The following is a 226,233-nucleotide window of genomic DNA, read 5'->3' on the forward strand; positions in this document are numbered from 1 at the left end:
GAACGACAACACCCTTGTCGTGACCGACTACGCGGACAACGTGCGCCGCATCGCCGCGATCATTGCCGGCGTCGATTCGGGTGTGTCGCAGCAGGTCGCCGTGGTTCCGCTCGAGCGTGAGAGTGCTGTGGATCTCGCGCCGATCGTGCAGAAGATGCTCGACCCCAGCGGCATCGGCAATACCGATGCCACACTCAAGGTGGCGGTCACCGCGGATCCGCGTCTGAACTCGTTGCTGCTGCGCGCAAGCGATCCGGGGCGGATCAAGGAAGCGAAGGCGTTGATTGCGCAGCTCGACGCGCCGACCCGCGTGGCCGGCAATATGCATGTGGTGCGGATCCAGAACGCCAATGCGAGCGACCTCGCCAAGGTGTTGCGCGGCATGCTGGGTCAATCGAGCGATTCCGGTGAGGAGTCCGACAAGTCCAGCTCGCAGAGTTTCAGTCAGGGTAATAGCGGCGTAGGCGGAAGCAGCGGGGCCGGTTCGTCTACCGGTACGCCGGGTTTGCCGCCGCTGCCCAGTGGCACGAGCGGGACGGGCAGCACGGGCGGCACCGGCGCCTCCGGTTCGGCCTCGGGTAGCGGATCGGGCGCCCAGGGCGGCCTGGTTGAAGGTGCGCGTGGCGGCGGGGAGGGCGGCGGCATGATCCAGGCGGATCCCGCGACCAACTCGCTGATCATCACGGCGCCCGAGCCGGTGTATCGCAACCTGCGGGTGGTGATCGACCAGCTCGACGCGCGGCGCGCGCAGGTCTATATCGAGGCGCTGATTGTGGAGCTGAACTCGAACACCAACGCCAATCTCGGCATTCAGTGGCAGGTCGCGAACGGTGCGCTGCTGGCCGGCACCAATCTCGCGACGGGCACGGGTAACAGCATCGTCAACCTGACGGCGGCCGGGAGCACCACCGGCCTCGCCGGGACGCTCATCAATCAGGGGCTCCAGCAGGGGCTCAACATCGGTTGGGTGCACAACATTTTCGGGGTGCAGGGACTCGGCGCGTTGCTGCAGGCGCTCTCGCAGACGGCCGACGCGAACGTGCTGTCGACGCCTAACCTCATCACGCTCGACAACGAGGATGCCAAGATCGTCGTCGGTACGAATGTGCCGATTCAGACGGGGTCGTATTCGAACCTCACGAGCGGCACCTCGAGTTCGGCATTCAATACCTACGACCGCGTCGACGTCGGGCTGACGCTGCACGTCAAGCCGCAGATCACCGCCGGTGGTGTTCTCAAGCTGCAGCTCTACACCGAAGACTCGGCCATCGTGAACGGCACGACCAACGCGACGGCGTTCCCCGCCGGTCCCGAGTTCACCAAGCGTTCGCTCCAGTCGACCGTGCTTGCGGATAACGGCGAAATCATCGTGCTGGGTGGTCTGATGCAGGACAACTACCAGGTCAGCAACAGCAAGGTGCCACTGCTCGGCGATATTCCGTGGATCGGCCAACTGTTTCGCTCGGAATCGAAGAGTCGCAACAAGACCAACCTGATGGTGTTCCTGCGTCCCGTGATCATCAGCGATAACGATACTGCGCGGGCCGTCACGGAGAACCGTTACGACTACATCCAGGGTGTGCAGGGCGCGTACAAGTCGGATAACAACCTGATCAAGGACAAGGACGATCCGGTGGTGCCGCCGATGCCGCTCGGCCCGGCCGAGGGCGGCGCGCCCGCGATGAACCTGTTCAATCTGGATCAGATGCGCCGGCAGCAGCCCGGCGGCGCGCCCGTGCCGGTGACGAATGGTGGTGCGGTTCAGACCAATCCTGTGACCGTTGGGCCTTCTACCGCTTCGCCTTTGCCGGCTACGAACGGCGCGGCTGTTCAGACCAACCCGGTCACGGTCGCGCCGGCTAACACCACATCTGGAGCGCAGCCGTGAGCACGCTGTCTACGTTGCCGTCGGGCTTGGCGTCGTCAGCGGTGGCGCGAGCCGATGCTGCGGCGGTTCCGTCCGCAGCGGTGCCGTTTGTGGCCGCTGACGTCGCCGTGGCGGAGCACGCCTCGCACACCGAACACACCGAACGCATCGCACCGTCTGCAGTCGCGGCGCGTCTCGTGCCTTACGGCTTTGCGCGCGCCGGTCAGATTCTGGTGGCGCACCAGCATGCCGACGGCCTCGAAGTCTGGATCAGCGAGCGCACCAGCGATGCCGCGCTCGCCGAAGTCGCACGCAATTTCGGCGCGCTTTCCGTCGTGCGTCTGCCGGCCGACGAACTCGCGCTGGCGATCAACCAGGCCTATGCGCGCCAGGATGGCAGCGCGGCGCAGGTGGTCGGTGAAGTGGAAGGCGAAGTCGATCTCTCCCGCTTAATGCAGGAGATTCCCGAGGTCGAGGATCTGCTCGAATCGGAAGACGACGCGCCGATCATCCGCATGATCAACGCGCTGCTCACGCAGGCGGCGCGCGAACAGGCGTCGGACATTCACATCGAGCCGTTCGAGAATGCCTCGGTGGTGCGCTTTCGCGTGGACGGTACGCTGCGCGACGTGGTACGGCCGAAGAAGGCGCTGCACGGCGCACTGATCTCGCGGATCAAGATCATGGCGCAGCTCGACATCGCCGAAAAGCGTTTGCCGCAGGATGGCCGGATCACGCTGCGGGTGGGCGGGCGGCCAGTGGACGTGCGGGTGTCAACCCTGCCGACCGGACACGGCGAGCGCGCCGTGCTGCGTCTGCTCGAGAAGGACGCCTCGCGCCTGAACCTCGCAGCGCTAGGCATGGCCGCGGACACGCTCGTGAAATTCGACAAGCTGATCGGGCGCCCGCACGGCATCGTGCTGGTGACCGGGCCAACCGGTTCGGGCAAAACGACCACGCTGTATGCGTCGATGTCGCGACTCGAAACCACGACGAGCAACATCATGACCGTCGAAGACCCGATCGAATACGATCTGTCGGGGATTGGCCAGACGCAGGTCAACGAGCGCATCGGCATGACCTTCGCGCGGGCGCTGCGCTCGATTCTGCGGCAGGACCCGGACATCATCATGATCGGCGAAATCCGCGACCTCGAAACGGCGCAGATCGCCGTGCAGGCATCGCTGACGGGTCACCTCGTGCTGGCGACGCTGCATACGAACGATGCCGCATCAGCTGTAACGCGTCTCGCGGACATGGGCGTGGAACCCTATCTGCTGGCATCTTCCCTGCTCGGCATACTCGCGCAACGCCTCGTGCGGCAGCTTTGCCCTGCTTGCAAGGAAGAGCGTGTCGAAGACGACGGCGAAGCACAAAGAGCAGAAGGAGCAGAAGCTCAAAGCCGCACCCAGTGGCATCCGGTGGGATGCGAGCGTTGCGGGCAATCGGGCTATGCAGGACGGCGCGGCGTCTACGAGCTTCTGTTGATGGACGACGACATCCGTCCGCTGGTCCATCGCAACGCCGCGGATGCGGAGATTTTCGCGGCGGCGCGCGCGCAGGGCATGCGTACGCTGCGCGAGGACGCGAACCGGTGGCTCGAAACCGGGCGCACCTCGCTCGAAGAAGTGCTACGTGTGACGGGGGGAGAATAGAACGATGCCGGCATTCCGTTTCGAAGCGATCGACCACGCGGGCAAGACGAAGAAGGGCGTGCTCGATGCCGATAGCGCCCGCAATGCGCGCTCCGCGTTACGCACGCAGGGCCTGACGCCCATGGTGGTCGAAGCGGCGGGCGCGCGCTCGCGCGGTTCGCAGACACAACGGCTGGCAGGCGGCAGGCGACTGTCGCAACGCGAGCAGGCGATTCTCACGCGCCAGATGGCAAGCCTGCTGATTGCCGGCCTGCCGCTCGACGAAACCCTGGCTGTCCTGAGCGAACAGTCGGAGCGCGAGTATATCCGCGAACTGATGGCGGCGATCCGCAGCGAGGTGCTGGGCGGTCACTCGTTTGCCAACGGGCTGTCGCAGCATCCAAAAGATTTCCCCGAAATCTACCGGGCGCTGGTGGCCGCGGGTGAACACACCGGCAAGCTCGGTCTGGTGCTCTCGCGGCTTGCCGACTACATCGAACAGAGCAACGCACTCAAGCAGAAGATCATGCTTGCCTTCACCTACCCGGCGGTGGTGACCTGCATCGCGTTCGGCATCGTGACCTTCCTGCTCAGTTATGTCGTGCCGCAGGTAGCCAACGTCTTCGTCAGCACCAAGCAGCAGTTACCGTTTCTGACGGTGATGATGCTGGCGCTCTCCGGCTACATCCGGCACTGGTGGTGGGCGACCTTGATAGGCGTGGCGGCCGTGATATGGCTCGTGCGACAAGTGCTTGCCCAGCCGGGGCCGCGGCTCGCATTCGACCGCTGGGCGCTTACCGCGCCGCTGTTCGGCAAGCTGGTGCGCGGCTACAACACCGTGCGCTTTGCCAGCACGCTGGGCATCCTCAGCGCGGCGGGCGTGCCGATTCTGCGCGCCTTGCAGGCCGCGGGCGAAACGCTCAGCAATCGGGCGATGCACGCCAACATCGAAGACGCCATCGTGCGAGTGCGCGAGGGCACGTCGCTCTCACGCGCGTTGGGCAACACGAAGACGTTTCCGCCGGTGCTGGTGCACCTGATCCGCTCCGGCGAAGCGACCGGCGACGTGACCAGCATGCTCGATCGCGCTTCGGATGGCGAGTCCCGCGAGCTCGAACGCAGGACGATGTTTCTCACCAGCCTGCTCGAGCCGCTGCTGATTCTCGCGATGGGCGGCGTCGTGCTGGTGATCGTGCTGGCGGTGATGATGCCGATTATCGAACTGAACAACCTGGTGCAGTGACGTGTCCGCTTGCTCAGCGTACGAAGCCGTCCGGATTGGCGGCGGCAGGCAGGGTGATTTCGCGCTGAATGCCGTCGTGATCGAGGACGATCGAGTGCGCACGGACTTCGCTCAGCGTGGTGGAGTCGTCAAGCCGGCCTTTGAGCGGAACGACGCGAGCAGGATCGCCGCCGACGCTGACGATCGCAGCGGCATGGCCCGGATCGAAGGCGAGGATGCCGAGCAGTTGCACCTGATCGTGGCGGCCGCTATCGGGCTGGGCGCCGAACAGCGTGGCGCCGGCCGCTGCATCGAGCGGGGCCGGTGGCGCCGGGTGCGAGAGGGGGACGACGGGCGTCGCGTGAAAGGCCCATGTCCACCAGCCGACGACGCCGATGAACAGGACGGCCGAAGCGCCCGATGCGAGCGTAGTGGGAGACGTGAGCGGTTGCAGGAGAGAGCGGGGCATGGTGCGGCTCGGCTTGGAGGAGGAGTGGGGTGCCGCGTTCTCCGGTCGTACGCGGTGCGTGTCGACGGAGGGGCGTGGCGCTAGAGGACACTTCGCATTTTTGGACGGGGAAAGTGAATCCATGATGACTGAACTGAAGATAAGCATGACTGATCGTTTGCAACACTCCGGGAAAGACGGTGTGAAGCGGCGCCGCCAGCGCGGTTTTACGCTCATCGAGATCATGGTGGTGATCGCGATTCTGGGCATTCTCGCCGCATTGATCGTGCCGAAGATCATGAGCCGGCCCGACGAGGCGCGTCGTGTCGCAGCGAAGCAGGATATCGGCACGATCATGCAGGCGCTCAATCTCTATCGGCTCGACAACGGCCGCTATCCGAGCGGCGACCAGGGGCTGCGCGCGCTGGTCGAGAAGCCTTCCACGGATCCGGTGCCGAACAACTGGAAGGATGGCGGATACCTCGAACGCCTGCCCAACGATCCATGGGGCAACGCCTATCAGTATCTGAACCCGGGGGTGCACGGCGCGATCGACGTGTTCAGCTACGGCGCGGACGGCAAGCCGGGTGGGGAGGGCAACGATGCAGACATCGGCTCGTGGGAGTAGCGTGGGCCGCCACGACGCGCTTCGGGCGCGTGGGGGCCCAGGCTGTCGCGTCTCGCGGCGGCGGCCGTCAGCCGGTTTCACGCTGATCGAAATGCTCGTGGTGCTGTTGATTGCGGGCTTGCTGATCGCCATCGTCGCCCTGGCGCCGACACGCAACCGCCGCACGGATCTCGCCGAGGAGGCGCAACGTCTCGCGACGATGCTCGAATCCGCGGACGACCAGGCCGAGGTGCGCTCCGCATCCATCGCATGGGAGCCCGTCAACGGCGGCTACCGCTTCGATCAACGCGCCGAGGATGGCACGTGGCACCCGATTGCCGACGACGTGCTCGGGCCGCATCGCTGGGGGACCGAAATGACGGACGTGTCGATCCGCTTCACGGGCAGCGGCAACGCGACGCCGCGCATCGTCTTCGGCGACGAGAGCATCGACGTGCCCGTCACGGTGACGCTCGACTCGGATGGCGTGCGTCTGCAGGTGGTGGGCACGGGGATCGGCAGTTTTGCGGTGCGCAGACCATGACGCGAACCTTGGGGGCGACGCCTCGAACCGCTTCGTCAGGCGCGCGCGCGGCGAGCCTGATCGTGCTGCTGCCTTCGAGCGATCTGATCGCGCCGGCCGGCTGGCCAGCGACGCCGATGCCGTTTGCGCTGCTCGGGCGCAAGAGCGAGATGCTGCGCGCGGGACATGCTCCGTTCGACGCATTGCCGCAGGCCGGGGAGACGGTGTTGATCTTCGCGGCGCGCGATACGCTGATGCTGCACACGAAGGTCCCGCCGGTGACCGGGCCGCGGCTGCGGCGGGTACTGCCGAACATCGTCGAGGAGCATCTGATTCAGGAGGCGCAGCGTTGCCACGTGGCAGTCGATCCGGTCTTGCCGACGCCGGAGGCCGATCTGCGCTGTCTGGCGGTGATCGACCGGGAGTGGTTCACGTCGGTACTCGAGCGCTTCGCCGCGGCCGGGCATCGGCGCGTGCGAGCGGTGCCGCTGATCCGATGCATTCCGTTGCCGGAGGTGACGCCGCTCGCTGAACCGGAGGACGTGGCTTCAGATGCTGAGGCGCCCGTTCCTTCGATTGCAGACGCAGTTGCCGACGACACCGTTCCAGCAGCCGCCAGCGTGCTGATCGTGCGACGCCAGTCCGGTCAGTCGGTTGACGGTGCATTCGCGGAAGCGGAAGCGGAAGAAGACCGCTCCGAGTGGGTGGAACTCGCGCTCAGGCAAGATTCGCTCGGCCTTGGCATGAGCGTGAAGGCTGCACAACTGGACACCACGCTTGCGGAGTTGGCGCAGCGCCAACCGCTTGAGGTCTACGCGCTGACGCTCGACGAGGATGGCGAACCGTCGCACGCGGTCGTACCCGCCACGTTAGCCGGGCAACGGACCTTGCCGCTGGCGCGCGTCGCGTGCGCTGCGCTCGCTTGCCGCTTCAACCTCTGCCAGTTCGAACTGGCCAATCCGGGCGGTAATCATGCCGCAGCGGCCGGACTCAAGCCATGGCGCGTGTCGCTTGGTTTGCTGGCGGCTTCGGTTGTGGTGTCGATCGTTGCCCTGAACGTGCAGTGGTGGCAGTTGCGGCATCGCCGCGACGCGCTGGAAACCCAGATGACGCAAATGGTGCAGACGGCGTTTCCGGGCACGGCGATGGTCCTCGGTCCGCACGAGCAGATGACGCTCGACCTGGCCCGTCTGCGCGGCACGGCAGGGCAACTGCGTGCGGACGATTTTCTGGCGCTGGCGGCGTCGCTGGCGCATGCGCTCGGTCCGATTCCGTCGCTTGCTATCGCTGAGATCGATTACAACGGCGGCTCATTAGAGGTGAGCTTCAAACCCGGCACCGAAATCGACGAGGGCGGCTTCAAAGGCCGTCTCGCGACCAACGGCCTGTCCGTAGAGGAGGAAGACGGCAAATGGAAGCTCAGATCCGCGCCATCAAGGCCGCGCTGACGGAGTGGTTCGAGGCTCGCGAGCCGCGAGAAAAGCGGCTGCTGGTAGCGGGTGGCGCGCTCCTCGCCGTGGTGCTGCTGTATAGCCTGTTGTGGGCGCCGGCCTGGGATGGTTGCAGCCGCATCAGGGCGAGCTTGCCGCTGCTTCAGGACGAAGTGGCGCAGATGCAGACGCAACTCGACGAGGTGCGCAGTCTCAAAGGCGCTGCCGCGATCCGCGCGCCACAGGGCCTCGCATTGCGCGACGCGTTGACTACCTCGCTGTCGCAGGCGGGCATCCCCGCACCGCAGATCACGGTGCTGGGCAAGGGTGTGCAGGTGGAAGTGAAGAACGTGCCGTTCGGCGTGTGGATGGGGTGGCTCGACGAGGTGCGGCGTTCGGATCACGTGCGCGTGGTGAGCGCGCATGCAACCGGCGAGGCGCAGCCGGGTCATGCCAATGTTTCCGTGACGGTGCAGCCGGCTGCGGAGCAGTGACGATTTTTAATCTGACGAATGCACGGGAGGAGGACGAATCCTCCAGGTCGGAGATTAAACGCGCGGCCATTGGAATAATGAACGGATGATCCATTTTTCCGGTGCACGCCGGGGTGAGATGGGTTCTTCGGCAGGGGAGTTAAGTGTCGCTTGTCAGGTCGCATGGCCATTTCGAATCGACGTGCTGCGTATCCGTCGCCGAAGTGCGCTGGCGGTTGCGATGCGTCGGATTTCAAGCTCGCTGGCCGGTAATTGAGGAAAATCATTATTAATACGGATCATTAAATGTGGATATTTTATGCGTTCAATAATTCTATTGGGGGAATCCGTATCCTGCTCCGTTTTAATAATCCTGATCCGGCATCGTGGATCCCGATTATGTCTGCGCTGTGCTTACTATTAATTTCAAACCAATACATAAGCGGCGCGGATTGTGACCGTTTTGTGCCAAAAAGTACGTACCTTTCCCGCATGGCCGCCGGATCTGGGGATTTGACGATTCCGCCTTGTGCGGCGGCCTTCCCGGGGCAATGGAAATGTTACGGATATTTTGTCGTGAAACCATAATATTACTTCTTTGTAAGAGTAACTATCTGGGATCTCAGATGGTTTTCTCGCATGGAGAAACTTTGTTTGATGGGCAGCCTTGTTAATTCAGGAGCTTCTATATAGACTGGCGATTCCGGTGAATTAAAGCGGCGAAGCAGATTTATTTGATCGCGCAGATATCGCAGTCCGCACAGGGTATGATTTTCGAGGGCCTTGCTTATGCGCGACATCCTGTCAGGCTATGGGGAATACAAGTGAGACAAATACTGGGTCAGGGAGCCATTGAAATGGCCACGCGCGAATTCAGCAAGAATCCGTCGAAGGCTTTGCGGGAGGCCGACGCGCAGCCGGTACTGGTGACGAAGTACGGTCACCCGATTGCCTGCGTGCTGTCCATCGAGTCGTGGAACGATCTGCTGGCCAAGGTTCACAACTGCGACCTGCTGGAGCAGATGAGCCGCTAATAAAGCGGCGAACCCAAAAGCGAACCGCGCGGCGAACCCGGCCGCGAACCCAATCGCCATTCCGGCCGGCATGCAGGACTCAGCCGGCAACACGATGTGCCCACACCACGGCAGTCCAACTGAAATCGCCAATGCCATAGCGCGCGATGAGCGTATCCATGCGCAGATTGACCTTGGCGGAATGGATCCGGCAGTGCACGAGGAAGTAGCCGCTATTGGTGCTGACGAGGGTGCCGCTCGGTAGCGCGCCATTGGTCAGTACCGCGGACAGCAGGAGCGCAATATCGCTCGCGCTCACGAAGTATGCCGTCTGGCGTCGTTCCACCAGCATATGGGCCTGGCTTGCCGAAAGCGTCGGAATGGCCGCTTGCAGCGCCGGCTCGCTGGCGGTATTGGCGTTGACGTTGGTGTATTCGGGAAGCACCGTGACATAACCCGTCAGCGCTTTCACTGTCGCGGCATCGTAGCCCGGCACGCGCGCGAGATCCTGAGGCGAGACCAGTTGCATGGGCCAGCCGTCGCCGGCGCCATTGCCGTTGCCGAGCGAGCGCAACATGTAGCTCGCGGTCGCCTCCGCAAGCGTCGGATTGAGCGCAAGCGCGCCAAGCAGGCGCCGGTAGGCTTCGATCCCTGCGCTATCTATCTGCCAGGGCGCGTTGGGTCCCGCGCGCGAGACCAGATCCGTCAGGTTGAATTTCGCCTGCGCGTCTTCGACCTCTCCTGAGATGTAGGCGTGTGCCAGTTCGCCATTGAGTGCGACGGTGTCGCGCGGCAAAAAATCCGCGAGCTGCACGTCCTGCACCGGCGCCGACCACGCCTGGCCCACATAGACCACGTTGGACGTCGAGCTTTGCGCGCGCAGCGTCGCACGCGCCCATTCGACGGCCGCGCGTTCCACCCACATGGTTTGAACATTCAGGCGCTGGTTCTCCACATCGCGCACCGCCACCAGTTCGCGCCACACCACGCTGGCCGCCAGCGTGGCGGCCAGCGCCACCACCAGCAGCACCGTGACGATAGCGATACCGCGTTGCGGCGTCCTCGGCCGCGCAGCGCTGAACTGTCGCGAGACCGGCTTACGGCTCGTGTTGCACATTGACTCTCCATCGGTTCTGGCCGCTGCGAACCGGGTCGTCCAGTCGTCGGGTGCAAAGATCGTAGTCCGCAACGTGTGCGCTGTCGTGACAGGTGTTGCGTACAAATAGTACGCAACATCGTGAAAAAAATTGACACGCATGCTGGCTATCATGCCGCCAGGGTTTGATGCATCTCCGCGCCAACCGACTGTCCTTCGGTGCCATGCGGTGTCCTGCCATGCAGTTTGATGCGGGTCACCCGTCAATCCGGTTTCCGCAACAGCAGGATTCCCTCGTCAGACAGTGGGGCGAAGTCGTTTAACTCGTTCGTTGTACGTAGCATTGGTCATGAACGGGACTTCTGACGTTTGTATTGTCCACGTCTTGACAATTCACCGGTCGCTGCACGACGAGCCGGATCATCGCGCAAATGAAGGAGTGGCGGCAATGACGCCGAAGATGTACGGGGAAGCATCGAATCGCCGGCGCTGTCTGGCCGGGGTGGTTCTAGCGGGAAGCGTGACGCTGGCCGGTACGGCGCATGCGCAGTCGAATGCTGCACCGGCGCCGGCTGCTACGCCTGCTTCCACGGGCACGTCTGGCACGGCGTCGGGTGCGGGAAACCAGCTGGGACGCTTCGACGTGAACGAATACATCGTGCGCGGCAACTCGACGTTGCCGAGCCTCGACATCGAAAAGGCGGTTTACCCGTTCGAAGGGCCGGACCGCACGCTCGACGATGTCAACGCCGCGCGTGACGCGCTGCAGAAGGTGTACCAGGACCGCGGTTATCAATCAGTGGTGGTTGAATTGCCGCGACAGCAGGTCAAGGACGGCGTGATCGTGCTGCAGGTGGTGGAAGCGAAGGTCGGCAGAGTGCGCGTGGAAGGCGCGCAATACACCTCGCCGCAAGCGATTCGCGATGCCGTCCCGGCGCTGGCGGAAGGCAAGGTGCCCGACTTCACCGACGCCCAGCAGCAGCTCACCGACCTGAACAAATCGCCCGACCACCAGGTGGTCCCCGTGCTGAAGCCGGGCAGCTTGCCGCAAACGGTGGACGTGGATCTGAAGGTGGACGACCAGAATCCGGCGCACGGCAGCCTCGAACTCAACAACGACCAGAGCCCGGATACCTCGGTGCTGCGCACGGTCGCGTCCCTCAGCTACTCGAACCTCTGGCAGCTCGGGCATGTGGTGTCGGGCAGCTTCCTGCTGGCGCCGCAGCATCCGCGCGATGCCGAGGTGTATTCGTTCTCCTACCTGGCGCCGTTGCAGGGCACTCACTGGAGTTTCCTCGGGACGGTGTTCCACTCCAACAGCGACGTGGCGTCTCTGGGCGGTACGAACGTGCTGGGCAAGGGCACCTCGTTCGGGTTCACGGCAATGTACGCGTTGCCCTCCACCGATACCTACACGCAGTCGGTGAGCGTCGAACTCGACCACAAGCATTTCGACGAAAACGACACGATCGCGGGCACGACCTCTACGGCGCCGTTGACCTATGTGCCAGTGACTCTCGGGTACACGGGGCAGTTGAACCGCAAGAATTCGCAGACCACATTCTCCGCGTCGATCACGACCGATATCCGTGGCGTGGGCAGCGACGCCGATGCGTTCGACAACAAGCGCTACAACGCAACGGCCGACTTCATCTACGGCAAGTTCGACGTCAACCACACCCAGGACCTGCCGGACGACGTTCAGCTCCATGGCCACGTGAGCGCGCAATTCGCGAACTCGCCGCTGGTGTCGAGCGAACAGTTTTCGGCGGGCGGCATCAATACCGTGCGCGGCTATCTGGAAGCCGAGGACACCGCCGACAGCGGCGTGATCGGCTCGCTCGAACTGAGCAGTCCGTCGATCGCGAAGTACGTGGGCAGCGCCGTCAACGAATGGCGTTTTCACGCCTTCGTCGACGCGGCGCATCTGTGGCTGCTGAGTCCGCTGCCCGAGCAGATCTCAAGTTTCAACATGGCCAGCGTTGGACTCGGCTCGCGCATCCAGTTGCTGAAGTACGCAAGCGCGGACCTTGAAATGGCGTTCCCGCTCAAGGCCGGAACGTTCACGAGGGCCTATAACCCGCGCTTCGACTTCTACGTGCGCGCGAGTTTCTAACCGGTTTTTCTACAGGCGATGCGCCGGCGCGTGCTGATGTGGCCGGCTTGATCAGGGGAGTGGATTGTGAAGCGAGCTTTATTCCTGTTATTGACGGTCCTGGTGGGTTTTCTGCCGGGCGTGGCCAATGCCTGGTGGCAGAACGACTGGTCCTATCGCAAGGCGATCACCATCGATACCAGCCCGAAAGGCGGCAATATCGCGGAATCCGCTGGACGTGTGCCGCTGTTGATTCGCCTGCACTCGGGCAACTTCCAGTTCGACGGACTCGAGGATAACGGCGCGGACATCCGCTTCGTTGCAGCGGACGACAAGACCCCGTTGAACTACCAGATCCAGCAATACGATCCGGTTCTCGGCGTGGCGCTGATCTGGGTGGACGTGGCGCAGTTTCCGGCGGGCGCCACGCAGAACATCTGGATGTACTACGGCAACAAGAAAGCGCCCGACGGCAGCAAGCCCGCCGAGACCTTCGACCCGGACTACACGCTCGTCTATCACTTCAACGACGCGGCCGGCACGCCGCCGAAGGACAGCACCGCGTACGGCAATCACGCGCAGAACGCGCCGCTGCGTATCGCCGAGGACGGTATCGTCGGCAAGGCTGCGCAGTTCAACGGATCGATGCCGCTCAAGCTCGCGGCGAGCCCGTCGCTGGCAGTACCCGAAGGCGGCAGCTTCAGCTTCAGCGCGTGGGTCAAGCCCAACGCGCTCGCACCGCAAAGCTTGCTGTATAGCCGCCGTGACGGCGCCCATGCCCTGCTGATCGGTCTGGACAACGGCGTGCCGTTCGCCGAGGTGGACAACGCAGGTGCGCCGCAGCGGAGCGCAGCCGGCGCCGCGCTCCCCGTCAATCAATGGACGCAGATTGCGGTGAGCGCCGACGGCAAGAATGTGACGCTGTACGTAGGCGGCAAGCAGTACGCCCAGGTGCCGGCCGCGCTGCCTGCGCTGAACACGCCGGCGGCGGTCGGCGGCGATGTCGATAATGCACCGGCCGGCTTTAGCGGCTTTAGCGGCGAGATCGACGAACTGCGTCTCTCGAAGGTTGCCCGCTCGCCGACGCTGTTCGCCGTGGACGTCATGAGCCAGGGCGCCGAATCGAAACTGGTCAACTACGGCGCCGACGAAAAGCAGTCGGGCTTCGGTTTCGGCTACTTCGGCGTGATCGTCAAGTCGGTCACGGTCGATGCCTGGGTGGTGATCGGCATTCTGCTGCTGATGGCGTTCGTCTCGTGGTTCGTGATGTGGAACAAGGCCAGCTACGTGGGCACCGTGGACAAGGCCAATGGTTTCTTCGTGCGGCGCTTCCGTGAAGTGGCGGGCAAGCACCTGGTGGGTCTCGCGCACATCGACGAGAAATCGGACGACGGCCGGCGCCTGCGCGAGTCGTCGCTCTACCGGCTCTACCGCGCCGGGGTGGCGGAAATCCATAGCCGTGTGGACGGCAGCGGCCGCACGCTGATCACGGCGGAATCGATCGAAGCGATCCGCGCCACCATGGACGCCACACTCGTGCGTGAAAACCAGCGGCTTTCGAAGTCGATGGTTCTGCTCACCATTGCCATCTCCGGCGGTCCGTTCCTCGGCCTGCTCGGCACGGTGGTCGGCGTGATGATTACCTTCGCCGCGATTGCCGCGGCCGGCGACGTGAACGTCAACGCGATCGCGCCGGGTATCGCCGCGGCGCTGCTCGCCACCGTGACAGGTCTGTTCGTCGCGATCCCGGCGCTGTTTGGCTACAACTACCTGCTGATTCGCAACAAGAATGTGACGGCCAACATGCAGGTCTTCGTCGACGAATTCGTGACGCGTCTTGCCGAAGCGCACAGCAGCCCCGACCACTCGCTGGCGGGGAACTGACGAACAGGGAGAACCGCGATGCAAGTTCAGGACGACGACAAGCCCTATGACGACATCAACATCACGCCGATGCTCGACCTGGCGTATGTACTGCTGATCATTTTCATCATCATGACCACCGCCTCGGTGCAGGGTATCAAGGTCGATCTGCCGAAAGCGAGTTCCTCGACGAGCCTCGCCAAACCGCAGACGAAGGCGATCACCGTGTCCGACTCGGGGCAGATTTTCCTCGATGCGTATCCCGTGTCGATGGCGGAACTGGAGGACCGGCTGCGTACGCAGAAGGCCCTCACGCCCGAGTTTCCGATTGTCCTGAAGGGCGATTCGACCGTTGCGTACCAGAAGGTCATGGACGTGCTGGATCTGTTGCGCCGGCTCGATCTGTCGCAGGTCGGCCTCGTCACCGGCAAGGCGCCGCAAGGCGGCTAGGGAACGACCATGGAAATGACCTACGACAACGGGCGCGGCGACGATCCGGAAGGCGGCGGGCGGCGCTGGTTGAAGCCTGCGATTGCCGTACTCGTGCTGCTCGGTGTCGCGGCTCTCGTCTGGCATTTCGCGAGCGACACCGCTGGCGTCAAGCGTGCCGAAGCGCCGCGAGTGACTACGGTCATTCCGTTGCCGCCACCACCACCGCCGCCGCCGCCGAAGCAGACGCCGCCGCCTGAGAAAACCCAGGAGACCGTCAAGACGCCGGTGGACAAGCCGACGGTTGCGCCGAAGCCGGCCGAGGCGCCCAAGCCTTCGGACAACCAGCCGAAGCAGATGACGATGAACGCCCCGGCCCAGGCGGGTACGGACAATTTCAACATCGGTGCGGGCGACGGCACCGGCATGGCAGGCAGCGGCTCGGGTACGGGCAGCTTCGGCAACGCGAGTTACGCGCAGTACCTGGGCTACACGCTGCAGCGGGCCATCGAGCAGGACAAGCATGTCCAGGAGGCGGGCGGCGCGCGCTTCACAGGCAGCCTCAATCTGTGGATGGACCCGTCGGGCCGCATTACCAAAGTGACGATCGTGCAGTCGACGGGCGACGCCCGCATCGACGATGCGGTCATCGCGGCGGTCGAGAGCCTGGGACGCGTGGATGAAGCACCGCCGCCGCAAACGGTGTACCCGAAGCTCGTCAAGTTGCAGGGCCGCAAGCCTGGGTAAGCGGAGCGCCTCGACAGAGTCGGCAACGGATTCAATAACCGGTTCGCTCACGCACTCGTGAGCGGGCAGCACCAGTAAAAAATCAGCACGTTAAGTGGAGAATGGGAATGTCTATGGATACGGCACGGGGACGCCGCAGCGTGATGGGTGAAGGCGGACGGCTGCGACGCACGCGCGTCTGCTTCGCGGTGCTCGGCGCGCTCGGCATGACGCTCGCCGGCGGCGCCCATGCGCAATCGCTCGAGACCCAGGCGGCCGCCGGCACGGCGCCGCCTACCGAGAGCACGGTGATCAACCTGATCAACCTGCTCGTCAAACAGGGCGTGCTGACGAAGGCAAGCGCGAGCGGCCTGATCGCCCAGGCGCAGGCCGAAGCCGCGCAGGCAAAGGCGGCCTCGGCTTCCGCGCCGCGCGCCGCCGCAGCCGTGGTGAATGCGCCGACCCAACCGGGCGACGTCGCCGTGCCGTACGTGCCGCAAGTGGTGCGGGACCAGATTCGCGACCAGGTGAAGCAGGAAGTGGTGGCGCAGGCCAAGGCCGAGAACTGGGCGCAGCCGAACACCTTTCCGGATTGGGTCTCGCGCATCACGATCAACGGCGATGTGCGTGTGCGTGACGAGGGCGAGTACTTCTCGCCGCGCAACGTGACGGGTCTGACGAACTTTGCGGCTATCAACTCGGGTACCCCGTACGACGTCAATCCGAATACCAACACGAGCGTCCCGCCGCAACTGAATACTACTCAGGATCGCAACGAAGCCAGCGTCCGTGCGCGTCTGGGCGTGACCGCCGTGATCTCGGACCAGTTGAGCACAGGCGTGCAACTGGCGAGCGGCGACACCGACGGCCCGGCGTCGACCACCACGCTGCTCGGTAACGACTTCGGCAGACAGAATATCTGGCTGAACCAGGCCTGGTTCAAATATCAACCCCTGGGATGGCTAAACGTCACCGCGGGTCGCTTCGACAATCCGTTCTTCTCGTCGGATCTGCTGTATTCGAGGGACCTGGAGTTCGACGGCATTGCCACGAACTTCCGTCACCTCTTGCCGGGTAACGACAGTGTGACGCTGTTCGGTACGGCCGGTGTATTCCCGATCCAGTACAGCTCGGACAGCTTCGTCGGCGAAAATGCGGATTCGTCCTCGAGCAACACGAAGTGGATGCTGGGCGCGCAACTGGGTGCCGAGTGGAAAATCGACGAGCAGAACAAGCTCAAAGGCGCGATTGCCTACTACGACTTCATGAATCTGAAGGGCGAGTTGTCCGCGCCATGCGCGCTGTACCTGGGCGCGACGAGCTGCAGTACCGACGACGATGCGCCCGCTTCCATGCAAAAGGGCAACACGCTGATCGCGCTGCGCAACATTGCGCAGAATCCGAATCTCCCGGCGGGCGACACGCCCGAGCCGCAGCTCTTCGGGCTGGCCTACAACTACCGCCTGTTCGACGCCAAGCTCGAGTGGGATACCAAGGTGACGGACCTCTTCAAGCTGCGGCTCGACGGCGAGTACGTGCGCAACCTGGCGTACAACACGAACACCGCCTTCAGCGCGGCCTCGACGCCGGTCAACAACTACAACAACGCGAGTTCGTCCAGCACAGTTACCCAGGCGGACTACAAGAGCGGCGCCAACGGCTTCCTGTTCAAGGTGACGCTCGGCGAGCCGGATACGCTGGAGAAGGGGCAGTGGAACTTCTCGGTGACGTACAAGTATCTGGAACCGGACGCAGTGCTCGATGCGTTCACCGATCCGGACTTCAACCTGGGCGGCACCAACGCGAAGGGCTACATCATCGGCGCGCAGTATGCGGTCGCACGCAATGCGTGGTTGTCGGCCCGCTATCTGAGCGCACGCGAAGTCTACGGGCCGCCGCTGTCGATCGACGTGCTGCAGCTCGAACTTGACGCCCATTTCTGAGGCGAGCCATGAGAACGTCCACCCAAGCGTGTCACCGCATCCTGCTCGCAGCCGGCTTGCTCGGCGGCCTGTTGTGCGTCGCCGCGCCGGCTTCGGCGCAGAGCATCGAAGACCGGTTGCGCTCGCAACTTCGTACCACTACGCAGCAGTTGCGCGATCTGCAGGACGGGCAGGCGCAGTTGCAGGCCGACAAGGCCCAGGCCGAGCAGCAGCGCGACAAGGCGCAGGCCGACCTGAAACAGGCGCAAGCCGACCTGGCCGCTGCCAAAGGCAACTCGGGCGAGCAGGCGGCCGCGCAACGTTCGCTCGCCGCCGAGAAGGCGAGTCACGCGAAGGACGACCAGCAACTGGCGAAATATCGTTCGGCGTACGAAGACCTGGTCGCGCAGTCGCGTTCGCATGACGCCGAACGTACCCAGGCGGAAGGCCAGCTCAAGACGGCATCTGCGCAACTGCAGACCTGCGAGGCAAAGAACGCCCAGCTCTATGAAGTGGGCCACGAGATCCTCGATGCGTATGAGCACGTCGGTTTCGGCACATATCTGAAATCGCGCGAGCCGTTTGCGCAAAGTGCGCGCGTGAAGTACGACGAGATCGGGCAGGACTTCGGCGACAAGCTCTACGCCGGGAAATTCGATCCGCGCGCAGCGGCAGCGCCGGCGTCCGCGCCGGCGGCGTCGAAGTAGGGCAGCGCTGCTCGGGCTGCTTCATGGATGGGCGTCTCGATGCGCAGCGCGCACGACCTGTCGGGCGTGTTGGCATTCACCAGAACCAAGGGAAATGATCATGGCAAGCAAGGAAACGGAAGTCGCACAAACCACCACCGCACAAAAGGTGCTCGAAGCAGTGGCGGTCGAACAGGTGGCGGATCTTTTCAAGGCGGCGGGTTACCGCGTGACCCCCGCCGAGCAGAACGGCATCGTTCAGTTGATGAGCGCGAGCCAGGGAGTGGGCTTTGCGGTGCGCTTCGGCAACGCCGCCGCGACCCAAGGCGCCTACCTCGACTACACGCTGAGTTGTGCGATGCAGGTGCAAGGCGAACTGCCGCCGGAACTGGTGTTGAGCTGGAATCGCTCGAAGCGTTTCGCGCGGTTGTCTTCCACCGCGCAATTCCTGCTGCTGGAGATGGACGTGATCGTCGCCGGTGGTGTGACCGAGCGCTATCTGAGCTCGACGATCGAACTGTGGGACCGCCTGATTCAGGAGTTTCTGCTGCATCTGCGCAACCGTCCGGCGATCGCGCAGGCCCAGCAGCAAGTGCAGCAGAGCCAGCAGGCGCCTGCGGCGAAGCGCGCCGAGGCGCAGCCGGCTGCGGAAGCAGGCGACGCCGCTCACGGGGCGACCCTGCAGTGAAGCCGCGCGGCTATAGCGGCAGCTGGATCGGCGCGCTGGCAGCGGCGGTGGTCGGCTTGTTCGGATTCGGCGCGCCGGCGCAAGCCGGTACGGTGCCGGTCGATCAGGCACCCCAGGCATGGGTGACGTACGCGCAACGGATCTCGGCCCACTTCCAGGCGGCGCTCGAAGGCGAAGCGCCCGCAGCGCAGCGTTTTCACGCGTTTCTCGAGCAGCGGATGCAGCCCGACGCGGCTTCCGGCCCGACCGGGGTGCCGGTGGTGTTGAGCATCCGGACGTGGATCGGTGCGACGGGACGCGTGACGCAGGTGGAATTCGCGCCGTTCGGCGATCCGCAGGCCGAGGCGGATCTGCGGCAGGTGTTGAGCGCGCAGTCGGTCGGCCGCGCGCCGCCGCCCGGCATGCGGCAACCGGTAGTAGTGCGCCTGAGTCTGGCTGCACAGTTGTAGGCGACGGCGCGTTGCGCGACAGCGCACGGTCGTCGATTGGCTAACGCAGGAGTGGGAGGTTTTCGATGAAGACAGTTGCCAGGGTAGTGAGCGGCCTGCTTGTATGCGGGCCCCTGATGGGCGTCTCGCTTGCGGCGCACGCAGAGGACGACGTGATTGCCAGCACCGGTCAGGCGTCCGTCACGCAGTCGGATATCACGAGCGTGCTGCAGTCGCTCGACGCGAATACGCGGATGCGCCTCGCCGCAGATCCGGCCAGACTCGATCGGCTCGTGCGCGCCAAGCTCGCCGAGCAGACTGTGCTGACCGAGGCACGCGCCAAGGGTTGGGACAAGCAGCCGCAGGTGAAGCGCGTGCTCGAGCAGGCGCAGCAGGAAGCGCTCGCGCGCAGCTATCTGGCGTCGATCTCGGCGCCGCCGTCCGATTATCCTTCGGACTCCGATATGCAGACGGCCTACGATCAGAACAAGTCGGTCTTCATCTTGCCGGCGGCGCTGCACTTTGCGCAGATTTTCATTGCCGCTCCGCAGACCGCGGACAAGGCGACGCTCGACGCGGCTCGCAAGCAGGCGGCCGATCTGGCGAAACAGGCGCATGCGAGCGGCGCGGACTTCGCGGCCATCGCCAAGGGCAGTTCGCAGGACAAGGCGAGCGGCGCGAACGGCGGCGACATGGGTTTCGTGCCCGATCAGGCGCTGCTGCCGGAAATCCGCAAGGCCGCGGATGCGATGAAACCGGGCGACGTCTCGCAGCCGATCGAGACCGCCGCCGGTTTCCATATCGTCAAGCTGATCGAATCGCGCCCGGCGAGCGTGCGTCCGTTCGCCGACGTGAAAGAGCAGATCCGTGCGACCTTGCGTCAGCAGCGCGAGGCACAAACCGCCCAGGCTTATCTGGCGAAGGCGGTGGGGCCAGGCACGGTGGCGATCAACGAAGGCGCCCTGAAAAAGGCGCTGAGCGCGGCGCAGTGAGCGCTGCGACAAACGCGTGGTGATCTTGGACAAAGGCCTGCACCCGCTCGACGAGCGCTATGTCGACGAGTACGCGCTGCGCGACCAGGCGGGCGCCGGCGTGCAAGGCGTCCAGGTGACGCTGCGATGTCCGCTGTGCCTCGGGGTGCTGGTGCAGACGCATCGCCAACGGCGCGGGTTCGCCTATTTCAGGCACCTGTCCGACTCGGACTCCGCCCGCTGTCCGCTGGCGACCTCGAACTATCAGCCTGACGGCCTCGTCGTCAGCACCTTGTCGCGACCGCTGGTGGCGCAGGAGCAGCGTGCCCGCTTTCTGTTCAACTGGAAGCGGCACTTCCGGATTGCACGCGGCATGGTGCCGGTTTTGAGTCTCGAGCGCTTCACCGAATTGATCGAATACGCCGACGTCTTGAACCTGTGGTCCTATGCGCCGCTGGAGTTGAAGGACGTGCCCTATGTCCTGCTGGTGCTCGCCGGCTTTATCGCCGTGCGCAGCGGCGAGGAAGAGATGACGTGGGTGCGCTTCTGGTTCGACGGACGGGTGCGCGACGTCGGCGATCTGTGGCGTGCCGGCGCGCCGGCCGCGCAGTTGTTCCGGCTGATGTATCGGGACCCGCTTCATACGCCGTTTCCGACGGCCGCGGAGCTTCTGCACTGGGAGCGGGTGGTGCGGGTCGAGCGGGCGCAGGATATCGGCCGTGTGGCGATCAGCCGGGCTGAAATGCGGGCCTTCGATCGCTTCATGCAGCGCAATGCCGCAAAGCGGTTTGCGCATCGGGAAGACGGCGATGATCAATGAGCGCGAAGAGATAGCCGTTCGGCAGACGGCTGGACCGGGTGCCCGGCGCATGCGCGCGTGGACCTTGGTCGTCGCGGTTTGGATCGGCGCGGCGCTTCCTGCGTCGGCGCAACGGGTGGTAGGTCCACCGGAAGGCGCAGCAACAGCGGCGCCGTCGAAGCGGGTTTGTGTGGACGCCGAAGTGGACGGCGTGCGCGCGCTTTCATACGACTGCCTCAGCCAGCAGCTTGCACCGGCCAGCGTGGCAGGCGGCGCGTCCGCGGCCAATCCCGCGCAAGCGCTTGCCACCGGGCCCTCCAATCGCACGGGCACCTTCAACTACTCCGCCGAAAGCATCCGCTTCGGTTCGAACTGGGGCAAGTCGGTGACGCCGCAGCGTCCGCAACCGCCTCAAGCCGTGCCGCTGCCCCGATGAGCACGCGCGACAAACGCGGCGGGATCGGATCACGCGGCGGGCATGCGGGACGTACACGCTGCGCAGATGCGTCATTCGCAAGGACGTGGGACAACGCTATGAACGACAGGTCGCAATCTATTCGCAAGCCCCGCTGGGTCACGCTCGCGCTGGCGACGACGTGGGCCGCGGCGATCGCAGGCGGCGCGGCACTGCCGCCCGGCGCGCAGGCCCAGGAGTCGGCGCCGGCGCCGCTCGCGCAGGCCGCGCTGCCGAACTTCTCGAGCCTCGTCAAACGCTACGGCCCGGCTGTGGTCAACATTAGCGTGACGCGCGAGGTGACGCAGATGGGCGTGCAGTTGCCGCCCGGCATCGAACCGGGTAACCCGCTTGCGCCGTTTCTGGCGCGGCGCGTAATCGGCAATCGCGAAGAAATGAGCCTGGGGTCGGGCTTTATCGTGAGCAGCGACGGCTACATCCTGACCAACCGTCACGTGGTGGGCGATGCGACCGAAGTCGACGTGAAGCTCACCGACAAGCGCGAGTTCAAGGGCAAGGTGATCGGCAGCGACGCGCTCTCCGATGTCGCGCTCGTCAAGGTGGACGCCAAAGATCTGCCGGCGGTCGTGACCGGCAATCCGAACCGCACCGAGGTGGGCGACTGGGTGATGGCGATTGGTTCTCCTTATGGATTTGCCAATACCGTGACGGCCGGCATCGTCAGCGCCAAGTCCCGTTCGCTGCCCGGCGAGGCATATATCCCGTTCATCCAGACCGACGTTCCGATCAACCCCGGCAATTCCGGCGGCCCGCTGTTCGACCTCGATGGCCGTGTGATTGCGATCAATTCGATGATCTACACGAAAACGGGTGGCTACCAGGGTTTGTCGTTTGCGATTCCGATCGACGTGGCGCTCGACGTGAAGGACCAGTTGCAGAAGACCGGTCAGGTGAGCCGCGGACGGCTGGGTGTGGTGGTGCAGGAAGTCAGCCAGTCGCTCGCGCGCTCGTTTGGGCTGGCAAAGCCGGACGGGGCGCTGATCAGCACCGTGGAGCCGGGAGGGCCGGCCGCGCAGGCCGGCTTGCAACCGGGCGACGTCGTACTGGCAGTCAACGCCACACCGGTCAGCGACTCGGCCGATCTGCTGACGGCCGTCGCCAGGGTCCGGCCGGGCGGTCAGGTCGATCTGCTGGTCTGGCGTTCGAACACCGCGACGCATATGACGGTCACAGTGGGCGCGATGGATGCGAACGGCGCCGCACCCGCTGCGACGCAGACGCCTTCGCGGCTTGGCGTGACGGTGCGGCCGCTGACGCCGCAGGAGCAGCAAAAGGTCGGCGTCGATCACGGTCTGCTGGTGCAGCAGGTGACGGGCCGCGCGGCGAGCGTCGGACTCAAGCCGGGCGATATCGTCCTGTCGGTCAACGAAACGCCGGTCGCGACGATCGATCAGCTTGCCGAGGCGCTCAGGCTCGCGCGTGGGAATGCGGCGCTGCTGATCCAGCGCGGCACGAGCCGCCAGTACGTGCCTATCGACCTCGGCTAGTCACCGCGGTCGCGTGGAACCGTTAGCGGCGCGCAGCGAAACGCGAAGCCCGTGACTTGTGCGCGCCACGACGCACCTGGTTGAAATTGTCAGTACCTTTCGACATGCGGCTGAAACGCCCCGACCACACAATTCGCAAGCACCGACGCTCGCGCCTGCAGCGGCCTTTTGTTGTGTCGGGCCATCCGTGACCCGCATGCGGATGCATAACAAACATCCACGTCGAGGATGCCCATGTTTAGCATGCCAAGCTCGTCCGAACACGCGAGTCAATCGCCCGGGCGCGAGATCGTATTACCGCCGCTCGCGGCAAACTCTTCCACATGGACCAATGTCGCCGCGGCGATCCGGACGATTGTCGAAGACCCCACGCTCGAAATGTACTTCGACGAATACCCGGGGGAATTCGACGCGCTGTCGAAGCAGGTCGACCGGACCGTGGACGCCGCCTTCGAACAGCATGACGAACGCGCCCTTGCGGACGTGCATGCCATTCTGTTCGCACTATATGACCTGCACGTTGCGCCGGCCGCGAGCATGCGCACGCACAACCAGTTCAATCCCTATCTGACCCGTCTGCGCGGCAGCATCGAACGCCGCTGGCTCGGCTCGGCGGCATTGGGCGAGATCGCACCGGTCGAACTGCGCACTCCGCAGGAACTGATCGAGGCGATTTGTTCGACGTCGGCGCGGCATCGCGCTTCGAAGCATCCGCTGTTCGATTTTCTTGAGACGCAGGCCACCCAGACGCAACTCACGGAATTCTTCCGCAGCGATAGTGCGCTCAACATCCGCTTTTTCGATCTGATCGTGCTTGCCTTGCTGGGCTCCGACCCGGCCGTGCGCGGCGAGCTTTCGCAGAACTTCTGGGACGAAGCCGGCAAGGGCGATCCGGTGCGCAGTCACGTGACGCTATTCCGCAACCTGCTGCTCACCACCGGCATTGCGCCGGCCGAGGACGATCACGCGTCCTTGCTCAACTGGCAGGGGCTTGCCGGCTATAACCTGTTCATGATGACCGGCCTGAACCGCAGCCAGGGCTTCAAGTCGCTCGGCGTCATGGCGGTGACGGAACTGCTGGACCCGTCCCAGTATGAAAAGCTCACGCGCGGTTGCCGGCGCCTTGGCCTCGGTGGCGCCGGCGAGCTGGACTACTACGACGAACACGTCAGCATCGATGTGGTGCATGCCGAAGGTTGGCTGTCGAACGTGATCGTCCCGCTGGCCGGTAAATTTCCGCATCGCATGAACGACGTCTACGTGGGCGCCCAATGGCGTTTGAATACCTGCGCCCAGTACTACGACGACCTGCACGAGAGCTTGCTTAGACTCGCCTGACCGCACCTCAACCGCTTCCCGCTCGCCCACCAGGTCGGCGCTTCCCGCGCCCGCCCGGTGGGCTTTTTTTCATTCTCGCGCTCTGCAGTCCTGCGTAATGTTTCAGTAAGGTAATGTCAAAAATAATTCAACGAATTTTGTTGTCTGACCTATCGCCTAAATAGACCGGTCTGTATAGACTGTGTCGGTCTTGTAGCACCTTACTGAACATTACTTCATGTTTGCGTTCGTTTTGCATGCGGTAAGTGCAGGCGAGCTCACACCTTGACGGCGGTTAACCGTAGGTTGTCTTTGCAGGGGACCTGAATGGAAACGTCGGCGACACATAGCGCGCGTTCAATCACGACGCGCGACCTGAGCAAGAATCCGTCGAAGGCATTACGCGATGCAGGCGAGCAGCCGTTGATCGTGATGCGGCATCAGCGACCCATTGCCTGTCTCGTGTCTATCGAACAATGGGCCGAGTTGATGAGCCGGTTGAAAGACGTTGAGTTGAACACCAGCGTGGCGCAGATCGACATGCAGATTCGCAGCGTCGCGCTGGCTACGCCCATGCATTTTTCGTCGGCGCTGCCCGCGCTGGTCGTGGGTACCTCGAGCGGCAAATAGCCTGGCAGACAAGCGCCGTGGCCGGATGCGCACCGGCCGGCGGGACGGGGCAGTGACGCGTTGGATTCGGGTAGTACGACACCGTTCGGACGGCTTCGCGAGATTCTGTTGAGCAGCGTCTCGCAACATCGTCCGGCCCACAGCATGTAGCCGATTGATCGATGTCACTTACACAGAAACCTATTCAAGGCAAACGGCAAGCACTGGTTGCCAAAGCAACTGAGTTGTTCGCGCAGGAAGGCTACCACGCGGTCGGCATCGATCGGATTATCGCGGAGTCCGGCGTTGCGAAGATGACTTTGTATAACCACTTTGCTTCGAAATCCGAACTGGTGCTCGAAGTGCTGCGGCAACGCGAAGAGCAGGCGGCGGAGTCGTTGCGGGCGTTCATCGCGGGCTATACGGTGCCGCTCGAACGCATCAAGGCCGTGTTTCAGTGGCACGAAGCGTGGTTCAGCACGGAGACGTTCTGCGGCTGCATGTTCATCAACGCCGCCTCCGAATTTCCCGATCACGCTGACGCGATTCATCGCGCCGCCGCTGGGCAGAAGCAGCACGTGACGCAACTGATCGGCGAACTGCTCGAAGAGATGTTCGCGCCCGACGTGGCCGCGCGGCTCGCGGAGCAATTCCTGATTCTGATCGACGGGGCGACTGTTACGGCGCAGATTTCGGGTCAGCCGAAATCCGCCATGCTGGCGTGGGAGATCGCGCAGCAGTTGGTGGTGGCGGCAAAAGCGTAGCGGGTGTGAGGGGAATGAGCGATTCCCTCGGCGCACCGTAGATGGATTGTCACAGAATCGGTAAGGGTGCTTTGCGGACTCGTGCGATGACGGCGGGCAGCATACGGGGCACAATGACTCTCGTGGCGGATCTAGCTCCCGGCTGGGGCGAAGCCGGACTCCTCATCTGGCGATTCGTCACACTTCCCCCTTATTCCCTGGCTTTCCCGACGCGCTCAGCGCGATCCGGGTCGCACGCGCGGCTCGCCGCTCGAGCCACGCTACTGCATCACCCCTCTCCCAAGACGCGCGCCGCGCCCGCACTGCTTTGACGGCGCCGGGTCCGCACCGCTTTGACCGCTTGCGGTTTCGACTCGCGCGGCAGCGGTGCGCCCCGCATCTCAGTCATGCTTTGCAGCAGAATCACCGTGTGCTGCTTCACGATACGCATCAGTTTCGCCAGCCGCTCGGTGTCGATGGCGTCCCAGCCCAGCACCCCCAGCGACTTGCGGCAGTGAGTGTGGAACACGAGCAGCGGCCCGTTCAGCGTCAGCGTGCGAATCAGCGTCTCCTCGTCATCCGCCGGACGTCCGAGCAGCCGGCCCACGATCCCCGCGTTGACGGCGGTCATGCGGCGGCTAATGCGCTTCTCGATCATTTCGTACCCTGAGGTGGGCCCGAGCCCCGCTTGCTCGCGCGCCATGAACGGGCGCCAGTGGCTGGATTCGGAGGAGGTGAGCATGAACTCGGCGACGCGCGCCTGAATCGCGCAGAGGGCCTCGATCAGCGTGTTGTCGTCCGCCTGGCTCGCCAGCGCCGCCTCGGCGGCTTCGACCGGGCCCGCGAGCTGTTCCCAGACCCGCGACACGATGTGCTCCACGCAGGCCAGGTACACCCCTTCCTTGTTGTCGAAGTAGTAGCCGATGGCCGGTGCGTTGACGCCCGCACGCTCGGCGATGTCGCGCGTGGAGGCGCCGTCGAAGCCGTGTTCGCCAAACAGGTTGAGCGCCGCCGCGACGATGCGGGCGCGCGTTTCTTCGCCGCGCGGGTAGCCGCCGTCGACGGCATGGCGATGTCTCGGGGAAGGGGACATCCGTCTGTTTCCTTGAAGTTTTCGTAAGCCAGGCAAAAATATATCAATTGACAGAATTTTGCCAACTGGAATAATTATACCAATTGGAAAAAATTTGGAGTCGTCATGTCGGCCACCCTTCCCGTCAACGATGCCGGGGCTGCAACCCCTGCTCGCCGTTCTCCCGCGCGCCGGCTGCTCATGGCGGCCGGCGTGATTGCCCTCGTCGCAGCCGCCGCCTACGGCGTGCGCTGGTGGACTGTGGGCCGTTTCATACAAGGCACTGACGACGCCTATCTGCAAGCCGATAGTATGACTGTTGCGCCGAAAGTGTCGGGATATGTGGCGGAAGTGTTGGTGGGCGACAACCAGACGGTCGCCGTCGGACAGCCGCTCGTGCGGCTCGACAGCCGCCAATACACGGCTGCGCTGGAGCAGTCGAACGCAACGGTGGCGGCACGCCGCGCGGATATCCTGCGTGGCGAGGCCGAGCTGGCGCAGCAGCAGGCGAGCATCGGGCAGGCGCGCGCGCAGCTCGACGGCGCGGTGTCGAACGAGGCGCATGCGCTCGCCCAGGTCAAGCGCTACGAGCCGCTCGCGGTCACGGGAGCCGAGACCGACGAACGTGTCGCCGACCTGCGCAATACGGCGCGCCAGGCGAGCGCCACGCGCGCGGCGGATGCCGCGGCGCTGCAAGTCGCCGAGCGGCAGGTGGCGAACCTGCAGGCGCAGATCCAGCAAGCCCATGCGCAACTCGACGCATCGCTCGCCGCCGCGGACCAGTCGAAGCTCGACACGGACGACACGCTGGTGCGCAGTACGATTGCCGGACGCGTCGGCGACCGCACGGTGCGCGTCGGCCAGTACGTGCAGCCCGGCACGCGCCTGATGACCATCGTGCCGGTGCAGGACGTGTACCTCACGGCGAACTTCAAGGAAACGCAGATCGGCCTGATGCGGGTCGGCCAGCCGGCCACAATCCGCATCGACGCGTTGCCCGGCGCCGATCTGCACGGCACCGTGGACAGCTTCTCGCCCGGCACCGGCTCGCAGTTCGCGCTGCTGCCCGCGCAGAACGCCACCGGCAACTTCACCAAGATCGTGCAGCGCGTGCCGGTGAAGATCCGCATCGCGGCCGGTCCGGAAACGCGCAAGGTGTTGCTGCCGGGCCTCTCGGTGAACGTCGACGTGGACACCCGTAGCGCACGCGATACGGCACAACGCATCGAACGGGAAAACGGGCGTGGCTAATTCCAGCACCCCCGCCACTTCACCGGCCGCCGCATCCGGCACGCCGGGCGCAGCGAAGCCGGCGCAAGCCGCGCTACCGCCCAACGCCAGCGCCGGCGACTGGATCGCGGTGGCGGCGGGCGCGCTCGGCGCGCTGATGGCCACGCTCGACATCTCCATCACGAACTCGGCCCTGCCGCAGATACAGGGGCAAATCGGCGCGACGGGCACGGAAGGCACGTGGATCTCGACCGGCTACCTGATGTCCGAGATCGTGATGATCCCGCTTGCCGCATGGCTCACGCGCGTGTTCGGGCTGCGCAACTTCCTGCTCGGCAACGCCACGCTATTTACGCTGTTCTCCATCATGTGCGGCATCTCGCACAGCCTGCCGCAGATGATCGCGGGGCGCATCGGCCAGGGCTTTGTGGGCGGCGCGATGATTCCGACTGCGCAGACCATCGTGGCGACGCGCCTGCCGCGTCATCAGATGCCCATCGGCATGACCATGTTCGGCCTGATCGTCCTGCTCGGGCCGCTGCTGGGTCCGGTGGTGGGCGGCTGGCTCGCGGAGAATATCGACTGGAGCTGGTGTTTCTTCCTCAACATACCGGTGGGCGTGGCGCTGGTGATCCTGCTGTTTGTCGGGCTGAACAAGGGGCGCACCGACTGGTCGCAGTTCATCAAGGCCGACTGGCTCGGCATCGTCGGACTGGCCGCAGGGCTCAGTTCGTTGACCGTCGTGCTCGAGGAAGGGCAGCGCGAACGCTGGTTCGAATCGTCGATGATCACGTGGCTCAGCGTCCTCTCGGCGGCGGGCATCCTGCTGCTGGTGATCGCGCAGTTCGTGGCGAAAACGCCCATCGTGCGCCTGAAGCTCCTGAAGAACACCCGCTATGCCAGCGTCATCTTCATCGTCTTCACCGTCGGCGCAGGGCTCTATTGCGTTTCGTACCTGCTGCCGCAGTTTCTGAGTGGCGTGTCGGGCTACAACGCCGAGCAGTCCGGCGCGGTGATGCTGGTGTCCGGCGTGCCCGCGTTTCTGTTGATGCCGGTGCTGCCGCGCCTGATGGGCCGCGTGGATACGCGCCTGATGGTGATTGCCGGGCTGTGCTGCTTCGCCGCGAGCTGCATGCTCGACATTTCGCTCACCGCACAAAGCGTCGGCCATGATTTCACGTGGTCGCAACTGCTGCGCGGCGTGGGGCAGGTGCTGGCGATGATGCCGCTCAATCAGGCGTCGATGGCAGCCGTGCCGCGCGAAGAAGCGGGCGATGCCGCCGGTCTCTACAACATGGCGCGCAACCTGGGCGGGTCGGTCGGGCTCGCGCTGCTCGGTACTTTCATCGACCGCCGCAACACGTTTCATGAAGACGTGATCCGTGAGTCGGTGACGGCCAATTCATTGATCGGGCAGGAACACCTCACGGCGAGCGCGGCCAGTTTCTTCGCGCAGGGCGGCGACATGGCCTACGCCAAGCTTCAGGCAATCGGCCAGTTGAGCGCGACCATGCAGCTGCAAGCGCTGGTCATGACGTACTCCGAAACGTTCTACGTGCTTGGCGTCGCACTGCTGCTTTGCATTCCGCTTGCGTTCTTTCTTAAGAAGCCGGCTGTCGGCACGCCGTCGGCAGGACATTGAAAACACCATGAAGTCACTCAACACCGCTCTCTGTCTTGGCCTGCTTCCCGTGACGGCCGCGCTGATGCTGGCCGGTTGCACGGTGGGACCCGACTATCACGGCGCACCGCAAGCCGCCCCCTTGGCGGCGAAAGCCGGCGTGTTCAACCGCGCGCCGCCGGGCACGGTGTCGACGGCGCCGGTGGCCGCCGCATGGTGGCTGGCGCTGAACGACCCGCAGCTCAACGCGTTGATCGATACCGCGCTCAAGAACAGCCCCGACCTGCACGCCGCCGAGGCGCGCGTGCGAGAGGCACGCGCCGGGCTCACGGAGAAGCAGCGCGAGGAATTGCCCAAGAGTTCGGCGACCGCCGGATATCTGCGCACGCGTTCTCCAGATCTGACGTCGCTCGAAGGCGGCTCGAGTTCGTCCTCGAGCGGCGGCGGACCGATTGGCTTTTACCTCGCGGGCTTCGATGCGACCTGGGAAATCGACATCTTCGGCGGCACGCGGCGTGCGATCGAGGCGGCGTCGGCCGAGGCGGATGCCTCGCAAGCCGATCTCGCCGATGCGCATGTGCAGCTCGCCGCCGAGGTCGCCCAGGCGTATGTGGGCTTGCGCGACCAGCAGCAGCGCGTGACGATCGGCCATGAATCCGCGGACCTGGAATCGCGCATCCTCACGCTGACCGAGCAGCGCCGCGCGCGCGGGGTCGCTTCCGATCTCGACGTCGAACGCATCCGCTCGCAGGTCGAGAACACCCAGGCGAGCATCATTCCGCTCGACGCCCAGGTGGCCGAGTCGCTCGATGAACTCGCCGTGCTGACCGGCCGCGAGCCCGGCGCGCTGGATAGCGAACTGGCCGCGCCCAAGGCACTTCCCACCTTGCCGGCCACGGTGGCCGTGGGCGACCCTGCGCGCCTGTTGCGCCAGCGTCCCGACATTCGCGCGGCGGAGCGGCGCCTCGCGTCGCAGAATGCGCAGATTGGCGAGCATGTCGCCGACTGGTTTCCGAAGGTCACGCTGTTTGGCGACCTGAGCTTTAGCGCGTCCGATCCGGGGCATCTGCTGCGCAAGAGCAACTACACCTGGCTCGGCGCGCCGTACCTGCAATGGAATATTCTCGATTTCGGCCGCAACCAGGCGAGTGTCAATCAGGCCAAGGCCGGCCGCGACGAGGCCGAGGCGAAGTATGAGAGCACGGTGCTGGGCGCGCTGAAAGACGCGGACGTGGCGCTGTCACGTTACGGACACGAGCGCCAGAACGACGTGAGTCTGCGCGAGGTGGAGAGCTCCGCCACGCACGCCGCGGTGCTGACGGAACAGCGTTATCGCGCGGGCACGACCACCGCGCTCGACTGGCTCGATACGGAGCGAACCCGCTATTCGGCGGAACAGAACCGCATCCAGAGCGACGCGCAATTGATCAACGATTACGTCGCGCTGCAAAAGAGTCTCGGGCTGGGGTGGGAGACGCCTGAATAAAAGCTTGCGCTGCTGCGTGGGGCGGGTGCGCGTCGTCAACCGTACGGCGTTGGCGTTGGCGTCGATGGCACGCCCTGCAGCAAACGTGGAACTCCGTTAGTCTTCTGGTTCGCCCACATTATTTGCCCACCTGGCGGCAATGGAGACTTTATGGCACTCGCGTTACACGATATTCCCCTGAAAGCGATCGACGGTCAGGACAGCAGCCTCGCGCACTATCGCGGCAAGGTTCTGCTGGTGGTCAACGTGGCGTCCAAATGCGGCCTCACGCCGCAATACAACGCACTGGAGAGCCTGTACCAGACGAAGCGCGCCGACGGCCTCGAAGTGCTGGGCTTTCCCGCCAACAACTTCAAAGGCCAGGAGCCCGGCAGCGACGCGGAGATCGCTTCGTTCTGCTCCACCGAGTACGACGTGCACTTTCCGCTGTTTTCGAAGATTTCCGTGCTTGGCGAAGACCAGCATCCGCTGTACGCGGCGCTGACGGAAAAGCAGCCGGTCGCGACCGGTGACGGCCCGTTCCGCGAACGCCTGAAGGGCTATGGCGTGAATCCCGAGAATCAGGCAGACGTGCTGTGGAACTTCGAAAAGTTTCTGATCAGCCGCGACGGCGAAGTGGTGGGGCGCTTTGCGCCGGACGTCACGGCGGACGATCCGCGTCTGGTTGCCGCTATCGATGCGGAATTGGCCAGGCAGTAAGTCTTGTTAGGCGGCTAGTGGGAATCTGCTGGCCGCCAAATGCTTTATTGAAAGCCCTGCGTTCCGCGGCTTGCTGCTGCCAGCCTAACGCCTGCCGTCCTCTTCAATTCAAATTCAACTGACCGCGTAACGCTCGAGCCAATGCGCATACGGCGGCGGGTTCAGGCGCCCTCGCCGCAGCGGAAGTGTTCGATGCTTTGTCCGGCTGCTACGGCGCGCTGCAGCCACTCCGGCAGATCGCCGCGGCCGTTCCAGGTGTTGCCCCATGCATCCCGGTAAGACACGGCCTGCTGTTTCTTGAGGTCGGAATCGAGCGACTGCTCGAGCGCCGCGTGCGTAATGCCGAATTCTTCCATGCGATGGCGAATCCAGCGGATCAGACGTTCGCGCGCTTCTCCGTCAAGGCGTTCAATCGTCGTAGACATGGTTTCTGACAAGCCAAAAACAAAAGCAGACGGACGACGCGCTCAGTTGGTCCGCTTGAGCTGCGGCGAGATCTTGCCGACCGCCGAGTCGAAGAAATCCTGAGCCTCGGCGAGTTCGTCCAACGCCTGTTCAAGCTGGCGAAGGGCCAGCGAATGCTCGATATGCCGGCTGTGCGGCACGTCCTCGCCTCTGACCACGCGAAAGGCGATATCTACTTGCCTGGTTGCACGAACGAATCGTTCGGCAGCGTTGGCTTCACGCGAGTGTGCATGGGTCGACATGGTGAACCTCCACGCTTTAAGCGAAAGATGGTGGATTGCAGGGGTACCGGGATAGTGTGGCAGTCCCAGGCAAATTCAGATGATGTCGATTACACCACTTTAGTTGGCGATACGCCAGGAGAAATACCTGAGAACAGCGACCGATTTCCGTAGCTTGCCAGGAACTGCGGCGAAGCGCCAGGGCGTGTTGCGAAATATCACTTTAGGGCTGTTAACTGGGGCCGATTGGTGTTAACTTGTCAGGCTCGGTTCGCGCGAATGCGTTGCAGCATCGGTCAAGCGTGCGTGGATCTGCGTTCCGGGCGCGCCTCGGTTATCCTTTCATCCTTCAAGCACGTGCGCATACCTTGAGGCGAGCCAGGATGGAACCGTACGACGACGAACTCAGGCAGTTTGCAGCACACGGCGCGGCACCTCTGCCGCCGGCGAGCCGTGAGGGCCATGTCGAGCATGACGGCGCCCGGATCTGGTACGCCACGTATGGCGCGGGCACGCCGGTGATTCTGCTGCACGGCGGCCTCGGCCATAGCGGTAACTGGGGGTATCAGGTGCCTGCGCTGATCGGCGCAGGGCATCGTGCCGTCGTGATCGACAGTCGCGGACACGGCCGCAGTACGCGCGATGCGCGTACCTATTCCTATGAATTGATGGCGTCGGACGTGCTTGCCGTCATGGATGTCCTGCAACTCGGGAAAGCCGCCCTGGTGGGCTGGAGCGACGGTGCCTGCATAGCCTTGATTTTGGGCGCGCAAGCGCCTGAGCGTGTTGCCGGGGTATTGTTCTTTGGCTGCAACATGGACCCGAGCGGCACGAAGTCATTCGTCGCCACACCGGTGATCGAACGGTGTTTCGGCCGTCACGCCACGGACTATGCGCAACTGTCGGCCACACCGGACCAGTTCGACGCATTTGTCGGCGCAGTCAGTGAAATGATGAAGACGCAACCGAATTACACCGCCAACGATCTCGCGAGGATTCGCGTGCCGGTCACGGTCGTGCAGAGCGAGCACGATGAATTCATCAAACCGGAGCACGCGGAATATCTTGCCCGCAGCATTCCCGGTGCGGAGTTGATCACGATGCCTGGCGTGAGCCATTTCGCTCCGCTACAGAGGCCCGAACAGTTCAACGACGTGATGGCCGGTTTCCTTGCCGGGGTTCTGGATTGACCATGAAAAACGCTGCGATCTCATCGACGAAGGAAACCGCAGTCCAGAGCTTCTGGCGCGATGAAGCGCTGCCGTTTATCGAAGCGCGCTCGGTCGAGGATGGCCGCGAGGTGTGCTACGGCAAGCACGCTCACGAAGCGTTTTCAATCGGTGCGGTCACCGGTGGCCGCAGTACGTACGTGAACGGCAAGGTGCTGGAACGCGCCGGGCCGGGTTCGGTGGTGGTCATCAACCCGGACGTGGTGCATGCCTGCAATCCGGACGACGATCAGCCCTGGTCATACCGCATGCTGTATGTAGACGTGGAATGGCTGGGCAATCTGCAGCACGAATTGGGTGTCAGTCAGGACCCGGGTTTCCGCCCGTTCTCAACCACCCTGACGACGCAAGTGGGTCTGTACGACGGCTTGAACCGTTTGCATGCCGCGCTCACGGACGAGTACGCCGACACGCTGCAAAAGCACAGCGCCGCCGTTGAGTTCTTTTCCGGCATGTGTCGCACACTGAGTCCTGCGCCGGTTCCGGTGGCGGGAGGCGACAACCTCAAGCTCGCGCGCGCTGCACAATACATCAGGGAGCATTGCGTGCGCTCGTTGCGGCTGGAGGAGATCTGCGCCGCGGCGGATCTCTCGGCGTCCTATCTGTTTCGCGCCTTCAAGGATCGCTACGGCATGACGCCCCATGCTTACCTGGTGAACTGCCGCATCGAATATAGCCGCTCGCAGCTCAAACGCGGACGCGCGATTGCCGAGGTGGCCGCGGAAGCAGGCTTTGCCGATCAGGCCCATCTGCAACGGGCCTTCAGGAAATTCGTAGCGGCTACGCCGGGGCAATATCGCCGCTGAGCGTAACGCGCGAAGCGCGAAACACGATATCGCCGGTCTTCAGGCTTCGAGCAGATAAACGGCGCTGGCGACCAGCAGCAGCGCCATCAGGCGATTGAACAGCCGGACCCGGGCGGCGTCGCGCAGATGCTGACGCAGAAACGACCCGGCGAAGGCCCAGCACGCAATGGATCCATAACAGATCAGGAAGTAGAGCGCGGCGAACTGCCAGACCACGCTCCGGTCGCCGTTTGCGGCATAGGCCCCCATGCCTGCAACGGACGCTAACCATGCCTTTGGGTTGAGCCATTGCATCGCGGCGCCGGATAGTGCGGACGGTCCCCGGCCTGCTTGAGCGCGATCGGCGCCCAGCCGTCCATCGTCGACGGCGAGCTTATAGGCCATGAAGAACAGAAACGCCACGCCGGCCCATTGAATCACCGTGGTGAGCCACGGCCACTGATTGAGCACTTCACGCAGGCCCAAACCGATTAGCAGGAGCAGCAACGTAAAGCCGACCGTCGCACCGGTTACGTGCCGCATGCTGGCGCCCAGTCCGTATTGCGCGCTGCTACTGAGGGCGACGAGATTGACCGGCCCGGGAGAAATGGACGAAGCCAGCGCAAACGCCGCCATGGAAAGAAAAATACTCATTGCCTGCCTTTGATCGATTGGTTCGGAAGTGGTGAGGTCCGAAGGTATCGGGCGAGGGCGTGATGCGTATTGAAGAAAACTACCCTTTGGCGGTTTTTCAGACCGGAGCGGCGCCAAACGTCGGCTCGGACCCGATGCTAAGATGGCCGGCAGAAGTCAGATCGCGCCCGCCAACCCGCAACGCAAGGATGAGACGACATGGCCGCAGGAGACCGCATCAGGAACGGCACGGGCGCTGCGGGCATCGAGCGCATGGAGGCGAGTTTCCATGGCCGGCCGTTTGCCCCGCATCGTCACGACACGTATGCCATCGGCGTGACGCGAGCGGGGGTGCAGAGCTTCAATTTCAGGGGACAGCGCTGGCACTGCCTGCCGGGCCAGTGCCATATCCTTCATCCCGACGAGACGCACGACGGCAGCGCGGGCACCGAGGAAGGCTTCAGCTACCGGATGGTGTATATGGATCCGGCGCTCGTGCAGGAGGCGCTAGGCGGAAAGCCGCTGCCGTTCGTCGCCAATCCGGTGGTGGAGGCAACCCGTCTTGCGGCGTTGGGGGTGACCGAGGTCTGGGATATCGACGAAGACATCGACGAACTCGCGCGCGTCGACCTCGTGGCGGCCATCGCCAACCTGCTCGTTCATGCCGCGAGCGGGCCGCAGACGAAAGCCGCGCCGCTTGCGCTCGATCGTCTGGCGCAAGTCCGCGACCGGCTGGCAAGCGCGCCGGTCGTGCGTCATCCCATGGACGAACTCGAACAACTGGCCGGTCTCGACCGTTGGGCACTAGCGCGGCAGTTTCGCGCCGCCTTTGGGACCAGTCCGAGCCGCTTTCGCACCCATCGGCAACTGGATCTGCTGCGTCGTTCGGTGACGAGCGGCGCGAGCTTGATGGACGCCGCGCTCGAAGCCGGCTTCGCCGATCAGAGCCACATGTCGCGGCAATTCAAACGTGCCTATGGGCTGACGCCCGCAAGATGGGCAGCGGCGCTTCAATAGCGCCTCGGCCCTCACGCGCCGGATTCGGTTCGCGCCTCGAGCGCGTGGATGACCGCCGCCATGTCTTCCTGGCCGTGCCCTAGCGCGAGGGTCTCGCCGAATAGCGCGTAGCAGACGTCGAGCAGTGGCGACGCCACCTTGGCTTCTCTGGCCGCCTCCGCGATCAGCCGATTGTTTTTTAGCACGTCGGTGATGGCGGCCTGAACCTCGAAGTCGCGCGTCACGAGTTTGAGGATCTTGACGCGTGAGATGCCGCTTGCCATCTGCCCCGCATCGACCACGGCGCGGAATTGCTGCATGTCCAGTCCATGCTGTTCGGCAAAATGCGCCGCTTCCGCAAGACCGGTGACCGTGGTGATGAGGAACAGGTTGACCGCGAGTTTCATCAGGAGTCCGCTCGGAACCGGGCCGCAGACGATTGTTTGATGGCACATGGGCTGCAGTAGCGGACGGACGCTTTCGACCGCTTCGCTCTCGCCCGCGAGCATCGCGACCAGTTGCCCGGCCTCCGCGGGTTTGCGCGAGCCGGAGACGGGCGCTTCCACGTAACTGCCGCCGGCGGCGCGAATCTCCGCTTCGAGTCCGCGCGAGTATTCGGGCGAGGTCGTCCCCATATGGACAATGGTGTGCTGCTCGACGTTCGTTCGGAACTGCGGCGTGCCGCGGCCTAGCACGGTGTCGATTGCGTGGTCGTCGGCCAGCATCAGGATGACGACACGCGCTTGCCGGAAGATGTCTTCAGGATTGCTTGCGATATGAGCGCCGGCCGCGCGCAACGGTTCGCTTCTTTCGCCGGAGCGGTTCCATACGATGAGCTGTGTGCCCGCGCGGGCCAGATTGAGCGCCATGGGCTGTCCCATGACACCCAGGCCGATGAAACCGATGTCCATATGTGCCTCCATCCCATGCTGTGGCCTCGTGCGCGACGCGGCGAGTGCGTTGCTTTTGCCGTTCGTATCGTACGAGTGCCTGGCTTCGTACTTCATACGCACGGCATCCGCTCAGGATGGTAGGCCCGGGTGGCGTGTATCGTCTTGAACGATTGTGCAGCGCACGCGCCGCGTTCGCGGCGACGCCAAGACCTCTGAGGGACCGCTTTACGGCCGCTTTAAGGCCGCTTCGCGGCCTGCTGAAATGCAGGACGGGTGCAGCAGCGGTCGAGCCAGTTCGAGACGTTGGGCCGCTTCTCTCGCTCGAAACGCCGCACAACACTGATCACGCTTGCAACGTTGAGATCGGCCGCGGAGAACGCGGTTCCGACCAGCCATTCCGATCTGGCCAGCGCCCGTTCCAGGTGGTCTAGCGGACCCTGCATCTGCGCTGCGGCCGAGGCCGCGAGCGCGGCGTCGCGCGCCGCTTCCGGGAGCCAGTAGGTATGCGACGCCCACTGCGTATAAGCGGTTTCGAGGGAGGTGGCGACCCACAGTGTCCATTGCAGGGTCAACGCCTGATCTTTCGCGTTGCCGGGCCACAGCATGCCGGACTTTTGCGCGAGATAGAGGTTGATGGCTAGCGATTCCGCAAGGACGAAGCCGTCGTCGGAGATGGAGGGGATCGTACCGGCCGGATTCACCAGTCGATATGCGGCGTTTTGCCGACAGTCCCGCCAGTCGAGCGGCTCGTGGTCGAATTCGAGGCCGAGCTCGGTTGCCATCCAGAGAACACGTAAAGCGCGCGAGCGGCTGGTGCCGTAAATGATCAAGGACATGAATCGTCAGATGCCGAATGAATGGGTTCGAATGGGCTTCTACGAGTATGGCATTGCGCGATCTTTGGCTGCAACTGTGAGCGATGGGTCAAGCCGTGCTCCGTCCTGGCGTCTCGTGCTTCGGCGCGCGGTTCACCCGGTCCCCATAAGGGTTTTCTCGATGCAATGCGTGGCCGGAGCCAATCCCGGAAGGCGCTCTGCGGTTGGAAAATCCATGCCGCGCAGATCGCCGATAAGAAAAAGAGATGGCAATTGCGACTGGTTTGATAGGCGGCCCTGGGGGCTTCGGGCCTAGAATCAAAAACTGCTCAAAGCGTTTGGGCAGGTGGCGTCATCGCAATCAAGGGCCTCGAAGAGCTCACGATGGAGCCGCCCCAAAGGAGACAAAGAATGCTGAAGTGGTTCACCGAATTATCCGCGCCCGAGAAGCGCACCTTCTGGGCATGCTTCAGCGGGTGGGGCCTCGACGCCATGGACACCCAGATGTATGCCCTCGCCATTCCAACCCTCATTGCGCTATGGGGCATGACGCGAGGACAGGCAGGGCTGCTGGGCACGACGGTGCTGATCATGGCGGCACTCGGAGGCTGGGGTGCCGGCATTCTCTCCGACCGTTATGGACGCGTGCGGATCCTGCAACTCACCATCTTGTGGTTTTCCGCCTTCACCCTGCTGTCCGCCTTCACGAATTCGTTCTGGCAACTGATGGTGACGCGCAGTTTGCAAGGCATCGGTTTTGGTGGCGAATGGGCCGTCGGCGCGGTGCTGATCAGCGAGACCATCAACCGCGAAGTGCGCGGACGGGTGGTGGGTGCGCTGCAAGCGGGCTGGGCACTCGGCTATGGCGTCGCGGTGCTGCTGTCCACAATCATGTTCGACTATCTGCCGCCCGCTATCGCATGGCGCGTTCTGTTTGGCCTCGGCATTTTCCCCGCTGTGCTGGTGCTGTGGATCCGGCGCAATATCCAGGAAGCGCCTGTTTATGCAAAGACCCGCGCGCAGCACAAAGGCAAAACGAGCGTATGGGATGTGTTTTCCGCGCCGCTACGTGGCACGACGCTCAAGGCGATCCTCCTCACGTTCGGCATCTATGGCGGCAACTATGTGATGATCACGTGGCTGCCGGCGTACCTGAAACTGGCCTTGCATCTGTCGATCAACAGCATCGGCGGCTACCTTGCGTTGAATATCCTCGGCTCCTTCGCCGGTGCGTTTCTGAACGGCTGGATGGCCGATCGCCTGGGACGCCGCTACACGTTCATCACGATCGCCTGCTGCCAGGCGGTGGCGGTAGCGATCTACACGTTTGCACCGATCAGCCTGACTGTGACGCTGTTCTTCGGCTTCCTGCTAGGCACCTTGCAATCGGGGACGGCGGCCGGCACGGGGGCTTATATTGCGGAGCTGTTTCCGACCAGCATCCGCGGCTCGGCACAGGGCCTGTGCGGCAACGCCGGCCGTGCACTCGGCGCGGTGATGCCGACGCTGGTCGGCGTGCTGAGTGCAAAGGTGCCGCTGGGTGCCGCGATGGGATTGTGCGCGGCGCTGTCGTACTTTCTGGTCGTGGCGGCCGCATGGATGCTGCCGGAGACGCGTGGTCGCGATCTGGCCGACGTGGCCGATCCCACGGAGCATACGGCGCACGCCTCGCGACCGGGCGAGGCGCACTCCTGAGGGTGTCCTCGCCGGTGGCGCTGGGTGACGGTTAGCCGTTGGCTTCCGTTTGCGCGGCGGACACGATCGTAATCGAAAACCCGTCCCAGCCTTTTGCGCCGACCGTCTGCACCGCGGTGCTGTCGGCGCCCGGCGTTGCGGCGAGCATCTTGAAGAACGAGCGGATACCCACGATATCCGGCTCCTGATTGGCCGGGTCGCCGAGCCTGCCGCTGCGAACCACGTTGTCCGCTACGATGACCGTGCCCGGTCGCGATAGTTGTAGCGTGAGCCGCAGGTAGTCGGGATAGCTGCTCTTGTCCGCATCGATAAAGATGAAGTCGAACGGCGGCGTCTTGCTGCGGATCAGTTCTTCGAGGCTCTCGGCTGCGAGGCCCGTGAGCACCGAGACCTTGCCGGACAAACCCGCTGCGGCGAGGTTCGCTCTCGCGACATCGGCGTAGTCCGGATTGGCTTCCAGCGAAACCATCGCGCCATCCGCAGGAAGCGCTCGCGCGAGCCAGATGGCGCTGTATCCGCCGAGCGTGCCGATCTCGAGAATCCTGCGCGCCCCGTGTATCTTCGCAAGCAAGTGGAGAAACTTGCCTTGATTCGGCGCGACGCTGATGGCGCGAAGGCCGGCCTTCGCGCTGGCGTCAAGCGCGGCTTCGAGTGCCGCGTCGGATTTGACGAGCTCGCGAGAAAAGTAGTCGTCTACGGTGTTCCAGAGTTCGGTCGCCATGAGGTTCTCCGTGCCTGGGAAATGGGGCGATGCGGGGGTGTACGGGCTGCCATACGCTTGCCAGTGTAAGGCGTTTTCGCATCCCCGGCACGGTGCCCATCTCTCCCCCGCTTACCAATGCGGAGCCGCATCCCTGAGCCGGTTAGCCCGATGCTGCCGCATGATCAGCAGCATCACGACGATCACGAACGAACTGAATATCACAATGATCGTGGTGATGGACACATGAAACCAGACCAGGACGGTGTACAGGCACAGGGTCACGAGGATGGACAGATTTTCGTTGAAGTTCTGAACGGCAATCGAATGTCCCGCGGAGAGCAGGACATGGCCGCGATGCTGGAGCACGGCATTCATCGGGACAACGAAGAACCCGGACAAGGCGCCGATGCAGGCCAAAAACACGCATGCAATCGCAATGTAGGCGGGGGCATGGTAAGGGCCGATGCGAACAACCCACGTGGCCGGCACCAGATCGTGCGAGAAGAACGCCATCATGAGGATCGAGCCGCCAATGGCCAGTCCCACAGGCAGCGTATTCAAGGCGCGCCGCAGCGGAATCTTCGCTGCGGCGACGACCGCGCCCACCGCCACGCCGATCGCGACGAACGCCTGCAATATCGAGGCTTGCGACAACGACAGTCCCAGCGAATGTTGAGCCCATTGCAGCACGATGAATTGCAGGGTCTGGGCCGCGCCCCACAGGAGCGTCGTGACGGCGAGAGAAATTTGCCCGATACGGTCGGTCCACAACACCGTAAAGCAGTTGGCAAAATCCTGCGCGAGGCGAATGGGGCCGTGCTGCTGTGGCGGATAGCGAACGCCCGTGTCCGGAATCCGCAGGTTAAAGACGGCTGCCACCAGGTAGATGACGGTGATGATCAGGATGGCCGCTCTGGGGGCGTGGCCCGTGAACGGCATCGGGTGGTGAATCATGTGTTGAACGATATGCGGACTGATCAGGATGCCGCCGCATACCGTGCCGAGGACGATCGACAGCACCGTGGTGCCTTCCATCCAGCCGTTGGCGGCGACCAGCCGGTCCGGCGGCAGGAGCTCGGTGAGGATGCCGTATTTCGCAGGCGAGTAGGCCGCCGCTCCCAGTCCGACGATACCGTATGAAATCAGCGGCGGAACGCCGGCCAGCATGGCGACGCAACCCACTACCTTGACCAGGTTTGTGCCGAACATGACGCGTCCCTTGGGGAACGCATCCGCGAAGGCCCCGACGAACGCTGCCAACGCCACATAGGACAGCACGAAGAACAGCTTGAGAACAGGCGTCATCCAGGGCGGCGCATGTTGCTCGGTGAGCAGGGCGATGGCGGCGATAAGCAGCGCGTTGTCGGCAAGCGAAGAGAAGAACTGCGCGGCAATAATCGTGTAGAAGCCTCGTTTCATGCGCGTCCGGCGTCAAATAAGCCTGGCATGCAGAAAGAGTGCGTTGCTTCGGAAGGGGCGGTTTTCATGGCCGTTATTTCTCTCGTGGATTCCGCCTGCCATAGTCGCCGACGCGGTAAAGCACAGCCACTGCCGCGGTAGCCATGACCGCGGACGTAATGTCTTTCCAGTAGGGGATGTCGATGCCCGGTTGTAAAACCTGGACAAACAACGTTGCCAGAAGCGCTGCAACAAAAATCCGGGCATCGCGCATTGGTGCACTCCCATCGGATATCAGTGCCGTTGGGCATGATACCGCATGCAATCCGGATGATTGTCGATGTCAGCCACGCGCGCCGGTTGCCGCCGCCAGGCCGAAGAGGCTCGCGGCTCGTCTGCGGCGCGCGTTAGCGAAGCCCGCAAGGCCTGCTAACGCGCGGCAAAAAGCGAAGGATTTCGCTTAGTTCGAAACGTACGCCACGTAAGGGCCGGTGCCGCCTCCTGTCGAAGTGGCGCCCGTGAAGCCGTAGTACACATGCCGGCCATAGAAGAACGGCAGACCGAAGTCCAGCGTGCCGCTCGAGTACGCGCCCAGGTCGTTGAACGCGTTGTTCCCCGATGCGCTCAGCGTGAAGCCGTTCGCAATGTTGAAGCCGACCGTCGCCGTGCCCGAGTTGCCCGTGAACAGCGTGGCGGTACGGCCCACCGTCGCGGTCGGGATATACAGCGAGCTGTTGCTGCTGCTGGCGTGCGGGATCGTCAGGTCCCCGAAGAACAGCGCGCTCGATCCGGAGTCCAGGAACGCGCCGTTAAACAGCGTGGCCCCGTTGAAGCTGGCCGTGAAGTTGCCGCCGGAGACGGTGGGGATCAGCGTTGCGCCGGTGCCGTTCAGGCCGTTGTTGCTCTGCGTGTCGATGCCGAACACCAGGGTGCCGGTTGCGGTAGTGCTGCCGCTGTCTGCAACTTGCGCCATTTCCAGAATCACGCCGTTGTTGTCTTGCGCGAACATCGTGGCCGGATTGGTGACCTGTTGAGAGAGGGTCGCCGTCGTGACATTGCCGGCGTTCGTGTAATAGAACTGGTCTTGCGGTGTGTTGACGCAGCCCGACCCGCAGTCCTGTTTGTTCACACCGATCCCGATGATGCCGTTCGCGCCGAGCGCGGTAGGCGCGCTCAGGTAGGTACCCGTGACGCAGGCGCTCGGCACGCTTGCCGTCAGCGCCGAGTCGGCCATGACGTGAATCGGTACGCTACCGGCAATCTCGGTTCCGAGCTTGACGTCGGCGGTGTGCACCGTACCCCACCCGTAGGCGCTGACGAAATCCGCGCATTCGGCGAGCGGCAAGCCGGAGCCTGTGTCGTTGACCGCGCCCAACGCGGCGAAAGTGGCGCTCGGAATGACCGAGCGGAACAGGCGCAGCCCATACGAGCCTGTGTCGACCAGCACGTTCGGAATGGTCGTGCAGGTGGCACCCGTCGCGTTCGTACCCGGCGCGCAGAGGGTGACGCTGACCATCGGCTGATTCTGGATACCGGTGGCCGACACCGTGACCGGAATCGCATTGGTCGAGTTGACGGCGGCCGGCACAGCCGAGGCGTCCACCGCGAGCGTGTTGCTCGACGATACGCTTGGGCTGTTGACCGGCGTGTTCGTGCCGTTCGACGTATTGGTCGCCGTGGGTGCCGGCGTGTCGCTGCCCCCGCCGCCGCCGCATCCGGCCAGACCCAGCCCGAGCGTCGCGACGATGATCCATGCAAGTTGGCGCATGTTGTTTCCTCGATTTTTTATTGGCGATTTATTTGATGTCGTCGGCGCTCACGCCCTGCGGCAACGCTTGCGGCAGATAGGCGCGTCCGTAGAAGGCGCCCATGTGGCCCCCGGTTTCGACGACGAGGGCCGACTGATGCACGGCAGCCGGTCCATGGCCGCCGCCGTTCGCGGTGTGCACCGCGGCGAGGCCTTGCACGTAGGACGGGAAATAGCTGCCCAGTAGCGTTTGCAGCGGAGCGATCGTCGGGCCGCGCCAACTGAGTCCGAAGACCGTGTTGCTGGCGCTCACGTACTCGCTGACCACGGTGCCCGAGGAGAGCGTGGTCTCGTTCACGGTATAGCTCGCCGCATTGCTGGTCGACGCCTGAGCGAGGCTCGCGGTGCGGGTGGCGCCGGTGCTTGCAGCGTAGGTCGGGGCGCTGCCGAGTGCGGCGTAGGCGGGCGTGAGCGCGGCCAGGTCCGCGGCAAGCGCGGCAAAGACCGCCAGCGTACGAAGTTGGGTTATTGTCATTTTGATCATCGGTGTTTTGAAAGCAGGTCTGCGATGTCGCGACACGCTGCTTGCGGTCGCTGGGAGCCGATCATACCGACGCGTCCGCCAATTGAACTGACGAATAGCGGTGTGGATTGGGTGTTGTTGGCGCAATAGAAAACAAGGCGAAAGTGCCGTCCAGCCCCGTCGCCGACCGCTGCCTATCGCGCGCCCGGCTCAAGCCCCATACCGGACGGCCGGTGTGTCCGCGAGTCCGGGCGTGGCGGACAACGGCTAAACCTTGGCGCATCCATTCGACGCTTCAGTCCGTACGTGACGAGGTAAAGGCCAGGAGTCACTCGGGCGGCGCTTGCAGCAGCGTGCAATGCGCGTACGCTATGCACAGCATGACGGGATAGACCTCATGATCACGAACCCGATTGTTCAACCCAAGGTAGCGATCGTAGCGAGCCTTCTGATCGGCGCGCTAACGCTCGCGGCGTTCTTGCTGCGGCCCGACACGGGCCGGCAGCCGGCGGAGCAATCCGGCTTCGGGCATCGTGACGCCTCGTCAGCCGCCGGCCCGGAGGGTCCGCGCTCCACCGCACTCGCGTCGGGCAAGGTGGCCGCACAGAGCCAGTCGGATGCCGACGTCGCGGTGGTTCTCGACGCGGTCCGCACCAGCCTGAAACGCGACGATCTTGCGTCCGCCCGAGTCCTGCTGGGCGCCGAGCAGGCGCTTTACGCAAACGATCCACGGGTCATCGCACTGCAGCGGGAACTGCAGGCGCGGGAAGAGGCGGGTGGTCATGGGATGGCCGTCGAACCTACGGTAGCGGGATCGGCGCCGCCGCCTGCGTCGTCGCGCTCGAGCCGGTATGTGGCGCGATACGCGGCCCGAGCCGAGCATGCTCACGGTGCTTCACCGCGGAGTCGCGAACGCGCTGGCAGTCCTGTGGAATATGCAGGAAGCGGGCACGTCCTGCCAACCGAGGCGGTATCGGATCCGGGTATGAGGCGGTCCGCGCCGAGCGTTGTCCCAGCTAACCCCGAGACGGATTCCACCGCACTGCGGGTGGTCCCTTCCGCGGTCGCAACCTCTTCGTCTTCTTCGTCTTCGTCTTCGTCTTCGCAATCAGGCGCGCTCCCGCCGCCGCTGACGCAGGCATCGCAGAACAACCCGAGCGCGCAGACCGTGCAGAGCGCGCAGGGTGCGCAACCAGACTCGACCACGACCACGCCAGCGCCGCCGGGCGCATCCACTCAAGCGCCGAAAACCCGTGCCCAGGTGCGCATGGAAGTGGAGCAGGCCCGCGCGGACGGCGCTCTGCCGCGTTTCGGCAACCCCGATCCCGCCGGACCGGGCGGCGCGCCGAGCCGCATCTCGCATGCCGTGGTGCTCGACTGGTAGCGTGTCGATTGAACGGCCTCAACCGAACCGGTAACCCGAGCCTCTCACCGTCTGAATCACCGGGCGCACGCCCAGCGCCGCCACCTTCTTGCGCAGGCGTCCCACATGTACGTCGACGAGGTTGGTGCTGGGATCGAAGCGGATACCCCACACGGCCTCGAGAAGCATGCTGCGCGTCAGCACCTGACCCGCGTGTCGCATCATGAATTCGAGCAGACGAAACTCGGTGGGCTGCAAACGCTCGGCGCTGTGCTGGTGCGCCATCCTGCGTTTGATCAGGTCCAGTTCCAGCTCGTCGATGCGCAAGACCGTCTTGGGACTGGGGAGGCCTGGCCGTCTGCGCAGCAGCACTTCCATTCTGAGCAGCATTTCTTCCGATGAAAACGGCAGGCAAAGATAATCGTCCGCTCCGGCGCGCAGTCCCTCGACGCGCTGCGCGGCGTCGGCGGTCGCGCTCAGCATCATGATGGGCGTTTCCAGGCCGATACCGCGCAAGGTCGTCACGACGGCGAGGCCATCGAGATCGGGCAGGATGCGATCGAGAACGACTGCGTCGTAGGGTCGCGCCATCGCGCGGCTCATACCGATGCGGCCCGACAGGGTCACGTCGACGCTAAAACCGCTTTCCTCCAGCGTAGGGACGAAGTCGCGCGTGACGTGTTCGCCACCCTCGATAGTCAAGACGTTCCGCATGAGCTGCTCTCCGTTGATAAGCACGGGTCTTCTTCGTAGGCGCTAACACGAGCACCGTCCGCTTTATTCCCATTTCCCCGCGGTTTTGCGCGCGAGCGGAATTTTTGTGGCGCAGCACCTGAATTTTCGTTTTGCCGGGAATAAAAGCCGGGCAAGCCGGGTTCTCCCACATGTAGGCCGACTCACATTCACAGGAGTTCATCATGAAGAAGATCGTATTTGCCGCGCTGTCTGTCGCCGTACTCGCATCGTCAAGCGCTTTCGCCGAAGGGAAGACACGCGCACAGGTGTATCAGGAACTGATCGAGGCCCAGCAAAACGGCCTTAACTTTGTAACCGATTCCTCGTATCCGGATGTAAATCCGATCTACGCGCAACAGGTGGCCCATATGAAACAACAGGCTCTGGCTTCCTCGGCAAACGCGAGCAAGATTGTTGGCGTCAATGTATCTGATAGTAGTGCAAACTAAATTGGCAAAGGTTCGCTGCTGGTCCTTCGCCCGTTCATCCGTCATCCGTTTAGGTTCGGTCTTGATCAATCAAGGAGATTGACATCATGAAAACGCTCATCTGTCTTAGCCTCGCCGTCAGTGCGCTCGCTAGCCCGGCGCTTAGCTTCGCGCAATCCACCAACGCTCCGGTCACGCGCGCCCAGGTGTATACCGACCTCGTGCGCCTCGAGCAAGCCGGTTATAACCCGTCGACCTCCGGCGACGCCAACTATCCCGCCGACATTCAAGCGGCCGAAGCGAAAGTCGCCGCGCAGGATAACGAAGGTCTCGCGAACAATGCCAACGCTGCCGCCGAAGCGACCGGCATGGGCGCGGGTCTTTCGGGATCCAGCGAAAGCGGCACGCATGCGCCGGTCAGGGGCACCGTGAACAACCCGGCATGCGTCGGTCCGGTCAGCTTTTGCTCGCTCTACTCCGGCAGCTAGGATCGCGATGACGGGCGAATTCGAATCTCCGCAAGTGGGCAGGCTCAAGTCGATGCATGACTGATTGTCGGGTTTGCCGCACTTGCGCGATTTATTCGTCGAGCTTCTTATTTCAGATGTGAGGTTCTGTTCGGATGCCAACCGCGGAGGCGTTACCCATGAAACCGATGCTCGGCTTGCTCGCGTTGTTTGTCGCAGCGTCCATCGTCACGGTGTTTGCCGGTTCCTACGGCGACGGTGTGGTGCGTGCGGCCGGCTATGTGGCGACGCTTGCATTGGGTGGCGTGATCGCGCTGCTGGTGCAAAGCTGGAAGAGCCGCCGCCCAGGCACTCGCCCGCCGCGTTAGCGTCCTGCACGCGTAAGACCTACCGGGTGGATGTCGTTTTTCCCTGGTAGCGCGACCCCTCGGCGCTTCTCCATGCGCCTCTCCCTCTCCTTGCTTGCCTCGCTTTCGGGTCCGCTACGGCGTGCCTGTTGCATCTTGACGTCTTCTACTCGTTCCATTCTTCGACCTGGCCCGCAATTTGCGTTGTAGAGGGCAGCCGCGACACGCTCGCTCATCGTCCAGGGAGGCCGCATGAACCAAGACCAGATCAAAGGCGTGGCCCTAAAGGCCAAAGGCAAGCTGAATGAAGCAGTCGGCAAGGCAACCGGCAATAGATCGCAAGAGCTTAAAGGCGGTTTGCAGCAGGCTGCCGGCGGAATCCGTCAAACCTTCGGCAAGGCCAAGGCGCGGATCAGGAAATCGCTCGGCTGACTCGTTGTCCGAGGCTCGTGACCGAGACTCGGGCGGCGCTGCCGGCAACCGTTGCATCGACTGATCGCTGCATCACTCTCTCTTCTACATAAAACAAGGAATCAATCATGCGTCGCCGACAATTCATTCTTTCGGGCAGTGCTGCTCTCGCCGCCAGCGGTTTCGCGCTGGCCGGCTGCACGACGACTCCGCCGTCCTCCGATACGGGCGCATCGCAAGATGCAGGCAAGCGTCAGACTATCAATGCGGGGGTCGACTCGACACTCTCCCGTCTCTATGACACCGTCCATGGCTCGCACGAACTCGTCGCCAAGGCGCAGGGCGTGCTGGTGTTCCCCTCGGTCATCTCGGCCGGCTTCTGGGTGGGCGGCCAGTACGGCCAGGGTGCGCTGCGCGTAGCAGGACACACCTCGGGGTACTACAGCATTGCAGCCGGATCGTTCGGTCTGCAGATCGGTGCGCAATCCAAGGCGATTGTGTTCCTGTTCATGACGCAGGACGCGCTCAACAAATTCCGCGAAAGTCAGGGCTGGGCGGCGGGTGGCGATGCAACCGTGGCTGTGCTGAAGGTGGGCGCGAACGGCGATATCGATACTTCGACCGCGACGAGCCCGGTGCAGGCCTTCGTCATGACCAACGAAGGGCTGATGGCCGGCGTCTCGCTGGAAGGCTCGAAGATTTCGCGGCTGGTGATCTGACCTCGGCTTAAACAGCCGGGTAGTGTAAGAGCGGCAAGACGGTCACGCGGTGACCGTCTTGCCGTTTGTGCAAGGTGCGCGGACGTTCAATGCCGGACGTTCAACGCAACACCGGCGACAACGCCCGCGAGCCGGCCGGGTTTTATGCCACCCCTTGAGCGTATGCCCCATGCCAGCCGCCGAGCAGGCGGTTGACGGTTTCCCGCGCGTCGCGAATAGCTTGCGAGAGGGCGTCTTCGGCTTCGCTTGCCGGACGCGATCCGGCGTCAGTGTGCTCGTAGCGGGCGGTGTAGCGCTCGCCGAGTTGCCGCGTGATCTGACGACGAACCCGCAGGCTGCGACCGTCATCCGCGACGGCCTCGACCTCGATCTGAAACCCGCGGTACGTCTCGCTGTGCGCTTGCGCCATGGCAATCGTGCCTCTGCGTTCGGTGGAATGAACCAGCGTCAACATCGGCTCAAGCCGCCACGGCGCTCAGCGGACGTTTCAGCAAACCCACCGCCAGCGCAGTGACGACGGTGCCCACCGCGATCGCGACCACATACATGCCGAGATGCGTGACGGCATTCGGAATCGGCAATACGAAAATGCCGCCGTGGGGCACCTTCAGTTCGACGCCGGCCGCCATCGAAATGGCGCCGGTGATGGCGGAGCCGACCACACAGGCCGGAATGATCCGCATCGGGTCGCGGGCCGCGAACGGAATCGCGCCTTCGGTGATGAACGCCATGCCGAGTACGGCCGCCGCATTGCCGGCTTCGCGTTCGTCCAGCACGAAGCGGTTGCGGAAGACCCAGGTGGCGAGGGCGATACCGAGCGGCGGCGTCATGCCGGCGGCCATCGCGGCTGCCATCGGCGTGTACACCTGGCTTGCGATCAGCCCAGTGCTGAATGCGTACGCTGCTTTGTTGACCGGACCGCCCATGTCGAACGCCATCATTGCGCCGAGCAGAAGGCCGAGCGTCACGGCGCTGCCGGTTTGCATCGAGCGCAGCCAGTTTTCCAGGCCGTGCAGTGCGGTGGCGACCGGTGTGCCGACCACGTAGATCATCAACAGCCCGACCACCAGCGTCGAAACCAGCGGAATGATCAGTACCGGCTTGAGTCCTTCGAGGTTGCGGTGCAGCTTCAGCTTGCGACTGATCAGGAGTGCGGTATATCCGGCGAGGAAGCCCGAGATGATGCCGCCGAGAAAGCCCGCGCCCAGGCTCGCAGCGAGCATGCCGCCCACCATGCCGGGCGTGATGCCGGGCCGGTCGGCGATCGAATAGGCGATATAGCCGGACAACACCGGCACGATCAGCGCGAAGGCCGATTTCGCGCCGATCTGGAACAGCGCCCACGCGAGGGTGCCTTTGTGCGCATCGTCGAACGCGTAAATGCCGCCCAGCGCAAACGAGATGGCAATCAGCAAGCCGCCTGCAACCACGAACGGCAGCATGAAGGACACGCCCGTCATCAGATGCCGGTACGGGCCGGAGCTTTTGGCCGAGCGTTGCTTCTTGGCGGCGGCGACCTGATCGGCCAGTGCCGCGCCTGCAACGGCCGGCTGATTCGCCGCATTGGACGCGCCGCTCACGCCGCCTTCGAGCGCCGCATCGGCGATGGCCCGTTCGATCAGTGCGGCGCCTTTGCCGATAGCGCCTTTGGTGCCGGTTTCATAGAGCCGTTTACCGCGAAAGCGGCTTTTGTCGACTTGCGTATCCGCGGCGATGACCACGAGGTCGGCGGCGGCGATCTGTTCGTCCGTCAGCGTGTTTTGCGCGCCGACGGAGCCCTGCGTTTCGACATGAATCTCATGGCCGAGCGATTTGGCGCCTTGGGCAAGGCCTTCGGCGGCCATGAACGTGTGGGCGATGCCGGTCGGACACGATGTGATCGCAACGATTTTCAGCATGCGCGGGGCGGTGGCTGCCGCGGCTTGCGTCGACGCGGAAGCTGCGCTCGCCGTGCTAGAGGAACTCGCGCTCGCCACGCGTGCCAGCACGGCATCCGCTTCGCGGATCGCATCGTCGAGCGACACGCGATGAATCGTCTTGCCCGCGAACGCGCTCTCGTCGATCCGCTCGCCGGCGTCTGCTGCAATCAACACGCTGTGCGCGGAAGCGATCTGCGCGGCGGTGAGCGGATCCTGCACGCCGAGCGCGCTGCGTGTTTCGACGGCCAGGGTGGCGCCGCGTTTTTGCGCGGCACGGTTGAGCGCTTGTGCGGCGACTGCCGGCGCTGCGCTTTGTTTGGGTGACGACACCAGTCCAATCAGCTTGTCCATGGTTCTCTCAGGTTTGCGCGGCGTGTTGTTGGGTGGCGTGCCGCGTGTTTGCGGCGACGCTGAAGGTGGCGACCTGAACCTGCGCGGCAAGCGCGTCGAGGCTTGGGCGATCGGGCAGATGAGGACCGACGCGCGCCAGCTTGCCTGCGGCAAAGGCGGTGGCGCGCCGGCCGAGTTCCGGCCATGGGCGTGCTTCGACGAGACTCGCTATCAACCCTGCCACGAGCGCATCGCCCGCGCCGACGGTGCTGGCGACCGGCACGCGTAACGGCGCGGCGTGCCAGCCTTCATACGCAGGCGCGGCGTCTGGGGCAGCGGCGTTGGAGGCACGCGTGACGCCCAGCGCTCCGCGCTCGCCGAGCGACACCACGACGTGCGCAATGCCGCGTTCGACCAGTCCGCAGGCCGCATGGACCAGCGCGTCTTCGTCGACGAACGACAGACCCAGCGCGACTTCCAGTTCGGCCCGGTTCGGCTTGATCAGGTCCGGCAATTCGGCGGCGTCGGTTGCGGCGAGCGCATCGGCGAGCGGCGCGCCGCTGGTATCGAGTGCGACGCGCGCGCCCACGGCATGCAAAACCCGCGTGACGCTACGATAAAACGACACGTCGACGCCCGGCGGCAAGCTGCCCGCCAGCACGAACCAGCGGCCCGGCACGGCCAGCTCGACGATGCGCTGCTGCAGGGCCGCGACATCCTCGGCGCTTGGCAACGAGGTCGCGAGATTGATGTCGGTCGTCTCATGGCGCGCGGTGTCGACGAGTTTCACATTGATACGCGGCCGTCCGGCGATGCGCACGAAGCGGTCCACAATCCGCTTCTCTGCAAACATCGCCTCGAACGCCGCGGAATCGTCGCAGCCGAGCAGACCCGTGGCGATGGTTTCGATGCCGTAGTCCGCGAGGCAGCCGGCGACGTTCACGCCCTTGCCACCCGCATTGAATTCGAGCGACGCCGCGAGGTTGACTTCGCCGAGCACGAGATTCTCGACGCACACGGTCTGATCGAGCGCCGGATTGGGCGTAACGGTTACGACGGTATTCATGCGGCGGCCTTGATTTCGGCGTTGTCCAGCGCGCGCACGGCATCGACGTCTTCGCAATCGAGCGCGCGTCGCGCGAGCGCCTGCAGCGCATCGAGACGCGAGCCGCGCAGCCGTGTCTTCACGGCGGGAATATCGCGCGAGCTCATCGACAATTCGTCGACGCCGAGGCCTGCGAGGATCGACGCACCCAGCGGATCGCCCGCGAGGCCGCCGCATACGCCGACCCACTTGCGATGCTTGCGGGCGCCATCGACGGTCTGCTTGATCATCCGCAGCACGGCCGGGTGCAGGCTCTCCGCCATGCGCGCCAGCTCGGGATGCTCGCGGTCCACCGCCAGCACGTATTGCGTCAGGTCGTTGGTGCCGATCGAGAAGAAATCGACCAGCGCCGCGAAGTGATCGGCAAACGCGGCGGCCGATGGCGTTTCGACCATGATGCCGAGCGGTACCTTGGGCGCGTCGAGTTCGGCGCGTACGGTTTCCGCGAGGGCGATGGCCTGGCGCGCTTCGTCGAGCGTCGAGACCATCGGGAACATGATCCACAGCGGGCCTTCTTTCGCCGCGCGATACAACGCGCGCAATTGCGGCACGAACAGGTCGGGGCGGCGCAGGCACAGACGCACGCCGCGTACGCCGAGGAACGGATTCGATTCGTGCGGCAGGTTCAGATACGGCACCTGCTTGTCGCCGCCAATGTCGAGCGTGCGGATGATCAACTGGCGCCCGCCGCTGGCTTCGATCATGCGCCGGTAGGTGTCGTATTGTTCATCCTCGCTCGGCGCGTCGTGACGTTCGAGAAACAGGAACTCGGTGCGCATCAACCCAACGCCGTCCGCGCCGTTGGCGAGCGCGTCGCGCACCTGCTCCGGACGGGTGATGTTGGCGCCGATCTCGAGGACGTGGCCGTCGAGCGTCACGGCCGGCAGCGCGCGATTGGCGGCGGCACGTTCGGCCTGCTCAAGCAGGTGCAGTTGCGTTTGACGGGCACGTTCGCGGTCCTGCGCCGACACGCCGACATAGAGGCGCCCCGAGGTGCCGTCGAGCACCGCTTCGCTGCCGTCGGCAATCTTCAGCAACGACGCGCCGCACGCCACCGCGGCGGGCACGCCGAGCGTGCGCGCGAGGATCGCGGTATGCGAGGTCGGGCCGCCGGACACCGTACAAAAGCCGAGTGTCACGGCCGGGTCGAGCATCGCGGTGTCGGAGGGCGTCAGGTCTTCGGCGATCAGAATCGCGGGCGTGTCGAGACGCATAGGTGTGGCGACGTTTTCGCCGAGGTGTTTCAGCACGCGCCGCGCGACGTCGCGCAAATCGGTGGCGCGCGCGGCGAGCAGCGGATCGGGCAAGGCGGCGAGGCGCGCCGCCTGTTGCTCGGCGGCCTGATGCCACGCCCAGGCCACGCCGTGACCATCCAGCAGCAGACGTGCCGCGTGCTCCAGCAATGCGCTGTCGTTCAGCAACTCACGATGCGCGGCGAAGATTTCGCCCTCGGCTGCACCGAGGCGAGCGGCCGTGTCGCGGGTCAGGGCTTCCAGTTCGTTAGCGGTGCTATGGAGTGCGGCATCGAGCTGATGGGTGGCGTCGACGGTATTGCCGGGGCGGTCCTCGATCTCCAGTTGCGCGGCCCGCAGCACGCGCACGGTGCCAATCGAAAAACCGGGACCGGCGCTGACACCTTCGAATACGTCGGCGGGATCCAGCGGCGTCCACAACACCGGTTGCGCCTTCTGACGGCGAGCACGGGCCGCGGCGGCGCGCTCGTGTTCCTCGGCCGAGAGCGCCTCGATGGTCCGCTTCAAGGCCACGAGTGCATCGCCGGCATCGACGCCTTGCGCGGACAGCACGAGCTGCGCATTCGCGCTCGCACCCAGTTGCAGCAGGCTGACGAGGTTCTTCGGATCGGCGGCGGTGTCGCCGTGACGCACCCGCAAGGCCGCCTGATAGCGTTTCGCGGTGGCGACCCATGCGCTCGCAGGCCGCGCGTGCAGACCGTGCGGATAGTCCAGCACGAGTTCGACGCGCTGTTCGAAGTCGGCCGGGGTGCTGTCGACGACGCTCGGACCTGTATGGGCAACCGCACCGTTCAGGGCGTCGACGAGAATCTGCGGATCGCGCGCTTCGACCAGCGTGCGCAATTGTTGCGGATCGCCGATCAGGCGCGTCAGACGCTGCAGCAGCGTGATGTGCTCATCGGACTGCGCGGCGATCGCCACCACCAGGTGAGCCCGTTCGCCGTCGTGCCATTCGACGCCCTCGGGCAATTGCAGCACCGCTACGCCCGTGCGGCGGATCAGGTGGCGGTCTTCCTGCAAGCCATGCGGAATGGCGACGCCGTTGCCGAGATAAGTGTTCGAGACCTGCTCGCGACCCTGCAGGCTCTCGAGATAGCCGGGCTCGATGAAACCCGCTGCAGCCAGCAACTCGCTGGCCTGGACGATCGCGTCCTGTTTCGAGGCGGCACGGGCGTTGAGTCGGACCAACTCTGCGGTAAGCAGCGACGGCATCGCGTCTCCTGGATAGGATCGTTAAAGTGAGCGTATTGGAATCGATACCACATTGAGAGTCAAGCGCTCCCGTGGTCTGCGGAAATTCGCTGAGATTCGCGCAAAGCCAGCTAGAATGGTCGGAGAAGGCCGTGTGCCAAGTGTTCGGCGCTGGGCGGCCGCCGGACGGGTGCAGAGAGAATCCAGGGAAAATACCGATCAGCTTAAGGAATCGATACCACTTTCATGAATCTACGAATCAAGGATGTTGCGGAAGCGGCAGGGGTGTCGGTCACCACGGTTTCGCGCGTGCTGTCGAATAACGGCCCGGTGCGCGACACGGTCCGGCAACGCGTGCTGAGTGCGATCGAGCAGTTGGGCTACCGGCCCAATGCCGCCGCGCGCCGTTTGCGCTCGGGCGACACCGCGACCATTGGCCTGATCGTCTCGGACGTGCGCAATCCCTTCTTTACGGAGGTCAGCCGCGCCGTGGAGGACGCCGCGTATCAGCAGGGCCTGCGCGTGATCCTGTGCAACACGGACGAGAACCCCGAGAAAGAAGCGATGTACCTGCGGCTGATGGAAGAGGAGCGCGTGACCGGCGTGATCTATTCGCCGACGCATGACGCCGCGCAGCGTTTCAAGGCGCAGCACTACGATTTCCCGGTGGTGATGATCGACCGGCCGGGGCCGGCGGGCAGCGCGGATGCGGTGGTGCTGGATAACCGCGATGCGTCGGCGCGTCTGGTCGAGCATCTGGTGGAGCAGGGCTACCGGCGCATTGCCGGCCTGTTCGGCAATGCCAGCACGACTGGCCGCGAACGTCACGAAGGTTTGATGGATGCGCTGCGCCGTCATGGTCTGCCGGCGCAGGCCGAGTTTGTCGATCCGAATCCCGACAGCGCCTTCGTGCATGTCGGTGTGTGGCTGGCCGGCGAGCGCGAAACGCGTCCCGATGCGATTGTCGCGAGCAATGGCTTGCTGCTGCTCGGCGCGTATCGCGCCATGCACGCGTGGCGTGCGCGCAGCGCCACGTCGACCGATGACGTGGCGCTGGCCGGTTTCGACAACGATGCGTGGACCGACCTCGTGTCGCCGGGCGTCACGGTGATTGCACAGCCCGTGTACGAGATCGGCAAGAACGCCATGCAGTTGCTGACCCAGCGGCTGGCCGATCCGTCCATGTCGACCCGCACGCTGGTATTGCCGGGCGAACTGGTGATCCGCGGTTCGACCGAGCGGCGGGTGCTGCCCGTAGGCGACTAGTTACTGCACCGTCGGAGGGAGCGGCGGCTCTGGCAGGTGTCAGCGCGCCGATCGAGAGCAGGCTGCCGAACATGAGCGCGGCGGCCAGACACTTTTTGAGCAGGGTACTCATAATATGGGTCCTCGTAGGGACGTGGGTCAGAACGGGGTGAAGGATGCGCGGAGCGGTCAATCCGCTGTATCGGTCAAAAAATGACCGGGGCCGGGTGACGGCGCGTGCATCTTCGCTTTGCGGCGGCGTCCCACGAGGTGCCGTGACGTCTCGTCACAATGAGCGGCGCTGGTCGGCGCCGTCGAAGCGGCGAACCTCCGGACAGAACTCAAACAGGTCGACATCTATGGCAGACGCTTCAACCATCCGTGCACTCGACGCCGTCAAGGCGCTGGCGTTCATCGGCGACCTCAGCATGGGCCAGCCGACGGATCATTCGCTGCGCACCAGTTGGCTGGCCGCGCGGCTCGCTGCCGAGGCCGGCCACGACGACGCGCAATGCTGCGTCGTGCAGGAGGTGTCGCTATTGCGCTGGTCGGGCTGCACGGCGAACGCGGCGGGTTTTTCGGAGTGGCTCGGCGACGATATCGGCGGCCGCGAAGCGATGCTCGCCATGCGGCCCGGCTGGGGCGGCGAGGCTGACGTCGAAGGACGCATGGAGGCGACGATCCAGCCGCTCGCGCAGATTCACTGCGAGGTGTCGGGGGAAATCGCCCGCATGCTCGGTCTTGAGGAGATGACGCAGACGGCGTTGCGCCACATCTTCGAAGCCTGGGACGGCGGCGGCTTTCCCGAACGGCTCGATGGCGCACGGGTGCCGCAAGCGGTGTTTCTGGTCGCGCTCGCGAGCGACCTGGAGATTCTCAGCCGTGTCTACGGGCTGGAGGGCGCGCAAACATTGATTGCGCAAAAGGCCGGCCGCCAATACCCGGCGGCGCTGTCGCGGATAGCCTGTGAACGCGCGGCTGGCTGGCTCGCCGAACTCGACCAGCAAAGCGCCGCAAACCGCGACGCGACGCTCGATGCGCTGCCCATGCAGCAATCCACCGCGCCTGAAATCGTCGCTGACGTGATCGATCTGAAACTACCGTGGATGGCCGGTTACTCGCGGCGCGTGGCCGAAGCCGCGGCGGGCTGCGGGACACGCCTCGGCTTCGACGCGGAGCTGCGTCAACGGACCTATCTGGCCGGCCTGATTCACGGCATGGGACGTATGGCGGTGTCGAATGCGATCTGGAACACGCCGGGACGCCTGTCGCCCGCTGCGTGGGAGAAGGTGCGGCTGGTGCCGTATTGGACCGCGCGCGCCGGCAAGCAGATCGGGGCGCTCGCGCGGGAAACGGAGATTGCCTCGCAGGCCTACGAACGGCTCGACGGCTCCGGTTATTTTCGCGGCGCGGCGGGTGGTGCGATCGGAGCGGAAGCGCGCGTGCTGGCTGCGGCGGCGTGCTGGGTGGCGCTGCGCTCGCCGCGTCCGTGGCGCGCCGCGCTCTCCACCGACGAGGCTGCTGCCGTGCTCGGCGAAGAAGTGCGCGCGGTACGCCTCGACGCCGGCTCGGTGGATGCTTTGTTGTCCTTCGAGACAGACGGTCACGAGCCGGCGGCCGATCGAAACCGGCCGGCCGCGGCCCGTGCCTCGCTGCTCTCGCCGCGCGAAGCGGAAGTGCTCAAGCACATCAGCCTCGGCGCGAGCAACAAGGAAGTGGCCCGCACCCTGCAGATGAGTCCGAGCACGGTACGCACGCATGTGGAAAGCGTGTTCCGCAAGCTCGAATGCTCAACCCGGGCCGCCGCTACCTTGAAGGCGTCGACGCTCGGGTTGATCTGAGCTTGCGTTGCGCGATTTATAGCGGCGCGCCCTTGTTCTTGCCGTCTTCCGGGAAGTCCGCGCCGACGGTCGTGGCTTCCCAGGTGTCGAAATCCTTGCGCAGGAAATCGAGCTTCTTGCGGGCCAGTTCGAGCGCGGTCTTGCCGAGCAGCAGCCGCAACGGCGGCGTGTCCGAGAGCGCGGCGTCGATGATCGCCTGCGCGGCGCGCACCGGATCGCCCGCCTGGTTGCCGCTGCGCGCCGCGGTCTGCTTGCGGCGCTCGCCGGCGGTGGCGGCGTAATCGTCGATCTGCGTGGCGGACTGCTTGATCGACGGCCCCGCCCAGTTGGTGCGGAACGGTCCCGGCTCGACGATCAGCACGTCGATGCCGAGCGGCTTCACTTCGGTCGCGAGCGATTCCGAAATGCCTTCCACCGCGTACTTGGTGCCGTGGTAATAGCCGGTGGCCGCAAAGCTGGTGAGGCCGCCAATCGACGACACGTTGACGATCAAGCCGCTGCGTTGCTTGCGCATCACCGGCAGCACGGCCTTGGTCATGTCGACCAGGCCGAACACATTGGCCTCGAACATCTCGCGCACGGCCGCGTCTTCGCCTTCCTCGATGGCGGCCAGATAGCCGTAGCCCGCGTTATTGACCAGTACGTCGATGCGGCCGAAACGCTCCTTGGTCGCGGCGACGGCGGCGTCGATCTGCCCGCGATCGGTGACATCGAGCGGCAGGACGAGCGCCTGGCCGGCGTGACCTTCGGCGATGTCCGCGACTTTCGATGCATCGCGCGCCGTGACCACCGCGCGCCAGCCGCGTGCCAGCACCAGTTTCGCCAGTTCGCGGCCGAAGCCCGTTGAACAGCCCGTGATCAGCCAGACGGGGTTGTCTCGATTCATCATTTGGGAAACTCCTGTTCGTTTTGCAAAAGCAAAGGGAGTGAATGTGCCTCACGGCATGGTGAGCCGCGACGGACACAGGTGACGGGGGCGAAAAACATGCCTGACCGACCTCCGCTCCGCACCGGCTGCATGCGTGGTGCGTGGAGGCGTCGTTGCTGCCTTGTGCCGCAGGCGCGCCGGGTCGCTGTGCTTGCGTACGGTACGTACGCGAAGGGCGCCTGGAGGACGACAAGATAGCCAGACTATTGTCGCTGATCTGGCGATTCGGCGTGAGAACGCTGCCATGCGTCGTGGATTGCCGCACAGGGCGCGTTGGCCGGGGAGGGCGTGCGGTATTCGGCTCGGCGAGCTTTGATCGATAGACGCAGCGCGTGGCGGCTGCAGGGACGAACGGGCGACCGCTGGGTTGGTGCCGCTCGCGCCCAGGCGGGCGGAGAAGCGTCAGGCCGTCAGTGCAACACCAGCATGATGGTCGAAGCCACAACGATGATGAAGAGGCAGGCCGCGGTCAAAACGTCATACGGATAGGTCATTTTGGGTAACCCTGAACGTAGTGAATTGATGACCCAATCATAATCTCAAAATAGCGCGGTTGACTGTCAACGATTGCAAAATATTGGCATTGTGTGGCGTTTGTAGGCCTTCAAATTTCGTGCTTCACATTCCCGCGGAGCATGTGATCTGCACCGAAATGTCGTTTGAGGCCGGGCGGCGATTTCGCTTCAATGGAGAGACGGACAGTTGGGCCAGACGCGGCGATCGTGCTCGCGCCTGTGCGACTGGCCGTTTATCTGGAGCGTCCATGTCTACTTTTGCTGAACCGTCCTTGGGATTCTCTTCGTCCTCTCCGCCCTCTCCGCTCTTGCATCCTCGCGGCACGCCCGTCCGCTCGTCCACGCCCGGCGATCGCCAGGCGGTCGTCGCAGGTCTGAGCTATCTCGCGCCCACCGCGCAAAGACCGGTCAGCTATGCCTACGATCCGCCCGCCGGCGAGCCGCGCGAAAACTGCGCCTATGTCTCGCACGCCATGCCGATCACCGACGCGCGCAGCCTGGCCGGAGGCGCCTCGATCCATCGCGAAGGCTTCGAACTATGGGACGCGCCGAGCGCCGTCAAAGACTTCTTCGACGAGGAGGCCGTGCGCTCGACCTACTACGCCGAAGCGGCCGAGCTCGCCCTCGTGGCGACCGGCGCGCAGCGGGCCTACGTATTCGATCATCTGGTGCGGCGGCGTGAACCGCGGCGCGCGGCGCTCACCTTCGGGCGGCGTGGCGAGGATGGGGTGGCGGCCGCCAACGGCCGCATCCATAACGACTACACGGAGGCCTCAGGACGCAGCCGCCTCGCTCGTGTCCTGACCGATCCCGCGCTGGCTGCGCAGGTGCGGCGCTACAGTATCGTCAACGTGTGGCGCTCGATCAAAGGTCCGGTGCTGGACACGCCGCTCGCCGTCTGCGATGCACGCACCGTGCTGGCGGCTGATCTGGTGAGCAGCGACGTGCGCTACCCGCGCCGCACCGGGGAAATCTACGTCGCGCTGCATTCGCCGTTGCACCGCTGGTCGTATTTCTCCGCGATGGATCGCCACGAGGCGCTGGTCTTCAAGCAGTTCGACGCGCAGATGAGCGGCGTGGCGCGCTATACGCTGCACGCGGCTTTCGATCATCCGCAGGCACCCGCCGATGCACCGCCGAGGGAAAGCATCGAATTGCGCTGCCTGGTTGTGTACGAATGAGTGTGTACGAATGAAGGAGTAAGTCCGATGACCACCGCATTGTTTGACACAAGCTCGCCGGCGATCGATTTCTGGTTCGACTTCGGCAGCAACTACAGCTACCTGAGCGTGATGCGGATCGAGGCGCAAGCCGCGCGGCATCACGTGAAGATTCGCTGGCAGCCGTTCCTGCTCGGTCCGGTGTTTCAGGCACTCGGCTTCGAGACGTCGCCGTTCGTACTGCAGAAGGAGAAGGGCGAGTACGTGTGGCAAGACATGGCGCGGCAGTGCGGCAAATATGCGCTGCCGTGGCGCAGGCCGTCGGCGTTTCCGCGTCGCGCGTTGCTGCCTCTGCGAGTGGCGATGCTGGGAGCCGACGAGCCCTGGATCGGCGCGTTTTGCCGCGGCATCATGCGCTTGAACTTCGCGCAGGATCGCGAGATCGACTCGCCCGAGGCCGTGAGCGAGGTGCTCATGCAACAGGGACTGCCGGCGCAAAGCATCATCGCCGACGCGCTCGCCGATGCCAACAAACTGGCATTGCGCGAGCAGACCGAACGGGCGCGAGCGAAGGGTGTCTTCGGCGCGCCGACCTTCTTCGTGGGCGCGGAGATGTTCTGGGGCAATGACCGGCTGGACGATGCGCTGGCCTGTGCGGCAGGGCTGCCGCTTGCGGGCAATTGAGCGTTCGCCGTGACGCGGACGGGGCCGCCGCTCCGCCGCGTCGACGCCTCACCGTCTTAAACGCTGCGCCTGCGCCTCCGACTCGATCCATGCCGCGACCTGACGCACAGCGTCGCGCGAGTGGTCGTCGCCGTGGAGCAGCCAGTACGCGTGGGAGGTTTCACTTGCCGCCAGCGCGGGCGCGAGCTGGATCAACTGCTGTGTATCGAGCAGCGGCTGGATCAGTTCGAGTCGCCCGAGCGCAATGCCGTGGCCGGCAAGCGTCGCCTGGATCACCTGGTCGTACTGGTTGAAATGCAGGACCCCTTGCGGCTTCACCTGCTGCAGACCGTGCGCGGCCAGCCAGTCGGGCCACTGCAGCCACTGATGCCGCTCATCGTCGAACTCCAGCAGCGTGTGCTGCGCGATGGCGCGCTCCGAGCGCAAGGTCTTGATGCCGAGCGACGGATGCGCCACCGGCGCGATCGATTCGCCGAACAACTGGATTGCGCCGGCGGGCGCGAGCGAGGGCGAGGTGTAGCGAATCGCCAGATCGATGCCGTCGCGGCGCAGGTCGACGAGGCCGTTGTTGGCGCTGACCCGCACATCCACGCCCGGATGGCGCTGCTGAAAGCGGCTGAGGCGCGGCAGCAGCCAAAGCCCCGTGAAGCCGATGCTGGCGCTTAACGTCACCGGGCGCGGCACGCCCGTCGTGCTGATTTCGCCGATGACATCCTGCATCTGTTGCACCGCACCGTCCGCGCTGCGAAAGAGCCGCTCGCCCTCGGCGGTGAAGCTGATGGCGCGATGGCCGCGCACCAGCAGCTTGGCGCCGATCTGTTCTTCGAGCGCATGGATTTGCCGGCTGACCGCGGACTGGGTGATGCACAGGTCTTGCGCGGCGAGGGTGATGCTCATGCGCCGTCCCACCGCGACAAAGCCGCGAATCAGTTCCAGCGAGGGCAAGCGGACGAGCGGTATTGACATTCGCATGGCGCATGTGAGGCTTCGATTGGACCATTGGAGCATACGCGCCGGGGTCGCGCAATCGGATGCGGAGTGTGTCGCCTGGCGGAGGCATTCGCCCGAAGCGCGAATTCAGGCTCGGGACTGACAAGACACGCCGCGACCGCACCGCGAAGCGCATCGGCAATCAGGCCAGTCATACTGACAGCACGCTGGCAGTAGCCCCTCCCTAGAATCATCCTCAAGCTCACATTCGAGCCTTTCCCATCAAGGGTTGCGGAGATTCAGCCATGAAGAAGACTTATCAGGGCAGTTGCTATTGCGGCAAAGTACGTTTCGAAGCGGATATCGACGTGAATGTTGGACGTCGACGGTGCAATTGCTGGATCTGCGCGAGGCAGCGCGCCTGGGAGACGCTGGTGAAGCCGGAGGATTTTCGCCTGCTGGCCGGCGAATCCGAACTGGGCGACTATCAGTTCGGCGCCGGCAACGGCCACCACCTGTTCTGCCGCAACTGCGGGGCTGCCAGCTTCGGACGCGGCGTGGTGGATGCAACGGGCGTCGAGTACGTATCGATTGCCGCGGGGTGCTTCGACAATGCCAATCCCGTTCTGACGCAGGGACTTCGTGCGCACGCGCGACTGGAGGCTGCGCGATGATGAGCCTCTACTTTGCGCCCTTGGCGTGTTCGCTTGCCACCCGTATTGCCTTGTACGAAGCGGGCGCGCATGTGACATATATCCAGGTCGACACCCGCACGAAGCGCTTGCGCGACGGCTCCGATTTCTATCCGGTCAGCCCGCTTGGGCAGGTGCCGGTGCTGCGTACCGAGGAGGGCTGGCTGCTGAGCGAGAACGCGGCGATTCTGCCCTACGTGGCGGATCGCTTCCCGGCCGCGCAACTGGCGCCGGCCGCCGGCACCTTGCAGCGCGCCAGATTGCAGCAATGGCTGGGTTTTATCGGCACGGAATTGCACAAGGCGGTGTTCATTCCGCTGCTCGATTCTCACGCACCGGACGAGGTCAAACGCTATGCACGCGAGAAGGTTGCGCTGCGGATGGAGATACTGCAGAAGCAGCTTGCTGAGACCGACTATTTGCTCGATGGTTTTAGCGTAGCCGATGCCTATCTGTTCGCCGTGCTTAACTGGTCGCCCTACACCGGTGTGGATCTGGCGGCATGGCCGGCAGTTGGCGCTCACTACAAACGGCTACTGGTGCGCGCCAGCGTCGCGGAGGCGTTGTCCGAGGAGATGGCGATTCATCAGCAGGAGGTGACGCGGCAGGCGGCGCGCTAGCGCTCGTGCTGGCTGTGCGGGTGGTGCACTGTTTGCACGCGCCCTGGACTGAGATGAGGACTGCCTGGCGGTGGCGTGGTCGATTCCACGCCGCCGCTATGCCAAAGCGGTAATCGTCAACTGTCGGATTGCTGGCAGAAGCGGCGTCCCGGAATATGCGACACCACCGCCTGAGCGATTTCGAGCGGCGTGCTTTCGGCGGGCACCACGCGGCGGCATGAGTCGGGCGTGTGCTTCATGGTCCATTCGACCAGCCGGTAAGAGCGTCCCCATGGCGGCTGCAAGGGGTCCGAGACTGTGCAGGATTGAATCTGGCGCACCCAATCGTGGCCGGGCATGGCCCGCAGATGTTCGAATACCGTATCTTCAACCATGGTGTGTTGTTTCCCTCGCAGGAATGCGCTGCATCTCGCGATGCGCCGGCAGCATCCCCAGGATAAAAAAACGCCGCCGATACTCAGGCGGCTCAACAGGGGATGTTGAGTGTCATAGTTGCAGGGGAAAATTAAGCCAGACTTAAGACCACGCACAAAGAGCTGCGATTTGCGCTTTGTCGCTCGCGCGCTTGTATCCGTTTGCGCCCATTTGTATCCGATTGTTTCCGTTTCTGCCGTTTGGTGCTCCTACGCGGTGTGACCCTCAAGACCGCGTAAAAATGGCCGTTATTAGAGCCGTTGGGGTTGCCGATCCCGCCTCGCCCTCGGGCTGCCTTCTCTATATCGTGACCAATCTCGCCCAAACGCCACTCTCCGACCGCCTGCGCGCGCTTGTCGATACCGTGCAGCACAACGAGCGCACGTTGCGCCGCTTCCAGGATGTGGAGTTACGCCTGATCGGTGCGCAGGATTTCGCTTCGTTTCTCGATACGCTGTTTGTCCACTTGCCGCAGGAATTCGCGCTTGCGAGCGTGAGCGTCTGGCTCGACGACCGCGCGCCGATGTTGCGCGATCTGCTCGAACCGGCCGCCCTGCGCGCGCTCGACCAGCATCGCCTGAAAACCAGCCGCGAGGGTGGGCTGGCGGCTTCACGCCTATGCGAGACGGGTCGGCCCTGGCTTGGGCGCGTCGGCGAGATGGACGCGGTCTCGTGTGCGACGTTTTTCGACGATGCCGCCATGCCGGCCAGTGCGATCGTGTTGCCGCTGGCGGCGGGCAGGAAGGTCTCCGGCTATCTTTGTCTCGGCAGCCAGGATTCGGCGCGCTTCGGCGTCGGTATGGCGACCGATATTCTCGAACGCTTCGCCAGCATCGTCACGGCCAGTCTCGACAATGTCGCTCACCGCGAGCGGCTGAAGCAACTCGGCATGACCGATTCGCTCACCGGACTTTCCAATCGCCGCTATTTCGATGAACGGCTGCGCGAGGAAATCCAGCGGGCAGCGCGTTATTCGGTGCCGGTGGCGTGCCTCTTTATCGATGTCGATTGTTTCAAGCGGATCAACGATACCTACGGCCATTTAACCGGCGACCGCGCGCTCGCAGCGGTGGCCGCCTGTGTGCGCCAGCAGGTGCGGCTCGGCGACACGCTCGCGCGCTACGGCGGCGAGGAATTTGCCGCGCTGCTACAAGGGGACCGCTCCGACGCGCTGATTGCCGCCGAGCGCGTGCGCCATGCAGTCGAACGGCTCGATCTGCAGGACGACAACGGCGAGCGGATTGCGTTGACGGTCTCGATCGGCGTGGCGGCACGCACGATTGTGGGCGGTGGGCATGATGCGGCCGCGCAGGGCCAGTCGCTGATCGAAGCCGCGGATCGCGCGATGTATCAGGCGAAGAACAAGGGCCGTAACCGGGTTGAAGTGCTCGGCGACGATGTGCGCGAAGGCGGCGATAAGGCATGATGCGCACGGGCGTCCTGCAGGCGCTCTGAAGACTGTGGCCCCTGGTATCCCCCCAGGGGGTATCAACCGCTAGCCCAATCATGACATGTTGACACAACCTATCCCCCTGGATAGGATGCGTCTCATGGACAAAAACACACTCCACCAATCGCATCCCGACATCGTGCTTCGCCTGAAGCGTGCCGAGGGCCATTTGCGCAGCACGATCGCGATGATCGAGGCCGGTCGAAATTGCGTCGAAGTCGCGCAGCAGCTTCACGCCATCGAGAAGGCCATCACCAACGCGAAGAAGGCGCTTATCCACGACCACGTGGATCACTGCCTTGACGCGCAGTCGAGTTCGGACGTCGAGTCAGCCAAAGCAGCGCTCGCCGAATTCAAGGAAATCAGCAAGTACCTTTAGGACCGTCTCATGAGTCTCCTTTCTTTCCAGCACCTGGACACCAGTTCAGCGGTGCTGCTGGTCGGTGCTGTCCTCGTTGTCGGCATCCTGCATACCATCGTCCCGGACCACTGGGTTCCCATCACGCTGATTGCGCGCCAGCGCGGCTGGACCCGAGGGCAAACCGCACGCGCCGCGCTTCAGGCCGGGACCGGGCACGTCGTCACCACGCTGATCCTTGCGGCCATCGTATGGCTGGCGGGTGTAGCCGTCGCAGCGAAGTTCGGTCACTGGATCGATACGATTTCGAGCATCGCGCTAGTCGCGTTCGGGCTGTGGATCGGCATTTCTTCGTGGCGCGAACTGCGCTCGGGCGATGGACATGGGCATAGCCACGGTCCGCACGGACATAGTCACGACTTCTCGCATCTGGCGGGAGGCAAGGGCGCTGCCGATTCGATTCACGGCTCCGAATTGCAGCGGATGTACGGGGAACATGGCGTGCTCGAGCTGTCCATCTACGAGTTCGGGCAAGCCCCGCGCTTCCGCTTGACTGCAACCCGGCCGCAGACGGTGGAGACATTGACGGTCGAAACCCGCCGGGAAGACGGTGGCCGCCAGACCTTTGCGTTCGAGCGACGCGGCGCGTATTGGGAATCGGTGGAGGAGATCCCCGAACCCCATGGCTTCGACGTCAATCTCACGGTCAGCCACGAAGGCCACGCCCATGCGTATCAAACCGCTTTTGCCGAGCATGAGCATCATCACCAACACGACGACCACGACCACCACGCACACGGGGCCGCTAGAAAAACCTCGTCGCGGACCGCCTTGCTGTTGATTCTCGGCTCGTCGCCGATGGTCGAAGGCATCCCGGCCTTCTTCGCGGCCGGCAAGTACGGGCTGAGCCTTATCCTGATCATGGCAATCGTCTTTGCGGCGAGCACGATCCTGACCTACGTGCTGCTCTGCGTGTATTCGACAGCCAGTCTGCAGCGCGTGAAGTTCGGTGCGCTCGAACGTTACGGCGAGGTGCTCAGCGGCGCGTTCATTGCGCTGGTCGGATTGACGTTCTGGGTGTTTCCCGTTTTGTGATCCCGGCAACGGCCGGGATGCCAAAAGCGCGGCGCGTCACACGCCGCGCCTCCGTTAAACCGCTACGCATCGATTCGAATGAGAGAGGGGGTGACCTGCTTATCGGCGCGCGGGGACCTTAACTTGAGTCCGATGTTTTGCTGGGCGTGTTTGGCGGTGGGCGATGCAATACACTACGTCGCATGCGGCAGACGCGCAGACCGCGGCCGATGCCATCGTACGAAACGCCAGGGGGAAATCCATGACGGATCCGGCTCACGACACGTCCGACTTTCGCCGGCAGCGCACTACCGGCATAGCCGGCATCGCGGCTGCTTCGCTGTTTGCAGCGGCGCTGTGGTTGGGCATCGACTATTCGATGTCGCCGCTGCCGGGCATGGACAGCCTCGGCGCCCGCATGCTGCTGACGCTGAAATGCTGCTGCGTTGCTGTGCTGTTCTGCCTGGTGACGGGCGTCGAAGCCGTGGCGCATGAGCGCTTGACCTCGCCCGCATTCGATCCGCTGGTGGGCTTCGAGACACGCCGGTTGCGCGTCAATCAAAGGTACCTGCAGAACACGGTCGAGCAGATCATCGTGTTTGCGGCGGCGCTGTTCGGCCTTGCCGCCTATTCCCCCGACGGCTCGGCCATGCGTGCGGTCGTAGCGACGACCGTGCTCTGGATCGTCGCCCGGGCCGCGTTCTGGCTCGGCTATCAACGCAGCGCGGCAATGCGTGGACTCGGAGCGCCAGGCATGGCGGTCAGCATGTTCGTGCTGCTGTATGTGACGAGCCGGTTCGGAGGCGAGATTGCGGGGACGGTGGGAGCGATTGTGCCGCTTGCCGTTTTCTTCGCGATCGAAGCGGTGTTGTTTTGGGGAACGCGCCCAGTGAAAAAGGATTGATTCGATAAGGCCGGCTTGCGTGGCCGCTCACCAGGGAACGACTCTTCCCAGGTAGTCCAGATAATGCAATCCGCAGCGCCCTTCGTAAGCCTCGATCGTGCTCAGCAGGTTCGGGATGCTTTCCTCGATACTCAGACGCGCCCCAGGACCGCCCATGTCCGTTCTGACCCAGCCAGGCGCCATCAGGAGCAAGGTTTTCGGGTCGTCTTGATGGCGCGCCGCAAAGCTGCGCATGAGCATGTTGAGCGCCGCCTTGCTGGCCCGGTAGACCTCGTAGTTGCCGTTCGTGTTGTTGGTGAGGCTGCCCTGTCCGGACGACATGACGCCGATGGTTCCGGTCGGCCGCACGAGGTGCTGAAACGCCTCGACTATCCTCATCGGACTCAACGCGTTCGTCACCATGACGCGCACGAATTCCTCGGTCGAGACATCGGCGATCGTTTCCCCATCGTCGTTCTTGACGCCGGCATTCACGAACAGCACATCCAGTTGCCGATCTTTAAGACGACTGAGCAATGCGGCGATCTGGCCGGCGAGCGTGATGTCGACGGCTTCGACTTCCAGCGCACCCTCGGCGCTTGCCGAGAGTTGGCGCAGCTTTTCTGTTGAGCTTTCTCGCCCGGTGGCAATCACGCGCCAGCCGCGCTTGAGGTATTCCTCGATCATGGCGAATCCGAGGCCACGCGATGCGCCGATGAGAAGGACGGTTTTCTGCGGAGAATGGTCTTGCATGGATAACTCCCTGTGAGCGAGACCCGCCGGAGCGCGACGTTGAGGCGCCACGCGCGGGTTGATGAGTCGGTACAGGGAATATATCGACGTGAGCGGCATGGCGGAAGACGCAGCAGTTGCACTTATAACCTGCATCGAACGCCATGTCTGGACGGGCCATGCTAGGATCGGACATGCCAGAAGCCGATCTGAATCTACTCGTTGCGCTCGACGCATTGCTTGCAGACGGCAGCGTGGCCGGCGCTGCGCGTCGACTGGGATTGAGCGCCTCGGCGATGAGCCGAACCTTGACCCGGCTTCGCGAGGCGACCGGCGACCCGCTATTGGTTCGGGCGGGGCGCCGTATGGTATTGACGCCTCATGCGGAGGCGCTGCGTCAACGCACGCAGAGTGCGGTTCATGAGGCACGTGCCGTACTGCGTCCGTCAACGACGGAAGCGGATTTTTCAACGCTGCAGCGCATCTTTACGATTCGCGCCAACGACGGTTTCGTGGAGGCCCTCGGCGCTGCACTGATCGCCGCGGTAACCGCAACTGCACCGCAGGTGTGTTTGCGCTTCGCACCCAAGCTTGAGAAGACGGCGGCGCACTTGCGGGACGGCTCTGCTGACCTTGAAATCGGCGTGCTGGGCGAAATGGGCCCGGAAGTCCGCGTGCAGGCCTTGTTCCGGGATCGCTTTGTGGGTGTGGTCAGACAGGGTCATCCGCTTGCCATGGAGCGTGAGGTGACAGCCGAGCGCTACACCGCCTTCGGCCATGTCGTCGCGTCGCGACGCGGCCGCACAAGCGGACCGGTTGATGAAGCGCTGGCCGCGTTAGGGCTGCAACGAACGGTCGTCGCCGTGGTTCCGAGTTTCCCCGCCGCGCTCGCGGTGGCACGCGCCTCCGACCTGATCGCCCTCGTGCCTGCGTCCCTTCTGGGCAAACAGGCTGAATCGCAGGCATGGTCCGCATCCGCTACCGCTCATGCCTTCGAGCTTCCCGTGAAGACCGGGGAGATTACGGTATCGCAGATGTGGCATCCCCGTTTAGAGGTCGATCCGGTTCACCGCTGGCTCCGGCAACTGACGCTCACGGTGTGTCGGGAACGGCTGCCCTTGTGAAGCGGTAGCGTTCGCTGCACGGCCGTTGTCACGGGTGGGCGCGCCGGCGCCTGCGACACGGCTCCAAACCACGAATGCCACTTTCACCCCGTATGGCTGACGGACTGCATATCCGTTCGAGCCGCGCACCGATGCCGAAGACAGGTCCTTGGCGAAGAGCAGGGTGGAACTCGTACGCAGCAATGCAACCACTACGGCTGTCGAAAAGTACTGCTTCATGATGTCCGCTCCAGAGCGATGACGAAGTCACCGTTGCATTTGACTGTAGCGGGCGCAACGGCCCCTTTCGTTACGTACCGGTTACGTCGGTTTACGTGCCGCCTCGCGTCTGGACGGCGCTGCTTCTGCACAAGACGCATTCCGCGGCCTTACCTGTTCACGCTTCGTAAACCGCCGCAACCTCTGTAAGGATTGCTTGGGCTATAAGTTTGTTTTCCGTCCGCGACGCTTCATGCCATGACCACGAATTCAATCCGCCCACCCCACGATTTATTCGAACCGTGCGGGGTCACGGAGCCTTATGTGTCCCGGATGGCAAACCGCCTGCACCGAACGCTCGACTCGCTGTTTGGGCGGCTGGCGTTGCTGGTCATCGTCGTGTTGCTGCTCTCGCATTTCGCCGGATACGCGCTGTTTCGCCTCGAAGGCGATCAGATGCAAGCCCGCTATGCCGTGGAAGAGGCCGTGTTCCTCGTGGACGCCGTGCGCCAGCACATCGCCAGCACGCCTAACCTGCCGCTGCCCTCGCGGGTGCGGGTCGTCGAACTGTTGAGCGCGACCGTTCCGCCGTTGCCGACGCATACGGACACGCCGTTCAGCCGCTTTCTCGACGCGGTGCGCGAGCGGATGCCGCCGGGCACCGAGGTGCGCGTCGGCAAGCTGGGCAAGGCGCCACCTACGCTGTGGGTGCATCAATCGGGGGATCGCGACTGGATCGTGGTGCCGCTCCAGCCATTGGGGGGGCCTCGTCCGCTCGAGAATACGGTGCTATGGCTTACTCTCATCTTCGTTTCCGCCGTCATGGCAGGCCTCTTTGCGGCGTGGCAATTGCAGCAGCCGTTGCGCTCGCTCGCCAGCGCGGTGACCCGCTTTGGCCGCGGCCAGCCGGTGCCGCCGGTGACGGAACGGGGTCCGCGCGAATTGCGTCAACTGACCCATGGCTTCAACCAGATGGTCCAGGAAGTGGCGCGCACGGAGAACGATCGTGCGGTGATGCTCGCGGGGGTCGCGCATGATCTGAAGACGCCGCTCGCGCGGCTGCGCCTGCGCGCCGAGATGATGGACGAGGTCAAGGTGCGCGACGGCGTGGTGCGCGACGTCGATTCGATGACGCATATCGTCGAGCAGTTTCTGGTGTTCGCTCACGACGGCGCCGATCGCAGCGAAGCCGTCGAGGTGGATGCGCAGTGCGAGCGTGTGGTGCGCAGCTACCGGGCCGTGGGAGAGGGCGCGGCCCGCGTGCTGACCGATCTGAAGGCGGGCCCGGGCTTCCTGCTGCCGGCCGCTACGCTCGACCGCATTCTGTCCAACCTGCTCGACAACGCGCATGCCTATGGTGCGCCGCCTGTCATGGTGGCGACCACTCGCACGTCGATGGGCTACACCTTGTCGGTGCAGGACAACGGCGGCGGGATTGCGGCACAGGATCTGATCAACGCGAGCCGACCCTTCGTGCGGCTCGACCCGGCGCGCGGCGGCAGCGGTCATAGCGGGCTGGGGTTGACGATCGTCGAACGGCTGGTGCGGCGCGCCGGCGGGGAATGGGAACTCGGCAATCACGATGGCCGCGGCCTGCGGATATTGATGAGCTTCCCGCTTGCGTCTATTCCTGCGCCCATCCTGCTGGCGCCGCTCGTGCCTGAGGCGTTGGGGTAGCTCAGGTACCTGCTCAGGTACCCGGTAAGCCGGTCACCTGGCATGATGCAGGTGACCGGCTCTTCGAGGCTGTCAGCGTGGTTACCCGCGCGTGCCGTTAGAACTTGTGACGGATGCCAATGCTGACCATGTCTTGCGAACTGGTGCCTGCCACGCCATACGAACCGATGGACGCCTCGGCGCTGCTGACGGTGCCGTCGCTGTTCAACTGATCGCCACTGGCGTGTTGCCATGCGCCGACCAGGTACACGTCCGTGCGCTTCGAGAGGCTGTAATCCGCGCCGAGCGAAATCTGGTTATACGACGCGCCTGTGTCGCCGCTCGCTCTCGTGTAGCTGTAGCCGAGACCCAGCAACAGTGCCGGGGTTGCCTGGTAGTTCAGGAAAGCCTGCCCGGTGTTGTACTTCTCCGTATCCACGAACGCCGATTGGGCGTCGGCCTTATACATCGAGTTGCTGTAGCTCAGACCGAACGTGTATGGGCCTGCAACGTACTGGGCTGCGACGCGCGCAATGTTGATCGACTTGGCCGTGTCGTAGCCGGAGTTGACCGGTCCGTCGAAGGTGCCGTCCGATGTCGACGACCAGCCCGTCCGCACGGTGGTGGAGTTCGCGTTGTCCGCCACGAAGTAACCGGCGGAGAGCGCGAGCGGGCCGTTGTTATACGCCGCGGCTAACGACCACGTCTGGCCGGAGCCGGTCGAACCCGCTGTCCCGCCCAGTGCATAAAGCCCTTCGACCTGCAGGCCGCCGAACACCGGCGACACATACTTCAGCGCATTGTTGGTACGCGAGCTGTTGTCGTAGTTGTCGACGTCGCCCGCGGTCGCAAACGTGCTGCCGAAGTAGTTATCTTCGGTCATGCCCTGAACGAGGTCCACGAGCGGATCGTACTGACGGCCGGCGGTAAACGTGCCGTAACGGTCGCTCTGCAGGCCGACGTAGGCTTGGCGGCCAAACTCCGAGGTGGTGCCGTTATAGCTGCCCATCTTGCCGTTGTTCACATTGAAGCCGTCTTCCAACTGGAAAATGGCCTTCAGTCCATCGCCCAGATCTTCCGAGCCCTTCAGCCCCCAGCGGCTGCCCGACAGGTTGCCGGAATAGAGTCCAACCTGATTGCTGCCGGTCGACGTGGCGTTATGGGTGTACTGGATCGATTCATCGATGAGCCCGTACAGGGTAATGCTGTTTTGAGCGTAGGCGACTTTGACGGCCGCAACCAGCAGCGCCAGAGTCACAACGGACTTTTTCATTTGCGATTCTCCGAGGATAAGCTTGAATAGCGCAACGCGCGCTGCAATCGGATCGACTGCAACATCCGGATCCTTTCGGGCGAGCATGCGACATTGCCTTTGATATCCGGCTGACTGGCCAACGTTCGCCGGATGTCGTCATTAGCTCACACCGCTTTGCGCGAACCGTTGGCCTCGCACCACAACGGACTTACACCTCCTTTCGTGCTCCGAAGTTAGTAATTAAGGGCGGATCGCGTCGTGTCCTTGCCATGCTAATAACGCGTAAACAGCCTGAAACATCTTTCGTGGCGATCTGAACTATGCTGGGTTCTCAAGGCAGCATCTGGCTTTCCGTATCGAGAGGTATCCCTATGTATCAACGCATGTCAGTCGAACCGCTGCAAGAATCCGGAACCGCCGCGCTCCGTTTTGTCATTGGTAACAGTGCCGCACTGCTCGATGCCAATGAAATCGATAAGCTCATTCTTCAATTGGGCCAGATCCGCGCCCACATGCTGCCGGCGCCGCCGCCGCAACCGGAGGCGTCGACGAGTTACCCACTGGAAATCGACCCGTGCTGGCATGTCGACAGAACTCCGATCTTCGAGGGCGTCGTTCTTCTTCTCCGGCACGCCGGTTATGGCTGGCTCGCGTTTTCGCTGCCCCCGCCGAGTCTTTCCAGACTGGACATGGCGTTGACGGCGCAGCCGTCCATGCAGTTCGCGATGAGTTCCCTGGTCAATTGAACTGTCTTTCAGCGTGACGCGTGCAACGAGGTAAGCAACGGGGATGCGCTGCTGCGGCCCCGTCCTACTCGTAGTTGCTAAAGCGCGAGTCCTGCGGTGTTGAGGACGGCAATGGCGTGTAGCCGGGGACGCTCGCCTTGAACTGCTCGAGCAAGCCATTGTCGACCTTGGAGAATCCCTTGAGCTGCAGTTGCAGCAGCACCCGTGTGCCGCTGGTGGGCTGACCTGTGGTGTCGTCTTCTTCCGTGTACTTCTGTACTGCCAGACCCAGCGACCAGCACTGCGCGTCGTATTGAACGCCGAGCAAGCCTGCAATCAAGCGATGCGACAGCATGTCGTAGTTGATCCGGCCGACGCTTGAGAGGTGGCGAGTCAGCGGCCACTGGGCCGACACAATGACCTGATTTTCGGGCTCATCGTCAATCGTCGTGTTGTCGCGAATGTAGCGATACCCCACGTTGACGACCTCATGGTCCGCCGGCTTCCACGTTAAGCCCGCAGTGGCATCGTCGATACGGTCGTACTCTTCGTCGTACTGCGCGGACTGCTCTGCCGAAAAGCCGCGCCCGATCTTGTATGAAGCCCCAACGGTGACGTCGGCGCCGCGCAGGTCGGTTTCCGGTTCGTCGGGCACCAGCGTGACTTCCGGATTGGTGAAATAGTATTCCTGAGCAATCGTGAAGCGTGCCCGCTCGTCGCCCGTAGATGGGTCAATGAAGCGCGTCGTCAGGCCGCTCGTCAGGCGATTCAGATCGGCGACACGATCGCCGCCCACAAACGTGTTGGCCGTGAAGATTTCTGCGAGACCGAAGTCGGCCTGAGCGGTATCGAAGATCGGTGCGAACGTCTGGTTGCGATACGGTGTGTAGACGTAGTAGAGCCGCGGTTCCAGCGTCTGGATATAGTCCGTGCCGAAAATGCGGACGCTTCGCTCGAAGATCATGCCTGAGTCGAGACTCAGCGTCGGCACGTTATAACTGAAAGTCTTGGGTTGGCCGACGGGCGCGGTGCTGCTGATGGAGGACAGATCGTACGCGGCAAAGTGCCATTGCAGCTTCGGCGTAAAGAACCAGTCCGGATGCACCATCGGGTAGCTGACATACGGGTCGAACACCAGGCGGCTGCCCTGGGTGGAATCGGCGGTGGCGATGGTAAAGCGCGTCGCATCGGCGTCGGCGCCGAAATCAAAACCACCGACATTGTATTTCGCGTACTTGACGTCGATTTCCGGTTCGCGGTTGTAAGTCGGACTGGTCGTGAACGATTGCCAGTGCTGATCCCGCAGCAGCACCGACCAGGGCCCATTGTTGTAGGTCAAGCCCGCTTCCTGCTGGAACTCCGTGGTTGACGTCAGCGGGACTGCGCTGCCTTCCGCCAGGTCGGTTGTGACATTCGAATCCGATACGCGGTTGTAGTTGGCGTACACAGCAAAGCCATCACCGAGATTCTGATTGTGGACGAAGCTGATCGCATAGCGGTTGGTTTTGGTAATCGCATCGTCGGGCAGGTAAGAAGCGGTTAGGCTTCCAGAATAACTGGGAGAAAGATAGCGAAAGTTCTCCGAAAGCATTTCGCCGCGCTTCGACAGAATGCGCGGCGTGAGGGTCAGGTCATAGTTCGGTGCCAGATTGAAGTAATACGGAAGCTCGATGTCCACGCCATTCGTCGAGCTCACTGAGAAGGTGGGCGGCAGCAGACCGCTGCGGCGGTCGCCGTTGAGCGGGAACGACATCCAGGGGCTGGCGAAGATGGGTACGCCCTGGAAAAAGATGACGCCATTGCGCGCTACACCGGTATTCGTTGCATTGTCGATATCGAAACGCGAGGCTTTCACGTACCAGGCCGGATCGTCCGCGCACTGGCACGCCGTATACGTACCTTGATGGACCACCGAGCGGTCGTTGTCGACGATATCGATACGCTGCCCACTGCCTGAGCCGCCTGTCAGGTTGAAGCGATACTTCGGCGTCGTCATGTAGCCTTCCGACGCATCGATCCGCATGTGCGCCTCGGGACCGACGAAGACGTCGCCATTCCTCACGACGTGCACGTGGCCGTAGGCATCGGCCACGTCGGTATCTTCGTCGTAGTAAACGGCATCGCCTTTCACGACGGTGACGCTCGCCCGTATTTCGCCGTGGCCCTTAAGCGCGATGCCGGTGTCCGCTACGCCGTAGGCCATATCGGCCAGACCGAATTCGACCGCCGATTCGCCCGCTTGCAGCAGATGCTCCTCGAGTTGCGGCGCAAAGCGCAGACCCCAGGGGCCGTCAAGCGACTGGGGTTGCGCGGACGCGCCGCTGAGTTGCGCGTGAGCCTGAGAATAGGTGAGACTGGCTACCGCCGCGGCGATGGCTGCGAGGCGAGGCGCACGCAGACTCCAGACGATAGACGCGCGTTTCAGGTACCTGCGTAACAACCGCACCGTCATACCGGGTGGTACGCGCAGTTGATAGATCCACTTCCTGCTATCGGACAATGACTCTGGCTTCCCACAAGAATTGATTTATCACGGACGTGCGGAGCCCTCGCGGGTCCGCGCTTGGCTTCGGGCGTGATGGGTGCGCGACGCGTTGCGTTGCGTTGCGTAGACAGGCACAGTAACTTGCGCGCTCGTTTCTCGTGTTACGGGTTCGCTACGGATTCTTATCGAGGCATCCGAAGCGCGCGTTTTCACTCCTGCTATGCTGGCGTCAATTCTCATTTTGGCGACCAGGCATCCGCTATGTGTGCATCACCGTCGGGCGACCTATCCAGCACTGGCAGCGGCCGTCCGGCCGTTGCGCCGGACCCGTCCGCGAAATTCACTGAAGCGCTGAATAAAGTGTTGCCGCTGATCGACTCGCAGCTGCCTCTAGATGCAAAACTGCTAGCCGAGCTATTGCAGGTTGCCGCCGTCAGTTCTCTGGGTCTGGGGCGGCTGGTCGATGCCGAGTCTTATTGGCGCCGGTCCATCGAAGCGAACCCCGCATTCGTGGACGCGTATACGAACCTCAGTACGTTCCTGAAAGGGCAAAACCGATTGCACGACGTGGTGACGCTGCTTCGCCAATTGCTCGACGTGCGTCCTGATCTTGTCGATGTTTACAATGAGCTTGGCTCGCTGTTGCAGGATCTCGGGCGCCTGTCCGAAGCCGAGACGGCCTACCGGCAAGCGGCGTTGACGCGTCCCGAGCGCGTCGAGTTTCACTACAACCTTGCCACCGTGCTGCGTCCGCTTGGCCGTTGGAACGAAGCGGCGCAGGCGTATCAGCGGGCCATTGCCTTGCGTCCCGACTTCGTTATGGGCCACAGCAACCTCGGCAACGTGCTGAAGGAACTGGGACGTCTGCCTGAGGCAGAGGACGCCTACCGCCAGGCACTCGCCATTCACAGCGACTACCACATCGCGCGATACGGACTGGCTATGCTGCTGCTCAGCGTGGGACGCTTTGACGAAGGCTGGCGTCTATACGAAGCACGTCACGCGGACCCCATGTCGCTCCAGTACAAGACGCAGAGAGTCATAGGCCGGCCGCGTTGGCAGGGCGAACCGCTGGCGGGGAAAAAGCTACTGGTCTGGCAGGAGGGCGGCCTCGGCGACGCGATTCATTTTGGCCGCTATCTTCCGCTGCTCAAAGCACAAGGCGCCGCGCAGATTGCGTTTGTCTGCGCGCCATCGTTGCACCGGCTGTTTGCGACGGTCGAAGGGGTGGATGTGCTGCTGACCCATGAGGCCGGATGGGCAGCGTCGGCGCAGTACGATTACTGGATGAGCCCAATGAGTGCGCCGCTTTATATGCGCACGACGGTGGATACGATTCCGCCGCCGGTTCAACTGAAGCTTGAATCGTCGCTCGTGGAAGTCTGGCGCGCGCGTCTTGCCGCTCTTCCTCCGGGACGCAGGATTGGCCTCGTATGGAAGGGCAATGCCCAACATCAGAACGACGCCCACCGGTCGCTCGAATCGCTCACGATGCTGGCGCCGCTCTGGCGCGTGCCTGGACTCAGCTTCGTGAGTCTGCAAAAGGGCGAGGACGAAGCCCAGTCGCCGCCCGTCGATCAGCCGTTGCTGCATCTCGGTTCAGAGGTGACGGACATGGCCGATAGCGCTGCCGTCATCGCGCAACTGGACCTTGTGATCTGCGTGGATACGTCGATTGCGCATCTCGCCGCGTCGGTCGGAACGCCGTGCTGGGTGATGTTGCCGGCTGAGGAAATCGACTGGCGCTGGATGCATGGACGCACCGACTCTCCCTGGTATCCCGAGACGATTCGTCTGTTCCGCCAGCCTTTGGGCGCGAAGTGGTCCGAGCTGATCGAACAGGTACGGCAAGCGTGCAGCAGTGGCGACTTGTGACGACGTATGGCAAGATCGCGATGATCTCTCAATCACGTTAGGCTTCGCGCAGGCCTGCACACTTCAGGAGACCTCATGTTCGACCACGTCAAATTCGGAGTCAGCGACTATGCAGCGAGCAAAGCGTTCTTCGTCAAGGCACTCGAACCGATCGGCGTAGCGGTGATCGCGGAGGGGGTGCCGACGTACGGTGTCGAGCTTAGCCCGCCGGGTAAGGCTTCATTGTGCCTGTATCAGAGTGAGGAGAAGCCGGCGCATCTTCACCTGGCGTTCACTGCCGAGAATCGCCAGCAAGTCGACGCTTTTTATCGCGCAGCGCTGGAAACGGGCGGCAAAGACAATGGTGCGCCGGGTCTGCGCCCGCATTACCACGCGAACTACTATGCCGCTTTTGTCATTGGTCCGGACGGGCACAACATCGAAGTGGTCTGCCATCAACCCGAGGCCTGATCCTTTCATCAAGCGGACTCGCCAGGCCAGGCTGCGTGCTGCCGATCGCAGCCTGGCATAAGCCGACTGTAGGCTCTTACAATTCGATCACAGTCCCGGCGTCGTCAAAGTAATAAATGTTTTCGTGCTTGAAGCCCCAGGGCCCGCCGCGCTCGCCTATATGAGGTTCGAAGGTGAAACATCCTGCCTCTCCCAGACGGCGACGATTCCCAGCTTCGATATACAACCGGTCGTCTCTGTGCCGGCAAATGCTGTGGCCCACGTTACCGAGAAAGTCGAGGTTCTCGAATCCTTCCAGACGGATCTGCTCGTTGGCGAATTCGTACAGATCGTGAAACGAGGTATCCGGCTGGACAAACAGACGCATCCTCTGATGTAGACGGCTTTCGGTTTCGTACCCGGATCTGAACTCCGAAGGGATGGGCGCGAGGCGTGCTACGCCTTCTTCGATGTAAAACGAGCGCGCACAGTCGCCCCAGATATCCCCGCTTCGCGGACTGAGGTCGACGGTCACAAGATTTTTCAGGCCGACAGGTTCGCTGCTGGGCTCGTACACTCGCCCCGACAACGAAGCCTTGCTGCGAGAACCCAGTAAAACAAACGCGGGACAGTCGTAATACCACGTGTCCGAATAGCCGCGTTCGGCGAGCATCGCGGTCGCTGTCGATGCGATCGAAGACTCTGTGGACTCGGGTGTTATGTATTCAACCAGCCGTTGCAATACCTCTTTGGCCGCGGCTTGAACCGGTTTATTCAATGGGATCGGCAAGACAGGCTCCGTTGTTGCAATCTGGGCGGACGGGATGGATTGACGTCGAGCGGATAGGGGGCGTCGAATCGACGATAGTCCAAACACTGTGGAACGAAAGATTTTGCAAGACGAGGGCGCATAGAAATGCAATGCACCGTATCGTACTCTTGGTCGCACGGGGTTTCCTGTTGTTGCACGCGAGCGTGGAAACGCCGTTTCCACGCAGTGTCTTCGTCGAAATGCGTTCCTGGCACTGCGGCGACGGGCTATTCCCGAGTTGAGAGACGCTTGACCCGGTTACAACACATTACGGAGAATTGATCATGAAGAATGCGCTTATTGCTTCGCTGCTGATGTTGGCCGGTTCAATGGCATATGCTCAATCGCAAAACAATGGAGACGGCGGAGGAGGTCAGTTTCACGGCAACCCGGCAATCGCCGCGGCTTGCGACGGGAAGCCGGTGGGTACAAAAGTTTCGGTGACGCTTAGGGATGGACAGCCTCACGAAATAGAATGTGGAATGCATCATCGCCCCCAACCGCAAGATGGCGGAAATTCCGGAGCAGCTAACCCAGCGCAGTAAGGGCAGGTCCGACTACGCTGTCGCCACAAAAGAGTACAGACAAGAGATAAGACGCCGTATGAAAAAGCCCGTCCGCGTAGGTGAAACGATGAAAACGAAGCTGGGGGCCGCGATTGCAGCGGTATTGATCGCAGGCGTGCTCACCGGTTGCGCCGATGTGCCTGACAAGAACACGCCGGAGGCCGGGACCTACGGCACCTACCCTAAGGACTACAAGGCTCTGATCGATGCCTATCAGCAGACGACGTTCAAGGAACCTTCAAGCGCCGTGGTGCAATATCTGAATGAACCGTCGACAGGATGGACGCGAACTGCACCCGGAGCGCCTGCCGTGTTCGGTTATCGCGTGTGCCTGATAGTCAATACGAAAAACAGTTACAGCGGCGATGTCGGCAACCTGCTCACCGAGGTTTTCATCCGCAATGAAAAGGTGATGAGTTACCGCGTCGCCGATCATTCGAGCAGTGCATACGACGCCGTCGTGCAGAGTGCGTGCGACTCGGCCAGCCCCAAATGAAGCGCGTGCACGCCATAAGGCACTCACTACCCGTGCTATTGATCGCCTGCGACTGCCGTTCCGTTCGGGCGGATCAGCGAGTCGCCTTGAAAGACGTGATACGGCGACTCTTCGAGATCCATGTGATCGGGGACAGGTAATCCGTAGCCGCATCCCTCGGCCGATAGTCTGGGAACCGTTTCCCGAGGGCGCGCGGCCCATCTCGGGACTCCGTGACGACCAAAATGGCGCGATACCAGAAAGGTGCTCAACACGGCCATGAAGCTAGACCCGTGCCGAGATACTGCTCAGTCACCGCCGCCATGCACATCTGAAAAAATAAATGCGGACGATTGTCGAATTCGGTGGGCGCCATTCGTCAACCTGATGAGTTGCTAAACATGCTCATAGAGAGGATGGAAACCAAATGAAATTTCTTCTGACGTCCGGCGGCATCACCAACGCGAGCATTCACGCCGCACTGGTGGATCTGTTGGGCAAGCCTATCGCCGAGTGCAGCGCGCTCTTCATTCCTACTGCCATGTATGCCTATCCGCGCCATGCTGCCATGGCGTGGCAGGCGTTCGCTGGAAAAGCGCGAAGTCCATTGTGCGAACTGGGCTGGAAGTCGCTGGGCGTTCTGGAACTCACCGCATTGCCGAGCCTCTCTAAAAAAGATTGGATCCCCCTGGTGGAAGAGACGGATGCCCTGTTGGTGTGGGGCGGTGACCCTGTCTATCTCGCTGACTGGATGCGTCGTTCCGGCCTCGCCGAGCTATTGCCTTCACTGCGAGATGAACTGGTTTACGTGGGCGTTAGCGCCGGTAGCATGGCGGTGTCTTCGACATTTTCGGAAAACTACACCCAGCCGCCCAGTGGTAATCGCGATGCGCTGATGTCTGAGAACTTTTCGTTCGCAACTGCAGAGGGCGAGGTTGCAAGCCTGCTCGTCACCGCTCACGGAGCAGGTTGGGTCGACTTTGCATTGATCCCGCATTTCGACAATCCGGCTCATCCGGATGCCTCCTTGGAGAATGCTGAAAAATGGGCCGCCAGGATACCGCTGCCGGTCTATGCCATTGATGATCAGACCGCCATCGCGGTGAGCGATGGTGCAGTCCAGGTCGTTTCCGAAGGTCAGTGGAAATTGTTTTTGCCCGTTGCGTAGGGGGGCCGTGCGTGGCGAAAAAAGCGCAAATGGTGCCTTTGTTTCAAAGGAGACTCCCTGGTTTAACTAGACGCGGTGAACCGGCCGGCGCTGCCTCAATTTGCTCACTGATGAAGGCGAGCAGGAGTTCGCTGAGCCGAACCGGCTGCTCCTGTTGGATCCAGTGACCGGCGCCGTCTATCAGCTCGATGCCACCCATTCTCGTCGCCGCTTTCATCCTCATAAGATCGAGCGCGCCCGGCGCCGAATAGGTGCCCCAATCGCTCTTCCCGCCAATGAAGAGCGAAGGGACATCGATCGTCTTGCCCGAAAACAGGCGTAACTCGGCGTTCAGGTCAGGATCGGACAAGACGCGATAAGCCTGCAGGGCGCCCTGAAACCCAGTGCGGCCATACTCCTCCGTGTACACCCCAAGTTCCAGTTCGGTGAGCCATTTGCAGGCCAGGACCTCGGCGGCCGAAGGTTGGAATGGAGCAACGGTCTCGGGCATCGTCCTGCCGAGATCCATGACGTAATAGGTGGGCATTTGTGCAAGTTCTGCGGCGGTTAGCGCGTTCAACGGATGCGGCTTATTCCCCGGCCAGTCGGCGCTCTTGACGTAGAAAAATGCACGAAGAAACGCGTGTAAGCCTTGAGGGGGCTGCCACATGTCCTGGTTCGCCTTCCGTGTGCTCAGGTATTGCTGGTAATACTCTCTCGGCGGGTTGAGCGCCGCCAGCGCGGCCGCCAGGTTTTGAGTGCCAGTGTTCGGTTGAACCGACGATCCCTCGCTTTCCGCAATGTTAAAGGGAAGCGTCGGCGGACCGGGGAACGGTGCGCTCATCAGCACCACCGAGGGAAAGACGTCAGGTCGGGCCAGCGCACAATAGGCCGCCACGGGCGAGCCGAGGTCGTGCCCGACAAGCATTGCCGTACGCCGATACCCCAACGCCAAAACCAATCCGAGGGCGTCGCGCGTCATATTCAAGAGGCTGAAGGGCGCTAGCTGGGCGTCATAGTCGTTCACCCAACCGGTGGTACGGCCAAAACCCCGCTGGTCGGGCGCCACGACATGGTAGCCGGCGTCAGCCAGAAGCGGGATCAGGTGTCGCCAGCCGTAAGCCAAATCGGGAAAACCATGCAGAAGCAATGCGAGCGGCCGGCCGGGGTGTTCGTAACCGGCCTCGAGAATATGGACATCAAGGCCGTTGACCCCATGGATCATGCGCGAGCGGACCCCCTTGGGAAGCGTTCCCTCGCCATATGTTGATGTGGTCAAATCAATTCCTCCTATGGGGTTTGCGCGGGCGGATCGAATTAAAGCCGCAACGAGGCTGATCGCGCCCATCGCTAAGACGGCTCGTCGGGACGCCGATGGCTTGAAGCTAAGTGGATGACTCATGACGGAACGTACCGTCCGCTTGCAAGCGCTGTCTTCAGCTTCAGCGAAAACCCACGCGGCAAACAATTCGCAAGGCGGCCGGGCAATCGAGGACGATCAGCCCCGACACGAAGGCGCTCTGCGTACGGTGAGCGAGCAAACCCGCACGTTTCGTCTTCATTGACTCCTGCCGCAATCTGGGCAGGCCGCGCATCGCTGAACGAACCTTCCTGGCTGGCGATTGGGTCGGGGCGCATCACCGGACTCCTAATATGGTGATCACCATAGTATGTCAATCACCATAGAATCATCAAGCGAAACGTGCTATGTTTCCGGCATGCCACGTAAGACTGACGCCCGCGCTCGCGCGATTGCCACGGCCGAACGACTGTTTCGCATCCAGGGCTACACTGCGACGGGATTGATCCAGATCCTTGAAGAAAGCGGTGCGCCTAAAGGATCGTTCTACTTTCACTTTCCACGCGGCAAGGCACAACTCGCAGAAGAAGCAATCGATAATTACATTGCGAATCGAATTGCTGTATTACGGGACGTCTCGGCGAATACGACGGGTGACGCCCTGAATTTTGTCCATCAGATTTTCAGGACATTCGCGGCCGAAATGGTCGCCTCTGATTTCCAGTATGGATGTCTAATGCAAAATCTGGCGAATGAGTTGCCTGCGCTCGACGCTGAGCTGACCAAACGGGTAGCGCGCGGATTTGTTGAGTCGACCGAGATTATTGCGGAGCATTTTAGGGGGTGCGGTTTTGCTCCCGCGCGCGCGTCCTCTACCGCAGCCGCATTGGTAGCAGCCCTCGAAGGCGCGCGGACGATCGCCCGCCTGGAACGCACGCCGGCTATATTCGAGGCGCTGGCAGACGTTAGTGTCCAACGGTGGGTTGCCTCCGAGGGGTGATCCGGTCCAATGTTCCCGGTCGGACGCAAGTCGAACTGGCCGTCGGGCTCACGACGGCTGAACGGCGGCTTCTTGCAGTTCAGCGCACATTGGGAGCCAAAAAATTGCGGGGGAGATGGGCTATCTCTCCCCGCGACGGGAACGCTCCAGTACGTCCACGATTCGCCGTGGACGACAATGCGCGGATCGTGCCCTGCATCAGTGTTGATGGGATCTATTTCCGGATCAACACAGTCTTCGGGTTGGTGAAAAGCAGCCGCCCTTCGAAGCCATGCTCCGTGCCCAGGCCAGACTGCTTGTGGCCTCCGAACGGAATATCGACCCCTTGGGTGTGGATTTCATTCACCCATACCATGCCCGTTTCCAGACGGTTTGCGACAGCAACTGCTGCCGCCGTATCGCGCCCCCACACCGACCCACCCAATCCAAAAGGGCTGTTGTTCGCACGCGCGATCGCATCTTCTACATCATCGTAAGCGATGATCGGGACAATCGGACCGAACTGCTCTTCCTGCACAATCCTGGCGCTTTCGGGCGGGTTGTCGACCACGGTGACCGGGATGAAGTAGCCGGGCAGGTTCTCGTCGACGTCGCCGCCAAGGACGATGTTTTGGCCATTGGCCTTAATGTCATCGATGAAGGCTTTTACCTTGTCGAACTGCATCTTGTTCTGGACCGGACCAACAGTGACCTCATGATCGAGACCGTCGCCCAGCTTTTGCTGCCGTGCGTAGTGAATGAACGCCTGCACGAATTCCTTGTGAAACGAGCGATGGACATAGAGTCGTTTGATGCCGACACACCACTGCCCCGAGTTTCCAACTGCTCCCCAGAACAGTTGCGGGATGATTGACCTGTAGTCCGCATCTGGAAGTATGATCGCAGCGTCATTGCCGCCCAATTCCAGAGTCACACGCTTCACGGTACCTGCGGCTGCACGCAGCACGTGCTTCCCGGTTTCCGTCGAACCGGTGAAGCTTATCTTGGCGATGTCTGGATGATGGGTCAGTTGCGGGCCGAGCTCGTTGCCTCCTGAGACGATGGAAAGCACGCCGGGCGGCAGTATGGACTGGGCAATCTGCCCGAAACGCAGCGCAGAGAGTGGCGTGAATGGCGAAGGCTTGATCACCATCGTGTTGCCGGTGATCAGCGCCGGCGCTACTTTCCAGAGCGCGAGCAGCACCGGGAAATTCCATGGCGTGATTGCGCCGATCACGCCAAGCGGCGTGTGATGCAGTTCAACGATGTGTTCGGCGGTCTCCTCGACAACTTCTACGAGGATGCGGCGCTCGGCGATCTGGCGGATCCACGAGATCGACTGGTCAACCTCCGGCTCGGCCATGGTCCTGAGCGGTTTGCCCTGTTCCTGTGTGAGCAGGCGTGCCAGCTCGTCGCGGTGGGCTTCAAGTGCGTCGGCATAGGCGTTCATGTATTTCTGACGACCGTCATAGCCTAGTGCCGACCAGCTTTTGAACGCAATTTTGGCTGCGGCAATGGCTGCGTCGAGTTGCTCGGCCGTCGCCGCGGGTGCTTCGGCTAGCACTTTGCCAGTGGCCGGATTGATGACATCGAAGCTGTTTTTCGATTCGACGAGCTTGCCGGCGATGCTGAGATAGTACGGGCCGTCAAAAACGCCGTTGGGTTGAGTTGTTTGAGGTAATGCAGACATGTACGATTCTCCGGTGAGTACTTTCCGTTGATTCCCGCGGTCGGGAACTGACCGCTCGGGAGATAAGCGCGGCGCGCAATACGCGGCGCCGCTGCGACTGATTGGTGTGCTGCGCGACGTTCGCGTCCTCTGGCCATCCTGCATCGACGACGGCCGGCCAAGGTCGCGATTTCACGCAAACGCTGGTTGGTTCCTGACGCTCGGACGTTCCCGCATTTTCGTGTACCAGGCTAGAAGTGCTTCGCACTCCTCAGGCACCGGCAGCTTCACGATCGACGCGAAGACCAGGCCACCAATGACGGTGATGTCGGCCATCGAGAAAGCATCCCCTGCGACAAACGGCTGCTTTTTCAAAACGTCATTGAAGTAGTGCATGCCTCTCAAGGCTTTGTCGCGCTGACGAAACCCCCATTCGGCGTTCTGATAGCGCTCGACGTTGGGCCCGAGCCCTGGCGTGGCGTGGTGGAAATAGACACTGATGGCGTCGAGCAACTCCAGCTCGGCTCGCTTGCTCATCATGTGGATCACGCCCTTTTCGAACGGTGTTCTGCCGGTCAGCGTGGGTGCACCATCGAGCGTATCGAGGTATTCGGTAATGGCGGTGCATTCCGCGATACAGGTTCCGTCGTTGAGTTCGAGGACCGGCAGCGTGCCTGAATAGTTTTTCCCGGAGATGAACTCGGGCGTTTTGTGCTCACCCTTGTAAAGATCGACCATCACGAACTCGACATGCGATTGCAGATTTTTCTCGGCGAGAGCGATACGGACGCGTGTCGGATAAGGCCCTTTGGGGAAATCGTAAATCGTCATGATTGGGAGTTTGGCTAAATCGAAATTGATGCTGCTGGTTGTCATGTTTGCCTCTCTAAGCGGTCTGTTACATGCGTCCGGACGTATGGGAGGCATGGATCGCCTCCCTACCTAACGTTCGTTAGGTTTACGATAGGGGGTATAATTGCATCTGTCAACAGTCATTCCAGCTTGCGGAGGCGGTAGCAGTGAAGAACAACTCGGGCTTGAGTTCCAGGGAGCAAATCCTGATGGCCGCCACAAAGATTGCGCAGGCGCACGGCTATGGCGGCTTGAATTTTCGTGATCTCGCTGAAGATGTCGGCATCAAGGCTGCGAGCATCTACCATCACTTCGCAAGCAAGGCCGAGCTCGGCGCAGCGGTAGCGAAGCGCTATTGGGAGGACTCAGGAGCTACTCTGGATGCACTTTTGGCCGGATCCGCAAATCCGATCGACTGCCTGCGCCACTACCCCGATACGTTTCGCAAGGCGCTTGAGAGCGGTAATCGCATATGCCTCTGCAGCTTCATGGCCGCGGAAACTGATGACCTGCCAGAAATGGTGACGAGAGAAGTCCAGACCTTTGCGGATGTGAATGTTGCGTGGCTGAGTAAGGTGCTATCCGCCGCGGGCGTCGTCAGCTCCGAAGATAGCGAACGGCGTGCTCGCGCCATCTTCGCGGCCGTGGCAGGCGCTCAGCTTATTGCCAGGAGTCGCTCGGATATTTCTCTATATGACGGCTTAATTGAAAGCTATCGCGTTGCGGGTCTTCTGCCGGCTTAACAGTGGCGAGAAAATCGGTCCATGTGGATTTTCGGATCCACGAAGTGCGGACGACCGCTTTTTCCGCAGGAGCAGACCCACGAACGTCGGATCAGGCGTCAGCCTCAAGGTCGCCTCATGCTGCGAAGCCGAGTTCGACAAATGTCCGAATCTGCGGCAACTCGCGATAACGGCCGACCTTCGGGCGGTCTTGCGGATCGGGCGGACTACCGTGACTCAAAACGATCAACGGAAACGGTCCGGGGCCATCAGGCATATAGGTGGTCGCGACTATGTCACGTTCGTGATCGCCAAAGAGTCCGTGCTCGGTCATCGGCACCTTGACGACCGTTTCGTGGAGGTCCGTTGCGATAGGTTGGGGCTCGTCGGCAGCGCGCGCAAGACTGGAAACAGAAGTGATCAATGCGCCTGAGATCATTAATTTGATCAGACGGACGCGAATCTGATTTCGGCAAGCGATTGGTCCCATGTGTTATTTCTGATTAACCTTGCGTCAAGATTTTTGTTGTCGCGGCGTAAGGCACGTGCGGATTCCAAGCCTTTTTGTACTATAAATCCCCTAGGCAGGTTTCTCCGGTACTGGGCGCATTGGTGGCGCGCCTGCGCGCGAGACCGCGCTTCGGGTGCATTCCCCACGCCGGTTGATGTATGCGTTTTGGTTCACGCGCCGAGAGCGAAGGGGGACAAAATGGTAGCAAACGATGGTACGCGGGCGGTCGATCCCTCGCAATACGTCGCTCAACATCTGCAGCATTTCACCGCGTCCGGGCCGACCGCTTTTGCTACCGGAGATTACGCGCGAACCTTCATGTGGAGTGCCAACGGGCTCGTTGTGGCGAGCGTACTGCTTGTCGTCGTCACGGGCCTCACGTTGCTTACGGACCGATGGCCTCTGTTCAGGCTCAACCCGGTCATGGGCTTCGGCAAGCGCCTGTACCTATGGTGGTCCTGCGCCTGGCGTCAATGGCTTGCGAGCACGCTGTTTGTCGTCATCGGCTTTTTCGCGTTCCACTCTCTGGTTGCGACGGCAACTCTGCCGCTCATGGCATTCGCGACGCATCTGATGACGTCTGGCGCAACGAGGACGGCGTTCGCATGGCCGTTTACGCTCATGGAGGTGCCGGTCGTTCTGGCCATCCTGATCTACCTTCTGCTGAGCCTGCCGCTCGCGGGATACATGGTACGAAGTGGACTCGTTGCGCACGCCATTTCCGGCACTGAACCATTCGGCCTCTGGCGAGCAACGTTGCTAGGCGTGACCACCTATGTGTGGTCCGTCCCAGGCAGTCTGCTGATCGCCGAACTGGCCATCTGGTTTCCCCATCATGTCGCCGAGATACTTCGCGGGCTAGGCCTCGTGGCGTGGGGCATGTACATCGTGTTGCCGCGCCAACTGCGCAGGATGACGCGCTCTATCCAACCCGGCTAGCAGGGCCGGCCAGGAGCGGGGCGCCGTTCCACCGCCGCAAGTCGTTGAGAGACTAGCGATAGTTCACGAGGTTGATGATGTCGTTGAGGAACCACGGCAGAATCAATTGAGTATTGGGATCGCTGACACCGACGGTGAGCCTCGGTGGCCTTGACGCGGAATCGCCGGATGTTGCGCCGTCGGGCGAATGCAGGATGTAGCTATCCGTTTCGGCTGAACCCGGCTGGTTGGTCTGGCTAGTCGCGGGCGACGATGTCGAGGCGCAGCCGGCGGTGAGCACGACGAGGGTCGCCGCGAGGTAAAACAACTTCATGATGGTCAACTCCAGCACGTCACTTTGACAATATGACCGGTGACGAATGCGTCCACGGTACGTGGCTAGATTCTGCGGAACATTGGAGGCGCAGTCCGCCCCTGCAGCGAGCTTCGAAATTACCACAAGCGCCGGTTCGAAACGCTGTCGGATGGTCGCTTATCGCGTGTTTTTGCTTTCGAATTCCAACAGCGTGACGCGCTTCCGGTTCTGCGTGGTCTGCGTGACTCCAGAAACTCGATCAAGACGGACGGTTTCAAGCGGCATGGTCAGTGTTGGGTCCGATCGTTAAGAAGAGGTTTTTCGTAGTTGACCCGCGGGCAGTAGCGGCACGCGCCACTACCCGCGGGTCAGTTGCAGAAGTATCTTGCACCGTCTCGTCAGGTCTCGCAGAACTCAGTGAGCCACGAGCCCGCTAGCCGATGCATTTCAAGGCCCGCGCGCCAGGTGGAACAAGCGCGTCGCACAATCGTGCAACCACGCGAGAACGATCACCGGCCGCGTGAAGCGCCTGCCCTGGATTGCTCGGCCATGATGTGAGTCAGTCGGCACATCTTCCGCGGCATGTTGAGTTCCCGTCGATTCCCGCACCCAGTATTCGAATGGATGGAAAATCCGTGTCCGCGCCACCGGCATGGTTTGTCCGGTCGCATATCGATCGTGGATGTCCTCGTCGATTTTCGATTCGGTGGGATGCCGAGTCGGGTAGATCGTTTGGACGGGCTGGCCGTGCAGGGCGCGGGTCGATGCTTTCTTGTTCATAGTTATCTCCGTTAGTAAGACCGGAAACGGAGACGCTAAAAACAAAACAGGCCTCATCCGTTTCCGGAGAGGCCTGTTGATTAACACTTCCTGAATCTAACGCGAACGGGCCCCCCGCAGTGCATCCTGATGGATGTACGTGCCGCCTTGCTCCGCGAATGAGGGGAAGTGGTTCGTCAACATAGCGTGAAGTGTCTATGTGAACGCGTCGTCTGTCAATCGACGCCATGTTGTTCCTGCACGACATTTCATCAGATTGCGATAGATGCCGAGGGACAATTGCCCCGCATCGCACACACCGGTTTCTCAACTAAAGGGCGGCCAATCGATACGTCACAAAGTGCTCATCTTTTGACACGATAGAGAAGCCGAGCTTCTGATAGAAGCGCATCGCCCCTTGATTGCACAAGAAACATGACAGCGTCAGTGGCCGGCCGGATTCGGACGCACGTGCCATCAACGTTTGCATCACCTGTCGACCGATCCCTCGACCGCGATAGTCTGGTTGCAGCAGCAAGAGCGACAAGTGAACTTCCTCGATCTCATCCTTGAGCGCGACATACCCCACCGTTACCGATCCGAAGGTTATCGAAATGAATTCCGGATCTCGATAGGAGGTGTTGAATCGCTCTTGCTGGAAGCTCTCGTCCCAACCGAATGTCTGCTCGATATGTTCGTGCAGCGACAGTTTGTAAAGCGCAAATAGCGCTTGTCTATCCACAACGCCTTCGGACATCGGACGCAATCGAATTGCGCTCGCGTCAGAGGTATCCGGTCGTAGTGTGATACTCATCGTGCCGCCCGGCTGACTGATGCGCTCATCCTCCGGCTCGCTTCGCCCGGTGGCCGTATTTTTTGAGCGTTTCGATGACCTGCTCGCAGTGGTCGCCCTGTACTTCAATCATGCCATCCTTGACCGTGCCACCAGAACCGCAGGCCGTGCGTAGTTGCTTGCCTAGCAAGGTCAAGGCTGGAGGATCGAGCGCCAGTCCCTTGACGATCGTCACGCTCTTTCCACCTCGGCCTTTAGTCTCGCGAGTCACTCGCGCCACGCCATCGCCTACCGGTAGTTTCGCGCCAACCGCTTTGCAGACACATGCCGCGATCGCTTGCCTGCATTCGGGACACATCTGCCCGCCGTCGGTGGAATAAACTAGGCCGCCTTTTGAACTGCTCTTCATGATTGGCTTACTCAAAGAAACTAAGGTCGGGGATGCAGACGAGTTTAGCAGGTACGCCTTGGCAGCCGCTTCTGGCGGCGCGCCGGCTCTCTCGATCGACATGAGCCCTTCTGGCAACCTACAGGCTACAAAGGAGTTCCGGAAGGAACGACAGGCTGTCGATCGTATGCAGAGGGATCGGGAAACGCCCCGATGCAGATTGCACGTGTGCCCATGGGCCGCGGCGGAGAAAAACCGGAGTCATTCCGGCACGCCGCGCCGGTTCGATATCGTTGTCGAGTCGATCGCCGACATATGCAATCTCGGCTGGGTCTAATCCATGGGTAGAGGCGATGATGCGCTCAAAAAATGCCGGCGCCGGTTTCTGCACGCCCCATGACGCGGAGGACGCGACAAGGTCAGCCGGAGCGCCGAGAGCATGCAGTGCCCGTTCGATTTCAAGCGGCTGGTTTCCCGCGATCCCAACAAGGACTCCCTCATTCCGCAAGCGGCTCAAACATGGGATGGCGTCGGGATAGAAGTCGTCTGCTGCGAGCGAAAAGGCGTCACCGGACAACTCGCGTTGGCGCTTCAATTCCGCAAAGTCGGCATCCGGCCGAAAGATCTTAAACACAGTTCGGTGATGTTGGCCGCGTTCGATGGTCGCGCCCAGCGCGGCAAAAAACGAGAGCCGCGATACGCCCAAATAGTCGGCCCAGCCGCCCCAATCGCGACTCTCGTCGATCAAGGTCTCGCCGACATCGAAGAACACCGCTCTTATTCTCATGACTGACGGAGGAGAATGGATGTCAAAACCCGATTGTCGTCCACAATCTTGCTGCTTCGCTAATATAATTTTCGCCGGACCACCGTGTGGAGACCCCATGCATATCCCAACCAGATGGCGTAAGAAATTCGCAGGGGCGCGGGTCGAACGACAAGTGATTGGAGAATCGGGCGCGGAAGTATTGCGCATCCGCTGCCGCAGTGGAGAGTATTTGTTCCTGAAGTCCGAGCCTACCGGCTTGCCCAGTGAGCTTCCTGGGGAGGTTGAACGCCTTCGCTGGATGAAACGGCTAGACCTGCCGGCACCTACCGTGCTTGATGACGCGGTGGAAGACAACCGCCACTGGCTGCTCATGACGGCGGTCCCCGGGTTCGATCTGGCCAGTGCTAAAGACCTGTCTCCATCCCAGGTCGTCGGCATTCTGGCGATGGCATTACGTAGCCTGCACCAGGTACCGATTGCGGAATGTCCCTTCAATCATCGCATCGAAGAGCGTATAGCCGCCGCCAGCAATCGTGTCGACGCTGGGCTCGTTGATGAGGCAGACTTCGACACTGAGCGGCGAGGGCGAACCGCCACGGATGCGCTCGCTGAGTTGCTGTCGACGCGCCCGGAGACGTATGACCTTGTCGTGACCCACGGGGACGCATGTCTGCCGAATTTCATGGCTGAAGGAAGTGGCTTCACCGGCTTCATCGACTGCGGTCGTCTCGGCGTCAGCGACCGCTATCAAGACCTTGCTCTGACCGCGCGAAGCATTGCGCGCAATCTCGGCCAGGCGTGGGTGGAGCCTTTCTTTCGCGACTATGGTGTAGAGCCGGATCACCGGCGCATGGCGTTCTACTGCTTGCTGGACGAGTTCTTCTGATTGCCGCCATCAGGCATGAGCGAAGCGACTAATTCCGCCCAACGTCGTTCGACACATGCCGGAGAATCCGCGTTGCGCACTGACCCGATGAAGCAAGCGGATCCCAAACGTACGCCACGCTCCCATTACGTACCTCAATGATTATCGGGCGGTTTCGCGGGACTCGGCCTCGATATGTCGTTGGCAGTTGCAACTGCTGACACACAGTCCGCTGCGAGTCGCTCAACAATGGAAACGGCAGCGCCAGTATCTCGACGACCAGTTTCTGTACAAGTGGCGATTGAGTCGTAATGCCAAACAGCCGGATGTCTCGCGATTCGAACTGCTCATACAACCTCGCAAAGCCAATGAGCGCCTCGAGTCCCGCGATGGCGGACTCGTCTCCCTCCCAGGGGCACGCCATCGACTCGTCCTGCGGAAGGACGAAGGGCGCGAAAATCAGGAGCGCATGGGGTAATTCCGTGAGTTCACAGATACTCCCCGCCGTGGACGTCAAGTGCATGGCAGGCAGACGCAGGCCCGCCAGATGTGGGATGTTCACGTTCTGATCCTGTTTGATCTGTGCGGAGTCATCGAAATCCGTGCGCCTGAAGCAGAGCAAACATGTACATGAACATTAGACCTCCGAAGAATCCAATCACCATCCCAACGAGCAACATCGTCGTCTTCCTGTTCAGAGCCCGGTTGCCGACCGTGACGCGCATCGCCTTAGAGAAAAACTACCCACGACCACTGTCCACTCGTACGGGAACCAATCCCGGAAATTATGAGGGAGGAACATTGCCGGAACATTAACGCTCGCCAGGGGCGCCGCAAGCCCGCTCAAGAATGTTGCAGGGCGACAACCGATCCGTTCCGATGATGCGGGCAGGCGCGGCGCGCAATGTTTGCACAATGTAGGGTCCATAGAATCCGGGTCGTCGTCGAACTCTTACCCTCAGAAGCCGACTGTCGATGCTTCGCGACGTGTCGTCGCGGACACGCCCATCAACGCGCGGTGAGTGGCTTTACCGTTTCCGGATCCCTCGAATGAAGTCAAATTTTGCTTTCTACCTCGCTTCGGCGGTGGTTGGTTTTACTGTTTCGTCTGTTGCATTTGCCGACGGGTACGACGTCACTGTGGGCGCCGGCATTGACCTCGCTCCGCGATATCTCGGGAGTAACGAGTACTACTTCTTGCCGGTCCCGCTCCTCAATGTGACGACGCCGTCTGGCGTCTATATCGGCACGACAAGCGGTGTCGGATACAAGCTGGATTTGCCGCACAACTTTTATATCGACAGCTCGCTGAACTACGCCGTCGGCCGCAAAGATACGAACGAGACCTTCGAAAGCGGGTCCGACGCGCTGCGCGGCATGGGCGACGTGCCGAATGCGCTGGTCGCGACTGTGACGGCGGGATACCGCTTCGCGAGTGTCGGCTCGGTAAGCGTCGCCGCAGACGTGCCGTTGAGCAATCGCAGCATCGGCGACTCATGGCGCGTTGCTTTCGAGGTGCCGATGCTGGTAACCGCGTCGGATGTGCTGACGACGAAAACCGCGGTGCATCTCGGATCGGCGACTTACAACCAGACGCAGTGGGGCGTGAACGCGTCGCAGAGCGCAGCCTCCGGATTCCGGCAATACAGTCCCGGAGGCGGCATCAATGCAGTCGACCTGGGCCTGACCTGGGTGCACCTGTTGAATCGCAAATGGTCGGTTACAACGTCGGGTCAGGTGACACGCCTCGTCGGCGATGCGGGGGGAAGCCCGATCGTGCAGCGTCGTGTGTCATTGAACGTTGCGACGATCGTCGGCTATAAATTCTAGACGTAGTGGACGTCTGCACATCGCTACGCGTCTGCGGTGGCTCCAATGCGCGGCAGGCTTACGCGAATACCCGTGCCATGCGTCGGCGGTTCGAAATAACTCGCACGACCACCGTGCATCGTGGCGATCTCGCGCACGATACTCAGGCCGAGACCGGCGCCGGCTCCATGGCGCGTGTAGCGCGAGAAGGACTCGAAGATCTGGTCTCGCCATGCAGGCGGTATGCCTGGACCGGTGTCGACGAACTCCATGAGAACGTAGGCGGCATCGGCTTTCACGGTGACGGTGAGCATCGTTGCATTGCCGCCGTGCTTGATTGCGTTCTGCACGAGATTGACGATGACTCGCTTCAGCGACGCGGCGTCGCCTGAGACGTCGAGTTGCTCGGTGTCGCAGACGAACTCGACATCGTGTCCCGCGGTCAGGACAACGGGCGCGAGATCGCCCAAGGTGTCGCGGACCAAGGCGACGAGATTCAGCACTTCCATTCGCAGCGTCGTGCTTTTGAGTGCCTGGAGGTCGAGTAGGGCGTCGCTCAGCTCACTGAGACGCTCTACGTCCTGCTCGAGTTTTGCCTTCAGCGGCCCGCTCTCCAACGCATCGAGACGTGCCCGGATGACGGCGACCGGTGTGCGCAGTTCGTGCGCCGCGTTCGCAATGAAGCGGTCCTGCTGGGTCCGTCCGGCGTCGAGGCGCTCGAGGGCCGCATTGAACGCGCGTACAAGCGGCGCAATCTCGCGTGGCAGGCCTTCCTCCGGTAAGCGCAGGCCGCGACGGTCGATGTCGACATAGCGCGCGAGTTGCACGACGTCCTTCAGTCTGCGCAACGCCAATGCCACGACAACCGGGATAGTTACGATATTGACGAGCAGAAGGGGCAGAAAAAACGGTGCTTCAAGATATTGAAGCACCGCGAGGCCGACACCTTTCCACGCCGGTATCAATGGGCCGCCGCCATACGCGATCTGTACTTCGCCGAGATCGGTACGCATCGTCTTGATTCTGCACGAGAGGTTGTCGTACTGATTGTTGTCTGTGATATCAGCGCTGTAAATACGAGGCAGCGAGGCGACCGCGGATGCACAAGGCGCGGAGACGCGACCGACGCTGACCTGTTCGCCCTCCTGGTCGCGCACGATAAACCACAAGCCTGGCGCCACACGCTCGAGCGAGTCGAGCTGCGCGGAGTGTTGCAGGGCGAGATGGCCGTCGGATGTGCGCGCCGCCGCTGCGACGATGACGTGATCGAGGCGAGTATCCATCACATAGCCGGTGACGTCCCAGTGCAGAAAATCGGTAACTAGCAGCAGTCCCGATGCAATGGCAACCGTTAGCAGGGTCCCGACCAGCGATAAGGAAATGCGCTGAGAGATGGACAGGTTCCGGAGATAGCTCATTCAGTGGTGGAAAGCAGATAGCCAATGCCGCGGACGGGCCGAATCTCGATCCCTGCGTCATGCAGCGCAAGCTTGCTGCGCAGCCGGGAGATATGAGCGTCCAGCGCGTTCGATTGAATGTCCTCGCCCAGGCCATAGACACGCGCGATCAACTGATCGCGCTGGACGGTTTTGCCCGCTCGCTCAACGAGGGCCTGCAGTGCCAGCAGTTCGCGCCGCCGCAAGCCGAGCGGCTCGCCACGAACGGTGGCCGTGAGCGAAACGAGGTCGATTTCGAGCGCGCCCACGCTGACTTTGTGTGTCTGCATGGTCGGCGCACGTCGCGCCAGAGCGCGCAGACGCGCGGTAAGCTCGTCCATCGAAAATGGCTTGGCGAGGTAGTCGTCGGCGCCGGCATCGAGCCCTTCGACGCGCGCCGCAATTTCGCCTGCGGCGGTCAACACGATCACCGGAATGCCCGGCGCTGCCGCGCGCAGATCGGGGATGACGGTGAGTCCGTCGCCATCGGGCAAGAGCCGGTCTAGCAGCACCACCTTGTATTGACACTCGCGGATTGCATAGCGCGCCTCGCTCAGGCTGGACACGCAATCGACAGCGATGTTGCGCTTGCCTAGCGCGCTCTCAATTGCCGAAGCCAGTTCCAGTTCGTCTTCGATCAGCAGGATGCGCATGATTTCATGGTGGTGACGCTTACGGGCAAGCGTTCAGTTCAGTATACCTTGGTCGATCCGGCCGGCGCGCCATGCAAAAGCAAGGTTGCTCCGTGCCTGATTCATCACGGACGGTGTTGTTGAGGCTCGCCATGATGCGCCTCAGGACGGGGCGCAGACGGATGCGGCGCGGGTGCCGGGGGATGAGACTGCGTACGCAGCGGTTGTTGTTGTGATTGCGGCTGCGCGAAGTGTTGCCCATCCTGTCGCAGTCCGGCCGGATGCACCTGTGTCGCGTCTTCGTGAACTGCCTGCAGATGGGGTTCAGCGTTTTCCCGATGCTGCACGGCTTGCGGCTGTGGTGGGTGGTCAGGTGCTTCGGCCTGCCGCTCGCGTCCGAGGTGTTCCGTGTATTGCGACGTGGGGTGTGGCACCTGCTGATGTTCGACCTGCATTGAATCTTCAAGGTGTCCTTGAGATCGTGTTTGAGTCGTCACGGGGTTGCCGTGCATGACTGATGTCCGCGTGTGTTCCATTGCCACCGTGCTCGAATGGTTGGGGCCGAACTGCGGGGACGGATGTGTGCCGGGACGGGCGTCGTTCGGCCTGAAACGCGGGATCGTCATGGGTGTGGACGAACGTGCGCCGAAGCCGGGTTGCTGCGCGTGCATTTGCGCCATCGCAGGCGGCGGCGCGCCGTTGTGCACGAGTGAGCGACTTACCGCGCCATTGTAGTTGTCGCTGATGTGCGTGTTGTTGATCCGGTTGATCACCGTGGTCGACCGGGAGATGTAGGTATTGTTGTTATAGACCACCGCCGGACGCTGCCATCCATCCCGTGCACCGTGGGGCGAGCCACCCCAGTGCATGCCCCATGCGTGCCAACCCCATCCTACGTGCCCGAAGACTGCGCCGATCGCGACGCCGACGCCAAACGTGATCACGCCTGCGGTCACCACGGCGCCTGGCCCATAGACCGGCGGACGATAGAGGTACCCAGGATAGGCCGCGACCGGTGCGCCATAAACGACCGCAGGGTTGTAGACGGGAACATAGACGACGTCCGGCTGTGCCGGCGCGATCACGATGGTCTGGGGCGGCGGCGGGATGATAGCCGGCCCCTCGTACACGGGAGTGGCGGACGGCGCCGGCGTCTGGTCTGCCGGTGCCGAACTCCGTTTTGCGCGTGTGACCCGTATCTCGCCGGTCGTGCACAGGTTGCCGGAGGCCTGCGCACGCTGGCGCATGACCTGAATCGCGTTCAGCACATCAGTCGGATCGTTGTAGTACGCCTGTCCGAGCGTCGTGGTCCATGCGATGTTCGTCGCCATCTGTGACAGCACGGCGGGAAATGCCGTCAGCGCTTTAACCGAGGGATCCCAGGACTGCTGGTCGGCGGACGTGACAAGCGCCTGCCCCTTGAGGTTTGGATTCTGCGCAAGCCACGTGTTTGCCGCGGCGATCTGGTCCGGATAAGTAGAACCTGCCAGCACCAGTGCGACGAGCTTGTCCGGAAAGAGGGCGATCGGCGCAACCATCTGGTAGAGCTGATCTGCGCCAGGCGGTGTGTAGGCGACAGGTGTGGCAGAGGCCGCCTGGGCGATGGACGCCGCGGTCGCCGCACCGGTTGCGGACGCGTCGGCGGGGGCCGGCTGCCCGGGTTCCTCACGGTTCTTCCCGCATGCACTTAGGCCCAACAGCGACAGCAGCAGCGACGAAGCGATGAGCCTTTGAGCGAGCCGGTAGTTTTCATTCATGGTCTTTCTGCGTTGTCGGTATGCATTGTTGCCAGGTGCCCGGCCCATGCCGAACGTGCCGATAGCGTCGAGACGCGCCCGGACAGCACGGCGCGGCAACGATGCTCACGAGCGTTCGAGGTCGGATGCGAGTAAGGCCGCTTATCGCGCGTCGCCGGCGGTACCGGGAACGACAGGTCGCGAAGCGGAGAAAGGTGGGGTCTGAGGGTGGAGGTCCGACGCCGATCCGGATTCTACGGACCGTAGATTGTGCGAACATTGTGTGCCATACCGGATCGTGGGTTCGGTATGGGGGGCGTCACTCATGCGCTCGTGCATGTTTCCAGCACGGAAACGCAGTGGCGTCTTCTAGTTGCCGTTTCACGACGAGCTACCCAGCCAGGCTCGTCGACGCTCGGAGGGATGGCGCCGGATGTTCGCGCGCTCCTGCATTCGGGACGCAGGAGCATCCAGGCTTGCGATCAACTTCCGTGAATATCGATGTCGAAGTACTTCTGCTCGATGCGCTGGTACGTGCCGTCTTTCAGCATCGAATCAATGGCCTGATCGATTTTCTGGCGCAGGGTAACGTCGTCCTTGCGAAAGCCGATACCCGCTCCTTTGCCGAGTGTTGTCGGATCGCTAACATTTTGACCGGCAAAGCCGTAGCCGCTGCCCTGCGGTGTCTTTAGAAAGCCGTTGATGCCTGCAAGCACATCCGTGAACGTCGCATCGAGGCGACCGGAGCGCAGATCCGGATATACCTGTTCCTGATTCGCGTACGACACGACGTTAATGCCCGCTGTCGCCCAGTTCGCCTTCGCGTACGCTTCCTGTGTCGAACCCTGAGCGACGCCAACGGCCTTACCCCGCAACGACTGAACGGTAGGCTGCAAACCGGAGCCATCCTTGGCGATCAGACGGCTCGGCGTGTTAAAGAGCGGCTGGGAGAATGCAACCTGCTCTTCGCGCTTCGGCGTAATCGACATCGCCGACAGGATTGCGTCGAATTTTCTGCCTTGCAGAGCAGGAATGATGCCGTCGAAGCCTGTTTCAACCCATACGCAATGCATCTGCAAGCGTCTACAGATTTCGTTGCCCAGGTCGATCTCAAAGCCGACGAGTTGCCCTGAAGGCGATTTCGACTCAAACGGCGCATAGGTCGGGTCGACGCCGAAGCGTAACTCCGTCATATCCTTTGCCTGCGTGGCCAGCGCGGCGATTGCCAGCACGGCACCCACAATGATGCGTTTCATATGCGTTCCCGTTCGTGTGTTACGCCGCGGACGTGTGCCGCCGGTGCGTGGGGTGAAAGAACCGTGTCGTAAGAACGTCTTCGCCGACTACCTCTTCGTCAGTGCGTCGAGTGCCCGCTGCCAGATCTGCCGCGTGCGCAGCGCGATCAAGGCGCGCCAGTCGGCATCGGCGGGATAGTAGTGTTCCAGCAGCGCGGCCTTGATCCGCCGCCCCGTCGCGTCGAAAGGATCGCCGTGCAGATGCAGCCAATGGTCGTCGCGCAGCAATGTGTGTCCGCGGGCGCCGTCGTAGGTGCCGCATTCGATCACAAGCGGCATCAGATCCACCTCGGGAAGCTGATCGATTAGTGCCTGCGAGGTATAACCGGTCGCCGTCGCTGCGACGCCGCTGTCGGACGACGCGTCCGCCGCGGTGAGAATCCTGTACAGCCAGGGCCCATACAGCGATTGCGCGGCGTCGTGCGCGGACACCTTGCGCTCGGCAATGGCCATCAGCATTGGATGTCCGTACGCGCCCGCGCCGGTGTGCAGATCGAAGGCGATGGCAGTGCGAGCACCTGAAACATGTGCCTGCATGATCTGACGCACCGTGCGGTTCGTCCATGTCTGCTGCGTGCCGCCAAAAAAGACGCCGTCCGGATGCCGGTACTGTCCCGCTTCGATGATATTGCGCACCCGTGCTTCCCCGAGATGGCGCATGTGCATGGCGAGTTGCTCGTCCGCACGCCGACGCGCCGGTCCGTCGAGATCGCGGCATAGATAGATTTCGTGCAGCGTTTCGTATGCCGAGTTCGCCGGTGGTGCGTGAGTAAAGTCGATGTAATTGCGGTTGACGTCAGCGTTGTCTTCATTCACCCGGCGCAGCCACGCCGTGCCCCACGGGTTGACGAGGTGCACGAGCACGACACAGGTATCTTCCGGTAAGGCGTGGTCCCGCAGATTGTCGAGTAACGCGATCTGACTGTCGGAGCCGTAATAACCCTCGACGCCGTGGGTTCCCGACAGCAGCACGAGGCGCTTTTGCGCGCCGGCGGAGCCGACGATCGCGACGTCTGTGGACAGTGCCTCGCCGCGTGGTCCTTGCAGCGGGTGAGGATAGACGACGTGCGTCGCCTTGACGCTCGCAGCGGCCTCGAGAAAGCGCTCGCGCTGATTGGCGAAACTCGGCGTGTCGAAAATAGTTGCGCTCATTATCGCTCCTGTGTCTTCGTTGCCGGGGGCGACACGCGCACAAGCGGCGCCTGTTCCAACGCGGCATATTCGGCATCGATTAGCCGCTGCACACCGCGCCGGAACCTGAGTGGTCCAGCGTCGATTCCAAGGTCGAGATTCGGCGTGCGCCGGTTTGACATGCCTTCATGCACGGCTTCAAGGATGACGCGGTCCTCGTCGAATGCGTGGCGCACGTCCTCGTTGAACTGTTGCGACACGGCTTCGTTTTGCTGGTCGAAATTGCGCATCTGAAACCAGAAGTAGCGCGTATGCGATTCGTCGATCGGCGTCATGAAATTGTATGAATTCATCAGGAACACGTGATCGTGCTGCGCGCCGTCGTCGGCGCCTGTACCCGCCGGCGTGAAGACTGCCTTGATGATCGCGTGTGAAGGAAACCGGACCTCGTAGTGCTGCTTGCGGTCGCAGCGTCCCGAGAATTTGACGAACTTCGCATAGAACGGTGCGACGTCGACATCTCGCATCCAGCGCGAGACGGTCACGCCGACATCGCTTGCATCGGTTTTCAAGGGCTCGGCTTCACACGCGGCGTTGCCGAACGAACCCGGATGCACCCACGCGACGTGCGACGGATCAAGCAGGTTGTCCGTCACGTAGAGATAGTTGCAGGCTACCGTCATCGCGTCGCCTTCGTTCAAGCCCCATGCCGGATCGCCCCACTCGGGAACATCGAAAATCTGGGCCGTATCGGCGGCTTTGGCCTCGCCCATCCAGATCCAGACGAGACCATAGCGCTCTTCGATGGGATAGCTGCGTACCTGCGCCGCCCGTGGAATGCGAGCCAGGGCCGGCGCGCGTACGCATGCACCGGCGCAGTCGAAGGTCAGGCCGTGATATCCGCATTCGATTCGATCGCCAAGCAATCGACCCATCGACAACGGCAGCTTGCGATGCGGACACGCGTCTTCGAGCGCGGCCACGACCCCATCCGGCGTGCGAAATAGCACGACCTGTTCGCCGAGCAGTTTCAACGGCATGAGGTTCTGCTGGACTTCGGCGCTGCGCGCCGCGACGTACCACGCGTTTCTGACGAACATCGCTGCTTCCTCTGTTTGCATTGCCAGCGGGCCTGCGCGTGACCCCACGCAACCTTTGCATCGACTGTAGAAAGTCAAAATAGAAAAGAACAGCAGTTAGAAAGTACGATTTAGTTTAGAATTTCTAAACCGTCTTTATCGATCAAACTCGATATGAACAGGCTTGCACCGCTTCGCGCGATCCAGATTTTCGAAACACTTGGCCGTTGCGACGGCCTTGTCGAGAGTGCGCGCCGACTCGATATCTCCGCAGGCGCGGTGAGTCAGCAAATCAAGCTGCTCGAAAATGCGCTCGGCGTGAAGCTCGTGACGAAAGAAGGGAAACGGATGCGCTTGACCGCGACGGGCCGCCGATATCATGAGAGTTGTCTCGCGGCGCTTGAAACTTTGCGGATCGCGCAGGACGACATCGAGCGCTCGAAAAACGTGCGCAGCCTCAACATCAGCGCCTTGCCCTCGCTTCTATCGAAGTGGCTTGCGCCGCGCATCAATGCCTGGCAAAAGGAGCATCCGGACATCAGCGTCTATCTGGACGGCTCGCATGCGGAGCCGTCGCCGGATGCCTATGAGATGGATTTTCGAATCAGCTACGGGGATCGTATCGACGACGCAGGCACCTCTATCGAACTGTTCCGCGATAGCGTCGTGCCTGTATGCAGCCCGCGGATCCTGCCGCGCAAGGGCAAAGTTGCGCTTAAGCCGGCTGATCTCGCGGCGTTTGAGTTGATCGCGGTTGACTGGCTGCCAAAGTTCGCTTCGCCGCCGTCGTGGCGTGACTGGTTCGCCGCGAACGGTGTCGAGACAGCGACGCTGCGCGAGCCGCATCAGGTGCATTCCCTGTCGAGTGTCGCGATTCAGGCCGCGATCGACGGCCATGGTTTCGTGCTCGCCCAGTGCTCAATGGTTGCAGACGATCTGGCCGCGGGAAGGCTCTCGATGCCCGTTGTTTCGACCATTCCGTTGCCGTCGCCGTACCTTCTTACCTGGAGCGAAAGTACGTTCGATCGCCCGCAGTGCCGCGCCTTTCAGCGCTGGTTGCTCGCGAGGGCAAGGGAACAGCAGCGCGATATCGATCTGTTGGCAGGTCGCGCGTGACAGGCGTTATGCAGCATCCGGCAACACCCCCAACAACTGCAACGCACCACCCGCCACCGCACCAAACACCGGCCCGGCCACCGTACCGCCATAAAACGCCCGTCCAGCCGGATCGTCGATCATGACGGCGACGATCAAACGCGGATCGCTCATGGGCGCCATGCCCACAAACAGCGCGCGATAGCGGTTCTTTGCATACGACACACCGATCTGCTTGCGCGCGGTCCCGGTCTTGCCGCCAACCCGATACCCTTCGACCGCCGCCGCCCGCCCAGTGCCGCCCGGTCCCGTAGCCATTTCCAGCATCTCGCGGATCGCGCGCGCGGTAGCCGGCGTCGTCACCGCGCGCTCGGCACCGGCGACGAGCGGCGCATCGCCCCCGTCATTCAGGACACCTGCCTGAATTCCGCCCTGATGATCCACGCCGTCCGTCAACAGCAAGCGCGCCGGATGCAGCGTGCCGTCGCCGGCGTACGCGGTGTACACCTGTGCGAGTTGCAGCAGCGAGGCCGACAGCCCATAACCATAAGCCATCGTAGCCTGCTCGATCGGCCGCCAGCGCTTGAACGGCCGCACCTTGCCCGCCGCGGCGCCGGGGAACGTCAGCTCCGGACGGCGCCCCAGTCCGTACTCCTGGTACTTGTTCCAGATCGTCTCGGCCGGCAGGTTCAGCGCGAGTTTCGCCAGCGCGATGTTGCTCGACTTCTGGACCGCTTCGGCCACGGTCATCACGCCGTGATTCGAGGTGTCGTGAATCACAGCCGGTCCGATCTTGTACCAGCCTGGAGAGGTGTCGATGAGCGTTTGCGGCCCGGCCTTACCCTTGTCCATCGACAAGGCCACCACCACGGGCTTGATCGTCGAGCCCGGCTCGAACGTATCGACCACCGCGCGGTTGCGCAACTGCCGGCCGCTTAGGCGCGTGCGGTCGTTCGGATCGAAGCTCGGGTAGTTGGCGAGCGCGAGGATCTCGCCGTTGCGCGCATCCAGCACGACCACGCTGCCGGCCTCCGCGCTGTGTTTCTCGATCGCGGTCTTCAATTGCGCGTAGGCGAGCTGCTGGATGCGACGGTCGATGGTCAGGTGGATCGTCGCGCCGTTCAGGGCCGGCACGAGCGGCCGCGTGTCCGACACCGCGCGGCCCAGGCGATCGCGGATCACTTCGCGCTGGCCGGCTGCGCCGTTCAACTGCCGGTTGGCGGCGAGCTCGACGCCTTCCTGGCCCTGGTCCTCGATATCCGTGAAGCCGACCACGTGCGCCGCCGACTCGCCTTCCGGATAGAAGCGCTTCGAATCGGCGATCTGCGTGATACCCGCCAGCCCGAGTTTGTCGAGCTGGCTGGCCGTGTCCGCATCCACCTGGCGCTTGAGCAGCACGAACGCCTTGTCGCCCGCCAGACGCCGGCGCAACTCCGCGAGCGGCAACTCGAGCAGTTTGGCGAGCGGCGCGAAGCTGGACTCGTCGAGCAGCTTCGGTGTGGCCCAGATCTCGTACGTGGCGAGGCTGACCGCGAGCATCGAACCGTTGCGGTCGACAATACCGCCGCGGGTGGCGCCGAGCTCGATGGTGCGCTGGTAGCGCTTCTGCCCCTGCACGACATAGAAGTCCTGATTGACCACCTGGATCCAGAAGGCACGCGCCGCCAGCGTCCCAAAGGCCGCGAACACCAGCAGGATGACGAATCTCGAACGCCACATCGGCAGACGCGACGCGAGGGCAGGGTGTTGGGCGAGCGTCGCGTACGGGTCGTGCGGCTGCGATTTTTTCTGCTGGATCATGAATACGGATACGGGCAGCGAACCCGGACGGCGCCATCGAGGCTCAACCGGCCAGGCGTTGCGACGCTGCTCGAGCGTGCTCCTTGTGCGGCGGCTCATGCGCTGGGCATGGGCCGGGTTAGTGTGCGCCGCCCGTATTGGCGGCGGTGAAGACCTTGAGCTGCTGGTGCAACCGCGCGGCCGGCAAGCGGACAGCGAAGCCATGATTGTAATAAGAACGTAATATAGATGCGAGGCCTATGCAAGGCGCGCGTGACGTGTGTGCGGCACGCCAAAAGAAAAAGCCGCGCGGACTGAAAAATCCGTGCGGCTGCTTCGTTCGATTAATGCGTCTTCTCCGACGCGGCGTGTTTAGGGGCGCCCGACCAGCAAGCACTTCGCAATGACGTGCCTCCCGGGCGCCCTCTTTTCAAGGACGGTGCGCGTCCTGGAGCCAGGCGTTCAGGCCGGCAGCGCGAAACTCGAGATGGCTTCGCGCAACACACCCACCTGGTCTTTCAGCGAATGCGCGGCGGCGGCGGCCTGTTCGACGAGCGCGGCGTTTTGCTGCGTGACCTGATCCATCTCGCCCACCGCGCGGTTGACCTGTTCGATGCCCGCGCTCTGTTCACGCGAGGCGTGGCTGATTTCCTCGAGAATTTCGTTCACGCGACGCACCGACTGCACGATCTCGCCCATCGTAGAACCAGCGTTGGCCACGAGCGACGCACCGGCTTCGACGGTGTGCGTCGAGGTTTCGATGAGCGCCTTGATTTCCTTGGCGGCGGTGGCGGAGCGTTGCGCGAGGCTGCGCACTTCCGCGGCGACGACGGCGAAGCCGCGGCCCTGTTCGCCGGCGCGGGCGGCTTCGACGGCTGCGTTGAGCGCGAGGATGTTGGTCTGGAAGGCGATGCCGTCGATCACGCCGATGATGTCGCCGATCTGGCGCGAGCTATGGGTGATTTCGCCCATGGTGCGGACCACGTCGTCGACGACGCGGCTGCCGCGCGTGGCGACGTCGGCGGCCTGACCGGCGAGCTGCGCGGCCTGGGTGGCGCTTTCGGCGTTCTGCTTCACGTTGACGGTCATCTGATCCATGCTCGACGCGGTTTGAACGAGCGCGGCGGCCTGTTCTTCGGTGCGTTGCGAGAGATCGGTGTTGCCGGCGGCGATTTCGGTGGCGCCCACATTGATGTTTTCGGTGCCGGTGCGCACGCGCGAGACGGTTTCGACGAGGCCGGCCTGCATCGTATGGAGGGCGTGCAGCAGACTGCCGGTGTCGCGCTGATGGACTGGCACGCCGACGGCGAGGTTGCCGCTTGCCATGCGTTGGGCGGCGACGACGGCGACTTCGAGGTCGCCGCCGAGGCTGCGGCGCACGCTACGCAACACGAGGATCATGACGAGGGTGGCGATGCCGCCGAGGATGGCGGTGATGATGAGCCACAGGACCAGATTGGCATAGAAGGTTTGCTGGACGTCGTCCATGTACATGCCGCTGACGACGTACCAGTCCCAGGGGGCGAAGCGCAATGAGAAGCTGGTTTTGTCGACGGGCTGATCGTGGCCGGGTTTGGCCCACATGTACTGGACGAAGCCGCCGCCGTCGTGGTTACCGGCGTTGACGATGTTGACATACAGATGATTGCCGGCCGGGTCGGAGAACTGGGCCATGTTTTTGCCGTCGAGTTCGGGCTTGATGGGGTGCATCAGCACGACTGGCTGGGAGTCGTTGACGGAGACGTAGCCGTCTTTGCCGTAGCGGACGGAGGCGAGGGCGGCGAGCGCCTGTTTCTGGGCGTCGGGTTCGCTGAGGGTGTGTTGCTGGGAGAGCGTGTAGTAGTGGTTGATGACGCTGACGGATTCCTGGACGACGGCGGTGAGTTGATCACGGCGCTCGGCGATCATGGAGGCGCGGTTCTGCCACGCGCCGAAGCCGCCGATCAGGATCAGGCCGATCCATAACACGACGATCATCGACCCGAGTTTTCTGTTCAAGGTCATGGTGTGCATTGCGCGGGTTCCATCTGGGGTTGGGTTTGGTCGGTTTTCTGTGGCTGCTTTTTTTCGCCTGCGGCGCTGGGTTGCAGCAGGTGCCTGTGCTGTTTAACGGCTTCGGTGGGTTTGTTGCGTAGTAGGGGGGAACCCTAGTTTTTCGCCTTTTTTTCATTTGTCTGATTTATTGCTTTTTTTTGGTTTTCTTCTGGGGTGGGTTTGCTCTTTGGTTGTTTTACTAGAATTTTGGCCTTTCCTTGTGTTCTTAGTGGTCTATTGGCGTTGCCCCTGTGCGGGGCGGCACTTACTTTCTTTGCCGCCGCAAAGAAAGTAAGCAAAGAAAGCGGGCTGCAACCGCTAGCTCGTAGTGAGCCATCTAGGTCTGCTACTGGGAACGGCCCAAAACGAGACGCTCTCTCGCACCACACGTGCCGGTGACAAAGCAGTCATCCGTTCCAGCGTTGCGCTACGCGCCCCGCCGCCCGGCATAACGGGTTCGGCGAAGGCCGGAGATAATGCAACTCCACCGGTTTCCCATGCAAACCCATCCGCGACGCACGGAGTGCGGAGTGGGGTGGATGAGCCCTTTGTCACTAATGCGGGTGGTGCGATAGACGGTCTTGTCTCGGACCACTTCGGGTTATTTTGAGTGGTGGACATCTAAAAGCTGGCGGGGTGAGCCCGCTTTCTTTGCTTACTTTCTTTGCGGCGGCAAAGAAAGTAAGTGCTGCCCCGCACAGGGGCGACGCAAATAGACCACTAAGAATACAAGGAAAGGCCAAAATTCTAGTAAAACAACCAAAACAAAAAAATAAAAAACCCAAAAGCAAAACAGAATAAAACCCATAAAATAATAAAAACCAGAAAAAGCAAAAAAGCCAGATAGTGAACAACAAAAAACCCCACATTTCACCAAAAATCGCCATAAAAAGAGAGCAAAAAAGCAAAAACCAACCGCATCCGTTATAGTCACTTTTTTCGCCGGCAGGAGAGGTGCATAGGAGAGTGACACGCCCATGAAAAGTGTCCATCTCCCCAAACCGCCGAAGGCAATAAAAGAGCCCCAACCGGCAACCAAACAGCAAACAAGCAGCCAGCACCCCGACAAGCAGCCAGCACCCCGACAAGCAGCCAGCACCCCGACAAGCAGGAGAACCCACCCCTATGAACGCCCGCGAACCCGCCTTTATCGCCGCCTCCCGCAGCAGCCGTCTGCGCCAGATGCTCACCAGCACCCAGCTCGAATTCATGATGGAAGCCCATAACGGCCTCTCCGCTCGCATCGTCCGCGAAGCCGGCTTCAAGGCCATCTGGGGTTCCGGGCTCGCCATCTCCGCCCAGTTCGGCGTGCGCGACAACAACGAAGCAAGCTGGACCCAGGTCGTCGATAACCTCGAATTCATGGCCGATGCCAGCGATCTCCCCATCCTCCTGGATGGCGATACCGGCTACGGTAACTTCAATAACGTCCGCCGCCTCGTCCGCAAGCTAGAACAGCGCGGCATCGCCGGCGTCTGCATCGAAGACAAGCAGTTCCCCAAGACCAACAGCTTCATCAACGGCGAACGTCAGCCGCTCGCCGAAATGGACGAGTTCTGCGGCAAGATCAAAGCCGGTAAAGACTCCCAAAACGACGAAGACTTCTCCATCGTCGCACGCGTCGAAGCGCTCATCGCCGGCTGGGGGATGGACGAAGCCCTGCGTCGCGCCGAAGCCTATCGCCAGGCCGGCGCCGACGCGATCCTGATTCACAGCAAGCTGTCGCGTCCCGACGAAATCCTCGAGTTCGCCCGCGAATGGGCCGGCCGCGGTCCGCTCGTCATCGTGCCGACCAAGTACTACAGCACCCCCACCGAAGTGTTCCGCGAAGCCGGCATCAGCACCGTCATCTGGGCAAACCATCTGATCCGCGCCTCAACTTCGGCCATGCAGGCCGTCGCCAAGGAAATTCACGCCAGCGAAACGCTCGTCGACGTCGAAGACCGCATCGCCTCCGTCAACGAAATCTTCCGTCTGCAAGACGCCGACGAGTACTCGGAAGCCGAAGACCGCTACCTGTCGGCTTCGCGCGCCTCGGCGTCCGCCGTCGTGCTCGCCGCCAGCCGCGGCGTCGGTCTCGAAGCCGTGACGGCGGATCGTCCCAAGGTCATGCTGCCGATCGCCGGCAAGCCGCTGCTGCGCTGGCTCGTCGACGCGTTCAAGAAGCAGGGCGTCAACGACATCACCGTGGTCGGCGGCTATCGCGCCGACGCCATCGAAACCGCCGGCATCAAGCTGGTCGTCAACGAACGCCACGCGGAAACCGGCGAACTGGCCTCGCTCGCCTGCGCCGTCGACGCCCTCAAGTCGGACACGGTCATCTCCTACGGCGACCTGCTGTTCCGCAGCTACATCGTGCGCGATCTGGTCGAAAGCGAAGCGCCGTTCAGCGTCGTGGTCGATTCGTCGCTGACCGAGCCGGTCAACAAGAGCGTGCGCGACTTCGCATGGTGCTCGTCGCCCGACGATCGCGGCCTGTTCGGCAACAAGGTGCTGCTCAAGCGCGTGTCGAGCGAACTGCAGGACGCGGATTCGAGCGAAGCCAAGCTGCCGGACGGCCGCTGGGTCGGTCTGCTGAACGTGCGCGGCGAAGGCCGTGAGCGTCTGCACGCCGTGCTGACCACGTTGCGCGCGCGCCCCGATTTCGACAAGCTCGATATGCCCGCGCTGCTCAACGCACTGATCGAAGCCGGTGAAGCGATCGAAGTGCAATACGTGCACGGCCACTGGCGCGGCGTCAACGATCTGGAAGACTTCCGTCGTGCCGGCGATTTCGCCCACGCCCAAGCGCCGCTCGCAACGGGCGCCGCCGGCGGAGAGGCGCAATGATCGAAGCTGCACAGTTTGTCGAAGCGGCGCGCGAGCGTGGCTTCGACTGGTATGCCGGGGTGCCCTGCTCGTACCTGACGCCGTTCATCAACTACGTGCTGCAGGATCCATCGCTGCATTACGTTTCCGCAGCGAATGAGGGCGACGCAGTCGCGCTGATCGCCGGCGTCACGCTCGGCGCGCAGAACGGCCGTCGCGGCGTCACGATGATGCAGAACTCCGGCCTCGGCAATGCGGTGAGTCCGCTCACGTCGCTGACGTGGACGTTCCGTCTGCCGCAACTGCTGATCGTCACGTGGCGCGGCCAGCCCGGCGTCGCCGACGAGCCGCAGCATGCGCTGATGGGCCCGGTTACGCCCGCGATGCTCGACACCATGGAAATTCCGTGGGAGACCTTCCCGACCGAAGCCGACGCCATCGGCCCGGCGCTCGACCGCGCAATCGCCCACATGAACGAGACCGGCCGTCCGTACGCGCTGGTGATGCAGAAGGGCAGCGTGGCGCCGTATGAGTTGAAGCAGGGCGCGAGCGGTGCGCGCCGCACGCCGTGCGTGCCGCAAACGCAGTGGCACGGGGTGGCGACGGATGCGCTGCCGACGCGTCAGGCCGCGTTGCAGCGCGTGATTGCGCACACGCCGCCGGAGTCGACGGTGGTGCTCGCATCCACCGGCTTTTGCGGCCGTGAACTGTATGCGCTCGACGACCGCTCGAACCAGTTGTACATGGTCGGCTCGATGGGTTGCCTCACGCCGTTCGCACTGGGTCTCGCGCTCACGCGTCCGGACCTGCATGTGGTCGCCATCGACGGTGACGGCGCCGCGCTGATGCGCATGGGCGCGTTCGCGACGATCGGCGCGTACGGCCCGGCCAATCTGACGCACGTGCTGCTCGACAACGGCGCGCACGATTCGACCGGCGGCCAGGCCACGGTGTCCGCCCAGGTGTCGTTTGCCGGCGTCGCGGCGGCTTGCGGTTACGCGTCGGCAGTCGAAGGCGACGACCTCGCCACGCTCGACGAAGTGCTCACGTCGCCCAAGCTCGACGGCCCGCGTTTCGTGCGCCTCGCGATTCGCCGCGGCACGCCCGACGGTTTGCCGCGTCCCACCATTACCCCGCCGGATGTGAAGACGCGTCTGATGCGCCACATCGGCACCGCTCAAGGAGCCTAATGATGCTGCTGCTCAATCCCGGTCCGGTGACGTTGACGGAGCGCGTGCGGCAGAGTCTGCTGCAACCTGACCTGTGCCATCGCGAAAGCGAGTTCTTCGATCTGCAGGAAGAAGCGCGCACGCGTCTGCTGGACATCTACAAGCTCGACCCCGCCGAATGGCAGGCCGTGCTGATGACCGGTTCGGGTACGGCCGCGGTCGAAAGCATGATTGCCGGCCTTGTGCCGGAGAACGGCAAGCTGCTGGTGATCGAGAACGGTGTGTACGGCGAGCGCATTACGCAGATTGCCAGCCAGTACCGCATCGCGCACGAAGCGCTGAAGCACGACTGGATGCAGGGCCCCGATCTCGAGCGGATCGCCGCACGACTCGATGCCGGCGAGGGCTTTACGCATGTGGCGGTGATTCATCATGAGACCACCACCGGCCGCCTGAACGATCTGCAGTCGCTTGCGGCGGTGTGCCGCGCGCGCGGCGTGCGTCTGCTGGTGGACGGCGTCAGCAGCTTTGCGGCCGAGGCGATCGACTTCGCCGACAGCAGTATTGCTGCCGTGGCGGCGACCGCCAACAAGTGTCTGCATGGCGTGCCGGGTGCATCGTTTGTGGTGGTGCGGCGCGAGGCGCTGAAGCAGGCGGCGAGCCGGACCTACTATCTGGACCTGGGCCGTCTCGCGAAGCTGCAGGATCAGCGCAATACGCCGTTCACACCCTCGGTGCATGCTTACTACGCGCTTGTCGAGGCGTTGCGCGAACTGGCCGACGAAGGCGGTTGGACCGCGCGTCACGCGCGCTATGCGGCGCTCGCGGAGCAGGCGCGCGCAGGTCTGGCCGAGCGTGGTATCGAGAGCGCGTTGCCGCCGCAGCAGTCGTCGGTGGTATTGCGGGCTTATCGCTTGCCGGCGGGTATCAGCTATGTGCAACTGCACGATGCACTGAAGGCGCGCGGCTTCGTGATTTATGCGGGGCAGGGTGGGCTGTCGGCGGAGCTGTTCCGGATCTCGACGATGGGCAACATTCATCCGGCGGATGTGGAGCGGTTGCTGCAAGGGTTTAGCGAGTTGACGCGGTAAACCGGGCTGCGTTGCTGTGAGTTAGCGGCAGCCGCGCTGCCGCTAACTCCAAACGGATGTCCCGCGCAACGGAAGGCCTCCGATTGCGCGGGGTCTTGCCGTTCTTTCCTTTAGTTAGGAAAGCGAATGCTCGCTGACCTTGCTATAGGTCAAGCGACTAGGGCGAACGCGCATTCGAACAAGGGAAACGAGGAAACTGAAGCCCGTGCGGTCTCCACGCCGCACATATCGAAGTCCGTCAGCCAGATGCCGTCAAAGCCATCCCGCTCGATGGCTTGCGCCAGTTCGACCACGGTCATACCCACATGCACCCATCAACGCGATTGAGTTTTGACGACGGTCCAGGACCGTCGACACCTGCACTGCTGGACGTATTGCGCGCGAGCGCATGTCAGGCGCTGTTCTTCGTGCTGGGAAGCAACTTGGCGCAGGCGATGGACGTGGCAACCCGCGCGGTCCGCGAAGGACACGTGCTGGGTAATCACACGTATTCGCATGCCCGGCCGGGTGCGGTGTCGGATGCCGTGTTGAGCGATGAAATCGAGCGAACCGATGCGCTGATCCGCGAGGCCTATCGGCTCGCGGGCGTGCCGGAGCCGGCCTCGATTCCGTTACGGCTTCCTTATGGTCTGGAACCGCAGGATGTGCGCAGCGACGTGCTGACGCGCCTGAAGCGCAGCCACACGGGATGGACGGCGATCCTCGACGACTGGTGTCGGCCGCCGCCGTCGCCCCATGCGCTCGCGGAGAGCATGCGTCGGCATATCGCGGACAGAATGGCGCTAGGGCTAGATGTGCTGTTTTGCCTGCACGACGGTTCACGCTTCGCGGAAGCGCGGCCCGCGACCGTCGAGGCAGTGCGGTTGCTGCTCAGCGATCCGGGCTGGCAGACCGGCCCGTTAGCGAACGGGCGAGGGGCTGGCTAGTAACTGTCGCCAGCAGGCCAGGAAGCCCATGCCGGGACCTGGCATCCAGAGGCCGCGCTGGGCGGCTTCCAGATGGATCAACAACTGGTCCGCGCAGAACAGGTCCACGAGCGCGTCGCGTTTCAGGCGTATCAGCTCAGATGCCTCGTCGTCAGGCTGCAGTGCGGCGTAGGCACGCAGGCCCGTATCCCAATGCCGGACGTCGAAAGTGAAACGGTCTTCATCGGTCGCGTCGCGCGAGAGTGCGAATAGTGCAAAGGCGGCTTCCAGCCAGTGCGCGCCTTGCCCGACGTCGTCGAAATCGAGCACACCCGTCACCGTGTCATTGGCGAACAGCAGGTTGCCGGCGTGATAGTCGCCGTGCAGCCAGCGCGCCGGTCCGCGAATCCACGCAGCCGCCGCTGCCAGATGCATGCCGATCCGCCGCAGCACCCCATCGTAGTGCTCCAGAAGGATCGCGGGCAAAGGCGGCGCCGGTCGTGAAGAAACGCGTGCGTAGCGCTCGTTGAGCCACGCGAGCGGATCGGACGCGTTCGCGGAGATTGTCGCCATCGCCGCATGCAGATGGGCGAGCGTATGCATCGCGTCGGCGATGGCTGACTCCGCCCCGTCAGGCAGACCGGGCGTGCCGTCAATGTGCTCGAACAGATGCAACCAGCTTCCGTCTTCGGCTTGCGCGTACGGCTGTGCGTTCAAGGTCGATTGAAACCGCGGCAGCGTGGGCAGTCGCGGCGACGAGCCGAGACGATCCAGCATCGATGCTTCGCGCTGGACCTGATCCGCGGATTTGCCGGGCCATGAGACGCGCAGCACGGCAGCGCGCGAGCCGCAGTCGATGCGATAGGTTTTGTTAGTATGGCCCGTCGATAGCGCCTGAATCCGCGTCGGCCGGATGTCCCAGTGCTTCATCAGCAGCAGTTCGAGTCTTTCCACGTCATTCATCATTGCATCGATCATGTCCGAGCGAATTTCGTCCCGCATGCGGGACATCAATATCGAATGGCTTACGCGCGCAGCCGAGTTCGACCATCTGTTCCATACGCGCTGGCTGGGTGAGCGCTTCTTTCATCTGCCGGGCGACATGCTCGCGATCCAGGAACTGATCTGGCGCGAACGCCCCGACTGCATCGTGCAAACGGGCATCGCGGGCCGCGTCGTCGCCATCGAGCCGCGCCTGCGCGACGAGGTCAAGGCGCGTCTGCAATCGAACCGGCTGGCGCATCGCATGGTGCTGATCGAAGGCGAATCGTGCTCGGCCGCGACATTGGCGTCGGTCCGCGAACAGATCGACGGCTGCGCCTCCGTGATGGTGATCCTCGACCTCACGCACACGCACGAGCACGTCCTGCGCGAGCTGGAATGCTACGCGGGACTCGCGACGCCTGGCAGCTACGTGATCGTCATGGACACCATCATGGAATACCTGCCGGAGCGGATGTTTCATGGCAAGCCTTACGGAAGGGGCAACAACCCCGCCACCGCCGCGCAGGCTTTCCTCGCTCGCGACACGCGCTTCGAAGTCGACGGCGATATCGAAGACCGCGTGCTCATGACGCTGTCGCCGGGCGGCTTCCTGAAGCGAGTTCGATGATCAGGCGCGCAGCCTGCGCCGAGCCGTCGCGCTGGTAGCTCGCGGCGATCTGCGCGGCTCGCTCGCGCAGCGGACCCGGGCGCAGCAGATCGCCGAGCGCGGTGGCGATATCCTGCACCGTTGCCTGCTCCAGATCCAGGCAACGTCCTGCGCCGGCCCGTTCGACGAACCACGCGGAATGGAACTGGTCGTTGCAGAACGGCGACAGCAGCATGGGGACGCCGCATGCCAGCGCTTCCATCACCGAGTTGGCGCCGCCGTGGTTGATGAACGCGTGCGAGCGCCGCAGCAGGGCCAGTTGCGGCGCGTAGCGTACGGCGATGACCCGCTCGTCCGCAGCCGGCAGCAGGTCGGTGTCGACCAGTTCGCCGACGGACAGCACGAGCTGCGCGGAGGTGGCGCGCGTCGCCTCGATGACTTTCGCAAACAGCTCCGGCTGGTAGTACAACTGGCTGCCCAGCGACATATAGACGAGTGGACGCGACGCGTCGATGCGTTCCCACGGAAAAGGCGGCTCGTCGCCGCGCGGGCCGGCCGGCAGCGCGGGACCGACCAGCTCGACGCCTTGCGGCGGCTCGCCGACGAGATCCTCGGTGGTGAAGGCGAGCGTCAGGTGCGGCGAGAGCACGTCGCAGCCGCGAAAGCGCGCTTCGATTCCATAGCGTGCGAACAGGCGGTCGCGTTCCGGCGTGAGCCATCGCACCGTGCTGAGCAGTTCCGAGTCGAGCGAATCCGGCAGCACCGGATTCAGCGAGTTCGACATCGCGACCCACGGCAAGCCCTCCAGCTCCGCGGCGATAGCCGATGCGTAGAGCAGCGGATCGATCACCACCACGTCGGGTCGCCACTGCCGCAAGATCGCGCGCAGGCCGTCCACCTGCGCGGGCGTCTGTTCGATCAGCAGCGTGTGAATCCAGCGCCGCAACCAGGCGGCGTCGCGAATGTTCGCGGCGAAACTCGCACCGCGCGACAGATCGTGGCGCTCGGGTGTTTCGCGCGGTCCGAGAAAAGCGAAGGCGCCCGCAGCGTCGAGTTGTGCGCTGATGTCGGCGGGGGCGTAGAACGCGACTTCGCAGTCCGCCGCCTGCAGATGCTGGGCGGGGCCGATGCACGGGTTGACGTGTCCCTTTTCGGGCACCACGCAGAACAGGATACGTTTCATGGTCGTTTTATAGTGAGCGCGTGATCGCGCCCAGGTGGTCCAGAGTGAGTGTCAAGGTCGTCCACAGCACACGTTCCGTGTCGGCTTCGAGCGTGGGAGCGGGCAGCTCGAGCGAGTCGGCCAGGGCGCGGATGCGGTCGCGCTCGAGCCACTCGCCGAGGTCCATCGCAGGCGCCAGCCGGCCACGCTTCGGACCGTGCACCAGCCGCTCCGGCAGGTGCAAACGTCCGCCGAGTTCGCGCAGACACTGCTTGTTCGGATCGGGTGGAATGCTGGTCAGATGCGCGACGACGTTCGGGTCCACAAACGGCGGACACAGGCTAACCGACGCCGCCCCGAACAACGCGTTGCATAGCGGCAGATAGTTGGCGGACTGATCGCGGCGCAGCACCTGGTCGGCGCCGTCGCCGGTAATGGCGAGTTCGATGCCGTCCTCGGCCATCGCTTCGGCCAATAGCAGCTTCGCGACCGGGTGCAGGTTGAACATCGGCTCTTCGACAATGTGCGTCGCCCTGGGCAGCGCGGCAACGAAGTCGGCTTCGCTCACCCGCACGATCTTCACGTTGGCCTGCATCTGCGTCGCCAGTTCGAGCGCGGCGTCCTCCTCGCAATAGTCGGGCATACCGGTTGCCAGAATGTACGAGGTCACGTGCCGCTGTGCGCCGAGTTCGCGCAGCAGTGCAAGCAGAAGCGCGGAGTCGAGACCTCCGCTCAAGGCGAGTGCGACGCGCTTGCCGCTTTCGAGCGCACGTTGCAGCGAATCGCGCAGCACGGTCTCCAGATCGCTGGAGACCGGTTGGTTGAACGCGTCGCGTACTTCGAGGCCGAGCGGCGACTGGAGCAGCGCATGGCCGGGCGGAACGGCCAGCACGTCGCGCAACACCGTGCGTGCGACGGGGCGAGCGCCGCTTAGATAGCCGGCAATAGCGGCCACGTCGGGTTCGCCGGCGGCATGCCCCGATCCCAGGAGTACTTGCCGGATGCTGGGCGCCCACGTGCCGCTGCGCGGATGGTAGAGCAGGCGCTGGAAGCCGAAGAGATCTCGCGTGCCGACAATCATGGATAGCGCGCCTTCAAGGCGTCCACTTCAATGCGCCGCATGATGCGGTGGGGCGCCTGTGGCGCACTGCCGCCGTAGCAATGCATGCAGGCTTCGAGCGGCGCTTCGCGCTGCAGATAGGCCAGCAGCGCATCGAGCATGCCGGCGTCGTCGCGCAGCGGCAGACCGTCGGAGCGAAAGTCGCGCTCGCCCTGGTACAAGGTCTGAAAATGCGCCGGGCGCGTACAGGTATAAAACATGCCGTCCCGGATCATGTGACATCGTTCGCGAATCCAGCAGTCGTGATAGATACGCTTTGCCTCGGCGATATCATCGGATGGCTGCGTGCGGGTCATGCTCGAGAACGCGTCCTGTATCTTCCAGTTCAGACGCACGTCGAAGCGTGCTGCCTGGGCTTCGATGTGCGCGATCAGAGCGGGCGCGAGCGACGGCTTCGGATAGCGCGAGATGGTCAGCGCATCGACCGCTTGCCAGAAATCGTCCGTCATGTCGCCGAGTTTCAGGCCGTTGGTCGTGATGGAGACGACCGGCGCGATACCTGTCGTGCGCACGCCCCGGATCACGTCGACGAGTTGCGGATGCAGCAGCGGTTCGCCGCCCACCAGCTTGAAGACGCGGGGATTCAGCACCTTGACGGCCTTGCGCAGGTCGTCGACAACCGACTCGGGCGTCGCATACCACGTGGGCAGCAACGGCGACAGCGAACAGCACTCGGCGCAGGTCAGATTGCAGTGATCGACGATGTGCGCCTCCAGCGAACGCGTCTCTACGCGTCCTGCGGACACGCGATAGTGACGGTCCATGGGCGGTGGAAAGACATGCGTTCGTCCATCGGGCGACGTCGTGCTCACGGGAGCGTTCAGGTTCATGGGCGTCCTGCGTCCAGACAACGGGAAAAGAAATCGATCAGGCGGCCGCGCGCGCCGAGCATCGTCGAGACCATGTTCATCGCGCCGTGCAGATGCGAGGCGAAGCGCGGTGGATCGTTCAGCCAGCCTTGCACGACCCAGCGCTTGAGGGCGTGCTGCAGACAGGCGGCATCGACGGCCCACGCGATCCGTTCGGGCTGCAGCGGCCGGACTTGCAGATAGGCGCGTACGAACGCCGCGGCGAGCTCCGGCGCTTCCAGCGGCAGATGGTTAAGACAACGGACCACTTCGAATTCGCGCGGCGCACCGATTGCCGCTTCCCAGTCGAGGATGACCGGCGGCAGGGCGCCGTCGAACAGATAGTTGAACTGGTTATAGTCGTTGTGGATCGGATGCTGCGGATCGTCGGCGGGAAAGGTGTCGATGCTGCCGGGGTAGTGCGAGTCGAGCATGCGCAGGCACGCATCGACATACGTGCGTAACAGCGCCGCGTCGCCCTCGGGCGGCATGCGGTCGAGGGGGTCTAGCAGGCTGCGGCGGATGTCGTCGGCGTCGATGGCGGTGAGGCGCGCGCGAATCGTGTCGAGCGTCGGCAGCGTCAGCCGGTCGAGGCTCAGATGCAAGGCCGCGAGGCTCGCACCGAGCGCGCGCCACTCGGATGGCGTGAAGGTGTCGTAAGTGCGAAATTGCCCGGTTTCCCAGCGTGTGAGCATCGCCTGACCGTCGAAGCCGGTCCATGCCGGTTCGCCCGCTGCCGTACGTTGCAGCGCCTGGACGCGAAAGCGCGCGTCGCCATGCGTCGCCAGATGCGCGAGGACGGCGGCTTCCTTGTGCGCTCGCGTGTGCTGCTCGACGGTGTAGAGCTTGACGGCGAGGTCGCCGCTTCCGGTCGGCAGATGCCAGACGCGCTCGCTGATGCGGCGCGCGGGCCCGCTTTGCTTCAGCGCATAGGACTCGCAGATCGCGTCGAAGGTGGCGCGGGGTGGCTGGTCCATTCAGATCTGCTCGGCAGGGCCGTAGCGATACGGATGGCCGCTCAGGAACGTGTTGTGGCCGACATAGCGCAGCTTGTACATCGCCGGACGGAACAGCACTGAGGGATCGTTGCGGGCGATGCCGAGGAGCGGATACAGATCGCGGCGGACGAAGAAGGCGTTATTGCCCATGTCGTCGCAACACACCAGTTCGTAGCCTTTGCGTTTGGCGAGATGATGCAGCGATTCCAGGCTGGCTCCGTAATAGGTCGAGCCGTCCCATTCGTGCACGGGGTTGAAGCACATGACCCAGCGCTCGGGTGGCGCGTAGTACGGGTTGTATTCGACGACCACGATGCGCGGCTGGAAGGCTTCGATGCCCTGCCAGACCCAGTAATCGTTGCCGTCGATATCGATCGACAGCAGATCGAACGCTTCAGGCACGCCTGCATCGACGAGCAATCGGTCCACGCTGTCCGGCTGGACGCGTTCATGGCGAAGCTGGACACCATCGGCACTGCCGTAGTTCGCCTTGAGTTTGCCGTAACGGTAGTCGCTGCCTTCGACCAGCAGCCCTTGCCATCCGCCTTCACGCAGCAGTAACGCGGTGTTGCTGTTGCGCATGCCGTCGCTCGCGCCGATGTCCACGCAGAAGCGGTTGGTCGGCGCAATCCGCTCCATCAGGCGCGCGAGAATGGGTTCTTCGCTGCCCTGGGCGTACAGGCTTTGAGCGAGACCCGACAGGTCGAGTGGGACAGCAGAGTCCTGCATGGCTGGTTGCGCGGCAAAGAGAATTTTTGATCGAAGGGTAATGTACCCGAAATCCACTGCAGTCACGACCTCGGCCGCCGCCTGTATGCCGGTTGGATAGGGTCCATCGCCACTGCGTTACGTAACGCTCGCCTGCGCGTACCGGTTACGACGGCCGTCGCGTGGCCGGATGCCATCCATCCGGCTAGCGGTGAAAGCGTTTTCGTCGCTTGGATGAGGGCGGTTGACGTTGGCACGGAGTTCGCTTACTGGGAGCGCCACTTCCATTCGACCTTGCCTTGAGAAGAGACCGTCGCCGATGCCCGACCATAGCTTCGCCAAACCGCTCCTTAAAAACGCTGTGAAGCTCGTCGTCTGGGATCTGGACGAGACCTTCTGGAACGGGACGCTATCCGAAGAGGGCATCACGCCCATCGCCGAGAATGTCGAGATGGTCAAGCAACTGGCCCGCCGCGGCATTATCTCGTCGGTCTGCTCGAAGAACGAACCCGACCGCGCGTTGGCGGCTTTGCGCGAGCTGGACGTGCTGGATTACTTCGTGTTGCCCAGCGTGAGCTTTCAGCCGAAGGGCAAGTCGATTGCCGGCATTGTCTCGGCACTCCAGCTCCGGCCGGACAACGTCGTCTTCATCGACGACAATCCGTCTGTCCTCGCGGAAGCCGGCTACTGTTGCCCAGGCATGGTCTGCCTGGAGAGTCCACATCAGCTTGCTGCGTTGATGGACAGTCCGTTCCTGCAAGGCGCGCACGACAGCGAGCTGACCCGGCTGCAGCAATACCGCCTGCTGGCCGAGAAGCAGAACCTCAAGCAAACAGAGGGAGGCAGCGACGAGCGCTTCCTGCGCGCGAGCGAGATCCGCATCGAGATCGACTTCGCGGTTGAGGAGAACATTGAGCGCATCGTCGAGCTCATCAATCGTTCAAATCAGCTCAACTACACGAAACGCCGCATCGAAACCGAAGAGGCGCGCCGCCGTCTGCTTGCGGACCTCCGGGCCTTCGGTTTCAATGCCGGCGTCGTGCGCGTCTGGGACAAGTTCGGCGACTATGGCATCGTTGGCTTCTTCATGACGCTGGCCACCTTGCGCGAGTATCGACTGGAGCACTTTGTCTTCTCGTGCCGCATCATGAATATGGGCGTGGAGCAGTACGTTTATGAATACCTGAACCGGCCCAGCATCGAGATTGTCGGTCCGGTCGCCAATGCCATTGAAACCTTTGCGAGCGTGGACTGGATCAAGGACGGTTCGCGCAGCGCAGTGATTTCCACGCTGCGCCGGTACAAGCTGGTTGTCGTCGGCGGCTGCGACATGCTTCAACTGTCGACCTACTGCTCGGCCGACTCGAGTGAATTCACGAACCGGCAACAAAACGGCTTCATGAAGCGCCTCGACGATCCGTTCCTCATCCTCGACGATCCCGAGCGCGTCCGGAAGAGCGAACTGCGACCGTACATCCCTGCCTTCAACGCCGACGACATGCTGGCCCTGAAGCATGCCGCGCAGGAGGGCGACCTGATTGTCCTGTCGCTCTACCGGATGATGGAAGTCAACTACTTTCGCGGGACGGACGGCTTGACGGTTCGGCTCGACGAGGACGCCGTACGCGACATCCTGAAGTCCGAGCTTGCCCTCTGGTTCGTGCGGAATTTCAACTTCGTCCCGTCGAGCAACGAGGAGCGCCACGAGATCATTCGCATGGTCCTTCACACACTCTCGTCCTGGATCAAGCCGGGTGCGAAGATCGTGGTGCTGCTCGAAAACACCCGCAAACTAGAGAGCAATCCGGACGAGAAGGCGCTTCGACAGCGCTACAACGCGTTCATCGTCGACATGTGCAAGGCACTTGATAATCTGACCTATATCGACGTCAACGCCGTCACGGGCATTGAGTGGCTTTTCGACGACGGCTTCCACATGCGTCGCGAGGGCTACTACGAACTGGCTCAGGCCGTGACCGGCGTCCTGGACGAGTCCCGGCAGGAATATCAGCCGGCCATGGCTCTAGCCAGCGTCGGTTGAAGTTGGGGCGAACGTCGTACCGGTCGCCCTCAACCCCCATCCTCAAACCGGATCTTTATCCGGCGGTCCCTCGGGCCGCTGCGGCTCGTCGTTGTGATGGCCCGGCGAGGGCGGCGCGAGCGGATCGCCTTCCGGGTCGCGCGTCGGGTCCGCAATGGGGTCGGGGATCGGACTGGTATGCATGCGGTCATTCATGACATCACCTCGCGGGATGGGAGCGGCGCACGGGCGTGCGGGACACGCTCAGCTGCCAGTAGTGTTCGGCGTTAAACACATCGTCATAGCCCTGCGGCCCGAACGCGCGCAACTGGCTGGCGTACGCCGCGACCGCCTCGCGCTTGAGCGACGCCTGGCGCCCGGCGTCGATTGTGTGATCCGCCGACGGATGGGCCGGCGTCGCCACGATGCCGCGTCGCTCCAGATCATCGAGGCGCGCCGCCACGACGCCCGGCTGGCGGCGGTGGATCGCATCCTCATACGCAAACCACGCGAGGTGCGACAGCCGCGGCAGGATTTCGCAGCAGGCGTCGAACACCAGCACGTGATCCGCATGGTGCAGGCCGAGCGGCATCAGCAGCGTATTCGCGGTCGAACGGTAAATGGTTTCTTCGAGCGCCGCCGCCAGCCGGCTGATCGACGGCGAGTCGAGATACTGGCCGTCGCGAAACGGCATGCGTACCGGCACCGCATCGAACAGCTCGAGCGCACGATTGTCTTCAAGCGTACGCGCATTGACCGATTCTTGCGCGCCGGGAAAGCCGGCCTTGCTGTCCCAATCGGTCTGCATATTCTGCTCGGGCGCTGCGGCGAACACGGTGCAGACGACGGCGTCGGAATGGGTGGCGAGCAACGCGCCGCAACTGAAGACGGCGTCGTCGAAGTGGGGCGAGACGATAAAAAGACGCGGGCTGGTTTCGCTCATGGATCGAAATGGGTTCTCGGAGGCGCGCGGGCGGCTGCATCCGGTATGTCGACGGGACAGCGTCACATCAGCTTAGACCGTATTGAAGCCGCTTGCGCAGAAGCTGGCCGTCGCAAGGCGTGTGCCTGACGGCGCCGCCTTAGCGTCTTGGCTGCGCCGGCGCTGATGCCGGCACAGGCGCTGACGCCGACGCGGCGCGCCGCTCACAGGCCGTGCAGATCCTCGGGCGTATCGACGTCGCGCAAAATGCCGGGATCGTCGACATCGAGCCGTGCGACCTGATGCGTGGCCAGCAGGGCGCGCGCGCCGGTGTCGCCGTCGAGTCTCATCAGCGCGTCGCGATGCTCGGGGCCGAAGCCGACCGGATGACCGCGCTGACCCTGATAGAACGGCACGACGATCGAGGCGCCGCCGTCGAGCGTGCGCGCGACCGCTTCCACCGTGGCGACCGCAATGCGCGGCATATCGGCCAGCGCGACGATCCAGCCTTCCGAGTCGGCGCTGGCTTCGATGCCCGCCGCGAGGCTCGCGCCCATGCCGCGCTCGGCGTCGCTGGAGAACACCACGTCGCAGCCCGCGTCGTTCAGCATGCGGGCGAGCGCCTCGGAGCCGGGACGCACCACCGCGAGTACGTGCGACACGACCAGCAGGAGTCGATGAGCCGCCTCATGGGCCACGATGCCGCCGTCCGGCATGCGGGCGAGCAGCTTGTTGTGCAGGCCGTCCGGGTCGAAGCGCGACCCGTAGCCGGCGGCAAGCAGCACGCCGGTGGCGAGCGAGGCGTAGGCCATGGGGCGGCACCTGGAAAGGGAATGAGGTCGATTGTGCGGCGCAACCGGCGAGCAGGCAAGCACCAATATGTCGACCCCGTGCGTTCCCGCTCACACCTCCGTCGGCCTCATCACCTTGTCCAGCGTGATGGGCAGATCGCGCACCCGCACGCCGGTCGCGTGATAGACCGCATTCGCCAGCGCGGCCACCACGCCGGTCAGGCCAATCTCGCCAATCCCACGCACCCCGAGCGAGTTGATGTGCGGATCGGGCTCGTCGATAAAGCTGACGTCGAGCGTGCCGATGTCTGCATTCACCGGCACGTGGTACTCGGCAAGATTCATATTGACGAAGCGGCCGTAGCGCGCGTCGAGCAACGTGTCCTCTTCGAACGCGGCGCCGATGCCCCAGACCATGCCGCCCATCATCTGGCTGCGCGCGGTTTTCTGATTCAGGACCCGGCCGACGTCATAGACGCCCACAATGCGCGGCACTCTGATCGTGCCGAGGTCCGCATCCACGTGGACCTCCGCGAACACCGCGCCGAACGAATGCAGTGAATAGTCACTGCGCTCCTGGCCGGGCTTCACGCTGACCACCGCCTCGATGGGCTTGCCGCCGGCGCGCGCGAGAATCGCCGCCGCGGGGTCGCGCAACGACGCGTTCGCCCGGCTGACCACCCAGCCGTTCGCCACGCTCACATCGGACGAATCCATGCCGTGCAGCGGCGAGGCGGCGTCGGCCAGCGCGAGCGAGATCAACTGGTTGCGCACCTGCAGGCAGGCGTCGCGCACCGCCGGCGACACGCTCGCGGCCGACTGCGAACCGCCCGAGCCGGGTGCTTGCGGCAGGGTCGAATCGCCCAGCGCGAAATGGATTTTTTCGGGCGGAAAGCCGAGCGCGTCGGCGGACACCTGGGTCATCACCGTGTATGTGCCGGTGCCGAGATCCTGCGTGCCGGACGCGACCATCGCGGTCCCGTCCGGCAGGATGCGCGCAATCGCCGCGGCCGGGCTACGGTTGGCGGGATAGGTGGCGGTCGCCATGCCGAGGCCGATCAGCGTGTTGCCGGAGCGCATGGAACGTGGCGTCGAAGTGCGTCGCGACCAGCCGAATTTCTCCGCGCCGATCTCGTAGCATTGCCGCAGCGCCTTGCTCGAAAACGGCTTGTTCTCCTGCGGATCGACCTCCGCATAGTTTTTCAGCCGCAGCGCGACGGGGTCCATCTTGAGTTTCCACGCGAGCTCGTCCATCGCGGATTCGAGTGCGAACGAGCCGGTGGTTTCGCCCGGCGCGCGCATGAACGTCGGCGTCCCCAGGTTCAACTGCACGAGCCGGTGCGTCGTCAACTGATTCGGCACCGCGTAGAGCATGCGCGTGACCATGCAGCAGGTCTCGGTCCAGTCCTCGAACGTCGACGTGTTCGAGAAGCTGTCGTGCCGCATCGCGGTGAGCGTGCCGTCGTGGCGCGCGGCGAGCGTGAAATGCTGCTCGGTACGCGGACGAGCGCCGACCGAACCGAACATCTGCGGGCGCGTCAACGCGAGGCGCACCGGACGCCCGGTCTGCTTCGCGGCCATCGCGCAGAGCGCCACATGCGACCAGGACGAGCCCTTACCGCCGAACCCGCCGCCGATGAACGGCGAGATCACGCGCACGTCGTCGGGCGAGACGCCCAGCGTTTTCGCCACGGCGATGCGCGCCCCGCTCACGCCCTGGGTGGAGTCGTACAGCGTCAGTTGCGGGCCATCCCAATGCGCCATGGTGGCGTGCGGTTCCATGGGATTGTGATGTTCGACCGGGGTCGTATAAACGGCGTCGACGCGCACGCTGCCGCTCGCGAGGCCCGCTTCGAAGTTGCCGCGCTGCGTGTCGGTCTGGCGGCCCTGGGGCGTGATCGGCGCGTGCGCATTCGCCTTGGCGCTGGTGAAGTCGAGCGCGCCAGGCGTGCTTTGATAGACGATGCGCAGTTGCTGCGCGGCGTCGGTGGCGCGTTCGAGCGTGTCGGCTACCACTACGGCAACGGGCTCGTTGCTGTAGTTGATCTGATTGCTCTGCAACAGCGACAGATGACGGCCGGCCGGCGGCGTCAGCGGCGGACGCCCACCGTTGGGCAGGCGCGGCGCGTTCTGATACGTCATCACCAGCAGCACGCCCGGCAGGGATTGCGCGCGGCTCGTGTCGATCGACGCAATGCTGCCGCTCGAGATGGTACTCGTCACCAGCACCGCGTGTGCCAGGCGCGCCTCGGGGAATTCCGCCGCATAGCGGGCCTCGCCGGTCACTTTCAGCAGCCCGTCGGTGCGGTCCATCGGTTGACCGACCAGTGGGGCATCCAGGTTCAGGTTCATGCGACACCTCCGGTCCGGCCCGCGGCCTGATTCACGGCGCGCACAATCGAGCGTTGCGCGAGTTGCACCTTGAAGCGGTTGCCGCTGAGCGGTTGCGCTTCGCCCATGGCGGCGGCTGCAGCGGCGCGCAGCGTCGTATCGGTGAGCGGCTTGCCGCTCAGCATCTGTTCCGCGACGCTCGCACGCCAGGGCTTATGCGCGACGCCGCCCAACGCGATGTGCGCAGTCCGCACCATATGGCCGTCCATCTGCAAGGCGGCAGCCACCGAGACGAGCGCAAACGCGTAACTCGCGCGGTCGCGCACTTTCAGGTAGTGGGAGTGGTCGCTAAACAGCGGCGGCGGCAGATCGACGGCGGTGATCAGTTCGCCGGGTTGCAGGGTGGTATCTACCTCCGGACGGTCGGCGGGCAGGCGGTGAAACTCTGCAATCGGAATCGTGCGCTCGCCGCGCAGACTGCTCACGCGCACCACGGCATCGAGCGCCACCAGCGCCACGCTCATATCCGACGGGTTCACGGCGACACATTGCGAGCTGGCGCCGAGAATCGCGTGCGTGCGGTTTTGTCCTTCTATGGAGGCGCAGCCGCTGCCCGGCTGGCGCTTGTTGCATTGCGTAAAGGCCGTGTCGTAGAAGTAGCCGCAACGGGTGCGCTGCATCAGATTGCCGCCCACGGTGGCCATATTGCGCAACTGCGGCGACGCCCCCGACAGAAACGCCTGCGAGAGCAGCGGATACTGTTCGCGCACCAGCGCATGATTGGCGGCGTCGCTGTTGCGCACCAGCGCGCCGATGCGCAGGCCGCCGTCAGGCAGCGTGCCGATCGTGTCGAGTCCGCGCAGGTGCGTGATATCGACGAGATGCACGGGCCGCTCCACGCCGCCCTTCATCAGATCCAGCAGATTGGTGCCGCCGCCGATAAACATCGTGCCGGGTTGCTGCGCCGCGCGCAGCGCGCTGCTGACGTCGCCAGCGCGTTCATAGGAAATCGCGTCCATGGCCGTGCTCCGTCAGGCGTTGCCGGTGTTGCCGTCGTGCACGGTGCGCACGGCGGCGACGATGTTGGCGTACGCACCGCAGCGGCAGATATTGCCGCTCATGCGTTCGCGGATTTCGTCGTCGGAGAGTTGGGGCGGACGGGTACGGACGTCGGCAGTGACGGTGCTCGCGGTGCCGCTATTGAATTCGTTGAGCAGCGCCGTCGCGGAACAGAGCTGCCCGGGCGTACAGTAGCCGCACTGAAACGCGTCGTGTTCGATGAAGGCGCGCTGGATCGGACTCAGCACGCCCTGGCTCGCGAGGCCTTCGACAGTCGTGATGGTTTCGCCTTCATGCATCACCGCCAGCGTCAGGCACGAGTTGATGCGCCGGCCTTCGACCAGCACGGTGCACGCGCCGCATTGCCCGCGGTCGCAGCCCTTCTTGGTGCCCATCAGGCCGGCGTATTCGCGCAGCGCGTCGAGCAGCGTGACGCGCGGCTCCAGTTGCAACGCGTAAGCGCGGCCGTTGATGTTGAGCGTGACCGGCTGCGGCGGCTCGGGCGCGCGCACTTCAGCGGGCGATGCAGGCGCCGGTGGAGCGGCCGGCTGGGTCTGTGCATGCAGATGCGGCGCCACGCCGACGGTCGCCGCCGCGGCGGCGGATTGCAGGAAGCGTCGGCGCGAGGGTTGATCGGCAGTGGGGGTGGGTTCTTCGTCCGAACCCGGAGGGACTCGATTCCTGGACATAACGTTCTGTTTGCTCCATGAAAGGTCGATGCAAACCCGCGACGCCTCGGCAGTCCGATGCATGCGCGTACAACGAATCAGCCAGCAATTTCAGTGCCCCGTCCGCGCGTACCACGGCGCTGGCAGGTCGCGCTTCACTATAGTCAATGTAAAACACGATCAACCGCCGTTTACCGGGGCAAAAAGGAAACACAGTGTTGTGCGATACAGGTCAAGGTCTCGCGCAACCACACCAGCGCCGGGTCGGCATGATTGCGCGGATGCCACGCGGCGAACGCCGTGAAGCCGCGCGCCTCGAACGGCAGATCGAAGACGTCGAGCCGGTCCCGATGGCGCGCTGCAAAGCGCGACGGCAGCGTCGAGACATAGTCCGTATGCGCCAGCAATTCGGGCACCAGCGTGAAATGCTGCACCGATAGCGCCACCCGCCGCGTGCGTCCGAGCGCTTCCAGATGCTCGTCCATGAAGCCGTGGAAACTGCCGCCGCTGGTGGACGCCAGCACATGGTCGAGCGCGCAGTACGTGTCGAGATCGAGCGGTGCGGTGCCGCGTGGATGCCCCTTGCGCTGGACCACGACGAAACGCTCGTCGAACAGTTTGCGGGCGCGCATGGTGGCCGGAACCATCCGCTCGGAGCCGATCAGCAGATCGATTTCGCCGCGTTCGAGGCGCTCTGTCGTCGACGGCTGGTCCGCCACGATAAAGGCGATCCGCACGCCCGGTCCTGCGAGTTCAGGCAGGCGCTCCATCAACGGCAGGCCGAGCACGGCGGTGCCGTTGTCGTTGGCGGCGATAACGAAGCGGCGCGTGTCCGTGTGCGGATCGAAGGCCGGCTGATGGCGTACCACCACTTCCAGATTTTTCAGCGCCGCATGCAAGGGCTCCATCAACGCCAGAGCCCGCGCGCTGCGCGTCATGCCGCGGCCGGTCTCAGCGGGGATCAGCAGCGGATCGCCGAAGATCTGCCGAAGCCGCGCGAGCTGCGTCGACACCGCGGGCTGCGTCAGGTGCAGGCGCTCGGCGGCGCGGGTGACGTTGGATTCGGCGAGCAAGGCGTCGAGCGACACCAGCAGGTTCAGATCGATACCGCGGAGATCAATCATATTGATGGGTCACATTCCAGTAATTGATTTCAAGAATACGTAGCCGGGCCCTAGAGTTCAAGCGTGCCACCCACTTTGAGAACCTGACTGAGGAGTCAACCATGAAAGCCTGGATGCTCGATGAACCCGGCCAGCCGCTGGCCCTGCGCGAAGTCGCGCAACCGCAGCCGCGCCGTGGCGCCGTGCTGGTGCGGATGGAAGCCGTGCCGCTGTTGAGTTACACGCGCAGTTATCTGGAAGGGAAGCTGCCCTATGCCTATCCGCCGGGACCGTTCTCGCCGGGGACCAACGGCGTCGGCGTGGTGGCGGCGGTCGGCGAGGGTGTGGTGTCGTTGCGGGCCGGTCAACGCGTGGCCGTCAACCCGTACTGGATCGCCGACGAAACAGTACGCGAGCCGGCCCAGGCGCTGATCGGCCTGACGGCCATCAGCGCCGACAGCGGTGCGCTGATGGCCGATTTCCCGCACGGCACGCTGCGCGAGTTTGCCGAATTTCCGGCTTCGACGCTGATTGCGCTGGATGGACTGGACGACCTCTCGTCCGAGCGGCTGGCCGTGCTCGGCAAGTTCGCGGTGCCGTTCGGCGGACTGCGGCGCGGCCGGCTGGCGGCGGGCGAGGTCGTGGTGGTGAACGGCACGACCGGCTACTTCGGCTCGGCGGCGGTGCTGGCCGCGCTCGCCATGGGCGCGAGCCGGGTGGTGGCGCTCAGCAGGCGCGCGCAGCCGCTGCAGCGCCTGATCGAACTCGGCAAGGGGCGCGTCGTACCGGTCCTGTTGACGGGCGACGCCGCGCAGGACGTGGCGGCGATCCGCGCCGCGTCGGGCGGCGGCGCCGATCTCGCGTTCGACATGGTCGGCCAGGCAACCGATCCGAACGCGACGCTCGCCGCGCTGCGCAGCTTGCGCCGGGGCGGCCGGCTGGTGCTGATGGGCAGCATGCAGGTGGACCTGCCGATTGCGTATCAGGAGATGCTGCTGAACAACTGGGAGTTGATCGGCAACTTCATGTACACGCGTGCCGACTATCTGGCGTTGGTCGCGTTGGTGGCGTCCGGTCAGTTGCCGCTCGATGCGGTCGAGTTGCAGGCGTACCCGTTTGCCGGGCTTGAAGCGGCGATCGATGCGGCCGGGCAGATGGCGGGCCTGCAGTGCACGATGGTGGTCGCAGGGGCCGGGGAGGGCGCGTTGGCTATGTGAGCGTGAGCGTTGGCCCTGGCGTTGGCGGTTGCCAACGCCAGGCTGTTGCGTTCAATGCGAGTGGCGCGGCACCTCCGCGCCGCGGCAGCCCACCAGGAAGTCGAAGTCGCAGCCCTGGTCGGCTTGCAGGACATGCTCGACATAGAGCTGGCGATAGCCGCTCGCATCCGCCGGTATCTTCTGCTGTGTTTCCGCCCAATCGGCCAGACGTGCCGTCAGCTCGTCCGCGCCGATGTCGAGATGCAACCGTCCAGCGAGGCAGTCCAGTTCGATCCAGTCGCCTTCGCGGACCACGGCGAGCGGACCGCCGGCGCGCGCTTCGGGCGACACGTGCAGCACGACCGTGCCGTACGCGGTGCCGCTCATGCGCGCATCCGACACCCGCACCATATCCGTCACGCCTTGTGCGAGCAGTTTCGGCGGCAAGCCCATGTTGCCCACCTCGGCCATGCCCGGATAACCCTTCGGTCCGCAGTTCTTCATCACGAGGATGGAGTCGGCCGTCACGTCGAGTTCGGGGTCGCCGATGCGCGCCTTGTAGTCGTCGAAGTTCTCGAATACCACGGCGCGCCCACGGTGCTTGAGCAGGGCCGGCGTCGCGGCAGACGGCTTCACCACCGCACCGTTCGGCGCGAGATTGCCGCGTACGATGCACAGACCGCCGTCGGCGACGAGCGGTTTGTCGAGCGGACGAATCACTTCGTCGTTATAGATCGGCGCTTCCTTGTTGTTGTCCCACAGCGACTGGCCGTTCGCGGTCAAGGCATCCGGATGCGGCAGCAGGCCCGCTTCGCCGAGGCGCTTCAGCACGGCCGGCAAACCGCCCGCGTAATAGAACTCTTCCATCAGGAAGCGGCCCGACGGCTGCAGATCGACCAGCGTGGGCGTGCCGCGGCCTATGCGCGTCCAGTCGTCGAGTTCGAGGTTCACGCCAATGCGTCCGGCGATCGCCTTGAGGTGGATTGCGGCATTCGTCGAGCCGCCGATTGCCGCGTTCACACGGATCGCGTTTTCGAAGGCCTCGCGCGTCAGCAGCTTCGACAGTCGCAGGTCTTCAAGCGCCATCTCGACGATGCGCATGCCCGACATATGCGCGAGGACGTAGCGGCGCGAGTCGACCGCGGGAATCGCCGCGTTGTGCGGCAGCGTGACGCCGAGCGCTTCGGCCATGCACGCCATCGTCGAGGCGGTGCCCATGGTGTTACAAGTACCCGCGGAGCGCGACATGCCCGCTTCGGCGGACATGAATTCATGCAGCGAGATCTTGCCCGCCTTCACCTGCTCGCTGAGCTGCCAGACAACGGTGCCCGAGCCGATGTCGCGGCCCTCATGCTTGCCGTTGAGCATCGGGCCGCCGCTCACCATGATGGCGGGCACGTCGCAACTGGCCGCGCCCATCAGGAGTGCCGGGGTGGTCTTGTCGCAACCCGCGAGCAGGACCACCGCGTCGATCGGATTGCCGCGGATCGACTCCTCCACATCCATGCTCGCGAGGTTGCGCGTGAACATGGCGGTGGGGCGCAGGTTCGACTCGCCGTTCGAGAAGACCGGGAATTCGACCGGGAAGCCGCCCGCTTCGAACACCCCGCGCTTGACGTGCTCCGCGATCTTGCGGAAGTGCGCATTGCACGGCGTTAGCTCCGACCAGGTATTGCAGATGCCGATGATCGGCTTGCCCTGGAACTCGTGATCAGGAATGCCCTGATTCTTCATCCAGCTGCGGTACATGAAGCCGTTCTTGTCGGCGGTGCCGAACCACTGCGCCGAGCGCAGCGCTCGTTTTTTGTCTGGCATAGTGCCCTCCTGATCCCACATTATAGTAAGACTATTTAGAGTGTTCACTAGGGTATTCACGAATATTTGCCGCAAAACGCGCACAATATAGTGTGACTATTGAATATGGTGGGGGCCGAGACATGCCGAAGCAGATTTCGATAGGCATTGTGGGCGTGGGCAAGATCGCACGCGACCAGCATTTGCCGGCTATCGCGGCAAACGACGGATTCAAGCTTGTCGCGTGCGCGAGCCGTAACGCGCAGGTCGATGGCGTGCGCAACTACAGGACGCTTCAGGAGATGCTCGCGGCCGAGCCCGAACTGGAAGCGGTCTCGCTTTGCGCGACTCCGCAAGTGCGCTTCGAGCAGGCACGCGCCGCCCTCGTCGCGGGCAAGCATGTGATGCTGGAGAAGCCGCCCGGCGCGAGCGTCGTCGAGGTGAGCCTGCTTGCCGAGCTTGCCCGCGAACACGGTTGCAGTCTGTTCGCTTCGTGGCATTCCCGCTATGCGCCTGCGGTCGAGGCCGCCCGGACATGGCTCGCAGGACGCGACATCCAGTCCGTGAAGGTCCTGTGGAAGGAAGATGTCAGGAAGTGGCATCCGAATCAGGACTGGATCTGGCAGCCGGGGGGACTGGGCGTCTTCGATCCGGGCATCAATGCCTTGTCGATCATCACACGCATCTTGCCGCACGCGTTTTTTCTGAAGTCCGCCGAGCTTTGGGTGCCGTCCAACCGGCAGACCCCGATTGCCGCCAACCTGGATTTCACCGACGAACGCGATACGCCGATCCGCGCGGAGTTCGACTGGCGCCATGGTTCCGAAGAATTGTGGCAGATCGAGGCGACGACCGGCGACGGGGTTCTGCGCCTCGCGCAGGGCGGCAAGCAGATGCATATCGACGGCGTGGCTGTGGAGATCGGTCCGGAGCGGGAATACCCCGGATTGTACGAACGCTTTGGCGAACTGATTACTGCCGGTCATGGCGACGTGGATATCCGGCCGCTCGAACACGTGGCCGACGCGCTGCTGCTGGGCCACCGGCACGCGGTCGAGCCGTTCGTCGAATAAGCGGCGCGGCTGAAACGCCGCACAGCCCATACGCAGTCAAACTCAAGTTGTTAATTTTAGGAGACCTACATGAACCAGAAGCTTCGCCGTTTGACCTTGTCCGCCATGGCGGCCGCCGTCCTCGCGGTACCGTTCGCGACCCAGATGTCGGTACGCGCAGACGAACCGCTCAAGATCGGTTTTCTGGTGAAGATGCCGGAACAGGCATGGTTCATCAACGAACAGAAGGCCGCTAGCGCGCTCGGTCAGAAGGATGGCTTCTCGGTGGTGAACATCGGCACGCCGGACGGCGAAAAAGTGCTGGCTGCAATCGATAACCTCGGCGCACAAGGCGCAAAGGGCTTTGTGATCTGCGCGCCAGACGTGCGGCTCGGACCGGCAATCGAGGCACGCGCCAAGCGCTACAACATGAAGTTCGTCACCGTCGACGATCAACTGGTCGACTCCACCGGCAAGCCGCTTGCCGATGTGCCGCACCTCGGGATGTCGGCCATCAAGATCGGCAATCAGGTGGGCCAGGCGATCTCCGATGAAATGAAACGGCGCGGCTGGAAGCCGGAAGAGGTCGGCGCGCTGCGCATCACCGACTACGAACTGCCGACCGCCAAGCAACGCACCGACGGCGCCACGCAGTCGCTGCTCGCCAACGGCTTCAAGAAGGACAACATCTTCGACGCGCCGCAGAAGACCACCGATGACGAAGGCGGCTTCAACGCCGTCTCGCCGGTGCTGGCGCAGCATCCGAACATCAAGAAGTGGGTGATCTTCGCGCTCAACGAAGAGACCGTGCTGGGTGGCGTGCGCGCGACCGAGCAACTGCACATTCCCGCTTCCGATGTGATCGGCGTCGGCATCAACGGCGCCGGCGAAGCGTTCGCCGAATTCCAGAAGAAGGAGCCGACCGGCTTCTACGGCACGATCGCCGTCAGCTCGACGAATCACGGCAAGGAGAGCACGGAGAACCTCGTCGACTGGATCAAGACGGGCAAGCAGCCGCCTGCCGACACGCAGACCACGGGCAAGCTGATGGTGCGCAGCAACTGGGAGGACGTGCGCAAGGAACTCGGTATTTAAGTGTGCAAATGAGTGTGCAAATGAACGTGCAATGAGCGTTCGCGTGAGCGTGCCGGCACGATTGGCAACGCTCACGGCGCGGGCGGGCGGTACACCGCCGAAGGATTGAACGGTCCGGCCCGCGCGTTGTGTTCACCAGCAAGAGGCATTCGATGACGGTTTCCCAACCCGACGCAGCGCATCTGGACTCCAGCGCCGGTTCCAGTGATACAGAGGCGTATCTCCAGCTTGCCGGCATCACCGTGCAGTTTCCCGGTGTACTCGCGCTCGACCAGGTCTCGCTCGACGTGCGGCGCGGAGAAGTGCACGGCCTGATGGGCGAAAACGGCGCCGGCAAATCGACGCTGCTGAAGGTGCTGTCCGGTGTGAATCAGCCCGCTGCGGGCACGCTCTCGCTGAACGGCGTGGTGCAGCAGTTCACCACCACCAAGGCCGCGATCGAGGCCGGCGTCGCGATCATCTATCAGGAACTGCATCTGGTGCCTGAGCTGACCGTAGCGGAAAACCTGATGTTGGGCGCGTTGCCCAACCGCTTCGGTGTGCTGGACGAAAAAGCGCTGCTCGCGCGCGCCATGCGCGAACTCGAGCGGCTGGGCGAGAAGATCGATCCGGCGCAGCAGGTGAAGTATCTGTCCATCGGCCAGCGCCAGATGATCGAGATCGGCAAGGCGTTGATGCGCGATGCGCGCGTAATTGCGTTCGACGAGCCGACCAGTTCGCTGTCGTCGCGCGAGACGACGCAACTGTTCCGCATCATCCGCGCGCTGAAGGCAGAAGGGCGCGCAATCATCTACGTCACGCATCGCATGGAGGAAGTCTATGAACTCTGCGACCGCGTGACGGTGTTTCGCGACGGACGCCATATCGACACCTTCGAAGCCGGTGAGGGACTCGATCGCGACCGCCTGATCAGTTGCATGGTGGGCCGCTCGATTGCCGACGTCTACGGCTACCGGCCGCGCGCGGCAGGCGACGTGCAGCTCGAAGTAAAGGGGCTGCTGGGGCCGGGTCTCAAGGAGCCCGCGTCGTTTTCCGCGCGGGCGGGCGAGATTGTCGGCTTCTTCGGTCTGGTGGGCGCGGGCCGGTCCGAATTGATGAAGCTGATTTACGGTGCGGTGAAGCCGGCTGCCGGCGAGATCGTGCTGAAGGGCCGGCGCGTGCGTTTTGCGACGCCGCGCGACGCGGTGCGAGCGGGCGTCGCACTGTGCCCGGAAGACCGCAAGCAGGAGGGCATCGTCTCGATCGCGTCGGTCTCGGACAACCTGAATATCAGTTGCCGCCGGCACTTTAGCCGCTTCAACGTGCTCAACAGCCGCAAGGAAGCGCAGACCGCGAAGGAGTTCATCGCGAAGCTGGCGATCAAGACGCGCAACGGCGAGACACCCATCGGCACGCTCTCGGGCGGCAATCAGCAGAAGGTGATCTTGTCGCGCTGGCTCGCCGAAGAGATCGACGTGTTCCTGATGGACGAGCCGACCCGCGGCATCGACGTGGGCGCACGCAGCGAAATTTACGGCCTGCTCTATGGACTGGCCGAAGCGGGCCGCACCGTGATAGTCGTCTCGAGCGATCTGGCGGAAGTGATCGGGATCGCGGATCGGGTGCTGGTGATGAAAGAAGGCCGCATCGTCGGCGATTTGCCGAAAGCCCAGGCGACGCCCGACGCGCTGATCAAGCTCGCACTCCCGCGCTGAGGCCGGATTCACCGAATGGAAACAGACACAATGCAAACTCAAGACCAACCTACCCACACGGCTGCCACGAATCCGGCGGCGAACGTCGCGGCCCGTCCGCGCGCCATGCAGGCCTGGGACTTCATCAACAAGTCCGGCATTGTGATGGTCTTCATCATCCTGTTCGGCGTGCTTTCGCTGACGGTGCCGGACTTCATCAGCGCACGCAATATTCAGGGGCTGTTGCTTTCGGTCACGCTGATCGGTTCGATCTCCGTCACGATGATGTTCGTGCTGGCGCTCGGCGAAGTGGACCTGTCGGTGGCGTCGATCGTCGCGTTCTCGGGCGTGGTGGCCTCCACCCTGATCACCGCGACGCACAGCGTGCTGTTCGGCATCGCCGGCGGCGTGCTGGCGGGAGGCGCGGTTGGCCTCGTCAACGGGGTGCTCGTTGCGCGCTACAAGATCAACTCGCTGATCGTGACGCTGGCCATGATGGAGGTAGTGCGGGGCCTGGCGTACATCACTTCGAACGGCGATGCGGTAATGATCTCCGAAGAACGCTTTTTCGATCTCGGCGGCGGCTCGTTCCTCGGCATCTCGTATCCGATCTGGAGCAATATCGTCGGCTTCGTCTTGTTCGGATTCCTGCTTAAAAAGACCGTGTTCGGCAAGAACGTACTGGCGGTTGGCGGCAATAGCGAAGCCGCGCTGCTCGCGGGGTTGCCCGTCACGCGCATCAAGATCGTGGTGTTCGTGCTGCAAGGCCTCGTCACCGGTTTCGCCGGTGTGATGCTCGCGTCGCGCATGAGCCTCGGCGATCCGAAGACCTCGGTCGGGCTCGAGCTCGGCGTGATTTCGGCATGTGTGCTCGGTGGCGTCTCGTTGACGGGTGGGGTGGCAACCATCTCCGGTGTGCTCGTCGGCGTGCTGATCATGGGTTCGGTGCAGGACGCCATGAGCCTGCTGAACGTGCCGACCTTCTATCAATACCTGATTCGCGGCGGCATCTTGTTGCTCGCGGTGCTGTTCGACCACCACCGGCGCAGCAAGCGGGTAGCGTGAGGGCGCTTTCCTCGTCCGCTCGCTTACCGACGTAATGCCGGGTAATTCCGCTTAATCAACGTTAATCATAATTCGCGTATTCTTTTGAGTGGAATAGAGCGACCTGGATTTTCAGGTGATCGAATAGCGATTCGAGGGAATGATTTAAAGGAAAGTTGGCGAAATATTAGGAGGTGTTACCGGGGACCCTGCTGGCCGATATTCATGTCACGCTAGACCGGTCTGATTTCTCCGGGAAAGGCTTCCATTCAGGCACTTGGGGTGCGCTCGCGAGAGGAGCGCACCCCATTTCATTTGGGCTGCCGCAATGGTGCGTCTCATGCGCAATGTTACAAATAAAATAAATCCGGCGGCATAAATGTGAAGCGTAAGGGATTCTGAAATACAGTATTGAGAAAATTGCGATATTCTCCGCCACTCGATAACGACCGATACAAGGTTCACGGAGAAGCAATGAAGAAATTCGTACTGTCCGGCCTCTCGCTGGCGATGCTTGGCGTTGCAGGCGCAGCTCACGCGCAGAGCAGCGTCACGCTTTACGGCCTGATCGACGCGGGCATCACCTACACGAGCAATCAGGGCGGCTCGCACAACATCCAGGAAACCAGCGGCACGGTGAACGGTAGCCGTTGGGGCCTGCGCGGTTCGGAAGACCTGGGTGGCGGCCTGAAGGCGATCTTCACGTTGGAAAACGGTTTCAGCATTACGAGCGGCAAGCTCGGCCAGAACAGCCTCGAGTTCGGCCGCCAGGCGTTCGTCGGCCTGTCGAGCGACCAGTACGGCGCCGTCACGCTGGGTCGTCAGTATGACTCCGTCGTCGACTACCTGGCGCCGCTTTCGCTGACCGGCACGTCGTCGGGCGGCACCGAGGCGGCTCACCCGTTCGACAACGACAACCTCGACAACTCGTTCCGTATCAACAACTCGATCAAGTACTCGAGCGTGAACTACGGCGGCTTCAAGTTCGGCGCCCTGTACGGCTTCTCGAACGATTCGGGCGGCTTCTCCACGAACCGCGCCTACAGCCTGGGTACCTCGTATAACTACGGCCCGTTGAACCTGGCAGCCGGCTACATGGAGTTGAACAACGCAGGCGTATCGCTCAATTCGAGCGGCGCAGTGACGAACGACGCCACCTTCGCGGCAGGCACGCAACGCACTTACGGTGCGGGCCTGAACTATGCCTTGGGCCAGGCGACGCTGGGCTTCGTGTTCACGCAGACCCACCTCGACAACGCAACCGGTATCGGTGCGTCGGCCTCGGGTACGTCGTCGGGCCTGACCTTGATCGGCGGCAGCGCAAGCTTTACCAACTATGAAGTGAACGCGCGCTACAGCTTCACGCCGGCCTTGTCGCTGTCGGGCGCTTACACGTTCACCGATGCGCGTATCGACGGCGTGAGCCCGAAATACAACCAGTTCAGCCTGCAAGCGGCGTATGCGTTGTCCAAGCGTACCGACGTCTACCTGATGGGCGTGTATCAGCACGTCAGCGACACGGGCGATTCGGGTCTGACCGCCGACATCAACGGCCTGAGCGCATCGTCGACCAACAGCCAGTTGGCGGCGACGATCGGTTTGCGTCACCGCTTCTAACGCGACGTTTCGCCTCGCGCAATGCAAAGACCCGGTACGTGCCGGGTCTTTTTTCATTGGAGCATGCTGTGACGCGGTGCTTCAGCCGTCCTGGTCTTCGAGATCCGGGTCGAGCCGATAGCCGACGCCATAGATCGAGCGGATCATGTCCTGCCCCGGGCGGACGACTTGCAGCTTGCGGCGCAGATTCTTGACATGGGTATCGACGGTGCGGTCCGTCACGACACGGTGATCGTCGTAGAGCTGGCGCAACAGATGATCGCGCCGGTAGATCCGGCCCGGCGTGGACTGCAGCAGCGCGAGCAGTCGCAGTTCGATCGGCGTGAGCTGCAGGTCCTTGTCGTCGAGCCGCGCGACGTGCCGTTCGACATCGACCACGAGCGGTGGCTGCGGCGCGATTTCCGGCTGCGGCGTCGCGGCCGGTTTGCCGGCGCGCCGCAGGATGGCCTTCACGCGCGCGACCACTTCGCGCGGGCTGAAGGGCTTGCAGACGTAGTCGTCCGCGCCGAGTTCGAGGCCCAACAGACGATCGATCTCGTCGACACGCGCGGTCAGGATGACCACCGGTATCGTCGAAAACGTGCGCAATTCGCGGCATATTTCGAATCCACCGCGTCCCGGCAGCATCAGGTCGAGCAGAATCAGCGCGGGCGGATGGGCGTGCACGAAGGGAATCACCTGCAGGCCGTCGGCGAGCGTGGTGGTTTGATAACCCTCCGCCCGCAGATAGTCCGCAAGCAGCGCGGCGAGCTTCGGTTCATCCTCGACGATCAGGATCGGAATGGTAGGGAGCGTGTCAGTCATGGTGAGAGGATTGAAGCGGAAAGCGCAGCTTGATCCAAAGACCGCCGAGCGGCGAACGCGCGGCCTCGATGGTCCCGTCGTGGGCTTCGACGATATGGCGGCATAACGCGAGTCCCAGACCCGCACCGCCGCTTTGCCGGCTGCGCGAGATGTCGACGCGGAACAGGCGCTCGAACAGATGCGGCAACAAGGGTTCGGGCACGCCTGGGTAAGAGTCCTGAACGTCGATATGCAATCGTTGCGCGTGCATCGATACGCTGACGCATACCTTGCCGCCGGGATCGGTGTAGCGCAGGGCGTTTTCCAGCAGATTCTTCAGCAGTTGCGTGAGGCGGTAGGGGTCGGCCACGATCACCGCCGGCCGCTCGGCGATGGCGGTTTCAAGCGCGATATGCCGCGTATTGAGCCGTTCCTCGAAGGCGTCGGCGGCGGCTTCGACGATGCCCGCCGCGTCCACCGGCACCTTTTCGAACGACAACGCGCCGATATCGGCAAGGGACAGCTCGTACAGGTCGTCGATCAACTGGCTCAGCATCGTCACCTCCGTCTGCAACGACGTCAGCGAGGCGCGATCGAGATGGCGCACGCCGTCCTCGATCGCTTCGAGTTCGCCCCGTAGCACGGCCAACGGTGTGCGCAATTCGTGCGAGATATCGGCGATGAAGTTGCGGCGCGAGCGTTCCGCTTGTTCCAGCGATACGGCTAGCTGGTTGAAGTCCTTCGCCAACTGGTTGAATTCGTCGCGGCTGCCTTCCGGAACGCGGGTCGCGTAGTCGCCGCTGGCGAGGCGGTGGGTGGCGTCTGCGAGGCGGCGGATCGGCGCGAGGAAGATTCTTGCCAGCACCATGGCCACCACGGCGGCCAGCACCGCGGCCAATGCGACGATGATCCAGGTGGCGCGCAATTGCCGGACCTGGAAGCGGCGGTCGGCCGTATAAAACATGTTCTCGGGCGAGGCAACCGACAGCCAGCCCACCACCTGTCCTGCCACCTTCAACGGCTCGAGCGATGTCTCGGGCGGGGGCAATGGCCCGTTACTCACGACGGCATGCTTGTGCACGTCATAGAGCGCGCAGGGCGGAAGCGGTCCGAAGCCGCCGTGGCCCGCCTGATCCGGCGAATCGGGCGGCGGACCGTCGGGTGGCGGCATGTCCGAGCCGGGACCGCCGGGCCCTCCCGGACCACCAGGACCACCCGGACCACCCGGACCGTCAGGACGGTTCTCCGCTCCCCACGGGCCACGCTGCGACGAGCCGATGTGCGCATTTTCGACGAATGTCCGCCATGCATTGCGGTCGTTACGCAGGAAGTTCCAACTGCCGTGCTGTGCGTAGGCGCCTTCGAGAGCCTTCTCCAACTGGATCGCACTGCTGGTGTTGCGCTCGCCGAGGTAGTCGAAAAAGCCGTTTTCGAAGCTCACGCGCATGGCCGCACCCATCGTCACCGCAATCGCGACGCACGAGGTGGAGATAGCCAGAAACAGCTTGGACGTGATGCCTAATTTCATGTGGATTCCCTGCGGCCACTTCTTCGAATGACCGCCTGCCCAGGGTCAGTGCCCGCCAATGCCGCGACGCTGCCGCAGCGGATGCACCCATCGGAAGCGGCGTATGGTGCCTGATTTTCGCACCCGCGTGCACCCGCCAATTCGTGTGGCGAGCGTTCTTCACAGTTTCTCCTTGGTTTCCCCATTATGGATGCGCATTTCCTCCCTACTATCGGCCCTGATGGTCCCGGTGGCCGTTTTGACTGCAACGCCCAACTGCAAGGTTGAAGCAGGGTCGAACCGGGTTAATTTTCACGGCAGTGTAGAGGGTTTCGAACGTGATGAACATGCGGCTTCTTGTGGTCGAGCCAGATCAGGCGGTACGTGATGAACTGCGTGCCCATTTTCACAGTGAGCACGTCGAAATGTCCGTGCTGTACAGCGCGAGCTTCCTGGTTCGGCGGGTCGAGCAGGAAATGCCCTCTGCGATCGTGATGCGGGCCGACTTGCCGCCCTCCGAGGCGCACAAGGCGATCCGGAATCTGCGCGCCGCCGGCCATGATCTGCCCGTCATCATGATCAGCAAGTCTGCCGACGTGATCGACAAGATCATTGCCCTCGAACTAGGGGCGGACGATTACCTGGTGGAACCCTTCGATCCCCGCGAACTGTCGGCGCGGCTCCGTTGCGTGATGCGGCGCCGCACCTCGGTGGTGTATGCGGCGCCGGAAATCCGCGATCGCTATTCGTTCGGCGACTGGCAGATCGACTTTGCGACCCGGCGCCTGATCAGGGACGACGAAGACGTCGGCCTGCGTTCGAGCGAATTCGCCTTGCTTAAAATCTTCGCGGTCAATCCGTTGAAGATCATGTCGCGCTCGAGCATCATCGCCTTGCTTGGGATGCGCGATACCGGTCAGACGGAGCGCGGTCTGGATGTATTGGTGTTTCGTCTGCGCGCGGTGATCGAGCCGGACGTTGGGAGTCCGCAATATATTCAGACCGTGCGTGGCCGCGGTTATATTTTTGTGCCCTGCGGCGAGGTGAGTGAAGCAGCCGACGCGCGCGAAACGCGCTCGCGCCGCGCCAAGCTCCAGCGCGTGCAGGCCGGCGCGGACCATGTGCAGATGAGTTAGTCGCGGGGAACACGCTCGTGGGATGGCAGGGCTGCCATGCGCGGAGGGGCATTCCCCGCGCGGGCAGCCCCGCTAGCCGTTATCCTTCGGCGTGTTCAATCGATACCGTGAAACACCGCGTCGTCCGGGCCGAGGTAAGCCGGCGGACGCCATGCCGCATCGCGCATGGAATGCTGCACCAGTTTCTCGACGCCGAGCAGCACCGCGAAAATCGCCATCCGCACCGGGATGCCGTTGTCGGTCTGACGGAAGATGGCGAGACGCGAATCGTGATTCAGGTCGACGCTCAGGTCGTTGGCGCCCGGGCGGCTGTCGCGCGGCAGCGGGTGCATGATCAGCGTATCGAGTCCGCAGACGCTGTCGACCAGCGCCTGGTTGATCTGGAAGTCCGGCGTGTAGCCTTCGAACGACTCGTCGGCAAAACGCTCTTTCTGGATGCGGGTGGCGTACACCACGTCGGCGCCGCGCAAGCCCGCGTTCAGGTCGTGGGTCTGTTCGACTACGTGATCGTTGCGCGAGATCTGTTCGACGATGTAGCTGGGCATTTCCAGCGAAGGCGGCGAGATCAGCGTGAACTTGATGCCGCGATACAGCGCCAGCAGCTTGACAAGCGAGTGCACCGTGCGCCCGTATTTGAGGTCGCCGACCAGCGCGATATGCGCACCGTCGACAATCTTGCCGAGGCGCGAGAATTCGCGCTGGATCGTGTACAGATCCAGCAGCGCCTGGCTCGGATGCTCGCCGGGGCCGTCGCCGCCGTTGATCACCGGCACGTTGGTGGCGCGCGCGAATTCAGCCACCGAACCTTGCTCCGGGTGGCGGATCACCAGCGCGTCGACGTAACCGCTCATCACGCGGCTGGTGTCGTAGATCGACTCGCCCTTCGCCATCGAGGAAAACGTGAAACCCGTGGTGTCGCACACGGAACCGCCGAGCCGGCAGAACGCCGCGCCGAAACTCACGCGCGTGCGGGTGCTGGCTTCGAAGAACAGGTTGCCGAGCACCGCGCCTTCGAGCACCCGGGAGATTTTGCGGCGCCGCGCGATGGGCTGCATGATGTCGGCGACGCGGAAGAGGGCTTCGACGGAGTCGCGCGAGAACTGATCCACGGAGAGCAGTTGCGGCTTGCCCTCGAACAGCATCTGGCTGGCGAGCGATTGTGAGTCTACGCTTTGCGTATATTTTTCGCCAGGCTTGCCGTGTACGACGATTTCCGACACGAAACGCTCGACAATCTCCGGCATGGCCCGCGATTCGGCCGAATCGTCCGGCAGCAGCCAGGTGTCCAACGCCCGGCGCGATACGCCGATGCGGCTCGCGAAGGTATCGCGGGTCATATTCAGGCGGCGCATGGCGTCGCGGAGGAAGGCTTGTTGCGGGACGCTCATGCAGGTCACCTCGGTCAGGTTAATGTACGCGGTGCGTATATTAGTTCGGCGGTGGAAGAAGTCAAGCAATTTTGGCAAATCCCGCCAAGGCCGGTTACACTGCCGGGCATGGAAACCGGCCACCTGCTCCGCTCAACCGCATCCCGCCTCGCGCTCGCGAGCGTGGTGTGTGCCTGCGCGGCCGCCAGCGCCAAAGCCAAAAAACAGCTGCTCATCTGACCGGAGCCTGCTGTTCCGTCAGATGTGCGACGGAACAGTCACCCAGGGCCCGCGTTTTCTTCCCGCTTTTGACCTCTCCCTCGCAACGCTGAACGGAATCGATACGGTCGCGTTCGAGGTTTAGTCATGTCTATCTTTTCGGGTATCTGGGTTCCTGTTGTCACGCCGTTCGCCGACGGCGCCGTCGATCACGTCGCGCTGCGCCGGCTGGTGCGTTTCTATGCCGATGCGGGCGTCGCGGGTCTGGTCGCGCTCGGCACCACCGGCGAGCCGGCGGCGCTCGAGGCCGCCGAGCAGGACGCGGTGCTGGCGACCGTCCTGGCCGAAGCCGGCGCGTTGCCGGTGTTGGCGGGTGTGGCGGGCAACCAGACCGCGCATCTGCGCGAGCGTATGGCGCAGTTGAACGAGTTGCCGGTGGCCGGTGTGCTGATCTCGGCGCCGTATTACATCCGGCCTTCGCAGGCGGGACTGATCGAGCACTTCACCGCGCTGGCCGATCTCAGCGTCAAGCCGGTCGTGCTGTACGACATTCCGTATCGCACCGGCGTGCGTCTCGAACTCGCAACGCTGCTGACGCTGGCGGCGCATCCGCGAATTCAGGCGGTCAAGGACTGCGCCGGTTCGCTCGACACCACGCTGGCGCTGATCCTCGACGGCCGCCTGCAGGTGCTGGCCGGCGACGACATCCATCTGTTCAATACGCTGTGCCTGGGCGGCAGCGGTGCGATTGCGGCGTCGGCGCACGTGCATCCGGAGCGCTTCGTGGCGCTGTACCGTGCGCTGACGGAAGGCCGCCTCGAAGAAGGCCGGGGGATTTTTCATGGGCTTGCGCCGTTGATCGGGGCATTGTGTTCGGAACCCAATCCCGGCCCGGTGAAGGCGGCGCTCGCAAGCCAGGGGTTGATCCGCGACGAACTGCGTGCGCCGATGACGCGGGCGACGGACGCGCTGCGCGAGCGTCTGCGCGAACTGGTGGCGGCTTGAGGGCAAGCGCGTGGATGGGTTGGGTAATTGATTCGGTATCCTGTGAAATGCGGAGGCCTCTCGCTCATTAGGCTTCCGAATTTGAGATGATCTCCGGCGGGACAGAGGGATAATTTGCGCCCTTCTTTCCTCTCACGTCGGCGCTTGTCCGACTCACGTTGCATGCCGGCTAGCACCTTCTTCGCTGCTGATGTCTTCCCTCCTTCGTCTGTGTGCCGGACTCGCCCGCGCCGTTGCGGGTCCGTCAAGCGCTGCGCGCCGCGGACGGGGAGCCGCTGATGGCTTCCATCCTCGGCGCCGGCAGCCGGCTCAGCAGCGGCGAGATCCGCTTCGTCACCCGGCGCACGGCGTTGAGCATCGCCATCGCGGCGGCGGTGGGCGCGGCGGCGCTGTCGCTCGCAGCGGGCGTCGCTATCGGCCTCTATCTGCCCACGCATCGTGCGGCGGGTCTGGGCAGCGAGGCCGTGAGCCGTGTCGCGCACAACTATGCGATCGATCAGCTCGGCAAGCTCGATGCGTCAGTGGCGCAGATCGAGCCGCGGATCGAGCGCTTGACGAACGAAGTCGGCGCCTTGCGCGATTTCGAAGCCCGCTTGAACACGCCGAAAGCGCCGCCACGCGCGCCTGCCAACCCGGCGGATCAGGACACTTCCGACGCCGACGGCGAAGGCGGCCCGTCGCTGCCGCCGCGGCGCTGTGTCGAAGTGGCGACGCAGTCCTCGCGCGACGATGCCGCTACCACTCGCCAGCAACTCGAGTGCATGAGCGCGACACTCGCCGCGCTCGAACATGCAACCGACCTCCACCAGGTCGCGTTCAACGCGTTTCCGGGGCGCATGCCGGCCGACGGCGCGCGCTTCGGCTCGCCGTTCGGCAACCGCGTCGATCCGTTCACGGGCAGGCTCAGTTTCCATCCGGGCGTCGATCTGGTCGCGCAAAGCGGTACGCCGATTCTCGCCGCAGCCGGTGGCCGCGTGATCTTCGCGGGGCCGAAGGGCGGCTACGGCAACGCGGTCGAGATCGATCATGGCAACGGCCTTATCACGCGCTACGGTCACGCCTCGCGCATCCTCGTGCATGAAGGCGATCTGGTGCTGCCGCGCCAGCATGTCGCCGATATCGGCACCACCGGCCGCTCGACCGGACCGCATCTGCACTTCGAAGTGCTGGTGAACGGCGCCCCGGTCGATCCGACCGGCTACCTTGCGCTGTTCGGCGCCCATCCTCATGGTTGATCTTCGTTCGACCCGCGCGGCGGGCAGTCTGACGCAGCGCGTCTACGCGTTGCAGCCGGTGCGTCCGCGTGCCGTGCGCGTCGCGCTCTGGGTTGTCGTCTGCGCATGCAGCGTGGCCGTGGGCGCCGCGGCGATGAGCGGCTACGCGACCCGGCGCGCTGCGTTGCCGGCCGCATGCGCGAGCACGCCGGTCTCGCCGGACGGCGTGCAAGCCGAACTCGAGCGCACCCGGCTTGCGCTCGCGCAGGAGTCGACGGCGCGCGCGGCCGTCCAGAAGGCCGCCGACGCCTCAGCCGCCGAAGCGGCGCGTCTGAATACCGAATTGCTGTTTCTGCGCGGCCAGAGCCAGAAGCACCGTTGACCGTGCCATTTGACGCACGGTTGAACCGGCAAGCCGGCGCGTCGCCCGGTCACGCATGCCGCGACGAATCGTTCCACTCATCAGTTAGAGACCCGTTATGTTTAGCAAGAAGAAAGCCACGAGCATCCAGCACACCAAGCTCGCCACCCTGATCGCCCACGACGTGCGCATTACCGGCGACCTCGAATTCAGCGAAGGCCTGCGCATGGACGGCCACGTGCATGGCAATGTCAGCGGCAAGGCGGGCACGCAGACATTGCTCGTGCTGAGCGACCGCGGCTCGATCGAGGGCAACGTGCATGGCTACGACGTGGTGGTGAACGGCAAGATCGTCGGCGACGTGATTGCCGATCATTTCGTCGAGCTGCAGCCCAACGCGCATGTGACCGGCAACATCCAGTACCAGCAACTGCGCATGGATTGCGGCGCGTCGGTGGACGGCAAGCTGACGCGGCGCGACCCGGCGCTTGCGCCTGTTATGGTCGGCGGTGCGGCGGTCGATTCCGAACCGCAGCCGGTTTGAGCGCCCGAGTCCCTTCGCTTTAGCTCGCCCGCTGCATGGGAACGCTCCGCTCGTGCAAGTCGGCCAGATCGGGTAAATCAGGCAACTCGCGCGACTCGCGCGGCGGATCGGAACGCAGCGCCGGATTGAGCGGATTGGGCCGCTGTGCGGCGCCCTTGTCGAGATTCGCGAGCATGCCTTGCTCGGCGATCAGATGCTGCAAGGCGAGCACGATCAGGCCGATGACCAGCAGCAGATCGCCCGCAAACACAACGGCATATACCGCCGACGTGGTCTGCGGGTTGCCGAGCAGGAGCGAGGCGTTGCCGCGATGCAGCAGCACCAGCGTCAACGGCACCGCGGCATTGAGGCTGGCAATCACACTGGCGATCGCCACCAGCATGCGCGCCGGTCCGAGATCGGGGCGGCGTCTGCGGCACACCTCGTAGAGCGTCAGCGCGCGGCACGGCAGGAAGAACAGGGTGAGGAGCGCGGCGCGATAGACCGGCGGCGCCTTCAACGCATGCGCAAGCGAAAACAACGCACAGAACAGCGCGGTGACGGCGAAGCCTTTGCGCAGCGAGGCGGATTCGCCGAACAGGACGCGCGTGCCGGTCCACACCAGAATCCGCGCCTGCAGGGCAAGGGTGGCCGTTGCGATCAGCAGCAGCGTGGACGGCCACACCGAATGCAGTCCGAAACACGCGGCCGCCGCGCTCATCATGAAGAATGACGCCGACCACAAGCGAAACGCCGCGACTCGCGCAAGGATGCGCGAGAGTGCCGCCGTCACGATGCCGCTACAGAGGAACGTCATCAGGCAAAGCGAATTGAACGTCGCTACATCGAATTTCATGAATTCTCCAGCGGGCGAAACCTGTGTGCTGCAACGCGTCGTTCGAAAGCGGTTTGCGCCGGACTCCGGCGGCCCGATCGAATCGGCGCTCCGCCTGCCGACCTGCTGCCCATACCGTCTACACCACGGCCATCCGTGCCTTCAGTAAAGCGCTGAAGGCATCCGCCGCCAGCGGTTTGCCGAGCAGAAAGCCCTGCATCTCGTCGCACATCATGGCTTTGAGCTTGCCCAGCTGCGAGGCGGTCTCGACGCCCTCGGCCACCACGTCCATGTCGAGCGAATGCGCAAGCGCGATGATCGCCGACACGATTGCCGTGCCTTCCGGACCTTGGTCGTCGAGACCGCTGGTAAAGAAGCGATCGATCTTCAACTGCTTGACGCGGAAGCGCTGCAGATAGGCGAGGCTCGAATAGCCGGTGCCGAAGTCGTCGATGGCGATCTCAAAGCCGCTCGTCTGAAATTCGCGGATCATCTCGATCGTGCGGGGCGCGTCCTGCATGGCGACGGTTTCGGTGATCTCGAACATGATCCGGTCGCAGTCCACCTGTTCGGCCTGCACGATCTCGAGCACGTTGGCGACGAGATTCGGCTGCGATAGCTGGCGCGGCGACAGGTTGATGGCGATCTTCATCGACGGTAGCCCGGCGTCGACCCAGCGGCGGATCTGCCGGCACGTCTCGCGGACCACCCAGTAGCCGATCTGCACGATCTGGCCGGAGCGTTCGGCAATCGGAATGAACTCCATCGGCGCCAGCACGCCGAGCAGCGGATGGTTCAGGCGGATCAACGCCTCGGCGCCCGCCAGTTCATTGCTGTCGCCGCGGAATTTAGGCTGGAAGTGCAGGGTGAAATGGCCCGCGGCGAGCGCTTCGTGCAGCGCGTGCTGAATTTGCAGCGTGCGTGTGGCCGCTTCGTTCATGCTCGCCTCGAAGAAGCGATAGGTGCTGCGTCCCGCGCGCTTGGCTTCGTACATGGCGGCATCCGCGTGCTTGAGCAGGGTGTCGACCGTGTCGCCGTCCTGTGGAAACAGCGCAATGCCGATGCTCGGCATGACCTGCAACGGCTCGCTGTCGCTCCATACCCCTTCGCGCATCCGTTCGAGCACGCCTTCGGCGATCATCCCGGCGTCTTGCTGCGCGAGCAGATTTTCCGACAGCACCACGAATTCGTCGCCGCCGAGCCGCGCCACCGTGTCGGTAGCGCGAACGCAGGCCTGCAGGCGTTGTCCGAAGGCGGCGAGCACCTGGTCGCCGGCCGAATGACCGAGCGAGTCGTTGATAGTCTTGAAGCCGTCCAGATCCATGAACAGGATCGCGAATATGTTGTGACGGCGGCGCGCCAGTTCGATGGCGGTTTCGATCCGCTCAGTGAGCGTCGCGCGGTTCGGCAGGCCGGTCAGCGTGTCGAGTGTGGCGAGGCGCACGATCTGGCCGTTCAGGTTCGAGACGGCGCTCACCAGAAAGGTTGTGCGCGCATCGAAGCGCGACAGCATCAGCGTGACGATCAGGATCGAGAAGGTGAAGAGGGTCACCGCCGTGGCGAGCCACTCGGTGTTGACACCCTTGGCGGCGCCGCAAATAGCGCCGACGGGAAAATCCGCCGCCATCATGCCGGCATAGTGCATGCCGCTGATCGCCACGGCCATGACCAGCGCTGCGCCGAAGCGCGTCCACTTGACGTTGCGCTCGGCGTCGTCGCGCAGCCTGCGGGCAATCAGCAGCGCGGCCATCGAGGCGGCGACCGCAATCGCAAGCGACGCGGCAAACCACGCCGGCCGGTACTGGATACCGGGTTGCATGCGCATGGCCGCCATCCCGGTGTAGTGCATCCCCGCAATGCCGATTCCCATCAGCACGCTGCCGCTCACCAGGTGAACCGGCGTGAGCCGCGCACGTGTGGTGACGAGCAACGCAAAATACGACACCACCACCGCGATGGCGAGCGAGTCGCCCGTCAGCGCGAAGTCGTAGCCGAGTGGAATGGGCAGCGACAGCGCCAGCATCGCGATGAAATGCATCGACCAGATGCCGACACCCATCGCGGCTGCGCCGCCGGCCAGCCACGCGTGCCGCAGTCGTGACGACGCCAGCAACGCGATGCGTCCGGTCAGGTCGAGGGCGGTGTACGACGCAAGCGCCGCGACGATGAACGACACCGCCACCAGCCAGAAGTTGTATGTGCCAAGCATGTTTAGTCCAGCCGTGTAAGGAGAGACGGCTCAACTGGTTATCGACCGATGGCAGGTTTTGTTTAATTAATTTGCGTGAAGCGGTGCTCGGTTTTGCGAGGAGGCCACGTGGCCGCTGCGATTTAACAATTCAACCCGTTTTTGACCGGTACCTTGCATAAACAAATAGACGCTGCTACTGTCTGGCCCAGACCAAATAGGCGTTCTAGCTCCATCTATCTATTGTGCATAGCAAGGTTCCTTGCTATGCACGGCACGTCCTGCGGACAACGATGAAGACGCAGTTGAAGAAAGGGGCGCTCGATATGTGCGTGTTGGCCGTTCTGGCGCGCAGGGACAGTTACGCCTATGAACTGGCGTCGACGCTTGCGACCGCGATGGACATGGGCGAAGGCACGATCTATCCGTTGATGCGCCGTCTGCAGGCCGAGTCGTGCGTGTCGACCTATGTCGTCGAATCGACTTCGGGGCCGCCGCGTAAGTACTACTCATTGACCGGCATCGGCCGTCGCCGATTGCTGGAAATGCAGGCGGAGTGGCGCAGTTTTGTCGACGAGGTCAACGGCGTGTTGCAGCATCAAATTGAGCAGTAGGCGGCGATCGGTGGAAGGCCCCGGGGGCATCGGGGTTCGGTCGTTTTCATTCAGTCAAAAAGTAAAAGCAAGCAGGCGATATGGCTCTCTTCCAGTGTCTTGATGTGCACGGGCGATGTGCGACGCGCCCAGGTTTCTGCCTCGGCTCGATGCTCCTTCTGTTGACGCTTGCCGGATGCGCAAAACATCAGGCCGGCGGTGCGGGCGATGCGGCATCGGCAACCGAAGTCGGTGTGCTGGTCATGGCGCCGCAAAAGATCGTCGAGCGCACCGAGTTGTCCGGACGCCTGTCCGCACTCAATGTCGCCGACGTGCGTCCGCAGATTTCGGGCATCGTGCAAAAGCGGCTGTTTACCGAAGGTGCCGACGTCGCGGCCGGGCAGCCGCTTTACCAGATCGATCCGGCGGTCTACCAGGCCACCTACGATCAGGCCCGCGGCGTGCTGGCGAAGGCTGAAGCGGTGTTGTCGGACGCGAAGGCGAAGTCGAGCCGCTATGCGGAGCTGGTCAAGATCAACGCGGTGAGCAAGCAGGACTACGACGACGCCGTGGCCGCCGTGAACGAAGATCAGGCCGACGTGCTGGCCGATCATGCCTCGCTCGAGTCGGCGCGTATCAATCTGGGCTATACGCGCATCACGAGTCCGATCTCCGGGCAGATCGGCGTGTCGAGCGTGACGGCCGGCGCGCTCGTCACGGCGGAACAAACCACCGCGCTTGCGACGGTCCAGTCGATTGACCGCATGTATCTCGACGTGACCCGTCCCAGCATCGATTGGTTAAGACTCCGAAAGGCATTCAATGCGGGTCATCTGAAGCGGGTGGGCGCGCAGGGCGCGGCCGTGCATATCGTGATGGAAGACGGCTCCGATTACGCGCAGCCGGGCACGCTGGCCTTCTCGGACATCACCGTCGATCAGACCACCGGATCGGTCACGCTGCGCGTGGTGGTGCCCAATCCCGAGCACGAGCTGCTGCCTGGGATGTTCGTGCGGGCCGATCTGGAAGAGGGGGCCGACGACCAGGCCATGCTGGTTCCGCAACTGGCCGTCACCCGTACGCCGGACGGTCAGGCAACGGTCTGGCTGGCCGGCGCCGACGGTAAGGCGCACGCGGCGACCGTCAAGGCCGAGACGGCCTACGGCGACCGCTGGATCGTTTCGCAGGGCCTGAAGATCGGCGATCGCGTGGTGATCAGCGGCGCCAGCCAGCTTCAGGATGGAGCACCGGTCACGGTGACCGACACGCATGCCTCCAACGCGCCCGCGGCTAGCGGTGCAGCAGTACACGGTTAACCGGGGAAGAAATGGCACGTTTTTTCATCGATAGGCCGGTACTGGCCTGGGTCATCGCGTTCGTCATCATGATCGCCGGCGTGCTGGCCGTGCGTTCGATGCCGATCGAGCAATACCCGTCGGTCGCGCCGCCCGTCATCCAGATTGTCGCGACCTACCCGGGGGCTTCGGCCGACACCGTGGCCGCCAACGTCACGCAGGTGATCGAGCAGAGCCTCAGCGGCATCGATCATCTGCTCTATATGTCGTCGACCAGCAGCAATGCCGGCCAGGCCACCATCACGCTGACGCTCGAACCAGGGGCCAACGCCGACATCGCGCAGATGCAGGTGCAAAACAAGGTGAGCCAGGTGTCCGCCTTGCTGCCGCTGGTGGTCGAGCAACAGGGCATCAACGTTTCGAAAGCGAGCAGCAGCTTTCTGATGGTGGTGTCGCTGTCGTCGCGTAGCGGGCGGCTGAACTCGATCGAACTCGGCAATCTGCTGGCGAGCCAGCTTCAGGACCCCATCACCGAAATCAACGGCGTCGGCGGCGTTAACCTGTTTTCGCCGCAGCACGCGATGCGCATCTGGTTGAACCCGCTCAAGCTGCATAGCTTCGGCTTGACGGCGAGCGACGTGACGACCGCGATCGCCAACCAGAACGTCGAGACCTCGGTCGGTGAACTGGGCGGGTCGCCGGCCACCGCATCCCAGGCGATCAACGCCACCATCACCGCCTCTAGCCTGATGCGCAACGCGGAGCAGTTCGGCGACATTCTGCTGCGCGTGAACAGCAACGGTTCCAAGGTACGGCTGAAGGACGTCGCACGCGTCGAGGTGGGCGGCGATACCTACGACATCGTGTCGCGCATGGGCGGCAGGCCGGCAGCAGCCCTCGCGATCGAGCTGGCCACCGGCGCCAACGCGATGGCCGTGGCGACCGCCGTGCGTGCACGCGTCGACGAGCTGAAAGCGCAGCTACCCGCCGACGTCGAAGTCGACTACCCGTTCGACACGACGCCGTTCGTGAAAATTTCGATCGTCGATGTCATGAAGACGCTGATCGAATCGGTGGTTCTCGTGTTCCTCGTCATGCTGGTTTTTCTGCGCAGCGTGCGCACGACGCTGATTCCGGCCGTGGTGATCCCGATTGCGCTGCTCGGCACCTGCATCGTGCTATGGGTGGCCGGCATGTCGCTCAACGTACTGTCGATGTTCGCCGTCGTGCTGGCGATCGGCCTGCTGGTCGACGACGCGATCGTGGTGGTCGAGAACGTCGACCGGATGATGCGGGAAGAAGGATTGAGTCCGCGCGACGCCACCCGCAAGGCGATGAAGCAGATCACCGGCGCACTGGTGGGCATCACGACCGTGCTGACCGCGGTGTTTATCCCCATGGCCTTCTTCTCCGGGTCGACCGGCGGCATTTACCGTCAGTTCTCCGTGACGATTGTGGCGGCGATGGTGTTGTCGTTGCTGCTGGCGCTCACCTTGACGCCCGCCCTGTGCGCCACCGTGCTCAAACCGGCCCGTAACGACGATGCGGCCCATACCGGACGTGTGGCCCGCTTCATCGAGCACGGCATCGAGCGTTATCGCGGCTGGCTGGCGGCGTTTCTTGCGCGCCCGGTGCGCTTCGTGGTGCTTTTCGGTGTGATCGTCGTGGCGCTCGCCTGGCTGATGAGTGGGCTGCCCACCTCGTATCTGCCCGACGAGGATCAAGGCGTGGTGGTGGTGCTGGTGTCGACGCCGGTCGGCACGCCGATGTCCGTGACGGACCGGACGGTCAAGCTGGCTGAGGACTACTTCATGCATCATGAGCCGGGCACGGACAAGGTGTTGGCGATCGACGGCTTCAGCTTCAATGGACAAGGCCAGAACAATGCGATCCTGTTTGTCAGCCTGAAGGACTGGAGTCAGCGCAGCGGCGCCGATCAGCAGGCGAGCGCCATCCTGAACCGCGCGAACGCGCATTTCGCTTCGTTGCGCGACGCGCAGGTGTTTGCCGTGAACCTGCCGGCTATCCCGAGTCTGGGCAACCAGAGCGGTCTCGATTTCGAGGTCGAGGATCGCGCGGGGTTGGGACACGAGCGGCTATTGCAAGCGCGCAATATGCTGATGGGACTCGCCGCGAAAAATGCCACGCTTGCGCAGACGCATCCGGCCGGACTGGACGACACGCCGCAATTCCATGTCGACATCGATCGCGAGAAGGCCAGCGCGCTCGGCCTGTCGATCGCGGATATCAACAACACGCTCGAGATCGCTTTCGGCTCGGCCTACGTGAACAACTACGTCGACACGGGGCGAATCCAGCGTGTGTTCGTGCAGGCCGACGCACCGTACCGGATGATGCCGGACGATATCGGCCAATGGTACGTGCGAACGGTCGCGGGGGATGGGCTGGTGTCGACATCCGGTCCCGGCACGGTCAGCTATGACGGGCAGATGGTGCCGTTCTCCGCCTTCTCGACCACCCGCTGGACATTCGGCTCGCCGCAGATCGAGCGCTACAACCATATGCTGTCGATGGAAATGACCGCGCAGACAGGCCCGGGCGCGAGTACCGGCGACGCGATGAAGGCGATCGAAAAAATCGCCGCGCAACTGCCCAAAGGCTTCTCCGTGGAATGGACCGGCCAGTCCTACCAGGAGGTCTTATCCAACTCGCAGTCGCTGTATCTCTACGGCATCTCGATCGTGATTGTGTTCCTGTGCCTCGCCGGCCTCTATGAAAGCTGGAGCATGCCGTTCGCGGTGCTGCTGGTGGTGCCGCTGGGGGCTCTGGGGGCCGTGCTGGCCGTGACGCTGCGAGGCATGCCTAACGACATCTATTTCAAGGTGGGGCTGCTCACGACGATCGGTCTCGCCACCAAGAACGCGATTCTGATCATCGAGTTCGCCAAGGAGTTGCACGAGCAGGGGCGCGACCTGATGGATGCGGCGCTCGAAGCGGCGCGCTTGCGGGTCAAGCCGATCCTGATGACGTCGATCGCGTTCGTATTCGGCGTGCTGCCGCTCGTTTTCAGCGACGGCGCCGGTGCCGAGAGCCGGCGCGCGATCGGCACGGCAGTGGCGGGCGGCATGTTTGGCGCGACGGTGCTGGCGGTCTTTTACGTGCCGCTGTTTTTTATTCTGGTGCGCAAGCTATTCAAGGCGCGCAAGTTGCATTCCGATACGACTAACCCGGCGGAGTCCGAGCAATGAAGCGGCGTCTTCTTGGCAGCGTGTTATGCATCATCGGCCTGTGCTCCTGCACGCTGGAGCCTGACTACAAGCGCCCCGCCTTGCCGGTGGTGTCGGCCTGGTCCGATGCGGCGGGCGTAGCGGGCGCGTCGTCCGCCGCGGCCGCGGATGCGGCGAATCCTCCGGCGCCGCTCGCGGCCGACGTGGACTGGCGAACCTTTTTCCAGGATCCCACGTTGCAGCAACTGATCGGCCTTGCGCTCGACAACAATCGCGACCTGCGCGTGGCTGCGCTGAATGTGGCCCAATACGAAGCGCAATACCGCATCGCGCGGTCGGCACTCCTGCCGACCATCGACGCCACGGGCGCGGTGGACAACACACGCGCGCTCGGCCTCACATCGAAAGAAAGCAGCGTGACGCTGGGCGAGACGTCGTGGGAGCTCGATTTTTTCGGGCGTCTGCGCAGCCTCAAGCACCAGGCGCTCGAGCAATATCTGGCAACCGACGCTTCGCAAGCCAGCACGCGCATCAGCCTGATTGCGACCGTCGCGACCGATTATTTTCAATGGCTGGCCGATCAATCGCTGCTCGAGGTGGCGACGGCGACGGCCGAGGCCGACCGGCAGACGTATGAGGTCAATCTGAAAAGCGAGCAGATCGGCAATGCGTCGATGCAGGATGTGCGGCAGGCGGAATCGGAATATGCGAGCGTGCGTTCGAGCCTGATCGCCGACCGCCGCGCGGTGGCGCAGGACCTCAACAACCTGGTGGCGGTGATCGGCTGTCCTGTTCCCGACGGCCTGCTGAAGAGCGGTGCGCTCGACGCCGCACAACTGCCGCCGGTGAGCGCCGGTGTGCCCTCCGACCTGTTGACGCGGCGGCCCGACATCCTCGAGGCGGAACATACGTTGAAAGCCGCCAACGCGAACGTGGGGGCGGCCCGCGCGGCCTTTTTCCCCGCGATCCAGTTGACCGCTTCGGCGGGCACGGCGAGCACCGCGCTGTCCGGGTTGTTCAAGGCGGCGACCGGCGCGTGGACCTTCGCACCCACGGTGACGATGCCGATCTTCGACTATGGGAACAATCGAGCCGCGCTCGACGTCGCGAAGATCCAGACGCAGATCGACGTCGCCAATTACGAAAAGGCGATTCAGACGGCCTTCAAGGAAGTGGCGAACGCGCTTGCCGGACGCACGACGTATGTCGATCAGGTGGCGTCGGACCGCGAATACGTATCGGCGTCGACGCATTACGACGAGCTGGCGCAGGCGCGCTATCGAGCGGGGACCGACAGTTTCCTGGTCCTGCTCGATGCCGAACGCACGCTTTATACGGCGAGGCAGCAACTGGTCAACGACCGCTTCGCGGAACTGAGCAATCTGATTACGCTCTATAAGGCCCTGGGCGGCGGGTGGGCTAGTCCTGCCGCATAGGGGCAATCGCTTCGCTGCTGTCATTGGCCAATTCGAAGCCTTCGTCCAGCCAGCCGGCGATGCCGCCGATCATCAGCTTGACCGGCCGCCCCAATTGCGCGAGACGGATCGCGCCACGTGTCGCGCCGTTGCAATGCGGCCCGGCGCAATAGGTGACGAACAGTGTGTCGTCAGGGTAATCCACGAGCTTCGAAGCGACGATCTTGCCGTGCGGCAGATTGATCGCGCCGGGGATATGTCCTTGCAGATAGAGCGTGGGGCTGCGCACGTCGAGCAGCACGAAACCGGGCGTGCCGCTGGCGTACGCGGCGAACACGTCCGAGCAATCGGTTTCGAAGCGCAGCGAGGCCTCGAAGTGTGCGAGCGCGCTGGCGCTGTCCGCTGCGGCGAGGGTTGTGACGGCGTTGCTGGACGACATGGCCGGACTCCTGAATGAGCGACGAGTGAACGATAGATAAGCGATAGACGAGCCGTCATTGTTGACGACTGCCATTCCGTGCGACAGTGGCGCAATCGTCAATCTCCGGTAACATCGCGCCATGCAAGATCATCTCGTCGTCGCGCTGGTTTACGACCGGCTCTGCACCTTCGAATTCGGTTGCGTCACCGAACTGTTCGCGCTCGAGCGGCCCGAACTGGAACTCGACTGGTACCGCTTTGCGGCCTGCGCCGTCGAGCCGGGACCGCTGCGCGCCGCGGGCGGCATCACCGTTGCGGCGCCGTACTCGCTGCGGCTGCTCGATCGCGCCGCGACGATCGTCGTGCCAGGCTGGCGCGATGCCGACGAGTTGCCGCCCGCCCCCTTGCTGAAGAAAATCCGCGCCGCTTACCAGCGTGGCGCACGGCTCTGCTCGATCTGCTCGGGCGTCTTCGTGCTGGCCGCGGCGGGCGTGCTCGACGGCAAAACGGTCACTACGCATTGGCGCTATGCCGACAAGCTGCAGCAACGCTATCGGCAACTGCGGGTGCAGCCGGACGCGCTGTACGTCGACGAAGGGCAGGTCATGACCTCGGCGGGCTCGGCGGCCGGCCTCGATATGCTGCTGCATCTGGTGCGGCGCGACTACGGCAGTGCCGTCGCCAACCGGGTGGCCCAGCGGCTGGTGGTGCCGCCGCATCGCGAGGGCGGTCAGGCGCAGTTCGTGCCGCGGCCCATGTTGCCGGACGAGGGCGGCCGGGTCGCAAGGCTAATGGACTGGATTCGGGCTAACCCTGCCTTGCCGCACACCTTGCGCTCGCTAGCCGAACGCGCCGCCATGAGTCCGCGCACGCTGCAGCGCCAGTTTCACGATGCAACAGGAATGGCGCCCTATGAGTGGCTCGTGCGTGAACGCGTGGCGCTTGCGCGCGAGTTGCTGGAGTCGCAGAACGCGATGTCCATGGCGCGGGTCGCGCAAACGGCCGGGTTCGGCTCGGAAGAGTCGCTGCGCCGTCACTTCCGCCGCATTGCCTTGACGAGTCCGGGGGCCTACCGCAAGAAGTTTGGCGTGGAGGTGGGGGGAGGGTGATTGGGGTTCGCGCAATCGTCAATTTTCTGTCAGCATCACTAGCAGCGCCCGAACCTGCGACGATGTCCTCATGGAGCGAGGCGCTGATGCAAGATGCCTGTTGTCGAGTGCGCGATTCCCAACCCGTCCACCCATGCGTGCAAACCCTTTCGCCGTTGTTGCTGTTCTCGCCGTGCTAGTGCCGTCGCTCGTTGCCGCTCAGGCATTCGAGAGCGGTTCGCGCGCCGAGTTGTACCGGCGCTACGTACTCGCCGGCAAGGATGTGCAGTGCCGCACCAACGCCTCGTGCGCGGCGCTGGGCGTCGCGGCGCTCGATGCGGGGCGCATCAAGGATGCGCAGTCGCTGGTCGATATGGAATCCATGCTGGCGGATGCCGCCACCTTGCAGGCCGAAGAGGACAACTCGCCGAAGGCGATCAACTCGGCGCACGCGCGGGTGGCGATGGCGCTGATCCATCAGGGCGATGTGCAGGCGAGCCTGGGTGCGTTTTCGAACGCCCGTTTGTACTACCGCACTGCCGCAAGCAGCGGCAAGGACGCGCCGGACGACGTCATGCTGAGCCGTGTCGTCGCGCTCGCGCAGCAACGTCTTGCAGGGGTCGCGGACAAGCAGGTGGTGCAGGGCTTGCCTGCCTCCGGCGTGCAGTTTGCGCGCTATCTGAAGCTGGGCGCGTGGAGCAACCTCACGTTGACGCCGCTCAAAGGGCGTCGCGGCGTGTACCGGCTCCTGGCCGAGTTTCTCTATCCGAGCGTCAGCGGCGACGGCCAGCCGGTGGCCAGTCGCGGGATCCTGCTGGCGAACGTGCGCTTTTATGGCGCGATCGCGCGGGTCGTCATTTCGGATCAGCCGCAAGGTACGCCGCTCGATGCGACCGCGAAAGTGACCAACCTCGCCGCGTACGATGGACACGCCGACAAGTGCCTCGTCGAGTTCAGGCTCGCCGAGCCGGAGACGCTCGATGTGGCGACGCACGGTTCCGCGGCGGCATGCGGATTCGGTCCCAAAGTGACGGCCGACGGCCGATATTATCTAAAGACGGGTTCCTGAACCTGGGTCTCTGACTATCGGGGTGAGCGTATGCGCAATGCAATGGACTACCCATCGGTGGTGTTCGTTTCGACGCTGGTGGCGATGTCTTTGTCGGCATGGATTGGGGCGGGCGTGCTCCGGCGCGTGAAAAGCCTGACGGCGGAATCGCGCGAGGATTTCAATGTGGTTCAGGCGGCCACGCTGACGCTGCTTGCGCTGATGATCGGCTTCAGTTTTTCGATGGCGGTGGGCCGTTACGATCAGCGCAAGAACTACGAAGAAGAAGAGGCCAATGCCATCGGCACGGAATATGTGCGGGCCGATCTGCTGCCCTCCGCGGATGCGCAGCAGGTGCGTGCGCTCTTGAGCCGCTATATCGAGCAACGCGTGTTGTTCTATCAGACGCGCGATGTTCAGGAGCTCGAACGGATCAACGCCACCACCATGCAACTGCAAGCCGGACTCTGGGCTGCGGTTCGCGACGCCGCCGCGGCCCAGCCGAATCCCGTGACCACGCTGGCGGTGGCCGGCATGAACGAGGTGCTGAACTCGCAGGGCTACACCCAGGCCGCGTGGTGGAACCGCATTCCGCTTGCTGCGTGGGGGTTGATGGTGGCGATTGCGGTGTGCTGCAATCTGCTGGTCGGTTACGGCGCGCGCACCGCCAAAGTGAGCCTGACGCTGCTGGTGGTGTTGCCGGTGGTGGTCGCCACCTCGTTTGCGCTGATCGCGGATATCGACAGCCCGCGTGGCGGCATCATTCGTGTGAGTCCGATCAACCTCGTCAGCACGGCGCAATCGCTGCGGCCGAGCTAACAGACTTCATGCGACTGCCCGCCGCATGGCGGGCAGTCGCGACGAGCTTATTTCGGATGCTCGTCCTTATGCTCAGCCTCCGGCTTGTGCTGCTGCGCCGGATGCGGCTGTTGCTGCGGGTGAGGGCGCTGCGCCGGCGCCGGATGCGGTGCCGGGTGCGGAGCGGCATGCTGCTGCTGGGCCGGATGCGGGTTCGCATGTGGAGCCGGTGCGGCTTCCTCGGCGTGCTGCTTCGGCGCCGCTTCTTCCGCGTGCTGTGCTTCGCCGCCGGGGGCCTGGCCGCGCGGCGCTTCGGCTGCGTGTTGCGCTTCGGGCTGTGCGTGCTCGCCTTCCGGTGCACGCGGCGCCGGCGCAGCGCCTTCAGCCGGCCGTGCGTCGTGCGCTTGTGCTTGCGGTTGGCCGTCCTCAGCTTCGCCTTGCGGACGGGGCACACCGTTCTCGTGTGCTTCGTTGGCCGGGTTAGCCTCATTCGTGCGCGGCGGCTGTTCAGCTTCCGGCTTCGGTGCCGCGGCGTTCGGCGCGTGCGCTTGCTGCTCGGCCGGGTTCGGCGCATGAGCCTCAGCTTGCGCGGCATTGCCGTGTCCCGGCGCGCCCTGCGGACCCACCGGGTGCACCTGCGCCCGGTTGATCACGCGAAAGCCTGCCGGGGCCGCGACCGCACCCGCTTTGCCCGGATGGGCCGCCGCAGCCGCAGCAAAGGCTGCCGGCGCCGCGGTGCGCACCACCGGGTCACCCGCACCCGGCACCTTGCCGCCACCCGCCGCAAAGCGTTGGGCGAGCGCGTCGTGATACGCGGCCGGTACGACAGGCGCGCGGGTCGCCACGACCTGGCGCTGTGCGAGCGCCGCCGGTGCGCCGACATGGGCCGGCCGCAAGGCGCCGGCAAAGCTCTGCTGAACCGGTGCGATGGCCGGCGCGCCGGCGCCGATCTGCGCATGAGCCAACGCCTGCGCATTGAACGGACGTGCCGCCTGCGCGACGGACTCGCCGCGCACGAAGGCATTCGCCGGCACGGCGGTGATGGCGCCCGGCGCGTTCTGATTGATGTACGTGTTGTGAATGTTGGTGACGTTGTTGATGATCGTCGTGTTGTGAACGTTGGTGATGTTCACGTTGTTGATGCGGTTGTAGTACGTCGGGCTGTAGTGATACGCCGGATGCCACGGCTCTCCCGGTCCGAGTGCGAACCACGCCACGCCTGCGCCGATTGCGCCGCCGATGGCGAGATCCACGCCCCAATGCGCGCCGCCACCGCCACCGCCGCCCACAAACGCCACCAGTGCCGGCGCATACACCGGCGGCTGCGTTACCACCACCGGACCCGGCACCCAGGCCCACGAGCGGTCGATATACGCCCAGCGGCCATAGTGGAAAGGCGCGAAGCCCCACGGCGCATCGTCCACCCATGTCCAGCCCCACGGCGCGACCCAGGCCCAGTGGCCCTCGTGGTACGGCGCCCAGCCGGTCGCGACGGTGGTCGGCACCCACACTTCGCCGTAGTTCGGCTCGCTGCGCCACGTGCCGTTGGCGTCGAGGTCCTCATAGCCGGGGATCTCGCGCGACACGTAGCGGGCGGAGATCGAGTTGTCTTCCGCGCGATCGCGGGTAGCGACCCACTGGTCGAACGCGTCGAGCGCGGGAGCGGAGCCGCCGGTCTGTTGCTGCAGACTGGTGCCGACAAACTGGATCTGCTGACCTGCGCTCATCTGGAACGAACCGCCGTCGCCATACAGCGTGGCGTTGCCGGCGCGCACCGTGACGGTGGTCGAACTGCCGTCGGCCGCCACGTCGACGCGGAACAGGCCAGGCGCGGTGGCGACGAGCGCCACGTTGGGCGTGTCGATTTCGAAGTTCTGGCCGGCGGGCAGCGCGCGCACATGCGCGGACAGCGTGCCTTGCGTGACCTTCAACTGCGTGATCGTGTCGTTCAGGTTGACGATGTCGAGGGCGGTCTGCTGATCGAGCCGTAACGCGGTGGACCCGGCGTGCAGCTCGGCGCGCGCATTGGCGTCGGCCCACAACTGGTCACCCGTCGTGAGCGGCCGGTTCAGCACGGCGTAGGACCAGTCGGTCAGGCCGGCCGGTTCCAGCGTGACAGTGCCGGCAAAGTAATTCAGACGTGCGACGCGGTCGGGCGGATCGCCGGCTGCGGCAGCGGCGGGGGCGGTGGGCGACGGCACCTGAGCCAGCCCCGTGAGCGGGATCATGGCAAGAACGGCAGAGACCGAGAGCGCGGTGGCGCGGATGCGGTGGAAGGTTGTTGTCATTATCGGCTGCTCCGAAGGTTTCATTTTGGTCAGGCCCGAAGGCGGCCCTTATGCATGCGTCCAACTGGCTAACGCCGCGAACGTGGGAGCGGATGACATTCGCGTTGTAACCGGGACGCGAGTTTGCAACGAAATGTGAGCGCTGCATAGTGGGCTGTGAGCGGGCCGTAAGCGTGACCGCTACGGCAGCACGTTGCGTTCCTGTAAGGCCCGATCTCGACGCGGGCTGGATTGTAAGGACATGCAATCAATGCGTAATCGGATCGATGCAAAGATGCCTTGTGCGTGGTGTATGGCGTGTGGCGTCGCGACTCGTCTGGACGCCGCGCGATAGGCGCGTGTTGATGGTATCGTCGTTGCCCTGGCCGCATGGGCCAACAGACATCCGACACATTCATCGACGTCCTGCGACGCTCATCGAAACGCATCGAAACTCATTGAAACAGGGAAAGGAAACCGGACATGATCGACATCGCCACGGAGATTGCAAGCTTCAACACGGGACGGGAACCCGAGCGGCTGGCGATGAAATACCAGCTTATGCGGACCTCGCCGTTCGTCTTTCTGCGCGGCACGTGCCATCTCTTCTACCATCGGCTGCCGCACGGCAGCGTGCTGGAAGCCGCGCCGCCGGTGTGGATCTGCGGCGACCTGCACCTGGAGAACTTCGGCAGCTACAAGGCCGATAACGGTCTCGTCTATTTCGACATGAACGACTTCGACGAAGCCTGTCTCGCGCCGAGCCTGTTCGAACTGATTCGCTTGTTGACCAGTGTGCTGGTGGGCGCCGCCGATCTGCATGTGAGCCGCGCCGAAGCGCTAGCGCTGTGTCACACCGCAGTCGATGCGTACGCCGCTGCATTGAGTGTCGGCAAGGCGCGCTGGATCGAAGAGGAAACCTCGCAGGGCATGGTGCGCGATCTGTTCGATGCATTGCGCAAGAGTTCGCGTGTCGACCTGTTGAACCGGCGCACGGAGTTGAAGGGCAAGAAGCGCGTGCTGCGGGTCGACGGGAAAAAGGCGCTGCCGGTCAGCGACAAGGCCCGCGCCGAGGTCACGGCGTTCATGGACGAATTCGCGAGCCATCAGGACAGCCCGGAGTTTTACCGCGTCATCGACGTGGCCCGCCGCATCGCCGGCACGGGCAGTCTCGGCGTCGACCGCTATGTGATGCTGGTGGAGGGCAAGGGCTCGCCCGACGGCAACTATCTGCTCGACCTGAAGCAGGCGCTGCCATCGTCGGTGTCGCCGCGTGTCAAGACGAAGCAGCCCGGATGGGGCACCGAAGCCGAGCGCGTGGTGGCGATCCAGCGGCGCTCCCAGGCGGTCTCGCAGGCCTTTCTGCATGCTGTCGCGTTCAGGCAGCAGCCGTATGTCCTGCGCAGCCTGCAGCCTTCGGAAGACCGCGTCGCGTTGAGCGACTGGGACGGCAAGCTGCCGCGGCTCGAAGCGGTCGTCAACAACATGGCGGAATTGAGCGCGTGGGCGCAGTTGCGCAGCGGCGGCCGCCAGGGTTCGGCGATTGCGGACGAACTGATTGCGTTCGGCTGTCGCAAGGACTGGCAGATGCCGCTAGTGGAACTGGCGGTGCAATGCGAGGCGCAGGTGATCGACGACTGGAAGGCGTATTGCGCGGCGTACGACAGCGGCGCGTTCGGCACATTGGGCGCGGCCGCGAAGACGCAGAAGGCGTAGGCGTAAGAGACGGCGAGGATGAAGCGCGCGGGACGGCAGGCCGCCCCGCGCGAACAGATCAGTTTGCGGCGTCAGTGGTGCCCGGCGCATAAGCACGCCGGCCGGTCAGGCGCGCGACAATGCGCGCAAGCGCCAGCCATTGTTGCGCGAGCAGGCCCTGGCCGTAGGAACGGCCGTCGCCATGCGGTGCCGGCAGTTGATCGCGAATGCCGGTCGGCTCGACCGTGCGGTTCCACGAAGCGGTACGGAACAGCATGTCCCACCACGGAAACAGCACGCCGAAGTTGCAGCCGTACTTCGTGCCTTCATGGCCGTAGCCCACCGCGTGGTGACGGCGATGAAAGATCGGGCTGACGATGAGGCGCTCGAGCAGCCAGCCATACGGCAAGCGTGCATTGACGTGCTGGATGCTCTGCATGAAGTTGCTGACGGCGACCAGCACGACGAACTGGTTCGGCTGCACGCCGATAAACAGCGAGATTGCCGCAAAAAACGCCGCCTGAATGATGTCGTCGAGAAAGTGGTTGCGGTCGTCGTTCCACAACGACATCTGCTGCTGGCTGTGATGCACCGCGTGCAATTCCCACCACACGCCGAACCGATGCTGCCAGCGGTGATACCAGTAGCCGGCGAAATCGAGTATGACTAGGTAGATCAGGAACGACACGATCGGCTGATCGGTGACGCCTGGCCACAGGCTGTCGATATCGATGTTCGGGACGTTGTAGATCGAGATCAGGCTCTGCCAGTGATCGAACAGCGGCTGGAGCATGAAAAAGAACGCAATATTGATGATGCCCAGCTTGGCGATCCAGGTGTAGATCACGTCGGCGCGCAGCGCCTTGCGGTCCTGCCACTGTTCGATAGGGCGCAACGCTTCGAGCGGCCGCAACGCCAGATAGGTGACGACGATCTCAAGCGCGCCGATGATCACCCAGTAGAGCGCGTCATAGGTGTCTTCGTCGTAACCCATCAGGCCGAAGCGATAGAAAAACGGCTGCACTACGTCGACATACAGCAGCGTCTGCAGCGCCGACACCATGTTGTCGAGTTGCGCGACGATTTCATGGAACATCAGAATCCCCGTGAATAGCGAGTCATGCAAGGCTTGCAACAGCCAGGCGGTTTAGTCTGGGTTCGGCGCAATGACCGGCGCACGGTTGTCGAAATAGATGCCGTGCGGCGAACGGCCCACCGCAATGGTGTCGATCAGCTTGCGCGTCGTCAGGTCGATGACGCCGACGTGCTTCGCAAAGCGGAACCCCACCCATAGATAGCGCTTGTCCGGAGTAAGTTCCATGTCGTCCGGTCCGGGCATCAGGCCGGTGATGTCGCCGACGTTGGTGAGCGTGGTGTAGTCGATGATGCTGATGGTGCTTTCGACCCGATTCGAGACCACCACATGCTTGCCGTCGTCGAGATTGCGGAAGTTGTGCGCGCCGCGGCCCGTATGGATCTTCTTGACGATCTGCTGCTTGCGCCAGTCGACCACGGCCACGTCGTCTTCACCCGTCATGCCGACCAGCAGGTACTTGTCGCCAGGCGTCATCCACAGGCCTGCCGGTTCGTTGCCTACGTGCATTTTCCACAGCACGGTCTGGGTGGGCAGGTCGATCGCGGCGAGCTCGCCGGAGTCCTGCAGCGTCATGAACACGGTACGGTTGTCGGAGCCGAACGTCATGTGGCTGGGCGTCTTCGCAAGCGGGATGTGCTTGACGAGCGTCATGTTGGTGCCGTCATAGTGGTAGATGTCGGCGCGGTCCATACGCAGCGCCGCGGTGACAAACCACTTGTGATCCGGCGAGAAACCGAGTTGGTACGGGTCTTCAATCCCGTCGACGGTGCGCTGCACTTCGCCCGTATGCGGGTCGATGAACATCAGGTTGTTCGAGACCGAGTCCGCGACAATTAGCGACTTGCCATCCGGCGTGATCATCAGGTGATGCGGCTCTTTGCCGGTCGGCTCGGTGCCGACGACCTTATGGGTGGCTTCGTCGATCAGCGAGAGTTCGGACTCGCCCGAGTCCAGCACGATGACGCGGTCGGCGGCGTAAGCGGTGTTCAGGTGGCCGATCAGGGAGAAGACGGCCGCGGCGGCCAGGGTTGCTCTCGAAAGGAATGTAACCGGCGAGTAAGGCATTCTGTAAAGTATCCGAAGGTGTAAAGCGACACCGAAAAGCTGTGCCTTCATGGAAGTGCAGCGGAGCTGCAGTTCATTAACGCTTCGCGCGCGGGTTTCGATGACGCACGCTCGCGGCAAATGTGAGAAATTAGCACGCATGGGCCGATTCAAAACGCCCGGATACGTTCTTTTACTCTCCGGGCGAACCGCGCGAGGCATGGATGGACGAACGGGTTCGCGACAAAACCGCTCCCGCAACGGTCACAGGGCGTACCGCGCTTGCGATCCGGGAGGTGCTGGAAGGCCGCCGCCGCGGCGCCGCGATGGTGTTGCCGTTCGCGGGACCGGCCGTGGTGGTTTCGGTCGCGTATATGGACCCGGGCAACTTCGCCACCAACATCCAGGCGGGTGCCCGCTACGGCTACGCGCTACTGTGGGTGGTCCTGCTCGCCAATGTGGTGGCGATGCTGTTTCAGGCGCTCTCCGCCAGACTGGGCATCGTCACGGGGCGCAATCTCGCCGAATTGTGCCGCGACAATTTTCCCGCGCCGCTGGTCTACGCGATGTGGGCGGTGAGCGAAATCGCCGCCATGGCCACGGACCTGGCTGAGTTTCTGGGCGGCGCAATCGGCCTCGCGTTGCTGTTTCATATGCCGTTGCTGGCCGGCATGATCGTCACCGCTATCGTCACGTATGGGCTGCTGCTGTTCGAGAAGGCCGGCTTCCGGCCCCTTGAACTGGCCATCGGCGCGCTGGTCGGCATCATCGGCCTCTCATATCTGGCGGAACTCTTCATCACGCCGGTGGCCTGGCCCAGCGTCTTCGGCCATCTCTTCACGCCGCAGTTGCCGGATGCGGACGCGGTGACGATTGCGGTCGGCATCATCGGCGCCACCGTCATGCCGCACGCGCTCTTTCTGCATTCGGGTCTCACGCAAAACCGCACCGTTGCCAGAAACGAAGGCGAGCGGGTCAAGCTGCTGCGGTTCTCCAATATCGAGGTGGTGATCGCCCTCAGCATTGCGGGTCTGATCAATATGGCCATGGTCATCATGGCGTCGGGCGCGTTTCACGCAGGTCACCCGGAAGTGGCCGAAATCGAAACCGCGTATCACACGCTCGCGCCGCTGCTCGGCATCGGCGCGGCGGGGATTTTTCTGCTGTCGCTGATTGCCTCGGGCATTTCGAGTTCCGTGGTCGGGACCATGGCGGGCCAGATGATCATGCAGGGCTTCGTCGGTTTTCAGATTCCGTTGTGGTTGCGACGCCTCATTACGATGCTGCCGTCGTTCGTGGTGGTCGCATTGGGGGTCAATGCGACGCATGCGCTCGTGCTCAGCCAGGTGGTGCTGAGTTTTGCGCTTCCGGTGCCGATGGCGGCTCTGGTATGGTTCACCTGCCGCGAGAAGGTGATGGGTCGGTATCGCAACGGCCCGCTGATGATCGTGGCGGCCTGCGCCTCGGCGGTGGCCGTGCTGGCGTTGAACGTCGTGCTGCTGCTGCAAACCTGACAGCGGAACCGCAAACACGAACCGCAAACCTTAACCGCATGAAGTTGAACTCAGACGTGATCACGCGCGCGGCGACGTCCGCGGATGTCGGGGGTGTCACCGACGTATTTCTCAGGGCCCGCAAGGAATTGATGCCGTTTGCGCCGCTCCAGCACACGGATTACGCCGTGTGCTGCTGGATCGCCGACTGGTTGATCCCAACCGGCCGCGTGACGGTCGCGGTGGCCGGGCAGGGGTTGATCGTCGGCATGGCGGCGACCTCCGAAGCGGACGGTGTGCTGTGGCTCGATCAACTCTATGTTTTCCCCTCCAGGGTGGGCCAAGGTATTGGCACGCGTCTGCTGAGCGAAGTGTTGTCGAACGCGCACTTGCCGGTCCATCTGCATTGTTTCGCGGAGAACATAAGGGCTCGTGCGTTTTACGAGCGGCACGGGTTCGTGGCGATTGCCTTTGGCGACGGCAGCGATAACCAGGAAGGCTGTCCCGACGTGGTGTATGCGTTACAGCCGCGCGAGGTCAGGACCGATTGAGCCGCACGCGGGACGCATGAATTTTCACGTGCCTGTCACGCTGGCGACTTCTTCATATGGTTCTCTGCACGGCAGTCCTGAAACAGATGACACCGTCACAAAGCACGGTCACAATCGGCTGTCCGCCGTTCCCAAACGCCGCTTGTCCGGGCTGTCCTTCTCCCGCAATACGACGACTATTTCTATGCCATCCAGAGGTCACCGCGTTTCGTGCATCATTTGTGCTTATAACGAGGCCCCGCGTATCGCTGCTGTTCTGGCGGTGGCGTCGGTTCATCCCCTGCTGGGCGAGGTCATTGTCGTGGACGACGGTTCGACCGACGGCACCGCCGACATCGTGCGGCGCTTCCCCTCGGTACGCCTGATCGAATGCGCGGAGAACGGCGGCAAGAGCGCGGCGATGGCCGTTGGCATCGCCGCCGCCGAACACGAATGGCTCATGTTGCTCGACGCCGATCTCAAAGGGCTGGCGCCCGACCACATCACGGCGCTTGCCGCTCCCGTGCTGAGCGGCCGCGCCGACGTCAGCATGAGTCTGCGGCAAAACAGCCTGTTGATTTTCCGCTTTATCGGCCTCGATTTCGTCTCGGGCGAGCGCGTCGTCAGAAAGCAGTTGCTGGACGAAGCGCTCAAGGAGATTCACGGCTTGCCGCGCTTCGGCATCGAGGTGTTCATGAACCGGCGCATCATCGCGCGCCGGCTTTCGATTGCGGTCACGCATTGGCCGCATGTCACGCAAGCCCGCAAGACAGAAAAGCTCGGCTACTGGAAGGGCGTGCGCGCGGAATGGCGCATGATCGCCGACCTGCTGAAGGTCACGTATCCGCTTGCGCTGATTTCGCAGACGCTGCAGCTATTCGCATTGCGGGTCGATCATCCGGGCCGTGCGCGACTCTCGGTACGGATCAGGAAGCCGCGCGATACGGCCGCTTGATTGCCCGTGGTCCCGCACCGCGCGAATCGCAGGGTGAGCTGGGAGCGTGGTACGAAATGAGGTCTGCCGGATGAGCGGTAAGACCTCACTGCGCCACGGTCGAAACAGGGCGGCGCCGCCAGGCCAGCGCAATGAAACCCAGCGCACCGAGCAGCAACGGGCAATAGAGCGTCGCAAAGCGCCATAGCACCAACGCGGTGGCCATCGCCGCGCGCGGAACCCACGGCGCGAACGCGGCCGCCAACGCCAGATCTCCGCCGCCACCGCCGGCCGGCACGCCTGTCCAGAGCGCCGCGTGCAAGACGACGGCCTGCACGGCGAGCACAAAGCCAAGCGGCAAGCGGTAGCCGAGTTCATGCAGGATGAACCACAGCGCGCTATAACGCAGCAGCCATTGCAGCGTGGTCAGCAGCAGCAGGGCGGCGAGCCGCCCGCGGCCGCCGGTGAGCAGCAGCACCCATTGCTGGCGCACGCTTTGGCGAAACCGGGTCCAGCGGGCGCGCCGCGCACGCAGCCAGACTATGCGGCGTCCGGCTGCGTCCAGCGCCGCCGCGGCAGGACGCCGGCACAGCCACAGCACACCCGCGAGGAGCGCGAGGCCTGCCAGGGTGCCGACGATCGCAGGCAACGGAAAGTTCGGCGTCACCTGGGTGAGCGGACCGAGCGCGAGCAGAAACGAGATCGGCACGGCGATGGCGAAGAAGGTCAGATCGAGCGCCTGATCGGCGCCGACCACCGTCGTGGCGAGCGCCCACGACGCGCCCGCCCGCTGCAGCAAACCCATGTTGACGCCATAGCCCGCCGCGCCCAGTGGCGAGACGAGAAATGCGAAATCGGTGACGACGGTTACGGTGAAGGTGCGCGCGAAGCGCAGCTTGAGTCCGAGCGCCGTTTGCATCAGGTGCAGCTTGCCGGCCTTCGCTGCGGCGCTTAGCGCGGCACTCGCAGCCAGCACCGCGAAGATCTGCACGGAGACGCTGCGCAGTCCGGCCAGCACCGCGTGTGCGCCCAGGATGAAAGGCGCGCCCATCGCCAGTCCCACGCCGAGCACAGCCAGCAGCGTCGCCGCATGGCGCACGGGGAGGCGGGTCATGTGTTGGGCACGCTCCAAGTTGTCTTGACGGGAGTGGGTTCGTTGGGGGACGTGAGATCGCGGTTATCGGCCGGCTGCTCCGCGAATGCGAACAGTGAATGCTAGATTGCCTGGATGAATCTTTTAAGTCAACGACCGCACAGGCGCAAGCGCGCGCCGCCTGCGCCCGTTTTCCGCATTGCGTAGGGCTGCTGCGACGCACTCGCTTGCTTGCTCACTCGCTTGCGATCGAAGGCGGCGCGTGTTCGTCCATCGAATTGACCGCGACACGTTGCTCGCCTGCCTGCATGGACTGCAGCGGAAGCGCAACGAACACGCTGATGCGGCGCAGGATCTGCCGGAACACCTGCTCGAATACGCGCTTCTGTTCGGCCTCGTCGCCGGCTGCTTCCAGCGGGTCCGCGAAATTCCACTGGCAAAAAACCGGCTTGCCCGGGAAAGCCGGCGCGTGCGCCTCGCCGGCTTCTTCGCACATGGCGATCACCACATTCATCACCGGGGCGTCCGCCGTCGTATAGACGTTCCAGCTTTTGGGCCTGACTTTGCCGAGGTCGCCCATGGTGGGGCGCAGTTGCGCGAGCGTGAGCGGGTGCACGTCTGCCGCGGGTTCAATGCCGGCGCTGAACGCTTCGAAGCGCTCGGCGCCCAGTTCGCGAAGCAACGCTTCGGCCATGACGCTGCGCGCCGAATTGGCGCGACACAGGAACAGCACATTGCACTTCCGGCTCATTGAACCACCCCGTAATATTCTGGTGACAAACTTTGTTGAGAATTCTCCGAGAAGAGTTTTGCGTGCCGATGACAGACATCGCGCCGCGCGACACGTTTAGAACAAAACTATCGTCTGAGGGCCGTTTGAATCACTCTGCCAAATCGATCTCCGTGCATTCGCCGATGCATCGAACCGTAGAAGAGCTGTCGTTTGCGTTTGTTGTCCTGTTGAACCAGCCGCTTGCCAGAACGGAGGCGGCAAATCGTTTCGAGCGCTTGTGGAACGAAACGAACGAAGCCGCAAGTGCGAGCCTCGGCACCGAGCATGCCGTCAGCTACATTGCGTTGCTCAAAGATATGGATGCGCGATGGCGCTGTCTCAGGGTGTTGAACTAGCGTACGACGAACACGATGAGAGACCCGTCCGAGCCGGAATGAGGGATGAGGTTAACGGCACGATTGAATAAAACTTTAGGAGAAACTTTAGAGAAATATCGTGCATTCGGAATGCGCAACAATTACTTTCTATTTATTGCGGATTCCTCAGTTGATTTGATCGGGGACCGATCGTTGGTCATCGATCGGTCACATACCATCCCGGATAATCGTGGCGCTCGACGAAACCGACCAACATCACAAGGTCGAGCCGCTCTCATGAAGAGCAGGCCACGCACGTTACACCCGGGGAATTGCATACATGACTATCCGTCATCGCATCACGCTATTGGTCATCCTGATGTTCGTCGCACTGTCCGCGATTGGCGGCTATGCGGTCTACCAGACCCGGCACAGCGCCGCCGAGGTCAAGCAGGTGACGGAAGGGGTGGTGCCTAGCGCGCTCGCTTCGGCCGATCTGGTTTCGCAGGTCAAGGACGTGCAACTGGCCATCATGACGCTGGTCTACGCGCCGGACGGCAATGTGGTCGCGCAGGCACAGGACGAACTCAAGGCCAAGAAAGCGGCGCTGCAGCAGGCTCTCGCGCTGCAGGCACGTGACGCGGCGAGCCAGGCCCAGAAGGGTCTCGTCTCCCAGGCCGCCGACAGCATCGAAAACTACTTCTCGGCCATCGACGATACGGCCAAGATGAAGGCCGCCGGCAAGAACGAACTGGCGCAAGCGTATCTGTTCGCGAACGTGGCGCAGTATCGCGACGAGCTCGAAGGCATTGTCGAGACGCTGCGTATCGAAAAGAATCGCGAGAAGGATGAGGCGATCACCACGCTGAACGGCACGCTTTCGACCACCACCACCGCGATTGCCATCGTCACCGGTATTGCGATCATCCTGTTGACCTCGATAGGCTCGCTGCTGTACCGCCAGATCACGCGTCCGCTGACCCGCATGCAGGCCATGATGAGCGAGATCGCTTCGAGCCAGGACTTTACGCGCCGGGTGCCGGTGGGCCGGATGGACGAAATCGGCCATTCGATCGTGGCGTTCAACGGCATGATCGAAAAGATTCAGGAAAGCTCGCTCCAGCTCAAGCAGAAGACCGCCGATATTCAGGCGATGTTGCAGAACATGCAGCAGGGTATCCTGACGGTGATCGAAGGCGCGGTGATTCATTCGGAGTACTCGGCGTATCTGGAAGCCATCTTCGAAACCCGTGACATTGCCGGCCGCAGTCTGATGGATCTGGTATTCGCGGATACGGACCTCGGCGCGGACGTGTTGTCGCAAGTCGACGCGGCGAGTTACGCCTGCCTCGGCGAAGACGCCATCAACTTCGCGTTCAACGAGCATCTGCTGGTTACGGAAATCTCCAAACGCATGCCGGACGGCCGCGTGAAGATTCTCGACCTGAACTGGTCGGCGATTACCGACGATAGCGATACGATCGTGCGCCTGATGCTGTGCGTGCGCGACGTGACCGAACTGCGCAAGCTGGCCGCCGAAGCGGGCGAGCAGAAGCGCAGGCTGGAAATGATCGGCGAGATTCTCGCGGTGAGCGAAGAGAAGTTCCACCACTTCATCGAGAGCTCGGCTGGTTTTATCAACGAGAACGAGCGCATCATCCGCCAGCATTCGCAGGCCGACCGCGAAGCGATCTCCGAATTGTTCCGCAACATGCACACCATCAAGGGCAATGCGCGGACCTATAACCTGCAGCACCTGACCAACATCGTGCACGAGACGGAGCAGCGTTACCACGAACTGCGTCACGCGGAAGCCGACGAGGTATGGGACCAGGACAGCCTGATGCAGGAACTGGCGCGCGTGCGTGCCGCAGTGGAAAGCTACGCGACGATCAACGAAGTCAGCCTCGGACGCAAGGGCGCGAGCCGCCGCGAAAGCGCGGAGCGCTACCTGATGGTCGACATCGCGCATATCCAGGAGAGCTTGCGTCTGATCGAAACGGCCAGGTCCGACGATCTGCACGCGCTGCAGTCGATGCGCGAGAACGTGCGGCAAACCTTGCGCGTGCTGGGGACGGAAACGGTGGGCGAAGCGCTGTCCGGTGTACTCGAATCGCTGCCGTCGCTGGCTCAGGAGCTGGGTAAGGAAGCGCCGCGCGTCCGTATCGACGACAACGGTTACCGCCTGCGCCGCGAGGCCGGCAGCGCGTTGAAGAACGTGTTCATGCATCTGCTGCGCAACTCCGTCGACCACGGTCTCGAAGCCGCCGACGTGCGTAGCGCGCAAGGCAAGCCGGCCGCGGGTGCGATCGATATCGAAGTGGGCGTCGACGAAGGCGCGCTGCAGATCACGCTCAGCGACGATGGCCGCGGTCTCGCGCTGAAGCGGATCCGCGGCATGGCGATCGAGAAGGGCTGGATTGAAGCGGACCAGCATCTGAGCGACGAGGATATCGCCGAGCTGATTTTCCGTCCGGGTTTCTCCACGGCCGATCAGGTTACCGAAGTATCGGGGCGCGGTGTGGGCATGGACGCGGTGCGCGATTTCCTCCGGCGTGAGCATGGCAGCATCGCGCTGCGCTTTACCGACCATCACGAGGGCGCGGATTTCCGTCAGTTCCAGACCATCGTGAATCTGCCGGAAAAACTCGCGGTGGACACGCTCGGCACGCCGGCGCGCGGCGAGGCGGACGAGCTGCCGCTCGATACGCTGGCTGATTAAGCCGCTCAATGGTCTGCTAACTGAGCGACCAACTACGCGCTCATCGCTGCGATGGGCTCTCGGAAGGATGGGTTGTGATTCAACAGTATCTTTTAGGCGCATTGGCAGGCGGCGTCGTCACTGCCCTTGTGGCGCTGGCGGCGCACCGGCTGGCTAGCGCACGGGCAATGCGCCGGCTGCGTTCCGAAGCGGAGCGGCAGGTGCACACGCTGACGCAGGCAGGCGACGCGCAAAGCGAGCTGATCGGTTTGCACGAGCAGCAGACACAGGCGCTGGAAGCCTCGATCGCGCAGTTGCGTACGGAACTGACGCAGCAGTCGGCGAGCGCCGACGAAGTGCGCGCAGAACTGAAGGCGGCCCTGGAGGGTAAGGACCAGCTTGCTCACAAGGCCACTCAACTAGCCGCCGAAGCCGCACGTCTGAAAGGTCTCGCCGGTACGTTCGAGCGCTGGCACGAGCAGATGATTTCGTTGATGACGCAAAACCAGGACATGCACGCGAAGAATCGCGAGCTGTCGTCGATTGTCCGCCATGTGGTCATCGTTTCGCTGAATGCCTCGATCGAAGCGGCGCGCGCCGGCACGGCGGGGCGTGGCTTTGCGGTGGTGGCGAGCGAGGTGCGGGCGCTGGCGGCGCGCTCCGAAGAACTGTCGAAAAGCTACCGCGATAGTCTGCATCGCAACGACCTGACGACCACGGCGACCTTCCAGGACATCCAGGCGGGCGGCAAGATGATTACCGCTTCGCTCTCCAGCGTCGAGTCGTTGGCTAACCAGTTTCAATCCACGCTTCATTAGGCATCGACGTGATCAGTGCGCATGCGAAGGACAGCATCGAACGCATCGTTTTCAAGGCGGCTAAGTCGCGTCTGACGATGGATGCGGGCGACGTCTGCGAGATCGTGCCGGCCGGCGCGCATGGCGCGCACAGTCTGCCCGATGCGAACCTGGTGGTGCTGACGATCTCGGGCATTGCATTCCGGCTGCTCCTGATCGTTCATTTCGACGAGGACGAGCGTACGCATCAGTACTTCGTCAAGGAAGAGTCCGAACGCGCGTTTCTCGAAGTCTTTCTGGAGATATGCAACCTGTGCTGTGGCGCGGTGAACCAGGAACTACTGAATTATTTTCCGGATCTGGGCATGTCGACGCCCTATGTGCTGAGCGCGCGTTGCATGCCCTACCTGGAGGCGCTCAAGCCGGAGTTTCTGGCCTCGTATGCGGTCACGATCAACAATGCTGTCGGTTTAGGGGCAACGGTCTGCGTGTGCGCGCATGCGCCGATCGACTTTGTTGCCGACGTAAGCGCAGTCGAAGATACCAGCGGTGAACTCGAGCTGTTTTGAATGGTGCAGGAAGCAGGGAAGCGAGATGAACGAGAACAAGCCAGTCAGCAAGGTGTTGGTCCTTGAGGATTGTCCGGCGCACGTCGAAGCGATAAGGCAGTTCTGCGACGAGAACAACCTGATTGGCGTGAAGGTGGCCAAAAGCCGGCTCGCGTCGGCATTGCGCTCGAACTTCGATCTGGGGGCGATCTTCGTTTCCGGGAGCTACGGCGGATCGAGCGAAGAGAGCGCCGCGATTGCGCGCAAGATTCACGCGGCGCGGCCTGAGTTGCCGATCATCATGCGACGCGGCACGGACGCTGGGCCCGGCGACGTGCCGGCGGCGCTGGATGCGGTGGTGTGCGGCAGCTACGTGGCGAGCGATATGGCGTCGCTGCGCAAGCTGATCGACGAATATATTTTCAACCGCGAGTATCCGAATGCGCTGGTGCGCGGCATTGCGGAGCTGACGAGTGCGGTGCTGGCGAGTCTCTTCAGCGACATGGACGTCGCGGTGGATGCGCCCTGTATTGTGCGCGACCGCATTATCTTCGGCGAAGTGTTCAGCCTGATTCCGCTGGAGAGCACCTGGTGCCGCGGCTACATGATGATCCAGGCGGAAGAGGAGCCGATTCTCGATCTGCTCAACCGGCGTGAGACGTCCCAGGGTGCGGCCGATTTCCGCGATCTGAACAGTCTGCTCGGCGAGTTGACCAATCTGATCTGGGGCGCCTTCAAGAATCGCTACGTGGGCGACGCGGACGGCTTGTCGCATAGTCAGGTGCAGGTGCCGCTCCTGATCAACCATAAGCAGAAGTACATCTCATTCGGTTCGGAGAGCCCGCATTTGTGCTTTACGTACCGGTTGAAGGATGAGCAGTCGGGGCGCACGGTGACGCTGCATCAGCGTTTTGCCTTCAGCCTGAGCTGGTCGCCGGAAGACTTTCAGGAATTCGAACAAGCTGCCGGCGCGACGATAGGCGCGGGCGAGCTCGATTTATTTTGACTGATGCCATAGGAAACAGACATGTCGAAAATTCTGGTTGTGGATGACTCGAGCACGGTGCGCGACGAAGTGGCCGGCTTCCTGAGAAAGAACGGGCTGGACGTGGATACGGCCGTGGACGGCAAGGACGGCCTCACCAAGCTCAAGGGCAGCCCGGGCATCAAGCTCGTGATCAGCGACGTCAACATGCCGAATATGGACGGCCTGACGATGGTCGAGAAGATCCGCGGCGAACTGGGCAACAGCACGGTCAATGTGATCATGCTGACCACCGAGAGCAGCCCGGCCATGAAGGAACGCGGCAAGGCCGCCGGCGTCAAGGGCTGGATCGTCAAGCCGTTCAAGGGTGAGGCGGTGCTGGAGACGTTCCGCAAGCTGGCGGGCTGATTGCGGCGGTTGGAGTGATTCGGCGCATGCACGTAAAATCCGTGCATTCTGAATCGAGGAACCCATTCCATGGTGCCGGGCGCGGATAACCGGGTGGTGGGCAGCACGCGCTTCTGGAAAATCGACCGCGGCAATCGCAAGCTCGAAATCGGTCATACGGGGCTGTCCGCCTCGGTGCAGCGCTCAGGCGTGAATACCGAGGCCAAATTCCTGCTGCTGGGCCACGCGTTCGGGGTCATGGACTGCGTGCGCGTGCAATTCACGACCGACGAACTGAACCACAAGTCCCGTGCGGCCATCCTGAGGATTGGCGCAAAGCAGGAGGGTATCGTGCGTCACGAACGCATCATGCCGGACGGGCGTAAGCGAAATTCCGTGCGCTTCAGTATCATTGACGCCGAGTGGCCCGAGGTGCGCGCCGGCTTGGAGCAGAAGATGGCGCGCCCGGAGGGCTGAAAAGCCGCTGCGAGCGATAATCCGCCACCCCCGCATGACCTGCACGCGGCTGCGATAAAAACCGGAGAACCCATTTGACATCCGAGCCAATGATCGAGACATGGCTGGCCGAGGAGGCAGAAGTGCGCAGCCGGCTGGAGGCGGGGCCTGGCCCCGGGCTGGCGAGCCCCGGCCAGTTGGCCGGCAAGACGGGGCTTGAAGTCTTGCAGGCCATGCTGCGCGGCGAAATCCCGTATGCCGCGATTGCGAAGACGCTCGACTTCACGCTGATGGAGGTCAGCGAAGGCGTGGCCGTGTTTCAGGGCACCCCGCTCGCGCAGCACCTGAACCCGCTCGGCACGATTCACGGCGGCTGGTTCGCGACGCTGCTCGATTCGGCGCTCGGCTGTTCCGTGCATACCATGATGCCGCCGGGCCGCGGCTACACCACGGCCGAACTCAGCGTGAACTATGTGAAGGCGCTCACGCCCCGCGTGGCGCGCGTGCGCGCGCAGGGCAAGGTGATTCATTGCGGCCGCCAGCTGGCGACTGCCGAGGCTCGTCTCGTCGGCCCCGACGGCACCTTGTATGCCCACGCCACGACCACCTGTCTCGTGTTCGAGATTCCTCAACGATAATCCAGCGCGCTGCGAGGCGCGTTTGCCTGCCGTCGGCCGGGCCGCTGTGTTCCTATGCGGTGCAGCCCGGACGTTCAGCGGATTCCATTTACTTTGCGAGGGTCATCATCGATTCTGGATCACCCCTCCGGGCTGCGGCCCGGCATACCCAACCGGCGTCCGCCTCTGCACCCGTGTCCTCCATGCAGCCTATCGTCTCCGTCACGAATCTCTCCAAAACCTACGCTTCCGGCTTTCATGCGCTGAAAAACATCAATCTGTCGATCCGTCGCGGTGAGATTTTCGCGCTGCTGGGACCGAACGGCGCCGGCAAGACGACGCTCATCAGCATCATCTGCGGGATCGTGAAGGCGACCGAAGGCGCGGTGCTGGTGGATGGCCGCGATATCGCCACCGAATACCGCGCCGCGCGTTCGCTGATCGGACTGGTGCCGCAGGAACTGACCACCGACTCCTTCGAAACGGTCTGGGCCACGGTGTCGTTCAGCCGTGGACTGTTCGGCAAGCCGGCGAATCCCGCCTACATCGAGAAGGTCCTCAAGGATCTCTCACTGTGGGACAAGCGCAACAACAAGATCATCACGCTCTCGGGCGGCATGAAGCGGCGCGTTCTGATCGCCAAGGCGCTCTCGCACGAACCCCGCGTGCTGTTTCTCGACGAACCCACCGCCGGGGTCGACGTCGAACTGCGGCGCGACATGTGGCAACTGGTGCGCTCGCTGAGCGAAAGCGGCGTGACCATCATCCTCACCACGCACTATATCGACGAAGCCGAGGAGATGGCCGACCGGATCGGCGTGATCAACGGCGGCGAGATCATGCTGGTCGAAGAGAAGGCCGAGTTGATGCGCAAGCTCGGCAAGAAGCAACTGACGCTGCAACTCGAAAGCCCGCTGCAAGAGATACCGGCGACGCTCGCGGACTATCGTCTCGCGCTCTCGGGCGACGGCAACGAGTTGATCTATACCTACGACACGGAACGCGAGCGCAACAGCATCATCGCCTTGCTGAAGGCGCTGGAAGACGCAGGCATTCGCTTCAAGGATCTGCAGACCACGCAGAGTTCGCTTGAAGACATCTTTGTCAGCCTGCTAAGAGGTGACCAATGAACATTCACGCTATCAAGGCCATCTACAAGTTCGAGATGGCGCGCACCTGGCGCACGCTGATGCAAAGCATCATCGCGCCGGTGATCTCCACCTCGCTGTATTTCGTGGTGTTCGGCGCGGCCATCGGCTCGCGCATCAAGGAAGTGGATGGCATCAGTTATGGCGCGTTCATCGTGCCGGGTCTGATCATGCTGTCGCTGTTGTCGCAGAGCATCTCGAACGCGTCGTTCGGGATTTACTTTCCAAGGTTCACCGGCACGATCTACGAGTTGTTGTCGGCACCGGTCTCCTACCTGGAGATCGTGGTGAGCTATGTCGGTGCGGCCGCAACCAAATCGATCCTGCTCGGACTGATCATTCTCGCCACCGCGGGCCTGTTCGTGCCGCTGCAGGTGCAGCATCCGTTCTGGATGGTGCTGTTCCTGGTGCTCACGGCGGTGACCTTCAGCCTGTTCGGTTTCATCATCGGCATCTGGGCGGACAGTTTCGAGAAGCTGCAACTCGTGCCGCTGCTGATCATTACGCCGCTGACGTTTCTCGGCGGGAGCTTTTACGCCGTCAATATGCTGCCGCCGTTCTGGAAGATCGTGACCTTGTTCAATCCGATCGTCTATCTGGTGAGCGGCTTTCGCTGGAGCTTTTACGGCATGGCGGATGTGGACGTCGCCGTGAGCCTCGGCATGACCGCGCTGTTTCTGGCGATCTTCCTCGCAATCGTGGCGTGGATCTTCAAGACGGGTTACCGGTTGAAGACGTAGCCTTGCCTTGCCCGGCCGGCGGACCGGATGCGGCGCAACGTGAGACACTTTGGGCACTCTTAACACGATAGAAAGAGGTCCCGCCCATGTCCGTTGACGCCTCCCTGATCGACCGCTCCGCTCACGAAATCGTCGGCCTGCTGCAACGCGAAGAGGTCACGCCCCACGATCTGCTCGACACGCTGGCGTGGCGCGTCGAGCAGGTCGAGCCGCGCGTCAACGCGCTGCCCACGCTCTGCTGGGAGCGGGCGCATGCTCATGCCGACGCATTGCTCAAGCGCCCGGTCGCCGAGCGCGGCGTGCTGTGCGGGCTGCCGGTGCCGATCAAGGACCTGACCGACGTGGCCGGGGTTCGCACCACCCGCGGCTCGACGGTTTACGCCGAGCGGATACCCGAACGCTCCGACGCCGCCGTGACCCTGCTCGAAGCACGCGGCGGAGTCGTCTACGCGAAATCCAATACGCCCGAATTCGGCTCGGGCGGTCATACCTACAACAGCGTGCTCGGCATCACGCGCAATCCATGGGACCTGTCGCGCTCGGCAGGCGGCTCGTCCGGTGGGGCAGCGGCCGCGCTGGCCTCGCGGACCGCGTGGGTGGCTCACGGCTCGGACCTGGCCGGCTCGCTGCGCACGCCCTCGGCGTTCTGCGGTGTGGTCGGCTTGCGGCCTACGCCGGGCCGGGTGGCCACCGGGCCGGCCGCCAACCCGTTCGACACGCTCGCGGTCAACGGACCCATGGCGCGCAACGTGACCGACACGGCACTGCTGCTCGACGCGATGTGCGGCGAGCTTCCCGGTGCGCCGCTGGCGCTCGCCGAGCCCACGCGGCGTTTTCTCGACTGCGCGTTGCAACCGCAGCGTCCTGTGCGCATCGCGTTTAGCGAGGGGCTTGGCATTGCGAAGCCCGAGGCGGAGATTCTCGCGGTCTGTCGCAAGACCATGGACCGCCTGAGCGCGGCGGGTATCGGCGTGGATACGCCGGACATCGATCTGAGCGCTGCGCACAAGGCATTTCACGTGCTGCGCGGCGTCTCGTATGCGATGAACTACGAAGAGGTCCTCGCGCAGCATCGCGACATGATCAACCCGGACGTCATCTGGAACATCGAGTTCGGTCTGCAGCTTGAAGGGCGCGCGGTGTCTGCGGCCTATCGGACGCGCGGCGAGCTGTTCAACCGCACCGCGGCGCTGCTGGAACGCTATGACGTGCTGATCTGTCCGGCGACGATCGTGCCGCCGTTCCCCGTCGAAGAGCAATACGTCAAGGAAGCGGCAGGGCGGCAGTTCGACACCTATATCGACTGGCTCGCCATTACCTACGGCCTGACGATGCTCGGCGTGCCCGTGATGGCGATTCCGTGCGGGATGACCGCGAGCGGTTTGCCGGTGGGCATCCAGATTGCCGGCAAGCCGCGTGGCGAGGCTGCGTTGATATCGGCCGCGCGAGCGATCGAAGAGATCATCGGCACGTGGACGACAGGTCAGCCTGCGCTTTGACCGCCAGGTGTGCGACGGCCGATGGGGGCACCCGGCGCGAATCGCCGCGTGCCGGCCTACCATGCTTGCTGCATGCTTCGGCGGCAGTTATTGAAAACATCAATCGGACAGACTAGAGTTGTTCGGTCAGTCTTTGGCGAGGTCGCCCGAACCGGCCGGTGAGCGCGGGCGAAGCAAAGGCGCGTCCATGCGCGAAGCCCCCTGGAGTCACAGACGATGGAACAGAAGCACGAGAAGTACCAGCGCCTGATTGCGGCGTGTCAGGCGCTCGAACCGATGCCATGCGCGGTCGTCCATCCTTGCGATGAGAGCGCCTTGCGCGGCGCGGTGGATGCCGCAAAGCAGGGCCTGCTCCGTCCCATTCTCGTTGGCCCCGAGCAGAAAATCCGCGCCGTTGCGGCGCATTGCGAGCTCGACATCTCGGGTTACTCGATCGTCGACACCGCGCACAGCCACGCCTCGGCCGAGGCCGCGGTACGGCTTGCGCGCGAGAGCGCGGTCAGCGTGTTGATGAAGGGCAGCCTGCATACCGACGAATTGATGGGCGCTGTGGTCCATCGCGACGGCGGGCTGCGCACGGAACGGCGCATCAGCCACTGCTTCGTGATGGACGTGCCGGCGCTGAAGCAGCCGCTGATCATCAGCGATGCGGCTGTCAACATTGTCCCGACCTTGCTGGACAAGATGCACATCATCCAGAACGCGATCGATCTGGCCCATGCGCTGGGCTGCGCGTTGCCGAAGGTGGCGATACTTTCGGCAATCGAAACAGTCAACCCCAGTATGCCTACAACGGTTGAAGCCGGCGCGCTGTGCAAGATGGCCGATCGCGGACAGATCACCGGTGGACTGCTCGACGGGCCGCTCGCGCTCGACAATGCCATCGATCTGGCGGCTGCCAGGATCAAGCATATCGATTCGCCGGTAGCGGGCCAGGCCGACATTCTGATCGCGCCCGATCTCGAAGCGGGCAACATGCTCGCCAAGAGCCTGACCTTTCTGGCCGGCGCCGACGCGGCGGGGATCGTGCTGGGCGCGCGTCTGCCGATCGTCCTGACCAGCCGCGCCGACTCCTTGACCGCACGCCTCGCGTCCTGTGCGGTCGCCGCGTTGTTCGCGCAGTGGAAGCGGGAGCAGCCTGCCAAAGCGCTCGTCTGACGCGCAAGGTTGCGTTATTTTCAATCAGGGCTGCCAGGCGTTGCCGAGCGGCGCATGCCCGACTGAACCGGGTACTGAAGCAGACGCCAAACCAGGTATTGAACCGAGGCCGAGGCCATCATGGAGTTCGTCAAGACATTGCTTGAGCAGCAGCCGATGTTCGCCCTGTTCCTCACAATTGCGATCGGCTATGGCGTGGGAGAAATCAACATCAAGGGATTTTCTCTCGGCGTGGGAGCGGTTTTGTTCGTCGCGCTGGCGATTGGCTGGTTTGCACCCAGGTCGGCACCCGCGGCCATGATCGGCACGTTGGGCCTCGCGCTCTTCCTGTATGCGGTGGGGGCGCAGTACGGCAAGCAGTTCTTTCTCGGCTTCACCAGCGCCTATGGACGAAGGGCGAACCTGATCGCGCTGGTCGGCGTGTTGTTGTCCGGCGTGACGAGCCTCGTCTGCATGAGGGTCTATCAACTCAATCCCGGCCACGCGCTCGGGTTGTTCGCGGGTTCGGGCACGAGCACGGCCACGCTGCAGGCGGCCATTGCCGAACTCGGCAACGACGATCCCGCGGTGGGCTATTCGGTCGCCTATCCGTTCGGCGTGGCCGGGCCGATCGTGTTGCTGTACATCGCGTTTGCTATTTTCAAGCCGAAGATCGTCGCGCCTTCGGGCGGCGGCATGGAGATACTGGAGGTCTCGCTGGGCAATCCGCAATTCGCGGGCAAGACGGTGGCCGAACTGATGAGCGGTCTGCCGGGCGACGTGCAGGTCGTGGCGCGGCGGCGCGCGCATCACAACGAACCCGCCACGCCCGATCTGGTGCTGGCCGAGCATGACATCCTGCTGATGGTCGGCCCGAACCGCGCGACGCTCGATCTTGCGGGCAAGCGTCTCGGCGAGCCGGAGCCGGGCCGGATGCTCAAAGACCGCAAGCATCTCGACTACCTGAGGGTATTCGCTTCGCGACCGGCGATTGTGGGCCGGACGCTCGGCGAACTCGGCCTGCCGGGCGACAACGCCGCGGTCGTCGCCCATGTGCGCCGTGGCGACACCGATCTGCTGGCACGCTCGGACCTCGTGCTCGAGTTTGGCGACCGCGTGGGACTGCTCGCGAACCCCGCGGATTTCGCGGCGTTGCGCAAGTTCTTCGGCAATTCGATCAAGGGGACCGCGGAGTTCAGCTATATCTCGATCGGTATCGGCATGGCGCTCGGCTTCCTGCTCGGCGCGCTCAGCATTCCGCTACCGGGAATCGGCAAGGTCGGGCTAGGATTATCTGGAGTGCTGATCGTCGCGTTGATTCTCGGCAAATTGCGCCGCACCGCAGGCCTGAACTGGACCATTCCGCTCTCCGCCAATCTCGTGCTGCGCAATCTGGGGCTGACGGTGTTTCTGGCCCAGGTCGGCATGACCTCGGGTCCGCGGTTTGCCGCCACCGTCTCGGAGACGGGGCTGCTGATGCTGGGGCTCGGCGCCGTGGTGCTGCTCGCGCTTGCCGTCCCGGTGATTCTGCTGGGGATGTTCGTCTGCCGCATGTCGTTCGATCAGGTGGCGGGCATAGTCGCCGGCGCCTGCGGCAATCCGGCCATTCTGGCGTACGCCAACAAGCTGGCGCCGACGGACGAGCCCGATATCGGCTACGCGATGATTTTTCCGGGGATGACGATCGTCAAGATCCTGTTCGTCGACATCGTGCCGGTTTTCTTGCAGCATTGAGAGGGGCGGTCGCTGTTGCTGCCGCTGCTGACCAACTGGCCTGACCGGTGCTGCCGAAACTGTCTCTGTCGGCTAGCGCCCCGCGCCCACAAAATGACGGCTGGCCGACCATCCCGTTCAACCTGATCAAGCGGACAGACTGCAATGACACGACTTCGAATCACCTCCTGCGGCCACGAATTTATCGCCGAGACCCACCCGGACGCACCGCAGACGGTGGCCGCCTTCCTGAAACTGCTGCCATATCGCCAGAAGCTGATCCACGTCCGCTGGAGCGGCGAAGGCTGCTGGGTGCCGCTCGGCGACTTCAAGCTGGAAAACGACGGCCAGGCCGTGGGTTTCGAGAACCATACGAGCCACCCGTCGGTCGGCGACATTCTGTTTTACCCCGGCGGCTACAGCGAAACGGAGATCATCCTCGCCTATGGCTCGTGCTGCTTCGCCAGCAAGATGGGGCAACTGGCCGGCAATCACTTCCTGACGGTCGTCGAAGGCAAGGAACACCTGCGCGAACTCGGTACCAAGGTGCTGTGGGAAGGCGCGCAAGACGTGCTGTTCGAACGGGTCTAATCACGGCCTATTTGTCTGAGGTAAGCCTCCCGGTGCGGGGCGCAAGCCGGGCGTGATACGCTGATGAAGCAGGTGATCGAGCGAGCCCCGGCCGGGTCGGCGGGGTCATTTTTCTCCTCCTTCATGGCGGTAGGCCCCGATTCATGCCCGATACCCAACTCCGTCCGCTGCGCGCCTTTGCCGAGAGCCTTCGTCTGGACCAGGTCAATCTGACCGAGCGATGGATGCGGGCGGTGTTCCACGACACCGAACTGAGCGACGCCGACCGGCTGACCTACGAGCAGCTCTCCGACCATATTCCGGCCATCCTCGAGGAAATCTGCGGCGCGCTGGAGGAGCAGGACCTCGATCAGGTCGAGCCGGCCATCGAGCGTAACGCGCGCAAGCACGGCAAGCTGCGCTGGCGGCAAGGCTACCGGATCGACGAACTGGTGCGCGAACTCGATCTGTTCCGCCAGATGCTGGCCGGCCAGATTGTCCAGTTCAGCGAATCGCGGCCGTTTTTCACCCGGCGTCACGAGGAACGGGCCCGGCACTTCATCGACGAGGCAGTCAGCTTTGTCACGCTTACCTCGATTCGGGAAGTGCTCACCGAACGCGACCGGAAAATCGACGAATACACCGGCCGGCTGGAGCGCGCCAATCACGAACTCACCTTGAAGCAGAGGCTGGTGGGCGATCTGTACGAGTCGCGCATGCAGATCACGCGCAGCGTCGTGCACGATCTGCGCAACTTCCTGAATGTCTTTTCGATGGCGCTGCAACTGATGTCGCGCGCGCCGGCGAAGGTCGAAGCGGCGCTCGCGCTGGCGAACCGTCAGGCAGCGGACATGAAGGCGTTGGTGGACGAACTGGTCGAATATTCAGTGGTGCTTGGCGATAATCATCAAGCGGCTGTGGAGTGTTTCGACTTGCGCGGCCTGTTCGACGAACTGGTGGCTTCGTGCAGTCCCGCGGTCGAAGCCAAGGGTTTGCGCCTGACGGCTGCCTTCGACGATACATTGAGCACGATCGTGTCGAACCGGCTCAAGCTGAAGCAGGTGGCGCTCAACCTGCTGACCAACGCCGCGAAATATACCAAGGTGGGCCAGGTCGAACTGGCGATGACGGCGGCCGGCGAGGATCAATGGCGGTTGCGGGTGTCGGATACCGGCGTGGGAATCGGCGCATCGGATCGCGAACGGGTGTTCAAGGAATTCGAGCGGGCGACCGGCGACGATATTCCGGGCGCGGGTCTGGGGCTCGCGATTGTCCGTGAGTTGACGCGGGTGCTGGGCGGACAGATCCGCTTCGACTCGAATGAGGGCGAGGGGACGAGTTTTGAAATTACGTTTCCGGTGAGGCTCGAGGCGCGCGAGGGAGGGGAAGGGGGGCCTGCGTGAGCGGTTCGGTATGCTTGATAAGTTTTCGTGTTGTTGCTCTGCCGTTTTTGATTGCCTGCCGGTTGCGCGTCATGGAGCCCTACGTCTTTGCCGACGTGGGGTTTTTTCTTTGGCCGACCTGATATGACCCGGCCCGGCGGGTAGTACCGGGGTATCACCTTATCACCTTCCCTTCTGACGATGATGTTGGCTGTGGGATGGGTGCTGTGTGTGCTGGGTTTGCTGTGTGGCACGCGTACGCGTTGGCCGTTTGGCCAGGCTGAAATCCTGGGCCGCGCCCGATAGACTGGAATCGGGCTGCAACTTTCGGGTTCTGGTTCTTGCGCCGGGACGGACGGCGATCGCGCCGGGATTCTCGCGGTAGTTTCCCTGGATCCTTGTGGCACTTCGATCTAATTTCGGAGTTTTCGTATGTCCTATTTGTGAAATTTAGCGTAAAAGAGATAAATTTATCTTTGTGAGGATATTTTGTCTTGATCAATCGTGTCTGCTGATTCGGTCCGTGGCGTAGAAACAGTATCGGCATCGCCAACGGTGCGTGGCGATTCTTAAGTGGTTAAAAATTTCTGCAGATAATTTCGGAATCCATAAGAAATGCGACTGCTATGCGAGTTGCATTGTTCATAAGAGGAAGGGAGGAAATCTTGAATAAATATCGTAAGACCGTGTGGAACGCTTCGCCGGGTACCTCTGTGGTTGCCCCAGAGAAAACCCGTCGGCATGACAAAAGGTCACGCCGCAAGGTGCGCAGCGTGGCCAGGCTCGCTGCTGCCGTGGCGTCAGGCTGGTCGCTACAGATCGCTGTGCTTCCTGCGCTGTTCGCCGGTACGGCGGTTTTTGCGAACGAGGCTCAGGCGAATCCCGACGATTCACTTGCGCTTGGCAACGGCGCACAGGCAAGTGGCGCCGGTGCAGTCGCTGTCGGTTATATGGCGTCGGCGACGGACTTTGCGGCGCTGGCCGCCGGTACCCGAGCCGTCGCGGACAGTTCAGGCTCGACGGCGGTTGGAACGGACGCTGCGGCGCTGTCGACGAACGCAACCGTACTCGGTTCCGGCGCATCGACCGCCGACAATTCGGCGAATGCCATGGCGATGGGTCACAACGCCGCCGCTGCCGCCCCAAACACGCTGGCTATCGGTACGAGCAGCACGGCCGCCGGCGATAGCTCGGTTGCTTTCGGGTATGGCGCTTATACGTCGTCGGGCGCGTCCGGTTCGATGGCGCTCGGCACGAACGCGGTGGTCAACGCCCCGGATGCCGTTGCCTTGGGCGCGAATACGTGGGTCAACGCCCCAGGGGCGGTTGCACTCGGCGCGAACGCATCGGTCAGCGCGCCGGGGTCCGTTGCGCTTGGTGCGAATACGTCGGCGAGCGCTGCGGGTTCCGTTGCACTCGGTAACGGCTCGCTTGCCGATCGCGTGAATGCCGTCTCAATAGGTACGAGCTCGCAGCAGCGTCAGATTGTCAACGTGGCAGCGGGTACGCAGAATACCGACGCGGTCAACGTCGGCCAGCTCAAGGGTGTCACCACGGCAATCGGCGGCGGTGCGGCCGTCAACCCGGACGGCACGCTTCAGCAACCCGCGTTCGCGGTGAACGGCCGCACTTATGCGGACATCTCCGCGGCGCTCGCGGCGGCCGGTAGCGCTTCGGATGACACGGTGCGGTACGACTCGGCGCTGCACAAAGTCGTGACGCTAGGCGGTGCCGGCGCCAAGACACCGGTGTTGCTGACCAACGTGGCAGCGGGTGCAAAGAACACGGATGCGGTGAATGCCGGTCAGTTGAAGAGTCTGGGGGCTAGCCTGGACACTGGCGGCAATGTCCTGAATAGTTTTGCTGCTTACGACACTGTGGTGCAAGATTCCATCACGCTCAAGGGAGCCGCCGGCACGAAGATAACCGGTCTCGCGGCGGGCAGCCTGGGAGCAGGGAGCACGGATGCCGTCAACGGTTCGCAGTTGTACCAGACGAACCAGGATGTGGCGAATCTGGCAGGGGTGGCGGCGACTACGCGGGGTAACGTCGCGAACGTGACCAACGCGATGAATAGCATCGTCAACGGTGGTGGGGTCAAGTATTTACATGCGAATTCCACGCTGGCCGATTCGTCGGCGACAGGCTTGAACGCGGTTGCCATCGGCGGTAACGCCAGTGCAACGGCAACCAGCTCGGTGGCCATCGGAAGCGGTGCGCTGGCGGATCGGGTCAATGCCATCTCTGTTGGCAGCAGCTCACAGCAGCGTCAGATCATCAACGTGGCAGCCGGCACGCAGGATACCGACGTGGTGAACGTCAGCCAGTTGAAGAACCTTGGAGCCCAGATGGACTCCAGCGGCAATCTGATGAACAGTTTCGTTACGTACGACGACTTGTCGAATAGCACCGTGACATTGGGCGGTACCGCAGCAAAGGTTCCGGTCACGCTCACGAACGTGGCTTCCGGCGCGGTGAACGCGCGCAGCGCGGACGCCGTGAACGGCTCGCAGTTGTACGCGCATGCTGCCAGCACGGCGGCGGCTTTGGGTGGCGGCTCGAAAGTGAACGCAGACGGCACGTTGAGCGCGCCTGCCTACAGCATTGGCGGCAACACTTATGGCGACGTGGGCGCAGCACTCGCGGCTACCGTGATGTACGACTCCAGCGAGCACGGCAGTGTGACGCTAGGCCATGCCGGTACGCCTGTGCGGATCGCCAACGTCGCAGCAGGGACGCTGGCGGCCGACAGTTCCGATGCGGTCAATGGCACCCAGTTGTACGCCACCAACCAGAGTGTCGACCAGAACACCAGCAACATCACCCAAAACACGAACGACATCGCAAAGAACGCCGGCGATATCACCCACCTCGATACGCGTGTCACGACGGTCGAAGGTTCGGTCACTAACCTGACCAGCCAGATCAACACGGGGACAGTGGGTCTGCTGCAACAGGATCCAACCTCGCGCAATCTGAGCGTGGGCAAGGAGACGGACGGCGCCCAGGTCGACTTGACGGGGACAGCCGGCGCGCGTGAATTGCTAGGCGTCGCCGCGGGCACGACCGATGGCTCCGCGGTCAACATGGGCCAACTCAAGCCGGTCGTCTCGGCGTTGGGCGGCGGCGCGCAGATCAATGCGGACGGTTCCGTGACGGGGCCCACTTACCACATGCAGGGCGGCACGCAAACCACAGTAGGCGACGCCCTTGGCTCGCTCGACAACGGTCTGACGACCCTGCAGCAGAACATCGCCGCGGGCAACATCGGTCTCGTCACACAGGACGCGACGAGTCGAATCATCAATGTGGGCGGGGCGACCGACGGCACGCTGATCAATCTGGCCGGCACCGCGGGTAACCGCGTCGTGACCGGCGTAGCGCCCGGAGCGGTCAATGCCGCCAGCACGGACGCCGTTAACGGCTCGCAACTGTATGCGCATGCCGCGAGCACGGCGGTGGCGCTCGGTGGCGGCTCGACCGTGAACGCCGACGGCACGATTACGGCGCCGAGCTATAGCGTCGGCGGAACGAGCGTGAACAGTGTGGGCGGTGCGCTTGGCAATCTGGATGGCCGCGTCACGCAGAACACTTCGGACATCGCGAGCCTGCAAACCACAGTCGGCTCCATCAGCGGAACCGTGGCGAACGCGGTGCAGTACGACAGTTCCGCCCACAACTCGGTCACGCTGGGCGGCTCGGCCAGCGCGCCGGCGGTGAAGCTAACCAACCTGCAGGCCGGGACCTTGTCGGCGACCAGCACGGATGCTGTCACCGGCGCGCAACTCTGGACCACGAACCAGCAGGTCAACGATCTCACGCAAGCGGTGCAGAACGTGCAAACGACCGGCAACACCGGTATCTCGACCAATACCGACGGCACCCCGGCGGCGGCAACCGGTAAGGACTCGATGGCGATTGGCGGCGGTGCAACGGCAAGCGGCGCGAACTCGGTTGCCATCGGCCAGGGTTCGGTGGCCGATCAGCCGAACACGGTGTCGGTGGGGGCGCCCGGCAACGAGCGGCGCCTCACCAACGTCGCGAACGGCGTGGCGCCGACTGACGCCGTCAACATGGGGCAATTCCAGTCGGGCATGAGCGATCTGGCGCGCAACGCCTACAGCGGGACCGCATCGGCCATTGCGCTGACCATGATCCCGGATGTCGATGCGAACAAGAATCTCGCCATCGGCGTGGGTACGTCGGGATACAAGGGCTATCAGGCGATGGCGGTGGGATTGTCGGCGCGCGTCACGCAGAACCTGAAGGTCAAGCTCGGCGCCGGTATCAGTTCGGCCACGACGACGGTCGGTGCCGGTGCGGCGTATCAGTGGTAGCGCATTGAGCGACACGTCAGGCGCCGGTCTGCGCGCCCGACGCTGAATGGCGAAGGCTTAAGCGCCACCCCACACGCGTTCTCCAGTGGGGTGGCGCTCTAGCCGCCGCGATCAACCAAACAGCTTCACCGCTTGCAGCAGCGTATTCACCACGCCCCACGCAAGCGGGATCAGCACATACAACCAGAAGACGGCAAGTTTGGCCGTGGAGGTAGGCTGGTGATTTTGAATCGTGCTCATATCGATCTCCCTTTATTGGCCGCTCTTGAGCTGCGCATCGCTCATGTGGTGTTTCTCGTGCACCCCTTTGACCAGCAGATTGCAGACAAAGCCGACGACCAGCAGGACCACCATGATATGCACGGTCATCGTGTACGCATCCGCTTTGGCTACGCCATGCGCCACTTCATAGGCACGGATGTAGTTCACCAGCACGGGGCCGGCTACGCCCGCGGCCGCCCATGCCGTCAGCAGACGGCCGTGAATGCCGCCGACGAAAGCCGTGCCGAACATATCCGCCAGGTAGGCAGGTACCGTCGCGAAGCCGCCGCCGTACATCGACAGGATCACGCAGTAGGCGAGCACGAACAGCGCAATCTGCCCCGAGGCGGCGAAGCCCGGCACGAGGTAGTACAGCACGGCGCCGAGCGCGAAGAAGATGAAATAGGTGTTCTTGCGGCCAATCCAGTCGGACGCGGAGGCCCACACAAAGCGTCCGCCCATGTTGAAGAGCGACAGCAGTCCGACGAAGCCCGCGGCCGCCGCGGCCGTCACTGTGTTCTTGAAGCTCTCCTGAATCATCACCGAGGCCTGGCCGAGAATGCCGATGCCCGCCGTCACGTTGAGAAACAGCACGAGCCAGATCAGATAGAACTGCGGGGTCTTCAACGCCTCGTCGATATGCACGTGATTGCGCGAGATCATCTTCTTCTGGGTGGCGACGGGCGGTGTCCAGCCGTCCGGTTTCCAGTCGGCGGGCGGTACGCGGATGGCGAGCGCGCCGATCGACATGGAGATGAAATACGCAATGCCCAGTACTACGAAGGTTTCGGCCACACCGTTGCTGGTCGCGTTGCGGAAGTGATTCATCAGCGCGACGGACAGCGGGGCGGCAATCATCGCACCGCCGCCGAAGCCCATGATCGCCATGCCGGTCGCCATGCCGCGACGGTCGGGGAACCAGCGGATCAGCGTCGAAACCGGCGACACATAACCGAGCCCCAGGCCAATGCCGCCGATCACGCCATAGCCGAGATACAGCAACGCGATCTGATGCATCCAGACCCCGAGCGCCGCGACCAGAAAGCCGCCGCCGAAGCAGCATGCGGCGGTAAACATCGTGCGGCGCGGTCCCACCCGTTCGAGCCACTTGCCCGCGAATGCCGCCGACAAACCGAGGCACACGATCGCCAGCGAAAAGATCCAGCCGAGCGTGGTGAGCGACCAGTCGTCCGGCGCGGATTGCGTGATGCCGATCACCTTCGTGAGCGGCCCGTTGAACACCGAGAACGCGTACGCCTGGCCGATACACAGATGCACGGCGAGCGCGGCGGGCGGCACCATCCAGCGCGAGAAGCCCGGGCCTGCCACGGTGGCCTGTTTGGAAAAGAATGGGGCAGAGCCTGACTTCCCCCTCGGCTCGGTAATGCTGCTCATGATCAGTCTCCGTTTGCGTGTCTTGTTTGGTTTGTTATCGGCGCTTGCTGCCAACGCTTGAGCGTCGCAGCGTGACGGGCATGCTCCGCCTCGTCGCGCGATATATGCTTCCGGGTTTCATATTGGACCGAGAAGCACACGCAGAACAGGTGGTAGTCACACCGTCTACCAAACGATATGTTGTGCCTCATGCATTAGCAATATGAGATAGGAGTGCATAAGGTGTTCGCCTGGTATTGGACTGGAGTTCGAGAGGCGGCCGGCGTCGCCCCGTTTTGCAGCGCGCAAAAAAGCAGAATGCCGCGCAGGGCGGCATGGCGGGAGCTCAGTCAGCGAGCGGGAGAAGGGGACGACGTGTCCTCGGACACCGTCTCGCCGCCGCGCAATTCTGCGCCGCAGCATGGAGTCAGGAAACGTTGCGGCCGGTTTTCATGCGCGCGGCGACCAGCAGCGAGATCAGGCAACCGACGCCGAGATAAGCCGCCACCGGATGCCACGATCCGTCCGCGAGGTTGACCAGCCCGACGGCGATAAACGGCGTGAAGCCGCCGCCGACCACGCTCGCCACCTGGTAGCCGACGCCCGCGCCCGAGTAGCGGTACTCGGTGCCGAACAGTTCGGTGAACATCGGCTGCTGCACGCTCACCACCATGTCGTGCGCAACGTTGGCCAGCATCACCGCGAAGATCACGATCCACACCGTGGCGCGCGCCTCGAGTGCGAGGAAGAACGGCACCGCGCTTAGCATGCCGACCAGCGCGCCGACCATGTAGACGCGCCGGCGGCCGAAGCGATCGGCGGCCATCGCGAAGCACGGGATCGTCACGCAACTGAGCGCGCCGACCAGCAAGCCGATGTTCAGGAAGAAGGTGCGCGGCATGCCCAGGTTGGCGGTCGAATAGTTCAGCGCGAAAGCGGTCACGATATACATCGTGAAGAGCTCGGCGAGGCGTAGCGCGATGATCAGCAGGAACGCCTTGGGGTGCGTGAGCAACGCCTCGACGATCGGCAGCCGCGGCCGGGTCGTACCTTTTTCGACGACCTTCTCGACGAACTCCTTCGACTCTTCCATGTTCGAGCGGATCCACAGCGCGATCAGCACCAGCACCACGCTGAACAGGAACGGCAGACGCCAGCCCCACGCGAGGAAGGTGGCGTTGTCCATCGAGTGGCTGATGATCGACACGAGCCCGGTGGCGAGCACGAGGCCAACCCCGTAGCCCACCTGCACGCCGCTGCTGTAGAACGCCTTCTTTTTCTCGGGCGCGCTTTCGACGGCCATCAGCGCCGCGCCGCCCCATTCGCCGCCGACCGCAAAGCCCTGAATCGCCCGCAGCGTCACGAGCAACACCGGCGCCCACCAGCCGATGCTGAGAAACGACGGCAGCAGCCCGATCGCGGCCGTCGACAGGCCCATCATCATGACGGTCAGCACCAGCATGCGCTTGCGGCCGAGCCGGTCGCCGTAGTGGCCGAAGATGAAGCCGCCGAGCGGCCTGAACAGGAAGCCGACACCGAATGTCGCGAATGCCGCGAGTGTGCCCATTGCCGGGCTAACGTGCGGAAAGAACTGGCTGTTGAAGACGAGGGCGGCGACGATGCCGTACAGGAGGAAGTCGTACCAGTCGACCACTGCGCCGACAAAACTGCCGAGGGCTGCGCGGCGGGCCCGGCTTCCGTTGATGGTCCCGTCGGCTCGGGCCGCTGTCGATACTGCTAGGGTCATGACGTGTCTCCTTCCTGATATCTGAACTGCAGACGAGGGGTCGCGCTGAAGGCGGTGCCCGATACCAGGTGGCCGCCGCTGTGCGTGATCTGCTGCAAGAGTCCCCGAAGAATAGTGAGGCGCGGCGCCGTCGACAATCCATGGTTAGGGCAAATTGCGCGATTGGCGCACGGAGATGCGCGCATAGCGCGCGTTTTCCGCGTTAACACCGAGGCGCCTGTAAGCGGCAGAGTCCGCTTACAGCGCAGCAGTGAGCACATGCTTACCGCCCTGGCTACGTGGTATTTGCTTGTGTCTGCACTGTCGGGCGGCCGCCATGGTACCTTGATGTTGCTGTCGAAGAGCATAGCGAGTTGATATACTACATACGAAATATTGATATTTGCGGCAACGCAGCATATGATTGACCGATCTACGGATTCAATCATTCGGAGTTGCAAATGGAGTGCGTTCCTCTTGCCCTGCTCGCCATAGCCGTCGTAGGTTTGGGGGCAGCCGCCACGGTGTTGTTGACCCGGTGGATTCCGCAGCCGGTTGCCGAACTGGCAGCACAACATGGCCGTTTCGCCGGCCTGGGCGAATGGGACAGCGCGGCCGCGGCGCCTTGTGGTGTCCATCCGGGCGCCACTGCGGGCGCAAACCCGGGCAGCCAGGCGGGTGCACGTGTTCAACAAGAGGCGATGAATGTCGTCAGAACTTCAAACTGAAGCAGTGGCTACCCCATTGACCCTGACCTTGCAGCCGATCGGCGCGAGCGCGAGCCTGCGCGACCAGGCTTATGCAATGCTGCGCCAGGCTATCGCCGACGCGGATATCTACCAGTCGCGCGACGAGATTCGCCTCGACGAGCGGGTGCTGAGCGAGTCGCTCGGCGTCAGCCGCACGCCGGTGCGCGAAGCGATGACGCTGCTGGAACAGGAAGGCTTTCTGCGCATGGTGCCGCGCCGCGGCATCTACATCGTGCGTAAGAGCAAGCGCGAAATTGTCGAGATGATCCAGATGTGGGCCGCGCTCGAAAGCATGGCCGCACGTCTTGCCACGCTGCACGCCACGGACGAGGAAATCGCCGGGCTGCGCCACATGTTCGACAATTTCCAGGACACGACGCCCGCTGAGCACATTGCGGAGTACTCGGACGCGAACATCGCGTTCCATCAGGCGATTGTCGAGTTGTCGAAGTCGCAGATCATCCTCGATACGATCAAGAACATCTTCATCCATGTGCGGGCCATCCGCCGGATGACGATCTCGCAAAGCGACCGCGCGTCGCGCTCGATTGTCGACCACCTGCGCATCATCGAGGCACTCGAGAAGCGCGACACCGAACTGGCCGAGCGGCTCACACGCCAGCACTCGCTGGATCTCGCGACCTTTGTCGAAGCGAATTGCGACTTCCTGGATTGAGCTGCTGACGGCTTCTCTCCGACACTGACGTCGATGCGCAAACAAGGCCAGTGGTGGCGACACCGCTGGCCTTTTTGCATGGACGCGCGGTGCGGAACGCCTGGTATTCCTTAGCGTTTTTTCTCTATCTACGGTCACGCCACCGCTTGCCGCGGTGCGCAACAAGTCTTCCTTGACGTTGTTAAAAATATAGTATGTGATATATCAACACAAACGGACTTGTATCGTTCATCGGTGTTTTCCCTTGATCAACCATGCCATTGGGCGGGATTTCGCCCCAAAACCGGCTCCTGGCAAGCGTCAGGAACACGAATCTCAAGTTAATCCTCACACGGAATTTGTCCTTGATTGAATCTGATATATCACATACCGTATGGAGCAGAGCCTGCCAGACTCCCCAGTAGGGCGTCATTGAAGCGGCCGCGTCCGTCGAGCAACGTTGAACAACCGATTGACCAGGACAGGAGACGACCATGTCTGCAGTTGTTTCATCCCTCAACCCCGCCACGGGCAGCACGACGGCCGACGACACGCTCAAGCAGAAGACCCGCAATGCCGGTGTCGTCTCGGGCGGTCACCTGGTCGCGAGGGCGCTGAAAAACGAAGGGGTCGATACGATCTTCACGCTGTGCGGCGGCCACATCATCGACATCTACGATGGCTGTGTCGACGAGGGGATTCGCATTATCGACGTGCGTCACGAGCAGGTCGCGGCGCATGCGGCGGATGGTTATGCGCGGCAAACCGGCAAGCTGGGCTGTGTGGTGACGACAGCAGGACCCGGTTGCATGAACGCCGTCACCGGCATCGCCACGGCGTTTCGTTCGGAAAGCCCGGTCCTGCATATCGGCGGTCAAGGCGCGCTGACGCAGCACAAGATGGGCTCGCTGCAGGATTTGCCGCATGTGGACATCATGGCGCCTATCACCAAGTTTGCCGCCAGCGTGCCGAGCACCGAGCGGGTAGCGGACATGATTTCGATGGCGGTGCGCGAATGCTACAACGGCGCGCCAGGTCCTGCGTACCTCGAGATTCCGCGCGACGTGCTCGATCGCGAAGTCGAGTTGACGCGGGCCGTCGTGCCGCAACCGGGTCACTATCGCGCGTCGACGAAATCGATCGGCGACCCGCGCGACATCGAGAGGCTGGCCGATCTTCTCGTCGCCTCAGAACGTCCGGCGATCCTGTACGGCCAGCAGGTCTGGACGGCACGCGGCCATGAAGAAGCGGTGGCGCTGCTGCGCGGACTCGATATCCCCGGTTACTTCAACGGTGCGAGCCGCGGCTTGCTGCCGCCGGGCGATCCGCATCATTTCGACCGTACCCGTTCACAGGCATTTGCGAATGCAGATGTCCTGATCGTCGTTGGGACTCCTTTCGATTTCAGAATGGGCTACGGCAAACGCATCAGCAAGGAACTGAAGCTGGTGCAGATCGACATGGACTATCGCACGGTGGGCAAGAACCGCGACATCGATCTCGGTCTCGTCGGCGATCCCGGTGCGATTCTCGCTGCGGTGCTGCAAGCGGCGAGCGGCCGCCTGAAGGACGACAAGCGCCAGGCGCGCCGCAAGTGGATGGCGCAGTTGCAAGACGCCGAAGCCGCCGCAACGGAAAAATTGATGCCGTTGTTCAGGTCGGCCAACACGCCGATCCATCCCTATCGCGTCGCCTACGAACTGAACGAGTTCCTTTCCGACGATACCGTGTACATCGGCGACGGCGGCGACGTGGTGACGATCTCTGCGCAGGCGGTGCGGCCGCGCCGTCCGGGGCAATGGATGGATCCTGGCGCGCTCGGTTCGCTGGGCGTCGGCACCGGCTTTGCACTCGCCGCGAAGCTCGCGCATCCGCACAAGGAAGTGCTCTGCTACTACGGCGACGGTTCGTTCGGCATGACCGCCTTCGACATGGAGACGGCCAATCGCTTCGGTGCGCCGTACCTTGCCGTGATCGGCAACAACTCGGCAATGAACCAGATTCGCTACGGCCAGCTTGCGAAGTACGGCGAGGAGCGCGGCAACGTCGGCAATCTCCTGAGCGACGTGCCGTTCAGCAAGTTTGCGGAGATGCTGGGCGGCTATGGCGAAGAGGTACGCGATCCGGCGTCCATCGCGGGTGCGTTGCAACGCGCCCGTGAGGCGATTCATCGTAGCGGACGCTCGGCGGTGGTGAACATCTGGGTCGACCCGCGCGAATACGCGCCGGGCACCAAAAACCAGACCATGTACAAGTAAAGCAGCCGGATCTAAAGGAGAAACAGGACATGGGAAAAGCACTCGACGGCGTACGCATCCTCGATTTCACGCATGTGCAATCGGGTCCGACGTGCACGCAATTGCTGGCGTGGTTCGGCGCCGATGTGATCAAGGTGGAGCGGGCCGGCGCAGGGGACATCACGCGCGAGCAACTGCGCGACATCCCCGATGCGGACAGCCTCTACTTCACGATGCTCAATCACAACAAGCGCTCGGTTACGCTCGACACGAAGAATCCGGAAGGCAAGCAGGTGCTCGAAGCGCTGATCCAGAAATGCGATGTGCTGGTGGAGAACTTTGCACCGGGCGCGCTGGACCGGATGGGCTTTACCTGGGAGCGCATCCAGGAGCTCAACCCCCGCATGATCGTGGCATCCGTCAAGGGCTTCGGTCCGGGCCCCTATGAAGACTGCAAGGTGTACGAGAACGTCGCGCAATGCGCCGGCGGGGCGGCATCGACGACGGGTTTCGACGACGGTCCGCCGGTCGTGACGGGCGCGCAGATCGGCGATAGCGGCACCGGCTTGCATCTGGCGCTGGGGATCGTGACGGCGCTCTATCAACGCACCCAGACCGGCCGTGGCCAGAAGGTGCTGGCAGCGATGCAGGACGGCGTGCTGAACCTGTGCCGGGTGAAATTGCGCGATCAGCAGCGCCTGGATCGCACCGGTGTCATGAAGGAGTACCCACAATATCCGAACGGCACCTTTGGCGAAGCGGTGCCGCGCGCCGGCAATGCGTCGGGCGGCGGGCAACCTGGCTGGATCCTGAAGTGCAAGGGCTGGGAGACGGACCCGAACGCCTACATCTATTTCATTGCCCAGGCGCCGGTGTGGACGAAGATCTGCAACGTGATCGGCAGGGAAGAATGGACCACCGATCCCGATTACGCAACACCTGCCGCACGCTTGCCGCGGCTGAAAGAAATTTTCGCGGAGATCGAGCGCTGGACCATGACGCGGACCAAGTTCGAGGCCATGCAGATCCTCAATCAATACGATATTCCGTGCGGCCCGATCCTGTCGATGAAGGAACTGGCCGAAGAGCCGTCGCTGCGCAAGACGGGAACGATCGTCGAGGTGGATCACCCGGTGCGCGGCAAGTATCTGACGGTCGGCAATCCTATCAAACTGTCGGACAGTCCGACGGACGTCCAACGCTCGCCGCTGCTAGGCGAACACACCGACGAAGTGATGGCCGAACTCGGCTATTCGCACGACCAGATCAGCGCGTTGCGCGCGGCCGGTGCGATCTGAGGGCTGCGCGGTCTACACGAGGGAGCAGGATATGGATATATGGATGCGCTTCATGTCGGGCGATGGCGGCATTGTGTTCGGCCGTGTCGAAGGCGGTTATCTGCACGAGTACGCAAGCCTCGATCAGCGGGTGCCGACCGGCGAGGTGCTGTCGACGCGCGCGCTGACGCCGCTCGCACCGTGCGCGCCGGGAAAGATCGTCGCGCTGTGGAACAACTATCACGCGCTGGCCGCGAAACTCGACAAGCCGGTGCCGGCGCATCCGCTGTTCCTGCTCAAGTCCGCGGGCTCGGTAATCGGTGACGGCGCAACCATCCGGCGGCCGGCGAGCTACGCGGGCAAGATCGTCTACGAGGGCGAACTTGGCATCGTCATCGGACGACGCTGTCGCGACGCGGATCTGGCTGAGGCGGCTGCGTCGATCTTCGGCTACACGATCGTCAACGACATCACCGCAGCCGACCTGCTCAACGAAAATCCGCATTTTCCACAATGGTGCCGGGCCAAGGGCTTCGACACGTTTTGCGGTCTCGGACCGGCCATTGTCTCGGGTTTCGACTGGCAGGCGGGCCGCGTGGTCACCACGCTCGACGGCGTGGAGCGGCAGAACTACCCGTTGGCCGACATGGTGTTTTCGCCGGCGCAACAGGTCAGTTTGATTTCGCAGGATCTCACGCTGGAGCCGGGTGACGTGATTGCTTGCGGCACCTCGCTAGGTGTCGGTTCGATCAAGGACGGCGCGACGGTGGCGGTCACGATCGCGGGCATCGGTACCTTGAGCAATACTCTGGCCGCGAGGCAGGACACCGGTGATGCCACTGCTGCCGCGCGCGCAGCAGCAAACGCCGCCTGAGTGAGACCGCAGCACAGCAAGCACGAGGGGACGCAGATGCCGGAGTTACGAGGCGATACCGTATGGGTGGCAGTCAGCTTCCTGCTCTCCATTCTGCTGGCTGCGGTGCTGGCAGGCGTCGCACAACTGGCTGGCGTGTCCCGTTGCGAACACGAAAGTCAGCTTAAGCCATGGCGCGCCATGGTCGCGACGGCCATGTTGGCCGGCGTGCTCGCCGCGGGCATTGGCATGGCTGCCGAGGGTGTCGTGGCCGCGGTCGCAGGCGCGGCGCTCGGCGCGCGCTTTGTCCGACTGCATGACTTTAGCGCGAGGCCGCAGCGGGTTGCGTTGCTCGGCGGCGGCGTTGGCCTCGCTGCAATGTCAGGTGGATTCGAGCGCTATCTGTCTTCGGCATCTTGCGGAGAATGGGCGTGTATCGAGGTGTATGGCGCGGTGTTTATCGGCGCATTGATCTTTGCCGTCTCGGCGATGCTCTGGTGTATGTCGCGCGGCTGGCTGGTTGCGCAGGCAGGTGTGCATCCAGGTACAGACGTGGTCAATCTGATGGCGCTCCTGCTCTGTGTCTGGATGGGCTACGGCTTCGTGACCGCGCAAGCGCAACCGTTTGGACTCGCCGTGCTGCTGGCGATGAGCTTGCTCTCAACCGCGCTGGGCGCGCATCTGATGATGAATGCGGGCACCGGCCGCGGACGTTATGCGTTCGCGTCAGGGTGGGTTGGTCAGCGTTCGACGGTTCGCTGCGGCGTCGTGCAGCGGCGCAGTGTCATCGATGTACTGGAAGGCTTCGAATGGCCCGACGATCATATGCCTGCGCTGTTGGACGACGACTTCGCGCAATCGTGGGCGCTGCTTGACGATCCGCATGCTGTGGTCGAGACGCTGCGCGTCGGCGCTTGCCGGCGTGAGCGCAGTGTCGGTCACGCGTTAGCGCGGGGCGATCGCGGTCGCTATCGCTTGCGCTGCCGGCAAAGTCATCGCGGGGCACGCCATGGCGCGATGCGTCAACTGAAGCGCAGCGAGCCGGAAGACGAGTCGGAAGCGTAATGACCCGGCCAGCAACATGGCCGGGCGAAGGGAGAAACCCGGATCGGAGCTTGAGTCGCGTCAGAAGCCGTCGCCCAAGGACGCGAACTCGCTGAAGTACTGGGTCTTCTTGCGCAGGATGAGTTGGGCAAGAAATTCAGCGTCATAAGCTTTGTGAAGATGGGCGTGATGCCGCTCGATGTAGGCGGTGATACGCGCGCTTTCACTGTTGAATTCATTGAGCGCGTTAAGCGTGTCGCGATCCCAGCGAAACCGCAGGCCAAGGTCGCTGAAGGCTGCGTTGTAGGCGCTCAGATGAGCATCGTCGGGACTGTCTTGAGAAACGCGGGCGGCATGCGTGCCGGCATGCGGGACAAACGAGGCGTGATTCATGATCGGACTCCTATGCAAGTGAGTGAGATGACTCGACTGAAGCATAGGACCGGCGATGGATTCGCAATAGTTAAAGTTTTATTGGAAATCCATAGCTCATTGCTTATGCACGCTCAACTCCTTGGCCCGCGTAATTTTCTCGATGAGAGGCGCGCCTTCCTCCATCAGGAAACGCTTGAACGCCACCGCGACAGGCGGCAAGCGTTTGTTGCGCCGATGCACGACGTACCAGTTGAGCATCACCGGGAAGGTTTCGACATCGAGCACGACGAGGTTACCCACCTGCAATTCGAGGCTGATGGTGTGCGCGGACAGAAACGCGATGCCCATGCCGGCAATCACGGCCTGCTTGATCGTCTCGGTGCTTCTGATCTCCATGGCGATCTTGAGGTTGGTGAGCCGGCCGGCAAAGCCTTCCTCCATCGAATTCCACGTATCCGAACCGCGCTCGCGAACGATAAACGCTTCGTTCGCCAACTGGCTCATCTTGATGTTGCGCTTGTGCGCGAGCGGATGGCTCGGCGCGGCGACGATCACATAGGGATGCGGGGCAAACGGCTCGTTGGTCGCGTCCGTTTCGTGCGGCGGCCGCACCATGACCGCGAGGTCGGTCTGGTTGGTGGCAAGTTGATGCAACAGTTCCTCGCGGTTATGCACCGCCAGGTTGAGCACGACGCCCGCATAGCGGCGCGTGAATTCGGCCAGCAGGCGCGGAAAGAAGTAGTCGCCCGCGCTGATGACGGCGACATTCAGCTTGCCCCCGGAGACGCCCTTCAACTGACTCATCGCTTCGTCGACTTCGTGGAACTGCTGGATGATCGCGCGACTGTAGTGAAGCATCTCGGTGCCGGCAGGCGTCAGGTAGATTTTCTTGCCCAACTGCTCGAAGAGCGGCAGCCCGGCATGCTCCTCGAGCTGACGCACCTGAGTGGAGACGGCCGGCTGCGTCAGATGCAGCTCCTCGGCTGCGCGCGAGAAGCTCAGGTGGCGCGCCACCGTCTCGAAGACCTTCAATTGCCGCAGTGTTGCGTTTCTCATCGTCATGGCCGATGTATAAACGAATGTGAATCAACATAATAACAAACTTTAATTATTCGTAATTCAGCAATGACCCTAGCATGGATTCAGATAAAGAAGCGGATTGGACAGGAGCGGCTCTCGGGTTAACGTGGATTGGCAAGCGCAGCAAGGCGATGGCCGGAAAGGGTTAACGCCATTGATGCACAGGAAGACCGATTTATCTAACTAATAATTCCGATTTCCGCGTCGCCCGATTTAAATGGCTGGAATGGGCGGCGTAAATATTAAATTTACCCGATGGCGGTTTTTTCGGGGCGCAACCATAAGGTGGGCTGCATACAGCACGGCGAAAAGGCCGGCTGCTCTAAATAGATAGCGGAGACAAGGCACATGGACGATATCACTCAGCGCACGCCGGCCCACGCAGCCGGCGTGAACCGGTGGTGCCAGCTCGTCATCGGCATGCTATGCATGGCGCTGGTGGCGAATCTGCAATACGCGTGGACGCTCTTCGTGACACCGATGAGCACGCGGCATCACTGGAGCGACGCATCCATTCAGCTGGCGTTCTCGATCTTCATTCTGACCGAGACGTGGCTTGTGCCGATTGAGGGCTGGCTGGTCGATAAATTCGGTCCGCGTCCGGTGGTGGCAGGGGGCGCCGTGTGCGCCGGGCTTGCGTGGGTGATCGATTCGTATGCGACATCCTTGCCGCATCTCTATGTGGCGGCTGTCGTCGGCGGGATCGGTGCGGGTTGTGTGTACGGCACGTGTGTCGGCAATGCGCTGAAGTGGTTTCCCGACCGGCGCGGTCTTGCAGCAGGGTTGACCGCCGCGGGCTTCGGCGCCGGCGCAGCGGTGACCGTGATTCCGATTGCCGGCATGATCGTGCGCTCGGGCTACGAGCAGGCGTTCTTCTTTTTCGGCATCCTGCAGGGCGTCTGCATGCTTGGGCTCGCGATGCTGTTGAAAAAGCCCGATGCGCGTCAGGCGAAGGCGCCGAACAAAAAATTCATCGTCACCAAGGTCGACTACACGCCGGGTCAAATGATCAAGACGCCGTTGTTCTGGGTGATCTACGTTTCGTTCGTTGCCGTAGCGGCGGGCGGCCTGATGGCCACTGCCCAGCTTGGCCCGATCGCCAAGGATTGGGGGCTCGCCCGAATTCCCATGAGCTTCTTCGGTTTGACCGTGCCGCTGCTGACGGCGACGCTGTCCATCGACAATATCTGTAACGGCTTCACGCGGCCACTATGCGGCTTTATCTCCGACAAGATAGGCCGCGAAAACACCATGTTCGTGATCTTCATCGGCGAAGGGCTTGCGTTGCTCGGCCTCATGGAATACGGCAGCAACCCGTATGCGTTCATGACCTTCGCAGCCCTGATCTTTTTGTTTTGGGGCGAAATCTTCTCGATCTTTCCCGCAATCTGCGCGGATACCTTCGGCAGCAAGTATGCAGCGGCCAACGCGGGAACACTGTACACGGCGAAAGGAACCGCTTCGTTGCTCGTGCCGCTCGCCTCGGTGCTGTCCGCAACCGGCGGCTGGAGTCTGGTCTTTACCGTCTCCGCCGTCGTGACGATCGCGGCGGCCATCGCGGCGAAGTTCATTCTCGCGCCGATGCGCGCGCGCTGGATCGGTTTGCGCAATCAGCCCGCCGTCGTCGCCAATAGTCAAACACGGCTCAATCACTGGCCGGAGCAGACCGGTGAGTAACGCAATACCCCCAAAGCAAGGAGCACCACGATGGACTCTGAACTCGACCTCAGGCGCTATGACCTTCTGATCGACGGCAAACGCGTACCGCCCAGCGGCGGCGAATACTCGGTTGACATCAACCCCGCCACCGAAGAGCCGATCGCGCTCGTCGCGCAAGGTAGTGCCGCCGATGTCGACACGGCAGTGCGTGCCGCCCGTGCCGCGCTGAAGGTGTGGAATGCGCTGCGCGCGTCGGAACGGGGCCGCATTCTCGGCCGCTTCGCGGAATTGTTGCGCACGCATCAAGATGAACTGGCGACGCTTGAAAGTCTCGATGCAGGCAAGCCGATTGCCGCCGTGCAACGTCAGGATTTACCCGCTGCAATCGACACGCTCGCCTACTACGCCGGCTGGTGCGACAAGATCACCGGGCAGGTGGTGCCGGTGCGCCCCGACGCCTTGACGTACACGATCCGTGAGCCGGTCGGTGTGGTCGCGGCAATCGTGCCGTGGAATTTTCCGTTGATGATCGGCATGTGGAAAATTGCGCCCGCACTTGCATGCGGCTGCACGATGATCGTCAAGCCCGCCGAGATCACGCCGCTGACGGCATTGCGGGTGGGCGAGCTCGCGCTGGAGGCAGGCGTGCCGCCCGGCGTGCTGAATATCGTCACAGGCAAGGGGCGCGTGGTCGGCGATGCACTGGTCGCGCATCCGGGTGTCGACAAGGTGACGTTCACCGGGTCGCCTTCGGTAGGGCGCGGCATTCTGCAGGGCGCTGCGGTCAACTTCAAGCGCGTGACGCTGGAGCTAGGCGGCAAGTCGGCCAACGTGATTTTCCCCGATGCGAATCTGGACAGTGCCGTGCGTGCGGCGGCATCGGGCATTTTCTTCAACACGGGACAGGTGTGCTCGGCGGGCTCGCGCATTCTGGCGCATCGCGACATCTATGACGAAGTGGTCGAACGGTTGGCGGCGCGTGCGAAATCGATCAAGGTTGGCGATCCTGCCGCGCGCGAAACCTCGATGGGGCCGGTTGTTTCGGCTGCGCAGATGAAGACGGTGCTCGACTATGTGGACATAGGTAAGGAAGAAGGCGCAACACTGGTGACCGGCGGCGCGCGTCTGGGCCAGCGTGGTTTCTACGTCGAGCCGACCGTGTTTGCGAATGTGGAACACGAGATGCGGATCTCGCAGGAGGAGATCTTTGGACCAGTGGCCAGCGTGATCCGCTTCGATGATGAGGCCGATGCGATACGGATTGCTAACGGTACGCTCTATAGCCTGGCTGCAGGCGTGTGGAGTGCGGATATCGGACGTGTGCACCGGGTGGCGCATGCGCTCAAGGCGGGTACGGTGTGGATCAATACGTATGGCTACACCGATGTGCGCCTACCTTGGGGCGGAGCGGGCGATTCGGGATTCGGCCGTGAACACGGCGATGTGGCCATCGAAAACTTCACGGAACCCAAGGCGGTGTGGCTGTCGATCGATCAATGAGGTTTGGGTAAGCGGTAAAGAAATCGAGCCCGTTGGGCTCGATTTCTTTCGCGGCAGGTCCGTTCTTCGTGGAGAAAGCGGACCGCCCGAGCGTCGCGAATCATCCGCCCTGTAACGCAATGCGTTCGCGCAATTTGACCAGCGCCAGCACGACGTCGATTGTCGGCGTGGGCTCGCCGACGAGCCGGCCCATTTCCTGCACGACCGTGAGCAACGGGTCGATTTCCATGGGCCGGCGGTTTTCCAGATCGACCAGTGTCGAAGTCTTGTGTGCGCCCACCGCACCCGCGCCGTCGATGCGCTTCTCGACGTCGACGCGAAAATGCACGCCGAAGTGATCCGCGATCTGCTTCGCCTCGAGCATCATCGTGCGCGACACGGCACGCGTGCCGGGGTCGCTCGTGAGGACGTCGAGCGTGGCGTGGGTCAGGGCGCTGATCGGGTTGAAGCACAGATTGCCCCACAGCTTGAGCCAGATTTCATCGCGGATGTTCTCGCGAATCGGCGCATCGAAACCGGCCGCCTGCATGATCTCGTGAAGCTGCTGGATACGTGGCGTGCGCTCGCCGCTGGGCTCGCCAATGGGGAATTTCTTGCCGTACACATGCTTGATCAGACCCGGCTCGACGATCTCCGCTGCGGGATATAGCACGCAGCCTATCGCGCGTTCAGGACCGAGCCGCGTCCATTGCGAGCCGTCCGGGTCGATACTGGACAGACGTGTGCCCGCGAATTTGCCGCCGTGCTGATAGAAGTACCAGTAAGGGATACCGTTGACGCCAGTGACGATCGCCGTGTGTTTGCCGAGCAACGGCTGCATCGACTCGACCACACCAGGCAATGAGTGGGCCTTGAGCGTCACGATGACGTAGTCCTGCACGCCGAGTTCACGGGGATCCGACGTACAGCGCACGCGTGCGCTGAGTTCCTCGCCATCCATCAGCACGCGTGCGCCGTGTTCGCGCATCGCGGCAAGATGAGGACCGCGTGCCACGAAGCTCACGTCGGCGCCTGCCCGCGCCAGTTGCACACCCATCAACCCGCCGATTGCCCCTGCGCCGAAGATACAGATCTTCATGATTTATCGCCTCAGTCACAATGAAAAACCGCTTGCCCGTCAGCGCGCGAGGCGCGGCCGCGTGGGCTGGGCCAGCGATGAGGCCGGCGCAGCAGGACGCGGCCGGAGAGGGCCACGGTTCGAGCATAAGGTGAGGCTACGATTGGGGATAGTTAAAGTTTCTGTGGCGATGCATTAGCGATGGGTTATGGATCGTCGAGGTGAATGCGAACTGGACGGCCAGTGGAAAAGCGGCAACGCCAGCGCGGCCAGCTCCCAGGCGCATACACGGCAGTGGCTTACTTAGGAAATCTGAGGAAAGCTCGGAAAACCGGAGCCCACCCGGCGCGGCAAAGCGTCGCGTCGGTGCTCAGGCTCAAGTCGCTTAGACAGGACTAGTCCTATTTTTTCATTCCACCTCCTTCAGTAAACTGCTGTTTCCTGTTGCCGGGCTGTGCAGTCCGATGTCGTAGTCTTTCCAGGGGCTGCTCACCCATCTCTTCTGCGCCGTTGCCAAGTGTCATCGCACTACCACGTATGCCCGCAGCCTTCTTTCTGTTTCGACTGCGAGAGTTCTACGTCATGTGGCAGTACCTACGTAACATCCTCGCGCGCGAGCAGCTCACTTCCACTGATTCGAGCCGTCAGGCTCAGCTCAAACGCAAATCCTCGAAGGGTGTTGCCGCCAGTGCGGCCTTGCTGAGCAGCGCGATCGCCGCGTTGGGCACACCGGTCGCATCAGGTGTCGCGGCGAATCCGCTCAGCCGGCCTGTAGCGGGCAGCGCGAGCGGACTCGCAGTGGAGTGGGCCATGCTGGGCGCGCAACACCCTGTGTCCGGCGCCGCGAACCTGCGTGAATGGTTCGGGCGAGTCGGCGTAAGCGCGGGCAGCGACGTCGCTAGCGTCAAGCTGGCCGACCAGCGCGTCACGAATGGCGCTCGTTCCACACTGTCGGGCGCCGCGCCGTTGAACATGCCGGCCGCTGGGAGCGGTGTCTATGCCGGTCCGATCAAGCGTGAGTCGCGCATGACGTGGACGCCCGTAGGGTTGCCCGCGGACCTCGCGGCGCAACTTGCCCGCATTCTCGCGGGGCAACTGGACACCACACGGCCAGCTCAAGCCGACGATTACTACCGCATCGTCTACGAATCCGTCGCGAGCAATCAGGGCGTTACGCGCAGGCGCGTAACGGCGCTCGAAATGCGATTCGCGGGTCGCACTTATCGGGCGGTGTGGTTCGTAGCACGCGGGCAGGCCACCGGAGACTATTACTCGTTCGATGGCCAGCGTCTGGCTGCTGAGCCATTTGCCATGCCGTTGAATTACGTTCGCGTGAGTTCGCCGTTCGGTTACCGGATTCATCCCGTGACCGGAGAGCGCGTGCTGCATACCGGCGTGGATCTCACCGCCGCCCGGGGAACGCCGGTTGTTGCCGCCGCGGCAGGGACGGTGCAGTTCGTCGGTGTCGATAGTGGCTATGGCAAGCATGTCGTCGTGCGTCACGCGCGCGGCTACACCACTTGCTACGCGCATCTGTCGGCGTTCGCCAGTCGTTTGCGGGTCGGCACGCAGGTCAGCGAGGGACAGCCATTGGGCGCGGTCGGACAGACAGGCGTTGCGACCGGACCGCATCTGCATTTCGAAGTACGCCTGAACAATCAGCCGACTGACCCACTCAAATTGACGAACCGCTTCAGCGCGGTGCCGCTGACTGCCAGCCAGCGTGCTGCGTTCGATCATGTGGCGAGCGTCGCACGTAATCAGCTAGCGGGATTGTCTGCCGATATCCGTACAGTATCGAACGCACCGGTCGCCGCGCACTGAGTCTTTACGGCCTCGGCAAAGCAAAACACGCCGAGGCCACGTCACGACACACCATGGCGCGCCATGCGCAGCATGCCGGATCAATGAGGACGACTCATTGGCCTCCACGCATGGCATAATTTGTCAGCTTTCATTTTTCTGACTACGCCGCATGTTGCGTCGCCATCTGCAGAAGATCGGCTCGATCCTCGGATTGCTTGCGATCCTGATGGCGACTCTCGCACCCACGGTTTCGCAGGCGCTGAGCGCGCACAACAGACTCGACGCGGCGCTTGCCGCGCGTTGTTCGGCGACCGCGGGCGCGACGGATGTGGGGCGCGCTGCACCGCAGCCGCTCATCTTCCATTGGCAGGCCTGCGGTTATTGCAGTCTGCTCGCGCAGGTCCCCGTCGTGCCGCCGGCCAACTTCGCATTCGCCACGCAAGCGCCGTTTGCGCACAGTGCCATCGTGCGCGTGACTGCGAGCACGCTGTCCATCTTTCCCGTCACCTCGGCGCAGCCTCGTGCGCCGCCTGTCGTTCCCTGATCCTTTTCGGTCTTGCAGTTGCAACGGTTCCGCTGATTCGCCCTGCGTTCTCATAACGCAAACGCGGACGCGCTGCGGCATGCGTTACGCATTTAGCGACGGTCCACGCCGTCTTTATCATGGAGGTCACGATGAAACGAGGTCAACGCCTGCGCCGCTGGCTCGTGCGTCACCGGATGCATCTGAACCTGGCGGCGCTGTTTGTTTGCGGTTTATGGGCTGGCGGGCTCGCATGGATGACACGTCCCGATGACATTGGCATGACATCGGTCGCGTCGCCGATCTGCTGCTTCCGCGCGGTGAAGTAGCGGCGCGGGAAGATAAGGGACGCTCGCGCCGGGGCGGCGCACGCCCCTTTGCCGTATCTGGGGGCTCGGCACTTGCGCCCGCGTTCACCAGAGGATTTAATACGGCAACGCGATGGCGCTTGCCAGCGTGGTAGTAAGGCGGTCTTCGAAGAACAACGAACAAGTGCAATCCGGCGCGCGCCCAGGTGGGGCGCATCGGCACGGTAGCGGCGCGGCGAGGCCGGCTACGGCGAGTCACCCAAAACGGAGAGAGCATGAAAGCCAGCACCATCGCGGAGCGGGAAGCCATCGGCCGGGCAGCTCGCGAGCATTCAAAGCGTTCGAGTCATCGCGCGCTGGGCGAGATCCACCGCAATCCGATCGATCTGCTCAAGCAAAGCAGCGAGGGGCGGGTTCAGAAGCTGGTGCCGTTGCGCTACGGCCGCATGTCCGTGTCGCCGTTCACGTTCTTTCGCGGCAGCGCGATCATCCAGGCTCACGATCTGAGCCGGGTGCCCGATACCGGCATCGTGATGCCGATCTGCGGCGACGGTCATCTGATGAACTTCGGCGGCTTTGCGACGCCCGAACGGCAACTGATATTCGATCTGAACGACTTCGACGAAGTGGCGCTCGGGCCGTTCGAGTGGGACCTCAAGCGCCTGACGGCCAGTCTCGTGGTGGCGGCGCGCCATATGCGCCTGAGCCGGAGCTTCGCCGGCGAGCTGGTGATGACGGCGGTGAGCGAGTACCGGGACCGCATGACGCAGTATGCGCAATGCGGGGCGCTGGAGCTGTGGTACGACCGCATTACGTTCGAACGGATGGCCGAGACGGCGTTGACGCCGGAGCGTCGCCGCACGGTCAGACGCGGCATGGAGAAGGCGGCGGGGCGCACCCAGGAGAGCATGCTCGACAAGATGTGCGAACACGACGGCGACCAACTGATCATTCGCGATGCGCCACCCGGACTCTTTCATGTGCATGGCGCCAATACGATGTTCGAGGCCGAAGACGACTGGTTCACGCTCGGCGACTGGCGCAAGCTGATCGGCCCGATGTACGGCGAATACCTGAAAACGCTGACCCATGACCGGCGCGAACTGCTCAGCCATTTTTCGATGCAGGACCTGGTGTTCAAGGTGGTCGGCGTCGGCAGCGTGGGCACGCGCTGTCTGGTGTTGCTCAGCACCGATCACATGGGCAAGCCGCTGTTTCTGCAGATCAAGGAGGCGCGCCAGTCGGTGATCTCGCAGTACTTCAAAGGCCAGACCTTGCATCACGATGGCGAACGCGTCGTGCGCGGGCAGCGGGTGCTGCAGGCGGCGAGCGACATTTTCCTCGGCTGGGCAACCGGTCCGTCGGGCCGGCATTTCTATTTCCGCCAACTGCGCGACATGAAGCTCTCGGCGAACATCGAACTGTTCGATAACGACCTGCTGCTGGGTTACGCCAAGCTGTGCGGCTGGGTCATGGCGCGCGCCCATGCCAAGGCGAGCGGCAAGGCGATCGAGATCAGTGCGTATATCGGCCGCGGCGATCAGTTCGGCGAGGCGCTGACCGAGTATGCGCACGGTTGTGCGGACCAGGTCGAGAAAGACTACGAGGCGTTTATGAAAGCCTGCCGCAGCGGCGAGCTCGAGGCGCGTAGCGATGAGGACATGGCGGCGGACTTCCGTATGTAGTCCTGTTCAACTCAGATCAGCTTACCGAGAAATGCACCCGCACGTCCTGATCGCTTTCAACCGGATGGCCGTTCTCCATGGCCGGGTAGAAACGCCAGCGGTGCAAGGTCTCCAGCAGGATCTGGTTGAGTCGCGGATTTTGCGTCGGCTTGATCAGTTCGACGTCGAAGGTGCCGTCTGCGTGTACCTTGAAGCGCGCGACGGCCGTGAGCTGATAGCCCTGTTCGCGCAGGTCGTCGGGCAAAACCGGCACCGGTTGCGAGACCAGGCGTGCCTGGGTGCTGCCGGCTGAGGCAGGTGGCGCCGAGGAGACCGTGCCGTTCGATGGCGTTGCTGTCGCGCTCGATGCGGTCTGTGTGGCGGCGGGCGCTTGCGCTGGCCCTTGTTCTTGCGATTGCGCTGCAGGTGCCACAGGTTGATCGTGCGTGGCCGGTTTTGTGGGTGAGCGCGCCTCTTCGCGCGGCGGCGTTGTGGGGGCTTGACTGCTGCGCGACGGGACCGCGTGCGTAAGCGGCTGTTGCTGCGCTTGCACCTGGCTCGACGCGCGCTTCGCAGCCTGGGGCGGCGGTGCCGCTGTTAGGTGCGCGGCCGGGGCAATGGCTGCCAGTGCTGGTGCCGGCGTTGGCGCGAGTTCAACCAGACGCATTTCCATCGTCGTCGGCGCGTGCTGCGGCGGCTCACCGCTCGACAACCACCCCACGGAACGCGCCAGCAGTGCCAGGCACAGTACCGCAGCCAGCACGAACGTCATCGAGAACCGTACGCGCTCGCGGTCGACGAACCCCAGCAGCCGTTGCACGCCGCTACTCACGATGCACGGCGACCAGAAAGTGTTCGGCCCCGGCCGCGCGTGCGGCCAGCATGGCCTGCACGACGACGCCATGCGAAGCATGATCGTCGGCGGCGACCACCACATTGGCGTCGGGGCGCAGCAGCCGTGCGATCGTCGGCGTCACCTGATCGAGCCGCACGGCCTGCTGATTGATAAACACCTGATTGGCTTCGTTCACCGAAAGCGTCAGCGGCTTGTCCTGCGACAACTGCTGCGCGTGTCCTTGCGGCAGATTGATCCGTACCGCGTCGAGACGCTGCATCGCCAGCGAGGTCAGCATGAAGGTCGCCAGCAGAAAGAACATCACATCGATCATTGGGATGATCTCGATGCGGCCGCGCTTCGAGCGGCGTGAGCGCCGCAGTTTCATGACGACAGTCCGGCGGTTTCGCTCGCGAGGCGCAGTTCGCAGAGGGCTTCATTGGCGAACGATTCGAGGTCGTCCATCAACCGGTCGATGCGGCGCGAAAAGAAGTTGAACGCAAACAGCGCGACGAGGGCAATGACCAGACCGATCGCAGTGGCGATCAGCGCCTGTGCGACGCCGCCCGTGACGCCCGACGGATTGACGAGGCCATCGCCGCCGATCAGCTTGAACGAATGCATCATGCCGACGATCGTGCCTAGCAGTCCCAGCAACGGCGCCGCCGTCACGATGGTTTCGAGCAGCCAGAGGCCACGGCTCATGTCGCGTTCGATCTGCGCCGCGGCGGCTTCGACCCGCGTTTCGATGCGCCACAGCGGCGCGCGCGCGTCGCCGAGCAGACGGCCAATCCGGCTAAAGGCATGCTGTTGCGGCAAGCCGTTGGAAAGCTGCGCGAGTCCGGCCAACCCCGCCACTTCCGTTGCTTGCGGCATCCGCGCGAACCGCCAGAACGCATAGGCCCGGTCGAGCGTGATGGCGAGCGCAACGATCGCCAGCACGGTCAGCGGATAGATCACCCAGCCGCCGAGACGCGCGGCCTCGGCGAGATTGGTCCAGTCGTTCATGCTCAAACTCCTCGTATTGCCTGGCCGTCGCCGACGCGATCAGAACCGCTTGGTGATACCGGCGTAGATGGCGCGCTGCGGACCGTATTGCGGCGCTTCGACGCCGATGCCCGAACCGTCGCGCAGTTCATACACGCTATTGATCGCATTGATCAGCACGACACGGGCTTCGAATTTGCCGACGATCGGTTCGTTGAAATGCTGGATTACGGCGAGATTGAGTTGCCCGTACCACGGCAGCTTGTCGGTGTTCGCAAAGCCGCTGCGCAGGCCGCTGCCGACGAGCGCATCGGCCGTGAAAGTGGTCTTGCCCAGGTCGTAGGCGCCGCCGAGCGAAACGGTCACGCGCTGGTCGTGATCCAGATACACCCAGTTGTTGGCGATGTACGCAAGCTCCGCCGCGCTGAAGTTGAACTGCGCCGAGTCGACGTCCTTACCCTGCGCCTTGCTGTACGCGACATTCAGATACGCGGATACGTTGCCCTGTTTGTAGTTGGTGGTGAATTCGAGTCCGTAGACGCGGCCGTACTGGTAATTGAACGGCGTGTAGATCAGCGCGGTGCCGAACTGACCTTCGTCGAGCAGGTTCCTCGCGATCTTGTAGTACGCGTCGAGCCCGACGGTCAGCGCAGGCGTGAGGCGCTGCGTCACGCCAATGTCGAAATAGTCGCTGCGCTCGGGCTGCACCGGGCTGTCCTGGGTGACTTCGCTCTGGTTGGTGGTGCCGTTAAAGCGCGTGACCGTCGAAGCCGAGACCAGTTCGAAATCCGGCGGCGTGAAGTAGCGCGAGTAGCCGGCGTGCAGCGTGGTGGCGTTGGTCGGCGTGAACACGAGACCGATGCGCGGGCTCAACTGGCTCGCATGCACGTATTCGTCCATGCCGTCGTAACGCAGACCGTAGTTCAGCGTCAGCTTGTTATTGAGCTTCCACTCGTCCTGCAGGTACGCGCTATACAGATAGCCGGTGCTCGCGCCCGAGTCGTTGATCGTGAAGGGGACGTCGGAGAGCTGGTTGCCGTTGGCGTCGGCCGGGAACACGGAGACGCTGTCGTTGAAGACGGCGCGTTCCTGCTCGAGCCACACGCCGGCGCGCAGTGTGTGCGCGTCGTTGAGCCGGAACGTCGTATCGGCCTGCGCGCCTTCTGCCTGGTTGCTGCGGAAGTCGCTCGACGCCACGCCGTTGAACATCAGATCGCCGATCGGGTCGGGATTGAACTGGGTCCGCGTATAGCGCGTGAACAGCGACACCTGGTAGTCGAGCGCACCGCCATTGGTGCCCTGCAACGCCAGCACGGCGAAGTTGTTCAACTCCGATTGCGTTTCGTTGAGGTTGGCGGAATTGAACGTCGTCTGGCCGGCGAGCGCGAAATTGGTCGGCAATCCCGGCGTATTCGGCAGTTCGAACTGATTGGCCGCGGTGCCCGCCATCAAGGTCACGCGCGTGAGCGGGTTGATGATGTACGACAGATAGCCGAAGCCGTTGCCCTGGCGCGTGTGGTCGTGCAATGGACTGCCGTCCGAGGTCGGCGCCTCGATGCCGAGGTTGTTCACGCCCAGCGTGCCGGTAAAGAAATAGCTTAGCGGTCCTTGCGAGCCGTAGACGTCGGCACTGCTCTGCAGCGTCTGATGACTGCCGCCGTACACGTCGACCGCGCCGCCGTTACCGAGGTCGCCTGATTTCGTCGTGATGTCGACAATCCCGGCGGTTTTATAGCCATATTGCGCGGGTAACGCGCCGGTGATCAGGTTGACCTGATCGATGATGTGCGTGTCGAGCGACTGCCCAAAGCCGCTGATCGGCTCGGGAATGATGATGCCGTTGATGCGGTATTGCAGGTCGGCGTGGTCGCCACGCACGTGGAGCTGACCGTACGAATCGTTGGCGACGCCCGGCGCCTGCAGCAGGACCTGGTTGATCGGCGTGTTATCGCCTTGCGGCAAGGCCTGAATGTCCGCTTGCGTGAAACGGTAGACGCTCGCGCCGACGTCCGGCTGCAGGCCGTTACGCGCCACGTTGAGGCGTTGCGCCTGAACGTTGACGTCGATCGTGCTGTCTTTTTGCGGCGCTGCGCTCAGCGTTTGAGGCGTGCTGCCGTCGGCGCTTGCGCTTTCAGCCGCAGTCCCCTGGGTATCGGCGACGCTGCCTGTCGCGGGAGCACCCGCGGTGGCGGCGAGGACATGCAGGGAAGCCGTCTGCGCGAACAACAGCAACGCGGCACGCGAAATCAGTGTGTGATGTTTCATGTTCTTGTTGTGCGGTGGAAGATACTCTTGTCGCACCGGGCTATCTGGCGCCGCATTGCCTGGCAGGCGAGCCCGATCTGCGAATTGTGGGATGTTATAACATAACAATTTGTTTCCGCAATCACCCATTTGCACGGGTGTGGTGGATCAGCGGGTAACGCCGACTGGCAGATGGCAGGGAACTGCCCTACATTTCCAATGCGTAGTCAGTTGACGACATCCCTCGCGAGGAGACGCCATGACAGCGGTCAACAAGGTGTGGCAACTGCTCTTCGGCAAGCCCCTCGATCCCCTCGATCCCCGCACCCGCCATGCGATCGCGGTCACACCGATACTCGCGTGGGTGGGGCTCGGCGCCGATGGTTTGTCGTCGTCGTGCTACGGGCCGGAAGAAGCGTTTCTTGCGCTCGGCCAGCACACCCAGCTCGCGCTATTTCTCGCGCTCGCCACTGCGGCGACGGTGTTCATCATCGCGCTCGGCTATAACCAGGTGATCGAACTGTTTCCGACCGGTGGCGGCGGCTACCGCGTCGCGACCGCGCTGCTGGGCCCGCGTCCGGGCCTGGTGTCCGGCGCGGCGCTGCTGGTCGACTATGTGCTGACGGTGGCGACGTCGCTGGCGAGCGGCGTCGATGCCTTCTTCAGTCTGTTGCCGATCGGCGCGCAGGCGTTCAAGCTCGCCACCGAGCTGATCCTCATCGTACTGATGACCGGTCTCAACTTTCGCGGCATGCGCGAATCCATCATGGTGCTGCTGCCTATTTTCATGGGCTTTGTCGTGCTGCACCTGGGGCTGATCGTCTACGGCGTGGCCGTGCACGGCAATCATCTGGCCGCCGTGGTGCCGGGGGCCGTGGGTGAAGCGCATAGCATGTCGCATGCGTTGGGACCGCTCGTGGTCGCGGCGCTGCTGATGCGGGCCTTTTCGCTCGGCGGCGGCACTTATACCGGCCTCGAAGCGGTCTCGAACAACGTCAACATGCTGGCCGAGCCGCGCGTGCCGGCCGGCAAGGTGACGATGTTCTATATGGCGTCCTCGCTCGCGTTCACCGCGGGCGGCATCATCCTGCTCTACATGCTGTGGCATGCCCAGCCGGTGGAAGGGCAAACGCTCAACGCGGTGGTGTTCGGCAGCGTGATCGACCATCTGGGCCTCGGCTCCGCATTCGCGCGTCATGCGTTGCTGGCGGCGGTGCTCGCCTTCGAGGCGGGTCTGCTGCTGGTCGGCGCGCAAACCGGCTTTCTCGACGGGCCGGCGGTGCTCTCGAACATGGCGGTCGATTCATGGGTGCCGCGTCATTTCCGTGACCTGTCGACGCGCCTCGTGCGGCAGAACGGCATCGTCGTGATGGGCGTAGCGAGTCTCGCGATCCTGATGTGGACGCGCGGCAACGTGGACATTCTCGTCGTGCTGTACAGCATCAACGTGTTTCTGACTTTCAGCCTGTCGTTACTGGGTTTGTGCACCTACTGGTGGAAGCATCGCCACGAACGCGGCTGGGTGCGGCACTTTGCGCTGTCGGCGCTCGGGCTGGCGGTGACGAGTACGGTGCTGGTGATCACGCTGATCGAGAAGTTCACGGAAGGCGGCTGGCTGACCGTGCTGGTGACGAGCGCTGTAGTGGCGTTGTGCTTTCTCATCAAACGCCATTACAGCGATACGCGCACGCAGCTTGCCAAAGAAGATGCGCTCTTTGCCGGCGAGCCGCCTGCGCTAACCGACGAAGCGGCCCTGCTCAAGCCCGATCCGGCGCAGCCTACGGCGATCCTGCTGGTGGGCAAGCATCGTGGCGCGAGCATGCATGCGCTGCTGTGGGTCAACCGGCTGTTTCCCGGCCACTTCAAGAGCATCATCTTTCTCGCGGTGGGGGAAGTGGACGCGAAGAGCTACGAGGGCGAAGAAAATCTGCAGCGCTTGCAGCAGACCATCAGCGCGTCGCTCGCCTATTACGTCGGGTTTTGCCGTCAGCATGGCATCGCCGCCGATTACCGCATGGCCTTCGGCACGCATCCGGTCATCGAGTTCATGAAGCTCGCCGACACGACCATGGACGAGTTTCCAAACAGCGTGTGCTTTGCCAGCAAGCTGATCTTCAAGCGCGTCAACTTCCTGACCGCGTGGCTGCATAACCAGACCCCCGTCGAAATCCAGACGCGCCTGCATCAGCAGGGCAGGCAGATGGTGCTGTTGCCGATGAACGTCGGCTGAGCGGCCTTCGCAGGTCGGTTAAGCTGTCTGCGGACTTCGCTGCCGTCAACGCGCAGACGTGGTACGTTGCTGGACGCGATTCATCCCGTGGATGTTGCCGGCATGCGCGGCCGTCCACCTTGAGCTGAAAACCCACCCTGAACCTTTCGCGCGCGGCGTATCCGACGTCGCCGCGCGCGAACGCCGGCCACCCGTTAGCATCCTCACGCGTGACGGGTCGTGTGCGGCGCATCCGCAAGGAGACTCGTTGTGACTGCAACAAACAAAGTGGCGCTGGTAACCGGCGCGGGCAGCGGCATTGGCCTCGCGACGGCGCGCAGGCTGCTCGAACACGGCTATAGCGTGGTGCTGACCGGACGCCGCCAGGCGCCGCTCGATGCGCTCGCCGACGAGGCGCGGCAACGCGGCGCGGACGCGCTCGCGGTTGCGTGCGACGTGAGCGATGCGGCGGGCGTCGCTGCGCTGTTCGATGCGATCCGCCAGCGCTATGGCCGCCTCGATGTGCTGTTCAACAACGCAGGGCGCGGCGGACCGCCGGTGGAGATCGACGAACTCAGCGTCGAAGACTGGCGCGCCGTCGTCGACATCAATCTGACCGGTGTGTTTCTCTGCACCCGCGCAGCGTTCGGCCTGATGAAAACGCAGACCCCGCGCGGCGGCCGCATCATCAACAACGGCTCGATCTCGGCGCATGCGCCGCGTCCGAACAGCATTGCCTACACGTCGACCAAGCACGCCATCACCGGGCTGACCAAATCCGTTTCGCTCGACGGTCGCAAGTACGACATCTGCTGCGGGCAGATCGACATCGGCAACGCGGCCACCGAGATGGCCGAGCGGATGGCGCGTGGCGTGCCGCAGGCAAACGGCGAGATCGCGATCGAGCCGTTGATGGATGTGGAACTGGTCGCCGATGCGGTGTTGCATATGGCGAATCTGCCGCTGTCCGCGAACGTGCAGTTCATGACCATCATGGCAAGCAAGATGCCGTTTGTCGGGCGCGGGTGAGGGCGGCGAAACGGCGTTGCCGCCGTTCCCGCCGCACGCCGCGTGTCGGATCAATTTATACTGACTGATCCCTGTCACCCGGATAGTGCCGTGCCTCAAGCTTCGCCGAAGGACGCACTGCGCGACCAGCCGCAGGACCACCCGCTCGACGATCCACCCCCGGTGCCGCCTGTGCGGCCCGGCCCCGACGATTGCTGTCATAGCGGATGCAGCCCCTGTGTCTTCGATCTGTACGATGACGCGCTCGATCGCTATCACGCGGCGCTCGCCGCGTGGCAAGCACGCCAGCCATCCCCGTCTAGCCCCGACCGTCCGCGCTCATGACCGACCTCCAGCCCGACACGCCCGCCCCACCCGACACGCCCGCGCTCGACGAACTGCATGACTTCGTGCGGCGCCACCCGCGTCTGTTCGTGCTGTCCGGCGCGGGCATCAGCACCGACTCCGGCATCCCCGGCTACCGCGACGAAAACGGCGAATGGAAGCGCTCGCCGCCGATCACCCTGCAGGAGTTTCTCGGCTCGCTGGCCTCGCGGCAGCGCTATTGGGCGCGTAGCATGATCGGCTGGCCGGTGGTGGCCGAGGCTCAGCCGAACGCCGCGCATCGCGCGCTGGCCCGACTCGAAGCCGCCGGGCATGTGCCGACGCTGGTCACGCAGAACGTCGACGGGCTGCATCAACGCGCGGGCAGCAGCGACGTGATCGAACTGCACGGCAGCATCGGCGCCGTGACCTGTCTGGATTGCGGCACACGGCATGCCCGCGCGACGATCCAGCAGACGCTCGAAGCCGACAACCCCGCGCTGCTCGACGTGGTCGCCGAGCCCGCCGCCGACGGCGACGCGCACCTCGAATGGCACGATCTGGGCGGCTTTCGCATTCCAGCGTGTCCGAATTGCGGTGGACTGCTGAAACCGTCGGTGGTGTTCTTCGGCGAGAACGTGCCGCGGGTGACGGTCGACGACGCCACCCGCGCGCTCGAAGCCGCCGACGCGATGCTGGTGGTCGGCTCGTCGCTGATGGTCTATTCGGGCTATCGCTTCTGCGTGTGGGCGCAAAAGATGGGCAAGCCGATCGCCGCGATCAATCTCGGCCGCACGCGGGCCGACCCGCTGCTGGCGCTGAAGGTCGCCGCGCCGTGCGCCGGGACGCTGACGGCGCTGGCCGCGCGCCTGGCGCTGGATTGACGGCTCGCCAGATGGACCTCAGATCGCCGATAATGGAACGCGGCGAACCCTTCGATGCCGTCAGCCACGACCGTTCACCAGTCGAGAGACCGCGCACGAGCCCTTATCGAACATGACCCTATCCGATCCCACGCAGCGCCAGCATGCCCCCGCCGCCGAACGCAATCGCGAGCCGATCCTCGCCGTCCTGCGGCGCGTCTTGCCCGCCAGCGGCGTGGTGCTGGAAATCGCCAGCGGCACCGGCCAGCACGTGACGCATTTCGCGGCGGCGCTGCCCGGCCTCGTCTGGCAGCCGAGCGACCCCAATCCCGACGCACGCGCCTCGATCGCCGCGTGGACCGCTCATGCCGGCCTCGCCAATGTGCGCGCGCCGCTCGAACTGGACGTCGAGCGCCCGTCGTGGGGTATCGATTCGGCTGAGGCGCTGATCTGCATCAACATGATTCACATCTCGCCGTGGACGGCCACTCAGGCATTATTCGACGGCGCGAGCCGCCTGCTCGGCAGCGGCGGTGTACTGTATCTGTATGGGCCGTACCGCCGTCACGGCGCGCACACGGCGCCGAGCAACGAAGCGTTCGACCAGCAGTTGCGCAACCGCAATCCAGCCTGGGGCGTGCGCAATATGGAAGCCGTGGCGGCGCTCGGCGAGGCGCAAGGGTTTGCGTGCGGGGAGCCGGTCGAGATGCCGGCGAATAATTTCAGTCTGGTGCTCACGAAACGCTAGCGGGCGAAGCGGTTGCGAAGGAGATTCGAACGCAGGGGCCACAGCTAGCGAGCGGCAATCGGGCATTTCTTTTATGCTTTCATCCTCGACGTCCCGCCGACGGCAATTCCGGCGCGGCGTCACGACAATCTGGAATCTGGAGAATTCAAATGGGCAAACAGGCAATCGGCGTAGTGGGGCTAGCGGTCATGGGCCGCAATCTGGCACTCAACATCGAGAGCCGCGGCCATGCGGTGTCCGTGTTCAACCGCAGCCGCGAGAAAACCGATGAACTGATCGCAGAATTTCCTGACCGTAAGCTGGTGCCGACTTTCACGTTGGAAGAATTCGTCGAGTCGCTGGAAAAGCCGCGCCGCATCCTGATGATGGTCAAGGCCGGCGCCGGGACCGACGACACCATCAACCTGCTCAAACCGCTGCTGGACAAGGGTGACATCCTGATCGACGGCGGCAATACGCATTTCACCGACACGATTCGCCGCAACCAGGAACTGGCCAAGGCCGGCCTGCATTTCATCGGCACGGGCGTGTCGGGCGGCGAAGAGGGCGCGCTGAAAGGGCCGTCCATCATGCCGGGCGGCCAGCGCGACGCCTATGACCTCGTTGCACCGATCCTCACCGAAATCGCCGCCAAGGCGCCGGACGGCGAGCCGTGCGTCGCCTACATGGGGCCGGACGGTGCGGGCCACTTCGTGAAAATGGTGCACAACGGCATCGAATACGGCGACATGCAACTGATCGCCGAAAGCTACGCCGTGCTGAAGCAGGTGGTGGGCCTGTCGAACAAGGAACTGGGCGACGTCTACACCGAATGGAACAAGGGTGAACTCGACAGCTACCTGATCGAAATTACCTCGAAGATCTTCAGCAAGAAGGACGACGAGACGGGCAAGGACCTGGTCGACGTGATCCTCGACCGCGCCGCGCAAAAAGGCACCGGCAAGTGGACCAGCCAGAATGCGCTCGACCTCGGCGCGCCGCTGCCGCTGATTACCGAAGCCGTGTTTGCGCGCGTGCTGTCGTCGCTGAAGACGGAGCGTGTTGCGGCGTCCAAGGTCATCAAGGGACCGGAAACCAAAGCGTTCGACGGCGATCGCACCGCGTTTATCGAATCCGTGCGCCGCGCGCTCTACTTCAGCAAGGTGATCTCGTACGCGCAGGGCTTCGCGCAATTGCGGGCCGCGTCGCAAGAGTACAAATGGGATCTCGACTTCGGCACGATCGCGAAGATCTTCCGTGCAGGCTGCATCATCCGCGCCCGCTTCCTGCAGAAGATTACGGATGCCTATACGAAGGACAAGGCCATCGCCAACCTGTTGCTCGATCCGTACTTCAACGACATCGCGTCGAACTATCAGGCCGCCCTGCGCGACGTGGTGATCGCCGCGATCAAGGCCGGCGTGCCGGTGCCGGCGTTTGCCTCGGCGGTGGCGTATTTCGACGCTTACCGTTCCGAACGTCTGCCGGCCAACCTCGTGCAGGCGCAGCGCGACTTCTTCGGTGCGCACACCTTCGAGCGCGTCGACAAGTCGGGCAGCTTCCACGCCAACTGGTCCTGAACGCAGGACTTCGGTCCGCCAAACGTCGCAGCCCGGCCCGCCCCGTCATGGGGTGGGCCGGGCTGTTTGTTTTGGCGCCCCGGACGCGGTAAAGGATGCCCGGGCGGCATCCCACTTGTCGGGTTGCGACGTCACGGTTGCGTCAACGGCCGGGCAAATGCGGCACCCCTTCGTTGCTGGTCAGATTCAGTTGGTGGATCTGCCGGTGTGCCTTGTTCAATTGCGCCTGCGCCGCCACCCGCTGCGCTTCCAGTTGCGCGACCTCCTTGCGCACCTGATGCTGCCGTCCCGTCACCACCTGTTCCTGCGCGGCGTTGCGCTGCAGGTCGCAGCGCAAGCGTTCCGCCTGGGCTTCCGATTGCGCGATCATCCGCGCGAGCTGTTCGTTCTGGGCCGCCAGTTGCGCGCGGCGGGTTTCGCCTTCGGACAGGCGGGTGGCCTGTTCTTCGAAGTGGTGGAAAGCGGCCTCCGCGGCGTCCAGGTCTGCTGCTTTGAGCGCTCGCCATAGCGCGCTTTCCTGGTAGAGGGCCACGTAGTAGGTCAGTTCGCGGGCATGGAACAACAGGCTCACGGAGTAGTCGAAACTTCGGAAGACCCGGAAGGGAATCAGCGCTTCTTCCTCGGCGAGCCACTCCACTTCAGCGGTATCGGCCATCTGCACGGGCCGGCCGCTCACCTGCGAGGGTACGACCGGCACGGGCCGCAAGGTGGTCACGGGCCGCGCGGTCTCGGTCGCCTCGGCGGAGGCGGGCGTCGGCGCGGCTGCGATGGAGGTGGCCGCGTCGTCGTGCGCGTCGTGTGCGCCGCGTGACGACGCGGCGCTGTCGTGGGCCACCTGGACGAGGTGGGAGGGGCCAGTGGCAAGCAATGCACTGCGTCGGTTCAGGAGACTTTTCACGGCAGTTCCTCAGAGTGACCCGCCCGACACCGCGAGGCAGCGCCGACGTGGAACATGCCGGGGCCGCAAGGCAGTGCGTGCGGTGAACGAAAGCGGAGGGGCGCAGGGGCAGAAGCCGCCGGCCCGCAGCAGTGCGAATCAGTCCAACTCAGTGCAACGTGCGATGCCGGCGCGCGATATCGTCGAACAGCTCGCTGCTGGGCTCGAGTGCGAGCAGCCACGATTCGTCGTAGCCGCTCAGGTTGTCGAGCGCCTCGCGCAGCCGCTCGAGCGCGACGGCGGGAAGCTCGACGCTTGCCTCGACACCGCTCGAGAGCCGGGCAATGCTGGCTAGCTGGACCAGGGCGTCGGCCGCCTCGGCCACGTCTGCCGCGAACACGAGGTGAGTATTGAGCAGCTCGACCAGACCAGGGGATGCCGCGACATCTTCGATGTTTAACTGCACGGCCAGAAACGTGGCTTTGTTCATCCCCGAGCTCCTCACGGACAGGACATGGCGGCGAGCGGTTCGCCTGCTGTGCGTTGCGTCAGCAAGACCCAGTATAGGCGAGGCGGGGAGGGATTCAATGCTCACACGAATTGCGGCCGCGCGCGGTGGGGCTCCGCCGGGCGCGGCCCGCAAACGGCGCACCCTATAATGGCGCGAGCGGATTCGACGGCGCAGGTTGCGCCGCTGCGCTGCACAAGCCGGTCCGGCGTGGGTCTGCCGCCGCTTATGTGCAGCGCACCATGACCTTGCCGATCAGGTCGATTCATTTGGCATACCCGGACATCATGAAGATTATCCGTAGCAAGACATTTACGGCGCAGCGTCCCTGGGGCGCGCTCGATATCGCCAACATGCGGGGCATCACTACGCGGCTGCACTGGACGGATCAGCCGTACAAGTGGCACGTCAACGACGGCGAGGAAGTGTTTGCGGTGCTCGACGGCCGGGTGGAGATGCGCTACCGCGAAGCGGGCGAGGAACGCTCCGTGCTGCTGGAGACGGGCGATGTCTTCTTTGCTTCGGTCGGGACCGAGCATGTTGCGCATCCGCAGGGCGAAGCGCGCATCCTCGTGGTCGAGTCCGAGGGTAGTGTTTGAGCGTGGCGGACGGGATTGTTTCGGAGCGCCAGGCAAAGTGCGGACCCAGGCGCCGGGCGAATGACCCGCCGGGGCGCGGACGCTTGACGATTGATTGACTCACGTGCCGAGGATTATCAGATGACAGAAAAGTCGCAACGTGCAGCTTCGCAGGTTCTGATTGCTGTTTCGGTCGTGGCCGCGCTCAGCGGTTGCACGATGACGCCGTGGGGCGAGAACTCATCCTCGTACAACGGCACCTCCGGGAGTTATCAGACCGGCAACGTGCCGACCGGGCAGGTGGCCGCAGGCTATTACCGCGTCAACCCCGGCGACACGCTGCCGGGCATCGCGGCCGCCTACGGCCAGCATCCCCAGGATCTGGCGCGCTGGAACGGTCTGCTGCCCAACGCGAGCGTGACGGTCGGCCAGGTGCTGCGGGTGGCGCCGCCGCCGGCCGGCGTGAGCCCGCCTGCTCCGGCAGGCGGCTCGGTCGCGCAGCAGGGCGCCTTGCTGTGGCCGCTGCGTGGACCGGTCCTCAAGTCCTTCATGCCGGGTAGCAGCAAGGGCATCGTGATTGGCGGCAGGATCGGCGATCCGGTCAAGGCCGCGGCCGCGGGACGTGTCGTGTATGCGGGCACCGGTATCGAGGCCTATGGGCCGTTGATCATCATCAAGCACAGCGATTCGCTGATTACGGCGTATGGCCAGAACAGCACCTTGCTGGTCAAGGAGGGCGACGCCGTCACCCAGGGGCAGGTCATCGGCGAGGTGGGCGCGGACAGCCGGGGCGTCGGCTCGATCCAGTTCGAGGTGCGTCACGACGGCCATCCTGTCGATCCGCTGACGTGGCTACCCAGAACGGGCGGCTAAGTGTGACGATGTGACGGGACGGGTGTCGGGACGCGCGCTTTTTTCGCCTGGTTTGCAGCGCGGTCGTAATTGAATACACTCGTTGGTTCACGCGCCGCCACCCCACGCCGGGAGCGCGCGAAAGCGACCCCGGCCCAGGCGCTCTCACACACAGGAATGTCAGATGATCGATTTGCGCAGCGATACCGTCACCCGTCCGAGTCAGGCCATGCTGGCGGCCATGACCGCCGCCGAAGTCGGGGATGACGTCTGGGGCGACGACCCGACCGTGTTGCGCCTGCAAGCCACCGTCGCCGAGCGCGCGGGCAAGGAAGCGGGCCTGTTCTTCCCGAGCGGCACGCAAAGCAATCTGGCCGCGCTGATGGCGCATTGCGCGCGCGGCGACGAATACATCGTCGGCCAGGCGGCGCACACCTACAAATACGAAGGCGGCGGGGCCGCGGTGCTGGGCAGCATCCAGCCGCAGCCGATCGAGAATGCCGCCGACGGCTCGCTGCCGCTCGACAAGATCGCCGCCGCCATCAAACCTGTCGACGACCACTTCGCGCGCACGCGGCTGCTGGCGCTGGAGAATACGATCGGCGGCAAGGTGCTGCTGGCGGGCTATGTGGCCGAGGCGGTCCAGCTCGCGCGTGAGCACAAGCTGGTCACGCACCTGGACGGCGCGCGCGTCTGCAATGCCGCGGTGGCGTCCGGCCAGCCGCTGGCCGCGCTGTGCGCACCGTTCGACTCCGTCTCCATCTGCTTTTCCAAGGGGCTGGGGACGCCGGTGGGGTCGGTGCTGGTCGGCAGCAAGGATCTGCTGCAGAGCGCGCATCGGTGGCGCAAGGTGCTGGGCGGCGGCATGCGCCAGGCCGGCGTGCTGGCGGCGGCCTGTATCTATGCGCTGGAGCACAACGTCGAGCGCCTCGCCGAGGATCACGCCAACGCCGCGCATCTGGCCGCGGGTCTGGCGCAGATCGATCAGGTCAAGGTGCTGTCGCAAGCCACCAATATGGTGTTCGCGCAATTTCCCTCGCAGCATTGCGTGCCGCTCGAAGCGTGGCTGAAAGAGCGCGGCATCCTCACGCAGATGCTGTATGCCTCGCGTTTCGTCACGCATATGGACGTGTCGCGCGCGGACATCGACACGTTCCTCTCAGCGGTGAAGGGGTATTTCGCGGCGCATTGAGGGGCGAGTCACTTCGCCGACGTCGGCGCACTCACCGCCGCGCGATGCGACGGTGCGAATAGCCGCAAGCCGCTGGCAATACTCGCGGCCCCTGCGAACACCGCGCCGGCCGTTAGCGCCAGCGTCGGACCATGCCGGCCGGCAAGCCCGAAGCTCAGCGCCACCAGCGCCGCGCCCGTCGTCTGACCAATCAGGCGCGCGGTGGCGATAATGCCGCTCGCGCCGCCGCTACGCTCGGGCGGCGCGCTGGCCATCAACGCCTTCAGGTTCGGCGACTGGAAAAAGCCGAACCCCGCCCCGCAGACCGCCATCCGGATGCCGATGTCGAGCACGTGCGGATGCGCCGGCAATAGCGCGAGCGACGCCATGCCCGCGGACAGCACCGCCAGTCCGACTGCCCCCAGCAGACCGGGCGGATAGCGATCCGACAAGCGCCCGGCAAGGGGCGCGGCCAAGGCAACCACGACCGGCCATGGCGTCATCAGAAAGCCCGTCTCCACCTGGCTGCGATGCAGCACATCTTCGAAGTAGAACGGCAGCGAAACGAACGCGAGACCTTGTGCGGCGAACGAGCAGACGGCAGTCACCGCGGACAGCGCGAACACCGGCAGCTTGAACAGGTCGACGGGGAGCATCGGCGACGGGTGTCCGGCTTCGCGCCGCATCAGCAGCAGCCCGAACACGACGGCCACCGCCGCCGCGCCCAGCACGTATTGGGTCGGCTCGCGCTGCGCCGCCTCGCCGAGCGCGAAGATCAGCGCTGCAAACGTGATCACGCTAAGCAGGGCGGCAACCCGGTCGAAATTGTGGCCGCCGCGCGTGGTATGGGGCAGCGCAGGCAGGGCGAACGCCAGCGCGACAATGCCCAGCGGGACGTTGACTGCGAACAGCCACGGCCAGGTGGCGAGCGACAGGATCAGCGAAGCCACCGTCGGGCCGACCGCGAACGACACCCCGACCACCAGCGCATTGAGCCCGAGGGCGCGCCCCAGCCGGTGCTGCGGATACAGGTAGCGGATCAGCGCGGCATTGACGCTCATGATCGCGCTGGCGCCCAGGCCCTGCAGCACCCGCGCCGCGGCCAGCAAGGGCAGCGTGCCGGAGAGCGAGCAGGCGAGCGAGGCCACCGTGAACACCGCAATCCCAGCAATGTAAATGCGCCGGTGGCCGACGATATCGCCAAGTGCCGCGAGCGGCAGCAAGGTCGCGACCATCGCCAGCTGGTAGGCGTTGATGATCCAGACCGACGCGGCGGGCGCCGCGTGCAGGTCGGCGGCGATGGCCGGCAACGCGGTATTGGCGATCGCGGTGTCGAGCGTGGCGAGCGCGACGGCCAGCATGATCGCCGCCATCGCGCGGCGGTTGCTGGCCGACATCGGGGCATCGCCTGGCGGCGCGTAGTCGGGGGAAAGCGGGGTCTTCGCGGACACGGGCTCGGCTCGTCGGATGGCGCGCGTCGTTCGGCGAAGCGGCTCGCGAGCGCCTCGCGGGATCGATGCAATCGCGCGGATTAAAAGGATGAAGCGGATTTGAAAGGCTGCACGCGTGGCGTGCGTGGCCAATGGACAGGCCGCACGCTCGGGCACGCCGCGTTAAACAGATTGTTACAGAGCCGGCGAAATTCTGCTGGCGGCCGGGCAGGGGCGTGGCACGGCTTCATAACGCAACTAACGGTCAAGCCCGGCCGCCGCCCCCGAACACGGGTGCTCGCGGCAAAATCAACCTCAACTAAACGAAGCCAGCAAGATCGACAGCTTGCGAATATGCGCCTTGAATGCCTCCGTCGTCTCGCGCTCGTGTCCGGCGCTCAAATGCGGTGCTTCGGCCAGTTCGACCTGCTGCTGGAATTCGTCGGCGATCCGGCGGCGCGTCTCCGGCGGCAGGGCGCGAATCAGCGAGACCAGCAGCAGTTCCTGGGCGTGGAACATTCCGAGCATGGATTGTGCGTTCATCTCGACCTCCGTCGGAGCAGGATGAAGAGGGCGGGCGCGGCGTCGGCATGCGCAGGGCAAGCGGTCGTCGAGCTGCCTTCTTCTTCCTCCATACTAGTGCAGGCAAGCGGGCTGATTGAGGCGCGCCTGCACCGTATCTGTGCTTGACGTGCATGGTGCGGGCGTTGACCCACCGCGCGAGGCACGCTGCGCGCGGCGCCGTGGGCCGAGCGTCCCGGTGACGGAGAGCCGGAAATGTCCTACTCTGCATATTTACCCGCCTGACCGGCACGCGCCTCCCGTCCGTCAACTGTGCGGTTCGCGTGTACTGTGTCGCACTTACCGGAGGCTTCAATGACAGCCGTGGATCTGGAGTTTGACCAGCTCAACAGCACTGTCGATGCGCTACGGCGCTCTATTTCCAATCGCATGATGTACGGTGTCGGTAAGGACGCCGTCACGGCCCGTCCGCATGACTGGCTGCACGCCGCGGCGCTCGCGGTACGCGACCGTCTGGTCGCACGCTGGATGAAGACCACGCGCCTGCAATACGAGCAGGACGTGAAGCGCGTGTACTACCTGTCGATGGAATTCCTGATCGGCCGCACCTTCACCAACGCCTTGCTGGCGCTCGGCATCTATGAGCCGATGCGCGAGGCGCTGGCGAGCCTCGGCGTCGATATGGAAGTCCTGACCGATATGGAGCCGGACGCCGCGCTCGGCAACGGCGGCCTGGGGCGTCTCGCCGCCTGCTTTCTCGATTCGATGGCCACGCTCGGCATTCCCGGTTTCGGCTATGGCATCCGCTACGAATACGGCATGTTCCGCCAGCAGATCGTCAACGGCGAGCAGGTGGAAGCGCCGGATTACTGGCTGCGCGCCGGCAATCCCTGGGAGTTTCCGCGCTCCGAGATCCAGTATCTGGTCCACTTCGGCGGCCGCACGGTGCAGCGCGGCGAGCATGTCGAATGGATCGACACCGAGCATGTCAACGCGATGGCCTACGACACGGTCATCCCCGGCTATGCGACCAGCGCCACCAACACGCTGCGCTTGTGGTCCGCACGGGCGAGCGAAGAGCTCGATCTGTCGGCGTTCAATCGCGGCGATTACCGCAGCGCCGTGGACGCGAAGACGATGTCGGAGAACGTCTCGCGCCTCTTGTACCCGGACGATTCCACGCCGGCGGGTCGCGAGCTGCGGCTGCGTCAGGAGTATTTCTTCGTTTCGGCGACCATGCAGGATCTGATCCGCCGCTATCAGCGCACCCACAGCACGTTCGGCCGCTTTGCCGAGAAGGTGGCGGTGCATCTGAACGATACGCATCCGGTGCTGGCGATCCCCGAACTGATGCGCCTGCTGGTGGACGTGCATCACGTGCCGTGGGACAAGGCATGGCACCAGATCCAGCAGATGTTCTCGTACACCAATCACACGCTGATGCCCGAAGCGCTCGAGACGTGGGATGTCGAGACGCTCGCGCGCCTGTTGCCGCGTCACCTCGAGATCATCTTCGAGATCAACGCGCAGTTCCTCAAGCACGTCAGCGAACAGTCCGGCCACGACGCCGAAATGATCCGGCGCATTTCGCTCGTCGACGAATACGGCCAGCGCCGCGTGCGGATGGCCTATCTGGCGATCGTCGCGAGCCAGAAGGTCAACGGGGTGTCGAAGCTGCATTCGCAACTGATGACGCGCGATATCTTCGCGGACTTCGCGCGCATCTACCCTGAGCGCTTTACCAACGTGACCAACGGCATCACGCCGCGCCGCTGGCTGGCGCAGGCGAGTCCGTCGTTGTCGTCGCTGATCGACCAGCAGATCGGCACCCACTGGCGCCGCGATCTGTTCGAGCTGGAGAAGCTGCGCGACCTGCGCAACGACAGCGGATTTGTCGACGCGTTTCGCGAAGCGAAGCGGCAGAACAAGCTGCGCCTCGCGCAGCGTCTTGCGCATCATACGAAGGTCTCGTTCGACCCCAACGCCTTGTTCGATCTGCAGGTAAAACGGATCCACGAATACAAGCGGCAACTGCTGAACGTGCTGCATGTGATCGTGCGCTACAACCAGATCCGCGCGAATCCGGAACGCGACTGGGTGCCGCGCGTCGTGATGTTCGCGGGCAAGGCGGCCTCTGCTTACCGCATGGCGAAGACCATCATCAAGCTGATCGGCGACGTCAGCGAAAAGGTCAA

At 63.3% G+C, this 226,233-nt stretch carries 210 protein-coding genes and 1 pseudogene (2 of these 211 only partly in view); 127 read left to right on the forward strand and 84 right to left on the reverse strand.

Going from position 1 to position 226,233, the window contains the following annotated elements:
- The 3 genes in view from gspD to gspF are tightly spaced (at most 4 nt apart) and all read left to right on the forward strand, a layout consistent with a single transcriptional unit that may run on beyond the window.
- Positions 1–1,888: the 3' portion of a type II secretion system secretin GspD gene (gene gspD, locus BUS12_RS04400; RefSeq protein ID WP_074297081.1), read on the forward strand. 419 nt of this gene lie to the left of the window's left edge; 1,888 of the gene's 2,307 nt are visible here — the last part of the coding sequence; its start codon lies beyond the left edge, outside the window; its stop codon occupies positions 1,886–1,888.
- Positions 1,885–3,522 carry a type II secretion system ATPase GspE gene (gene gspE, locus BUS12_RS04405; protein WP_074294415.1) on the forward strand — a complete coding sequence of 546 codons (1,638 nt, stop codon included), beginning with the start codon at positions 1,885–1,887 and terminating at the stop codon, positions 3,520–3,522. Before gspD ends, gspE begins: the two co-directional genes overlap by 4 nt.
- A 4-nt stretch (positions 3,523–3,526) precedes the next feature.
- Positions 3,527–4,744 carry a type II secretion system inner membrane protein GspF gene (gspF, locus tag BUS12_RS04410; RefSeq protein WP_074294416.1) on the forward strand — a complete coding sequence of 406 codons (1,218 nt, stop codon included), beginning with the start codon at positions 3,527–3,529 and terminating at the stop codon, positions 4,742–4,744.
- A gap of 13 nt (positions 4,745–4,757) precedes the next feature.
- Here the strand turns inward: gspF and BUS12_RS04415 are convergent, their stop codons facing one another.
- Positions 4,758–5,192, reverse strand: coding sequence for a hypothetical protein (locus BUS12_RS04415; protein WP_074294417.1), 435 nt, complete (start codon positions 5,190–5,192; stop codon positions 4,758–4,760).
- 145 nt (positions 5,193–5,337) lie between these two features.
- On the opposite strand from BUS12_RS04415, the gene gspG reads away from it, so the two are divergent.
- From gspG to BUS12_RS37755, 5 genes are all read left to right on the forward strand, one after another.
- The gene (gene gspG, locus BUS12_RS04420) at positions 5,338–5,799 is read left to right on the forward strand and encodes a type II secretion system major pseudopilin GspG (protein ID WP_074294418.1); all 462 of its coding nucleotides are present in this window, start codon (positions 5,338–5,340) and stop codon (positions 5,797–5,799) included.
- A complete protein-coding gene (locus BUS12_RS04425) occupies positions 5,774–6,322 on the forward strand; it encodes a prepilin-type N-terminal cleavage/methylation domain-containing protein (RefSeq protein WP_074294419.1) in 549 nt (182 codons plus the stop codon). Before gspG ends, BUS12_RS04425 begins: the two co-directional genes overlap by 26 nt.
- Positions 6,319–7,749, forward strand: coding sequence for a type II secretion system protein GspL (gene gspL, locus BUS12_RS04430; RefSeq protein WP_074294420.1), 1,431 nt, complete (start codon positions 6,319–6,321; stop codon positions 7,747–7,749). The genes BUS12_RS04425 and gspL overlap by 4 nt, the downstream gene beginning before the upstream one ends.
- Positions 7,713–8,225: a type II secretion system protein GspM gene (gspM, locus tag BUS12_RS04435; RefSeq protein ID WP_074294421.1), complete on the forward strand. Its 513-nt coding sequence runs from the start codon at positions 7,713–7,715 to the stop codon at positions 8,223–8,225. The genes gspL and gspM overlap by 37 nt, the downstream gene beginning before the upstream one ends.
- Positions 8,226–9,061: 836 nt before the next feature.
- Positions 9,062–9,238, forward strand: a complete 177-nt coding sequence (locus tag BUS12_RS37755) for a type II toxin-antitoxin system prevent-host-death family antitoxin (protein WP_253190003.1) — start codon at positions 9,062–9,064, stop codon at positions 9,236–9,238.
- Positions 9,239–9,317: 79 nt separating this feature from the next.
- Here BUS12_RS37755 and gspK read toward each other — a convergent pair whose 3' ends face one another.
- Complete coding sequence (gspK, locus tag BUS12_RS04445; protein WP_074294422.1) at positions 9,318–10,334, reverse strand: type II secretion system minor pseudopilin GspK; 1,017 nt, start codon at positions 10,332–10,334, stop codon at positions 9,318–9,320.
- Between the two features lie 427 nt (positions 10,335–10,761).
- Here gspK and BUS12_RS04450 point away from each other — a divergent pair, with 427 nt between their 5' ends.
- From BUS12_RS04450 to BUS12_RS04520, 15 genes are all read left to right on the forward strand, one after another.
- Entirely contained in the window at positions 10,762–12,429 is a 1,668-nt protein-coding gene (locus BUS12_RS04450; RefSeq protein WP_074294423.1) for a ShlB/FhaC/HecB family hemolysin secretion/activation protein, read from the forward strand.
- Between the two features lie 66 nt (positions 12,430–12,495).
- A complete protein-coding gene (locus BUS12_RS04455) occupies positions 12,496–14,292 on the forward strand; it encodes a DUF2341 domain-containing protein (protein ID WP_074294424.1) in 1,797 nt (598 codons plus the stop codon).
- Positions 14,293–14,310: 18 nt separating this feature from the next.
- Positions 14,311–14,721 (forward strand): ExbD/TolR family protein, encoded by a 411-nt coding sequence (locus BUS12_RS04460; RefSeq protein ID WP_074294425.1) that lies wholly within the window; start codon positions 14,311–14,313, stop codon positions 14,719–14,721.
- 9 nt (positions 14,722–14,730) lie between these two features.
- The gene (locus BUS12_RS04465; protein WP_074294426.1) at positions 14,731–15,447 is read left to right on the forward strand and encodes an energy transducer TonB family protein; all 717 of its coding nucleotides are present in this window, start codon (positions 14,731–14,733) and stop codon (positions 15,445–15,447) included.
- Positions 15,448–15,554: 107 nt separating this feature from the next.
- Positions 15,555–17,369, forward strand: a complete 1,815-nt coding sequence (locus BUS12_RS04470; RefSeq protein WP_143788255.1) for a putative porin — start codon at positions 15,555–15,557, stop codon at positions 17,367–17,369.
- 8 nt (positions 17,370–17,377) lie between these two features.
- Entirely contained in the window at positions 17,378–18,055 is a 678-nt protein-coding gene (locus tag BUS12_RS04475) for an HlyD family secretion protein (RefSeq protein WP_074294428.1), read from the forward strand.
- Positions 18,056–18,155: 100 nt separating this feature from the next.
- Complete coding sequence (locus BUS12_RS04480) at positions 18,156–18,722, forward strand: YbjN domain-containing protein (RefSeq protein WP_074297083.1); 567 nt, start codon at positions 18,156–18,158, stop codon at positions 18,720–18,722.
- Positions 18,719–19,171, forward strand: a complete 453-nt coding sequence (locus BUS12_RS04485; protein ID WP_074294429.1) for a hypothetical protein — start codon at positions 18,719–18,721, stop codon at positions 19,169–19,171. The genes BUS12_RS04480 and BUS12_RS04485 overlap by 4 nt, the downstream gene beginning before the upstream one ends.
- 65 nt (positions 19,172–19,236) lie before the next feature.
- On the forward strand, positions 19,237–20,142 hold the full coding sequence (locus BUS12_RS04490) for a peptidylprolyl isomerase (RefSeq protein WP_074294430.1): 906 nt from the start codon (positions 19,237–19,239) through the stop codon (positions 20,140–20,142).
- A gap of 25 nt (positions 20,143–20,167) precedes the next feature.
- Complete coding sequence (locus BUS12_RS04495) at positions 20,168–20,941, forward strand: hypothetical protein (RefSeq protein ID WP_143788256.1); 774 nt, start codon at positions 20,168–20,170, stop codon at positions 20,939–20,941.
- Entirely contained in the window at positions 20,931–21,356 is a 426-nt protein-coding gene (locus tag BUS12_RS04500) for a hypothetical protein (RefSeq protein ID WP_253190004.1), read from the forward strand. Before BUS12_RS04495 ends, BUS12_RS04500 begins: the two co-directional genes overlap by 11 nt.
- A gap of 98 nt (positions 21,357–21,454) precedes the next feature.
- The gene (locus tag BUS12_RS04505; protein ID WP_074294432.1) at positions 21,455–22,882 is read left to right on the forward strand and encodes a Do family serine endopeptidase; all 1,428 of its coding nucleotides are present in this window, start codon (positions 21,455–21,457) and stop codon (positions 22,880–22,882) included.
- A gap of 234 nt (positions 22,883–23,116) precedes the next feature.
- Complete coding sequence (locus tag BUS12_RS04510; RefSeq protein ID WP_074294433.1) at positions 23,117–24,220, forward strand: iron-containing redox enzyme family protein; 1,104 nt, start codon at positions 23,117–23,119, stop codon at positions 24,218–24,220.
- A gap of 306 nt (positions 24,221–24,526) precedes the next feature.
- Positions 24,527–24,829, forward strand: coding sequence for a type II toxin-antitoxin system Phd/YefM family antitoxin (locus BUS12_RS04515; RefSeq protein ID WP_074294434.1), 303 nt, complete (start codon positions 24,527–24,529; stop codon positions 24,827–24,829).
- A 161-nt stretch (positions 24,830–24,990) separates the two neighbouring features.
- The gene (locus tag BUS12_RS04520; RefSeq protein WP_074294435.1) at positions 24,991–25,572 is read left to right on the forward strand and encodes a TetR/AcrR family transcriptional regulator; all 582 of its coding nucleotides are present in this window, start codon (positions 24,991–24,993) and stop codon (positions 25,570–25,572) included.
- Positions 25,573–25,840: 268 nt separating this feature from the next.
- Here BUS12_RS04520 and BUS12_RS04525 read toward each other — a convergent pair whose 3' ends face one another.
- Positions 25,841–26,644 carry a CerR family C-terminal domain-containing protein gene (locus BUS12_RS04525; protein WP_074294436.1) on the reverse strand — a complete coding sequence of 268 codons (804 nt, stop codon included), beginning with the start codon at positions 26,642–26,644 and terminating at the stop codon, positions 25,841–25,843.
- Positions 26,645–26,749: 105 nt separating this feature from the next.
- Here BUS12_RS04525 and BUS12_RS04530 point away from each other — a divergent pair, with 105 nt between their 5' ends.
- From BUS12_RS04530 to BUS12_RS04545, 4 genes are all read left to right on the forward strand, one after another.
- A complete protein-coding gene (locus BUS12_RS04530; RefSeq protein ID WP_074294437.1) occupies positions 26,750–27,874 on the forward strand; it encodes an HlyD family secretion protein in 1,125 nt (374 codons plus the stop codon).
- A 109-nt stretch (positions 27,875–27,983) separates the two neighbouring features.
- A complete protein-coding gene (locus BUS12_RS04535) occupies positions 27,984–29,495 on the forward strand; it encodes an MDR family MFS transporter (protein ID WP_253190113.1) in 1,512 nt (503 codons plus the stop codon).
- A 7-nt stretch (positions 29,496–29,502) separates the two neighbouring features.
- On the forward strand, positions 29,503–30,960 hold the full coding sequence (locus tag BUS12_RS04540; protein WP_074294438.1) for an efflux transporter outer membrane subunit: 1,458 nt from the start codon (positions 29,503–29,505) through the stop codon (positions 30,958–30,960).
- Between the two features lie 150 nt (positions 30,961–31,110).
- Positions 31,111–31,659, forward strand: coding sequence for a glutathione peroxidase (locus tag BUS12_RS04545; protein WP_074294439.1), 549 nt, complete (start codon positions 31,111–31,113; stop codon positions 31,657–31,659).
- A 161-nt stretch (positions 31,660–31,820) separates the two neighbouring features.
- Here the strand turns inward: BUS12_RS04545 and BUS12_RS04550 are convergent, their stop codons facing one another.
- On the reverse strand, positions 31,821–32,084 hold the full coding sequence (locus tag BUS12_RS04550) for an H-NS family nucleoid-associated regulatory protein (protein WP_074294440.1): 264 nt from the start codon (positions 32,082–32,084) through the stop codon (positions 31,821–31,823).
- A 42-nt stretch (positions 32,085–32,126) separates the two neighbouring features.
- Complete coding sequence (locus BUS12_RS04555; RefSeq protein ID WP_074294441.1) at positions 32,127–32,366, reverse strand: hypothetical protein; 240 nt, start codon at positions 32,364–32,366, stop codon at positions 32,127–32,129.
- Between the two features lie 362 nt (positions 32,367–32,728).
- Here BUS12_RS04555 and BUS12_RS04560 point away from each other — a divergent pair, with 362 nt between their 5' ends.
- Together BUS12_RS04560 and BUS12_RS04565 are read left to right on the forward strand one after the other, a co-directional pair.
- On the forward strand, positions 32,729–33,535 hold the full coding sequence (locus tag BUS12_RS04560; RefSeq protein ID WP_074294442.1) for an alpha/beta fold hydrolase: 807 nt from the start codon (positions 32,729–32,731) through the stop codon (positions 33,533–33,535).
- 2 nt (positions 33,536–33,537) lie between these two features.
- Positions 33,538–34,380, forward strand: a complete 843-nt coding sequence (locus BUS12_RS04565) for an AraC family transcriptional regulator (protein WP_074294443.1) — start codon at positions 33,538–33,540, stop codon at positions 34,378–34,380.
- Between the two features lie 39 nt (positions 34,381–34,419).
- Here BUS12_RS04565 and BUS12_RS04570 read toward each other — a convergent pair whose 3' ends face one another.
- Positions 34,420–35,013, reverse strand: a complete 594-nt coding sequence (locus BUS12_RS04570) for a LysE family translocator (RefSeq protein WP_074294444.1) — start codon at positions 35,011–35,013, stop codon at positions 34,420–34,422.
- Positions 35,014–35,211: 198 nt separating this feature from the next.
- Here BUS12_RS04570 and BUS12_RS04575 point away from each other — a divergent pair, with 198 nt between their 5' ends.
- Positions 35,212–36,009, forward strand: a complete 798-nt coding sequence (locus BUS12_RS04575; protein ID WP_074294445.1) for an AraC family transcriptional regulator — start codon at positions 35,212–35,214, stop codon at positions 36,007–36,009.
- A gap of 11 nt (positions 36,010–36,020) precedes the next feature.
- On the opposite strand, the gene BUS12_RS04580 is transcribed toward BUS12_RS04575, so the two are convergent.
- Positions 36,021–36,911, reverse strand: a complete 891-nt coding sequence (locus BUS12_RS04580; RefSeq protein ID WP_171991653.1) for an NAD(P)-dependent oxidoreductase — start codon at positions 36,909–36,911, stop codon at positions 36,021–36,023.
- Positions 36,912–37,117: 206 nt separating this feature from the next.
- Entirely contained in the window at positions 37,118–37,717 is a 600-nt protein-coding gene (locus BUS12_RS04585) for a glutathione S-transferase family protein (RefSeq protein ID WP_074294447.1), read from the reverse strand.
- Between the two features lie 390 nt (positions 37,718–38,107).
- Between BUS12_RS04585 and BUS12_RS04590 the strand changes: the two genes are divergently transcribed.
- A complete protein-coding gene (locus BUS12_RS04590; RefSeq protein ID WP_074294448.1) occupies positions 38,108–39,391 on the forward strand; it encodes an MFS transporter in 1,284 nt (427 codons plus the stop codon).
- A 31-nt stretch (positions 39,392–39,422) separates the two neighbouring features.
- On the opposite strand, the gene BUS12_RS04595 is transcribed toward BUS12_RS04590, so the two are convergent.
- The 5 genes from BUS12_RS04595 to BUS12_RS04615 all read right to left on the reverse strand — a co-directional run bounded on the left by BUS12_RS04595 (position 39,423) and on the right by BUS12_RS04615 (position 43,774).
- Positions 39,423–40,112 carry an O-methyltransferase gene (locus BUS12_RS04595; protein ID WP_074294449.1) on the reverse strand — a complete coding sequence of 230 codons (690 nt, stop codon included), beginning with the start codon at positions 40,110–40,112 and terminating at the stop codon, positions 39,423–39,425.
- A 111-nt stretch (positions 40,113–40,223) separates the two neighbouring features.
- A complete protein-coding gene (gene lplT / locus BUS12_RS04600; RefSeq protein ID WP_074294450.1) occupies positions 40,224–41,513 on the reverse strand; it encodes a lysophospholipid transporter LplT in 1,290 nt (429 codons plus the stop codon).
- A 73-nt stretch (positions 41,514–41,586) separates the two neighbouring features.
- Positions 41,587–41,766, reverse strand: coding sequence for a hypothetical protein (locus BUS12_RS04605; RefSeq protein WP_074294451.1), 180 nt, complete (start codon positions 41,764–41,766; stop codon positions 41,587–41,589).
- A 186-nt stretch (positions 41,767–41,952) separates the two neighbouring features.
- Positions 41,953–43,260 carry a DUF3443 family protein gene (locus BUS12_RS04610; RefSeq protein WP_074294452.1) on the reverse strand — a complete coding sequence of 436 codons (1,308 nt, stop codon included), beginning with the start codon at positions 43,258–43,260 and terminating at the stop codon, positions 41,953–41,955.
- Between the two features lie 28 nt (positions 43,261–43,288).
- Positions 43,289–43,774, reverse strand: coding sequence for a DUF2844 domain-containing protein (locus BUS12_RS04615; RefSeq protein ID WP_074297087.1), 486 nt, complete (start codon positions 43,772–43,774; stop codon positions 43,289–43,291).
- Positions 43,775–44,159: 385 nt separating this feature from the next.
- Between BUS12_RS04615 and BUS12_RS04620 the strand changes: the two genes are divergently transcribed.
- Positions 44,160–45,146: a hypothetical protein gene (locus BUS12_RS04620; RefSeq protein ID WP_074294453.1), complete on the forward strand. Its 987-nt coding sequence runs from the start codon at positions 44,160–44,162 to the stop codon at positions 45,144–45,146.
- 18 nt (positions 45,147–45,164) lie between these two features.
- On the opposite strand, the gene BUS12_RS04625 is transcribed toward BUS12_RS04620, so the two are convergent.
- Positions 45,165–45,839: a response regulator transcription factor gene (locus tag BUS12_RS04625; RefSeq protein WP_074294454.1), complete on the reverse strand. Its 675-nt coding sequence runs from the start codon at positions 45,837–45,839 to the stop codon at positions 45,165–45,167.
- A gap of 203 nt (positions 45,840–46,042) precedes the next feature.
- Here BUS12_RS04625 and BUS12_RS04630 point away from each other — a divergent pair, with 203 nt between their 5' ends.
- The 5 genes from BUS12_RS04630 (at position 46,043) to BUS12_RS04650 (ending at position 48,232) form a co-directional block, all read left to right on the forward strand.
- On the forward strand, positions 46,043–46,309 hold the full coding sequence (locus BUS12_RS04630) for a DUF4148 domain-containing protein (RefSeq protein WP_074294455.1): 267 nt from the start codon (positions 46,043–46,045) through the stop codon (positions 46,307–46,309).
- Between the two features lie 83 nt (positions 46,310–46,392).
- Positions 46,393–46,776, forward strand: a complete 384-nt coding sequence (locus BUS12_RS04635; protein ID WP_074294456.1) for a DUF4148 domain-containing protein — start codon at positions 46,393–46,395, stop codon at positions 46,774–46,776.
- A 158-nt stretch (positions 46,777–46,934) separates the two neighbouring features.
- On the forward strand, positions 46,935–47,123 hold the full coding sequence (locus tag BUS12_RS04640) for a hypothetical protein (protein WP_074294457.1): 189 nt from the start codon (positions 46,935–46,937) through the stop codon (positions 47,121–47,123).
- A 231-nt stretch (positions 47,124–47,354) separates the two neighbouring features.
- Positions 47,355–47,534, forward strand: a complete 180-nt coding sequence (locus BUS12_RS04645) for a CsbD family protein (protein ID WP_074294458.1) — start codon at positions 47,355–47,357, stop codon at positions 47,532–47,534.
- Positions 47,535–47,641: 107 nt separating this feature from the next.
- Positions 47,642–48,232 carry a BPSL1445 family SYLF domain-containing lipoprotein gene (locus BUS12_RS04650; protein WP_074294459.1) on the forward strand — a complete coding sequence of 197 codons (591 nt, stop codon included), beginning with the start codon at positions 47,642–47,644 and terminating at the stop codon, positions 48,230–48,232.
- Positions 48,233–48,374: 142 nt separating this feature from the next.
- On the opposite strand, the gene BUS12_RS04655 is transcribed toward BUS12_RS04650, so the two are convergent.
- Genes BUS12_RS04655 through ptsP form a run of 4 tightly spaced genes read right to left on the reverse strand, consistent with a single transcriptional unit; the run spans position 48,375 to position 54,051 of the window.
- Complete coding sequence (locus BUS12_RS04655) at positions 48,375–48,686, reverse strand: DNA-binding protein (protein WP_253190005.1); 312 nt, start codon at positions 48,684–48,686, stop codon at positions 48,375–48,377.
- A 4-nt stretch (positions 48,687–48,690) separates the two neighbouring features.
- Positions 48,691–50,502, reverse strand: a complete 1,812-nt coding sequence (locus tag BUS12_RS04660) for a PTS fructose-like transporter subunit IIB (protein ID WP_074294460.1) — start codon at positions 50,500–50,502, stop codon at positions 48,691–48,693.
- Between the two features lie 7 nt (positions 50,503–50,509).
- Positions 50,510–51,547, reverse strand: a complete 1,038-nt coding sequence (locus tag BUS12_RS04665) for a 1-phosphofructokinase family hexose kinase (protein ID WP_074294461.1) — start codon at positions 51,545–51,547, stop codon at positions 50,510–50,512.
- Positions 51,544–54,051 carry a phosphoenolpyruvate--protein phosphotransferase gene (ptsP, locus tag BUS12_RS04670; protein ID WP_074294462.1) on the reverse strand — a complete coding sequence of 836 codons (2,508 nt, stop codon included), beginning with the start codon at positions 54,049–54,051 and terminating at the stop codon, positions 51,544–51,546. The genes BUS12_RS04665 and ptsP overlap by 4 nt, the downstream gene beginning before the upstream one ends.
- A 225-nt stretch (positions 54,052–54,276) precedes the next feature.
- Here ptsP and BUS12_RS04675 point away from each other — a divergent pair, with 225 nt between their 5' ends.
- Both BUS12_RS04675 and BUS12_RS04680 read left to right on the forward strand, forming a co-directional pair.
- Positions 54,277–55,296: a LacI family DNA-binding transcriptional regulator gene (locus BUS12_RS04675; RefSeq protein ID WP_074294463.1), complete on the forward strand. Its 1,020-nt coding sequence runs from the start codon at positions 54,277–54,279 to the stop codon at positions 55,294–55,296.
- 338 nt (positions 55,297–55,634) lie between these two features.
- On the forward strand, positions 55,635–57,116 hold the full coding sequence (locus tag BUS12_RS04680; protein ID WP_074294464.1) for an HD domain-containing phosphohydrolase: 1,482 nt from the start codon (positions 55,635–55,637) through the stop codon (positions 57,114–57,116).
- Positions 57,117–57,132: 16 nt separating this feature from the next.
- On the opposite strand, the gene BUS12_RS04685 is transcribed toward BUS12_RS04680, so the two are convergent.
- Positions 57,133–58,005 carry an oxidoreductase gene (locus BUS12_RS04685; RefSeq protein ID WP_074294465.1) on the reverse strand — a complete coding sequence of 291 codons (873 nt, stop codon included), beginning with the start codon at positions 58,003–58,005 and terminating at the stop codon, positions 57,133–57,135.
- Positions 58,006–58,807: 802 nt separating this feature from the next.
- Between BUS12_RS04685 and BUS12_RS04690 the strand changes: the two genes are divergently transcribed.
- Positions 58,808–59,740: a CmcJ/NvfI family oxidoreductase gene (locus tag BUS12_RS04690; RefSeq protein WP_253190006.1), complete on the forward strand. Its 933-nt coding sequence runs from the start codon at positions 58,808–58,810 to the stop codon at positions 59,738–59,740.
- A 27-nt stretch (positions 59,741–59,767) separates the two neighbouring features.
- A complete protein-coding gene (locus BUS12_RS04695; RefSeq protein ID WP_074294467.1) occupies positions 59,768–60,403 on the forward strand; it encodes a 2-hydroxychromene-2-carboxylate isomerase in 636 nt (211 codons plus the stop codon).
- Positions 60,404–60,451: 48 nt separating this feature from the next.
- Here the strand turns inward: BUS12_RS04695 and BUS12_RS04700 are convergent, their stop codons facing one another.
- Entirely contained in the window at positions 60,452–61,369 is a 918-nt protein-coding gene (locus tag BUS12_RS04700) for a LysR substrate-binding domain-containing protein (RefSeq protein ID WP_074294468.1), read from the reverse strand.
- 269 nt (positions 61,370–61,638) lie between these two features.
- On the opposite strand from BUS12_RS04700, the gene BUS12_RS04705 reads away from it, so the two are divergent.
- On the forward strand, positions 61,639–62,007 hold the full coding sequence (locus tag BUS12_RS04705; protein WP_074294469.1) for a GFA family protein: 369 nt from the start codon (positions 61,639–61,641) through the stop codon (positions 62,005–62,007).
- On the forward strand, positions 62,004–62,645 hold the full coding sequence (locus BUS12_RS04710; RefSeq protein WP_253190007.1) for a glutathione binding-like protein: 642 nt from the start codon (positions 62,004–62,006) through the stop codon (positions 62,643–62,645). Before BUS12_RS04705 ends, BUS12_RS04710 begins: the two co-directional genes overlap by 4 nt.
- 116 nt (positions 62,646–62,761) lie before the next feature.
- Here BUS12_RS04710 and BUS12_RS04715 read toward each other — a convergent pair whose 3' ends face one another.
- Complete coding sequence (locus BUS12_RS04715; protein WP_074294470.1) at positions 62,762–63,019, reverse strand: DUF2866 domain-containing protein; 258 nt, start codon at positions 63,017–63,019, stop codon at positions 62,762–62,764.
- 347 nt (positions 63,020–63,366) lie between these two features.
- Between BUS12_RS04715 and BUS12_RS04720 the strand changes: the two genes are divergently transcribed.
- The 4 genes from BUS12_RS04720 (at position 63,367) to BUS12_RS04735 (ending at position 66,845) form a co-directional block, all read left to right on the forward strand.
- Positions 63,367–64,485, forward strand: coding sequence for a GGDEF domain-containing protein (locus tag BUS12_RS04720; RefSeq protein WP_074297092.1), 1,119 nt, complete (start codon positions 63,367–63,369; stop codon positions 64,483–64,485).
- A gap of 124 nt (positions 64,486–64,609) precedes the next feature.
- Positions 64,610–64,888, forward strand: a complete 279-nt coding sequence (locus BUS12_RS04725) for a metal-sensing transcriptional repressor (RefSeq protein WP_074294471.1) — start codon at positions 64,610–64,612, stop codon at positions 64,886–64,888.
- 9 nt (positions 64,889–64,897) lie between these two features.
- Positions 64,898–65,962, forward strand: a complete 1,065-nt coding sequence (locus BUS12_RS04730) for a hypothetical protein (RefSeq protein WP_074294472.1) — start codon at positions 64,898–64,900, stop codon at positions 65,960–65,962.
- Between the two features lie 241 nt (positions 65,963–66,203).
- Positions 66,204–66,845, forward strand: a complete 642-nt coding sequence (locus BUS12_RS04735; RefSeq protein WP_171991592.1) for an MAPEG family protein — start codon at positions 66,204–66,206, stop codon at positions 66,843–66,845.
- A 27-nt stretch (positions 66,846–66,872) separates the two neighbouring features.
- Here BUS12_RS04735 and BUS12_RS04740 read toward each other — a convergent pair whose 3' ends face one another.
- Positions 66,873–67,577 (reverse strand): SDR family NAD(P)-dependent oxidoreductase, encoded by a 705-nt coding sequence (locus tag BUS12_RS04740; protein WP_074294474.1) that lies wholly within the window; start codon positions 67,575–67,577, stop codon positions 66,873–66,875.
- A gap of 173 nt (positions 67,578–67,750) precedes the next feature.
- Between BUS12_RS04740 and BUS12_RS04745 the strand changes: the two genes are divergently transcribed.
- Positions 67,751–68,680 (forward strand): LysR family transcriptional regulator, encoded by a 930-nt coding sequence (locus tag BUS12_RS04745; protein WP_074294475.1) that lies wholly within the window; start codon positions 67,751–67,753, stop codon positions 68,678–68,680.
- Positions 68,681–69,223: 543 nt separating this feature from the next.
- The gene (locus BUS12_RS04750; RefSeq protein ID WP_074297094.1) at positions 69,224–70,555 is read left to right on the forward strand and encodes an ATP-binding protein; all 1,332 of its coding nucleotides are present in this window, start codon (positions 69,224–69,226) and stop codon (positions 70,553–70,555) included.
- A 97-nt stretch (positions 70,556–70,652) separates the two neighbouring features.
- On the opposite strand, the gene BUS12_RS04755 is transcribed toward BUS12_RS04750, so the two are convergent.
- Positions 70,653–71,807: a porin gene (locus BUS12_RS04755; protein WP_074297096.1), complete on the reverse strand. Its 1,155-nt coding sequence runs from the start codon at positions 71,805–71,807 to the stop codon at positions 70,653–70,655.
- Between the two features lie 353 nt (positions 71,808–72,160).
- On the opposite strand from BUS12_RS04755, the gene BUS12_RS04760 reads away from it, so the two are divergent.
- Entirely contained in the window at positions 72,161–72,535 is a 375-nt protein-coding gene (locus BUS12_RS04760) for a hypothetical protein (RefSeq protein ID WP_074294476.1), read from the forward strand.
- Positions 72,536–72,599: 64 nt separating this feature from the next.
- Here BUS12_RS04760 and BUS12_RS04765 read toward each other — a convergent pair whose 3' ends face one another.
- On the reverse strand, positions 72,600–74,966 hold the full coding sequence (locus tag BUS12_RS04765; RefSeq protein ID WP_083640245.1) for an LPS-assembly protein LptD: 2,367 nt from the start codon (positions 74,964–74,966) through the stop codon (positions 72,600–72,602).
- A 294-nt stretch (positions 74,967–75,260) separates the two neighbouring features.
- On the opposite strand from BUS12_RS04765, the gene BUS12_RS04770 reads away from it, so the two are divergent.
- Together BUS12_RS04770 and BUS12_RS04775 are read left to right on the forward strand one after the other, a co-directional pair.
- Positions 75,261–76,874 carry a tetratricopeptide repeat protein gene (locus BUS12_RS04770; protein WP_074294477.1) on the forward strand — a complete coding sequence of 538 codons (1,614 nt, stop codon included), beginning with the start codon at positions 75,261–75,263 and terminating at the stop codon, positions 76,872–76,874.
- A gap of 75 nt (positions 76,875–76,949) precedes the next feature.
- Positions 76,950–77,324, forward strand: coding sequence for a VOC family protein (locus BUS12_RS04775; protein ID WP_074294478.1), 375 nt, complete (start codon positions 76,950–76,952; stop codon positions 77,322–77,324).
- Between the two features lie 76 nt (positions 77,325–77,400).
- Here BUS12_RS04775 and BUS12_RS04780 read toward each other — a convergent pair whose 3' ends face one another.
- Positions 77,401–78,093 carry a M24 family metallopeptidase gene (locus BUS12_RS04780; protein ID WP_216352691.1) on the reverse strand — a complete coding sequence of 231 codons (693 nt, stop codon included), beginning with the start codon at positions 78,091–78,093 and terminating at the stop codon, positions 77,401–77,403.
- A gap of 305 nt (positions 78,094–78,398) precedes the next feature.
- Here BUS12_RS04780 and BUS12_RS38015 point away from each other — a divergent pair, with 305 nt between their 5' ends.
- The 3 genes from BUS12_RS38015 to BUS12_RS04790 all read left to right on the forward strand — a co-directional run bounded on the left by BUS12_RS38015 (position 78,399) and on the right by BUS12_RS04790 (position 80,323).
- Positions 78,399–78,659: a hypothetical protein gene (locus tag BUS12_RS38015; RefSeq protein WP_143788257.1), complete on the forward strand. Its 261-nt coding sequence runs from the start codon at positions 78,399–78,401 to the stop codon at positions 78,657–78,659.
- Positions 78,660–78,717: 58 nt separating this feature from the next.
- Positions 78,718–79,176 (forward strand): hypothetical protein, encoded by a 459-nt coding sequence (locus BUS12_RS04785; protein ID WP_143788258.1) that lies wholly within the window; start codon positions 78,718–78,720, stop codon positions 79,174–79,176.
- Between the two features lie 406 nt (positions 79,177–79,582).
- Positions 79,583–80,323, forward strand: coding sequence for a Type 1 glutamine amidotransferase-like domain-containing protein (locus BUS12_RS04790; RefSeq protein ID WP_074294480.1), 741 nt, complete (start codon positions 79,583–79,585; stop codon positions 80,321–80,323).
- 43 nt (positions 80,324–80,366) lie between these two features.
- On the opposite strand, the gene BUS12_RS04795 is transcribed toward BUS12_RS04790, so the two are convergent.
- Positions 80,367–81,527 (reverse strand): alpha/beta fold hydrolase, encoded by a 1,161-nt coding sequence (locus BUS12_RS04795; RefSeq protein ID WP_074294481.1) that lies wholly within the window; start codon positions 81,525–81,527, stop codon positions 80,367–80,369.
- Positions 81,528–81,972: 445 nt separating this feature from the next.
- Here BUS12_RS04795 and BUS12_RS04800 point away from each other — a divergent pair, with 445 nt between their 5' ends.
- Positions 81,973–82,602 (forward strand): TetR/AcrR family transcriptional regulator, encoded by a 630-nt coding sequence (locus BUS12_RS04800; protein ID WP_074294482.1) that lies wholly within the window; start codon positions 81,973–81,975, stop codon positions 82,600–82,602.
- A 214-nt stretch (positions 82,603–82,816) separates the two neighbouring features.
- Here BUS12_RS04800 and BUS12_RS04805 read toward each other — a convergent pair whose 3' ends face one another.
- Positions 82,817–84,271, reverse strand: coding sequence for an aldehyde dehydrogenase family protein (locus BUS12_RS04805; RefSeq protein ID WP_074294483.1), 1,455 nt, complete (start codon positions 84,269–84,271; stop codon positions 82,817–82,819).
- A gap of 171 nt (positions 84,272–84,442) precedes the next feature.
- Positions 84,443–85,126 (reverse strand): glutathione S-transferase, encoded by a 684-nt coding sequence (locus BUS12_RS04810; protein ID WP_074294484.1) that lies wholly within the window; start codon positions 85,124–85,126, stop codon positions 84,443–84,445.
- A 185-nt stretch (positions 85,127–85,311) separates the two neighbouring features.
- On the opposite strand from BUS12_RS04810, the gene BUS12_RS04815 reads away from it, so the two are divergent.
- Complete coding sequence (locus tag BUS12_RS04815) at positions 85,312–85,845, forward strand: TetR/AcrR family transcriptional regulator (RefSeq protein ID WP_437123867.1); 534 nt, start codon at positions 85,312–85,314, stop codon at positions 85,843–85,845.
- Positions 85,846–85,960: 115 nt separating this feature from the next.
- Here BUS12_RS04815 and BUS12_RS04820 read toward each other — a convergent pair whose 3' ends face one another.
- Positions 85,961–86,248 (reverse strand): alpha/beta hydrolase, encoded by a 288-nt coding sequence (locus BUS12_RS04820; protein WP_143788260.1) that lies wholly within the window; start codon positions 86,246–86,248, stop codon positions 85,961–85,963.
- Positions 86,249–86,533: 285 nt separating this feature from the next.
- Between BUS12_RS04820 and BUS12_RS04825 the strand changes: the two genes are divergently transcribed.
- Entirely contained in the window at positions 86,534–87,274 is a 741-nt protein-coding gene (locus BUS12_RS04825) for a hypothetical protein (protein WP_074294487.1), read from the forward strand.
- Positions 87,275–87,326: 52 nt separating this feature from the next.
- On the opposite strand, the gene BUS12_RS04830 is transcribed toward BUS12_RS04825, so the two are convergent.
- From BUS12_RS04830 to BUS12_RS04850, 5 genes are all read right to left on the reverse strand, one after another.
- Positions 87,327–87,587: a hypothetical protein gene (locus tag BUS12_RS04830; RefSeq protein WP_074294488.1), complete on the reverse strand. Its 261-nt coding sequence runs from the start codon at positions 87,585–87,587 to the stop codon at positions 87,327–87,329.
- A gap of 429 nt (positions 87,588–88,016) precedes the next feature.
- Entirely contained in the window at positions 88,017–88,349 is a 333-nt protein-coding gene (locus BUS12_RS04835) for a hypothetical protein (RefSeq protein ID WP_074294489.1), read from the reverse strand.
- A 310-nt stretch (positions 88,350–88,659) separates the two neighbouring features.
- Positions 88,660–89,085, reverse strand: a complete 426-nt coding sequence (locus BUS12_RS04840) for a GNAT family N-acetyltransferase (protein WP_074294490.1) — start codon at positions 89,083–89,085, stop codon at positions 88,660–88,662.
- A gap of 82 nt (positions 89,086–89,167) precedes the next feature.
- Entirely contained in the window at positions 89,168–89,530 is a 363-nt protein-coding gene (locus BUS12_RS04845; protein WP_074297102.1) for a translation initiation factor Sui1, read from the reverse strand.
- 118 nt (positions 89,531–89,648) lie between these two features.
- Positions 89,649–90,281, reverse strand: coding sequence for an HAD family hydrolase (locus tag BUS12_RS04850; RefSeq protein WP_171991593.1), 633 nt, complete (start codon positions 90,279–90,281; stop codon positions 89,649–89,651).
- Positions 90,282–90,393: 112 nt separating this feature from the next.
- Here BUS12_RS04850 and BUS12_RS04855 point away from each other — a divergent pair, with 112 nt between their 5' ends.
- Complete coding sequence (locus BUS12_RS04855; RefSeq protein ID WP_074294492.1) at positions 90,394–91,164, forward strand: APH(3')-II family aminoglycoside O-phosphotransferase; 771 nt, start codon at positions 90,394–90,396, stop codon at positions 91,162–91,164.
- Positions 91,165–91,192: 28 nt separating this feature from the next.
- Here BUS12_RS04855 and BUS12_RS39760 read toward each other — a convergent pair whose 3' ends face one another.
- Positions 91,193–91,666, reverse strand: coding sequence for a redoxin domain-containing protein (locus tag BUS12_RS39760; protein WP_074294493.1), 474 nt, complete (start codon positions 91,664–91,666; stop codon positions 91,193–91,195).
- A 527-nt stretch (positions 91,667–92,193) separates the two neighbouring features.
- Here BUS12_RS39760 and BUS12_RS04865 point away from each other — a divergent pair.
- Positions 92,194–92,973 carry a MipA/OmpV family protein gene (locus BUS12_RS04865; protein WP_074294494.1) on the forward strand — a complete coding sequence of 260 codons (780 nt, stop codon included), beginning with the start codon at positions 92,194–92,196 and terminating at the stop codon, positions 92,971–92,973.
- A 23-nt stretch (positions 92,974–92,996) separates the two neighbouring features.
- Here the strand turns inward: BUS12_RS04865 and BUS12_RS04870 are convergent, their stop codons facing one another.
- The 6 genes from BUS12_RS04870 to BUS12_RS04895 form a co-directional block, all read right to left on the reverse strand.
- Positions 92,997–94,370, reverse strand: coding sequence for a sensor histidine kinase (locus BUS12_RS04870; RefSeq protein WP_074294495.1), 1,374 nt, complete (start codon positions 94,368–94,370; stop codon positions 92,997–92,999).
- Positions 94,367–95,041 (reverse strand): response regulator transcription factor, encoded by a 675-nt coding sequence (locus BUS12_RS04875; protein WP_074294496.1) that lies wholly within the window; start codon positions 95,039–95,041, stop codon positions 94,367–94,369. The genes BUS12_RS04870 and BUS12_RS04875 overlap by 4 nt, the downstream gene beginning before the upstream one ends.
- A 104-nt stretch (positions 95,042–95,145) precedes the next feature.
- Complete coding sequence (locus BUS12_RS04880; protein ID WP_074294497.1) at positions 95,146–96,777, reverse strand: DUF3300 domain-containing protein; 1,632 nt, start codon at positions 96,775–96,777, stop codon at positions 95,146–95,148.
- 461 nt (positions 96,778–97,238) lie between these two features.
- Positions 97,239–98,012, reverse strand: coding sequence for an ABC transporter substrate-binding protein (locus BUS12_RS04885; protein ID WP_074294498.1), 774 nt, complete (start codon positions 98,010–98,012; stop codon positions 97,239–97,241).
- A gap of 87 nt (positions 98,013–98,099) precedes the next feature.
- Entirely contained in the window at positions 98,100–99,203 is a 1,104-nt protein-coding gene (locus tag BUS12_RS04890; protein WP_074294499.1) for a DUF2817 domain-containing protein, read from the reverse strand.
- Positions 99,203–100,282, reverse strand: a complete 1,080-nt coding sequence (locus BUS12_RS04895; RefSeq protein WP_074294500.1) for an aromatic ring-hydroxylating dioxygenase subunit alpha — start codon at positions 100,280–100,282, stop codon at positions 99,203–99,205. The genes BUS12_RS04890 and BUS12_RS04895 overlap by 1 nt, the downstream gene beginning before the upstream one ends.
- A gap of 153 nt (positions 100,283–100,435) precedes the next feature.
- Between BUS12_RS04895 and BUS12_RS04900 the strand changes: the two genes are divergently transcribed.
- Positions 100,436–101,377, forward strand: coding sequence for a LysR substrate-binding domain-containing protein (locus tag BUS12_RS04900; protein ID WP_074294501.1), 942 nt, complete (start codon positions 100,436–100,438; stop codon positions 101,375–101,377).
- A 6-nt stretch (positions 101,378–101,383) separates the two neighbouring features.
- Here BUS12_RS04900 and BUS12_RS04905 read toward each other — a convergent pair whose 3' ends face one another.
- The 3 genes from BUS12_RS04905 to BUS12_RS38685 all read right to left on the reverse strand — a co-directional run bounded on the left by BUS12_RS04905 (position 101,384) and on the right by BUS12_RS38685 (position 106,148).
- Positions 101,384–103,156: a peptidoglycan D,D-transpeptidase FtsI family protein gene (locus BUS12_RS04905; RefSeq protein WP_074294502.1), complete on the reverse strand. Its 1,773-nt coding sequence runs from the start codon at positions 103,154–103,156 to the stop codon at positions 101,384–101,386.
- Between the two features lie 441 nt (positions 103,157–103,597).
- A complete protein-coding gene (locus tag BUS12_RS04910) occupies positions 103,598–105,139 on the reverse strand; it encodes a methyl-accepting chemotaxis protein (protein ID WP_074297104.1) in 1,542 nt (513 codons plus the stop codon).
- Between the two features lie 685 nt (positions 105,140–105,824).
- A complete protein-coding gene (locus BUS12_RS38685; protein ID WP_171991594.1) occupies positions 105,825–106,148 on the reverse strand; it encodes a hypothetical protein in 324 nt (107 codons plus the stop codon).
- Between the two features lie 146 nt (positions 106,149–106,294).
- Here BUS12_RS38685 and aepX point away from each other — a divergent pair, with 146 nt between their 5' ends.
- Genes aepX through BUS12_RS04930 form a run of 3 tightly spaced genes read left to right on the forward strand, consistent with a single transcriptional unit; the run spans position 106,295 to position 110,237 of the window.
- Positions 106,295–107,998, forward strand: a complete 1,704-nt coding sequence (aepX, locus tag BUS12_RS04920; RefSeq protein ID WP_074294504.1) for a phosphoenolpyruvate mutase — start codon at positions 106,295–106,297, stop codon at positions 107,996–107,998.
- Complete coding sequence (aepY, locus tag BUS12_RS04925) at positions 107,995–109,167, forward strand: phosphonopyruvate decarboxylase (protein ID WP_074294505.1); 1,173 nt, start codon at positions 107,995–107,997, stop codon at positions 109,165–109,167. Before aepX ends, aepY begins: the two co-directional genes overlap by 4 nt.
- A 2-nt stretch (positions 109,168–109,169) precedes the next feature.
- On the forward strand, positions 109,170–110,237 hold the full coding sequence (locus tag BUS12_RS04930) for a 2-aminoethylphosphonate aminotransferase (protein WP_074294506.1): 1,068 nt from the start codon (positions 109,170–109,172) through the stop codon (positions 110,235–110,237).
- 149 nt (positions 110,238–110,386) lie between these two features.
- Here BUS12_RS04930 and BUS12_RS39215 read toward each other — a convergent pair whose 3' ends face one another.
- Positions 110,387–110,536, reverse strand: a complete 150-nt coding sequence (locus BUS12_RS39215; RefSeq protein ID WP_253190009.1) for a hypothetical protein — start codon at positions 110,534–110,536, stop codon at positions 110,387–110,389.
- Between the two features lie 6 nt (positions 110,537–110,542).
- On the opposite strand from BUS12_RS39215, the gene BUS12_RS04935 reads away from it, so the two are divergent.
- On the forward strand, positions 110,543–111,163 hold the full coding sequence (locus BUS12_RS04935; RefSeq protein ID WP_074294507.1) for a polysaccharide deacetylase family protein: 621 nt from the start codon (positions 110,543–110,545) through the stop codon (positions 111,161–111,163).
- Here the strand turns inward: BUS12_RS04935 and BUS12_RS04940 are convergent.
- Positions 111,137–112,144, reverse strand: coding sequence for a phosphotransferase family protein (locus BUS12_RS04940; protein WP_253190010.1), 1,008 nt, complete (start codon positions 112,142–112,144; stop codon positions 111,137–111,139). The two genes, BUS12_RS04935 and BUS12_RS04940, sit on opposite strands and share 27 nt — an antisense overlap.
- Between BUS12_RS04940 and BUS12_RS04945 the strand changes: the two genes are divergently transcribed.
- Positions 112,119–112,754 (forward strand): CmcI family methyltransferase, encoded by a 636-nt coding sequence (locus tag BUS12_RS04945; protein ID WP_074294508.1) that lies wholly within the window; start codon positions 112,119–112,121, stop codon positions 112,752–112,754. The two genes, BUS12_RS04940 and BUS12_RS04945, sit on opposite strands and share 26 nt — an antisense overlap.
- On the opposite strand, the gene BUS12_RS04950 is transcribed toward BUS12_RS04945, so the two are convergent.
- Genes BUS12_RS04950 through BUS12_RS04970 form a run of 5 tightly spaced genes read right to left on the reverse strand, consistent with a single transcriptional unit; the run spans position 112,711 to position 117,590 of the window.
- On the reverse strand, positions 112,711–113,916 hold the full coding sequence (locus tag BUS12_RS04950; protein ID WP_074294509.1) for a glycosyltransferase: 1,206 nt from the start codon (positions 113,914–113,916) through the stop codon (positions 112,711–112,713). The genes BUS12_RS04945 and BUS12_RS04950 overlap by 44 nt on opposite strands.
- A 7-nt stretch (positions 113,917–113,923) precedes the next feature.
- Positions 113,924–114,976, reverse strand: a complete 1,053-nt coding sequence (locus tag BUS12_RS04955; RefSeq protein ID WP_074294510.1) for an asparagine synthase-related protein — start codon at positions 114,974–114,976, stop codon at positions 113,924–113,926.
- Complete coding sequence (locus tag BUS12_RS04960) at positions 114,973–115,845, reverse strand: GTP 3',8-cyclase MoaA family protein (protein ID WP_074294511.1); 873 nt, start codon at positions 115,843–115,845, stop codon at positions 114,973–114,975. Before BUS12_RS04960 ends, BUS12_RS04955 begins: the two co-directional genes overlap by 4 nt.
- Positions 115,842–116,840, reverse strand: coding sequence for a phosphotransferase enzyme family protein (locus tag BUS12_RS04965; RefSeq protein WP_074294512.1), 999 nt, complete (start codon positions 116,838–116,840; stop codon positions 115,842–115,844). The genes BUS12_RS04960 and BUS12_RS04965 overlap by 4 nt, the downstream gene beginning before the upstream one ends.
- On the reverse strand, positions 116,841–117,590 hold the full coding sequence (locus BUS12_RS04970; RefSeq protein ID WP_074294513.1) for a class I SAM-dependent methyltransferase: 750 nt from the start codon (positions 117,588–117,590) through the stop codon (positions 116,841–116,843). It lies immediately after the preceding gene.
- A gap of 298 nt (positions 117,591–117,888) precedes the next feature.
- On the opposite strand from BUS12_RS04970, the gene BUS12_RS04975 reads away from it, so the two are divergent.
- Complete coding sequence (locus BUS12_RS04975) at positions 117,889–119,610, forward strand: hypothetical protein (protein WP_074294514.1); 1,722 nt, start codon at positions 117,889–117,891, stop codon at positions 119,608–119,610.
- A gap of 42 nt (positions 119,611–119,652) precedes the next feature.
- Here BUS12_RS04975 and BUS12_RS38690 read toward each other — a convergent pair whose 3' ends face one another.
- The 7 genes from BUS12_RS38690 to BUS12_RS05005 form a co-directional block, all read right to left on the reverse strand.
- Positions 119,653–119,805, reverse strand: coding sequence for a hypothetical protein (locus BUS12_RS38690; RefSeq protein WP_171991595.1), 153 nt, complete (start codon positions 119,803–119,805; stop codon positions 119,653–119,655).
- A 4-nt stretch (positions 119,806–119,809) separates the two neighbouring features.
- The gene (locus BUS12_RS04980; protein ID WP_074294515.1) at positions 119,810–120,532 is read right to left on the reverse strand and encodes a PIG-L deacetylase family protein; all 723 of its coding nucleotides are present in this window, start codon (positions 120,530–120,532) and stop codon (positions 119,810–119,812) included.
- A gap of 203 nt (positions 120,533–120,735) precedes the next feature.
- Positions 120,736–121,323: a nucleotidyltransferase family protein gene (locus BUS12_RS04985; RefSeq protein ID WP_074294516.1), complete on the reverse strand. Its 588-nt coding sequence runs from the start codon at positions 121,321–121,323 to the stop codon at positions 120,736–120,738.
- Positions 121,324–121,413: 90 nt separating this feature from the next.
- Positions 121,414–123,654 carry a xanthine dehydrogenase family protein molybdopterin-binding subunit gene (locus BUS12_RS04990; protein WP_074294517.1) on the reverse strand — a complete coding sequence of 747 codons (2,241 nt, stop codon included), beginning with the start codon at positions 123,652–123,654 and terminating at the stop codon, positions 121,414–121,416.
- Positions 123,651–124,652, reverse strand: coding sequence for an FAD binding domain-containing protein (locus tag BUS12_RS04995; protein ID WP_074294518.1), 1,002 nt, complete (start codon positions 124,650–124,652; stop codon positions 123,651–123,653). The genes BUS12_RS04990 and BUS12_RS04995 overlap by 4 nt, the downstream gene beginning before the upstream one ends.
- 12 nt (positions 124,653–124,664) lie before the next feature.
- Entirely contained in the window at positions 124,665–125,381 is a 717-nt protein-coding gene (locus BUS12_RS05000) for a 2Fe-2S iron-sulfur cluster-binding protein (RefSeq protein ID WP_074294519.1), read from the reverse strand.
- 170 nt (positions 125,382–125,551) lie between these two features.
- Positions 125,552–126,484, reverse strand: a complete 933-nt coding sequence (locus BUS12_RS05005; RefSeq protein ID WP_074294520.1) for a LysR family transcriptional regulator — start codon at positions 126,482–126,484, stop codon at positions 125,552–125,554.
- A gap of 101 nt (positions 126,485–126,585) precedes the next feature.
- On the opposite strand from BUS12_RS05005, the gene BUS12_RS05010 reads away from it, so the two are divergent.
- Positions 126,586–127,680, forward strand: a complete 1,095-nt coding sequence (locus tag BUS12_RS05010) for an MDR/zinc-dependent alcohol dehydrogenase-like family protein (protein ID WP_074294521.1) — start codon at positions 126,586–126,588, stop codon at positions 127,678–127,680.
- Positions 127,681–127,731: 51 nt separating this feature from the next.
- Here the strand turns inward: BUS12_RS05010 and BUS12_RS05015 are convergent, their stop codons facing one another.
- Positions 127,732–129,474: an IlvD/Edd family dehydratase gene (locus BUS12_RS05015; RefSeq protein WP_074294522.1), complete on the reverse strand. Its 1,743-nt coding sequence runs from the start codon at positions 129,472–129,474 to the stop codon at positions 127,732–127,734.
- A gap of 122 nt (positions 129,475–129,596) precedes the next feature.
- On the opposite strand from BUS12_RS05015, the gene BUS12_RS05020 reads away from it, so the two are divergent.
- From BUS12_RS05020 to BUS12_RS05040, 5 genes are all read left to right on the forward strand, one after another.
- Positions 129,597–130,526 (forward strand): Gfo/Idh/MocA family protein, encoded by a 930-nt coding sequence (locus BUS12_RS05020; RefSeq protein ID WP_074294523.1) that lies wholly within the window; start codon positions 129,597–129,599, stop codon positions 130,524–130,526.
- 69 nt (positions 130,527–130,595) lie between these two features.
- Positions 130,596–131,600, forward strand: a complete 1,005-nt coding sequence (locus BUS12_RS05025) for an arabinose ABC transporter substrate-binding protein (protein WP_074294524.1) — start codon at positions 130,596–130,598, stop codon at positions 131,598–131,600.
- 152 nt (positions 131,601–131,752) lie between these two features.
- A complete protein-coding gene (gene araG / locus BUS12_RS05030; RefSeq protein ID WP_074297109.1) occupies positions 131,753–133,294 on the forward strand; it encodes an L-arabinose ABC transporter ATP-binding protein AraG in 1,542 nt (513 codons plus the stop codon).
- Positions 133,295–133,399: 105 nt separating this feature from the next.
- Positions 133,400–134,338 carry an L-arabinose ABC transporter permease AraH gene (araH, locus tag BUS12_RS05035; protein ID WP_253190114.1) on the forward strand — a complete coding sequence of 313 codons (939 nt, stop codon included), beginning with the start codon at positions 133,400–133,402 and terminating at the stop codon, positions 134,336–134,338.
- Positions 134,339–134,791: 453 nt separating this feature from the next.
- Positions 134,792–135,934: a porin gene (locus tag BUS12_RS05040; RefSeq protein ID WP_074294526.1), complete on the forward strand. Its 1,143-nt coding sequence runs from the start codon at positions 134,792–134,794 to the stop codon at positions 135,932–135,934.
- A gap of 81 nt (positions 135,935–136,015) precedes the next feature.
- Here BUS12_RS05040 and BUS12_RS05045 read toward each other — a convergent pair whose 3' ends face one another.
- Both BUS12_RS05045 and BUS12_RS05050 read right to left on the reverse strand, forming a co-directional pair.
- On the reverse strand, positions 136,016–136,738 hold the full coding sequence (locus tag BUS12_RS05045; protein WP_074294527.1) for a response regulator: 723 nt from the start codon (positions 136,736–136,738) through the stop codon (positions 136,016–136,018).
- Positions 136,731–138,245, reverse strand: coding sequence for an ATP-binding protein (locus BUS12_RS05050; protein ID WP_074294528.1), 1,515 nt, complete (start codon positions 138,243–138,245; stop codon positions 136,731–136,733). The genes BUS12_RS05045 and BUS12_RS05050 overlap by 8 nt, the downstream gene beginning before the upstream one ends.
- 326 nt (positions 138,246–138,571) lie before the next feature.
- Between BUS12_RS05050 and BUS12_RS05055 the strand changes: the two genes are divergently transcribed.
- A complete protein-coding gene (locus tag BUS12_RS05055; protein WP_253190011.1) occupies positions 138,572–139,360 on the forward strand; it encodes a winged helix-turn-helix domain-containing protein in 789 nt (262 codons plus the stop codon).
- Between the two features lie 95 nt (positions 139,361–139,455).
- On the opposite strand, the gene BUS12_RS05060 is transcribed toward BUS12_RS05055, so the two are convergent.
- Entirely contained in the window at positions 139,456–140,748 is a 1,293-nt protein-coding gene (locus BUS12_RS05060; protein WP_074294530.1) for an aspartate carbamoyltransferase, read from the reverse strand.
- 345 nt (positions 140,749–141,093) lie between these two features.
- Between BUS12_RS05060 and dapA the strand changes: the two genes are divergently transcribed.
- From dapA to BUS12_RS05080, 4 genes are all read left to right on the forward strand, one after another.
- On the forward strand, positions 141,094–141,951 hold the full coding sequence (dapA, locus tag BUS12_RS05065; RefSeq protein WP_074294531.1) for a 4-hydroxy-tetrahydrodipicolinate synthase: 858 nt from the start codon (positions 141,094–141,096) through the stop codon (positions 141,949–141,951).
- Between the two features lie 278 nt (positions 141,952–142,229).
- Positions 142,230–143,186: a M23 family metallopeptidase gene (locus tag BUS12_RS05070; RefSeq protein WP_074297112.1), complete on the forward strand. Its 957-nt coding sequence runs from the start codon at positions 142,230–142,232 to the stop codon at positions 143,184–143,186.
- Positions 143,179–143,547, forward strand: a complete 369-nt coding sequence (locus tag BUS12_RS05075) for a hypothetical protein (protein WP_074294532.1) — start codon at positions 143,179–143,181, stop codon at positions 143,545–143,547. Before BUS12_RS05070 ends, BUS12_RS05075 begins: the two co-directional genes overlap by 8 nt.
- 97 nt (positions 143,548–143,644) lie before the next feature.
- Positions 143,645–144,070, forward strand: coding sequence for a bactofilin family protein (locus BUS12_RS05080; protein WP_074294533.1), 426 nt, complete (start codon positions 143,645–143,647; stop codon positions 144,068–144,070).
- A gap of 19 nt (positions 144,071–144,089) precedes the next feature.
- On the opposite strand, the gene BUS12_RS05085 is transcribed toward BUS12_RS05080, so the two are convergent.
- Both BUS12_RS05085 and BUS12_RS05090 read right to left on the reverse strand, forming a co-directional pair.
- A complete protein-coding gene (locus BUS12_RS05085; RefSeq protein ID WP_074294534.1) occupies positions 144,090–144,905 on the reverse strand; it encodes a hypothetical protein in 816 nt (271 codons plus the stop codon).
- A gap of 118 nt (positions 144,906–145,023) precedes the next feature.
- Positions 145,024–147,093, reverse strand: coding sequence for a putative bifunctional diguanylate cyclase/phosphodiesterase (locus BUS12_RS05090; protein WP_074294535.1), 2,070 nt, complete (start codon positions 147,091–147,093; stop codon positions 145,024–145,026).
- Between the two features lie 272 nt (positions 147,094–147,365).
- Here BUS12_RS05090 and BUS12_RS05095 point away from each other — a divergent pair, with 272 nt between their 5' ends.
- The 4 genes from BUS12_RS05095 to BUS12_RS05110 all read left to right on the forward strand — a co-directional run bounded on the left by BUS12_RS05095 (position 147,366) and on the right by BUS12_RS05110 (position 153,584).
- A complete protein-coding gene (locus tag BUS12_RS05095; RefSeq protein WP_074294536.1) occupies positions 147,366–147,686 on the forward strand; it encodes a PadR family transcriptional regulator in 321 nt (106 codons plus the stop codon).
- 149 nt (positions 147,687–147,835) lie between these two features.
- Positions 147,836–148,981 (forward strand): efflux RND transporter periplasmic adaptor subunit, encoded by a 1,146-nt coding sequence (locus BUS12_RS05100; protein WP_253190012.1) that lies wholly within the window; start codon positions 147,836–147,838, stop codon positions 148,979–148,981.
- Positions 148,982–148,992: 11 nt separating this feature from the next.
- Positions 148,993–152,169 (forward strand): efflux RND transporter permease subunit, encoded by a 3,177-nt coding sequence (locus tag BUS12_RS05105; protein WP_074294537.1) that lies wholly within the window; start codon positions 148,993–148,995, stop codon positions 152,167–152,169.
- Positions 152,166–153,584, forward strand: a complete 1,419-nt coding sequence (locus tag BUS12_RS05110) for an efflux transporter outer membrane subunit (RefSeq protein WP_074294538.1) — start codon at positions 152,166–152,168, stop codon at positions 153,582–153,584. Before BUS12_RS05105 ends, BUS12_RS05110 begins: the two co-directional genes overlap by 4 nt.
- Here BUS12_RS05110 and BUS12_RS05115 read toward each other — a convergent pair.
- Positions 153,568–154,002 carry a rhodanese-like domain-containing protein gene (locus BUS12_RS05115; RefSeq protein ID WP_074294539.1) on the reverse strand — a complete coding sequence of 145 codons (435 nt, stop codon included), beginning with the start codon at positions 154,000–154,002 and terminating at the stop codon, positions 153,568–153,570. The genes BUS12_RS05110 and BUS12_RS05115 overlap by 17 nt on opposite strands.
- A 121-nt stretch (positions 154,003–154,123) precedes the next feature.
- Between BUS12_RS05115 and ftrA the strand changes: the two genes are divergently transcribed.
- From ftrA to BUS12_RS05130, 3 genes are all read left to right on the forward strand, one after another.
- Positions 154,124–155,092 (forward strand): transcriptional regulator FtrA, encoded by a 969-nt coding sequence (gene ftrA / locus BUS12_RS05120; RefSeq protein ID WP_074294540.1) that lies wholly within the window; start codon positions 154,124–154,126, stop codon positions 155,090–155,092.
- Between the two features lie 133 nt (positions 155,093–155,225).
- Positions 155,226–156,140 (forward strand): hypothetical protein, encoded by a 915-nt coding sequence (locus tag BUS12_RS05125; protein WP_074294541.1) that lies wholly within the window; start codon positions 155,226–155,228, stop codon positions 156,138–156,140.
- Positions 156,141–156,182: 42 nt separating this feature from the next.
- Positions 156,183–156,938 (forward strand): bestrophin-like domain, encoded by a 756-nt coding sequence (locus BUS12_RS05130; RefSeq protein WP_367117597.1) that lies wholly within the window; start codon positions 156,183–156,185, stop codon positions 156,936–156,938.
- A 47-nt stretch (positions 156,939–156,985) separates the two neighbouring features.
- Here the strand turns inward: BUS12_RS05130 and BUS12_RS05135 are convergent, their stop codons facing one another.
- A complete protein-coding gene (locus BUS12_RS05135) occupies positions 156,986–159,205 on the reverse strand; it encodes a DUF6600 domain-containing protein (RefSeq protein WP_074294543.1) in 2,220 nt (739 codons plus the stop codon).
- 462 nt (positions 159,206–159,667) lie between these two features.
- On the opposite strand from BUS12_RS05135, the gene BUS12_RS05140 reads away from it, so the two are divergent.
- Positions 159,668–160,900 carry a DUF2252 domain-containing protein gene (locus BUS12_RS05140; RefSeq protein ID WP_074294544.1) on the forward strand — a complete coding sequence of 411 codons (1,233 nt, stop codon included), beginning with the start codon at positions 159,668–159,670 and terminating at the stop codon, positions 160,898–160,900.
- 58 nt (positions 160,901–160,958) lie between these two features.
- On the opposite strand, the gene BUS12_RS05145 is transcribed toward BUS12_RS05140, so the two are convergent.
- Positions 160,959–161,975 carry a sterol desaturase family protein gene (locus BUS12_RS05145; protein ID WP_074297117.1) on the reverse strand — a complete coding sequence of 339 codons (1,017 nt, stop codon included), beginning with the start codon at positions 161,973–161,975 and terminating at the stop codon, positions 160,959–160,961.
- 51 nt (positions 161,976–162,026) lie between these two features.
- Complete coding sequence (locus BUS12_RS05150) at positions 162,027–163,040, reverse strand: YVTN family beta-propeller repeat protein (RefSeq protein ID WP_083640250.1); 1,014 nt, start codon at positions 163,038–163,040, stop codon at positions 162,027–162,029.
- A 203-nt stretch (positions 163,041–163,243) separates the two neighbouring features.
- Between BUS12_RS05150 and BUS12_RS05155 the strand changes: the two genes are divergently transcribed.
- The 3 genes from BUS12_RS05155 (at position 163,244) to BUS12_RS05165 (ending at position 165,997) form a co-directional block, all read left to right on the forward strand.
- Positions 163,244–164,533: an Nramp family divalent metal transporter gene (locus BUS12_RS05155; protein ID WP_074294546.1), complete on the forward strand. Its 1,290-nt coding sequence runs from the start codon at positions 163,244–163,246 to the stop codon at positions 164,531–164,533.
- A gap of 38 nt (positions 164,534–164,571) precedes the next feature.
- Positions 164,572–165,063 (forward strand): GNAT family N-acetyltransferase, encoded by a 492-nt coding sequence (locus tag BUS12_RS05160; protein ID WP_074294547.1) that lies wholly within the window; start codon positions 164,572–164,574, stop codon positions 165,061–165,063.
- A 184-nt stretch (positions 165,064–165,247) separates the two neighbouring features.
- Positions 165,248–165,997 (forward strand): glycosyltransferase family 2 protein, encoded by a 750-nt coding sequence (locus BUS12_RS05165; protein WP_074294548.1) that lies wholly within the window; start codon positions 165,248–165,250, stop codon positions 165,995–165,997.
- Positions 165,998–166,082: 85 nt separating this feature from the next.
- Here the strand turns inward: BUS12_RS05165 and BUS12_RS05170 are convergent, their stop codons facing one another.
- Positions 166,083–167,090 carry a flippase-like domain-containing protein gene (locus tag BUS12_RS05170; protein WP_074294549.1) on the reverse strand — a complete coding sequence of 336 codons (1,008 nt, stop codon included), beginning with the start codon at positions 167,088–167,090 and terminating at the stop codon, positions 166,083–166,085.
- 214 nt (positions 167,091–167,304) lie between these two features.
- Positions 167,305–167,820, reverse strand: a complete 516-nt coding sequence (locus BUS12_RS05175; protein ID WP_074294550.1) for an arsenate reductase ArsC — start codon at positions 167,818–167,820, stop codon at positions 167,305–167,307.
- A gap of 62 nt (positions 167,821–167,882) precedes the next feature.
- Here BUS12_RS05175 and BUS12_RS05180 point away from each other — a divergent pair, with 62 nt between their 5' ends.
- From BUS12_RS05180 to BUS12_RS05255, 16 genes and pseudogenes are all read left to right on the forward strand, one after another.
- Entirely contained in the window at positions 167,883–168,197 is a 315-nt protein-coding gene (locus BUS12_RS05180) for a hypothetical protein (RefSeq protein WP_437123855.1), read from the forward strand.
- A 301-nt stretch (positions 168,198–168,498) separates the two neighbouring features.
- Entirely contained in the window at positions 168,499–170,880 is a 2,382-nt protein-coding gene (locus BUS12_RS05185) for an ATP-binding protein (RefSeq protein WP_074294551.1), read from the forward strand.
- A gap of 74 nt (positions 170,881–170,954) precedes the next feature.
- The gene (locus tag BUS12_RS05190; RefSeq protein ID WP_074294552.1) at positions 170,955–171,677 is read left to right on the forward strand and encodes a methyl-accepting chemotaxis protein; all 723 of its coding nucleotides are present in this window, start codon (positions 170,955–170,957) and stop codon (positions 171,675–171,677) included.
- A gap of 8 nt (positions 171,678–171,685) precedes the next feature.
- On the forward strand, positions 171,686–172,225 hold the full coding sequence (locus tag BUS12_RS05195) for a hypothetical protein (protein WP_074294553.1): 540 nt from the start codon (positions 171,686–171,688) through the stop codon (positions 172,223–172,225).
- Between the two features lie 25 nt (positions 172,226–172,250).
- Positions 172,251–173,210, forward strand: coding sequence for a chemotaxis protein CheX (locus BUS12_RS05200; protein WP_074294554.1), 960 nt, complete (start codon positions 172,251–172,253; stop codon positions 173,208–173,210).
- A 21-nt stretch (positions 173,211–173,231) separates the two neighbouring features.
- Positions 173,232–173,597, forward strand: coding sequence for a response regulator (locus BUS12_RS05205; protein WP_074294555.1), 366 nt, complete (start codon positions 173,232–173,234; stop codon positions 173,595–173,597).
- A gap of 90 nt (positions 173,598–173,687) precedes the next feature.
- A pseudogene (locus BUS12_RS05210) lies at positions 173,688–174,053 on the forward strand (GNAT family N-acetyltransferase); the annotation flags it as partial.
- 89 nt (positions 174,054–174,142) lie between these two features.
- Entirely contained in the window at positions 174,143–174,670 is a 528-nt protein-coding gene (locus tag BUS12_RS05215) for a PaaI family thioesterase (RefSeq protein WP_083640252.1), read from the forward strand.
- 182 nt (positions 174,671–174,852) lie between these two features.
- A complete protein-coding gene (locus tag BUS12_RS05220) occupies positions 174,853–175,779 on the forward strand; it encodes an ABC transporter ATP-binding protein (protein WP_074294557.1) in 927 nt (308 codons plus the stop codon).
- Positions 175,776–176,537 carry an ABC transporter permease gene (locus BUS12_RS05225; RefSeq protein WP_074294558.1) on the forward strand — a complete coding sequence of 254 codons (762 nt, stop codon included), beginning with the start codon at positions 175,776–175,778 and terminating at the stop codon, positions 176,535–176,537. The genes BUS12_RS05220 and BUS12_RS05225 overlap by 4 nt, the downstream gene beginning before the upstream one ends.
- Before the next feature lie 86 nt (positions 176,538–176,623).
- Positions 176,624–178,036 (forward strand): amidase, encoded by a 1,413-nt coding sequence (locus BUS12_RS05230; protein ID WP_074294559.1) that lies wholly within the window; start codon positions 176,624–176,626, stop codon positions 178,034–178,036.
- Between the two features lie 201 nt (positions 178,037–178,237).
- Positions 178,238–179,194: a phosphate acetyltransferase gene (locus BUS12_RS05235; protein ID WP_290439569.1), complete on the forward strand. Its 957-nt coding sequence runs from the start codon at positions 178,238–178,240 to the stop codon at positions 179,192–179,194.
- Positions 179,195–179,314: 120 nt separating this feature from the next.
- Positions 179,315–180,907, forward strand: a complete 1,593-nt coding sequence (locus tag BUS12_RS05240) for an aspartate:alanine exchanger family transporter (RefSeq protein ID WP_074294561.1) — start codon at positions 179,315–179,317, stop codon at positions 180,905–180,907.
- Between the two features lie 144 nt (positions 180,908–181,051).
- Complete coding sequence (locus BUS12_RS05245; protein WP_074294562.1) at positions 181,052–181,477, forward strand: DUF3830 family protein; 426 nt, start codon at positions 181,052–181,054, stop codon at positions 181,475–181,477.
- 143 nt (positions 181,478–181,620) lie between these two features.
- A complete protein-coding gene (locus BUS12_RS05250; protein ID WP_074294563.1) occupies positions 181,621–182,859 on the forward strand; it encodes a sensor histidine kinase in 1,239 nt (412 codons plus the stop codon).
- A 605-nt stretch (positions 182,860–183,464) separates the two neighbouring features.
- Complete coding sequence (locus BUS12_RS05255) at positions 183,465–187,175, forward strand: YadA family autotransporter adhesin (protein WP_143788265.1); 3,711 nt, start codon at positions 183,465–183,467, stop codon at positions 187,173–187,175.
- A gap of 111 nt (positions 187,176–187,286) precedes the next feature.
- Here the strand turns inward: BUS12_RS05255 and BUS12_RS05260 are convergent, their stop codons facing one another.
- The 3 genes from BUS12_RS05260 to shiA form a co-directional block, all read right to left on the reverse strand.
- Positions 187,287–187,415, reverse strand: a complete 129-nt coding sequence (locus BUS12_RS05260) for an MFS transporter small subunit (RefSeq protein ID WP_074294565.1) — start codon at positions 187,413–187,415, stop codon at positions 187,287–187,289.
- 12 nt (positions 187,416–187,427) lie between these two features.
- Positions 187,428–188,831, reverse strand: coding sequence for an L-lactate MFS transporter (locus tag BUS12_RS05265; protein WP_074294566.1), 1,404 nt, complete (start codon positions 188,829–188,831; stop codon positions 187,428–187,430).
- Between the two features lie 406 nt (positions 188,832–189,237).
- Positions 189,238–190,557, reverse strand: a complete 1,320-nt coding sequence (shiA, locus tag BUS12_RS05270) for a shikimate transporter (protein WP_074294567.1) — start codon at positions 190,555–190,557, stop codon at positions 189,238–189,240.
- A 440-nt stretch (positions 190,558–190,997) separates the two neighbouring features.
- Here shiA and BUS12_RS39765 point away from each other — a divergent pair, with 440 nt between their 5' ends.
- The 6 genes from BUS12_RS39765 (at position 190,998) to BUS12_RS05300 (ending at position 197,372) form a co-directional block, all read left to right on the forward strand.
- Positions 190,998–191,264 carry a hypothetical protein gene (locus BUS12_RS39765; RefSeq protein ID WP_074294568.1) on the forward strand — a complete coding sequence of 89 codons (267 nt, stop codon included), beginning with the start codon at positions 190,998–191,000 and terminating at the stop codon, positions 191,262–191,264.
- A complete protein-coding gene (locus BUS12_RS05280) occupies positions 191,242–191,961 on the forward strand; it encodes a GntR family transcriptional regulator (protein WP_074294569.1) in 720 nt (239 codons plus the stop codon). Before BUS12_RS39765 ends, BUS12_RS05280 begins: the two co-directional genes overlap by 23 nt.
- Positions 191,962–192,434: 473 nt before the next feature.
- On the forward strand, positions 192,435–194,198 hold the full coding sequence (locus BUS12_RS05285; protein ID WP_074294570.1) for a thiamine pyrophosphate-binding protein: 1,764 nt from the start codon (positions 192,435–192,437) through the stop codon (positions 194,196–194,198).
- Positions 194,199–194,227: 29 nt separating this feature from the next.
- Positions 194,228–195,475: a formyl-CoA transferase gene (gene frc, locus BUS12_RS05290; RefSeq protein WP_074294571.1), complete on the forward strand. Its 1,248-nt coding sequence runs from the start codon at positions 194,228–194,230 to the stop codon at positions 195,473–195,475.
- Positions 195,476–195,506: 31 nt separating this feature from the next.
- Positions 195,507–196,328 (forward strand): fumarylacetoacetate hydrolase family protein, encoded by an 822-nt coding sequence (locus BUS12_RS05295; RefSeq protein ID WP_074294572.1) that lies wholly within the window; start codon positions 195,507–195,509, stop codon positions 196,326–196,328.
- A 36-nt stretch (positions 196,329–196,364) separates the two neighbouring features.
- On the forward strand, positions 196,365–197,372 hold the full coding sequence (locus BUS12_RS05300; protein ID WP_074294573.1) for an NAD(P)(+) transhydrogenase (Re/Si-specific) subunit beta: 1,008 nt from the start codon (positions 196,365–196,367) through the stop codon (positions 197,370–197,372).
- 60 nt (positions 197,373–197,432) lie between these two features.
- On the opposite strand, the gene BUS12_RS05305 is transcribed toward BUS12_RS05300, so the two are convergent.
- A complete protein-coding gene (locus BUS12_RS05305) occupies positions 197,433–197,744 on the reverse strand; it encodes an HAD family hydrolase (protein ID WP_074294574.1) in 312 nt (103 codons plus the stop codon).
- Positions 197,745–197,840: 96 nt separating this feature from the next.
- Positions 197,841–198,788, reverse strand: coding sequence for a LysR family transcriptional regulator (locus tag BUS12_RS05310; protein WP_074294575.1), 948 nt, complete (start codon positions 198,786–198,788; stop codon positions 197,841–197,843).
- Positions 198,789–199,154: 366 nt separating this feature from the next.
- On the opposite strand from BUS12_RS05310, the gene oxlT reads away from it, so the two are divergent.
- Together oxlT and BUS12_RS05320 are read left to right on the forward strand one after the other, a co-directional pair.
- Positions 199,155–200,483 (forward strand): oxalate/formate MFS antiporter, encoded by a 1,329-nt coding sequence (gene oxlT / locus BUS12_RS05315; protein ID WP_074294576.1) that lies wholly within the window; start codon positions 199,155–199,157, stop codon positions 200,481–200,483.
- Positions 200,484–200,513: 30 nt separating this feature from the next.
- Complete coding sequence (locus BUS12_RS05320; protein ID WP_074294577.1) at positions 200,514–201,965, forward strand: aldehyde dehydrogenase family protein; 1,452 nt, start codon at positions 200,514–200,516, stop codon at positions 201,963–201,965.
- A gap of 100 nt (positions 201,966–202,065) precedes the next feature.
- On the opposite strand, the gene BUS12_RS05325 is transcribed toward BUS12_RS05320, so the two are convergent.
- On the reverse strand, positions 202,066–203,043 hold the full coding sequence (locus tag BUS12_RS05325) for a 2-dehydropantoate 2-reductase (protein ID WP_074294578.1): 978 nt from the start codon (positions 203,041–203,043) through the stop codon (positions 202,066–202,068).
- Between the two features lie 561 nt (positions 203,044–203,604).
- Here BUS12_RS05325 and BUS12_RS05330 point away from each other — a divergent pair.
- From BUS12_RS05330 to BUS12_RS05340, 4 genes are all read left to right on the forward strand, one after another.
- Positions 203,605–204,846: a M23 family metallopeptidase gene (locus tag BUS12_RS05330; RefSeq protein ID WP_253190013.1), complete on the forward strand. Its 1,242-nt coding sequence runs from the start codon at positions 203,605–203,607 to the stop codon at positions 204,844–204,846.
- 151 nt (positions 204,847–204,997) lie between these two features.
- Positions 204,998–205,372 carry a DUF2946 domain-containing protein gene (locus BUS12_RS05335; RefSeq protein ID WP_074294579.1) on the forward strand — a complete coding sequence of 125 codons (375 nt, stop codon included), beginning with the start codon at positions 204,998–205,000 and terminating at the stop codon, positions 205,370–205,372.
- 131 nt (positions 205,373–205,503) lie between these two features.
- Positions 205,504–205,680, forward strand: coding sequence for a hypothetical protein (locus BUS12_RS38695; RefSeq protein WP_171991597.1), 177 nt, complete (start codon positions 205,504–205,506; stop codon positions 205,678–205,680).
- Positions 205,681–205,934: 254 nt separating this feature from the next.
- A complete protein-coding gene (locus tag BUS12_RS05340; protein WP_074294580.1) occupies positions 205,935–207,344 on the forward strand; it encodes a DUF2252 domain-containing protein in 1,410 nt (469 codons plus the stop codon).
- Between the two features lie 16 nt (positions 207,345–207,360).
- Here the strand turns inward: BUS12_RS05340 and BUS12_RS05345 are convergent, their stop codons facing one another.
- The 4 genes from BUS12_RS05345 to BUS12_RS05360 are packed head-to-tail and all read right to left on the reverse strand — an operon-like array spanning position 207,361 to position 211,410.
- On the reverse strand, positions 207,361–208,143 hold the full coding sequence (locus BUS12_RS05345; protein ID WP_253190014.1) for an energy transducer TonB: 783 nt from the start codon (positions 208,141–208,143) through the stop codon (positions 207,361–207,363).
- A 4-nt stretch (positions 208,144–208,147) separates the two neighbouring features.
- The gene (locus BUS12_RS05350; protein ID WP_074294581.1) at positions 208,148–208,546 is read right to left on the reverse strand and encodes an ExbD/TolR family protein; all 399 of its coding nucleotides are present in this window, start codon (positions 208,544–208,546) and stop codon (positions 208,148–208,150) included.
- On the reverse strand, positions 208,543–209,166 hold the full coding sequence (locus BUS12_RS05355) for a MotA/TolQ/ExbB proton channel family protein (protein WP_074294582.1): 624 nt from the start codon (positions 209,164–209,166) through the stop codon (positions 208,543–208,545). The genes BUS12_RS05350 and BUS12_RS05355 overlap by 4 nt, the downstream gene beginning before the upstream one ends.
- Positions 209,167–209,205: 39 nt before the next feature.
- Positions 209,206–211,410 carry a TonB-dependent receptor gene (locus BUS12_RS05360; RefSeq protein ID WP_074294583.1) on the reverse strand — a complete coding sequence of 735 codons (2,205 nt, stop codon included), beginning with the start codon at positions 211,408–211,410 and terminating at the stop codon, positions 209,206–209,208.
- Positions 211,411–211,648: 238 nt separating this feature from the next.
- Here BUS12_RS05360 and BUS12_RS05365 point away from each other — a divergent pair, with 238 nt between their 5' ends.
- The 6 genes from BUS12_RS05365 to gndA all read left to right on the forward strand — a co-directional run bounded on the left by BUS12_RS05365 (position 211,649) and on the right by gndA (position 218,100).
- Complete coding sequence (locus BUS12_RS05365; protein WP_074294584.1) at positions 211,649–213,619, forward strand: APC family permease; 1,971 nt, start codon at positions 211,649–211,651, stop codon at positions 213,617–213,619.
- 249 nt (positions 213,620–213,868) lie between these two features.
- Complete coding sequence (locus BUS12_RS05370) at positions 213,869–214,627, forward strand: SDR family oxidoreductase (RefSeq protein WP_074294585.1); 759 nt, start codon at positions 213,869–213,871, stop codon at positions 214,625–214,627.
- A 90-nt stretch (positions 214,628–214,717) separates the two neighbouring features.
- On the forward strand, positions 214,718–214,951 hold the full coding sequence (locus BUS12_RS05375; protein ID WP_253190015.1) for an oxidoreductase-like domain-containing protein: 234 nt from the start codon (positions 214,718–214,720) through the stop codon (positions 214,949–214,951).
- Entirely contained in the window at positions 214,948–215,814 is an 867-nt protein-coding gene (locus BUS12_RS05380; protein ID WP_074294586.1) for an NAD-dependent protein deacetylase, read from the forward strand. The genes BUS12_RS05375 and BUS12_RS05380 overlap by 4 nt, the downstream gene beginning before the upstream one ends.
- Before the next feature lie 112 nt (positions 215,815–215,926).
- On the forward strand, positions 215,927–216,541 hold the full coding sequence (locus BUS12_RS05385) for a DUF938 domain-containing protein (protein ID WP_074294587.1): 615 nt from the start codon (positions 215,927–215,929) through the stop codon (positions 216,539–216,541).
- A gap of 149 nt (positions 216,542–216,690) precedes the next feature.
- Positions 216,691–218,100, forward strand: coding sequence for an NADP-dependent phosphogluconate dehydrogenase (gene gndA, locus BUS12_RS05390; RefSeq protein WP_074294588.1), 1,410 nt, complete (start codon positions 216,691–216,693; stop codon positions 218,098–218,100).
- Positions 218,101–218,242: 142 nt separating this feature from the next.
- Here the strand turns inward: gndA and BUS12_RS05395 are convergent, their stop codons facing one another.
- Positions 218,243–218,998, reverse strand: coding sequence for a DUF2968 domain-containing protein (locus BUS12_RS05395; RefSeq protein WP_074294589.1), 756 nt, complete (start codon positions 218,996–218,998; stop codon positions 218,243–218,245).
- A gap of 148 nt (positions 218,999–219,146) precedes the next feature.
- Positions 219,147–219,467, reverse strand: coding sequence for a hypothetical protein (locus tag BUS12_RS05400; protein ID WP_074294590.1), 321 nt, complete (start codon positions 219,465–219,467; stop codon positions 219,147–219,149).
- 305 nt (positions 219,468–219,772) lie between these two features.
- On the opposite strand from BUS12_RS05400, the gene BUS12_RS05405 reads away from it, so the two are divergent.
- From BUS12_RS05405 to ltaE, 3 genes are all read left to right on the forward strand, one after another.
- Positions 219,773–220,084, forward strand: a complete 312-nt coding sequence (locus tag BUS12_RS05405) for a cupin domain-containing protein (protein ID WP_074297130.1) — start codon at positions 219,773–219,775, stop codon at positions 220,082–220,084.
- Positions 220,085–220,204: 120 nt separating this feature from the next.
- Entirely contained in the window at positions 220,205–220,936 is a 732-nt protein-coding gene (locus BUS12_RS05410) for a peptidoglycan DD-metalloendopeptidase family protein (protein ID WP_074294591.1), read from the forward strand.
- A 163-nt stretch (positions 220,937–221,099) separates the two neighbouring features.
- On the forward strand, positions 221,100–222,107 hold the full coding sequence (gene ltaE, locus BUS12_RS05415; RefSeq protein WP_074294592.1) for a low-specificity L-threonine aldolase: 1,008 nt from the start codon (positions 221,100–221,102) through the stop codon (positions 222,105–222,107).
- A gap of 8 nt (positions 222,108–222,115) precedes the next feature.
- Here ltaE and BUS12_RS05420 read toward each other — a convergent pair whose 3' ends face one another.
- Positions 222,116–223,483 carry an MFS transporter gene (locus BUS12_RS05420; protein ID WP_143788358.1) on the reverse strand — a complete coding sequence of 456 codons (1,368 nt, stop codon included), beginning with the start codon at positions 223,481–223,483 and terminating at the stop codon, positions 222,116–222,118.
- A 348-nt stretch (positions 223,484–223,831) separates the two neighbouring features.
- Entirely contained in the window at positions 223,832–224,059 is a 228-nt protein-coding gene (locus BUS12_RS05425; protein ID WP_074294593.1) for a hypothetical protein, read from the reverse strand.
- A gap of 333 nt (positions 224,060–224,392) precedes the next feature.
- On the opposite strand from BUS12_RS05425, the gene BUS12_RS05430 reads away from it, so the two are divergent.
- Positions 224,393–226,233, forward strand: partial view of a glycogen/starch/alpha-glucan phosphorylase gene (locus tag BUS12_RS05430; RefSeq protein ID WP_074294594.1) — the 5' portion only. It continues 610 nt past the right edge of the window; only the first 1,841 of its 2,451 coding nucleotides appear in the window; it begins with the start codon at positions 224,393–224,395; its stop codon lies off the right edge, out of view.

The organism is Paraburkholderia phenazinium (assembly GCF_900142845.1).
GTDB lineage: Bacteria > Pseudomonadota > Gammaproteobacteria > Burkholderiales > Burkholderiaceae > Paraburkholderia > Paraburkholderia phenazinium_A.

Excerpts from the sequence above, each read along its gene's own strand:
- BUS12_RS04725 (WP_074294471.1), top strand. The coding sequence starts at position 64,610 with ATGGACAAAAACACACTCCACCAATCGCATCCCGACATCGTGCTTCGC.
- BUS12_RS05130 (WP_367117597.1), top strand. The coding sequence starts at position 156,183 with ATGGACTACCCATCGGTGGTGTTCGTTTCGACGCTGGTGGCGATGTCT.
- BUS12_RS04755 (WP_074297096.1), bottom strand. The coding sequence starts at position 71,807 with ATGAAAAAGTCCGTTGTGACTCTGGCGCTGCTGGTTGCGGCCGTCAAA.
- BUS12_RS04630 (WP_074294455.1), top strand. The coding sequence starts at position 46,043 with ATGAAGAAGATCGTATTTGCCGCGCTGTCTGTCGCCGTACTCGCATCG.
- BUS12_RS04690 (WP_253190006.1), top strand. The coding sequence starts at position 58,808 with ATGTCTACTTTTGCTGAACCGTCCTTGGGATTCTCTTCGTCCTCTCCG.
- BUS12_RS05040 (WP_074294526.1), top strand. The coding sequence starts at position 134,792 with ATGAAGAAATTCGTACTGTCCGGCCTCTCGCTGGCGATGCTTGGCGTT.
- aepX (WP_074294504.1), top strand. The coding sequence starts at position 106,295 with ATGAACGCCCGCGAACCCGCCTTTATCGCCGCCTCCCGCAGCAGCCGT.
- aepY (WP_074294505.1), top strand. The coding sequence starts at position 107,995 with ATGATCGAAGCTGCACAGTTTGTCGAAGCGGCGCGCGAGCGTGGCTTC.
- araG (WP_074297109.1), top strand. The coding sequence starts at position 131,753 with ATGACGGTTTCCCAACCCGACGCAGCGCATCTGGACTCCAGCGCCGGT.
- BUS12_RS04710 (WP_253190007.1), top strand. The coding sequence starts at position 62,004 with ATGATGAGCCTCTACTTTGCGCCCTTGGCGTGTTCGCTTGCCACCCGT.
- ltaE (WP_074294592.1), top strand. The coding sequence starts at position 221,100 with ATGATCGATTTGCGCAGCGATACCGTCACCCGTCCGAGTCAGGCCATG.
- BUS12_RS04775 (WP_074294478.1), top strand. The coding sequence starts at position 76,950 with ATGTTCGACCACGTCAAATTCGGAGTCAGCGACTATGCAGCGAGCAAA.
- BUS12_RS04425 (WP_074294419.1), top strand. The coding sequence starts at position 5,774 with ATGCAGACATCGGCTCGTGGGAGTAGCGTGGGCCGCCACGACGCGCTT.
- BUS12_RS04745 (WP_074294475.1), top strand. The coding sequence starts at position 67,751 with ATGCCAGAAGCCGATCTGAATCTACTCGTTGCGCTCGACGCATTGCTT.
- BUS12_RS05170 (WP_074294549.1), bottom strand. The coding sequence starts at position 167,090 with ATGACCCGCCTCCCCGTGCGCCATGCGGCGACGCTGCTGGCTGTGCTC.
- gspF (WP_074294416.1), top strand. The coding sequence starts at position 3,527 with ATGCCGGCATTCCGTTTCGAAGCGATCGACCACGCGGGCAAGACGAAG.
- BUS12_RS38685 (WP_171991594.1), bottom strand. The coding sequence starts at position 106,148 with ATGGGCGTGTCACTCTCCTATGCACCTCTCCTGCCGGCGAAAAAAGTG.
- BUS12_RS04890 (WP_074294499.1), bottom strand. The coding sequence starts at position 99,203 with ATGAGCGCAACTATTTTCGACACGCCGAGTTTCGCCAATCAGCGCGAG.
- BUS12_RS04980 (WP_074294515.1), bottom strand. The coding sequence starts at position 120,532 with ATGAGCGAAACCAGCCCGCGTCTTTTTATCGTCTCGCCCCACTTCGAC.
- BUS12_RS04580 (WP_171991653.1), bottom strand. The coding sequence starts at position 36,911 with ATGGAGGCACATATGGACATCGGTTTCATCGGCCTGGGTGTCATGGGA.
- BUS12_RS04640 (WP_074294457.1), top strand. The coding sequence starts at position 46,935 with ATGAAACCGATGCTCGGCTTGCTCGCGTTGTTTGTCGCAGCGTCCATC.
- BUS12_RS05070 (WP_074297112.1), top strand. The coding sequence starts at position 142,230 with ATGGCTTCCATCCTCGGCGCCGGCAGCCGGCTCAGCAGCGGCGAGATC.
- BUS12_RS04885 (WP_074294498.1), bottom strand. The coding sequence starts at position 98,012 with ATGAAACGCATCATTGTGGGTGCCGTGCTGGCAATCGCCGCGCTGGCC.
- BUS12_RS05015 (WP_074294522.1), bottom strand. The coding sequence starts at position 129,474 with ATGCCAGACAAAAAACGAGCGCTGCGCTCGGCGCAGTGGTTCGGCACC.
- BUS12_RS05300 (WP_074294573.1), top strand. The coding sequence starts at position 196,365 with ATGCCGGAGTTACGAGGCGATACCGTATGGGTGGCAGTCAGCTTCCTG.
- dapA (WP_074294531.1), top strand. The coding sequence starts at position 141,094 with ATGTCTATCTTTTCGGGTATCTGGGTTCCTGTTGTCACGCCGTTCGCC.
- BUS12_RS05045 (WP_074294527.1), bottom strand. The coding sequence starts at position 136,738 with ATGACTGACACGCTCCCTACCATTCCGATCCTGATCGTCGAGGATGAA.
- BUS12_RS05420 (WP_143788358.1), bottom strand. The coding sequence starts at position 223,483 with ATGTCGGCCAGCAACCGCCGCGCGATGGCGGCGATCATGCTGGCCGTC.
- BUS12_RS04570 (WP_074294444.1), bottom strand. The coding sequence starts at position 35,013 with ATGAGTATTTTTCTTTCCATGGCGGCGTTTGCGCTGGCTTCGTCCATT.
- BUS12_RS04760 (WP_074294476.1), top strand. The coding sequence starts at position 72,161 with ATGTATCAACGCATGTCAGTCGAACCGCTGCAAGAATCCGGAACCGCC.
- BUS12_RS05080 (WP_074294533.1), top strand. The coding sequence starts at position 143,645 with ATGTTTAGCAAGAAGAAAGCCACGAGCATCCAGCACACCAAGCTCGCC.
- BUS12_RS04955 (WP_074294510.1), bottom strand. The coding sequence starts at position 114,976 with ATGATTGTCGGCACGCGAGATCTCTTCGGCTTCCAGCGCCTGCTCTAC.
- BUS12_RS05225 (WP_074294558.1), top strand. The coding sequence starts at position 175,776 with ATGAACATTCACGCTATCAAGGCCATCTACAAGTTCGAGATGGCGCGC.
- gspG (WP_074294418.1), top strand. The coding sequence starts at position 5,338 with ATGACTGATCGTTTGCAACACTCCGGGAAAGACGGTGTGAAGCGGCGC.
- BUS12_RS04805 (WP_074294483.1), bottom strand. The coding sequence starts at position 84,271 with ATGTCTGCATTACCTCAAACAACTCAACCCAACGGCGTTTTTGACGGC.
- BUS12_RS04865 (WP_074294494.1), top strand. The coding sequence starts at position 92,194 with ATGAAGTCAAATTTTGCTTTCTACCTCGCTTCGGCGGTGGTTGGTTTT.
- BUS12_RS04525 (WP_074294436.1), bottom strand. The coding sequence starts at position 26,644 with ATGTCCCCTTCCCCGAGACATCGCCATGCCGTCGACGGCGGCTACCCG.
- BUS12_RS05385 (WP_074294587.1), top strand. The coding sequence starts at position 215,927 with ATGACCCTATCCGATCCCACGCAGCGCCAGCATGCCCCCGCCGCCGAA.
- BUS12_RS04740 (WP_074294474.1), bottom strand. The coding sequence starts at position 67,577 with ATGCAAGACCATTCTCCGCAGAAAACCGTCCTTCTCATCGGCGCATCG.
- BUS12_RS04610 (WP_074294452.1), bottom strand. The coding sequence starts at position 43,260 with ATGCGCCAACTTGCATGGATCATCGTCGCGACGCTCGGGCTGGGTCTG.
- BUS12_RS05340 (WP_074294580.1), top strand. The coding sequence starts at position 205,935 with ATGAAAGCCAGCACCATCGCGGAGCGGGAAGCCATCGGCCGGGCAGCT.
- BUS12_RS38690 (WP_171991595.1), bottom strand. The coding sequence starts at position 119,805 with ATGAATGACCGCATGCATACCAGTCCGATCCCCGACCCCATTGCGGAC.
- BUS12_RS05105 (WP_074294537.1), top strand. The coding sequence starts at position 148,993 with ATGGCACGTTTTTTCATCGATAGGCCGGTACTGGCCTGGGTCATCGCG.
- BUS12_RS04510 (WP_074294433.1), top strand. The coding sequence starts at position 23,117 with ATGTTTAGCATGCCAAGCTCGTCCGAACACGCGAGTCAATCGCCCGGG.
- BUS12_RS05095 (WP_074294536.1), top strand. The coding sequence starts at position 147,366 with ATGAAGACGCAGTTGAAGAAAGGGGCGCTCGATATGTGCGTGTTGGCC.
- oxlT (WP_074294576.1), top strand. The coding sequence starts at position 199,155 with ATGGACGATATCACTCAGCGCACGCCGGCCCACGCAGCCGGCGTGAAC.
- BUS12_RS04480 (WP_074297083.1), top strand. The coding sequence starts at position 18,156 with ATGGCAAGCAAGGAAACGGAAGTCGCACAAACCACCACCGCACAAAAG.
- BUS12_RS04450 (WP_074294423.1), top strand. The coding sequence starts at position 10,762 with ATGACGCCGAAGATGTACGGGGAAGCATCGAATCGCCGGCGCTGTCTG.
- shiA (WP_074294567.1), bottom strand. The coding sequence starts at position 190,557 with ATGACCCTAGCAGTATCGACAGCGGCCCGAGCCGACGGGACCATCAAC.
- BUS12_RS04990 (WP_074294517.1), bottom strand. The coding sequence starts at position 123,654 with ATGAACCTGAACCTGGATGCCCCACTGGTCGGTCAACCGATGGACCGC.
- BUS12_RS04595 (WP_074294449.1), bottom strand. The coding sequence starts at position 40,112 with ATGGCGACCGAACTCTGGAACACCGTAGACGACTACTTTTCTCGCGAG.
- BUS12_RS05310 (WP_074294575.1), bottom strand. The coding sequence starts at position 198,788 with ATGACGATGAGAAACGCAACACTGCGGCAATTGAAGGTCTTCGAGACG.
- BUS12_RS04840 (WP_074294490.1), bottom strand. The coding sequence starts at position 89,085 with ATGTCCGAAGGCGTTGTGGATAGACAAGCGCTATTTGCGCTTTACAAA.
- BUS12_RS04505 (WP_074294432.1), top strand. The coding sequence starts at position 21,455 with ATGAACGACAGGTCGCAATCTATTCGCAAGCCCCGCTGGGTCACGCTC.
- BUS12_RS04905 (WP_074294502.1), bottom strand. The coding sequence starts at position 103,156 with ATGATCCAGCAGAAAAAATCGCAGCCGCACGACCCGTACGCGACGCTC.
- BUS12_RS04965 (WP_074294512.1), bottom strand. The coding sequence starts at position 116,840 with ATGGACCAGCCACCCCGCGCCACCTTCGACGCGATCTGCGAGTCCTAT.
- BUS12_RS05145 (WP_074297117.1), bottom strand. The coding sequence starts at position 161,975 with ATGTTCCATGAAATCGTCGCGCAACTCGACAACATGGTGTCGGCGCTG.
- BUS12_RS05020 (WP_074294523.1), top strand. The coding sequence starts at position 129,597 with ATGCCGAAGCAGATTTCGATAGGCATTGTGGGCGTGGGCAAGATCGCA.
- BUS12_RS05245 (WP_074294562.1), top strand. The coding sequence starts at position 181,052 with ATGACACGACTTCGAATCACCTCCTGCGGCCACGAATTTATCGCCGAG.
- BUS12_RS04960 (WP_074294511.1), bottom strand. The coding sequence starts at position 115,845 with ATGAACCTGAACGCTCCCGTGAGCACGACGTCGCCCGATGGACGAACG.
- BUS12_RS05085 (WP_074294534.1), bottom strand. The coding sequence starts at position 144,905 with ATGAAATTCGATGTAGCGACGTTCAATTCGCTTTGCCTGATGACGTTC.
- BUS12_RS39760 (WP_074294493.1), bottom strand. The coding sequence starts at position 91,666 with ATGCACTTGACGTCCACGGCGGGGAGTATCTGTGAACTCACGGAATTA.
- BUS12_RS04660 (WP_074294460.1), bottom strand. The coding sequence starts at position 50,502 with ATGGACAAGCTGATTGGACTGGTGTCGTCACCCAAACAAAGCGCAGCG.
- BUS12_RS04565 (WP_074294443.1), top strand. The coding sequence starts at position 33,538 with ATGAAAAACGCTGCGATCTCATCGACGAAGGAAACCGCAGTCCAGAGC.
- BUS12_RS05075 (WP_074294532.1), top strand. The coding sequence starts at position 143,179 with ATGGTTGATCTTCGTTCGACCCGCGCGGCGGGCAGTCTGACGCAGCGC.
- BUS12_RS04560 (WP_074294442.1), top strand. The coding sequence starts at position 32,729 with ATGGAACCGTACGACGACGAACTCAGGCAGTTTGCAGCACACGGCGCG.
- BUS12_RS05260 (WP_074294565.1), bottom strand. The coding sequence starts at position 187,415 with ATGAGCACGATTCAAAATCACCAGCCTACCTCCACGGCCAAACTTGCC.
- BUS12_RS04895 (WP_074294500.1), bottom strand. The coding sequence starts at position 100,282 with ATGTTCGTCAGAAACGCGTGGTACGTCGCGGCGCGCAGCGCCGAAGTC.
- BUS12_RS04700 (WP_074294468.1), bottom strand. The coding sequence starts at position 61,369 with ATGTCAATACCGCTCGTCCGCTTGCCCTCGCTGGAACTGATTCGCGGC.
- BUS12_RS05150 (WP_083640250.1), bottom strand. The coding sequence starts at position 163,040 with ATGCCTTACTCGCCGGTTACATTCCTTTCGAGAGCAACCCTGGCCGCC.
- BUS12_RS04645 (WP_074294458.1), top strand. The coding sequence starts at position 47,355 with ATGAACCAAGACCAGATCAAAGGCGTGGCCCTAAAGGCCAAAGGCAAG.
- BUS12_RS05255 (WP_143788265.1), top strand. The coding sequence starts at position 183,465 with ATGCGAGTTGCATTGTTCATAAGAGGAAGGGAGGAAATCTTGAATAAA.
- BUS12_RS05320 (WP_074294577.1), top strand. The coding sequence starts at position 200,514 with ATGGACTCTGAACTCGACCTCAGGCGCTATGACCTTCTGATCGACGGC.
- gspM (WP_074294421.1), top strand. The coding sequence starts at position 7,713 with ATGGAAGCTCAGATCCGCGCCATCAAGGCCGCGCTGACGGAGTGGTTC.
- BUS12_RS05355 (WP_074294582.1), bottom strand. The coding sequence starts at position 209,166 with ATGAACGACTGGACCAATCTCGCCGAGGCCGCGCGTCTCGGCGGCTGG.
- BUS12_RS05175 (WP_074294550.1), bottom strand. The coding sequence starts at position 167,820 with ATGAGCCGGAAGTGCAATGTGCTGTTCCTGTGTCGCGCCAATTCGGCG.
- BUS12_RS04550 (WP_074294440.1), bottom strand. The coding sequence starts at position 32,084 with ATGTCTACGACGATTGAACGCCTTGACGGAGAAGCGCGCGAACGTCTG.
- BUS12_RS04715 (WP_074294470.1), bottom strand. The coding sequence starts at position 63,019 with ATGGTTGAAGATACGGTATTCGAACATCTGCGGGCCATGCCCGGCCAC.
- BUS12_RS04790 (WP_074294480.1), top strand. The coding sequence starts at position 79,583 with ATGAAATTTCTTCTGACGTCCGGCGGCATCACCAACGCGAGCATTCAC.
- BUS12_RS04650 (WP_074294459.1), top strand. The coding sequence starts at position 47,642 with ATGCGTCGCCGACAATTCATTCTTTCGGGCAGTGCTGCTCTCGCCGCC.
- BUS12_RS05060 (WP_074294530.1), bottom strand. The coding sequence starts at position 140,748 with ATGAGCGTCCCGCAACAAGCCTTCCTCCGCGACGCCATGCGCCGCCTG.
- BUS12_RS04800 (WP_074294482.1), top strand. The coding sequence starts at position 81,973 with ATGTCAATCACCATAGAATCATCAAGCGAAACGTGCTATGTTTCCGGC.
- BUS12_RS05205 (WP_074294555.1), top strand. The coding sequence starts at position 173,232 with ATGTCGAAAATTCTGGTTGTGGATGACTCGAGCACGGTGCGCGACGAA.
- BUS12_RS04620 (WP_074294453.1), top strand. The coding sequence starts at position 44,160 with ATGATCACGAACCCGATTGTTCAACCCAAGGTAGCGATCGTAGCGAGC.
- BUS12_RS04575 (WP_074294445.1), top strand. The coding sequence starts at position 35,212 with ATGGCCGCAGGAGACCGCATCAGGAACGGCACGGGCGCTGCGGGCATC.
- BUS12_RS04615 (WP_074297087.1), bottom strand. The coding sequence starts at position 43,774 with ATGACAATAACCCAACTTCGTACGCTGGCGGTCTTTGCCGCGCTTGCC.
- BUS12_RS04655 (WP_253190005.1), bottom strand. The coding sequence starts at position 48,686 with ATGTTGACGCTGGTTCATTCCACCGAACGCAGAGGCACGATTGCCATG.
- BUS12_RS04500 (WP_253190004.1), top strand. The coding sequence starts at position 20,931 with ATGATCAATGAGCGCGAAGAGATAGCCGTTCGGCAGACGGCTGGACCG.
- gspL (WP_074294420.1), top strand. The coding sequence starts at position 6,319 with ATGACGCGAACCTTGGGGGCGACGCCTCGAACCGCTTCGTCAGGCGCG.
- BUS12_RS04695 (WP_074294467.1), top strand. The coding sequence starts at position 59,768 with ATGACCACCGCATTGTTTGACACAAGCTCGCCGGCGATCGATTTCTGG.
- BUS12_RS04825 (WP_074294487.1), top strand. The coding sequence starts at position 86,534 with ATGGTAGCAAACGATGGTACGCGGGCGGTCGATCCCTCGCAATACGTC.
- BUS12_RS04735 (WP_171991592.1), top strand. The coding sequence starts at position 66,204 with ATGACGGATCCGGCTCACGACACGTCCGACTTTCGCCGGCAGCGCACT.
- BUS12_RS04530 (WP_074294437.1), top strand. The coding sequence starts at position 26,750 with ATGTCGGCCACCCTTCCCGTCAACGATGCCGGGGCTGCAACCCCTGCT.
- BUS12_RS04975 (WP_074294514.1), top strand. The coding sequence starts at position 117,889 with ATGCCCGACCATAGCTTCGCCAAACCGCTCCTTAAAAACGCTGTGAAG.
- BUS12_RS04845 (WP_074297102.1), bottom strand. The coding sequence starts at position 89,530 with ATGAAGAGCAGTTCAAAAGGCGGCCTAGTTTATTCCACCGACGGCGGG.
- BUS12_RS04765 (WP_083640245.1), bottom strand. The coding sequence starts at position 74,966 with ATGACGGTGCGGTTGTTACGCAGGTACCTGAAACGCGCGTCTATCGTC.
- BUS12_RS04460 (WP_074294425.1), top strand. The coding sequence starts at position 14,311 with ATGCAAGTTCAGGACGACGACAAGCCCTATGACGACATCAACATCACG.
- BUS12_RS04870 (WP_074294495.1), bottom strand. The coding sequence starts at position 94,370 with ATGAGCTATCTCCGGAACCTGTCCATCTCTCAGCGCATTTCCTTATCG.
- BUS12_RS04855 (WP_074294492.1), top strand. The coding sequence starts at position 90,394 with ATGCATATCCCAACCAGATGGCGTAAGAAATTCGCAGGGGCGCGGGTC.
- BUS12_RS04970 (WP_074294513.1), bottom strand. The coding sequence starts at position 117,590 with ATGCAGGACTCTGCTGTCCCACTCGACCTGTCGGGTCTCGCTCAAAGC.
- BUS12_RS38695 (WP_171991597.1), top strand. The coding sequence starts at position 205,504 with ATGAAACGAGGTCAACGCCTGCGCCGCTGGCTCGTGCGTCACCGGATG.
- BUS12_RS04465 (WP_074294426.1), top strand. The coding sequence starts at position 14,731 with ATGGAAATGACCTACGACAACGGGCGCGGCGACGATCCGGAAGGCGGC.
- BUS12_RS05000 (WP_074294519.1), bottom strand. The coding sequence starts at position 125,381 with ATGTCCAGGAATCGAGTCCCTCCGGGTTCGGACGAAGAACCCACCCCC.
- BUS12_RS04680 (WP_074294464.1), top strand. The coding sequence starts at position 55,635 with ATGGCAGACGCTTCAACCATCCGTGCACTCGACGCCGTCAAGGCGCTG.
- BUS12_RS05405 (WP_074297130.1), top strand. The coding sequence starts at position 219,773 with ATGAAGATTATCCGTAGCAAGACATTTACGGCGCAGCGTCCCTGGGGC.
- BUS12_RS05100 (WP_253190012.1), top strand. The coding sequence starts at position 147,836 with ATGCTCCTTCTGTTGACGCTTGCCGGATGCGCAAAACATCAGGCCGGC.
- BUS12_RS05125 (WP_074294541.1), top strand. The coding sequence starts at position 155,226 with ATGCGTGCAAACCCTTTCGCCGTTGTTGCTGTTCTCGCCGTGCTAGTG.
- BUS12_RS04940 (WP_253190010.1), bottom strand. The coding sequence starts at position 112,144 with ATGCGGGACGAAATTCGCTCGGACATGATCGATGCAATGATGAATGAC.
- BUS12_RS04545 (WP_074294439.1), top strand. The coding sequence starts at position 31,111 with ATGGCACTCGCGTTACACGATATTCCCCTGAAAGCGATCGACGGTCAG.
- BUS12_RS04815 (WP_437123867.1), top strand. The coding sequence starts at position 85,312 with ATGGCCGCCACAAAGATTGCGCAGGCGCACGGCTATGGCGGCTTGAAT.
- BUS12_RS04665 (WP_074294461.1), bottom strand. The coding sequence starts at position 51,547 with ATGAATACCGTCGTAACCGTTACGCCCAATCCGGCGCTCGATCAGACC.
- araH (WP_253190114.1), top strand. The coding sequence starts at position 133,400 with ATGCAGGCCTGGGACTTCATCAACAAGTCCGGCATTGTGATGGTCTTC.
- BUS12_RS04555 (WP_074294441.1), bottom strand. The coding sequence starts at position 32,366 with ATGTCGACCCATGCACACTCGCGTGAAGCCAACGCTGCCGAACGATTC.
- BUS12_RS04810 (WP_074294484.1), bottom strand. The coding sequence starts at position 85,126 with ATGACAACCAGCAGCATCAATTTCGATTTAGCCAAACTCCCAATCATG.
- gspK (WP_074294422.1), bottom strand. The coding sequence starts at position 10,334 with ATGTGCAACACGAGCCGTAAGCCGGTCTCGCGACAGTTCAGCGCTGCG.
- BUS12_RS04945 (WP_074294508.1), top strand. The coding sequence starts at position 112,119 with ATGTCCGAGCGAATTTCGTCCCGCATGCGGGACATCAATATCGAATGG.
- BUS12_RS04705 (WP_074294469.1), top strand. The coding sequence starts at position 61,639 with ATGAAGAAGACTTATCAGGGCAGTTGCTATTGCGGCAAAGTACGTTTC.
- BUS12_RS05220 (WP_074294557.1), top strand. The coding sequence starts at position 174,853 with ATGCAGCCTATCGTCTCCGTCACGAATCTCTCCAAAACCTACGCTTCC.
- BUS12_RS05005 (WP_074294520.1), bottom strand. The coding sequence starts at position 126,484 with ATGATTGATCTCCGCGGTATCGATCTGAACCTGCTGGTGTCGCTCGAC.
- BUS12_RS05410 (WP_074294591.1), top strand. The coding sequence starts at position 220,205 with ATGACAGAAAAGTCGCAACGTGCAGCTTCGCAGGTTCTGATTGCTGTT.
- frc (WP_074294571.1), top strand. The coding sequence starts at position 194,228 with ATGGGAAAAGCACTCGACGGCGTACGCATCCTCGATTTCACGCATGTG.
- BUS12_RS04930 (WP_074294506.1), top strand. The coding sequence starts at position 109,170 with ATGCTGCTGCTCAATCCCGGTCCGGTGACGTTGACGGAGCGCGTGCGG.
- BUS12_RS05350 (WP_074294581.1), bottom strand. The coding sequence starts at position 208,546 with ATGAAACTGCGGCGCTCACGCCGCTCGAAGCGCGGCCGCATCGAGATC.
- BUS12_RS05295 (WP_074294572.1), top strand. The coding sequence starts at position 195,507 with ATGGATATATGGATGCGCTTCATGTCGGGCGATGGCGGCATTGTGTTC.
- BUS12_RS04415 (WP_074294417.1), bottom strand. The coding sequence starts at position 5,192 with ATGCCCCGCTCTCTCCTGCAACCGCTCACGTCTCCCACTACGCTCGCA.
- BUS12_RS05305 (WP_074294574.1), bottom strand. The coding sequence starts at position 197,744 with ATGAATCACGCCTCGTTTGTCCCGCATGCCGGCACGCATGCCGCCCGC.
- BUS12_RS04830 (WP_074294488.1), bottom strand. The coding sequence starts at position 87,587 with ATGAAGTTGTTTTACCTCGCGGCGACCCTCGTCGTGCTCACCGCCGGC.
- BUS12_RS05115 (WP_074294539.1), bottom strand. The coding sequence starts at position 154,002 with ATGTCGTCCAGCAACGCCGTCACAACCCTCGCCGCAGCGGACAGCGCC.
- BUS12_RS37755 (WP_253190003.1), top strand. The coding sequence starts at position 9,062 with ATGGCCACGCGCGAATTCAGCAAGAATCCGTCGAAGGCTTTGCGGGAG.
- BUS12_RS04950 (WP_074294509.1), bottom strand. The coding sequence starts at position 113,916 with ATGAAACGTATCCTGTTCTGCGTGGTGCCCGAAAAGGGACACGTCAAC.
- gndA (WP_074294588.1), top strand. The coding sequence starts at position 216,691 with ATGGGCAAACAGGCAATCGGCGTAGTGGGGCTAGCGGTCATGGGCCGC.
- BUS12_RS05335 (WP_074294579.1), top strand. The coding sequence starts at position 204,998 with ATGTTGCGTCGCCATCTGCAGAAGATCGGCTCGATCCTCGGATTGCTT.
- BUS12_RS05265 (WP_074294566.1), bottom strand. The coding sequence starts at position 188,831 with ATGAGCAGCATTACCGAGCCGAGGGGGAAGTCAGGCTCTGCCCCATTC.
- BUS12_RS04590 (WP_074294448.1), top strand. The coding sequence starts at position 38,108 with ATGCTGAAGTGGTTCACCGAATTATCCGCGCCCGAGAAGCGCACCTTC.
- BUS12_RS05135 (WP_074294543.1), bottom strand. The coding sequence starts at position 159,205 with ATGACAACAACCTTCCACCGCATCCGCGCCACCGCGCTCTCGGTCTCT.
- BUS12_RS05090 (WP_074294535.1), bottom strand. The coding sequence starts at position 147,093 with ATGCTTGGCACATACAACTTCTGGCTGGTGGCGGTGTCGTTCATCGTC.
- BUS12_RS05110 (WP_074294538.1), top strand. The coding sequence starts at position 152,166 with ATGAAGCGGCGTCTTCTTGGCAGCGTGTTATGCATCATCGGCCTGTGC.
- BUS12_RS04985 (WP_074294516.1), bottom strand. The coding sequence starts at position 121,323 with ATGGCCTACGCCTCGCTCGCCACCGGCGTGCTGCTTGCCGCCGGCTAC.
- BUS12_RS04875 (WP_074294496.1), bottom strand. The coding sequence starts at position 95,041 with ATGCGCATCCTGCTGATCGAAGACGAACTGGAACTGGCTTCGGCAATT.
- BUS12_RS04625 (WP_074294454.1), bottom strand. The coding sequence starts at position 45,839 with ATGCGGAACGTCTTGACTATCGAGGGTGGCGAACACGTCACGCGCGAC.
- BUS12_RS05400 (WP_074294590.1), bottom strand. The coding sequence starts at position 219,467 with ATGAACAAAGCCACGTTTCTGGCCGTGCAGTTAAACATCGAAGATGTC.
- BUS12_RS05285 (WP_074294570.1), top strand. The coding sequence starts at position 192,435 with ATGTCTGCAGTTGTTTCATCCCTCAACCCCGCCACGGGCAGCACGACG.
- BUS12_RS04520 (WP_074294435.1), top strand. The coding sequence starts at position 24,991 with ATGTCACTTACACAGAAACCTATTCAAGGCAAACGGCAAGCACTGGTT.
- BUS12_RS05165 (WP_074294548.1), top strand. The coding sequence starts at position 165,248 with ATGCCATCCAGAGGTCACCGCGTTTCGTGCATCATTTGTGCTTATAAC.
- BUS12_RS04880 (WP_074294497.1), bottom strand. The coding sequence starts at position 96,777 with ATGAATGAAAACTACCGGCTCGCTCAAAGGCTCATCGCTTCGTCGCTG.
- ptsP (WP_074294462.1), bottom strand. The coding sequence starts at position 54,051 with ATGCCGTCGCTGCTTACCGCAGAGTTGGTCCGACTCAACGCCCGTGCC.
- BUS12_RS04540 (WP_074294438.1), top strand. The coding sequence starts at position 29,503 with ATGAAGTCACTCAACACCGCTCTCTGTCTTGGCCTGCTTCCCGTGACG.
- BUS12_RS05185 (WP_074294551.1), top strand. The coding sequence starts at position 168,499 with ATGACTATCCGTCATCGCATCACGCTATTGGTCATCCTGATGTTCGTC.
- BUS12_RS05200 (WP_074294554.1), top strand. The coding sequence starts at position 172,251 with ATGAACGAGAACAAGCCAGTCAGCAAGGTGTTGGTCCTTGAGGATTGT.
- BUS12_RS04900 (WP_074294501.1), top strand. The coding sequence starts at position 100,436 with ATGAACAGGCTTGCACCGCTTCGCGCGATCCAGATTTTCGAAACACTT.
- BUS12_RS39765 (WP_074294568.1), top strand. The coding sequence starts at position 190,998 with ATGGAGTGCGTTCCTCTTGCCCTGCTCGCCATAGCCGTCGTAGGTTTG.
- BUS12_RS05160 (WP_074294547.1), top strand. The coding sequence starts at position 164,572 with ATGAAGTTGAACTCAGACGTGATCACGCGCGCGGCGACGTCCGCGGAT.
- lplT (WP_074294450.1), bottom strand. The coding sequence starts at position 41,513 with ATGAAACGAGGCTTCTACACGATTATTGCCGCGCAGTTCTTCTCTTCG.
- BUS12_RS39215 (WP_253190009.1), bottom strand. The coding sequence starts at position 110,536 with ATGACCGTGGTCGAACTGGCGCAAGCCATCGAGCGGGATGGCTTTGAC.
- BUS12_RS05365 (WP_074294584.1), top strand. The coding sequence starts at position 211,649 with ATGACAGCGGTCAACAAGGTGTGGCAACTGCTCTTCGGCAAGCCCCTC.
- BUS12_RS05155 (WP_074294546.1), top strand. The coding sequence starts at position 163,244 with ATGGACGAACGGGTTCGCGACAAAACCGCTCCCGCAACGGTCACAGGG.
- BUS12_RS04605 (WP_074294451.1), bottom strand. The coding sequence starts at position 41,766 with ATGCGCGATGCCCGGATTTTTGTTGCAGCGCTTCTGGCAACGTTGTTT.
- BUS12_RS05010 (WP_074294521.1), top strand. The coding sequence starts at position 126,586 with ATGAAAGCCTGGATGCTCGATGAACCCGGCCAGCCGCTGGCCCTGCGC.
- ftrA (WP_074294540.1), top strand. The coding sequence starts at position 154,124 with ATGCAAGATCATCTCGTCGTCGCGCTGGTTTACGACCGGCTCTGCACC.
- BUS12_RS05140 (WP_074294544.1), top strand. The coding sequence starts at position 159,668 with ATGATCGACATCGCCACGGAGATTGCAAGCTTCAACACGGGACGGGAA.
- BUS12_RS04490 (WP_074294430.1), top strand. The coding sequence starts at position 19,237 with ATGAAGACAGTTGCCAGGGTAGTGAGCGGCCTGCTTGTATGCGGGCCC.
- BUS12_RS05025 (WP_074294524.1), top strand. The coding sequence starts at position 130,596 with ATGAACCAGAAGCTTCGCCGTTTGACCTTGTCCGCCATGGCGGCCGCC.
- BUS12_RS05425 (WP_074294593.1), bottom strand. The coding sequence starts at position 224,059 with ATGAACGCACAATCCATGCTCGGAATGTTCCACGCCCAGGAACTGCTG.
- BUS12_RS04475 (WP_074294428.1), top strand. The coding sequence starts at position 17,378 with ATGAGAACGTCCACCCAAGCGTGTCACCGCATCCTGCTCGCAGCCGGC.
- BUS12_RS04685 (WP_074294465.1), bottom strand. The coding sequence starts at position 58,005 with ATGATGAATCGAGACAACCCCGTCTGGCTGATCACGGGCTGTTCAACG.
- BUS12_RS05325 (WP_074294578.1), bottom strand. The coding sequence starts at position 203,043 with ATGAAGATCTGTATCTTCGGCGCAGGGGCAATCGGCGGGTTGATGGGT.
- BUS12_RS04795 (WP_074294481.1), bottom strand. The coding sequence starts at position 81,527 with ATGATCCATGGGGTCAACGGCCTTGATGTCCATATTCTCGAGGCCGGT.
- BUS12_RS04515 (WP_074294434.1), top strand. The coding sequence starts at position 24,527 with ATGGAAACGTCGGCGACACATAGCGCGCGTTCAATCACGACGCGCGAC.
- BUS12_RS04910 (WP_074297104.1), bottom strand. The coding sequence starts at position 105,139 with ATGACCTTGAACAGAAAACTCGGGTCGATGATCGTCGTGTTATGGATC.
- BUS12_RS05380 (WP_074294586.1), top strand. The coding sequence starts at position 214,948 with ATGACCGACCTCCAGCCCGACACGCCCGCCCCACCCGACACGCCCGCG.
- BUS12_RS05250 (WP_074294563.1), top strand. The coding sequence starts at position 181,621 with ATGCCCGATACCCAACTCCGTCCGCTGCGCGCCTTTGCCGAGAGCCTT.
- BUS12_RS05230 (WP_074294559.1), top strand. The coding sequence starts at position 176,624 with ATGTCCGTTGACGCCTCCCTGATCGACCGCTCCGCTCACGAAATCGTC.
- BUS12_RS04675 (WP_074294463.1), top strand. The coding sequence starts at position 54,277 with ATGAATCTACGAATCAAGGATGTTGCGGAAGCGGCAGGGGTGTCGGTC.
- BUS12_RS05360 (WP_074294583.1), bottom strand. The coding sequence starts at position 211,410 with ATGAAACATCACACACTGATTTCGCGTGCCGCGTTGCTGTTGTTCGCG.
- BUS12_RS05280 (WP_074294569.1), top strand. The coding sequence starts at position 191,242 with ATGTCGTCAGAACTTCAAACTGAAGCAGTGGCTACCCCATTGACCCTG.
- BUS12_RS05050 (WP_074294528.1), bottom strand. The coding sequence starts at position 138,245 with ATGAAATTAGGCATCACGTCCAAGCTGTTTCTGGCTATCTCCACCTCG.
- BUS12_RS05215 (WP_083640252.1), top strand. The coding sequence starts at position 174,143 with ATGATCGAGACATGGCTGGCCGAGGAGGCAGAAGTGCGCAGCCGGCTG.
- BUS12_RS38015 (WP_143788257.1), top strand. The coding sequence starts at position 78,399 with ATGAAGAATGCGCTTATTGCTTCGCTGCTGATGTTGGCCGGTTCAATG.
- BUS12_RS05055 (WP_253190011.1), top strand. The coding sequence starts at position 138,572 with ATGCGGCTTCTTGTGGTCGAGCCAGATCAGGCGGTACGTGATGAACTG.
- BUS12_RS04730 (WP_074294472.1), top strand. The coding sequence starts at position 64,898 with ATGAGTCTCCTTTCTTTCCAGCACCTGGACACCAGTTCAGCGGTGCTG.
- BUS12_RS04785 (WP_143788258.1), top strand. The coding sequence starts at position 78,718 with ATGAAAAAGCCCGTCCGCGTAGGTGAAACGATGAAAACGAAGCTGGGG.
- BUS12_RS05330 (WP_253190013.1), top strand. The coding sequence starts at position 203,605 with ATGTGGCAGTACCTACGTAACATCCTCGCGCGCGAGCAGCTCACTTCC.
- BUS12_RS05240 (WP_074294561.1), top strand. The coding sequence starts at position 179,315 with ATGGAGTTCGTCAAGACATTGCTTGAGCAGCAGCCGATGTTCGCCCTG.
- BUS12_RS04585 (WP_074294447.1), bottom strand. The coding sequence starts at position 37,717 with ATGTCCTTGATCATTTACGGCACCAGCCGCTCGCGCGCTTTACGTGTT.
- BUS12_RS04935 (WP_074294507.1), top strand. The coding sequence starts at position 110,543 with ATGCACCCATCAACGCGATTGAGTTTTGACGACGGTCCAGGACCGTCG.
- BUS12_RS04995 (WP_074294518.1), bottom strand. The coding sequence starts at position 124,652 with ATGGACGCGATTTCCTATGAACGCGCTGGCGACGTCAGCAGCGCGCTG.
- BUS12_RS04470 (WP_143788255.1), top strand. The coding sequence starts at position 15,555 with ATGTCTATGGATACGGCACGGGGACGCCGCAGCGTGATGGGTGAAGGC.
- BUS12_RS04835 (WP_074294489.1), bottom strand. The coding sequence starts at position 88,349 with ATGAACAAGAAAGCATCGACCCGCGCCCTGCACGGCCAGCCCGTCCAA.
- BUS12_RS04770 (WP_074294477.1), top strand. The coding sequence starts at position 75,261 with ATGTGTGCATCACCGTCGGGCGACCTATCCAGCACTGGCAGCGGCCGT.